204 protein-coding genes, 2 tRNA genes and 6 pseudogenes (2 of these 212 cut by a window edge) are annotated in these 230,686 nt (G+C 60.5%); 117 read left to right on the top strand and 95 right to left on the bottom strand.

The genetic code is table 11. The features are described 5' to 3' along the window. The 4 genes in view from LOY35_RS02090 to LOY35_RS02075 are tightly spaced (each overlapping or abutting the next) and all read right to left on the bottom strand, a layout consistent with a single transcriptional unit that may run on beyond the window. Positions 1-106: the start of a pilus assembly protein PilP gene (locus LOY35_RS02090; protein WP_258630143.1), read on the bottom strand. Its footprint begins 437 nt before the window's first position; the window shows 106 of its 543 coding nt (coding positions 1-106); its start codon is at positions 104-106; its stop codon lies beyond the left edge, outside the window. Then, on the bottom strand, positions 103-726 hold the full coding sequence (pilO, locus tag LOY35_RS02085; RefSeq protein WP_258630140.1) for a type 4a pilus biogenesis protein PilO: 624 nt from the start codon (positions 724-726) through the stop codon (positions 103-105). The genes LOY35_RS02090 and pilO overlap by 4 nt, the downstream gene beginning before the upstream one ends. Continuing rightward, positions 723-1,289, bottom strand: a complete 567-nt coding sequence (locus LOY35_RS02080; RefSeq protein ID WP_258630137.1) for a PilN domain-containing protein — start codon at positions 1,287-1,289, stop codon at positions 723-725. The genes pilO and LOY35_RS02080 overlap by 4 nt, the downstream gene beginning before the upstream one ends. Next, positions 1,289-2,353: a pilus assembly protein PilM gene (locus LOY35_RS02075; protein ID WP_258630136.1), complete on the bottom strand. Its 1,065-nt coding sequence runs from the start codon at positions 2,351-2,353 to the stop codon at positions 1,289-1,291. The genes LOY35_RS02080 and LOY35_RS02075 overlap by 1 nt, the downstream gene beginning before the upstream one ends. 83 nt (positions 2,354-2,436) lie before the next feature. Here LOY35_RS02075 and LOY35_RS02070 point away from each other — a divergent pair, with 83 nt between their 5' ends. Both LOY35_RS02070 and LOY35_RS02065 read left to right on the top strand, forming a co-directional pair. After that, positions 2,437-2,562 (top strand): hypothetical protein, encoded by a 126-nt coding sequence (locus tag LOY35_RS02070; RefSeq protein WP_258630133.1) that lies wholly within the window; start codon positions 2,437-2,439, stop codon positions 2,560-2,562. Continuing rightward, positions 2,562-5,006: a penicillin-binding protein 1A gene (locus LOY35_RS02065; protein WP_408981237.1), complete on the top strand. Its 2,445-nt coding sequence runs from the start codon at positions 2,562-2,564 to the stop codon at positions 5,004-5,006. Before LOY35_RS02070 ends, LOY35_RS02065 begins: the two co-directional genes overlap by 1 nt. Positions 5,007-5,154: 148 nt before the next feature. Here LOY35_RS02065 and LOY35_RS02060 read toward each other — a convergent pair whose 3' ends face one another. The 3 genes from LOY35_RS02060 to rpmE form a co-directional block, all read right to left on the bottom strand. Further along, entirely contained in the window at positions 5,155-6,423 is a 1,269-nt protein-coding gene (locus tag LOY35_RS02060; protein WP_258630128.1) for a malic enzyme-like NAD(P)-binding protein, read from the bottom strand. A gap of 180 nt (positions 6,424-6,603) precedes the next feature. Next, a complete protein-coding gene (locus tag LOY35_RS02055) occupies positions 6,604-7,383 on the bottom strand; it encodes a thermonuclease family protein (RefSeq protein ID WP_258630127.1) in 780 nt (259 codons plus the stop codon). Between the two features lie 41 nt (positions 7,384-7,424). Continuing rightward, positions 7,425-7,643, bottom strand: coding sequence for a 50S ribosomal protein L31 (gene rpmE, locus LOY35_RS02050; RefSeq protein WP_024779913.1), 219 nt, complete (start codon positions 7,641-7,643; stop codon positions 7,425-7,427). Between the two features lie 289 nt (positions 7,644-7,932). Here rpmE and LOY35_RS02045 point away from each other — a divergent pair, with 289 nt between their 5' ends. From LOY35_RS02045 to LOY35_RS02000, 10 genes are all read left to right on the top strand, one after another. Continuing rightward, complete coding sequence (locus LOY35_RS02045) at positions 7,933-10,152, top strand: primosomal protein N' (RefSeq protein WP_258630124.1); 2,220 nt, start codon at positions 7,933-7,935, stop codon at positions 10,150-10,152. A 230-nt stretch (positions 10,153-10,382) separates the two neighbouring features. Continuing rightward, positions 10,383-12,119, top strand: coding sequence for an arginine--tRNA ligase (gene argS, locus LOY35_RS02040; protein WP_258630121.1), 1,737 nt, complete (start codon positions 10,383-10,385; stop codon positions 12,117-12,119). A gap of 1 nt (position 12,120) precedes the next feature. Then, a complete protein-coding gene (locus tag LOY35_RS02035) occupies positions 12,121-12,816 on the top strand; it encodes an SPOR domain-containing protein (RefSeq protein WP_047699718.1) in 696 nt (231 codons plus the stop codon). 221 nt (positions 12,817-13,037) lie between these two features. Further along, complete coding sequence (gene hslV, locus LOY35_RS02030; protein WP_025110273.1) at positions 13,038-13,568, top strand: ATP-dependent protease subunit HslV; 531 nt, start codon at positions 13,038-13,040, stop codon at positions 13,566-13,568. A gap of 44 nt (positions 13,569-13,612) precedes the next feature. After that, complete coding sequence (gene hslU / locus LOY35_RS02025; RefSeq protein WP_024779917.1) at positions 13,613-14,950, top strand: ATP-dependent protease ATPase subunit HslU; 1,338 nt, start codon at positions 13,613-13,615, stop codon at positions 14,948-14,950. 102 nt (positions 14,951-15,052) lie between these two features. Further along, on the top strand, positions 15,053-15,430 hold the full coding sequence (locus tag LOY35_RS02020) for a DUF971 domain-containing protein (protein ID WP_258630114.1): 378 nt from the start codon (positions 15,053-15,055) through the stop codon (positions 15,428-15,430). Between the two features lie 273 nt (positions 15,431-15,703). Continuing rightward, positions 15,704-17,383 (top strand): class II poly(R)-hydroxyalkanoic acid synthase, encoded by a 1,680-nt coding sequence (phaC, locus tag LOY35_RS02015; protein ID WP_258630112.1) that lies wholly within the window; start codon positions 15,704-15,706, stop codon positions 17,381-17,383. A gap of 224 nt (positions 17,384-17,607) precedes the next feature. Next, complete coding sequence (gene phaZ, locus LOY35_RS02010) at positions 17,608-18,465, top strand: poly(3-hydroxyalkanoate) depolymerase (protein WP_258630110.1); 858 nt, start codon at positions 17,608-17,610, stop codon at positions 18,463-18,465. A gap of 109 nt (positions 18,466-18,574) precedes the next feature. Continuing rightward, positions 18,575-20,257, top strand: a complete 1,683-nt coding sequence (gene phaC, locus LOY35_RS02005) for a class II poly(R)-hydroxyalkanoic acid synthase (RefSeq protein WP_258630107.1) — start codon at positions 18,575-18,577, stop codon at positions 20,255-20,257. 60 nt (positions 20,258-20,317) lie between these two features. Next, on the top strand, positions 20,318-20,938 hold the full coding sequence (locus LOY35_RS02000) for a TetR/AcrR family transcriptional regulator (protein ID WP_258630104.1): 621 nt from the start codon (positions 20,318-20,320) through the stop codon (positions 20,936-20,938). Positions 20,939-21,109: 171 nt separating this feature from the next. Here the strand turns inward: LOY35_RS02000 and LOY35_RS01995 are convergent, their stop codons facing one another. The 3 genes from LOY35_RS01995 to LOY35_RS01985 form a co-directional block, all read right to left on the bottom strand. Further along, entirely contained in the window at positions 21,110-22,045 is a 936-nt protein-coding gene (locus LOY35_RS01995) for a phasin family protein (RefSeq protein WP_258630102.1), read from the bottom strand. A 10-nt stretch (positions 22,046-22,055) separates the two neighbouring features. Further along, entirely contained in the window at positions 22,056-22,478 is a 423-nt protein-coding gene (locus tag LOY35_RS01990; protein WP_258630100.1) for a phasin family protein, read from the bottom strand. 246 nt (positions 22,479-22,724) lie between these two features. Further along, positions 22,725-23,000, bottom strand: a complete 276-nt coding sequence (locus tag LOY35_RS01985) for a polyhydroxyalkanoic acid system family protein (RefSeq protein ID WP_258630095.1) — start codon at positions 22,998-23,000, stop codon at positions 22,725-22,727. 140 nt (positions 23,001-23,140) lie between these two features. On the opposite strand from LOY35_RS01985, the gene ubiE reads away from it, so the two are divergent. The 13 genes and pseudogenes from ubiE to LOY35_RS01925 all read left to right on the top strand — a co-directional run bounded on the left by ubiE (position 23,141) and on the right by LOY35_RS01925 (position 34,332). Then, positions 23,141-23,911, top strand: coding sequence for a bifunctional demethylmenaquinone methyltransferase/2-methoxy-6-polyprenyl-1,4-benzoquinol methylase UbiE (gene ubiE, locus LOY35_RS01980; RefSeq protein ID WP_024779926.1), 771 nt, complete (start codon positions 23,141-23,143; stop codon positions 23,909-23,911). Then, positions 23,911-24,535: pseudogene (locus LOY35_RS01975) on the top strand (SCP2 domain-containing protein). The gene ubiE and the pseudogene LOY35_RS01975 overlap by 1 nt, the downstream one beginning before the upstream one ends. Beyond that, positions 24,532-26,136: a ubiquinone biosynthesis regulatory protein kinase UbiB gene (gene ubiB / locus LOY35_RS01970; RefSeq protein WP_258630088.1), complete on the top strand. Its 1,605-nt coding sequence runs from the start codon at positions 24,532-24,534 to the stop codon at positions 26,134-26,136. The pseudogene LOY35_RS01975 and the gene ubiB overlap by 4 nt, the downstream one beginning before the upstream one ends. Before the next feature lie 81 nt (positions 26,137-26,217). Continuing rightward, on the top strand, positions 26,218-26,616 hold the full coding sequence (gene hisI / locus LOY35_RS01965; protein WP_024779928.1) for a phosphoribosyl-AMP cyclohydrolase: 399 nt from the start codon (positions 26,218-26,220) through the stop codon (positions 26,614-26,616). Then, the gene (locus tag LOY35_RS01960; RefSeq protein WP_047699744.1) at positions 26,609-26,941 is read left to right on the top strand and encodes a phosphoribosyl-ATP diphosphatase; all 333 of its coding nucleotides are present in this window, start codon (positions 26,609-26,611) and stop codon (positions 26,939-26,941) included. Before hisI ends, LOY35_RS01960 begins: the two co-directional genes overlap by 8 nt. Positions 26,942-26,965: 24 nt before the next feature. Then, complete coding sequence (locus LOY35_RS01955) at positions 26,966-27,244, top strand: twin-arginine translocase TatA/TatE family subunit (RefSeq protein WP_258630080.1); 279 nt, start codon at positions 26,966-26,968, stop codon at positions 27,242-27,244. 10 nt (positions 27,245-27,254) lie between these two features. After that, a complete protein-coding gene (gene tatB, locus LOY35_RS01950; protein WP_258630077.1) occupies positions 27,255-27,671 on the top strand; it encodes a Sec-independent protein translocase protein TatB in 417 nt (138 codons plus the stop codon). Continuing rightward, complete coding sequence (gene tatC, locus LOY35_RS01945) at positions 27,668-28,474, top strand: twin-arginine translocase subunit TatC (RefSeq protein WP_258630074.1); 807 nt, start codon at positions 27,668-27,670, stop codon at positions 28,472-28,474. The genes tatB and tatC overlap by 4 nt, the downstream gene beginning before the upstream one ends. Beyond that, the gene (locus LOY35_RS01940) at positions 28,471-29,178 is read left to right on the top strand and encodes a 16S rRNA (uracil(1498)-N(3))-methyltransferase (RefSeq protein ID WP_258630071.1); all 708 of its coding nucleotides are present in this window, start codon (positions 28,471-28,473) and stop codon (positions 29,176-29,178) included. Before tatC ends, LOY35_RS01940 begins: the two co-directional genes overlap by 4 nt. An 89-nt stretch (positions 29,179-29,267) precedes the next feature. Then, a complete protein-coding gene (locus tag LOY35_RS01935) occupies positions 29,268-31,184 on the top strand; it encodes a methyl-accepting chemotaxis protein (RefSeq protein WP_258630069.1) in 1,917 nt (638 codons plus the stop codon). A gap of 298 nt (positions 31,185-31,482) precedes the next feature. Beyond that, positions 31,483-32,541, top strand: a pseudogene (locus LOY35_RS28460) (methyl-accepting chemotaxis protein); the annotation flags it as partial. After that, the gene (locus LOY35_RS28455; RefSeq protein ID WP_408981236.1) at positions 32,536-33,399 is read left to right on the top strand and encodes a methyl-accepting chemotaxis protein; all 864 of its coding nucleotides are present in this window, start codon (positions 32,536-32,538) and stop codon (positions 33,397-33,399) included. The pseudogene LOY35_RS28460 and the gene LOY35_RS28455, both read left to right, overlap by 6 nt. Positions 33,400-33,960: 561 nt before the next feature. Beyond that, entirely contained in the window at positions 33,961-34,332 is a 372-nt protein-coding gene (locus tag LOY35_RS01925) for a DUF6124 family protein (protein WP_258630065.1), read from the top strand. Between the two features lie 79 nt (positions 34,333-34,411). Here LOY35_RS01925 and mdoH read toward each other — a convergent pair whose 3' ends face one another. The 15 genes from mdoH to hutC all read right to left on the bottom strand — a co-directional run bounded on the left by mdoH (position 34,412) and on the right by hutC (position 54,098). Next, entirely contained in the window at positions 34,412-36,982 is a 2,571-nt protein-coding gene (gene mdoH / locus LOY35_RS01920) for a glucans biosynthesis glucosyltransferase MdoH (RefSeq protein ID WP_258630063.1), read from the bottom strand. After that, entirely contained in the window at positions 36,975-38,717 is a 1,743-nt protein-coding gene (locus LOY35_RS01915) for a glucan biosynthesis protein (protein ID WP_408981179.1), read from the bottom strand. Before LOY35_RS01915 ends, mdoH begins: the two co-directional genes overlap by 8 nt. A 350-nt stretch (positions 38,718-39,067) precedes the next feature. Next, complete coding sequence (dtd, locus tag LOY35_RS01910) at positions 39,068-39,505, bottom strand: D-aminoacyl-tRNA deacylase (RefSeq protein WP_258630060.1); 438 nt, start codon at positions 39,503-39,505, stop codon at positions 39,068-39,070. After that, positions 39,502-40,473 carry a prolyl aminopeptidase gene (gene pip, locus LOY35_RS01905; RefSeq protein ID WP_258630059.1) on the bottom strand — a complete coding sequence of 324 codons (972 nt, stop codon included), beginning with the start codon at positions 40,471-40,473 and terminating at the stop codon, positions 39,502-39,504. Before pip ends, dtd begins: the two co-directional genes overlap by 4 nt. Positions 40,474-40,762: 289 nt before the next feature. After that, positions 40,763-41,566: an N-formylglutamate deformylase gene (gene hutG, locus LOY35_RS01900; protein ID WP_258630057.1), complete on the bottom strand. Its 804-nt coding sequence runs from the start codon at positions 41,564-41,566 to the stop codon at positions 40,763-40,765. Between the two features lie 11 nt (positions 41,567-41,577). After that, entirely contained in the window at positions 41,578-42,780 is a 1,203-nt protein-coding gene (gene hutI, locus LOY35_RS01895) for an imidazolonepropionase (protein ID WP_258630056.1), read from the bottom strand. Positions 42,781-42,880: 100 nt separating this feature from the next. Beyond that, positions 42,881-44,413, bottom strand: coding sequence for a histidine ammonia-lyase (gene hutH, locus LOY35_RS01890; RefSeq protein WP_258630054.1), 1,533 nt, complete (start codon positions 44,411-44,413; stop codon positions 42,881-42,883). 131 nt (positions 44,414-44,544) lie between these two features. Further along, the gene (gene hutH / locus LOY35_RS01885; protein ID WP_258630053.1) at positions 44,545-46,068 is read right to left on the bottom strand and encodes a histidine ammonia-lyase; all 1,524 of its coding nucleotides are present in this window, start codon (positions 46,066-46,068) and stop codon (positions 44,545-44,547) included. Positions 46,069-46,248: 180 nt separating this feature from the next. Continuing rightward, positions 46,249-47,079: a glycine betaine/L-proline ABC transporter ATP-binding protein gene (locus LOY35_RS01880; protein ID WP_258630050.1), complete on the bottom strand. Its 831-nt coding sequence runs from the start codon at positions 47,077-47,079 to the stop codon at positions 46,249-46,251. Next, entirely contained in the window at positions 47,076-47,927 is an 852-nt protein-coding gene (locus LOY35_RS01875; RefSeq protein WP_144928891.1) for a proline/glycine betaine ABC transporter permease, read from the bottom strand. The genes LOY35_RS01880 and LOY35_RS01875 overlap by 4 nt, the downstream gene beginning before the upstream one ends. 71 nt (positions 47,928-47,998) lie before the next feature. Further along, positions 47,999-48,967 (bottom strand): ABC transporter substrate-binding protein, encoded by a 969-nt coding sequence (locus tag LOY35_RS01870; RefSeq protein WP_258630042.1) that lies wholly within the window; start codon positions 48,965-48,967, stop codon positions 47,999-48,001. A gap of 69 nt (positions 48,968-49,036) precedes the next feature. Then, positions 49,037-50,503 (bottom strand): cytosine permease, encoded by a 1,467-nt coding sequence (locus tag LOY35_RS01865; protein ID WP_258630039.1) that lies wholly within the window; start codon positions 50,501-50,503, stop codon positions 49,037-49,039. Between the two features lie 151 nt (positions 50,504-50,654). Then, entirely contained in the window at positions 50,655-52,343 is a 1,689-nt protein-coding gene (gene hutU, locus LOY35_RS01860; RefSeq protein WP_047699772.1) for a urocanate hydratase, read from the bottom strand. 478 nt (positions 52,344-52,821) lie between these two features. After that, the gene (locus LOY35_RS01855) at positions 52,822-53,391 is read right to left on the bottom strand and encodes a HutD family protein (protein WP_258630034.1); all 570 of its coding nucleotides are present in this window, start codon (positions 53,389-53,391) and stop codon (positions 52,822-52,824) included. Continuing rightward, positions 53,388-54,098 (bottom strand): histidine utilization repressor, encoded by a 711-nt coding sequence (hutC, locus tag LOY35_RS01850; protein ID WP_258633445.1) that lies wholly within the window; start codon positions 54,096-54,098, stop codon positions 53,388-53,390. Before hutC ends, LOY35_RS01855 begins: the two co-directional genes overlap by 4 nt. Before the next feature lie 144 nt (positions 54,099-54,242). On the opposite strand from hutC, the gene LOY35_RS01845 reads away from it, so the two are divergent. Continuing rightward, on the top strand, positions 54,243-55,607 hold the full coding sequence (locus LOY35_RS01845; protein WP_258630030.1) for a formimidoylglutamate deiminase: 1,365 nt from the start codon (positions 54,243-54,245) through the stop codon (positions 55,605-55,607). Between the two features lie 121 nt (positions 55,608-55,728). On the opposite strand, the gene LOY35_RS01840 is transcribed toward LOY35_RS01845, so the two are convergent. Further along, positions 55,729-56,298 (bottom strand): lipocalin family protein, encoded by a 570-nt coding sequence (locus tag LOY35_RS01840; RefSeq protein ID WP_258630026.1) that lies wholly within the window; start codon positions 56,296-56,298, stop codon positions 55,729-55,731. 31 nt (positions 56,299-56,329) lie between these two features. Next, a complete protein-coding gene (locus LOY35_RS01835) occupies positions 56,330-56,584 on the bottom strand; it encodes an outer membrane protein assembly factor BamE (protein ID WP_258630024.1) in 255 nt (84 codons plus the stop codon). 284 nt (positions 56,585-56,868) lie between these two features. Between LOY35_RS01835 and LOY35_RS01830 the strand changes: the two genes are divergently transcribed. The 3 genes from LOY35_RS01830 (at position 56,869) to LOY35_RS01820 (ending at position 59,480) form a co-directional block, all read left to right on the top strand. Continuing rightward, positions 56,869-58,761, top strand: a complete 1,893-nt coding sequence (locus tag LOY35_RS01830) for a methyl-accepting chemotaxis protein (RefSeq protein WP_258630022.1) — start codon at positions 56,869-56,871, stop codon at positions 58,759-58,761. Between the two features lie 111 nt (positions 58,762-58,872). Continuing rightward, the gene (locus LOY35_RS01825) at positions 58,873-59,145 is read left to right on the top strand and encodes a type II toxin-antitoxin system Phd/YefM family antitoxin (RefSeq protein ID WP_258630020.1); all 273 of its coding nucleotides are present in this window, start codon (positions 58,873-58,875) and stop codon (positions 59,143-59,145) included. Continuing rightward, entirely contained in the window at positions 59,142-59,480 is a 339-nt protein-coding gene (locus LOY35_RS01820; RefSeq protein WP_047699786.1) for a type II toxin-antitoxin system RelE/ParE family toxin, read from the top strand. The genes LOY35_RS01825 and LOY35_RS01820 overlap by 4 nt, the downstream gene beginning before the upstream one ends. 4 nt (positions 59,481-59,484) lie before the next feature. On the opposite strand, the gene LOY35_RS01815 is transcribed toward LOY35_RS01820, so the two are convergent. The 5 genes from LOY35_RS01815 to LOY35_RS01795 all read right to left on the bottom strand — a co-directional run bounded on the left by LOY35_RS01815 (position 59,485) and on the right by LOY35_RS01795 (position 69,070). Next, complete coding sequence (locus LOY35_RS01815; RefSeq protein ID WP_258630017.1) at positions 59,485-60,081, bottom strand: DUF924 family protein; 597 nt, start codon at positions 60,079-60,081, stop codon at positions 59,485-59,487. A gap of 3 nt (positions 60,082-60,084) precedes the next feature. After that, entirely contained in the window at positions 60,085-61,095 is a 1,011-nt protein-coding gene (locus LOY35_RS01810) for a class 1 fructose-bisphosphatase (protein WP_258630015.1), read from the bottom strand. Between the two features lie 213 nt (positions 61,096-61,308). Beyond that, positions 61,309-62,646, bottom strand: a complete 1,338-nt coding sequence (locus tag LOY35_RS01805; protein ID WP_408981235.1) for a DUF3999 domain-containing protein — start codon at positions 62,644-62,646, stop codon at positions 61,309-61,311. Positions 62,647-62,675: 29 nt separating this feature from the next. Beyond that, entirely contained in the window at positions 62,676-66,302 is a 3,627-nt protein-coding gene (locus LOY35_RS01800; protein WP_258630008.1) for a DUF2339 domain-containing protein, read from the bottom strand. A gap of 317 nt (positions 66,303-66,619) precedes the next feature. Further along, positions 66,620-69,070 carry a glycogen/starch/alpha-glucan phosphorylase gene (locus LOY35_RS01795; RefSeq protein ID WP_258630002.1) on the bottom strand — a complete coding sequence of 817 codons (2,451 nt, stop codon included), beginning with the start codon at positions 69,068-69,070 and terminating at the stop codon, positions 66,620-66,622. A 254-nt stretch (positions 69,071-69,324) separates the two neighbouring features. Here LOY35_RS01795 and LOY35_RS01790 point away from each other — a divergent pair, with 254 nt between their 5' ends. Continuing rightward, positions 69,325-69,762, top strand: a complete 438-nt coding sequence (locus LOY35_RS01790; protein WP_024778075.1) for a YkgJ family cysteine cluster protein — start codon at positions 69,325-69,327, stop codon at positions 69,760-69,762. 169 nt (positions 69,763-69,931) lie between these two features. Here LOY35_RS01790 and typA read toward each other — a convergent pair whose 3' ends face one another. Both typA and thiI read right to left on the bottom strand, forming a co-directional pair. Further along, positions 69,932-71,752 (bottom strand): translational GTPase TypA, encoded by a 1,821-nt coding sequence (gene typA, locus LOY35_RS01785; RefSeq protein WP_041024724.1) that lies wholly within the window; start codon positions 71,750-71,752, stop codon positions 69,932-69,934. A gap of 138 nt (positions 71,753-71,890) precedes the next feature. After that, positions 71,891-73,345: a tRNA uracil 4-sulfurtransferase ThiI gene (thiI, locus tag LOY35_RS01780; protein ID WP_258630000.1), complete on the bottom strand. Its 1,455-nt coding sequence runs from the start codon at positions 73,343-73,345 to the stop codon at positions 71,891-71,893. A gap of 329 nt (positions 73,346-73,674) precedes the next feature. On the opposite strand from thiI, the gene glnA reads away from it, so the two are divergent. The 6 genes from glnA to ntrC all read left to right on the top strand — a co-directional run bounded on the left by glnA (position 73,675) and on the right by ntrC (position 79,855). Continuing rightward, positions 73,675-75,081 carry a glutamate--ammonia ligase gene (glnA, locus tag LOY35_RS01775; protein WP_024778072.1) on the top strand — a complete coding sequence of 469 codons (1,407 nt, stop codon included), beginning with the start codon at positions 73,675-73,677 and terminating at the stop codon, positions 75,079-75,081. Positions 75,082-75,198: 117 nt separating this feature from the next. After that, positions 75,199-75,753: a chorismate mutase gene (locus LOY35_RS01770; protein WP_258629997.1), complete on the top strand. Its 555-nt coding sequence runs from the start codon at positions 75,199-75,201 to the stop codon at positions 75,751-75,753. Positions 75,754-75,950: 197 nt separating this feature from the next. Next, positions 75,951-76,466 carry a DUF4124 domain-containing protein gene (locus LOY35_RS01765; protein WP_258629996.1) on the top strand — a complete coding sequence of 172 codons (516 nt, stop codon included), beginning with the start codon at positions 75,951-75,953 and terminating at the stop codon, positions 76,464-76,466. Beyond that, positions 76,463-77,083 carry a DUF4124 domain-containing protein gene (locus LOY35_RS01760; RefSeq protein ID WP_258629994.1) on the top strand — a complete coding sequence of 207 codons (621 nt, stop codon included), beginning with the start codon at positions 76,463-76,465 and terminating at the stop codon, positions 77,081-77,083. Before LOY35_RS01765 ends, LOY35_RS01760 begins: the two co-directional genes overlap by 4 nt. Positions 77,084-77,336: 253 nt before the next feature. Next, on the top strand, positions 77,337-78,422 hold the full coding sequence (gene glnL, locus LOY35_RS01755; RefSeq protein WP_258629992.1) for a nitrogen regulation protein NR(II): 1,086 nt from the start codon (positions 77,337-77,339) through the stop codon (positions 78,420-78,422). Beyond that, the gene (gene ntrC / locus LOY35_RS01750) at positions 78,419-79,855 is read left to right on the top strand and encodes a nitrogen regulation protein NR(I) (protein WP_258629990.1); all 1,437 of its coding nucleotides are present in this window, start codon (positions 78,419-78,421) and stop codon (positions 79,853-79,855) included. Before glnL ends, ntrC begins: the two co-directional genes overlap by 4 nt. A 424-nt stretch (positions 79,856-80,279) precedes the next feature. Here ntrC and LOY35_RS01745 read toward each other — a convergent pair whose 3' ends face one another. Continuing rightward, positions 80,280-80,720 carry a hypothetical protein gene (locus LOY35_RS01745; protein WP_258629987.1) on the bottom strand — a complete coding sequence of 147 codons (441 nt, stop codon included), beginning with the start codon at positions 80,718-80,720 and terminating at the stop codon, positions 80,280-80,282. Here LOY35_RS01745 and trmL point away from each other — a divergent pair. Then, on the top strand, positions 80,719-81,174 hold the full coding sequence (trmL, locus tag LOY35_RS01740) for a tRNA (uridine(34)/cytosine(34)/5-carboxymethylaminomethyluridine(34)-2'-O)-methyltransferase TrmL (protein WP_046064092.1): 456 nt from the start codon (positions 80,719-80,721) through the stop codon (positions 81,172-81,174). The two genes, LOY35_RS01745 and trmL, sit on opposite strands and share 2 nt — an antisense overlap. A 164-nt stretch (positions 81,175-81,338) precedes the next feature. Here trmL and secB read toward each other — a convergent pair whose 3' ends face one another. From secB to LOY35_RS01725, 3 genes are read right to left on the bottom strand one after another with little or no spacing between them, the layout of a single operon-like run. Then, a complete protein-coding gene (gene secB, locus LOY35_RS01735) occupies positions 81,339-81,821 on the bottom strand; it encodes a protein-export chaperone SecB (protein ID WP_041024716.1) in 483 nt (160 codons plus the stop codon). Positions 81,822-81,857: 36 nt separating this feature from the next. Next, positions 81,858-82,112: a glutaredoxin 3 gene (grxC, locus tag LOY35_RS01730; protein ID WP_258629983.1), complete on the bottom strand. Its 255-nt coding sequence runs from the start codon at positions 82,110-82,112 to the stop codon at positions 81,858-81,860. 1 nt (position 82,113) lies between these two features. Continuing rightward, positions 82,114-82,527, bottom strand: coding sequence for a rhodanese-like domain-containing protein (locus tag LOY35_RS01725; RefSeq protein ID WP_258629982.1), 414 nt, complete (start codon positions 82,525-82,527; stop codon positions 82,114-82,116). Positions 82,528-82,679: 152 nt separating this feature from the next. Between LOY35_RS01725 and gpmI the strand changes: the two genes are divergently transcribed. From gpmI to LOY35_RS01705, 4 genes are all read left to right on the top strand, one after another. Continuing rightward, positions 82,680-84,209 (top strand): 2,3-bisphosphoglycerate-independent phosphoglycerate mutase, encoded by a 1,530-nt coding sequence (gene gpmI, locus LOY35_RS01720; protein WP_258629981.1) that lies wholly within the window; start codon positions 82,680-82,682, stop codon positions 84,207-84,209. Positions 84,210-84,448: 239 nt separating this feature from the next. Further along, a complete protein-coding gene (locus tag LOY35_RS01715) occupies positions 84,449-85,741 on the top strand; it encodes a murein hydrolase activator EnvC (RefSeq protein ID WP_258629979.1) in 1,293 nt (430 codons plus the stop codon). 32 nt (positions 85,742-85,773) lie between these two features. Next, on the top strand, positions 85,774-87,090 hold the full coding sequence (locus LOY35_RS01710; protein WP_258629978.1) for a S41 family peptidase: 1,317 nt from the start codon (positions 85,774-85,776) through the stop codon (positions 87,088-87,090). A 1-nt stretch (position 87,091) separates the two neighbouring features. Beyond that, positions 87,092-87,874 carry a divergent polysaccharide deacetylase family protein gene (locus tag LOY35_RS01705; protein ID WP_258629977.1) on the top strand — a complete coding sequence of 261 codons (783 nt, stop codon included), beginning with the start codon at positions 87,092-87,094 and terminating at the stop codon, positions 87,872-87,874. Positions 87,875-88,128: 254 nt separating this feature from the next. Here the strand turns inward: LOY35_RS01705 and LOY35_RS01700 are convergent, their stop codons facing one another. The 7 genes from LOY35_RS01700 to LOY35_RS01670 form a co-directional block, all read right to left on the bottom strand. Further along, positions 88,129-88,875: an ABC transporter substrate-binding protein gene (locus LOY35_RS01700; RefSeq protein WP_258629976.1), complete on the bottom strand. Its 747-nt coding sequence runs from the start codon at positions 88,873-88,875 to the stop codon at positions 88,129-88,131. Between the two features lie 63 nt (positions 88,876-88,938). Beyond that, on the bottom strand, positions 88,939-89,709 hold the full coding sequence (gene hisF / locus LOY35_RS01695; protein ID WP_258629973.1) for an imidazole glycerol phosphate synthase subunit HisF: 771 nt from the start codon (positions 89,707-89,709) through the stop codon (positions 88,939-88,941). A gap of 9 nt (positions 89,710-89,718) precedes the next feature. Next, positions 89,719-90,456, bottom strand: coding sequence for a 1-(5-phosphoribosyl)-5-[(5-phosphoribosylamino)methylideneamino]imidazole-4-carboxamide isomerase (gene hisA, locus LOY35_RS01690; protein WP_047699828.1), 738 nt, complete (start codon positions 90,454-90,456; stop codon positions 89,719-89,721). A 93-nt stretch (positions 90,457-90,549) separates the two neighbouring features. Beyond that, entirely contained in the window at positions 90,550-90,807 is a 258-nt protein-coding gene (locus tag LOY35_RS01685) for a DUF2164 domain-containing protein (RefSeq protein WP_258629971.1), read from the bottom strand. Then, positions 90,807-91,445 carry an imidazole glycerol phosphate synthase subunit HisH gene (gene hisH, locus LOY35_RS01680; protein ID WP_258629970.1) on the bottom strand — a complete coding sequence of 213 codons (639 nt, stop codon included), beginning with the start codon at positions 91,443-91,445 and terminating at the stop codon, positions 90,807-90,809. Before hisH ends, LOY35_RS01685 begins: the two co-directional genes overlap by 1 nt. After that, the gene (gene hisB / locus LOY35_RS01675) at positions 91,445-92,038 is read right to left on the bottom strand and encodes an imidazoleglycerol-phosphate dehydratase HisB (RefSeq protein WP_024778052.1); all 594 of its coding nucleotides are present in this window, start codon (positions 92,036-92,038) and stop codon (positions 91,445-91,447) included. The genes hisH and hisB overlap by 1 nt, the downstream gene beginning before the upstream one ends. A gap of 300 nt (positions 92,039-92,338) precedes the next feature. Then, complete coding sequence (locus LOY35_RS01670) at positions 92,339-94,000, bottom strand: OFA family MFS transporter (protein WP_258629967.1); 1,662 nt, start codon at positions 93,998-94,000, stop codon at positions 92,339-92,341. Positions 94,001-94,260: 260 nt separating this feature from the next. Here LOY35_RS01670 and LOY35_RS01665 point away from each other — a divergent pair, with 260 nt between their 5' ends. From LOY35_RS01665 to LOY35_RS01620, 9 genes are all read left to right on the top strand, one after another. Then, positions 94,261-94,659 carry a PanM family protein gene (locus LOY35_RS01665; protein WP_258629966.1) on the top strand — a complete coding sequence of 133 codons (399 nt, stop codon included), beginning with the start codon at positions 94,261-94,263 and terminating at the stop codon, positions 94,657-94,659. Positions 94,660-94,750: 91 nt separating this feature from the next. Then, positions 94,751-96,976 carry an AsmA family protein gene (locus tag LOY35_RS01660; protein WP_258629964.1) on the top strand — a complete coding sequence of 742 codons (2,226 nt, stop codon included), beginning with the start codon at positions 94,751-94,753 and terminating at the stop codon, positions 96,974-96,976. Next, positions 96,973-98,040 carry an A/G-specific adenine glycosylase gene (gene mutY / locus LOY35_RS01655; RefSeq protein WP_258629963.1) on the top strand — a complete coding sequence of 356 codons (1,068 nt, stop codon included), beginning with the start codon at positions 96,973-96,975 and terminating at the stop codon, positions 98,038-98,040. The genes LOY35_RS01660 and mutY overlap by 4 nt, the downstream gene beginning before the upstream one ends. Continuing rightward, a complete protein-coding gene (locus LOY35_RS01650; RefSeq protein ID WP_258629961.1) occupies positions 98,037-98,309 on the top strand; it encodes an oxidative damage protection protein in 273 nt (90 codons plus the stop codon). Before mutY ends, LOY35_RS01650 begins: the two co-directional genes overlap by 4 nt. 102 nt (positions 98,310-98,411) lie before the next feature. Further along, positions 98,412-98,487 (top strand) — tRNA-Phe (locus tag LOY35_RS01645). A 431-nt stretch (positions 98,488-98,918) separates the two neighbouring features. Next, on the top strand, positions 98,919-99,248 hold the full coding sequence (locus LOY35_RS01635; RefSeq protein ID WP_258629960.1) for a DHCW motif cupin fold protein: 330 nt from the start codon (positions 98,919-98,921) through the stop codon (positions 99,246-99,248). Positions 99,249-99,313: 65 nt separating this feature from the next. Beyond that, on the top strand, positions 99,314-99,721 hold the full coding sequence (locus LOY35_RS01630; RefSeq protein ID WP_258629958.1) for a hypothetical protein: 408 nt from the start codon (positions 99,314-99,316) through the stop codon (positions 99,719-99,721). 239 nt (positions 99,722-99,960) lie between these two features. Then, on the top strand, positions 99,961-101,019 hold the full coding sequence (locus LOY35_RS01625) for a YhcG family protein (protein ID WP_258629956.1): 1,059 nt from the start codon (positions 99,961-99,963) through the stop codon (positions 101,017-101,019). A 141-nt stretch (positions 101,020-101,160) separates the two neighbouring features. Continuing rightward, positions 101,161-101,607: a hypothetical protein gene (locus LOY35_RS01620; protein WP_024778043.1), complete on the top strand. Its 447-nt coding sequence runs from the start codon at positions 101,161-101,163 to the stop codon at positions 101,605-101,607. Positions 101,608-101,616: 9 nt separating this feature from the next. On the opposite strand, the gene LOY35_RS01615 is transcribed toward LOY35_RS01620, so the two are convergent. Continuing rightward, the gene (locus tag LOY35_RS01615; RefSeq protein ID WP_258629954.1) at positions 101,617-102,054 is read right to left on the bottom strand and encodes a carboxypeptidase-like regulatory domain-containing protein; all 438 of its coding nucleotides are present in this window, start codon (positions 102,052-102,054) and stop codon (positions 101,617-101,619) included. Between the two features lie 377 nt (positions 102,055-102,431). On the opposite strand from LOY35_RS01615, the gene LOY35_RS01610 reads away from it, so the two are divergent. The 7 genes from LOY35_RS01610 (at position 102,432) to LOY35_RS01580 (ending at position 108,407) form a co-directional block, all read left to right on the top strand. Then, positions 102,432-103,205: an ABC transporter ATP-binding protein gene (locus LOY35_RS01610; RefSeq protein ID WP_024778039.1), complete on the top strand. Its 774-nt coding sequence runs from the start codon at positions 102,432-102,434 to the stop codon at positions 103,203-103,205. Positions 103,206-103,218: 13 nt separating this feature from the next. After that, the gene (locus LOY35_RS01605) at positions 103,219-103,974 is read left to right on the top strand and encodes an ABC transporter substrate-binding protein (protein ID WP_258629953.1); all 756 of its coding nucleotides are present in this window, start codon (positions 103,219-103,221) and stop codon (positions 103,972-103,974) included. Positions 103,975-104,052: 78 nt separating this feature from the next. Next, positions 104,053-104,748, top strand: a complete 696-nt coding sequence (locus LOY35_RS01600) for an ABC transporter permease (RefSeq protein ID WP_258629952.1) — start codon at positions 104,053-104,055, stop codon at positions 104,746-104,748. Beyond that, positions 104,745-105,434 carry an ABC transporter permease gene (locus LOY35_RS01595; protein WP_258629951.1) on the top strand — a complete coding sequence of 230 codons (690 nt, stop codon included), beginning with the start codon at positions 104,745-104,747 and terminating at the stop codon, positions 105,432-105,434. Before LOY35_RS01600 ends, LOY35_RS01595 begins: the two co-directional genes overlap by 4 nt. Next, positions 105,415-106,668, top strand: a complete 1,254-nt coding sequence (locus LOY35_RS01590; RefSeq protein WP_258629949.1) for an SAM-dependent methyltransferase — start codon at positions 105,415-105,417, stop codon at positions 106,666-106,668. The genes LOY35_RS01595 and LOY35_RS01590 overlap by 20 nt, the downstream gene beginning before the upstream one ends. 417 nt (positions 106,669-107,085) lie before the next feature. Continuing rightward, a tRNA-Thr gene (locus LOY35_RS01585) sits at positions 107,086-107,161 on the top strand. 256 nt (positions 107,162-107,417) lie between these two features. Then, entirely contained in the window at positions 107,418-108,407 is a 990-nt protein-coding gene (locus LOY35_RS01580; protein ID WP_258629948.1) for an Abi family protein, read from the top strand. A gap of 62 nt (positions 108,408-108,469) precedes the next feature. Here LOY35_RS01580 and LOY35_RS01575 read toward each other — a convergent pair whose 3' ends face one another. Continuing rightward, entirely contained in the window at positions 108,470-109,444 is a 975-nt protein-coding gene (locus LOY35_RS01575; RefSeq protein WP_258629945.1) for an alpha/beta fold hydrolase, read from the bottom strand. A gap of 699 nt (positions 109,445-110,143) precedes the next feature. Here LOY35_RS01575 and LOY35_RS01570 point away from each other — a divergent pair. From LOY35_RS01570 to LOY35_RS01530, 8 genes and pseudogenes are all read left to right on the top strand, one after another. Continuing rightward, a complete protein-coding gene (locus tag LOY35_RS01570; protein ID WP_258629944.1) occupies positions 110,144-110,422 on the top strand; it encodes a DUF3077 domain-containing protein in 279 nt (92 codons plus the stop codon). A 121-nt stretch (positions 110,423-110,543) separates the two neighbouring features. Further along, positions 110,544-110,741, top strand: a pseudogene (locus tag LOY35_RS01565) (integrase); the annotation flags it as partial. A gap of 1 nt (position 110,742) precedes the next feature. Further along, positions 110,743-111,072, top strand: a complete 330-nt coding sequence (locus LOY35_RS01560) for a hypothetical protein (RefSeq protein WP_258629941.1) — start codon at positions 110,743-110,745, stop codon at positions 111,070-111,072. A gap of 897 nt (positions 111,073-111,969) precedes the next feature. Further along, a complete protein-coding gene (locus tag LOY35_RS01555) occupies positions 111,970-112,947 on the top strand; it encodes an integrase domain-containing protein (RefSeq protein ID WP_258629940.1) in 978 nt (325 codons plus the stop codon). Between the two features lie 571 nt (positions 112,948-113,518). Next, entirely contained in the window at positions 113,519-114,931 is a 1,413-nt protein-coding gene (locus tag LOY35_RS01545; RefSeq protein WP_258629938.1) for a hypothetical protein, read from the top strand. Continuing rightward, positions 114,928-115,908 carry a hypothetical protein gene (locus LOY35_RS01540; protein ID WP_258629934.1) on the top strand — a complete coding sequence of 327 codons (981 nt, stop codon included), beginning with the start codon at positions 114,928-114,930 and terminating at the stop codon, positions 115,906-115,908. The genes LOY35_RS01545 and LOY35_RS01540 overlap by 4 nt, the downstream gene beginning before the upstream one ends. A 4-nt stretch (positions 115,909-115,912) precedes the next feature. Continuing rightward, entirely contained in the window at positions 115,913-117,928 is a 2,016-nt protein-coding gene (locus tag LOY35_RS01535) for a hypothetical protein (protein WP_258629932.1), read from the top strand. Position 117,929: 1 nt separating this feature from the next. Further along, complete coding sequence (locus LOY35_RS01530) at positions 117,930-118,880, top strand: hypothetical protein (protein ID WP_258629931.1); 951 nt, start codon at positions 117,930-117,932, stop codon at positions 118,878-118,880. Between the two features lie 345 nt (positions 118,881-119,225). Here the strand turns inward: LOY35_RS01530 and LOY35_RS01525 are convergent, their stop codons facing one another. Continuing rightward, positions 119,226-119,867 (bottom strand): BRCT domain-containing protein, encoded by a 642-nt coding sequence (locus LOY35_RS01525; RefSeq protein WP_258629929.1) that lies wholly within the window; start codon positions 119,865-119,867, stop codon positions 119,226-119,228. Between the two features lie 601 nt (positions 119,868-120,468). Between LOY35_RS01525 and LOY35_RS01520 the strand changes: the two genes are divergently transcribed. Beyond that, positions 120,469-120,747: a DUF3077 domain-containing protein gene (locus LOY35_RS01520; protein ID WP_258629927.1), complete on the top strand. Its 279-nt coding sequence runs from the start codon at positions 120,469-120,471 to the stop codon at positions 120,745-120,747. A 72-nt stretch (positions 120,748-120,819) separates the two neighbouring features. Here the strand turns inward: LOY35_RS01520 and LOY35_RS01515 are convergent. After that, positions 120,820-121,049 (bottom strand): annotated as a pseudogene (locus LOY35_RS01515) (helix-turn-helix domain-containing protein). A 203-nt stretch (positions 121,050-121,252) separates the two neighbouring features. On the opposite strand from LOY35_RS01515, the gene LOY35_RS01510 reads away from it, so the two are divergent. Continuing rightward, positions 121,253-122,860 carry a methyl-accepting chemotaxis protein gene (locus LOY35_RS01510; protein WP_258629926.1) on the top strand — a complete coding sequence of 536 codons (1,608 nt, stop codon included), beginning with the start codon at positions 121,253-121,255 and terminating at the stop codon, positions 122,858-122,860. A gap of 115 nt (positions 122,861-122,975) precedes the next feature. Here LOY35_RS01510 and LOY35_RS01505 read toward each other — a convergent pair whose 3' ends face one another. Both LOY35_RS01505 and LOY35_RS01500 read right to left on the bottom strand, forming a co-directional pair. After that, positions 122,976-123,653, bottom strand: a complete 678-nt coding sequence (locus LOY35_RS01505; RefSeq protein WP_258629925.1) for an RES family NAD+ phosphorylase — start codon at positions 123,651-123,653, stop codon at positions 122,976-122,978. Next, positions 123,653-124,063 (bottom strand): MbcA/ParS/Xre antitoxin family protein, encoded by a 411-nt coding sequence (locus LOY35_RS01500; RefSeq protein ID WP_047699874.1) that lies wholly within the window; start codon positions 124,061-124,063, stop codon positions 123,653-123,655. The genes LOY35_RS01505 and LOY35_RS01500 overlap by 1 nt, the downstream gene beginning before the upstream one ends. 351 nt (positions 124,064-124,414) lie before the next feature. Between LOY35_RS01500 and LOY35_RS01495 the strand changes: the two genes are divergently transcribed. Beyond that, positions 124,415-125,341, top strand: a complete 927-nt coding sequence (locus tag LOY35_RS01495; protein WP_258629924.1) for a LysR family transcriptional regulator — start codon at positions 124,415-124,417, stop codon at positions 125,339-125,341. On the opposite strand, the gene LOY35_RS01490 is transcribed toward LOY35_RS01495, so the two are convergent. From LOY35_RS01490 to LOY35_RS01445, 10 genes are all read right to left on the bottom strand, one after another. Next, complete coding sequence (locus tag LOY35_RS01490) at positions 125,258-125,575, bottom strand: AzlD domain-containing protein (protein WP_047699877.1); 318 nt, start codon at positions 125,573-125,575, stop codon at positions 125,258-125,260. The two genes, LOY35_RS01495 and LOY35_RS01490, sit on opposite strands and share 84 nt — an antisense overlap. Continuing rightward, on the bottom strand, positions 125,554-126,267 hold the full coding sequence (locus LOY35_RS01485) for an AzlC family ABC transporter permease (protein ID WP_258629922.1): 714 nt from the start codon (positions 126,265-126,267) through the stop codon (positions 125,554-125,556). Before LOY35_RS01485 ends, LOY35_RS01490 begins: the two co-directional genes overlap by 22 nt. Continuing rightward, positions 126,264-126,701 carry a GNAT family N-acetyltransferase gene (locus LOY35_RS01480; protein ID WP_258633444.1) on the bottom strand — a complete coding sequence of 146 codons (438 nt, stop codon included), beginning with the start codon at positions 126,699-126,701 and terminating at the stop codon, positions 126,264-126,266. The genes LOY35_RS01485 and LOY35_RS01480 overlap by 4 nt, the downstream gene beginning before the upstream one ends. A 13-nt stretch (positions 126,702-126,714) precedes the next feature. Next, positions 126,715-127,461 carry a 2OG-Fe dioxygenase family protein gene (locus LOY35_RS01475; protein WP_258629920.1) on the bottom strand — a complete coding sequence of 249 codons (747 nt, stop codon included), beginning with the start codon at positions 127,459-127,461 and terminating at the stop codon, positions 126,715-126,717. A gap of 231 nt (positions 127,462-127,692) precedes the next feature. After that, the gene (locus tag LOY35_RS01470; protein ID WP_258629918.1) at positions 127,693-128,979 is read right to left on the bottom strand and encodes an OprD family porin; all 1,287 of its coding nucleotides are present in this window, start codon (positions 128,977-128,979) and stop codon (positions 127,693-127,695) included. Positions 128,980-129,218: 239 nt separating this feature from the next. Continuing rightward, positions 129,219-129,893 carry a DsbA family protein gene (locus tag LOY35_RS01465; protein ID WP_258629917.1) on the bottom strand — a complete coding sequence of 225 codons (675 nt, stop codon included), beginning with the start codon at positions 129,891-129,893 and terminating at the stop codon, positions 129,219-129,221. Positions 129,894-130,177: 284 nt separating this feature from the next. Then, the gene (locus tag LOY35_RS01460) at positions 130,178-130,378 is read right to left on the bottom strand and encodes a hypothetical protein (RefSeq protein ID WP_047699889.1); all 201 of its coding nucleotides are present in this window, start codon (positions 130,376-130,378) and stop codon (positions 130,178-130,180) included. Positions 130,379-130,622: 244 nt separating this feature from the next. After that, positions 130,623-131,729 (bottom strand): agmatine deiminase, encoded by a 1,107-nt coding sequence (gene aguA / locus LOY35_RS01455; RefSeq protein WP_258629915.1) that lies wholly within the window; start codon positions 131,727-131,729, stop codon positions 130,623-130,625. A gap of 3 nt (positions 131,730-131,732) precedes the next feature. Next, positions 131,733-132,611, bottom strand: coding sequence for an N-carbamoylputrescine amidase (gene aguB / locus LOY35_RS01450; RefSeq protein WP_258629912.1), 879 nt, complete (start codon positions 132,609-132,611; stop codon positions 131,733-131,735). A 217-nt stretch (positions 132,612-132,828) separates the two neighbouring features. Continuing rightward, positions 132,829-135,741 (bottom strand): aminotransferase, encoded by a 2,913-nt coding sequence (locus LOY35_RS01445; RefSeq protein WP_258629910.1) that lies wholly within the window; start codon positions 135,739-135,741, stop codon positions 132,829-132,831. A gap of 252 nt (positions 135,742-135,993) precedes the next feature. On the opposite strand from LOY35_RS01445, the gene rfbB reads away from it, so the two are divergent. The 7 genes from rfbB (at position 135,994) to LOY35_RS01410 (ending at position 143,253) form a co-directional block, all read left to right on the top strand. Beyond that, positions 135,994-137,076, top strand: a complete 1,083-nt coding sequence (gene rfbB, locus LOY35_RS01440) for a dTDP-glucose 4,6-dehydratase (RefSeq protein WP_258629905.1) — start codon at positions 135,994-135,996, stop codon at positions 137,074-137,076. After that, entirely contained in the window at positions 137,073-137,948 is an 876-nt protein-coding gene (gene rfbA, locus LOY35_RS01435; RefSeq protein WP_258629900.1) for a glucose-1-phosphate thymidylyltransferase RfbA, read from the top strand. Before rfbB ends, rfbA begins: the two co-directional genes overlap by 4 nt. After that, entirely contained in the window at positions 137,945-138,490 is a 546-nt protein-coding gene (rfbC, locus tag LOY35_RS01430; RefSeq protein ID WP_258629899.1) for a dTDP-4-dehydrorhamnose 3,5-epimerase, read from the top strand. Before rfbA ends, rfbC begins: the two co-directional genes overlap by 4 nt. Then, entirely contained in the window at positions 138,487-139,368 is an 882-nt protein-coding gene (rfbD, locus tag LOY35_RS01425) for a dTDP-4-dehydrorhamnose reductase (protein WP_258629898.1), read from the top strand. Before rfbC ends, rfbD begins: the two co-directional genes overlap by 4 nt. Positions 139,369-139,563: 195 nt before the next feature. Further along, positions 139,564-141,372, top strand: coding sequence for an ATP-binding protein (locus tag LOY35_RS01420; protein ID WP_258629897.1), 1,809 nt, complete (start codon positions 139,564-139,566; stop codon positions 141,370-141,372). Then, positions 141,369-142,760 (top strand): sigma-54 dependent transcriptional regulator, encoded by a 1,392-nt coding sequence (locus tag LOY35_RS01415; protein ID WP_258629896.1) that lies wholly within the window; start codon positions 141,369-141,371, stop codon positions 142,758-142,760. Before LOY35_RS01420 ends, LOY35_RS01415 begins: the two co-directional genes overlap by 4 nt. Positions 142,761-142,797: 37 nt before the next feature. Continuing rightward, positions 142,798-143,253, top strand: a complete 456-nt coding sequence (locus LOY35_RS01410) for a thioesterase domain-containing protein (RefSeq protein ID WP_258629894.1) — start codon at positions 142,798-142,800, stop codon at positions 143,251-143,253. Between the two features lie 130 nt (positions 143,254-143,383). Here the strand turns inward: LOY35_RS01410 and cysQ are convergent, their stop codons facing one another. Together cysQ and nudE are read right to left on the bottom strand one after the other, a co-directional pair. Then, positions 143,384-144,211 carry a 3'(2'),5'-bisphosphate nucleotidase CysQ gene (gene cysQ, locus LOY35_RS01405; protein WP_258629893.1) on the bottom strand — a complete coding sequence of 276 codons (828 nt, stop codon included), beginning with the start codon at positions 144,209-144,211 and terminating at the stop codon, positions 143,384-143,386. Continuing rightward, positions 144,208-144,774, bottom strand: coding sequence for an ADP compounds hydrolase NudE (gene nudE / locus LOY35_RS01400; protein ID WP_041024607.1), 567 nt, complete (start codon positions 144,772-144,774; stop codon positions 144,208-144,210). Before nudE ends, cysQ begins: the two co-directional genes overlap by 4 nt. 88 nt (positions 144,775-144,862) lie before the next feature. On the opposite strand from nudE, the gene yrfG reads away from it, so the two are divergent. Beyond that, positions 144,863-145,525, top strand: a complete 663-nt coding sequence (gene yrfG / locus LOY35_RS01395) for a GMP/IMP nucleotidase (RefSeq protein ID WP_258629892.1) — start codon at positions 144,863-144,865, stop codon at positions 145,523-145,525. 110 nt (positions 145,526-145,635) lie between these two features. Here the strand turns inward: yrfG and lysM are convergent, their stop codons facing one another. After that, on the bottom strand, positions 145,636-146,085 hold the full coding sequence (lysM, locus tag LOY35_RS01390; protein WP_258629890.1) for a peptidoglycan-binding protein LysM: 450 nt from the start codon (positions 146,083-146,085) through the stop codon (positions 145,636-145,638). 135 nt (positions 146,086-146,220) lie between these two features. Here lysM and LOY35_RS01385 point away from each other — a divergent pair, with 135 nt between their 5' ends. From LOY35_RS01385 to LOY35_RS01370, 4 genes are all read left to right on the top strand, one after another. After that, on the top strand, positions 146,221-147,108 hold the full coding sequence (locus LOY35_RS01385; RefSeq protein ID WP_258629888.1) for a LysR family transcriptional regulator: 888 nt from the start codon (positions 146,221-146,223) through the stop codon (positions 147,106-147,108). Between the two features lie 92 nt (positions 147,109-147,200). Next, positions 147,201-148,040 (top strand): formate dehydrogenase accessory sulfurtransferase FdhD, encoded by an 840-nt coding sequence (fdhD, locus tag LOY35_RS01380; RefSeq protein WP_258629886.1) that lies wholly within the window; start codon positions 147,201-147,203, stop codon positions 148,038-148,040. After that, positions 148,037-150,385, top strand: coding sequence for an FdhF/YdeP family oxidoreductase (locus LOY35_RS01375; protein WP_258629884.1), 2,349 nt, complete (start codon positions 148,037-148,039; stop codon positions 150,383-150,385). The genes fdhD and LOY35_RS01375 overlap by 4 nt, the downstream gene beginning before the upstream one ends. A gap of 210 nt (positions 150,386-150,595) precedes the next feature. Then, the gene (locus LOY35_RS01370) at positions 150,596-151,072 is read left to right on the top strand and encodes a glycine zipper domain-containing protein (protein WP_258629883.1); all 477 of its coding nucleotides are present in this window, start codon (positions 150,596-150,598) and stop codon (positions 151,070-151,072) included. 66 nt (positions 151,073-151,138) lie between these two features. Here the strand turns inward: LOY35_RS01370 and LOY35_RS01365 are convergent, their stop codons facing one another. Together LOY35_RS01365 and LOY35_RS01360 are read right to left on the bottom strand one after the other, a co-directional pair. Beyond that, positions 151,139-151,558: an acyl-CoA thioesterase gene (locus tag LOY35_RS01365; protein ID WP_408981178.1), complete on the bottom strand. Its 420-nt coding sequence runs from the start codon at positions 151,556-151,558 to the stop codon at positions 151,139-151,141. Positions 151,559-151,599: 41 nt separating this feature from the next. Next, positions 151,600-152,817: a 3-hydroxyacyl-CoA dehydrogenase gene (locus tag LOY35_RS01360; RefSeq protein WP_258629882.1), complete on the bottom strand. Its 1,218-nt coding sequence runs from the start codon at positions 152,815-152,817 to the stop codon at positions 151,600-151,602. A gap of 245 nt (positions 152,818-153,062) precedes the next feature. Between LOY35_RS01360 and LOY35_RS01355 the strand changes: the two are divergent. The 3 genes and pseudogenes from LOY35_RS01355 to LOY35_RS01345 all read left to right on the top strand — a co-directional run. After that, a pseudogene (locus LOY35_RS01355) lies at positions 153,063-153,206 on the top strand (serine protease); the annotation flags it as partial. 21 nt (positions 153,207-153,227) lie between these two features. Beyond that, the gene (locus LOY35_RS01350) at positions 153,228-153,359 is read left to right on the top strand and encodes a hypothetical protein (RefSeq protein ID WP_258629880.1); all 132 of its coding nucleotides are present in this window, start codon (positions 153,228-153,230) and stop codon (positions 153,357-153,359) included. Positions 153,360-153,654: 295 nt separating this feature from the next. Continuing rightward, positions 153,655-153,921, top strand: coding sequence for a hypothetical protein (locus LOY35_RS01345; protein WP_258629877.1), 267 nt, complete (start codon positions 153,655-153,657; stop codon positions 153,919-153,921). Positions 153,922-154,096: 175 nt separating this feature from the next. Here LOY35_RS01345 and LOY35_RS01340 read toward each other — a convergent pair whose 3' ends face one another. The 3 genes from LOY35_RS01340 to LOY35_RS01330 form a co-directional block, all read right to left on the bottom strand. Continuing rightward, positions 154,097-155,641, bottom strand: a complete 1,545-nt coding sequence (locus tag LOY35_RS01340; protein ID WP_258629875.1) for a phosphoenolpyruvate carboxykinase — start codon at positions 155,639-155,641, stop codon at positions 154,097-154,099. A 178-nt stretch (positions 155,642-155,819) separates the two neighbouring features. Beyond that, positions 155,820-156,722, bottom strand: coding sequence for an Hsp33 family molecular chaperone HslO (hslO, locus tag LOY35_RS01335; RefSeq protein WP_258629873.1), 903 nt, complete (start codon positions 156,720-156,722; stop codon positions 155,820-155,822). Between the two features lie 249 nt (positions 156,723-156,971). Continuing rightward, positions 156,972-157,376, bottom strand: coding sequence for an RNA-binding S4 domain-containing protein (locus tag LOY35_RS01330; RefSeq protein ID WP_258629871.1), 405 nt, complete (start codon positions 157,374-157,376; stop codon positions 156,972-156,974). Between the two features lie 241 nt (positions 157,377-157,617). Between LOY35_RS01330 and LOY35_RS01325 the strand changes: the two genes are divergently transcribed. Then, positions 157,618-158,100: an ATP-dependent zinc protease gene (locus tag LOY35_RS01325; protein WP_258629869.1), complete on the top strand. Its 483-nt coding sequence runs from the start codon at positions 157,618-157,620 to the stop codon at positions 158,098-158,100. After that, positions 158,097-159,002 (top strand): 30S ribosomal protein S6--L-glutamate ligase, encoded by a 906-nt coding sequence (gene rimK / locus LOY35_RS01320; protein WP_041024661.1) that lies wholly within the window; start codon positions 158,097-158,099, stop codon positions 159,000-159,002. The genes LOY35_RS01325 and rimK overlap by 4 nt, the downstream gene beginning before the upstream one ends. Positions 159,003-159,062: 60 nt before the next feature. On the opposite strand, the gene LOY35_RS01315 is transcribed toward rimK, so the two are convergent. Continuing rightward, on the bottom strand, positions 159,063-160,376 hold the full coding sequence (locus LOY35_RS01315; protein WP_258629867.1) for an ATP-binding protein: 1,314 nt from the start codon (positions 160,374-160,376) through the stop codon (positions 159,063-159,065). Positions 160,377-160,487: 111 nt separating this feature from the next. Then, positions 160,488-161,228, bottom strand: coding sequence for a two-component system response regulator OmpR (gene ompR, locus LOY35_RS01310; protein WP_134922415.1), 741 nt, complete (start codon positions 161,226-161,228; stop codon positions 160,488-160,490). A 357-nt stretch (positions 161,229-161,585) separates the two neighbouring features. Here ompR and LOY35_RS01305 point away from each other — a divergent pair, with 357 nt between their 5' ends. From LOY35_RS01305 to tauD, 7 genes are all read left to right on the top strand, one after another. After that, entirely contained in the window at positions 161,586-163,910 is a 2,325-nt protein-coding gene (locus tag LOY35_RS01305) for a Tex family protein (protein ID WP_258629863.1), read from the top strand. Beyond that, positions 163,910-164,293 carry a PaaI family thioesterase gene (locus LOY35_RS01300; protein ID WP_258629861.1) on the top strand — a complete coding sequence of 128 codons (384 nt, stop codon included), beginning with the start codon at positions 163,910-163,912 and terminating at the stop codon, positions 164,291-164,293. The genes LOY35_RS01305 and LOY35_RS01300 overlap by 1 nt, the downstream gene beginning before the upstream one ends. Before the next feature lie 269 nt (positions 164,294-164,562). Beyond that, positions 164,563-166,146: a glutamate--cysteine ligase gene (gene gshA, locus LOY35_RS01295; protein WP_258629859.1), complete on the top strand. Its 1,584-nt coding sequence runs from the start codon at positions 164,563-164,565 to the stop codon at positions 166,144-166,146. Positions 166,147-166,334: 188 nt separating this feature from the next. After that, complete coding sequence (gene tauA / locus LOY35_RS01290; protein WP_258629855.1) at positions 166,335-167,312, top strand: taurine ABC transporter substrate-binding protein; 978 nt, start codon at positions 166,335-166,337, stop codon at positions 167,310-167,312. Positions 167,313-167,340: 28 nt separating this feature from the next. Further along, on the top strand, positions 167,341-168,135 hold the full coding sequence (tauB, locus tag LOY35_RS01285) for a taurine ABC transporter ATP-binding subunit (RefSeq protein WP_258629854.1): 795 nt from the start codon (positions 167,341-167,343) through the stop codon (positions 168,133-168,135). Then, on the top strand, positions 168,132-168,971 hold the full coding sequence (gene tauC, locus LOY35_RS01280; RefSeq protein ID WP_258629853.1) for a taurine ABC transporter permease TauC: 840 nt from the start codon (positions 168,132-168,134) through the stop codon (positions 168,969-168,971). The genes tauB and tauC overlap by 4 nt, the downstream gene beginning before the upstream one ends. 48 nt (positions 168,972-169,019) lie before the next feature. After that, a complete protein-coding gene (tauD, locus tag LOY35_RS01275) occupies positions 169,020-169,862 on the top strand; it encodes a taurine dioxygenase (protein ID WP_258629852.1) in 843 nt (280 codons plus the stop codon). A 170-nt stretch (positions 169,863-170,032) separates the two neighbouring features. Here tauD and mgrA read toward each other — a convergent pair whose 3' ends face one another. Then, complete coding sequence (mgrA, locus tag LOY35_RS01270) at positions 170,033-171,070, bottom strand: L-glyceraldehyde 3-phosphate reductase (protein ID WP_258629850.1); 1,038 nt, start codon at positions 171,068-171,070, stop codon at positions 170,033-170,035. 224 nt (positions 171,071-171,294) lie between these two features. Continuing rightward, the gene (locus tag LOY35_RS01265) at positions 171,295-172,185 is read right to left on the bottom strand and encodes a LysR family transcriptional regulator (RefSeq protein ID WP_258629847.1); all 891 of its coding nucleotides are present in this window, start codon (positions 172,183-172,185) and stop codon (positions 171,295-171,297) included. Positions 172,186-172,302: 117 nt separating this feature from the next. Here LOY35_RS01265 and LOY35_RS01260 point away from each other — a divergent pair, with 117 nt between their 5' ends. After that, complete coding sequence (locus LOY35_RS01260; RefSeq protein WP_258629844.1) at positions 172,303-173,043, top strand: SDR family oxidoreductase; 741 nt, start codon at positions 172,303-172,305, stop codon at positions 173,041-173,043. Positions 173,044-173,054: 11 nt separating this feature from the next. On the opposite strand, the gene betT is transcribed toward LOY35_RS01260, so the two are convergent. Beyond that, positions 173,055-175,016 (bottom strand): choline transporter BetT, encoded by a 1,962-nt coding sequence (gene betT / locus LOY35_RS01255; protein ID WP_258633440.1) that lies wholly within the window; start codon positions 175,014-175,016, stop codon positions 173,055-173,057. A gap of 462 nt (positions 175,017-175,478) precedes the next feature. Between betT and LOY35_RS01250 the strand changes: the two genes are divergently transcribed. From LOY35_RS01250 to LOY35_RS01225, 6 genes are all read left to right on the top strand, one after another. After that, positions 175,479-176,471, top strand: a complete 993-nt coding sequence (locus LOY35_RS01250) for a D-cysteine desulfhydrase (protein ID WP_258629843.1) — start codon at positions 175,479-175,481, stop codon at positions 176,469-176,471. Positions 176,472-176,714: 243 nt separating this feature from the next. After that, positions 176,715-177,515: a cystine ABC transporter substrate-binding protein gene (gene tcyJ, locus LOY35_RS01245; RefSeq protein WP_258629841.1), complete on the top strand. Its 801-nt coding sequence runs from the start codon at positions 176,715-176,717 to the stop codon at positions 177,513-177,515. Next, positions 177,515-178,180: a cystine ABC transporter permease gene (tcyL, locus tag LOY35_RS01240; protein WP_258629840.1), complete on the top strand. Its 666-nt coding sequence runs from the start codon at positions 177,515-177,517 to the stop codon at positions 178,178-178,180. The genes tcyJ and tcyL overlap by 1 nt, the downstream gene beginning before the upstream one ends. A 3-nt stretch (positions 178,181-178,183) precedes the next feature. Then, positions 178,184-178,945 (top strand): L-cystine ABC transporter ATP-binding protein TcyN, encoded by a 762-nt coding sequence (gene tcyN / locus LOY35_RS01235; RefSeq protein ID WP_258629837.1) that lies wholly within the window; start codon positions 178,184-178,186, stop codon positions 178,943-178,945. Between the two features lie 464 nt (positions 178,946-179,409). After that, entirely contained in the window at positions 179,410-180,180 is a 771-nt protein-coding gene (locus tag LOY35_RS01230) for a hypothetical protein (protein WP_258629834.1), read from the top strand. 181 nt (positions 180,181-180,361) lie between these two features. Beyond that, a complete protein-coding gene (locus tag LOY35_RS01225) occupies positions 180,362-180,988 on the top strand; it encodes a bifunctional 2-polyprenyl-6-hydroxyphenol methylase/3-demethylubiquinol 3-O-methyltransferase UbiG (RefSeq protein WP_258629833.1) in 627 nt (208 codons plus the stop codon). A 52-nt stretch (positions 180,989-181,040) separates the two neighbouring features. Here the strand turns inward: LOY35_RS01225 and LOY35_RS01220 are convergent, their stop codons facing one another. Next, the gene (locus LOY35_RS01220; RefSeq protein WP_258629832.1) at positions 181,041-181,607 is read right to left on the bottom strand and encodes a transporter substrate-binding domain-containing protein; all 567 of its coding nucleotides are present in this window, start codon (positions 181,605-181,607) and stop codon (positions 181,041-181,043) included. 133 nt (positions 181,608-181,740) lie between these two features. On the opposite strand from LOY35_RS01220, the gene LOY35_RS01215 reads away from it, so the two are divergent. Continuing rightward, positions 181,741-182,163 carry a DUF4399 domain-containing protein gene (locus LOY35_RS01215; protein ID WP_258629830.1) on the top strand — a complete coding sequence of 141 codons (423 nt, stop codon included), beginning with the start codon at positions 181,741-181,743 and terminating at the stop codon, positions 182,161-182,163. Between the two features lie 126 nt (positions 182,164-182,289). Here the strand turns inward: LOY35_RS01215 and serA are convergent, their stop codons facing one another. Beyond that, on the bottom strand, positions 182,290-183,519 hold the full coding sequence (gene serA / locus LOY35_RS01210) for a phosphoglycerate dehydrogenase (RefSeq protein WP_258629828.1): 1,230 nt from the start codon (positions 183,517-183,519) through the stop codon (positions 182,290-182,292). Between the two features lie 201 nt (positions 183,520-183,720). Here serA and LOY35_RS01205 point away from each other — a divergent pair, with 201 nt between their 5' ends. The 4 genes from LOY35_RS01205 to LOY35_RS01190 all read left to right on the top strand — a co-directional run bounded on the left by LOY35_RS01205 (position 183,721) and on the right by LOY35_RS01190 (position 188,014). Further along, positions 183,721-185,115 carry an FAD-binding oxidoreductase gene (locus LOY35_RS01205; RefSeq protein ID WP_258629827.1) on the top strand — a complete coding sequence of 465 codons (1,395 nt, stop codon included), beginning with the start codon at positions 183,721-183,723 and terminating at the stop codon, positions 185,113-185,115. Positions 185,116-185,155: 40 nt separating this feature from the next. After that, positions 185,156-185,821 carry a fumarylacetoacetate hydrolase family protein gene (locus tag LOY35_RS01200; protein WP_258629825.1) on the top strand — a complete coding sequence of 222 codons (666 nt, stop codon included), beginning with the start codon at positions 185,156-185,158 and terminating at the stop codon, positions 185,819-185,821. A 231-nt stretch (positions 185,822-186,052) separates the two neighbouring features. After that, complete coding sequence (locus LOY35_RS01195) at positions 186,053-186,985, top strand: SdiA-regulated domain-containing protein (RefSeq protein ID WP_258629824.1); 933 nt, start codon at positions 186,053-186,055, stop codon at positions 186,983-186,985. A gap of 117 nt (positions 186,986-187,102) precedes the next feature. After that, positions 187,103-188,014: an SdiA-regulated domain-containing protein gene (locus LOY35_RS01190; RefSeq protein ID WP_258629822.1), complete on the top strand. Its 912-nt coding sequence runs from the start codon at positions 187,103-187,105 to the stop codon at positions 188,012-188,014. Positions 188,015-188,164: 150 nt separating this feature from the next. Here LOY35_RS01190 and rpiA read toward each other — a convergent pair whose 3' ends face one another. Then, positions 188,165-188,839 carry a ribose-5-phosphate isomerase RpiA gene (gene rpiA, locus LOY35_RS01185; RefSeq protein WP_258629819.1) on the bottom strand — a complete coding sequence of 225 codons (675 nt, stop codon included), beginning with the start codon at positions 188,837-188,839 and terminating at the stop codon, positions 188,165-188,167. A 137-nt stretch (positions 188,840-188,976) separates the two neighbouring features. Between rpiA and ilvA the strand changes: the two genes are divergently transcribed. Both ilvA and LOY35_RS01175 read left to right on the top strand, forming a co-directional pair. Beyond that, complete coding sequence (ilvA, locus tag LOY35_RS01180) at positions 188,977-190,491, top strand: threonine ammonia-lyase, biosynthetic (RefSeq protein WP_258629816.1); 1,515 nt, start codon at positions 188,977-188,979, stop codon at positions 190,489-190,491. A 45-nt stretch (positions 190,492-190,536) separates the two neighbouring features. Then, positions 190,537-190,965 (top strand): DUF2269 domain-containing protein, encoded by a 429-nt coding sequence (locus LOY35_RS01175; RefSeq protein WP_258629813.1) that lies wholly within the window; start codon positions 190,537-190,539, stop codon positions 190,963-190,965. Positions 190,966-191,058: 93 nt separating this feature from the next. Here the strand turns inward: LOY35_RS01175 and LOY35_RS01170 are convergent, their stop codons facing one another. Further along, positions 191,059-191,715, bottom strand: coding sequence for an HAD family phosphatase (locus LOY35_RS01170; RefSeq protein ID WP_258629812.1), 657 nt, complete (start codon positions 191,713-191,715; stop codon positions 191,059-191,061). Between the two features lie 143 nt (positions 191,716-191,858). On the opposite strand from LOY35_RS01170, the gene LOY35_RS01165 reads away from it, so the two are divergent. Together LOY35_RS01165 and ptsP are read left to right on the top strand one after the other, a co-directional pair. Continuing rightward, positions 191,859-192,338: an RNA pyrophosphohydrolase gene (locus LOY35_RS01165; RefSeq protein WP_003186867.1), complete on the top strand. Its 480-nt coding sequence runs from the start codon at positions 191,859-191,861 to the stop codon at positions 192,336-192,338. A gap of 22 nt (positions 192,339-192,360) precedes the next feature. Further along, positions 192,361-194,640 (top strand): phosphoenolpyruvate--protein phosphotransferase, encoded by a 2,280-nt coding sequence (gene ptsP, locus LOY35_RS01160; RefSeq protein WP_258629811.1) that lies wholly within the window; start codon positions 192,361-192,363, stop codon positions 194,638-194,640. 94 nt (positions 194,641-194,734) lie between these two features. Here ptsP and LOY35_RS01155 read toward each other — a convergent pair whose 3' ends face one another. Continuing rightward, positions 194,735-195,481 (bottom strand): NRDE family protein, encoded by a 747-nt coding sequence (locus LOY35_RS01155; protein WP_258629810.1) that lies wholly within the window; start codon positions 195,479-195,481, stop codon positions 194,735-194,737. A 292-nt stretch (positions 195,482-195,773) separates the two neighbouring features. Here LOY35_RS01155 and LOY35_RS01150 point away from each other — a divergent pair, with 292 nt between their 5' ends. The 3 genes from LOY35_RS01150 to LOY35_RS01140 all read left to right on the top strand — a co-directional run bounded on the left by LOY35_RS01150 (position 195,774) and on the right by LOY35_RS01140 (position 198,457). Beyond that, a complete protein-coding gene (locus tag LOY35_RS01150; protein WP_041021511.1) occupies positions 195,774-196,556 on the top strand; it encodes a sulfite exporter TauE/SafE family protein in 783 nt (260 codons plus the stop codon). Between the two features lie 68 nt (positions 196,557-196,624). Then, positions 196,625-197,434 (top strand): prolipoprotein diacylglyceryl transferase, encoded by an 810-nt coding sequence (lgt, locus tag LOY35_RS01145; RefSeq protein ID WP_258629809.1) that lies wholly within the window; start codon positions 196,625-196,627, stop codon positions 197,432-197,434. 51 nt (positions 197,435-197,485) lie between these two features. Further along, a complete protein-coding gene (locus LOY35_RS01140) occupies positions 197,486-198,457 on the top strand; it encodes a thymidylate synthase (RefSeq protein WP_258629807.1) in 972 nt (323 codons plus the stop codon). A gap of 164 nt (positions 198,458-198,621) precedes the next feature. Here LOY35_RS01140 and cadR read toward each other — a convergent pair whose 3' ends face one another. Then, on the bottom strand, positions 198,622-199,068 hold the full coding sequence (gene cadR, locus LOY35_RS01135) for a Cd(II)/Pb(II)-responsive transcriptional regulator (RefSeq protein WP_258629805.1): 447 nt from the start codon (positions 199,066-199,068) through the stop codon (positions 198,622-198,624). Positions 199,069-199,154: 86 nt separating this feature from the next. Between cadR and LOY35_RS01130 the strand changes: the two genes are divergently transcribed. Next, complete coding sequence (locus LOY35_RS01130; protein ID WP_258629804.1) at positions 199,155-201,368, top strand: heavy metal translocating P-type ATPase; 2,214 nt, start codon at positions 199,155-199,157, stop codon at positions 201,366-201,368. A 154-nt stretch (positions 201,369-201,522) separates the two neighbouring features. Here the strand turns inward: LOY35_RS01130 and LOY35_RS01125 are convergent. The 9 genes and pseudogenes from LOY35_RS01125 to LOY35_RS01085 form a co-directional block, all read right to left on the bottom strand. Beyond that, positions 201,523-204,569: pseudogene (locus LOY35_RS01125) on the bottom strand (efflux RND transporter permease subunit). After that, positions 204,566-205,630, bottom strand: a complete 1,065-nt coding sequence (locus LOY35_RS01120) for an efflux RND transporter periplasmic adaptor subunit (RefSeq protein WP_258629801.1) — start codon at positions 205,628-205,630, stop codon at positions 204,566-204,568. The pseudogene LOY35_RS01125 and the gene LOY35_RS01120 overlap by 4 nt, the downstream one beginning before the upstream one ends. Beyond that, the gene (locus tag LOY35_RS01115) at positions 205,627-206,730 is read right to left on the bottom strand and encodes an efflux RND transporter periplasmic adaptor subunit (RefSeq protein WP_258629797.1); all 1,104 of its coding nucleotides are present in this window, start codon (positions 206,728-206,730) and stop codon (positions 205,627-205,629) included. The genes LOY35_RS01120 and LOY35_RS01115 overlap by 4 nt, the downstream gene beginning before the upstream one ends. A 508-nt stretch (positions 206,731-207,238) precedes the next feature. Then, on the bottom strand, positions 207,239-208,021 hold the full coding sequence (locus LOY35_RS01110) for a MetQ/NlpA family ABC transporter substrate-binding protein (protein WP_258629795.1): 783 nt from the start codon (positions 208,019-208,021) through the stop codon (positions 207,239-207,241). Between the two features lie 169 nt (positions 208,022-208,190). Next, positions 208,191-212,939 (bottom strand): RHS repeat domain-containing protein, encoded by a 4,749-nt coding sequence (locus tag LOY35_RS01105; protein ID WP_258629794.1) that lies wholly within the window; start codon positions 212,937-212,939, stop codon positions 208,191-208,193. Between the two features lie 25 nt (positions 212,940-212,964). Then, the gene (locus LOY35_RS01100; RefSeq protein ID WP_258629793.1) at positions 212,965-213,918 is read right to left on the bottom strand and encodes a hypothetical protein; all 954 of its coding nucleotides are present in this window, start codon (positions 213,916-213,918) and stop codon (positions 212,965-212,967) included. Between the two features lie 331 nt (positions 213,919-214,249). Continuing rightward, on the bottom strand, positions 214,250-215,086 hold the full coding sequence (locus tag LOY35_RS01095; RefSeq protein ID WP_258629789.1) for a sigma 54-interacting transcriptional regulator: 837 nt from the start codon (positions 215,084-215,086) through the stop codon (positions 214,250-214,252). A gap of 49 nt (positions 215,087-215,135) precedes the next feature. Then, positions 215,136-215,717, bottom strand: coding sequence for an alpha/beta hydrolase (locus LOY35_RS01090; RefSeq protein WP_258629787.1), 582 nt, complete (start codon positions 215,715-215,717; stop codon positions 215,136-215,138). 209 nt (positions 215,718-215,926) lie between these two features. Beyond that, on the bottom strand, positions 215,927-216,172 hold the full coding sequence (locus LOY35_RS01085) for a DUF2789 domain-containing protein (RefSeq protein WP_258629785.1): 246 nt from the start codon (positions 216,170-216,172) through the stop codon (positions 215,927-215,929). A gap of 154 nt (positions 216,173-216,326) precedes the next feature. Here LOY35_RS01085 and LOY35_RS01080 point away from each other — a divergent pair, with 154 nt between their 5' ends. After that, on the top strand, positions 216,327-216,851 hold the full coding sequence (locus LOY35_RS01080) for an NfeD family protein (RefSeq protein ID WP_258629784.1): 525 nt from the start codon (positions 216,327-216,329) through the stop codon (positions 216,849-216,851). Position 216,852: 1 nt separating this feature from the next. After that, positions 216,853-217,614, top strand: a complete 762-nt coding sequence (locus LOY35_RS01075; protein WP_258629783.1) for a slipin family protein — start codon at positions 216,853-216,855, stop codon at positions 217,612-217,614. An 88-nt stretch (positions 217,615-217,702) separates the two neighbouring features. Here the strand turns inward: LOY35_RS01075 and LOY35_RS01070 are convergent, their stop codons facing one another. The 5 genes from LOY35_RS01070 to LOY35_RS01045 form a co-directional block, all read right to left on the bottom strand. Next, on the bottom strand, positions 217,703-218,665 hold the full coding sequence (locus LOY35_RS01070) for a sulfotransferase family protein (RefSeq protein WP_258629782.1): 963 nt from the start codon (positions 218,663-218,665) through the stop codon (positions 217,703-217,705). After that, entirely contained in the window at positions 218,653-219,438 is a 786-nt protein-coding gene (locus LOY35_RS01065; RefSeq protein ID WP_258629780.1) for an aspartyl/asparaginyl beta-hydroxylase domain-containing protein, read from the bottom strand. The genes LOY35_RS01070 and LOY35_RS01065 overlap by 13 nt, the downstream gene beginning before the upstream one ends. Before the next feature lie 12 nt (positions 219,439-219,450). Continuing rightward, positions 219,451-220,962 carry a TolC family protein gene (locus LOY35_RS01060; protein WP_258629779.1) on the bottom strand — a complete coding sequence of 504 codons (1,512 nt, stop codon included), beginning with the start codon at positions 220,960-220,962 and terminating at the stop codon, positions 219,451-219,453. After that, positions 220,955-227,269, bottom strand: a complete 6,315-nt coding sequence (locus LOY35_RS01055) for an Ig-like domain-containing protein (protein ID WP_408981234.1) — start codon at positions 227,267-227,269, stop codon at positions 220,955-220,957. The genes LOY35_RS01060 and LOY35_RS01055 overlap by 8 nt, the downstream gene beginning before the upstream one ends. Before the next feature lie 112 nt (positions 227,270-227,381). Then, positions 227,382-228,218, bottom strand: a complete 837-nt coding sequence (locus LOY35_RS01045) for a sulfotransferase (RefSeq protein WP_041020327.1) — start codon at positions 228,216-228,218, stop codon at positions 227,382-227,384. A 271-nt stretch (positions 228,219-228,489) separates the two neighbouring features. On the opposite strand from LOY35_RS01045, the gene LOY35_RS01040 reads away from it, so the two are divergent. From LOY35_RS01040 to LOY35_RS01030, 3 genes are all read left to right on the top strand, one after another. Beyond that, on the top strand, positions 228,490-229,077 hold the full coding sequence (locus tag LOY35_RS01040) for a phage tail protein (protein WP_258629777.1): 588 nt from the start codon (positions 228,490-228,492) through the stop codon (positions 229,075-229,077). A gap of 46 nt (positions 229,078-229,123) precedes the next feature. Further along, positions 229,124-229,435, top strand: a complete 312-nt coding sequence (locus tag LOY35_RS01035) for a DUF6916 family protein (RefSeq protein WP_258629771.1) — start codon at positions 229,124-229,126, stop codon at positions 229,433-229,435. A gap of 288 nt (positions 229,436-229,723) precedes the next feature. Then, positions 229,724-230,311, top strand: coding sequence for a phage tail protein (locus tag LOY35_RS01030; protein ID WP_258629767.1), 588 nt, complete (start codon positions 229,724-229,726; stop codon positions 230,309-230,311). 151 nt (positions 230,312-230,462) lie between these two features. On the opposite strand, the gene LOY35_RS01025 is transcribed toward LOY35_RS01030, so the two are convergent. Continuing rightward, on the bottom strand, positions 230,463-230,686 hold the end of the coding sequence (locus LOY35_RS01025) for a GNAT family N-acetyltransferase (protein ID WP_258629765.1). 268 nt of this gene lie beyond the right edge of the window; the window shows 224 of its 492 coding nt (coding positions 269-492); its start codon lies off the right edge, out of view — the gene reads right to left on this strand; it ends in the stop codon at positions 230,463-230,465.

Here is a 230,686-nt window from a genome sequence, read left to right as displayed (position 1 = left end):
GCACTTCATTCATGTAGGCGTCCAGGTCGTCGAAGCCACTGTTGTAGTTACAGCCGGCCAGCACAACCAGCCCGGCCAGCAGGCCCATGCAGCGGAGCGGCTTCATGGTTGCGCCCCCTGCTCGTTGTACCGGTAGGTCTTGGCCTGGATGCTCATGCGCAGCTTCGATCCCGCCTCGGGGTCCGCCGGGGCGATGTCAAAATCGTGCAGTGTGACAATGCGGGGCAGCCCGGCAACACCGCTGACGAATGTCGCCAAATCATGGTAGTCACCGGTCACGGTGATCTGGATCGGCAGCTCGATGTAGAACGGCTGGGTCACTTCGGGCAGCAGCTTGATCTCTTCGAACTCCAGGCCGCTGCCCAGGCCAGTGCGGGTGATGTCTTCCAGCAGCCCAGGCACCTCGGTGTCGCTGGGCAATTGCCGCAACAGCACGCCAAAGGAGGTTTCCATCTGCTTCATCTGCTCGGTGTAGCGTTCCAGGTTCGCGGCCATGTGGGCCTTGCCCGCGAACTGCGCCTTGAGGGTATTTTCCTCCTCGCGCACCTGCTGCAACTGATTTTCCAGGTCGCTCACGGCAAAGTTGTAGCCCAACCCCAGGACCAGGACCACCAGCAGGACGCCGGCCAGCCATTTGACCGGCATCGGCCAGGAGCCGACGTTGTTGGTGTCCAGATCACTGAAGTCGATCTTGCGCAGTGCGTCGAGCCACTCTCCCGGCCTCATTGGGCGTCCTCCGCGTCGGCCGGCCGGGTCTGGCGAACCGTCAGCTGGAACACGTTGGCCTGGTCGAGCTGCCCGGCCGTCGTGGCCTTGACTTCCGTCAGGCTGGGCGCGTCAAAGAGATCCGACGCGTCCAGGTTGCGCATCAGGTCCGAGACCCGGTTGTTGGACTCCGCGGCGCCCTTGATGGAGAGCGTCTTGTCCTCCATTTTCACTTCGGTGAAATACACCCCGTCCGGCAATGTGCGCACCAATTGGTCGAAGATGCGCCCGCTGACCGGGCGGTTTCCCTGCAGGTCCTGGATGATGCGCATGCGCTCCAGCAATTGTTGGCGACGGGCTTTCAGCTCGCTGATCTGCTTGATGCGCTCGTCCAGTACCGCTATCTGCTCGGAAATATGCCCGTTACGCGCCAGTTGGTGGTTGATGGCGCTGTGCAGGTACTGAACCCCGATCAAGGTCACCCCCACCGCCCCGACCAGCGCCCCCACCAATGCCAGCAGGAAGCGCTTGCGGCGCTCTTCACGCAGCTCTTCGCGCCAGGGAAGAAGGTTGATCCGTGCCATCAGTCGAAACTCCTGAGGGCCAGTCCGCAAGCGATCATCAGCGCTGGCGCATCACTGGCCAGGGCGCCGGCATTGACCTTGCTGCCCAGGGCCATGTTGGAAAACGGGTTGGCCACCTGGGTCGGCGTGCCCAGGCGCTGTTCGATCAACCGGTCCAGCCCGGCGACTGACGCCGTACCTCCAGCCAACAGGATGTGGTCCACCGCGCTGTACTGGCCCGAAGCGAAGAAAAACTGCAGGGACCGCGAAACCTGCTGCACCAACGCCTCGCGAAAAGGCTGCAGCACCTCGCTGAGATAATCGTCCGGCAAGCCCCCCTGCTTCTTTGCCAGGCCGGCCTGTTCGAGGGTCAGGCCGTAGCGCCGCTGGATTTCCTCGGTGAGCTGGCGACCGCCGAACAATTGCTCGCGGGTATAGATGATGCGCCCGTTGTGCAGCACGCTCAGGGTGGTCATGGTGGCGCCGATATCGATCACCGCAACGGTCAACCGCTCCTGGGACGCGGCCAGTTGCGTGGCGAGCAGGCCGAAGGCGCGCTCCAATGCGTAGGCTTCCACGTCGACCACCCGGGCCGTCAGCCCCGCCAGCGCCAGCGCCGCCTCGCGAACTTCGACGTTTTCCTTGCGACAGGCCGCCAGCAGCACCTCGACCCGCTCGTTGTTGCGCGGCGACACACCCAGGACCTCGAAATCGATGGCGACTTCATCCAGTGGATAGGGAATGTACTGGTCAGCCTCGATCTTGAGCTGGTTCTCCATCTCGTCGTCGGAAAGCCCGGCATCCATCTCGATGGTCTTGGTGATCACCGCCGACCCCGCCACGGCCACCGCGACGCTGCGCGAGGGCGTCCTGGCCTTGACCAGAACCCGGGACAACGCCTGCCCGACCCCCTCGAGCTCGGCGATGTTCTTCTCGATCACGGCGTTGGCCGGCAACGGTTCGACCGCGTAGGACTCGACACGGTAACGGTCACCCTGGCGGCTCAGCTCGAGCAGCTTCACCGATGTGGAGCTGATGTCGATGCCCAGAAGCGTATGGGCTTTTTTATTGAAGAGTCGTAGCACTACCAATTCCCTATGACTATCCGTGAGTTACGGACTCTCTAATACGCATTGCGTTCAATCACCCCAGCCCGACGGACGTCCGGATGACGTTTGCGACGGAAAAAAATGCTTATAATGCGCAGCGTTTTTTTCGCTTTGCTGCAAGCACGGGTCTTTCCCTGCACCTGACGCCTTTTTTCATTCTTTGCCTGGATATCCAAAAGCCTTGATTCGTCTGCTGAAATTTTTCGGATGGTCCATCATCGCCGTTTTCTGCGGACTGCTCCTGGGTCTGAGCGGTGCGTTTCTTTACCTTAGTCCGGGATTGCCATCCGTGGAGGCGCTGAGAAGTATTCAGTTGCAGATTCCTTTGCGGATATACAGCAGCGACAACAAGCTGATTGCCGAATTTGGCGAGATGCGCCGCACGCCGATCCGCTTCGCCGACATCCCGCCCAATTTCATCAATGCGTTACTCAGCGCCGAAGACGACAATTTCGCCAACCACTATGGCGTCGATCCGGGCAGCCTGATGCGTGCCGCCAGCCAGTTGGTCCGGAGCGGGCACATCCAGTCCGGCGGCAGCACCATTACCATGCAGGTGGCCAAGAACTTCTTCCTGACCAGCGAGCGCAGCTTCTCGCGCAAGACCACCGAGATTCTCCTGGCCCTGCAGATCGAACGGCAGCTGACCAAGGATGAAATCCTCGAGCTGTACGTGAACAAGATCTACCTGGGCAACCGCGCCTATGGCATCGAGGCGGCGGCCCAGGTGTACTACGGCAAGTCGATCCGTGACGTGAGCCTGGCGCAGATGGCGATGATTGCCGGCCTGCCCAAGGCGCCGTCGCGCTTCAACCCGCTGGCCAACCCGGCGCGCAGCAAGGAGCGTCGCGACTGGATCCTGGGGCGCATGTACAAGCTCGGCAAGATCAGCGAAGCCGACTACACCGCCGCGATCAACGAGCCATTGAACGCCAGCTATCACGTGCAGACGCCGGAAGTGAACGCCCCGTACATCGCTGAAATGGCCCGGGCCGAGATGGTCGGACGCTACGGCAGCGATGCCTATACCGAAGGGTTCCGCGTCACCACCACGGTGCCGAGCAACTTGCAGGAAATGGCCAACACCGCGCTGCACGAAGGCCTGATGACCTACGATCAGCGCCACGGCTACCGCGGCCCGGAATCGCGCCTGCCGGGCAAGACCAAGGAGGCCTGGGCCCTGGAGCTGACCAAGCAACGCACCATCAGTGGCCTGGAGCCGGCGATCGTCACCCAGGTGGACAAGGACGAGATCAAGGTGCTGACGCGCAACGGCGAGCTTGAGGAACAGGTGAAATGGGACACCATGAAATGGGCCCGTCCGTTCCTCAACACCAACAGCATGGGCCCCACCCCCCGACAGCCGTCGGACGTGGCCCAGGTCGGCGACCTGATCCGGGTGCAGCGCCAGCCGGACAATGCCCTCAAGTTCAGCCAGATCCCGGCCGCACAAGGCGCACTGGTGTCCCTCGATCCGCAGGACGGCGCGATCCGCTCCCTGGTGGGTGGTTTCGCCTTCGAACAGAGCAACTACAACCGTGCATTGCAGGCCAAGCGCCAGCCAGGCTCGAGCTTCAAGCCGTTCGTCTACAGCGCCGCCCTGGATAACGGCTATACCGCCGCCAGCCTGGTGAACGACGCGCCTATCGTGTTCGTCGACGAGTACCTGGACAAGGTCTGGCGACCGAAGAACGACACCAACACCTTCCTCGGCCCGATCCGTCTGCGCGAGGCGCTGTACAAGTCGCGCAACCTGGTGTCGATCCGCCTGTTGCAGGCGCTGGGGGTGGATCGCACCATCGACTACATCGCCCGGTTCGGCTTCAACAAACAGGACCTGCCCCGCAACCTGTCACTGGCCCTGGGCACCGCGACCCTGACCCCGATGGAAATCGCCACGGGCTGGAGCACATTCGCCAACGGTGGGTACAAGATCACCCCGTACCTCATCGACAGGATCGAAAGCCGCAACGGCGAGACACTGTTCGTGGCCAACCCGGCGCGGGTGCCTACCGGCGAGCAGGCCAGCGACGGCGTCGCCGCACCGTCCGCCGAGACGTTCACGGTGAACCCGACTCCGGGCGAAGCCAGCACCGCCACTGCAGCGCCCCAGGCACCCGCTGTCGCCGAACGCATCGTTGACGGGCGCACCACCTACATCCTCAACAGCATGCTGGAGGACGTGATCAAGCTCGGCACCGGCCGTCGCGCACTGGCCCTGGGACGTACCGACCTGGCGGGCAAGACCGGCACCACCAACGAATCCAAGGACGCCTGGTTCTCCGGCTACAACGCCGATTACGTGACCACCGTCTGGACCGGTTTCGACCAGCCCGAGAGCCTGGGTCGCCGCGAGTTCGGTGGCACCGTGGCGCTGCCTATCTGGATGAACTACATGGCCGCCGCCCTCAAGGACAAGCCGCCGCATACCCAGCCGGAACCGGAAGGCATCCTCAGCCTGCGGGTCGACCCGGTCAGCGGCCGCGCGGCCACGCCAGGCACCCCGGGGGCGTACTTCGAGCTGTTCAAGAGCGAAGACACCCCGCCGTCGATCAACGAACTGGGCAATGGCGTTGCGCCGGGCAGCCCGCTGCCGGCGGATGAAGCGGCGCCGATCGATCTGTTCTAGGAAAGCAGCGGCGAGCGTCAAGCCGCAAGCTTCAAGTAAAGCCAAAGCAAGCACGGTAGGCCTCGCCTCTACTTGCAGCTTGAAGCTTGCCGCTCGAAGCCCATAAAAAAACCTGGCCGAGGCCAGGTTTTTTTATGGGCGGCTGCTGTTAACCGTTGAACACATCATCCACGCTCTTGAGCGGGTAGTTTTTCGGGTACGGCAGGGTTGCCACGCCGGTCTCGATCGCAGCCTTGGCCACGGCGTCGGAGATCAGGGTGATCAGGCGGGCGTCCATTGGCTTCGGAATGATGTACTCACGACCGAACTCCAACTTGATGCCGCCGTAGGCGTCACAGACTTCCTGAGGCACCGGCAGCTTGGCCAGTTCGCGCAGGGCGTTGGCGGCCGCGACTTTCATCTCTTCGTTGATGCGCTTGGCGCGAACGTCCAGGGCACCGCGGAAGATGAATGGGAAGCCCAATACGTTGTTGACCTGGTTCGGGTAGTCCGAACGGCCAGTCGCCATGATCACGTCGTTGCGGGTGGCGTGAGCCAGTTCCGGGGAGATTTCCGGATCCGGGTTCGAGCAGGCGAACACGATCGGGTTCGGCGCCATGCGCAGCAGGTTTTCCGGGCTCAGCAGGTTCGGGCCCGACAGGCCGACGAATACGTCGGCGCCGTCCAATGCGTCCGCCAGGGTGCGCTTGTCGGTCGCGTGAGCGAAGACGGCCTTGTACTGGTTCAGATCGCTACGACCAGAGTGGATCACACCGGTACGGTCGACCATGAAGATGTTTTCGATCTTGGCGCCCATGCTCACCAGCAATTTCATGCAGGAGATGGCCGCAGCGCCGGCGCCCAGGCAGACGATCTTGGCTTCCGGCAAGGTTTTGCCGGCGATTTCCAGGGCGTTGATCATGCCGGCCGCGGTCACGATGGCGGTACCGTGCTGGTCGTCGTGGAACACCGGAATATCGCACTGTTCGATCAGGGCGCGTTCGATCTCAAAGCACTCGGGCGCCTTGATGTCTTCCAGGTTGATACCGCCGAAGGTGATGGAGATGCGCTTGACGGTGTCGATGAAGGCTTGCGGGCTTTCGGAGTCGACTTCGATGTCGAACACGTCGATGCCGGCGAAACGCTTGAACAGCACACCCTTGCCTTCCATGACGGGCTTGGAGGCCAGTGGACCCAGATCACCCAGGCCGAGAATCGCGGTGCCATCGGAAATGACTGCAACCAGGTTGCCCTTGCCGGTGTATCTGTAGGCCAGTTCAGGGTCGCGAGCGATTTCGCGGACTGGTTCGGCTACGCCGGGGCTGTAGGCCAGCGACAGGTCGCGGGCAGTAGCGGTGGCCTTGGTGAGCTCGACACTCAGCTTTCCTGGACGAGGATTAGCGTGATATTCGAGAGCGGCAGTTTTCAGATCAGACATGTGGGCATTCCGCTTTTACTGTGTTGGACAGACGGACCGCCGAGGATACGCGCCTCGCAAAGTCCCTACAAGACTGACCGGTCACCCCTGTCAAGCGCCCTGCCCTACGACTTTGGGCCAAGAGCCGCGAAACACAAGGGCTCACTGCATACAATCAACAAGAAAAATGTCTACAATTTTTTACCCCGGCATTGGGCTCAGCATCGCCGGATCGGTCAATGGCAGCAGCCATCGTCCTTGCCCGGTGTTCCCACGTCGCGATCGGTCAACCACCCAACCCCGCGCCTCGACCTGCCTGCCGACAAGGCGCTCGAGCGAAGCCAAATCGAAGCGGTCCAGTAGATTGGGCGCAATACGCAATACAACCGAATCGTCCAATTGCAGCCAAACACCGCCACGATTGCGCTTGACCGCGTTGACGCGGCCGCTGAGCACGGCGAAGCCGGATGCCTTGATCTGCCCGGCCTTGAGCACGGGCGAACGCCCCCACAGCCCGAGACGCGCCTCACGCGCCTGACGTTCGGCCGCCCGCTGGCAGCCCGCCAGGCTGACATTCGGTGCCACTGCCACTTGGAAGCCCAGGCCCTCGGCGAGCATCTGCGCTTCGAGATTGCGGCCATCGGCGCCATAGGCATGGGCCAGTGTCCGGCCATAGCGATCCTTGCTTTCCCTGCCGGAAACCAACCCTACACGCCCGTCATTGGCAGCCACCAAGGCTTCCAGGCGACGGCGGGCCGCAACGGCAAGGGGCTCGTCGGAACGCCCCTGCCGGCCCAACTCAGGTGTATTGAGCCCAATCAGGCGCACGCTGCGGCCATCTTCCAGGCGCAGGGTATCGCCATCCACCACCCGCCGGACCGCCACCTCGGTCGCGCCCGTGGGCGCCGGGCAGAAGGCCTGGGCGCCGGTCAGCCAAATCGCGGACACAAAAAAGGCGCCCACAAGGGACGCCTTTTTCATCACTTCGCAGCCGCCGAAACGACCCGCCAAAATGATCAGTCTCAGGCCTTTTTGGCGCCGAAAGCACCGAAACGGTCGGCGAACTTCTGAACGCGACCACCGGTATCCAGAGTCTTTTGCTTACCGGTGTAGAACGGGTGGCATTCGTTGCAAACGTCGATCGCCAGGGCTTTGCCGTAGGTCGAACGGGTTTCGAACTTGTTGCCGCAGCTGCAGGTTACAGCGATGGCTGGGTATTCCGGATGGATATCGGCTTTCATGGTGTTTTCCTCAGGCTAGCGTGCCGCCACCCAACACTATTGTTGAATACCGCACGTAATTAGGCCGCGGATTCTACCAGACATCGACGATCACGCAAGCTATGCCTTGTACCAACCGTCTGCTAGGCTCCCGGCCTCAAGCACGATACCAATGTGGGAGCGGGCTTGCTCGCGAAGGCGGTGAATCAGTTTGCAGTAATGCCGACTGTGCCACCGCTTTCACGAGCAAGCCCGCTCCCACAGGGATTGTGCCTAGCCTTTTGAACATGCCTGTCATTGAGATCCCCGCGTGCCCGACGCCATCCTGCGCCTCGCCTTGCCTTCGCCCCTGCGCCGCCTGTTCGACTATCGTGCCCCGGCCGGAGTCCCGCGTGCCCGGCTGCAACCGGGCATGCGCTTGCGGGTGCCCTTCGGTCGGCGGGAAATGATCGGCATTCTGGTGGAAGTCACCGACCACAGCGAGGTCCCGGCCGACAAGCTCAAGCCGGCCCTGGCGTTGCTCGATGCCACGCCGCCGCTGCCGGCCTCGCTGTTCAAGCTGTGCCTGTGGACCGCCCAGTATTACCAGCACAGCCTCGGCGACACCCTGAGCTGGGCGTTGCCGGTGTTGCTGCGCCAGGGTGAACCGGCCGAAGCACGCCAGGAGCGGTTCTGGTCGGTGGCGCCGGGGGCTTCGCTGGATGACCCGCGCATCGCCCGCGCCCCGCGTCAACGCGAAGCCCTGGCGACGCTGGCCCAGCATCCCCACGGCGTGGCGCATCAGTTGCTGAGCAAGCTGATGCTCAGCAAGGACAGCCTCGACCTGCTGCTGGCCAAGGACCTGGTTCAGGTGGAAGTCCGCCGGCATGCCCCGGACGCTCGCCATGAACATTGGCTGGCCCAGCCGGAACTGCCGCTCAATGCCGAACAACGAGCGGCTTGCGAAGCGATCCGCGCGGGCTTCGACAGTTATCACGCCTTTCTGCTGGCGGGCGTCACCGGTAGCGGCAAGACCGAAGTCTATCTCCAGCTCATCCGCCAGACCCTGGAAGCGGGCAAGCAGGCCCTGGTGCTGATTCCGGAAATCAACCTTGGCCCGCAAACCCTCGCGCGCTTCGAACAGCGTTTCAACGCCCGGATCGCCCTGGTGCACTCGGCGGTCAATGACCGCGAGCGGCTGGAAGCCTGGCTGGCCGCCCGGGACGGCGAGGCCGACATCATTATCGGCACCCGCTCGGCCCTGTTCACCCCGATGAAGAATCCCGGCCTGATCATCATCGACGAAGAACATGACGGCTCGTATAAACAGCAGGAAGGCCTGCGCTACCACGCCCGCGACCTGGCCCTAGTGCGGGCCCGCCAGGAAGACATTCCCATTGTCCTCGGCTCGGCGACGCCCTCCCTGGAGAGCCTGCACAACGCCTACACCGGTCGCTACGGGCTCCTGCGCCTGAACGAACGGGCCGGTGGCGCCAAACAGCCGCGGTTCCTGCGCCTGGACGTGAAGAGCCGCCCACTGGACAGCGGCATTTCCGGGCCAATGCAGCAAGCCATCGGCCAGACGCTGGCTGCCGGCCAACAGGTCCTGGTGTTTCTCAACCGCCGCGGGTTCGCCCCGACCCTGCTGTGCCATGACTGCGGCTGGATGTCCGGCTGCGAACGCTGCGACGCGCGGATGACCGTGCATCAACGCTACGGCGAGCTGCGTTGCCACCACTGCGGCCACACCGAGCGGGTGCCGAGGCATTGCCCGCAGTGCGGCAAAGTGGACCTGCGCCCGGTCGGCGCAGGCACTGAGCGCGCCGAAGAACGGCTGGGCATTCTCTTTCCCGATTACCCGGTGCTGCGGGTGGATCGCGACAGCACCTCGCGCAAGGACGCGATGAACCAGTTGTTCGCCACGATCCAGAAGGGCCAGCCCTGCATCCTGGTGGGCACGCAGATGCTCGCCAAGGGACACCACTTCCCCCGGGTCACGCTGGTGTCGATCCTGGACGCCGACGGCGGGTTGTTCTCCGGAGACTTCCGCGCCAGCGAACGCATGGCGCAGTTGATCGTTCAGGTCGCCGGCCGGGCCGGACGGGCCGAGGAGCCGGGCAAGGTGATTATCCAGACCCACCTGGCGGACCATCCGCTGCTGATACAACTGACCGAGCAAGGCTACTTCGCCTTCGCCGAGCAGGCCTTGAGCGAACGCCGCAGTGCCGGCCTGCCGCCGTTTGCCCATCTGGCGCTGTTGCGGGCCGAGGCCCACAAGCCGGGGCAGGCCGAAGGCTTTCTTGACGACGCCTGCAGCGAGGCCGAGCGCTTGCTGGCCGAGCAGAACCTGACAGGCATCGAACTGCTCGGCCCCGTGCCGGCTCCGATGGAACGGCGGGCGGGGCGTTATCGGGCGCAACTCTTGTTACAAGCCAATGCCCGGGCGCCGCTGCATCGCCTGCTGAGCGCTTGGCTGCTGGTACTGGAACAGATGCCCAGCGGACGAGCGGTACGCTGGTCGCTGGATGTGGATCCGGTGGATTTGTATTGATCCCCTTACCCTGTGGGAGCGAGCCTGCTCGCGATGAGGACATCACATTCACCCTCACTGGTGCCTGATATAACGCTATCGCGAGCAAGCTCGCTCCCACAGGGATCTGGGTACGACAAGACCCCAACCGACCCGCTACAGTTGGCAAGCCCGTCTTCCCCACGGATAATGCCCAGTTTTTCCACCAGCGCATCGAAGCGCCGCCGCGCCTGCGGTTGAAAGAGAAGACAATGAAAGACACCATTCGCCAGCTCATCCAGCAAGCCATCACCCAACTCGTCGCTGAAGGTGTTTTGCCAGAAGGCCTGTCGCCGGCGATTCAGGTCGAAAACACCCGCGACAAGACCCACGGCGACTTCGCCAGCAACATTGCGATGATGCTGGCGAAACCGGCTGGCATGAAACCACGGGACCTGGCCGAGAAAATCATCGCCGCGCTGCCGGCTGACGACAACGTCGCCAAGGCGGACATCGCCGGCCCCGGGTTCATCAACTTTTTCCAGAACACCCAGGCCCTGGCCTCGCGCCTGGACGCCGCCCTGGCCGATGAACGCCTCGGCGTACGCAAGGCCGGCCCGGTGCAGCGCACGGTGGTCGACCTGTCCGCGCCGAACCTCGCCAAGGAAATGCACGTTGGCCACCTGCGCTCGACCATCATCGGCGATGGCGTGGCCCGGGTCCTGGAGTTCCTCGGCGATACTGTGATCCGACAGAACCACGTCGGCGACTGGGGCACCCAGTTCGGCATGCTGATGGCCTATCTGCAGGAAAACCCAATCACCAGCGACGAACTGTCGGACCTGGAGAACTTCTACCGCGCCGCCAAGCAACGCTTCGACGAGTCGCCGGAGTTCGCCGACCGCGCCCGTGGCCTGGTGGTCAAGCTGCAGGCCGGCGATGCCGAGTGCCTGGCCCTGTGGACCCGGTTCAAGGACATCTCCCTGTCCCACTGCCAGAAAATCTACGAACTGCTGAACGTCAAGCTGACCATGGCCGACGTGATGGGTGAAAGCGCCTACAACGACGATCTGGTCAACGTAGTCAACGACCTTCGGGCCAAAGGCATGCTGGTAGAGAGCAACGGCGCCCAGTGCGTGTTCCTCGACCAGTTCAAGACCGCCGACGGCGAGCCGCTGCCGGTGATCATCGTCAAGGCCGACGGCGGCTACCTCTACGCCACCACCGACCTGGCGGCCGTGCGCTATCGCAACGGTGTGCTGCAGGCGGATCGGGTCCTGTACTTCGTCGACCAGCGCCAGGCTCTGCACTTCCAGCAGGTGTTCGAAGTGGCTCGCCTGGCCGGCTTCGTACCGCGCCCGATGGAAATGGAGCACATGGGCTTCGGCACCATGAACGGCGCCGATGGCCGTCCGTTCAAGACCCGCGACGGCGGCACGGTGAAGCTGATCGACCTGCTGACCGAAGCCCAGGAGCGTGCCTACACCTTGGTCAAGGGCAAGAACCCCGACCTGGCCGAAGAGGAGCTGCGCCAGATCGCCAAGGTCGTGGGCATCGACGCGGTGAAATACGCCGACCTGTCCAAGCACCGCACCAGCGACTACAGCTTCAACTTCGACCTGATGCTCAACTTCGAAGGCAACACCGCGCCGTACCTGCTGTACGCGTACACCCGCGTGGCCGGAGTATTCCGCAAGCTCGGCAAAAGCTTCGATGAGGTGGAGGGCCGGATTGTCCTGCAAGCCGCCCACGAACAGGAGCTGGCCGCGAGACTGGCGCAGTTCGGCGAAGTGCTGAACAACGTCGCCGAGAAGGGCACGCCTCACACCCTGTGCGCGTACCTGTATGACGTGGCCGGCCTGTTCTCCAGCTTCTACGAGAACTGCCCGATCCTCAGCGCCGATACCCCGGAGCAAATGCAGAGCCGCCTGCGCCTCGCCGCGCTGACCGGACGCACACTCAAGCAAGGCCTGGAACTGCTGGGCCTGGAAACGCTGGAGCGCATGTAAGTTGGCCGCCAAGAAAAAACCTGCACCCAAACGCGGCGCCAGTCGTTACCAGCCCCCGGCCAAAAAGCCGATTCCGGGTTGGTTGTGGATGGCGATCGGCCTGAGCGTCGGCGCCTTCATCGTGTTCCTGATGAAACTGGAGCCGGGCCAGGGCGATGACGTCAAACGCGTCCGCCAGGAACAGCAGAAGGCCACGCGCATCGCCGAGGCCAACAAGACCCCGCCGAGCCCGACGCAACCGGTGAAGCCGAAATACGACTTCTACACCCTGCTGCCGGAATCGGAAGTCATCGTGCCGCCCGATGCGGTACCGGAAAAGACCCTGCCGACGCCACAAGTGCCCGCCACCCCGGTCACGCCGGCCGAAGCCGCGAAGATCGACACCGCCCGCGCCCAGGCCGCTCTGGCCGGGATCACGCCGCCGCCGGCGCCACCGGTGCAGAAAGCCGCGCCGGTGACGAAGTTCTTCCTGCAGGCCGGCTCGTTCCGCAAGGAAGCCGACGCCGACAAGGTCCGGGCGCAGATCATCCTGCAGGGCCAGTCCGTGTCGGTTGAGTCCGGGACCGTGAAGGACGAAACCTGGTACCGGGTCATGGTCGGCCCGTTCAGCAACCGCGAGGAGCTGACCAAGGCGCAGAAACAACTGGCCAGCAGCGGCTTCAGCAACCTGTTGTTACAACAACGCCAGAGCCGCTGAACGCACAGGCACCGGATCTCTGTGGGAGCAAGGCTTGCCCGCGACGCAGACGCCTGCGCGCCCAAGGCAAACCGCGTTGACTTCATCGCGGGCAAGCCTTGCTCCCACAGGCAAAGCGCACCGCTTGTCACCATCGCCCCCCCGCAGTTGAAAAAACCCACGCCACCCCCATATGAGTTTTCATCCGGGCATTTTCGCCCCGCTGCGTGGAGACTCTTCCCTTGACCACCATCGTTTCAGTCCGCCGTCACGGCAAAGTCGTCATGGGCGGCGACGGCCAGGTTTCACTGGGCAACACCGTGATGAAAGGCAATGCGAAGAAAGTCCGCCGCCTGTATCACGGCCAGGTCATCGCCGGCTTCGCCGGGGCTACCGCCGACGCTTTTACCCTGTTCGAACGTTTCGAAGGCCAGTTGGAAAAACACCAGGGCCATCTGATCCGGGCCGCCGTGGAACTGGCCAAGGAGTGGCGCACCGACCGTTCCCTCAGCCGCCTCGAAGCCATGCTCGCGGTCGCCAACAAGGACGCCTCGCTGATCATCACCGGCAACGGCGATGTGGTTGAGCCCGAAGACGGCCTGATCGCCATGGGATCCGGGGGCGCGTACGCCCAGGCCGCCGCCAGTGCACTGCTGAAAAAGACCGATCTGTCGGCCCGTGAAATCGTCGAGACCGCCCTGGGCATCGCCGCCGACATCTGTGTCTTCACCAACCACACCCAAACCATTGAGGAGCAGGATCTCGCGGAATGAAGCCCGTACCCCGGCTCATTCTTGCTTGAGGACCGCCAACTACTATGTCCATGACTCCCCGCGAAATCGTCCACGAACTCAACCGCCACATCATCGGCCAGGACGATGCCAAGCGCGCCGTCGCCATTGCCCTGCGTAACCGCTGGCGGCGGATGCAGCTGCCCGAAGAGCTGCGCGTCGAAGTAACCCCCAAGAACATCCTGATGATCGGCCCGACCGGTGTCGGTAAAACCGAGATCGCCCGTCGCCTGGCGAAACTCGCCAACGCGCCGTTCATCAAGGTCGAGGCCACCAAGTTCACCGAAGTCGGCTATGTCGGCCGTGACGTCGAGTCGATCATCCGTGACCTGGCCGATGCAGCCATCAAGCTGCTGCGTGAACAGGAAATCACCAAGGTCCGCCACCGCGCCGAAGACGCGGCCGAAGAGCGCATCCTCGATGCCCTGCTGCCACCGGCGCGCATGGGCTTCAATGCCGACTCCGCCGCGACCCAGGATTCCAACACCCGCCAGCTGTTCCGCAAGCGCCTGCGCGAAGGCCAGCTGGACGACAAGGAAATCGAGATCGAAGTGGCCGAAATGGCCGGCGTCGATATTTCCGCGCCGCCGGGCATGGAAGAGATGACCAACCAGCTGCAGAGCCTGTTCGCCAACATGGGCAAGGGCAAGAAGAAAAGCCGCAAGCTCAAGGTCAAGGAAGCGCTGAAACTGGTGCGCGATGAAGAAGCCAGCCGCTTGGTCAACGAGGAAGAACTGAAGGCCAAGGCTCTGGAAGCCGTCGAACAACACGGCATCGTGTTCATCGACGAAATCGACAAGGTTGCCAAGCGCGGTAATGTCGGCGGTGCCGACGTCTCCCGCGAGGGCGTGCAACGGGACCTGCTGCCGCTGATCGAAGGTTGCACGGTCAACACCAAGCTGGGCATGGTCAAGACCGACCACATCCTGTTCATCGCCTCCGGTGCTTTCCACCTGAGCAAGCCAAGTGACCTGGTGCCGGAACTGCAAGGTCGCCTGCCGATCCGTGTGGAACTCAAGGCGCTGTCGCCGGAAGACTTCGAACGCATCCTGAGCGAGCCCCACGCCTCCCTGACCGAACAGTATTGCGCGCTGCTCAAGACCGAAGGCCTGAACATCGAGTTCACGCCGGAGGGCATCAAGCGCCTGGCGCAGATCGCCTGGCAGGTCAACGAGAAGACCGAGAACATCGGTGCCCGCCGCCTGCACACGCTGCTTGAGCGTCTGCTCGAGGAAGTGTCGTTCAGCGCCGGCGACCTGGCGAGCAAACACGACGAAGCGCCGATCCTCATCGACGCCGAGTACGTCAACAGCCACTTGGGTGAATTGGCGCAGAACGAAGACCTGTCGCGGTATATCCTCTAAAAGCGGCAAGCTTCGAGCTGCAAGCTGCAAGCTGCAAGCTGCAAGCGGGGGGTGATCCGCTTGTAGCTTGTAGCTTGTAGCTTGTAGCTTTAAGCTGCTTTCATGACCAGACTCCCCACCGCCATCAACCTGCACAAAGCCTCGAAGACCCTGACGCTGAGATACGCGCCGGACGAGGAATACCACCTGCCCGCCGAATTCCTGCGGGTGCATTCGCCTTCCGCCGAGGTCCAGGGCCACGGCAAGCCCATCCTGCAATACGGCAAGCTCAACGTCGGCTTGTCCAAGATCGAACCCGCCGGCCAGTACGCACTGAAATTGACCTTCGACGACGGCCATGACAGCGGACTGTTCACCTGGGAGTACCTTTACCAGTTGGCCGTGCGCCAGGACGACCTGTGGAGCGATTATCTTGCCGAGCTCAAGGCCGCCGGAAAAACCCGGGATCCGAACGAGTCCGTCGTCAAGCTGATGCTCTAGCTCAAGGGCTGGCGCTTTAGGGCGAACTTTCTAGACTCATCTGCTTGAATGTCCTCCGACAAGGTCAATGACTGGCCTGCTTGCGAAAAAAATTAAACTCGGGTAACCAATGGTGCTGGCAAGTTCCCTGCAAAGGAACCTGCGAGTGCCCTTGCACATGTTTCCTCATTGGCCACGATGCGGAATTAACGGTCACCCGAGCAGCGTACCTGGTATTGGCTGTGTGGCTTTATGGCACGGCCCCGGTACTCGTCTGACAATGGAGCGTCGTAGATGAGCAACAAGAACAACGATGACCTGAAGTACCAGGCCTCGGAAAATACCCTGGGGTTGAATCCCGTCGTCGGCTTGCGCAGAAAAGACCTGCTGGCCTCTGCTCGCATGGTGCTGACCCAGACTCTCAAGCAACCGCTGCACAGCGCCAGGCACGTCGCCCATTTCGGTGCCGAACTCAAGAACGTCCTGTTTGGCAAATCCGCGCTGCAACCAGCCGCCGATGACCGCCGCTTCAACGACCCGGCGTGGAACCAGAACCCGCTCTACAAACGCTACATGCAGACCTACCTGGCCTGGCGCAAGGAATTGCACGCCTGGATCGATGACAGCAACCTGACGCCCCAGGACATCAGCCGCGGGCATTTCGTGATCAACCTGATGACCGAGGCCATGTCGCCGACCAACTCGGCGGCCAACCCGGCGGCGGTCAAGCGCTTCTTCGAAACCGGCGGCAAGAGCCTGCTGGACGGCCTGTCCCACCTGGCCAAGGACCTGGTGCACAACGGCGGGATGCCGAGCCAGGTGGACATGGGCGCATTCGAAGTCGGCAAGAGCCTGGGCGTGACCGAAGGTGCCGTGGTGTTTCGCAACGACGTGCTGGAGCTGATCCAGTACCGTCCCATCACCGAGCAGGTCCATGAACGCCCCCTGCTGGTGGTGCCGCCGCAGATCAACAAGTTCTACGTATTCGATCTGAGCCCGGACAAGAGCCTGGCGCGCTTCTGCCTGCGCAGCAATGTGCAGACCTTCATTGTCAGCTGGCGCAACCCCACCAAGGAACAGCGCGAATGGGGCCTGTCGACCTACATCGAGGCGCTCAAGGAAGCGGTGGATGTGGTCACGGCCATCACCGGCAGCAAGGACGTGAACATGCTGGGCGCCTGCTCGGGTGGCATCACCTGCACCGCGCTGCTGGGCCATTACGCCGCGCTCGGCGAGAAGAAAGTCAACGCCCTGACCCTGCTGGTGAGCGTGCTCGACACCACCCTGGACACCGACGTGGCGCTGTTCGTCGACGAGCAGACCCTCGAAGCCGCCAAGCGCCACTCGTACCAGGCGGGAGTACTCGAAGGCCGCGACATGGCAAAGGTCTTCGCCTGGATGCGCCCCAACGACCTGATCTGGAACTACTGGGTCAACAACTACCTGCTGGGCAACGAGCCGCCGGTATTCGACATTCTCTTCTGGAACAACGACACCACGAGGCTTCCGGCGGCGTTCCACGGCGACCTCATCGAAATGTTCAAGACCAACCCGTTGACCCGGCCCAATGCACTGGAAGTGTGCGGCACGCCGATCGACCTCAAGCAGGTCACCGCCGACATCTTTGCCCTGGCAGGCACCAACGACCACATCACGCCGTGGAAGTCCTGCTACAAGTCGGCGCAACTGTTCGGCGGCAAAGTTGATTTCGTGCTGTCGAGCAGCGGTCATATCCAGAGCATCCTCAACCCGCCGGGCAACCCCAAGTCGCGCTACATGACCAGTGAAGACATGCCCGCCAAGGCCGAGGACTGGCAGGAAAACTCCACCAAGCACACCGACTCCTGGTGGTTGCACTGGCAAGCCTGGCAGGCCGAGCGCTCGGGCAAACTGAAAAAGGCGCCTACCGTGCTGGGCAACAAGACCTACGTGGCGGGTGAAGCGGCACCCGGTACGTATGTGCATGAGCGGTAACGGATGCGACTGGCCTGCCGATACCCTGATGTGATGCAGGGCTCGCCCGCTGCGAACCCAACCCCATACCCGCAGCAAATCCCCTGTGGGAGCGAGCCTGCTCGCGATGGCGTCGGGTCAGTCGGTATGGATTTGACTGGCCTGGCGCTATCGCGAGCAGGCTCGCTCCCACAAGGAATCGGGAAAAAGTGAAAGATCGCGACATAACCCACAGGGCTTGAAGCATGCCGCAACCGTACATTTTCCGTACCGTCGATCTGGATGGCCAGACCTTGCGCACCGCGGTACGCCCCGGCAAGCCTCACTTGACGCCCCTGCTGATCTTCAACGGCATCGGCGCCAACCTGGAGCTGTTGTTCCCGTTCATCGAGGCCCTGGACCCGGACCTGGAAGTCATCGCCTTCGACGTGCCCGGTGTCGGCGGTTCATCGACACCCAGCCGGCCCTATCGCTTTCCCGGCCTGGCAAAGCTTGCCGCACGCATGCTCGATTACCTCGACTATGGGCAGGTCAGCGTGGTCGGTGTGTCTTGGGGCGGAGCCCTGGCCCAGCAGTTCGCCCACGACTACCCGGAGCGCTGCAAGAAGCTGATATTGGCGGCCACGGCCGCCGGAGCGGTGATGGTGCCGGGCAAGCCGAAGGTTCTGTGGATGATGGCCAGCCCCAGGCGCTACGTGCAGCCCTCCCATGTGCTGCGCATCGCGCCGCTGATCTATGGCGGCTCGTTCCGCCGCGACCCGAGCCTAGCGACCAGCCACGCGGCCAGGGTCCGCTCGGCGGGCAAGCTCGGGTATTACTGGCAACTGTTTGCCGGCCTGGGCTGGACCAGTATCCACTGGCTGCACAAGATCCATCAGCCGACCCTGATCCTGGCCGGCGACGATGATCCGTTGATCCCATTGATCAACATGCGCATGCTGGCCTGGCGCATTCCCAACTCCCAGCTGCACATCATCGATGACGGCCATCTGTTCCTGATCACCCGGGCCGAGGCCGTGGCGCCCATCATCATGAAATTCCTGGAGGAAGAGCGTCAGCGCGCGGTCATGCATCCGCGTCCCACGCCGCAAGGTAGCGGCTGACAGTCCCATCGCGCCTGGCAGGAAGCCGGAACGCGCAACTTCCGAAACAGCGACTATGTTGTCTGGTTCGGTGTGTCTGTTTTTAGCTTGATGATGAAGGAGTTGACTCATGCGCGACAAACCGGCGAAGGGTTCCACGCCCGCCCCTGCCAGCGTCACCAGCGCGCAAAGTGCGGTCACCGGCCTGCGCGGCAGGGACTTGTTGTCCACCTTGCGCGACGTTGCCGCCTACGGCTTGCGCAACCCGGTGAACAGTGCCCGCCACGCGTTGAAGCTGGGCGGCCAGCTGGGCTGTGTGTTGTTGGGGGAAACCCTGCACCCCACCAATCCCAAGGACAAGCGCTTCGCTGATCCGACCTGGGAGCTCAACCCCTTCTACCGTCGCAGCCTGCAGGCCTACCTGGCCTGGCAGAAACAGGTCAGGAGCTGGATCGACGATTGCGACATGACGCCTGATGATCATGCACGCGCGCACTTCGCCTTCTCCTTGCTCAACGACGCCATGGCGCCCTCGAACACCTTGCTCAACCCGCTGGCGGTCAAGGAGTTCTTCAACTCCGGCGGCACCAGCCTGATCCGCGGCATCAGTCACCTGGTCGACGACGTGCTGCACAACGATGGGATGCCGCGGCAGATCACGCCCCATGCCTTCGAGGTCGGCAAGACCCTGGCGATCACACCCGGTGCGGTGGTCTTCCGCAATGAACTGCTGGAGCTGATCCAATACCGGCCCATGAGCGAAAAGCAATACGCCAAGCCGTTGCTGATCGTGCCGCCGCAGATCAACAAGTTCTACGTTTTCGACCTGACCCCTTCCAACAGCGTCGTCCAGTACGCCCTGAAGAATGGCCTGCAGGTGTTCATCATCAGTTGGCGCAACCCGGATGTGCGCCACCGAGAATGGGGCCTGTCCAGTTATGTGCAGGCGACCGAAGAAGCCATGAACGTCTGCCGGGCGATCACCGGCGCCCGTGAGGTCAACCTGATGGGGGCCTGCGCTGGCGGCACGACCATCGCCGCCCTGCAGGGCCATCTGCAAGCCAAGCGCCAGCTGCGCCGGGTCGCCAGCGCCACGTACCTGGTGAGCCTGCTGGACTGCGAGATCGACAGCGCCGCCACCCTGTTCCTCGACGAACAGGCCCTCGAAGCCGCCAAGCGCCGCTCCTACCAGAAAGGCATTCTCGATGGCCGTGACATGGCCCGGGTATTCGCCTGGATGCGGCCCAACGACCTGGTGTGGAATTACTTCATCAATAACTACTTGCTGGGCAAGGAGCCGCCGGCCTTCGACATCCTCTATTGGAACAACGACTCCACCCGACTGCCGGCGGCCTATCACGGCGAACTGCTGGACCTTTTCAAACACAACCCACTGACCCGCCCCGGGGCGCTGGAAGTGTGCGGCACGCCGATCGACCTGCAGAAGGTGACAGTGGACAGCTTCAGCGTGGCCGGCATAAACGACCACATCACCCCGTGGGACTCGGTGTATCGGTCGACGTTGCTGCTGGGAGGCGAGCGACGCTTCGTGCTCTCCAACAGCGGCCATATCCAGAGCATCATCAACCCACCGGGCAATCCCAAGGCCAATTACGTCGAGAACCCGCAATTGAGCGGCGACCCGCGGGCCTGGTACTACGACGGCAAACACGTCGATGGCAGCTGGTGGCCTCAATGGCTGGAGTGGATTCAGGCGCGCTCCGGTGCCCGACATGAAACCCGGATGACCCTGGGCAATGCCAAATACCCACCGCTGGAGGCTGCACCCGGAACCTATGTACGCGTGCGTTGAACGGCCCACTCCACGGTCGAGCCGCCGGCCGTGGCACGACTCCACCATTAAGAAAACCGGATGAAAACCCGCGACCGCATTCTTGAATGCGCCCTGCATCTGTTCAATGAAAAGGGCGAACCGAACGTCTCTACCCTGGAGATCGCCAATGAAATGGGCATCAGCCCCGGCAATCTCTATTACCACTTCCATGGCAAGGAACCCCTTGTCCTTGGGCTGTTCGAGCACTTCCAGGCAGCACTGTCACCGCTGCTGGATCCCCCCGCCGACGCGCAACTGGCGCCGGAGGATTACTGGTTGTTCCTGCACCTGATCGTCGAACGCCTGGCCCAATACAGGTTCCTCTTCCAGGACTTGTCGAACCTGGCCGGGCGTCTGCCGAAACTGGCCAAGGGTATCCGCCAGTTGCTCAATGCCCTGAAGCGCACCCTGGCGTCCCTGCTGGCGCAACTCAAGGCCCAGGGATTCCTGGTCAGCGGCACCCAGGCCCTGGGGCAACTGGTGGAACAGATCACTCTGACGTTGCTGTTCTCGCTGGACTACCAGCGGATTCTTGATCGCCAAGGAGAGGTGCGGCTGGTGGTCTATCAGATCATGATGCTGGTGGCCCCGCACTTGCTGCCGGCGGCCAAGGTAGCGACCGAACGGTTGGCGTTGCGGTATCTGGAAGACCACGAATAACCCTTCCCCTGTGGGAGCGAGCCTGCTCGCGAAGGCGTTGGATCAGCAGCATGGATGTCACTGATGCACCGCTATCGCGAGCAGGCTCGCTCCCACAAGGGCCCTGTGACACTCATGAACAAAAACGCCCGACCTTCACAGGCCGGGCGTTTTCTTGTGTGCCCTGAAAAATCAGGACTGACTGGTAGGCGTCGATGGAGCCGGCGCTGGAGTCGGGGTGGCCACCGGGGTCGGCGCCGAGACGGAGTTTGCCGTGCTCGTCGGGGTGGCCGGTTTTGCGACGGCTGCCGGAGCCTTGGGTGCCGCTGCTTTTGGCGCAGCCGCTTTCTTCACGGCAGGCTTCTTCGCGGCGGCAGGTTTGGCTGCCGCTTTTACTGCCGGCTTGGCCGCTGCCTTGACTGCTGGTTTGGCCGCGGGTTTCGCTGCCGGTTTGGCCGCAACTGGTTTGGCCGCCGCGGTTTTTGCCGCAGGTTTCGCCGCAGTCTTCGCGGCAGGCTTGGCTGCCGCTTTAGCCGCTACCGGCTTGGCCGCTGCCTTGACTGCAGGCTTGGCCGCAGCGGTTTTTGCCACAGGCTTGGCCGCGGCTTTCACCGCAGGTTTGGCAACGGCTTTTGCCGCTGCTTTAACCAATGGCTTGGCTGCTGTCTTGGTGGCCGGCTTGGCCGCTGCAGTCTTGGCTGCCACCGGTGCGACCTTGGCCCCGGTGAGTTTCTCGATCTGTTTGGTCAGGGTGTCGACCTTGCTGTGCAGTGCCTTGACTTCATTGCGGCTTGGCACGCCAAGGCGAGAGATCGCACTGTTCAGGCGCTTGTCGAAAGCCCCTTCCAGTTCGTCCCACTTGCCCATTGCACGATCCTTCACGCCGCTCATTCGCGACTTGGCGGACCCGGCAGAGTCCTTGGCGGCATCGACTTGCTTGCCAACCGCTGTCTTGGTGAGCTTTTCGGCCTTCTCGCCGTCCTTAACCAGGGACTCGAAGAGTTTGCTGCCGTCAGTGTCGATCTTCGAGTACACGCCTAAACCAGCAAGCCAGATTTTGCGGGAATATTTTTCAATCTTCCCGGCCCACGAGCTGCTTTCTTTTTCGGTTGTTTTTTTGCCAGCCATCCCGTTCTCCTTAATGTTTACGCGTCACACGTTCGAGCAGTGCCGTCAGCTCATCGAGCTTGGCAGAGAGTGCCTCAACGTCATGTTTAGACGGAATGCCGATACGATTCAAGGCACTTGCAACACGGGCGTCGAATACCTTCTCGACTTTATCGAGTTGTACTTCAACCCGGGCCTTGAATGTATTGACGTCGGCCCTGGCTTCAATCAGTTCGCTGTTGGCCGCTTCAAGTTTTCCGGCAATGTTCTTTTTACCTTTGGTTTCAACTACTTCGCCAGCCTTGACCAACTCCTGGAAGTACTCGCTGCCTTCCTGACCGACCTTGGCGTATGCGCCCAGGCCCGCCAGCCAGATCTTGCGCGCGTACGTTTTCACGCCGCCAAGCGTGGAAGATTCAACGTCGGTTTTTTTCTTCAGAATAACTTTGGCCATGGTGCACCTCACTCGAAAACGGGTTGGAGGAACTGCCCGCATGCGGACGGGCTCAGGCACAAAGTAGGGAGAATAATTAGAAACGGCACCCTAACAAGCCACACAATCTTGAAAGCACTGACTTCTTTCTTATGGGAGCGAGCCTGCTCGCGATGGCGATATCACCGTCAACATCATCGTTGAATGCCCCACCGCTATCGCGAGCAGGCTCGCTCCCACAGAGGGAGTACCAGCATGAGTTCGGTGTCAGGCCAACGCCTTGTCCAGCGCCTTTTCGATTTCCGTCTTGATCATTCCACTCATGGCCGACATCAACAGGCCCAGCTTCACGTCGACGCGGATCAGGTCCTCGCCAACCGCCACCTTGCCCTCCACTCCAGACCCCTTGAACTCCAGCGTGTCGCCTGCCCACTGCGGCTTCAGGCCATAGCTGTCGGATAATTTCTGCGCCAACTGGTCGGCCTTCGCGCGGGCCGCTTCCTTGCCCAGATCATGGGTACGCTCAACACTGATTTTGGCCATTTGCTGACTCCTGTTATATCGGCAATTGCCCGGACTGCGTCAAAACGTCCCGGCGGTGGTTCATCTTACCTTCAGCCTTGCCAAGACAAAGCCCTCCACCGGGATTAGAATGTCCCGCATTCTTTTTTGGTGACAGCGATATGACTGATCAGCGCAAAGGCAGCGATGCCGAACCCACCACTCACTTCGGCTTCAAGAACGTGCCGGAAAGCCAGAAGGCGGAAAAAGTCGCTGAGGTTTTCCACTCGGTAGCCGCCAAATACGACTTGATGAACGATCTGCTCTCGGGCGGCATGCACCGTCTGTGGAAGCGCTTCGCAATCGAATTGTCGGGCGTGCGCAGCGGCAATCGCGTGCTGGACATCGCTGGCGGCACGGGCGACCTGACGAAGAAGTTCTCCCACATCGTCGGACCGACCGGCCATGTGGTGCTCGCCGACATCAACGAATCCATGCTCAAGGTCGGTCGCGACCGCCTGCTGGACCTGGGCGTGGCTGGCAATGTCGAGTTCGTCCAGGCCGACGCCGAGAAACTGCCGTTCCCGGACAACCATTTCGATTGCGTGACCATCGCCTTCGGCCTACGCAACGTTACCCACAAGGAAGACGCCCTGCGCTCGATGCTGCGGGTGCTCAAGCCCGGTGGCCGCCTGCTGGTGCTGGAATTCTCCAAGCCCACCAACGCGCTGATGTCCAAGGCCTACGACGCCTACTCGTTCGCTTTCATGCCGCTGATGGGCAAGCTGATTACCAACGATGCGGAAAGCTATCGCTACCTGGCCGAATCGATCCGCATGCACCCGGACCAGGAGACCCTGAAGTCGATGATGGTCGAGGCCGGTTTCGACCGCGTGACCTACCACAACATGACCTCGGGTATCGTGGCCCTGCACCGCGGAATCAAACCCTGATGCTGCTCGCCGGCCTGCTCGCCAGCGTCGAACTCGGCATCAACCGGGTATTGCGCCTGGACAGCACGGCGCTGGCGCGCCTGGCACATCTGGGCGGCAAGGTGATTGCCGTCGACTGCCGCAGCCCGGCGTTGCAGTTGTTTATCCTGCCCAGCGACGAAGGCCTGATGCTTGCCTCTCATTGGGAAGCCGAGGCGGATTGCACCCTGCGCGCCCCGGCCACGAGCCTGTTGAACCTGGCCCTGAGCAAGGACAAGACGGCGGTGTTGCACAGCCCCGACGTCGAGCTCGAAGGCGACAGCGGCGTGCTGCTGGACCTCGCGGCCATCCTGCAGGACCTGGAGCTGGACTGGGAATACGAGCTGTCCCGCTGGCTCGGCCCGGTGGCCACCCAGTTGATCAGCGGCCATTTGCGCAGTCGCACACGCTGGTATCGGCAGGGGTTTGCCAGCCTGGGGCAGAATCTGAGTGAATACCTGGCCGAAGAATCGCGTACGCTCGTAGGAAAACGCGAAGCCGAAGCCCGTTTTAGTGAACTGGACCGGATCAAACTTGATCTGGAACGCCTTGAGGCGCGTTTCGAGCGCCTTTCCCGATCCCTTGAAACCAAGCGATAACGCATGAAGCTGCTTGCCGTCCGCCGTTTGTTGCGCATCCAGCGCGTCGTGATCCGTTACCGCCTCGATGACCTGCTGTTCGCCCTGCCTCTGCCCTGGTTTCTGCTGGCACTGCGTTTCGCGCTGCCGTGGCGCTGGTTCCCCCGGCGGACGTTGGACTTGAGCCGTGGCGCCCGCCTGCGCCTGGCCTTGCAAGACCTGGGACCGATCTTCATCAAGTTCGGGCAGATCCTCTCGACCCGCCGCGACCTGTTGCCCGAAGACATCGCCGACGAACTGATGCTGCTGCAAGACCGCGTGCCACCGTTCGATTCCAAGCTGTCGGTAGCCTTGATCGAGGAGCAACTGGGCAGGACGATCAGCGAAGTCTTCAGCCGCTTCGATGTCGAGCCCCTGGCTTCGGCTTCCGTGGCCCAGGTTCACGCCGCGCAGCTCAAGAGCGGCGAAGAAGTGGTGGTCAAGGTCATTCGCCCGGGCCTCAAGCCGATCATCGCCCAGGACCTGGCGTGGCTGTTCATTCTCGCCCGCGCCGCCGAGCGACTGTCCGCCGATGCGCGCCTGCTGCACCCGGTCGACGTGGTGCTGGATTACGAGAAAACCATCTACGACGAACTCGACCTGCTGCGCGAGGCCGCCAACGCCAGCCAGTTGCGCCGCAACTTCGAAGGCTCGCCGCTGCTGTATGTGCCGCAGGTCTATTGGGACTGGTGCCGTCCCAAAGTCCTGGTGATGGAGCGCATCTACGGCATCCAGGTCACCGACCTGGCGACCCTGGCCGACCAGCGCACCGACATGAAGATGCTCGCCGAGCGCGGCGTGGAAATCTTCTTCACCCAGGTGTTCCGCGACAGCTTCTTCCACGCCGACATGCACCCCGGCAACATCTTCGTCAGCACCGTGCAGCCGTGGAGCCCGCAATACATTGCCATCGACTGCGGCATCGTTGGCAGCCTGACACCCGAAGACCAGGATTACCTGGCCCGCAACCTGTTCGCGTTCTTTAAACGCGACTACCGCCGCGTCGCACAACTGCACATCGATTCCGGCTGGGTACCGGCCGAGACCAAGCTCAACGAATTCGAGGCGGCAATCCGCACGGTGTGTGAGCCGATCTTCGAAAAACCGTTAAAAGATATTTCCTTCGGCCAGGTGCTGATGCGCCTGTTCCAGACCGCGCGTCGCTTCAACATGGAGGTTCAGCCACAACTGGTGCTGTTGCAGAAAACCCTGTTGAACATCGAGGGCCTCGGTCGCCAGTTGTACCCCGACCTGGACCTGTGGAACACCGCCCAGCCCTTCCTCGAACGCTGGATGCGCGAGCGTGTCAGCCCCAAGGCCCTGCTGGGCAACGTGCAGAGCCAGTTCGAGCAGATCCCGCACCTGGCCAACATGACCCGCGACCTGCTCGAGCGCATGTCCCAGCCCCACGCCCAGGACCCCGCCCCACCATGGAAACGCCGCAAGGACGACTGGTTGCTGCGCCTGCTCGGCGCTGCCCACCTGGGTGGCGGCGCGGTACTGGCGGCCGGCGGACCATTGAGCGAACTGGGGCATTGGCCCGCCGCCGCGATGGTGATCGTCGGTTTGTATCTGGTCGTTCGTCGATAGCCAGCACCGGTTCGCACTGGCACACTGTTTCAACGCTGGGCCCACCGATTTGAGGTGCAAGGTCCATGGTCGGAGTCGAAGATGAAAAACTGGCAGGACGAAATCAAGTGGGACGCTGACGGTCTGGTGCCGGCCATCGCCCAGGATCACAAGACCGGGCGCGTGCTGATGATGGCCTGGATGAACCGCGAAGCCCTGGCCCTGACCGCCAGCGAGAACCGCGCCATCTATTGGTCACGTTCCCGTGGCAAGCTGTGGCGCAAGGGCGAAGAGTCCGGCCACGTGCAGCATCTGCATGAAATGCGCCTGGACTGCGACGGCGACGTCATCATCCTGATGGTCGAACAGGTCGGCGAGATTGCCTGTCACACCGGCCGCCAAAGCTGCTTCTATCGCGTCTTCGAGAACGGCGACTGGAAAACCGTCGATCCGGTGCTCAAGGACCCGCATGCCATTTATTCAGGACATACCCATGAGTGATACCCTGACCCGCCTGGCCCAGGTGCTGGAAGAGCGCAAAGGCGCAGCGGCCGACAGTTCCTATGTCGCGAGCCTGTACCACAAGGGCCTGAACAAGATTCTGGAGAAAGTCGGCGAGGAATCGGTCGAGACCATCATCGCCGCCAAGGACGCCGCTGTCAGCGGTGACTGCAGCGACGTGATCTACGAGACCGCCGATCTGTGGTTCCACAGCCTGGTCATGCTCGCTCAACTGGGGCAGCACCCGCAGGCTGTGCTGGATGAACTGGACCGGCGCTTCGGTCTGTCCGGGCACGTCGAGAAAGCCTCGCGCCCGTCCGCCTGATCAATTATCGAGAGGAATAGCCACATGGGTATTTTTGACTGGAAACACTGGATCGTCATCCTGGTTGTCGTGGTGCTGGTGTTCGGGACCAAGAAGTTGAAGAACCTGGGTACCGATGTCGGCGAATCGATCAAGGGCTTTCGCAAGGCCATGAACGACGACGAGAAACCGGCCGACCCGGCGGCAGCCCCTGCGCAGCCGGCCCAACCGGTACCGCCTCAAGCAGCACCGCCGGTAGATGCGCCGCACACCATCGATGTGCAGGCACAGAAAGTCGAAGAGCCGACCCGCAAAGACTCGTGAGCACTGACTAATGTTTGGGATCAGCTTCACTGAACTGCTGCTCGTCGGCCTCGTCGCCCTGCTGGTACTGGGCCCCGAGCGCCTGCCGGGTGCTGCGCGCACCGCCGGTCTCTGGATCGGACGCCTGAAGCGCAGCTTCAATGCGATCAAACAGGAAGTTGAACGTGAAATCGGTGCCGACGAGATCCGTCGGCAACTTCACAACGAGCACATCCTGTCCCTGGAGCAGGAAGCGCGCAAGATCCTTGCCCCGACCCAGCAGGAGCCGACGCCGGTCCAGCCCACGGCCGAACAGGCAACGGCGCCCCAGGTACCGGTAGACGAACCCGTAGCGGTGCCGGTTGCGCCAGTCAAGCCAACAGAGACAGCCCCAACGGCGCCGACACCGGCCCCCAACGACCCAACACAGCCACCGCGAGCATCATGAGCAATATCCCAGAGAACGATCAGCCGATGCCGCTGGTATCGCACCTCACCGAGTTGCGCACCCGCCTGCTGCGTTGCGTGGCGGCAATCTTCATCATCTTCGCCGGGCTGTTCGCCTTCACCCAGCAGATCTACACCTTCGTCTCCACGCCCCTGCGACAGTATCTGCCGGCTGGCGCGACCATGATCGCCACCGACGTGTCGTCGCCGTTCCTGACACCGTTGAAGCTGACGATGATGGTCTCGCTGTTCCTCGCGATCCCGGTGATCCTGCATCAGATCTGGGGCTTCATCGCCCCGGGCCTGTACAAGCATGAGAAACGCATCGCCGTGCCACTGCTGGTCTCCAGCATCCTGTTGTTCTACACCGGCATGGCCTTCGCCTATTTCCTGGTGTTCCCGCTGATCTTCAAGTTCTTCGCCGCCGCCACCCCGGCCGGCGTGGAGATGATGACCGACATCACCAGTTACCTGGATTTCGTCATGACGCTGTTCTTCGCCTTCGGCGTGGCGTTCGAAATTCCCGTGGCAGTGGTGTTGCTGGTGTGGATCGGCGTGGTCGACGTTGCGTACCTGAAGAAGATCCGTCCATATGTGATCATCGGCTGTTTCGTGGTCGGCATGATCCTCACCCCGCCGGACATCTTCTCCCAGACCCTGCTGGCGGTACCGATGTGGTTGCTGTTCGAGATCGGTGTGCTGTTCGGCGGCCTGGTGCGCAAGCGCAGTGAGCAGCCGGAGGAGCAGGCGGACAAGCAACCTGTCGACGACCACAACGACCAGCCGCCAGCGACCCAAGCGTGAACCTGCTGCTGCTCGAAGAGGCCGATTTCATCGGGCCGGACCGGGTCATTCTCAGTGATCGCCGCCTGACCCACATGCAGGAAGTCCACCGCAGTGCCGTCGGTGACAGCCTGCGGGTCGGGCGCATCGGTGGGTTGATGGGCTCCGCCCAGGTGCTGCGCCTGGAAGCTCGTGAAGCCGAACTGCAAGTGACCCTCGACCAGCCACCGCCGGCCAAGCTGTCGTTGACGCTGGTACTGGCCCTGCCGCGTCCGAAGATGCTCCGGCGGGTGTTCCAGACCATTGCCACCATGGGCGTGCCGCGCGTGGTGCTGGTCAACAGCTATCGCGTCGAGAAGAGCTTCTGGCAGACACCCTTCCTCGAGCCCGAGGCCATTCGCGAACAACTGATCCTCGGCCTGGAGCAGGCCCGGGACAGTGTGCTGCCGGAGATCGTCATCGAAAAACGCTTCAAGCCCTTCGTTGAAGATCGCCTGCCGACCATCGCCAATGGCACCCTGGGCCTGGTTGGCCATCCTGGCGACCACCCGCCCTGCCCGCGGGCACTGACGGAACCGGTCACGCTGGCGATTGGCCCCGAAGGCGGTTGGATTCCTTACGAAATCGACCTGCTGGGCAAGGCTGGCTTGCAGCCGGTGCAGCTTGGCGAACGGATCCTGCGGGTCGAGACCGCCGTTACGGCATTGCTCGCAAGACTGTTCTGACCCCCTCGCCGCAAAAGTCCTACAGATTCCGCCCAAGCCGCCGATATACCTCCCCATAAAACCAATTGGTCCCTCAAGGGAGTATCAGCATGTTCCGGTGGTTTACTCAGGCTCTGGGAAACGTAAGCGTCAATCGCAAACTCGGCTTCGGCTTCGGCCTGGTGTTGTTTCTCACCTTGATGATCGCCTTCACCGGCTGGTCCGGCTTGGGCAATGTCATCAATCGGGGCGACAAGCTGGGATTCATTGCCAGTCTGAACGACTTGAGCAAGGACTTGAGCCTGGCGAGCGGCGATTACAATGCCACGCGGGGCGAGAAAGGTCCGCAAACCGTCAACGAGCTGCTGGGCAAACTTGAAGCCGGGTTGAAGACCGCTCGCCAGTTGCTCGAACAGTCGGCCGATGTGGCCATGATCGATAAGCAACTGGCCGCCGTGGCCGAATACAAAAGCGCCTTTGCCGAAATGACCCGCGCCACCGTCAGCCGTGAAGATGCCCGCGGCAAGCTCGGCGCCAGCGCCGACAATGCCGTGGCCCGAGTGGCCGAGGTGGAGAAATCGCTGTTGCAAGGCGGTGACGTCACCTCGTTCAACAGCGTGGTGACCTTGAGCAAAGCGGTCCAGCAAGCGCGTTACCAGGTTCGCGGCTACACCTACAGCGGCAAGAGCGAAGCCCAGCAGCCGGCCCTCGAGGCCATCGATGCCGTGCTCAAGCTGCTGGCACGGCTGCCGGACCAACTGCCCCAGGAACATGCCGCCAACCTGCAACAGGCTAGCGATTCGTTCAATCTGTACCGCGCGGCGGTCGCGCAGTTCCGTGACTCGCAGATCGAGAACGGTGCCGCTTTCCAGCGCATGAACGAGCAAGGCCAGGTGCTGATCGACTCCAACCAGAAGCTGACCGTATCCCAGACAGCCAAGCGTGACCACGACGTTGCCCAGGCCGAAACCGTCCTGATCGCTGCCGCCGCGCTGGCCCTGTTGTTCGGCGTCATTGCCGCTCTATTCATCACTCGGCAGATCGTCCTCCCGCTCGGCCAGACCCTGCTGGTCGCCGAACGGGTAGCCGCTGGCGACCTGAGCCACAACCTGAACTCCGAGCGTCGCGACGAGATGGGCCAACTGCAACGCGCCATGCACAGCATGACCGTGAGCCTGCGGCAGTTGATCGGTGGCATCAGCGAAGGCGTTACCCAGATCGCCAGCGCCGCTGAACAGCTTTCCGCCGTGACCGAGCAGACCAGCGCCGGGGTCAACAGCCAGAAGGTCGAGACCGATCAGGTCGCCACGGCCATGCACGAAATGACCGCCACGGTGCAGGAAGTGGCCCGCAACGCCGAAGAAGCCTCCGAAGCCGCCCTCGCCGCCGACCAGCAGGCTCGCGAAGGTGAGCGAGTGGTCGGCGAAGCCATCGCCCAGATCGAGCGCCTGGCCAACGAGGTCGGCAACTCCACCGCCGCCATGGGTGACCTGAAGCGCGAGAGCGACAAAATCGGCAGCGTGCTGGACGTGATCAAGTCTGTCGCCCAGCAGACCAACCTGCTGGCCCTCAACGCCGCCATCGAAGCCGCTCGCGCCGGTGAAGCCGGGCGTGGGTTCGCCGTGGTGGCAGATGAGGTCCGCAGCCTGGCCCAGCGCACCCAGAAGTCTACCGAGGAAATCGAGGAGCTGATCGTTGGCCTGCAAAACGGCACCGAACAGGTCGCGACCATCATGGACAACAGTCGTGGCCTGACCGACAGCAGCGTCGAACTCACCCGCCGGGCCGGCGATTCCCTGGAAAACATCACCCGCACGGTCTCGGCCATCCAGTCGATGAACCAGCAGATCGCCGCCGCTGCCGAACAGCAGAGCGCCACGGCCGAGGAAATCAACCGCAGCGTATTGAACGTGCGCGACGTCTCCGAACAAACCTCCGCCGCCAGCGAAGAAACCGCCAGCTCCAGTGCCGAGCTGGCGCGACTTGGCATTCATTTGCAGACGCTGGTGGGACGGTTCAAGGTCTAGAGATACACAATCCTTCCCCTGTGGGAGCTGAGCTTGCTCGCGATGAAGGCGACGCGGTCCTTCTGCAAGATCGCGTTATCGTTCATCGCGAGCAGGCTCGCTCCCACAGGATTGGCTGCTGTTGTCGGGAGTTGAGCCTGAGCAAGCTGCCCCCACGGTGGACGGATTTGCGGCTGATTCATAACCAACAAGAGCAAACGCCCTCTCATCCAATCCCTCACCTATTTCCTACAGATCGGCATGGCATGGTCGATACTCTTTTCATGAGACCTACAAAAAGGTCCGTGGGAGTATCGGCATGTTCAGTTGGCTAACCGAAAAGCTGGGAAACGTAAGTGTCAATCGCAAGCTGGGTGTCGGTTTTGGCCTGGTCTTGCTCATGACGGTCCTGAGCACTTTTGCGGGCTGGAACAGCCTGAGCAGCGTGATCAGTCGTGCGGACAAACAGGCCACCATCGCCCATCTCAACGAGGCAGCCAAGGAACTGAGAGTCGCTCGCCTCGAATACGAAATGCGTCGCGGTGAACAAGGCCCCGCCGCCGTCAACGATCTTCTGGGCAAACTCCAGGAGGGCGTACAAGCCGCTCTCAAACAGTTTGTACGAGCCGTTGACCAGCAGATGTTCAACCAGCAGGCGGCAATCGTCGATGAGTACAAACGCGCCTTTAACGACCTGACGCAAGCGACAGATAGCCGCGAATCGGCAAGGTCCAAGCTCGGTACCACCGCCGACAACGCCGTGGCCAAGGTCGCGGAAGTTGAAAAATCACTGCTGCAAGGCGACAGCGTCGCGCAGTTCAACAGCGTGATAGAGCTGAGCAAACTGATCCAGCAGGCACGCTTCCAGGTTCGCGGCTACACCTACAGTGGCAAGAGCGAAGCCGAACAACCGGCGCTGGCTGCCATCGACGACGCCCTGAAAAACCTCGAAAGCCTGCCGGGCAAACTGCCGGAACAGCATATTGGCAACCTGCAACAAGCCACCGATTCGCTCAAGGGGTATCGCGCCGCCGTCAGCCTTTTCCGTGACTCGCAAGTTGCCAGCGCCGCTGCCCTGAAGAGAATGGTGGATCAAGACGCGCGCCTGAATGAACTGAACAATGAACTGACCGTCTCGCAAGTTGCAAAACGCGGCCAGGAGACGGCTCAAGCGAAGAATACCTTGATCCTCGTCGCCCTTCTGGCCCTGGCATTCGGCCTGCTTGCCGCATGGTTGATCACACGGCAGATCGTCGTTCCGCTGCAACAGACGCTGATCGCCGTAGAACGTGTTGCCTCGGGTGACCTGAGCCAGAATCTCGAGGTCAGCCGTCGCGACGAGATGGGCCAACTGCAAGGCAGCTTGCAGCGGATGGTCGTCAGCCTTCGGGGGCTGGTCGGCGGGATCAGAGACGGTGTGATCCAGATTGCCAGCGCCGCCGAACAGCTTTCGGCCGTGACCGAACAAACCAGCGCCGGGGTGAACAGCCAGAAGGTCGAGACCGATCAGGTCGCCACCGCCATGCACGAAATGACCGCCACGGTGCAGGATGTGGCCCGCAACGCCGAAGAAGCCTCCGAAGCCGCCCTCGCCGCCGACCAGCAGGCTCGCGAAGGCGAGCGAGTGGTCGGCGAAGCCATCGCCCAGATCGAGCGCCTGGCCAACGAAGTCGGCAACTCCACCGAAGCGATGGGCCATCTCAAGCACGAGAGCGACAAGATCGGCAGCGTGCTGGACGTAATCAAGTCCGTGGCCCAGCAAACCAACCTGCTGGCGCTCAACGCCGCTATCGAAGCCGCCCGCGCCGGTGAAGCCGGACGTGGTTTCGCCGTGGTCGCCGACGAGGTCCGCAGCCTGGCCCAACGCACTCAGAAATCCACCGAAGAGATCGAAGAACTCATCCTCGGGCTGCAAAGCGGAACCGAAAAGGTTGCGACCATCATGGACAACAGCCGCAGCCTGACCGACAGCAGCGTCGAACTCACCCGCCGGGCCGGCAGTTCCCTGGAAAACATCACCCGCACGGTCTCGGCCATCCAGTCGATGAACCAGCAGATCGCCGCCGCCGCCGAACAGCAGAGCGCCACGGCCGAAGAGATCAACCGCAGCGTGCTGAACGTGCGCGACGTCTCCGAACAGACCTCGGCCGCCAGCGAAGAAACCGCCGCGTCCAGCGCCGAACTGGCACGCCTCGGTGTTCATCTGCAGACGTTGGTGGGGCAGTTCAAGGTCTAGACAATCCTCCCTCCCGGGTGGGAGCAGAGCTTGCTGGCGATGAAGTCGACGCGGTCCTTCTGCCAGATCGCGTTATCGTTCATCGCGGGCAAGCCTTGCTCCCACAGACAACTCCGCCCCTGTGGGAGCGAGCCTGCTCGCGATGAAAGCGCCGCGGTTCTTCTGTCAGACCGAGTTATCGTTCATCGCGAGCAGGCTCGCTCCCACAGGATTGGGTGTTGTTGTCGGAGTTGAGCAAGGCTACATCGTCTTGCGCCATTGCCTACAACTGCGCCAGAATCCGCCGGCTTGTGCGCTGGGGGTCTGGGTTCTATCGTTTGCGGGTCGTTGCATCATGCAGCGATCAGGTTTCGCAGCCTGGAATTATCAAGGCGCCTTGCGCCACCGTTGCCTTTCAGTTGGCGCTGTTTTCGTCTACTGGATCGTTATGGCGGCTGTGCGCGGGATACCTTCGGGTATGCCGGGTTCCTTGATTCCCGGTCTGCGAACCTGCGTACAGCTGCCACCCTCTCTTCGTTTCGCAGCGAATCGTGGCGGCTCCATCAATCAAGGAGCTTTACCATGTTCAAGGTCACACCCAATCCTCCAGAAACAAACCCTGCGTCTTCCTACACCGGTCTCGACCCCGAAAAACTCCAGGAAGCTACCGAGCGGGCATTGGATTTCTACCTGAAACCGAAACACGCGGAACCCGAGAAAGCACCACCCCCTGGCCAGCTCTTCACCGTTGTGGACGACATCGACACCGAATGCCTGTTGGCCAACCTCAGCGAAACCCTGGCTTCGGCCAATGTCATGGCCAGCGACCTGGCGTTCGAGCTGGAAGGCTCGCGACGGCATTTTGCCTTGGGCCTTCAGCAGTTGATTGAGTTGAGTGGTTTGCTGGCGAATCGGGCGCTGGATCGGGTCGACCCACGAGCTGAAGCCGAGTGATGTTGTGGCAAGGGGTGGTGTTCACAAGACACCCAACAAAAAGCCCCGCTTCCTTTTGGGAAGCGGGGCTTTTTGCGCATCAGGCCACTTGAGTCTGTGCACTCACCGGCTGAAGCGGCAGCAGCGGTGCATGGGGATCGGCCTTGACCGATGCGCGCCATGCCGCCAGCCATTCGGGATGGCCTTCGCTCCAGATCTGCTCGTGCAGTCGGGACAGGGCCACCGGATCGCTCAGCAGCGCCAGTCGCTCGCCGTTGTTGAGTTCGCTTGGGCCGACCTTCAAGGCATGACGAACACGTTCGACCCGCAGCCATTCGATCGGCTCGGCCTGGCCGTGTCGGGACGTCGCCAACGCATACGCCAGGGCGTTTTGCTGAGGGTCGACCACCGCGCGAATGAAGCCGTCGTTCAAGGCGTGCCAGCGGTTCTCGTGGGTGTACTGGTCGGTCGACACCAGCTCTTGTGGTGGCGAGTATTCCTCAGGGATCAGGAACAGGCTTTCATCACGGGACTTCAAGCCCAGGCCCACACGGCTGGAGATCACCGACACCGGGATCGACAGCATCAGCGAACCGACGATCGGCACCAGCCACCACAGGAAGCTGGGGTTCAACCAGATCACCAGCAGTGCCCAGAAGAAGCCCAGCAGGGTCTGCGGGCCGTGGCGCTTGACCGCTTCGCTCCAGGGCGTCGAGTCGTCGTCACGTTGCGGCGAGTTCCAGGTGGCGGCCCAGCCCAGGAACGCGGCGAGCACGAAACGGGTGTGGAAAATCATCCGCACCGGCGCCAGCAGCATGGAGAACAACATCTCCAGCAGCATCGATACCGTCACCTTGAACTTGCCACCGAACTCCTTCGCACCTTTTGCCCAGATCAGGACGATGCTCAACAGCTTGGGCAGGAACAGCAGCACGATCGTGGTCGAGAACAGGGCGATGGCCTTCTCCGGATGCCATTGCGGCCAGAGCGGATACAGCTGGCGCGGCTCGAGGAAGTACTGCGGCTCCATCAGTGTGTTCACCGCCAGCAGCGCAGTGGACAGCACCAGGAAGAAGAACCACAAGGGCGCCGACAGGTAGGACATCACCCCGGTCAGGAACACCGCACGGTGCACCGGGTGCATGCCCTTGACCAGGAACAGCCGGAAGTTCATCAGGTTGCCGTGACACCAGCGACGGTCACGCTTGAGCTCGTCCAGCAGGTTCGGCGGCAATTCTTCGTAGCTGCCCGGCAGGTCATAGGCAATCCACACGCCCCAGCCGGCACGGCGCATCAGCGCGGCTTCGACGAAGTCGTGGGACAGGATCGCACCGGCGAATGCGCCTTTGCCCGGCAGCGGCGCCAGGGCGCAGTGCTCGATGAACGGCTTCATGCGAATGATCGCGTTGTGGCCCCAGTAGTGGGATTCCCCCAACTGCCAGAAGTGCAGGCCGGCGGTGAACAGCGGACCGTACACCCGGGTGGCGAATTGCTGCATGCGCGCATACAGCGTGTCCATGCCCGAGGCCTTTGGCGCGGTCTGGATGATGCCCGCGTCCGGCGTGGCTTCCATCAGGCGCACCAGGCTGGTCAGGCACTCGCCGCTCATGACGCTGTCGGCGTCGAGCACGACCATGTACTTGTAGTCGCTGCCCCAACGACGGCAGAAGTCGTCGAGGTTGCCGCTCTTGCGCTTCACGCGACGACGGCGGCGACGATAGAAGATCTTGCCCAGGCCACCGGCTTCACGGCAGACGTCCAGCCAGGCCTGCTGTTCGGCGACGCAGATATCGGTCTCGTTACTGTCGCTGAGCACAAAGAAGTCGAAACGATCCAGGTCACCGGTGGCCTTCACCGACTCGAAGGTCGCGCGCAAGCCGGCGAACACACGGGGTACGTCTTCGTTGCAGATCGGCATCACCAGGGCGGTGCGGGCGTCCTTGGGGATCGGTTCGTTGCCGGCGCTGGCGCCGGAAATGCGGTACTTGTCGTGACCGGTGAGCAATTCCAGAAAGCCCATCAGCGCCGTCCAGAAACCGGCCGATACCCAACAGAACAGGATCCCGAACATGATCAGGATGCTGGTTTGCAGGGCGTACGGCAGCACTTGCGTGGCCGTCTGCAGCAACGGCTGGTGCAGGACTTCATCCAGGTCCACGAACGACCAGCCTTGATACGGCATGATGCCTTTCATGTACCAGCCGGCAACGATGGTCTGACCGAGCATGAGTATCAGCAGGATGTAACGACGGATCGAACCCACGGTTCGCCAGCGGGCATGGGGCAGCACCCGCTCATCCTTGGGCGGCTTCGGCGGGTTGGTACGGCCGGTCATCCGTCGCCAGCCGCGCACCAGGATGTTGGTGCGCCATGGCTCCGGCACGACTTTGGTCCGCCGAATCGGCGGCGTGGCTTTCAGGCGCACGCGACCGCTGGAGTCGAGCCCCAGCATCTCTGCATCCTCGAGCTCTTCGGCAGTGCTCAGGACCAGGCGACGCCCCACCGAGGCTTGCGCCGCCTCGGTGGGAGCGTCGAAGGTCGAAGACGAAAGACGTTCATGCAATTCGCTGAAGGACTGGCAGCCCGCCAACTCGGCGCGCTGCTGGTCGGTCATGGGCAAATGGGCCAGATATTCTCTGAGCGTCTCTGGCGGTACTGGCGTATTACTCATCGGCTGGCAACTGATAGCTCCAGGTCTCGGTCAGGACTTGTTCAGTCGGTTCCGGTTCCTGCGGGGTTGGGGTCGCCTCAGCAGCGTCGGATGCCTTGACGGCCTTGGCTTCTTCTTTGGCTTGTTCTTTTGCTTTCTCTGCTTCTTTTTCGCCTTGCTGCTTGGCGATCTTGTCGGCTTTGGCCAGTGTGGCGGTCACGGAGTGCGACGCGGCTGGCGCTTCGACAGGCGTCAACGGACGAACCAGCGCGGCGCGCATTTCGGTGGCCTGCTTCGCATCCTTGATCTTCAAGCGCAAGGTCAGGCGCCAGCCCTTGGTTTCAGGGTTGTAGCGCACGCTGTTCTCGACGACCTCGGCGTTATTGCCGACGCTGACCTGGCTACGCACTTCGGCGTCTTCCGGCAATGCCTGCAGGGATGGGCCTTCGAAATCCACCAGATAGGCCACGCTGCCGTCCGGCTGGCGAATCAGGTTGGATTGCTTCACGTCACCGGTGGAACGCAGGGTCTGCTTGACCCAGGCACTGTCAGGCGAGTGCAGGCTGGCTTCGTCGAGGGTCCAGTGCAGGCGGTAGCCGAAATCCAGCGGCTGGCCGGGCTCAGGCAGTTTTTCCGGGCTCCAGAAGGCAACGATATTGTCGTTGGTTTCATCGGCGGTCGGGATTTCCACCAGATCGACAGAACCCTTGCCCCAGTCGCCTTTCGGTTCGATCCAGGCGCTTGGACGCTTGTCGTAGCGGTCGTCCAGGTCTTCGTAGTGACTGAAGTCACGACCACGTTGCAGCAGGCCGAAACCACGTGGGTTTTCCACCGAGAAATTGCTTACGGCCAGGTGTTTCGGGTTGTTCAGCGGACGCCAGATCCACTCGCCGTTGCCGGCATGGATCGACAGGCCGCTGGAGTCGTGCAGCTCGCGGCGGTAGTTCAGCACCTTGGACGGCTGGTTGGCGCCAAACAGGAACATGCTGGTCAGCGGGGCAACGCCCAGCTTGTTGACACGGTCGCGCAGGAACATGCGCGCCTTCACGTCGACGACAGTGTCGGTACCCGGACGCAGGGTCAGGCGGTAGGCGCCGGTGGCCCGAGGCGAATCCAGCAGGGCGAAGATCACCAGGTGCTTGTCGGTCGGTTTCGGGCGCTGGATCCAGAACTCGCGAAACCGTGGGAATTCTTCACCGGACGGCAACGCGGTGTCGATCGCCATGCCGCGGGCGGACAAGCCGTAGGTCTGGCCCTTGCCGATGACGCGGAAATAGCTCGCGCCCAGCATGGTCATGATTTCGTCCTGCTTGTCGGCCTTGTTGATCGGGTACAGCACGCGGAAACCCGCGTAGCCCAATTGCTCGGTGGACTTTGGATCGAACTGGACGTCGCCGAAATCGAAGCGCGTCGGGTCGTACTTGATCTCTTCGACGTTGGTCGCGGTGATTTCGTTGATTTTCACCGGCGTATCGAAGTGCATGCCCTGGTGATAGAACGACAGCCTGAACGGTGTCTTCTGGTCGGCCCATTCGGCTTTTTCGGTGCGGAAACGGATTTTCTGATAGTCGCCGAATTTCATGTCGCGAAATTCGTTCGGCAGGTTGCTGCGCGGGGCTTCGAATTTTTGCCCGGCCAGCTCTTTAGCCTTCGCCGATACATCATCCAGGCTGAATGCCCACAGTTGGCCCGCACCGAGCAGGCACAACAGCGCCGAGCCCGCTACCAGAGCGCTTTTCAACCGTTTGGCAGACATTTTTGGTGCATTACAGGGACTAACAATCACGAGCAACCCTCGCCGAAAACAGATCAAAAAACCAACGGCCAGATAAAGTATCCGCGTGGTAACGGCGTTAAAAAACCGACCTTGCGGAGCACCCTTGCCAAGTTGGCGAGCATTGTTCCGACTCCGATGGGGCAAAATGATTCCCCAAACGGCTCAGGACAAGTCTCTACCTAAGTCAAATGGACCAGCGAACGCCGATCCCCCGTAGCGCGCGATTATCTAGCAGGCCGCGTGACAACGCATCAGGGGCAACGAAGTATTTATCGAGAAAACCCCCTGTTTAACCTCGAAACAGGACCGAAAAGGTGTTTCAAACGCTTTCAGACCTGTAACAAGAAGGTTACAGGGCCATCGTTGACCAGATGCACCTGCATGTCGGCGCCGAATCTACCTGATGCCACAGTGCCATGCACCTCTTTCGCCTGGCTGACCAGGTAGGTGAACAGCTCTTCTCCCAACGCTGGAGGCGCTGCCGTCGAAAAACCCGGGCGCAACCCGCTTTTGGTGTCCGCCGCCAGGGTGAATTGCGACACCAGCAACAAACCACCGCCGACGTCCGCCAGGGACAGGTTCATCTTGCCGTCGGCGTCACTGAACACCCTGTAGTTAAGCAGCTTGTGCAGCAGCTTGTCGGCGCTGGCCCGGGTATCCTCGGGTTCGACCGCCACCAGGACCAGCAAACCCTGGTCCACGGCCCCCACGATATCGCCCGCGACCTCGACCCGGGCGCCACGGACCCGTTGCAACAGCCCCTTCATGCTTCTTCGGGCGGCAGGTCGAGCAGACGTCGGGCCATTTGCCCGGCGGCACGCACCAGTGCGTCGGTAATACCCGGTTCCGAGGCCGCGTGCCCCGCATCGCGGATCACCTGCAGTTCACTGTTGGGCCAGTTCTGATGCAGTTCCCAGGCGTTGTCCAGCGGGCAGATCACGTCATAGCGGCCATGCACGATGACGCCCGGCAAATGGGCGATCTTGCCCATGTCGCGAATCAGCTGGTTGGGTTCGAGGAAGGCATTGTTGGTGAAGTAATGGCATTCGATCCGGGCGATCGACAGCGCACGCTGCGGCTCGGAGAAGCGGTCGACCACCAGCGGATTCGGACGCAGGGTCGCTGTACGACCCTCCCAGATGGACCAGGCCTTGGCCGCGTGCATCTGGGCGATCTGGTCATTGCCGGTCAGGCGCTTGTGGAAGGCGCCGAGCAGGTCGTCGCGCTCGTCCTGGGGAATGGGCGCAATGTAATCCTGCCAGTAATCGGGGAACAGGCGACTGGCGCCGGCCTGATAGAACCACTCGATCTCCTGGGGGCGGCAGAGAAAGATGCCGCGCAGGATCAGGCCATGGACCCGCTCCGGATGAGTCTGGGCGTAGGCCAGGGCCAGGGTGGAGCCCCAGGAGCCGCCGAACAGCACCCATTTCTCGATGCCCAGGTGCTTGCGGATGCGCTCCAGGTCTTCGACCAGATCCCAGGTGGTGTTGTTTTCCAGGCTGGCATGGGGAGTGGAACGACCACAGCCGCGCTGATCGAAAGTGACGATGCGGTACAGGTTCGGATCGAAGTAGCGACGGCTCTGTGCATCGCAACCCGCCCCCGGCCCGCCATGAATGAACACCACCGGCAGGCCTTCCGGAGAGCCGCTTTCATCGACATAGAGCGTGTGGGTGTCATCGACAGCCAGATCGTGCCGGGCATGGGGTTTGATCTGCGGGTACAAAGTCTGCATTGGGCGCTCCGTAAGGGTCGAGTCATCCCTGTAGGGACTCTATTTAATCTGCCGTCCGGCATCATAAACCCGAATTACCTTAATGAGCATGCCCCCGCCCAAACAATACAGAACCCTGTGGCGAGGGGATTTATCCCCGTTGGGTCGCGCAGCGGCCCCCACAATGAGCGAGTTGCGCCGACGATTTGGGACTGCTGCGCAGTCCAGCGGGGATAAATCCCCTCGCCACAGGGTCATGCAGCGGCCCCAACAGTGAGCGAATTGCGCCACAGGGGGGTTGCAATGACTTTTATTTACCGTGCGTCGCCTGCCCCCAGGCCAGCAGCCCCTCGAGCAGCTCCCGGATGACCACCCGGGTCGGGGCCGCCAGGTCTGGCCGATAGTTGAACGGCTCGAACTCTTCCATGTAGGTGCTCTGGCACAGTTCCAGCTGCACCGCATGGATGTTCTCGGCCGGGTTGCCGTATTGCCGGGTGATGTGTCCGCCTTTGAAACGCCCATTGAGCACATGGGTGAACGCGCCGTGACGGGCACAGATGGCTTCGAGCTGGCTCGCCAGCACCGGGTCGCAGCTGGCGCCGTTGAAGGTACCGAGATTGAAGTCTGGCAGCTTGCCGTCGAACAGGTGCGGGATCACCGAACGAATCGAATGGGCGTCGAACAACAAGGCGTAGCCGAACTCGGCCTTGAGCCGCGCCAGCTCCTGTTGCAGTGTCTGGTGATATGGCATCCAGATCTGCTGCAGGTACGTGGCCCGTTCCTCGGCAGAGGGCTCCAGTCCTTGGCGAAACAACGGCACGCCATCAAATAGCGTTGCCGGGTACAGGCCGGTGGTGGCGCCGACGTACATCGGCGTATCGTCGGAGGGGCGGTTCAGGTCGACGACGAACCGTGAGTACTCGGCGGACAGGGTGCTGGCGCCCAGCTCAGCGGCAAAATCGTAGAGCCTGGGAATGTGCCAGTCGGTGTCCGGCAGGCTCTGGGCTTCATCGATCAACCCGGTCTTCACCGCCGGGGTCAGGCGCAGGCCGGCGTGGGGCATGCTGATCAACAACGGCACGCGTCCCTGGGTGAAATTCAGGACCTTCTCCACAAGCATTCTCCTCAAGCGATTTCAACGCCGTGACGCACGACGCGTTTTTCCAGTTCACCACCCAGCCAGTACGCAAGGTCGGCCGGACGGTCGATGTGCCAGGCGACAAAATCCGCCACCTTGCCGACCTCCAGCGAACCATGGGTCCGGGCCATGCCCAAGGCCTGGGCGGCGTGGATCGTTGCGCCGGCCAGGGCTTCTTCCGGGGTCATCCGGAAGCAGGTGCAGGCCATGTTCAACATCAGGCGCACCGACAGCGCCGGCGAGGTGCCGGGGTTGAGGTCGCTGGCCACGGCGATCTTCACGCCGTGCTTGCGCAGGGCGTCCATCGGCGGCAGTTGGGTTTCCCGAAGGAAGTAAAACGCCCCCGGCAACAACACCGCTACGGTGCCGGATTCAGCCATGGCGATGGCATCGTCCTCGGTCATGAACTCCAGGTGATCCGCCGACAGCGCCTGGTAACGGGCCGCCAGGCTCGAACCGTGCAATGATGACAATTGCTCGGCGTGCAGTTTCACCGGCAGGCCCAACTGCTGCGCAGTGACGAACACCCGCTCGACCTGCGCCGGGGAAAACGCCAGGTATTCGCAGAAGGCATCCACCGCGTCCACCAGCCCTTCGGCGGCCAGGGCCGGGAGCATTTCGGCGCAGATGTGCTCGATGTAGTCGTCGGCGCGGTCGGTGTATTCCGGCGGCAACGCGTGGGCAGCCAGGCAGGTGCTGCGCACGCTGACCGGCAGTTCGGCAGCGAGACGACGGGCGACCCGCAGCATCTTGCGTTCGTTGGCCAGGTCCAGGCCGTAACCGGACTTGATTTCCACCGTGGTCACGCCGTCGCGCATCAGGCTTTTCAGGCGTTTGGCAGCGCTGCTGAACAGTTCGTCCTCACTGGCGGCCCGAGTGGCGCGCACGGTACTGGCGATACCGCCACCCGACGCGGCGATCTCGGCGTAGCTGACGCCTTGCAGGCGCTGTTCGAATTCACCGCTGCGGTTACCGCCGAACACCGTGTGGGTGTGGCAGTCGATCAGGCCGGGAGTGACCCAGGCGCCCTTGAGGTCGTTGACCGCCGGATAGTCACCGGCCGGCAGTTCCGCGCGCGGGCCGATCCAGTGGATGTGTTCGCCTTGAGTGACGATGGCGGCATCTTCGATGATCGAGTAGACGCCCTGGGCCATGGTGGCGGCGTGGCAGTTTTGCCAGAGGGTTTTCATCCCGGGTTTCCTCGTCTCATTCAGTATCGAATCGCGGGCAGGCTCGCTCCCACAGGGTACGCATTCCACTGTGGGAGCGAGCCTGCTCGCGATGGGGCCCTTACAGGCTCGGCAACAGGTTCGCCATGACCAGCTCGTTCAGGCAACGGCTCGCCAACAGCTCACTGGCGGCATTGATGTCCGGTGCAAAGAACCGATCCTTTTCATAGAACGGCACTTCGGCACGCAGGAGGCCGCGAGCCTGCTCCAGCTTCGGCGACGTCTTCAAGCCGCCGCGCAGATCCAGGCCCTGGCAAGCCGCCAGCCATTCCACCGCCAGGATGCCACGGGTGTTCTCGGCCATTTCCCACAGGCGCTTGCCGGCGGCCGGGGCCATGGACACGTGGTCTTCCTGGTTGGCGGAGGTCGGCAGGCTGTCCACCGAATGAGGATGGGACAGCGCCTTGTTCTCACTCGCCAGGGCAGCCGCGGTGACCTGGGCGATCATGAAGCCGGAGTTGACCCCGCCGTTACCCACCAGGAACGGTGGCAACTGCGACATGTGCTTGTCCATCATCAGGGAAATGCGACGCTCGCTCAGGGAGCCGATTTCGGCAATCGCCAGGGCCATGTTGTCGGCGGCCATCGCCACGGGTTCGGCGTGGAAGTTGCCACCGGAAATCACGTCGCCCTCGGCGGCGAACACCAATGGGTTATCCGACACAGCGTTGGCCTCGATCACCAGCACTTCGGCCGCCTGGCGGAACTGGGTCAGGCAGGCGCCCATCACTTGCGGCTGGCAACGCAGGGAGTACGGATCCTGGACCTTGTCGCAGTTCTGGTGCGAAGCGGACACTTCGCTGCGCTCGCCCAGCAGGTCGCGGTACGCAGCGGCGGCATCGATCTGGCCTTTCTGGCCACGGGCGGCGTGGATACGCGCGTCGAATGGCGAACGGGAGCCGAGCACGGCTTCTACCGTAAGGCTGCCCAGCGCCAGGGCACCGGCAAACAGGTCTTCACCCTCGAACAGGCCGCGCAGGGCGAATGCGGTGGATACCTGGGTGCCGTTGAGCAGTGCCAGGCCTTCTTTGGCGGCCAGGGTCAGCGGCGCTAGGCCGGCGACTTTCAACGCGTCGACGGCCGGCAGCCATTCACCTTTGTAGCGCGCCTTGCCTTCGCCCAGCAGCACCAGGGACATATGGGCCAACGGCGCCAGATCGCCGGAAGCCCCGACCGAGCCCTTGAGGGGGATGTGCGGATAGACCTCGGCATTGACCAGCGCGATCAGCGCATCGATCACCTGCCGGCGAATACCGGAAAAACCCCGGCTCAGGCTGTTGACCTTGAGCACCATGATCAAGCGCACCAGCGCATCGCTGATCGGCACACCCACGCCAGCGGCATGGGACAGCACCAGGGAGCGCTGCAGGTTTTCCAGGTCTTCGCTGGCGATACGGGTCGAGGCCAGCAGGCCGAAACCGGTGTTGATGCCGTAGGCGGTGCGGTTCTCGGCGAGGATCTGCTCCACGCACGCCACACTGGCTTCGATCTGCGCCGAAGCGCTGGCGTCGAGGCTCAGGGTCACCGGTTGCTGATAGATGTCACGCAATTGAGCCAGGCTCAATTGACCGGGAATCAGGTTTAAAGCAGTCATTTATTGCTCCTTTTGAGAGTTTTGTTTTCTAACCCGCCAGTCGCTCCGGAATGTTCCGTTATCCGTCACCCCCGCTTTTTGAGCGATGCTTTATGGGCAAGAGGTGCCTTGGCACGCTGGCGCTTTTTTGATCAATGCAAATTCGGTAACACGCTATGCAGCAGGTTCGGGTTTTTAAGGAGCCCGGCGGCGCTGGCAATGTCCGGCGCCAGCCAGCGGTCCTGGTCATAGGCAGCCACGTGCTCGCGCAGCAGTTTCCAGGCGAGGTCGGTGCCAGCGCCGAAGCGCTGCGCCTTGAGGAACTCAAAGGCCTGGGCCGCCAACAGGTATTCGATGGCGAGAATCTGCGTGCAGTTTTCCAACGCCCTGTGCAGCTTCAGGGCCGCGTTGGTGCCCATACTCAGGTGATCTTCCTGCAAGCCCGAGGTCACGTAATTATCCAGTACCGCCGGTTGCGCCAATTGGCGATTCTCCGCGCATAAGGAGGCGGCGACGTACTGCACGATCATCATCCCCGAGTTCACGCCGGGGTTGGCCACCAGAAAGGCCGGCAGCCCACTGACGTGCGGATTGATCAGCCGGTCGAGACGGCGCTCGGCGATAGAGCCGATTTCCGCCATGGCAATCGCCAGCAGATCCGCCGCCAAGGCAACCGACTGGCCGTGGGGATTGGCCTGGGACATGACCCGGAAGTTATCCGGCGTACCCAGCAACAGCGGGTTATCGGTGGCGGCGTTGAGTTCGGTTTCGATCTGCTGCCGGGCATGGGCCAGTTGATCGCGAGCGGCGCCGTGTACCTGGGGAATCGAGCGGATGCTCAAGGCATCCTGGGTACGAATGCCCAGGCTCGCGGCAATGACTTCGCTGCCGTCGAGCAAGGCCCGCAGATTGGCCCCGACCTGCTGCATGCCGGGGTGTGGCTTGAGGGCGATGATCTCGGCGTCGAACGCGGCGATCTGCCCACGCTGGGCCTCGAAACTCATGGCGCCGATCACATCGGCCCATTGCACCAGCCGCGTCGCATCGGCCAGGGCCAGACAACTGAGGCCGGTCATGCACGGCGTACCGTTGACCAGGCACAGGCCGTCCTTCGCCCCCAGCTGGACCGGTTGCAGGCCTTCCGCGGCCAGGGCCTGTTGCGTCGCAACGATCTGGCCGCGATAGCTGACCTGGCCGACGCCCAGCAGCGCAATGCTGATGTGGGCCATGTGGGTCAGGTAACCCACCGACCCCTGGGACGGCACTTGCGGGGTGATGCCGCGATTGAGCAGCGCCAGCAAGGCCTCGACCACCCGACGATGAATGCCGGACTTGCCCTGGCTGTAGTTGAGGATCGCGGCGCAGAGAATCGCCCGGGTCTGTTCGTCCGCCAGCGGCGCGCCCACGCCACAGGCATGGCTGAGCAGGGTGTTGCGCGACAGCTGGCTGAGTTGTTCATCCTTGAGCGAAACATTGCACAAGGCGCCCAGGCCGGTGTTGACGCCATAGGCGCGCTCGCCGCTTTCGACGATGCGCTGGACGATGGCCTGGGCATTGTCGATCCGCGCCCAGGCCTGGGCCGACAGCTCGAGCTCGGCACCGAAGCGGGCGACGGCGACCACGTCCTGCCAACGCAGGGGGGCGTCGGCGATGATGATTTTTTCAGCCTGGGGCATCTAAAGCCTCATACAAATAAAGTTGCCAATACATTTGTGGCGAGGGGATTTATCCCCGCTGGGCTGCGAAGCAACCCCAATACTTTCTATTCAATTGTGTCAGGCTGATTCCATTGCCTGGTTTGGAGCTGCTTTGCAGCCCAGCGGGGATAAATCCCCTCGCCACGACTGTGACTGGCCCTACACCACCGCAGCCCGCCGCTGCACGAACCGATCGACATACTCATCGGCCGGCGAATGCAGGATCTCCCGGGGCGTGCCGACCTGGATCAGCTTGCCGTCCTTGAGAATCGCAATGCGGTTGCCGATGCGCACGGCCTCGTCGAGGTCGTGGGTGATGAAGACGATGGTCTTGTGCAGGGTCTTTTGCAGTTCCAGCAGCTGGTCCTGCATTTCGGCGCGGATCAGCGGGTCGAGGGCACTGAAGGCTTCGTCCATCAGGATGATGTCGGTGTCCGCGGCCAAGGCGCGGGCCAGGCCCACGCGCTGGCGCATGCCACCGGAAAGCTGATGCGGGTATTTGTTTTCGTAACCCTTCAGGCCGACGGTGTTGATCCAGTGTTGCGCGCGCTCGGTGCATACCTGCTTGCTTTCGCCACGGACCTTCAAACCGTAGGCGACGTTGTCCAGCACGCTCTTGTGGGGCAGCAGGCCGAAGCTCTGGAACACCATGCTGATCTTGTGCCGACGGAATTCACGCAGGGCATCCATGTCCAGTTGCAGAATGTCTTCGCCGTCCACCAGGATCGCGCCGCTGGTGGGATCGATCAGGCGGTTGAAGTGCCGCACCAGGGTGGATTTGCCCGAGCCGGACAGGCCCATGATCACGAAGATCTCGCCGGTACCGATGCTCAACGACAGGTCGTTCACACCGACCACGCAGCCGGTTTCGGCCAGCACCTGGTCCTTGGTCTTGTTCTGGCGGATCAGGTCGAGGGCGTCCTTGGACCGGTTGCCGAAAATCTTGAAGACGTTCTTGACTTCGATTTTGCTGATGGCTGCGTTGTTCATTTGCTCACCTCATGCCGAGGACGACCATAGGCCTGGGTAATGCGGTCGATGACCACGGCGAGAATCACGATCGCCAGCCCGGCTTCCAGGCCGCGTCCGACGTTGAGGGTCTGGATGCCCACCAGCACGTCCTCGCCCAAGCCACGGGCGCCGATCATCGAGGCGATGACCACCATCGACAGGGCCATCATGGTGGTCTGGTTGATCCCGGCCATGATGCTTGGCAGGGCCAGGGGCAGTTGCACGCCGAACAGTTGTTGCCAGCGGTTGGCACCGAAAGCGTTGATGGCCTCCATCACCTCACCGTCTACCTGGCGGATGCCCAGGTCGGTCAGACGAATCAGCGGCGGCGCGGCGTAGATCACGGTGGCGAAGATCGCCGGGACCTTGCCCAGGCCGAACAGCATCAACACCGGAATCAGGTACACGAAGCTCGGCATGGTCTGCATGATGTCCAGCAACGGCATCAGCACCGAACGCAGGCGATTGCTGCGTGCCGAGAGAATGCCCAGCGGAATGCCGATCAGCACCGAGATCAGCGTCGCCACCAGCATCAGCGCGAGGGTCTGCATCAGTTTGTCCCACAGGCCCACCGCGCCCACCAGAAACAGCAGGCCGACGATCACCGCCGTGGCCACGACCTTGCGGGTCGCGTGCCAGGCCACGCCACCGACGATGGCCAGCATTAACCACCAGGGCGCCATGCGCAGCAGGCCTTCGAGATTGACGATGGCCCACAGCAGGGTGTCGGAGATGTGCCGGAACACATCGCCATAATTCGTCACCAGGGCGTCGACCCAACCGTTGACCCAGTCGGCGATGGAAAAGGTAAAGCTTTCGGGAAACATAAGGGACTCTCGATCAGGGGGATGCGGTGAATGTCCCGGCCAGCCCCAAGGTTGGCCGGGAAGTATTCGACCTACAGGGCCGCGTCGATTTTCTTGGCAGCGTCTGCGCTCACCCAGGCGTGCCAGACTTCAGGATGTTCCTTCAGGAAGATCTTCGCCAGTTTCGGCGACTCGATCCGCTCTTTGGCCATGCGTCCCAGGTTCTGGTTCAGGATATCGATGGGCAGGTTGACCTTTTCCAGCACCGCCACCAGTTCCGGAGCCTCGTCGTGGAAGGTCTTGGACAGGCCGACCTTGATGCTTACGCTTTTATCCACGCCCGGCTTTTCTTCCAGCTTGACCAGGTCCACCTGGCCCATCAGCGGGGTTGGCGACCAGTAGTAGAACAGGATCGGCTCGCCACGCTTGTAGCTCGACAACACCGCCGCATCCAGCGCCGGGCCGGTACCTGGACGGAAGTTGGTGTAGGTTTTTTCCAGGCCATAGCTTTTCAGCATTTCGCTGTTGTCCAGCTCACAGGTCCAACCGGCCGGGCAGTTGTAGAAACGCCCCTTGGACGGTTCTTCCGGGTCCTTGAACACGGCGGCGTACTGGCCCAGGTCGGCAATGTTCTTCAGGCCCGGGGCCTTGGCTTCCAGCTTGCGCTTGGCGTCGCCTTCAATCACGTAGCGCGGCACGTACCAGCCCTCGATGGCGCCCACCACCGGCGCGCCGACGCCGACCACTTTGCCGGCCTTCTCGGCCTTGTTCCAGACCTCGCTGCGGCCGACCCACTCTTCGGCAAACACCTGGATGTCGTTGCTGCCCAGGGCGTTCTCCATGGTGATGGAATTGCCCGGCAGGCTGTCGGTCTTGCAGTCGTAGCCTTTTTCCAACACCACTTGCAGGACGTCGGTCAGCAACATGGCGCTTTCCCAGTTCAGGCCGGCGAATTTCACCGGTTTACCCGACTCACACCAGCCCGCCGCCTGCGTGGCACCGGCGCTGGTCAGCAGGCCCATGGAAAGCAACATGGTCAGCAGGGTCTTGTTCGATCTCATTGTGTGACGCTCCTAATCAGTGAATTGGCTTACGGCAGTCAAGAGGCATCCAGCCCTGTCAACGTCCCATCAGACCGCTTGGATGCGGCCCGCCCTGCTCGGTTGTGCGTCAACCGTTGCCTGCTCGACCGGCAGGATCAATTGATCAGGTACAGCGCTGTGCCACTTCTTCGCTGCGACGTAATACAACACCGCCGGAACCACCAGGCCGATGATCCACGAGATATCCACGCCCCCCATCGCTGCCACCAGCGGCCCGGTATAGAACTTGGTGGCGATGAACGGCAATTGGACCAGTACGCCCAAGGTGTAAATGCTGATGCCCAGGGCGTTCCAACGACCGTAGCGACCGTTCGGGTCGGCCAGCGCCGGCACGTCATAGCGCTCGCGAGTGATGCAGTAGTAATCCACCAGGTTGATCGCGCTCCAGGGCGTAAAGAACGCCAGCAGGAACAGGATGAAAGACTTGAAGGCACCGAGGAACGAGTGCTGGCCGAGCAGCGCGATCAGGGTCGCGGCGCCGACAATGACCAGCACGAAGAGCAGACGCTGCAAGCGCGTGACGTTCAACTGGCCACGGAAACCGCTGATGATGGTGGCAATGCACATGAAGCTGCCGTAGGAGTTCAGCGTGGAAATGGTGACCTTGCCAAACGCGATGCTGAAGTACAGCAACGCAGCGGTGGCGCCGGCCCCTCCCAGGCCAACGATGTAGGCCACTTCGTGACCCGCGAACTGCCCGTTGGCCGAGGCAGCGGCAAACACGCCGAGGATCATCGCCACCTGGGCGCCGATGACCGAACCTGCGCCCGCGGCGAAAAAGGTTTTCACCGAGGACGTCTTGCTCGGCAGGTAACGCGAATAGTCAGCCACGTAGGGGCCGAAGGCGATCTGCCAGGATGCCGCGAGCGACACCGCGAGCAGGAAGCTGCTCCAGCTGAAATGGCGGATTTGCAGGAGTGCGCCAACGTCCGTCTGGCTGATCAGGCGAGCGAACAGGTAAACGAAGGCAATCACACCGATAACGCTGGCGACTCGGCCAATGAAGTGGATCACCCGATAACCGAGCACTGTGACCAGTACGATGACACTGGCGAAAATGAGGATGCCGACACTGTCGCTGACGCCAAACAGCTGGCCCAGCGCCTGGCCGGAAAGCACGGTTCCCGTCGCGGTGAAACCCAGGTACATCAGGCACACCAGCACGATCGGGATGGCCGCGCCATAGACCCCGAACTGCACCCGGCTGGAGATCATCTGCGGCAGGCCAAGCTTGGGTCCTTGCGCGGCATGCAGCGCCATGACGCCACCGCCGAGCAGTTGGCCGATCAACAAACCGATCAACGACCAGAACACATCACCGCCCAGCACCACCGCCAATGCACCGGTGACAATGGCAGTGATCTGCAGGTTGGCCCCCATCCAGAGGGTGAACTGGCTCAACAAACGGCCATGCCTCTCCGCTTCCGGGATGTAGTCGATCGAACGTTTCTCGATCAACGGCTTGCTACTTGCACGTGTGCTGCTGGTGGCCATGGTTCAACCTCTGTGGATTGTTCTGGGATCTGCTGTGGAACAGCCTCCCTGTGGGAGCGGGCTTGCTCGCGAAAGCGGTGTGTTATTCAACACATGTGTCGGATGTAAAACCGCCTTCGCGAGCAAGCCCGCTCCCACAAGGGCATTTGCATTATTTGCCGGTAATCATCGGCAGATTCAGCCCCTGCTCCTTGGCGCAATCGATAGCGATCTGGTAACCGGCATCGGCATGACGCATCACGCCGGTACCCGGGTCGTTGTGCAGTACGCGGGCAATCCGCTCGGCCGCTTCGTCGGTACCGTCGCAGACAATCACCATGCCCGAGTGCTGGGAGAAGCCCATGCCAACGCCGCCGCCGTGGTGCAGCGACACCCAGGTCGCGCCGCTGGCGGTGTTGAGCAAGGCGTTGAGCAGTGGCCAGTCGGAGACCGCGTCGGAACCATCCTGCATGGATTCGGTTTCACGGTTGGGGCTGGCCACGGAACCGGAGTCCAGATGGTCGCGACCGATCACGATCGGCGCCGACAACTCGCCGCTGCGCACCATTTCGTTGAACGCCAGGCCCAGCTTCGCGCGCTGACCCAGGCCAACCCAGCAGATACGTGCCGGCAGACCCTGGAAGCTGATGCGCTCGCGAGCCATGTCCAGCCAGTTGTGCAGATGGGCGTCGTCGGGGATCAGTTCCTTGACCTTGGCATCGGTCTTGTAGATGTCCTGCGGGTCACCCGACAGCGCGGCCCAGCGGAACGGACCGATGCCGCGGCAGAACAGCGGACGGATATAAGCTGGTACGAAACCCGGGAAGTCGAAGGCATTCTCGACGCCTTCTTCCTGGGCCATCTGGCGGATGTTGTTGCCGTAGTCGAAGGTCGGCACGCCCATTTTCTGGAAGGCCAGCATGGCTTTCACGTGCACCGCCATCGACTGCTTGGCGGCTTTCACCACGGCGGCGGGTTCGGTCTTGGCGCGGGCACGGTATTCGTCCCAGGTCCAGCCGGCCGGCAGGTAACCGTTGAGGGGGTCGTGGGCGCTGGTCTGGTCGGTGACCATGTCCGGACGCACACCGCGACGGACCATTTCCGGCAGGATTTCAGCGGCGTTGCCACACAGTGCGATGGAGATTGCCTTGCCTTCGGCGGTGTATTTCTCGATGCGGGCCAGGGCGTCATCCAAGTCGGTGGCCTGTTCGTCGACGTAACGGGTCTTGAGACGGAAATCGATACTGACCTGCTGGCATTCGATGTTCAGCGAGCAGGCTCCTGCCAGCGTCGCGGCCAGCGGTTGTGCGCCACCCATGCCGCCCAGGCCGGCGGTCAGGACCCAGCGACCCTTGAGGTTGGAGTCGTAATGCTGGCGACCGGCTTCGACGAAGGTTTCATAGGTACCCTGCACGATGCCTTGGCTGCCGATGTAGATCCAGCTGCCGGCGGTCATCTGGCCATACATCGCCAGACCCTTGGCGTCGAGTTCGTTGAAGTGTTCCCAACTGGCCCAGTGCGGTACCAGGTTGGAGTTGGCGATCAGCACGCGCGGGGCATTGGTGTGGGTCTTGAACACGCCCACCGGCTTGCCGGATTGCACCAGCAGGGTTTCGTCGTCGTTCAGGTTGGTGAGGCTCTCGACGATCTTGTCGTAGCACTCCCAGTTGCGCGCCGCGCGACCGATGCCACCGTAGACCACCAGTTCCTTGGGATTCTCGGCCACTTGCGGGTCGAGGTTGTTCATCAGCATCCGCAGCGGCGCTTCAGTCAGCCAGCTCTTGGCGGTCAGCGTATTTCCGCGAGGGGCGCGAATTTCAACGTCACGGTATTTTTCGGGTTTGCGGGTAGCGTCGGTCACAGCAAAAACTCCTCAGCGATCAATCCAGACCAGCCCGGGCAGTGGGCAGCGATTTCTACGAACGTTGCGTTGAATATCGGGTGACTCATACGCATACGTCTTTACTTGTATGTACAAGCATATGCAATCAAACGGCCAACTTGTTGAAGGCCCGTTCAGGAATCTTTCTGGAAATGGCTGGAAAGCACGGAATTGAAGGGCTGGCGAAGGGGATTAAATTTTCGGAGGGGGATTTACAGAGGTGAGGATGAGAGGGACAGAAGCGTGGCGTTGCGCCACGCTGGGGCATTCGGTAACAAATTGGTGCGACTGAAGAAACAGTAAGGCGTGCTTTTGTGACGAGGGGATTTATCCCCGCTGGGCTGCGAAGCGGCCCTCTTGGTGCCAACTCAACAGCTTCGGAGCCAACTGATTTAGGGCCGCTTCGCGACCCGGCGGGGATAAATCCCCTCGCCACAAGGAAGTGCCACAGCTGAAACTAGTGAACAGTCAGCTCAACCACACAACATTGGCCGTGGCTGGCGACTTCCAGCAGTTGAGCGTTACCGCCCAGTTGCAAGCAGTCATAGAGGCCTAGCGTGGCAGTAAAGTCGCCAACCCTGACACTCAACGCCGGATCGGCACTGAACACCAGCACCGTCCCCGCCTCGCTGAAAAACCGCTGCTCGCCCGCCAGCCACTGCAACCGCGCCCGGTAACGCTGGGGCGAGTAGATCAGGTTGAAATCACGAATCGGCCCGCCCAGCAACGTGCAATGAACGTGGCTCTCGCCGCTGAACGCAAAAGGGTCCAGGGGATGCAGCGGCCGCGTAGCCTGACCATCGACGGTCAGGGTCATGCCATCGCCCTGCAAGACGCTGATAACGCGCTCGTAACCGGCGAAGGTGGAAAAACCGCCCGACTCACCGATGTCGGCAATCGATAGCCGCCAGCCGAAACCCTCCAGGCCGGTGCCGGCGTCGCGGGTAATTTCCTCGGTGCTGCCACCGCCGTTCTTCCATGGCATGCGCGGGTAATCCGCCGCACGCAGAACCTTCAAGTCAGTCACTTGTGAAACCGCCCTTCCAGACTATGACGGGAACCGGGGTGAATCAGCCGCGCGGCGGTGACCGGTTGACGCCCGGACCAGGTCCGACGGCGAATCAGCAGGCACGGCTCACCCTTTTCAATCTGCAGTAGCTTGCATTCATTCGGCTCGGCGAGGATCGCTTCCACCACATGCTCGCCTTCGGTCAGCGGCGCGACCTGGCTCAGGTAGGCATAGGGTGTCTGCAGGGTGAAGTCCTGCTTGAGGTAGTCGGGCGCCACCAGCGCATTGACGAAGCGGTCTTCGATCTGCACCGGAATGTCGTTCTCGAAATGCACGATCAGCGAGTGGAACACCTTCTGGCCCTCACGCATGTCCAGGGCCAGGGCGCGCTCGGAGCCGGCGGCCTCCTCTTCCAGGGTGATGACCTTGCAGGTGTGGCGATGGCCGCGAGAGGCGATCTCGTCGGCGATGTTGTGCACTTCGAACAGCGCGGACTGGCTCTTGGGCTCGGCCACGAACGTGCCGACGCCCTGCATGCGCACCAACAAGCCGTCGGCGGTCATTTCCCGCAGGGCACGGTTGATGGTCATGCGGCTGAAGCCCAACTGATTGACCAGCTCGCTTTCCGAGGGCACACGGTAATGGGGAGGCCAGTTTCCACTGTCGATCTGCTGGGTGATCATCTGTTTGACGCGGGCATACAAGGGCGCCGGACTGTCACCCATGTTTGCGGCCAGCGGCGGTTTGGCAGGCGGAGTCGGCACGGCGGTTCCCTGTTCTGCTTATAAAAGTTGCTAGCTTGCCGGAGTTTACCGGGCAGGCAAACGTCTGTATATGTATATACAAATTACGCACGATGAGGTTGAACCATGTCCGCCTTCTTTGCCGAACGCGCACTGCTGCCTAGTGGATGGGCCAATGATGTACGCCTTGAAGTCGACGCCCAAGGCGTCCTGACCCATGTCCAGGCCGGCTCCCACGCAGACGGTGCCGAACGGCTGGACGGTCCGTTGTTGCCGGGCATGCCGAACCTGCACTCCCACGCGTTCCAGCGGGCCATGGCCGGGCTGGCGGAAGTGGCGGGCAATCCCAACGACAGCTTCTGGACCTGGCGCGACCTGATGTACCGCCTGGTCGGAAAAATCAGCCCCGATCAGCTCGGCATCATTGCCCGACAGTTGTACATCGAAATGCTCAAGGCCGGTTACACCTCGGTTGCCGAATTCCATTACGTGCACCACGACACCGACGGCACGCCTTACGCCGACCCGGCGGAGCTGGCGTTGCGCATCAGTCACGCCGCCAACAGCGCCGGCATCGGGCTGACGCTGCTGCCGGTGCTCTACAGCCATTCCGGTTTTGGTGGCCAGGCACCCAATGACGGGCAGCGTCGGTTCATCAACAGCACCGAGAACTACTTGAAGCTTCAGTCACGCTTGCAATCGGTCCTGGCCGGGCAGCCGCTACAGGCCCTGGGGTTGTGTTTCCACTCCCTGCGCGCCGTGACGCCCGGACAGATCCAGGAGGTGTTGGCCGCCAGCGATGCCCACTGCCCGGTGCATATCCACATCGCCGAGCAGCAGAAGGAAGTCGACGACTGCTTGAGCTGGAGCGGTGCCCGTCCACTGCAATGGTTGTATGAAAACACCGAGGTGGACCAACGCTGGTGTCTGGTCCACGCCACCCACGCCAACGCCCAGGAAGTCAGCCTCATGGCCAGGAGCCGGGCGATTGCCGGCCTGTGCCTGACCACCGAAGCCAACCTGGGCGACGGTATTTTCCCGGCGGTGGACTACCTCGCCCAGGGCGGGCGCCTGGGTATCGGTTCCGACAGCCATGTGTCATTGAGCGTGGTGGAAGAATTGCGTTGGCTGGAATACGGCCAGCGCCTGCGGGATCAACGGCGTAACCGTTTGTACCGGGCAGATCAGCCAATGGTCGGACGCACGTTGTTCGACGCTGCGCTGGAAGGTGGCGCTCAGGCACTGGGGCAACCCATCGGCGCCCTCGAAGTCGGCAAGCGTGCCGACTGGCTGGTACTCGATGGCAACGATCCCTACCTGGCCACGGCCCAGGGCGACGGTATCCTCAATCGCTGGCTGTTTGCCGGTGGTGATCGCCACGTGCGGGATGTCATGGTGGGCGGCACGTGGGTGGTGCGTGACGGGCATCACGCCGCAGAAGAGCACAGCGCCCGGGCGTTTACCCAGGTGTTGCGCGAACTTCTAGGCTGATCACAAATCTCCCTGTGGGAGCGAGCCTGCTCGCGATGAGGCCTCTACATTCAACAGAGATGTTGACTGAAGGTCCGTCATCGCGAGCAGGCTCGCTCCCACAGGGGTTATTTCCTGGCAATCAATCCGACGTCTTGGCCATCTGCCGATCCGACGCACGCCAGATCAGCCGTGTCGTGTCATAGCCCTGCTGGCGTGCTTTGCTCAGCAGTTCTTCGCGCACCACACTGTTAACCGTCGGCGTGCGGGACAACAGCCACATGTAGCGCCGGCTCGGGTCGCCAACGATGGCGGTCTTGTAGTCATCGCTGACGTACAACACCCAATATTGCCCCTTCGACACACCCGGCAGGATCCGGGAGGCCCAGGTATCGAATTCGACCCAGAGCTTGTCGGTCTTGCCCGGTACCTGGGGCGTGGCGGTGCCCTTGGCTTCTTCCCACTTCCAGTCAGAAGTCAGGCAGCGATTGAACACACCCATATCGCCGTCAGGCTTGAGGGTGTAATGGGCTTCAGATTGAGCGCAGTTGCGCTGGAAATACATTGGCAGGCGGGCCAACTCGTACCAGGTCCCTTGGTAACGCTTGAGATTGACGCTGTTGACGGTCTTGGGCGCCAACGGGTCTTCGCCAGAAGTGGCACAGCCGGCCAATACCAGGCCAGCTAAAAGCACTAACAATAACCGCATCATTATTTTTCTCCCGTGGGCACGTGGCCCCGGTTTACTTCAGGCCTTGGCCGGAAAACATCAACACTTTCTCACCGGCATACTGCACGCTGATAAAGCTTTTCTGGTCGCCCCAGGTGCAACTGGACATGCCGAGCGCGCCCGAACAGTCGGTCGGTTTTCCCAGCAACGTTTCGACTTCGGCCTTGGGCATGCCGGCCGACAGCTTCGAATAGTTTTCCTGGTTGACCTTGCTGCATGCGGTCAGCAAGACGCACAAAGACAACAACGCGATAGATCGCAGGGACATCGTGAAACTCCTGGGGCGGAAGGGAGGTGGCAGGGTGCCAACCTGAAGCTTAGAAGAGAAAACCCCTATCTGGTTCCCCGGGGAACCCAGTATTTATTGGGGTAAAAACCGGTAGTTCGTCGGTAAATCAACCAGTTTGTGACGGTGTCGTGTATTTCGTCGGATTTGTTGCTTTGACGCCGGGAACCTGGCGCTTGCGAGCCGATAAAAAGAACAGCGCGAAGCCCTGCCTTATGGCAAATTGACACCCCCTCCTGACCAGCTCCTGTGCGGTAGCGTTCTTAATGACCAGAAACATGAAATTCAGCCACAAGATCCTGCTGGCGGCAGCCCTCGTGGTAGCCGTTGCATTCGCCTGTTTCATCCTGTTCAACGACTACCGTCAGCGCCAGAGCCTGCATAACAGCACCGAAACGTCCATGCAGGAACTCGGCAGCCTGACCAGCCGCAACATCCAGACGTGGGTCGAAGGTCGCATCCAATTGCTGCAATCGCTGGCCCAGCAGATCGCCGTGGATGGCAACAGCGCCGCCAGTCTCAAGCGTGCTGTCGACCTGCCCGCCTATACCGGCAACTTCCAGCTCAGCTATTTCGGTGGCGTCGATGGTGTGATGTTCTCGGTGCCGGCCGGTAATCGCGCCCCCGACTACGACCCTCGCGCCCGCGGCTGGTACAAGGCCGCCAACAGCGCACAGCAAGCCATCGTCACCGAGCCCTACATTGCCGCCTCGTCGGGCAAACTGGTGATCACCGTCGCTGCCCCGGTACAGCATCAGAACCAGATGATCGGCGTGGCGGGTGCGGACATCGACCTGTCGAGCGTCAGCGCCATCATCAACTCGCTGAACTTCGGCGGCCACGGCCATGCGTTCATCGTCAGCGCCGATGGCAAGATCCTGATCCATCCCGACAGCAAACGCATCCTCAAGACCCTGGCCGAGGCTTACCCCAACGGCGCACCGCAAGTCAGCCCGGGCATGAAGGAAGTCGAACTCGACGGCAAGACCCAGTTCATCTCCTTCACCCGGGTCAATGGCGTGCCGGGCGCCGACTGGTACGTGGCACTGGTACTCGACAAGGACACCGCGCTGGCCATGCTCAGCGAGTTCCGTACCTCGGCGCTGATCGCCATGGTCATTGCCGTGGTATTCATCATCGCGCTGCTGGGCATGTTGATCCGCGTGCTGATGCAGCCGCTGCTGACCATGGGTCGTGCGATGCACGACATCGCCGAAGGTGAAGGCGACCTGACCCGACGCCTGACCATTCATGGCCAGGATGAATTCGGTGCCCTGGGTACGTCCTTCAACCGTTTCGTCGAGCGCATCCACATCTCGATCCGCGAAGTGGCCTCGGCCACCGGTCAGGTCAACGAAGTGGCGCTGCGTGTGGTCAGCGCCTCCAATTCGTCGATGTTCAATTCCGACCAGCAAGCCTCGCGCACCAGCAGCGTGGCCGCGGCCATCAACCAGCTCGGCGCCGCCGCCCAGGAGATCGCCCAGAACGCCGCCCTCGCCTCGCAACACTCCAGCGAAGCCCGCAACCTGGCAGAGGACGGTCAGCAGGTGGTGGATAAAACCATCGCCGCCATGCAGCAGCTGTCGGCCAAGATCAGCGATTCGTGCGGCAACATCGAAACCCTGAACAGCAACACGGTGAACATCGGCCAGATCCTCGAAGTCATCACCAGCATTTCCCAACAGACCAACCTGCTCGCCCTCAATGCCGCCATCGAAGCGGCCCGTGCGGGTGAAGCCGGGCGTGGCTTCGCCGTGGTGGCCGATGAGGTACGTAACCTGGCCCACCGCACCCAGGATTCGGCGCAGCAAGTGCAGAAAATGATCGAAGAGTTGCAAGTCGGCGCGCGGGAAGCGGTACTGACCATGACCGACAGCCAGCGCCAGAGCGAAAGCAGCGTTGGCATCGCCAACCAGGCCGGCGAGCGCCTGGGCAGCGTGACCCGGCGCATCGGTGAGATCGACGGCATGAACCAGTCCGTGGCCACCGCCACCGAAGAGCAGACCGCCGTGGTGGAGTCGATCAACGTCGACATTACCGAGATCAACACGCTGAACCAGGAAGGGGTGGAAAACCTGCAAGCCACGTTGCGGGCCTGTACCGACCTTGAACAGCAGGCGGCGCGGTTGAAGCAGTTGGTGGGCAGCTTCCGGATCTAGTGCTCTTGCGGGCCGACGATGGCGGTGTAAAGCACACCGATCAGTTCAGCCTGACGTGAGACTGAATTAAGACTAAACTCAGTCTCACTCAACCCGTCGAGATTCATGCCCATGAAACTGTCATCCCAAATCAAACCCATCAGTTACTTGAAGAGCCACACCGCCGAAATCGTCAAAACCATCACCGAAAGCAGGGAGCCGCTGATCATTACCCAGAATGGAGAAGCCAAACTGGTGGTCATGGATGTGAAAAGCTTTGAAGAGCAAGAAGATACGATGGCTCTGTTAAAGCTGCTGGCTATGGGGAACCAGGAAATTGAAAAAGGTCAGTTTCGTGAGGCCGAAGAGGTCTTCGCAGACCTGGACAGGACCGACCTTCAATGAGTTTAAAGGTTGTCATTCTTCAATCAGCTGAAATGGATCTTAAAGAGCTTCGCCTTTATCTGATCGAACGGTTTTCTTTCCAAACGTGGCAAAACACCTATGCCAGCCTGAAAACAGCGATTCGCCATCTGACAACACAGCCTTATGCTGGGTCAATTCCGCAAGAAATCGAAAGGCTGAATCTTGGTCAGTATCGGCAAATTCTTTCAGGTATGAATCGGATTATTTATGAGGTGAGAAGCCAAACAATCTATATCCACATCATCGCCGATAGCCGCAAGAATCTTCCTGCCTTGCTTATGAAACGATTGCTTCGAAGCAATAACAATCCGTAGGTCGCTAAAATCGCGATCCAGGCCCCTTCAAGAACTCCACTTCCTCAGCCGTAGACTCCCGCCCCAACACCCCGTTGCGATGGGGAAACCGTCCAAACCGGGCAATGATCTTCTGATGCCGTTCGGCATAGTCCAGGTTGCTTTCGAACACCGCCCGATCCGCTTCCGGCTGCTCTCGCACCAGGTCGATAAAACGGGACACGGCCTCGTTCTGCACGGCCAGGTTTTCGCAGTGCTCGAGCACCAGGTAGATGAATACGCGCTGGATAGGCTTGAGCTGCCGGTCGAAACCCGCCGCCAGCCCCTGGGCCACCAACGCTTGGGCGCGAAGATCGCCGGAGAAGGCCTTGGGGGTGTCGCGAAAGATCATCCGCGGGAACTGATCGAGCAATATCACCAAAGCCAGCCAACCTTCCGGACGTTGCGTCCAGTCGGTCAATCCACCGGCCAGTGCCTGATCGACCTGATCGCCAAAACGCTCGCGCGCCTGGCGATCATGGTGTTTGCCGAACCACAGCTTGTTCTTTTCAGCCGCTATTTCGTCCGGTGTCTCGGCTGAACCAAACCACCAATCGAGTAACGGCTGCCAAGGCTCGGCCATGATTTATTCCTTGTGATAGGCCGTGGCGCGGGCCACTTCTTCCTTCGAACCGAGGAACACCGCTACGCGCTGGTGCAGGCCTTCAGGCTTGATGTCGAGGATGCGCTGGTGACCATCGGTGGAAGCACCGCCGGCCTGTTCCACCAGGAACGACATCGGATTGGCTTCGTACATCAGGCGCAGTTTGCCTGGCTTGGTCGGCTCGCGACTGTCACGTGGGTACATGAACAGGCCGCCACGGTTCAGGATGCGGTGGACGTCGGCAACCATCGCGGCCACCCAGCGCATGTTGTAGTTCTTTTTCAACGGGCCTTCTTCACCGGCCAGCAACTCGCCGACGTAGCGCTGTACCGGGGCTTCCCAGTGGCGCTGGTTGGACATGTTGATGGCGAATTCCTGGGTGGTTTCAGGAATGGTGATGTTCTCGTGGGTCAGCACGAAGCTGCCCATTTCACGATCCAGGGTGAAACCCTTCACGCCGTCGCCCAAGGTCAGCACCAGCATGGTCTGAGGGCCGTAGATGGCATAACCGGCGGCCACTTGTTCGGTACCTGGCTGCAGGAAGGCCTTTTCGTTCAAGGCTTCGTTCTGGCTCAGGTATTCGTTCGGGCAACGCAATACCGAGAAGATGGTGCCGACCGGCGCGTTGATGTCGATGTTCGACGAACCGTCCAGGGGGTCGAATACCAGCAGGTAGGCACCCTTGGGGTATTTGCCCGGGATCTGGTAGGCATTGTCCATTTCCTCGGACGCCATGCCGGCCAGGTGACCGCCCCATTCGTTGGCTTCGAGCAGGATCTCGTTGGAGATCACGTCGAGTTTCTTCTGCACTTCGCCTTGCACGTTTTCGGTGCCCATGCTGCCCAGGACCCCACCCAGCGCGCCTTTGGATACGGCGTGGCTGATTTCCTTGCAGGCACGCGCCACCACTTCGATCAAAAAGCGCAGATCGGCAGGGGTATTGTTGCTGCGGGTCTGCTCAATCAAATAGCGACTCAAGGTAACGCGAGACATGGACGGCTCCGAAGGATAGGGGGCGGAAAAACCAGCGCAGTTTAGCGCGTGTCGGGACTTAATTCCTCCTATGAGACGGGGAATGGCGGATTGAGTTCACAGAGCGGCGTCATCGCGAGCAGGCTCGCTCCCACACTTGATCGGATTCTGTCAGGGGAAACACAATCCAATGTGGGAGCGAGCCTGCTCGCGATGGGTGTCAGGCACCCGCTTTCAGGATTTGACCGGCGGCTTGCGCAGCAGGCTGAAGGCCATCGAGCCGAGGAACAGCACGCTGAGCACCAGCACCGCCCACAGGCCGATTTTTTTCCAGTTGGTCCCGACGACGGCCGGTGCGGTTTCGGCCGCTGGCGTCGAGGTCGCAGGCCCATTCACCGTCGCCGCCCCCAGGGTCGCCAGGCGCGAAGGACGGTAATCGGGCACCAGCGTCGTCAGTGGCAGGCTGGCCGCCTTCACTGTCGCGCTGCCCAGCGCCAAGCTGTAGGGCCCTTCGCCACGCGCGAGGAACACCACCTGGGTCGGGCGCACGGCAAAGCGCAGGGCCGGCGCTTCGGTCCCGAGGCCACCGCCGCGCTCGTCCACCGTCAGCTTCAATTGCTGAACGGTCTGGCCGGACAACTGCAATTGGTTCTGCACCACGTCCTGACCATTCTGGGTCAGCCGGTATAGCAAACCATTGCCCATCGGCTGCCACGGATGACTGCTCTCACGGCGCCCGGCCAGGGTCACCGGTGCCAGGCTGTTGGCCTGGCTCAGCTCGACCTGCACTTCTTCGAGATTCAGGCCCATGGGCAACTGCCAGGTGTATTCACCGGCCTTCGTGGTACTGCCGGCCAACGGCTGCGACCAGGCCAATGGCAGCGGCTGGCTTTCGCGGGTGGCGCTCTGCAACTGCGCTGAAGTCAGCACCGGCGCGGAAGACGGCGAATCCCACAACAGCCGCAGATAACGCGCCGGCTGTCCGGGCAGGTTCACTTCATGCTGCTCGACCTGCTCATCGGCAAAGGTCAGGCGTGCCACCTGGCCTTCACCCCAGGCCTGCCAGTTCTGCAAGTCATCGCTGGCTTCGATGGTAAACCGCTGGAAGCCGTCGCGTTCGCTGGTCCAGTCGAGGATCAACTGCTGCAAGGGGGCCTTGATCGCACTGGCGTCCAGCAGCCAGCCGCGCAACTCCTCCTCCCCCGCCTCGAGCCGACTGGCCGGCTGGACTTCCACCAGCGTGCCGTTGGCGTTCGACTGCACCCGTACGCTGGGGGCGCGCTCGTTGTCATCGGCAGCGTTGTACAACGGGAACCATTTCACGTCGGTGACGGTGCGTTCTTCCCGGCTCTGCGCTGTCTCGCGGACCAGCGCATACGCCTGGGGCTGCCCGGCCGCGTTGAAGACCCGCAAGTCGCTCAGGTCGGTTTGCCGCGCTTGCAGTTGGACCTCCAGCGGCAACGGCAGACGATACCACGGCCCTTCGCCACTCAAGGTCAACGGCACCTGATGGGCAAAATCCGCCGGCTTTTCCTGGGCCGTAGCCGACAATGCCACCCACAACCCGACCATACCCAGGCCGATCCGACTCAACTTGCGACTCAAGATGACACTCCCTCACTGACAGGCATCGGCGGCTCGGCCTCCGGAACCGTTTCCGGCCGTTTGGGCGGCAGCGGTGCGAAGTAGCCCACCACCAGCAGCAATACACCCACGCCGATAAACGACACGATCCGCGCCAGGCCACCACGGTTACTCAATTCGACAAAGAACAGCTTGGCCACCACCACGGCAATCAGCGCCGCACCGATCAGCCATACCTCGCGGCGATGCCGCAGGTGTCCGCCGATCATCAGGCCCAGGGCGATCAGGGTCCAGACCAGGGACAACCCGGCCTGCACGAACATGGATTCGAGCAGTGCATCGAGTTCGAACGGCACGTCCAGCCAATGGTGGGCGCTGCGCATCACCAGGGCGGTGAAGAACGCGAACAGCGAGACCCCGGCGACCAACTGGGCGACGTGCTCGGCATAGGCCCAACGGATCGCCAACTGCGTCACCGCACTGCGCGCCCAGACGTAGACACCGAACAAGGCAAACAGCAAGCCCAGCTCCAACGGGTTGAGCAACGGCACATACGGCAACGGCTCGGCGATGCCATTGCTGAAGGTGTTGGCCAGCCAGAACCACCCCAGCATCAACAGCGCCAGGGGCGCCGCCGCGTAGATGCGGTACTCCCGCGGCTGGGCCGATATCGGCCACGGCCAGGCTCGCGGCGCGGCCATCAGCACCAGGTACAGGCTCGGCAGGATCGCCCAACCCAGCCAACGCCAGGCGTTGTATTGCTCGGACAACAGCATCAGGCCATAACGCAGTTCCAGCGCCAATACGCCGATCAGCAACCAGCAACCGAGCACATGGGCGGTACTGCGGACCGGGTCCGGGAGCATCGAGGCCAGGCGTTTGAGCGACAGGAAATGCACAGCGAACAGGATCAGCCAGGCCAGCCAGCCGAAATCCGCCGCCGGGTGGTAACGGCTGTGCCAGGTCGCGACCAGCACACAGCTGGCCGCAGGAATCAGCAAGGTGCACAGCAACCCGAGCGCCGGCCACCGCAAGCGCAGCGCCAGAATCGCCCACGCCGCGACACTGAGCGCCGCGACAACCAGCAACAAGCTGCCCTGCAAATGGACCGGAGCAAAGCGCAGCACTTCGCTGACCCACGTCAGCGCCCACCAACCAGCGCCCCAGATCAACAGCAGCTCGGACAAGCGTTGCAAGCTCAGGGCCTCGAATACCGCCGCCGGATGGCCTCGCTGCAATCGCCATGCGCCCACCAGCGCCGCCAGCCCCAGCACCATCGGTGTCCAGAAACCACTGTGGGCCAGGGGCCGCAGCCCCTCGCCGTCGAGCGGTCCCAGCAAGGCCGGCCCCGCCATCAGGAACGCAGCACCGCCCAGCAGTTGCAGGAGCAGACCAAACACGAAGCTCATGCGTTGTTTCAGATACAGGCTCAACCAGATGATCAACAGACCACTGGCGGCCCACACGCCACTGGCCGTCTGCCAGGGCAGGACGAACAGCACAGCGAGGTTGATCAACGCCAGCCCCGCCAACAAGACCACCGACAAACCGCGCAGCAAGCGAACATCGTTGCGCACCATCTCGTCGCGAGCGGCCAGCAACATGCCGCCGATCAATGCCAGGCCGATCAACGAGGCACTGAGCAAGCCGCTCCAGCCGGCGGCGAACACCGCCGCCGAATCCCCTTCAGCGCCTCTCAAGCGCATCAGGAACAGCGCGCCCCCCAACAGTTGCACACCGAATGCCGTGAACAGGAAGGCGCGCGATTGCAGACGCAGGCCGACAAACAGCGTCGCCAGCCCGGCCAGCGCCCAGGCGATAGCGGTACCGTGGGTGAAGAAAAACATTGGCGCCAGCAGATAGAGCGAGCCCAGGCCCAACACAGCCAGCACCGGCAACACCTGGCGCTCCCAACTCGCGGTGTGCTCGGGCGGCGCCTTGCGCAGTTGATAGAAGCTGAACAGCAAGGCGACGCCAAGCATCAACGCCCCCAATGGGGCGCCCTGGAGCAGGCTGCTTTGGCCGAGCTGCAACTCGCCGAAGAAAGCCCGCGCCGCGCCCAGCTGCAGCAACAAGGCAAACGCACGCGCCAGAGGCCGCTGCTGACGCAACCCCAGCCAGAAAATCCCCGCGCCTTCCACCGCCCATGCCGCCGTGGTCCAACGGGCATCGAGGCCCAGGGGAATCGCCAGGCTGGTAAAAATCACCCCCAGCGCCAGGCAGGTCTCGGCCAGCAACAGGGCGCGTCCTTTCATCAACACGCGGGCGAGGCCCATGTAGATCATGCCCAGGACCAAGGCACTGAACGCCGCCGCCAGATCCAGGAACATCACCAGCGTGAGCTGCAAGCCGAAGCCCACCAGCGGCGGGCCGAACAGCATCGTGCCGTCCACATAATCGCCCTTGCGCGCCGACCAGCGCAGCAGCGCTTCACGGCTGTCATCCTCGGGACCGTCGCTCATCTCCAGCAACTTGCGCCGGGTGAACAGCAAGCCAATCGCCAGGTACATGAGGAAGAAGACGATCAGGAACGGCTCGGTGCTGAAGAACAACGCCGGCGTATACGAGCGCAGGCCCCAGGCGATACCGATACCGAAGGTGCCGACAAAACCGATCAGGTTGAGCAGGCGCCAGGCCTTGAACCAGGCAATCGCGAGGATGCCGGTATTGAGCAGGATGAAATAGCTGAACAGCGCGACATGGTTACCGCTGCCGGTGGAGGTCAGGATCGGCGCGGCAAAGCCGCCCAACGCGGCGGCAGCGGCCAGCCCCAGAGCATTCTGGGTCACCGCCAGGATCGCCGAGAACACCGTGACCGCCACCAGCAACCCCAACGCGGCCTTCGAATCGAGCAGCGGATGCAGGCGCATGGCGGCGAACACCGTCAGGTACAGCACTGCGATGCCGGTGCCCTGGAGCATCAGCGCATAACTGTTGTTGCGTTGACGCAGCCACCAACCCAGGCCCAGCAGGCCCAACGCACTGGCCGCGACACCGGCGTAACGCAGTTCGATCGGCACCACCATGCCTTCAGTGGCATAACGCAACAGAAACGCCAGGCCGAGGAACAACAGCAGCACGCCAACCCGCAATACGGTATTGCCACCGAACAGCCAGTTGCGCGCACCGGCCACGGCACGCTCGATGAAACCCGGGCCGCGAGGAACGGGCGGCGTGACAATCGGTTCCAGAGGCTCGGCTGCGTGGGTATCGCGCCGAGAGGTGACGGGCGTGGGGGTCCAGATGTCGTCGGGCAGCGGTTGGCTGGCTTGCGTGACCATCGCGGGGGCCGGTGCCAGGTCTGGCGGCAGCTCCCAGACCAACTCCGGCTCTGGTTCTGCCTCGCTCCGGGCTTCGGGCTTCGGAGCCTGGGCCACAATGATCTCGGGTGCCGGTGCCGGTGCGCTCGGCGCAGATACCGTGCCGTCGCGCTCAAGAACCGCAAGACGTGCTTCCAGGGTCAGCAAGCTGTGCCGGGTCGCTTCCAGCAGACTCTGTTGTTTGCCGGCCTGGGCGCCGAGACGGCGCAGCCGCAAGACCAAAGCGATGCCAAGCCCCGACAATGCGCCTATCAGCGCATCGGCGAACGACTCATCCACCACCCAGCCGATTGCCAGGCCCAACAGCGTCAAAATCCATTGCATGGTTGATATCCCTGAGCGGCCCATTGCGGGCATGACCGGGTGATGCGGTGTCTGGCTCAGTCTAGTGGAAACCACACACAAGCTGTGGGAGCGAGCCCTGTGGGAGCCGAGCTTGCTCGCGATGGACCTCAACACGGTTCAACTGCAAACCGCGTCATCGTTCATCGCGAGCAAGCTCGGCTCCCACAGGACTCGCTCCCACATTGATCATGGATGCTTCCAGTACTGAATCCGGCCACACAGTCCGGCGAAACTGGCGCTCAGTATATCGACGAAGCCCACTTGCCGTTGGGCTTCGCTCACATTTCTTGCAGAAGCTATTCCAGTGCTTTCCAGATGTCGGTGGCATATTCGCGGATGGTCCGGTCGGAGGAGAACCAGCCCATGCGTGCCGTGTTGAGCACCGCCGAACGCCACCACTGCTTGGAATCGTGCCAGCGTTCTTCGGCCTTGGCCTGGGCGTTCCAGTAAGCGTCGAAATCGGCGCAGACCAGGAAGCGGTCATAGTCCACCAGCGAATCCACCAGGCCGGTGTAGCGCATCGGATCGTCCGGCGAGAACACCCCGCCACGAATCGCCTGCAACACATCGCTGAGGCGATGGGACGCGGCAATGTCCGGCGCGGCGCTGAATTCACCGTTGCGCTTGCGCGCTTCCACCTGCTCGGCCGTCAGGCCGAAGATGAACATGTGCTCACCCCCTACCCGTTCATGTATTTCCACGTTGGCGCCATCCATGGTGCCGATGGTCAGCGCGCCGTTGAGGCCGAACTTCATGTTACTGGTGCCCGACGCTTCGAAACCGGCCGTGGAGATCTGCTCCGACAGGTCCGCTGCCGGGATGATGCTTTCGGCCAGACTGACGTTGTAGTTGGGCAGAAACACCACTTTGAGCAGGCCGCGCACGGTCGGGTCGTTGTTCACCACCCGGGCGATGTCGTTGGTCAACTTGATGATCAGCTTGGCCTGGTGATAGCTGGCGGCGGCCTTGCCGGCGAAAATTTTCACCCGCGGCACCCAGTCCACCTCCGGCTCGGCGCGAATCGCCTGGTACAGCGCCACGGTGTGCATCAGGTTGAGCAACTGACGCTTGTACTCGTGGATCCGCTTGACCTGCACGTCGAACATCGCCGCCGGGTTCACGGCAATGCCCAAGCGCTCATGGATCAGGTAGGCCAGGGCCTTCTTGCTGTGCAGGCGCTGCTCGGCGAACAGTTTGCGAAATGCCTGCTTGTCGGCGAACGGCTCCAGCTCGATCAGGCGCTCCTCAGGGTTGTCGAGCACGCTCGGGCCCAGGGCATCGATCATCATCGAGGTCAGTTCCGGGTTGGCCTGGAACAACCAGCGGCGGAAGGTGACGCCGTTGGTCTTGTTGTTGATCCGCTCCGGGTAGAGCTTGTGCAGTTCCGAGAACACCGTGCTGCGCATCAGTTGCGTGTGCAACCCGGACACGCCGTTGACGCTGTGGGAACCGAGGAACGCGAGGTTGCCCATGCGCACCCGGCGACCGTTGTCCTCTTCGATCAGCGACACCGCGCGCAGCACGTCGAAATCGTGCACACCCTTGGCCCGCAGCGAATCGATGTGCTGGGCGTTGATCAGGTAAATGATCTGCATATGCCGCGGCAGCATGCGCTCCATCAACCCCACCGGCCAGGTTTCCAGGGCTTCGGGCAGCAACGTGTGGTTGGTGTACGACAGCGTGTCCTGGGTGATCTGCCAGGCCGCGTCCCAGGCCACGTCGTAGACGTCCACCAGTTGACGCATCAGCTCGGCCACGGCGATGGACGGGTGGGTGTCGTTGAGCTGGATCGCCGCGTGATCGCCCAGGGTCAGTACCGAGGTGTGCATGTTGCGATGCCGGCGCAACAGGTCCTGCAACGAAGCGGCAACGAAGAAATATTCCTGGCGCAGGCGCAGTTCCTGGCCCGCCTCGGTGCTGTCGGCCGGGTAGAGCACGCGGGAAATACTTTCGGCCCGGGCGACCTCGGCCACGGCACCGAGGTGATCACCGGCATTGAAGCGCTCCAGATGCAGGTCTTCCACGGCCCGGGCGCGCCACAGGCGCAGGGTGTTCACGCTCGCACCCCGCCAGCCCACGACCGGGGTGTCATAGGCGATGGCCCGCACGGTTTCACCCGGAGACCAGACCTGCCGGGTCTTGCCGGTGTCGTCGGTGACGGTCTCGACGCTACCGCCGAAGCCGATCGGGTAGACCACTTCCGGCCGCTCGAACTCCCACGGGTTGCCGAAATCCAGCCAGTGCTCGGTCTGCTCCTGCTGCCAACCGTCGACGATGGCCTGGCGAAACAGGCCGTGCTCGTAACGAATGCCATAGCCATGGGCGGCGATGCCGAGGGTCGACATGCTTTCCATGAAGCACGCCGCCAACCGGCCGAGGCCGCCATTGCCCAGCGCCGCGTCGGGCTCGAGCAGGCGAATGCGCTCCAGATCCACACCCAGTTCGGTCAAGGCTTCGCGGGCGGTGTCCAGCAGGCCGAGATTGCTCAGGCTGTCGTAGAGCAAGCGCCCGATGAGGAACTCCAGGGAAAGGTAGTAGACCCGCTTCTGGCCCTTGCGATAGATCTGTCGCGTGTGGTCCATCCAGTGCTCGACCATGTGGTCGCGGGCTGCAAGGGCAATGGCTTCGAACCAATCGTGATCAAACGCATGATCCGGGTCCTTGCCGACGGCATAAGTGAGTTTGGTCAACACGGCGTCGCGAAATGCGGCCACTTCGGCCTCGCGAACAAGTGGTTCTTGAGTCATGAATAAGACCTCGAACGAGCATGGAATTGTCTGAGCCTAGACGGTCTGACAGACGGCAAAGGCTCTTGGTTCGGTGGTTTTTCCCCGAATGCCGGAGAATTGCCGCCAGGAAATTGCCGATGAACGAATGAATGCAGGGGCCATGCCGCCAAAGGAGGGGTTTTGCCTGGACGAAAAAAAAACGGCGGATGGTCGTTCAAAATTTCACCAGTCCCGGTATGATCGCGCGCCCTGATGTATGCCGGTATACCTAGATGATGAAGCCCAACCTGATCGCCGCCGCGGAGATCGACCGACTCGATACCTGGGCCAAGTACTCCGCCCCTATGTGCGGTTCCTGCGTGTCGAGCTGCTGCACGCTCCCGGTCGAGGTCAAGATCAAGGACCTGATCCGGATCGGCATTGTCGACGAATTCGAATTGGGCGACCCACCTAAAAACATCGCCAAGCGCCTGCAGAAGGAAGGGATCGTCGAGCGTTACAACCAGAAGTCGGAGATTTTCACGCTCCAGCGCATGAGCAACAACGATTGCCTTTATCTGGACCGCAAGAGCCGCCTGTGCACCATTTACGAGAAACGCCCGGACACCTGCCGCAATCATCCGCGGGTCGGGCCACGGCCGGGGTATTGCGCGTACAAGCCCAAGGAAGTGGAGCGCGAGCGCAATCCGCGGACGCTGGATCGGTTTTGATCCACTGACGCTATCGCGAGCAGGCTCGCTCCCACAGGTTCAGCACCGTCCATGTGGGAGCGAGCCTGCTCGCGATGAGGCCCGAATAGCCAGCACAAAATCCCAGGCATAAAAAAACGCCCCCGATCTCACGACCGGGGGCGTTTTTCATTCAGCCGGAGCTAGACGATCAAGCCTTGGCTTTCTTGGCAGCGCGGGTACGCTCGCTTTCGTCCAGGATCTTCTTGCGAAGACGGATGGACTTCGGCGTCACTTCGCACAACTCGTCGTCCTGGATGAATTCCAGGGCCTGTTCCAGGGTGAAGCGAACAGGTGGAACCAGGGCGATGGTTTCGTCTTTACCCGAAGCACGCATGTTGTCGAGCTTCTTGCCCTTGGTAGGGTTCACACCCAGGTCGTTGTCGCGGCTGTTCAAACCAACGATCTGGCCACCGTAGACTTCCTGGCCGTGCTCGACGAACAGCTTGCCACGCGCCTGAAGGGTTTCCAGGGAGTAGGTCAGCGCCTTGCCGGTTTCTACCGAAACCAGAACGCCGTTCTGACGGCCGGACATGTCGCCGGACTTCATCACGTCGTAACGATCGAAGATCGAGGTCAGGATGCCAGCACCGTTGGTCAGGGTCAGGAACTGGTTACGGAAACCGATCAGACCACGAGCAGGGATGTTGTATTCCAGACGAACACGGCCTTTGCCATCCGGCACCATGTTGGTCAGGTCGCCCTTACGCAGGCCCATCTCTTCCATCACCTTGCCCTGGGATTCTTCCGGCAGGTCGATGGTGACGTTTTCGAACGGTTCATGCTTCACGCCGTCAACCAGACGGATGATCACTTCCGGACGGCCTACAGCCATTTCGAAGCCTTCGCGACGCATGGTTTCGATCAGTACCGAGAGGTGCAGCTCACCACGACCGGAAACCTTGAACTTGTCGGCCGAGTCACCTTCTTCAACGCGCAGTGCAACGTTGTAGAGCAGCTCTTTGTCCAGACGTTCCTTGATGTTGCGGGAAGTCACGAACTTGCCTTCTTTACCGCAGAACGGCGAATCGTTGACCTGGAAAGTCATGGAAACGGTTGGCTCATCAACGGTCAGCGGCTTCATCGCTTCGACCGTGTCCGGGTGGCACAGGGTGTCGGAGATGAACAGCGCTTCCATACCGCTGATGCAAACGATGTCGCCAGCAGCTGCTTCTTCAACATCCACACGGTGCAGACCGTGGTGGCCCATCAGCTTCAGGATACGACCGTTACGCTTCTTGCCGTCGGCACCAATGGCCACGACCGGAGTGTTCGGTTTGACGGTACCACGAGCGATACGGCCAACGCCGATAACACCCAGGAAGCTGTTGTAGTCCAGAGCCGAGATCTGCATCTGGAACGGACCGTCACGGTCAACATCCGGCGCCGGTACGTTGTCGACGATCGACTGGTACAGCGGGGTCATGTCTTCAGCCATGTCGGTGTGGTCCAGACCGGCAATACCGTTCAGGGCCGAGGCGTAGACGACTTTGAAGTCCAACTGTTCGTCGGTGGCACCCAGGTTGTCGAACAGGTCGAAGATCTGGTCCAGAACCCAGTCAGGACGCGCGCCCGGACGGTCGACCTTGTTGATCACGACGATCGGCTTGAGGCCGGCTTCGAACGCTTTCTTGGTCACGAAGCGGGTTTGCGGCATAGGGCCGTCCTGGGCATCGACCAGCAGCAGCACGGAGTCGACCATCGACATCACGCGCTCTACTTCACCACCGAAGTCGGCGTGGCCCGGGGTGTCCACGATGTTGATGTGGTAGCCGTTCCAGTTGATGGCGGTGTTTTTCGCCAGGATGGTAATACCACGCTCTTTTTCCTGGTCGTTGGAGTCCATCACGCGCTCGTCGTTGAGCTCGTTGCGCTCCAGAGTGCCGGATTGACGCAAGAGTTTGTCTACCAGGGTGGTCTTACCATGGTCAACGTGGGCAATGATGGCGATGTTGCGTAGATTTTCGATCACTTGTGTATCTCGATCAGAGGATTCGGTGTGCTGACAGGTCGTGGCAGCGATTTACGTTGAGTCCGACAAAGCCGCTACAGCTTGTCGGCGGCGTCGGGGGGCCGGTGACGCAGGCCACAGGCAAACAGCCCCGGGCACTTAGCTCGGTCGATAAACGCGCACATTGGCATGCCCCTCACTGAGCAGATGGTGGGCATGCAGGCGACTCATCACGCCTTTGTCGCAATACAGCAGGTACTGGCGAGTAGGGTCCAGTTCCTTGAAACGCGCGTTCACTGCATAGAACGGCATCGTTTGTACCTCGATACCGGCAACGCTCAACGGGTCGTCTTCAGCGTCGTCCGGGTGACGGATGTCGATGATGATCTGACCGGCCAGCGCTTCGCCGACTTCTTCAACCTTGATGTCCTGGCCCAATTCGTCGATCACTCGATCGATCGGGACCAGCCTGGCGTTTTCGAGCGCACGCTCGAGCACCGCCATGTCGAATTCTTTCTCTTCATGCTCCACGCGCCCGCGCTTGGCGGCGGTCTTCGGGTTGACCGAGATGACGCCGCAGTATTCGGGCATGTGCCGGGCAAACTCGGCGGTGCCAATCGCGTTGGCCGTGTCGATGATGTCCTGCTTGTGGCTGGCGATCAGCGGGCGCAGCACGAGTTTTTCGGTCACGCAGTCGATAACCGAGAGGTTCGGCAGCGTCTGGCTCGATACCTGGGAAATCGCCTCGCCGGTGACCAGCGCATCGATGTGCAAGCGATCGGCGATACTGGACGCGGCACGCAACATCATACGCTTCAAAATGACGCCCATATGACTGTCGTCGACTTTACCGAGGATTTCCCCCAGAACTTCTTCGAACGGCACACTCACAAATAACACGCGTTGGGAGCTGCCGTACTTCTTCCAGATGAAGTGCGCCACTTCCATCACGCCCAGCTCATGGGCACGCCCGCCGAGGTTGAAGAAGCAGAAATGGCTCATCAGGCCGCGCCGCATGATCTGGTAGGCCGCGACCGTGGAGTCGAAGCCGCCGGACATCAGCACCAGCGTCTGCTCCAGGGCCCCCAGCGGATACCCGCCGATGCCGTTGTGCTGGCTGTGGATGACGAACAACCGCTGGTCGCGAATTTCGATGCGTACTTCAACCTGCGGGTTTTTCAACGAAATACCGGCGGCGCCGCACTGCTGGCGCAGCTGGCTGCCGACGTAGCGGTCCACATCCATCGAACTGAACGGATGCTTGCCCGCACGCTTGCAACGTACCGAAAAAATCCTGCCGGCCAACGCATCGCCATAATGCTGCTTGCATTTGGCAACGATGTCGTCGAAATCCCCCAGCGGATATTCATCCACCTGCAGGAAATGCGCGATGCCCGGCATGCAGGTCAGCCGCTCGGTCATTTCCTTCAGGATCCTGGGTTCGCTGACGCGGGTTTCCAGCTCGAGATTGTCCCACACGCCATTCACCACCACGACCGGGTCCAGATCACGGAGCACGGCACGGATGTTCTTAGCCAACTGCCGGATGAAACGCGTCCGGACCGGGCGGCTCTTGATGGTGATTTCGGGGAAGACTTTTACGATTAGTTTCATGAAAACAGCGCGCGAACGGCCAGCCGAAAAAGGGGGGCGCGGATTATAGCGGAAATTGCTCAAGGTTTGACCAATTAATGTGTGCTTGGTTTTTAGCGCACCAAAACAGGTCACAAGCCTTCCATTGCGCTACATTACAGTGCGTAATTGTCTGACAATCCGCTGTTCAAGCCTTCCAAAGGCGTGGGTTTGGTGCAAAAAACCCAAGCTGGGGCACTGGCATGCAATTTGCTCCCTTGTGAGGCAGGTTGCCTTGGCAGAGTATTCGCGCCGGCATCACTCATATCTACGGGCATACCATTACCCGCCCGAAGCCACCCGGAGGACATATGTCGAAGTCGGTTCAACTCATCAAAGATCATGACGTCAAGTGGATTGATCTGCGCTTCACTGACACCAAAGGCACTCAACATCACGTGACCATGCCGGCCCGCGATGCCCTGGATGACGATTTCTTCGAAATCGGCAAGATGTTCGACGGCTCCTCCATCTCTGGCTGGAAAGGCATCGAAGCATCCGACATGATCCTGATGCCGGACGACGAAACCGCCGTCCTGGATCCGTTCACCGAAGAGCCGACCCTGATCCTGGTCTGCGACATCATCGAACCTTCGACCATGCAAGGCTATGACCGCGACCCACGCGCCATCGCCCACCGTGCCGAGGAATACCTGAAGTCCACCGGCATCGGCGACACCGCTTTCTTCGGTCCTGAGCCTGAGTTCTTCATCTTCGACTCGGTCAAATTCAAGTCCGACATCTCCGGCTCCATGTTCAAGATCTTCTCCGAACAAGGTTCGTGGATGTCCGACCAAGACGTGGAAGGCGGTAACAAAGGCCACCGTCCAGGCGTGAAAGGCGGCTACTTCCCAGTACCACCGTTCGACTTCGACCACGAAATCCGTACCTCCATGTGCAACGCACTGGAAGAAATGGGCCAGACCGTGGAAGTTCACCACCACGAAGTGGCGACTGCCGGCCAGAACGAAATCGGCGTGAAGTTCAACACGCTGGTCAAGAAGGCTGACGAAGTCCAGACCCTGAAGTATGTCGTGCACAACGTTGCCGATGCCTACGGCCGCACCGCGACCTTCATGCCGAAGCCACTGTACGGCGACAACGGTTCGGGCATGCACGTTCACGTGTCGATCTCCAAAGACGGCAAGAACACCTTCGCAGGCGAAGGCTATGCCGGCCTGTCGGACACCGCCCTGTACTTCATCGGCGGCATCATCAAGCACGGTAAGGCCCTGAACGGCTTCACCAACCCGTCGACCAACTCCTACAAGCGTCTGGTCCCAGGCTTCGAAGCACCGGTAATGCTGGCCTACTCGGCTCGCAACCGTTCCGCCTCGATCCGTATTCCTTACGTGAACAGCCCTAAGGCTCGCCGTATCGAAGCCCGCTTCCCGGATCCGGCCGCCAACCCGTACCTGGCCTTCGCCGCACTGATGATGGCCGGTCTGGACGGTATCCAGAACAAGATCCACCCTGGCGATGCCGCTGACAAAAACCTGTATGACCTGCCGCCTGAAGAGGCCAAGGAAATCCCGCAGGTTTGCGGCAGCCTGAAAGAAGCCCTGGAAGAGCTGGACAAGGGCCGTGCGTTCCTGACCAAGGGCGGCGTATTCAGCGATGACTTCATCGACGCTTACATCGCACTGAAAAGCGAAGAAGAAATCAAGGTTCGCACCTTCGTACACCCACTGGAATATGAGCTGTACTACAGCTGCTGATCCGGTAGCGCTCGCACACGCGGCGTGAAACAAGAGAGGCCTCCTTCGGGAGGCCTTTTTCATGGGCGCAGGTTACTGCATGATGACCGCCGCCCCTCCCCGAAGAAGAGACCGCCCATGAACTTGCGCTTCACACTTGGCCTTGCCCTCTCGGCCACGCTGCTGGCAAGCACAGCCGAAGCCACGCCGGCTCCCGACGCTCTGACGCCTCTGCTGAACGTCATTGGCGAACGCATAGCCATCGCCGATCAAGTGGCGCTGAGCAAATGGGACAGTCATAAACCAGTGGAAGACCGCCAGCGCGAGCGTGAAGTCATTGCCGCCGCCGTCGCCCAGGCGCCGGTCTACAAGCTGTCTGGTGAAACCGTGGAAGCGTTTTTCAGCGCCCAGATAGAAGCCAACAAACTGGTGCAGTACATCAACCTGTCCGACTGGACCCTGGAAGGCAAGGCCCCGGATCTCCCGCGTCCGGACCTGGCAGGGCAAATCCGCCCGCAGCTTGATCGACTGCAAAAGCGCCTGTTGCAACAGCTGGCCGATTTCGCCCCCTACCGTACCGACCCGCAGTGCCCGCAATGGCTGGCCCGAGCCACCCACCACAACAAACAGCACCCGGTGCGCCGGCTTGCCCTGATCCGGGCGACTGCGGAACTGTGCCTGGCCAAAAGCTAAGTCAACACACATTTCCCTGTGGGAGCGAGCCCTGCTCGCGATAGCGGTGTATCAGGCAACAGCAATGTTGCTGATCGATCGCCATCGCGAGCAGGCTCGCTCCCACAAGAGGACTTCAGTGTTTGAACGCTTGGGTTGGGCCTAGCGGCTCCTTGTCCTATGCTGCATCCAACACTTTCAGTTTCCGGTCGATTTTTATGGGTCGTGTCTTTCCTGGCGTTTTGTTGCTACTGGCACTGCCCGCAGCAGCCCAAATCTACAAATACACCGACGCCGAGGGCAACACCGCCTACAGCAACCAGCCGCCCCAAGGCGTACCGGCTCAGACGGTGGAGTTGCCACCACTCAACAGCATCGAGCGCCAGTCCCCAACCAGCCCGGACGCGCCAACAGCTCCCGCCGACAGCGAAGCGTCGCGCAAGGCCTACGAAACACTCGAACTGACGGACATCCCCACCGAGGAAGCTCTGCGCGCCAACAATGGCACCTTCACCGTCGGCGTCCGGGCGCAACCGCGCCTGCAAAGCCCTCATCAGTTCAGGCTGCTGCTGGACGACCAGCCCTACGGCCAGCCCTCCAACGTGCCGCGCCTGCAACTGGTGAACATCGACCGGGGCGAGCACCGCCTGGCGGTCCAGGTCATCGATGGGGAAAACCTTGTGCAACAGAGCGAAACGGTCACTTTTACCGTGCAGCGGGTGCACCGGCCATGAGCCGCTGGGCGCTTGCCCTGTGCCTGTCACTGGTCGCCTGGCCAGCAATGGCGCAGATCTATACCTATATAGACGCCCAGGGCAATCGAGTCTTCACCGATCAACCGCGCCCCGGCAATGCGAAGAAAGTCCAACTGCCATCCGGCAACCGGATGCCTATGCCGCCTGCTGCCGCAACCTCGGCGCCAACCTCCGAAGCCCAGTCAAAACCCCTGTTTCATTACGAGATGCTCCGACTGCTGATCCCGGAGCCAGACACCACGATACGCAGCACAGCGGGGGAACTGATCGTCACCGTCACCAGTGAGCCGGGTCTGAAAAAGGGCCATCGCTATCGCTTGCTGCTCGACGGCCGGCCCACTGGCGAACCAGGACCAAGCCCAGTGTTTGCCTTGAGCAACATCGATCGGGGCACTCACCAACTGGCGGTAGAAATCCTCGACGAGCAAGACCGCACTCTCGAACGCACCGCCAACCAGCCCTTCCACATGCAGCGCATTTCGCTGGCGCAGAAACGCCGCATCAAGCCTTGCGCCACGGCAGACTATGGCCAGCGCCCCGAATGCCCCCTCGCCGACAAGCCCGAAGAAGAAAGCAGCATCCTGCCATTCTTCTAACGCCCCTCCTGCCTACGCACTATATTGGTGCATATCGTTGCACCGCTACTCAGGTACCAACCCATTTTGGTTCGAAAGTACCCGGAAAAACTGGCAGAACGCCACGCAATTGGGCGCAAAAAGCCCTTTTCAGGCTCTAAACGCTTCTTTTCGGAGCCTTGGTTTGGTTTTTGCATTTTCCTGCCATCAGCGCATTCATTGCGCGCGCAATTTGGGACCGGCCCCGAATTGCCACGCTTCAAAAGAGGTCCCGATGACCATTAGCGACGCACTACACCGCTTGCTACTCGATAACCTCACCACCGCGACCATTCTGCTCGATGCCGAACTGCGCCTCGAGTACATGAATCCGGCGGCGGAGATGCTCCTGGCTGTCAGCGGCCAGCGCAGCCATGGACAATTCATCAGCGAGCTGTTCACCGAATCCGCCGAGGCACTCAACTCCTTGCGCCAGGCCGTGGAGCAGGCTCACCCGTTCACCAAGCGCGAAGCGATGCTCACCGCCCTGACCGGCCAGACGCTGACGGTCGACTACGCGGTAACCCCGATCCTGAGTAACGGCGCCACCCTGTTGCTGCTGGAAGTCCACCCTCGTGATCGCTTGCTGCGCATCACCAAGGAAGAGGCGCAATTGTCCAAGCAGGAAACCAGCAAGATGCTGGTGCGGGGCCTGGCCCACGAGATCAAGAATCCCCTTGGTGGCATCCGTGGCGCCGCGCAACTGCTGGCCCGGGAGCTGCCCGAAGAAAGCCTCAAGGACTACACCAACGTCATCATCGAGGAAGCCGACCGCCTGCGAAATCTCGTGGACCGCATGCTCGGCTCCAACAAACTGCCCGCCCTGGCCCTGTGCAACGTCCACGAAGTGCTGGAGCGCGTCGGCAGTCTCGTGGAGGCCGAAAGCCAGGGCTGCATCACCTTGGTGCGCGACTATGACCCAAGCATTCCCGATGTCTTGATCGACCGCGAACAGATGATCCAGGCCGTGTTGAACATCGTGCGCAATGCGATGCAGGCCATCGGCGGCCAGAACGAATTGCGCCTGGGCCGCATCAGCTTGCGCACCCGCGCCCTGCGCCAGTTCACCATCGGTCATGTACGGCATCGGCTGGTGACCAAGATCGAAATCATCGACAACGGCCCGGGCATCCCCACGGAGCTGCAGGAAACCATCTTCTTTCCCATGGTCAGCGGCCGTCCGGACGGTACCGGGCTGGGCCTGGCCATTACCCAGAACATCATCAGTCAGCATCAGGGCCTGATCGAGTGTGAGAGCCACCCCGGCCACACCACCTTTTCGATCTTCCTGCCACTGGAACAAGGAGCCACATCGACATGAGCCGTAGTGAAACCGTGTGGATCGTCGATGACGACCGTTCTATCCGCTGGGTCCTGGAAAAAGCCTTGCAGCAGGAAGGCATGACCACCCAGAGCTTCGACAGCGCCGATGGCGTGATGAGCCGCCTGGCCCGTCAGCAACCGGACGTCATCATCTCCGACATCCGCATGCCCGGCGCGAGCGGCCTGGACCTGCTGGCACGGATTCGCGAACAGCATCCCCGGCTACCGGTGATCATCATGACCGCCCACTCCGACCTGGACAGCGCCGTGGCGTCCTACCAGGGCGGCGCCTTCGAATACCTGCCCAAGCCGTTCGATGTCGACGAAGCAGTGTCCCTGGTCAAGCGCGCCAACCAGCACGCCCAGGAGCAACAGGGCCTGGAAGAAGTGCCGGCCCTGGCCCGCACACCGGAAATCATCGGCGAAGCGCCGGCGATGCAGGAAGTGTTTCGCGCCATCGGACGCCTGAGCCATTCCAATATCACTGTGTTGATCAATGGCGAATCCGGTACCGGTAAAGAGCTGGTGGCCCATGCCCTGCACCGCCACAGCCCACGGGCGGCGTCGCCCTTCATCGCGCTGAACATGGCCGCGATTCCCAAGGACCTGATGGAGTCCGAACTGTTCGGCCACGAGAAAGGCGCATTCACCGGCGCGGCCAACCTGCGGCGCGGGCGTTTCGAACAGGCCGACGGCGGCACCTTGTTCCTCGACGAGATCGGCGACATGCCGGCCGACACCCAGACCCGTTTGTTGCGCGTGCTGGCGGACGGCGAGTTCTATCGGGTGGGTGGCCATACCCCGGTCAAGGTCGATGTGCGCATCATTGCCGCGACTCACCAGAACCTGGAAACCCTGGTGCACGCCGGCAAATTCCGTGAAGACCTGTTCCACCGCCTGAACGTGATCCGCATTCATATCCCGCGCCTGGCGGATCGTCGCGAGGACATTCCGACCCTGGCCCGGCATTTCCTCAGCCGCGCCGCCCAGGAGCTGGCGGTGGAGCCCAAGCTGCTCAAGAGCGAGACCGAGGAATACCTCAAGAACCTGCCGTGGCCCGGTAACGTACGCCAGCTGGAGAACACCTGCCGCTGGATCACCGTCATGGCCTCGGGACGTGAGGTGCATATCGGCGACCTGCCGCCGGAACTGCTGAACCTGCCACAGGACTCGGCCCCGGTGACCAACTGGGAACAGGCCCTGCGTCAGTGGGCCGATCAGGCCTTGGCCCGTGGCCAATCAAGCCTGCTGGACAGCGCCGTGCCGAGTTTCGAACGAATCATGATCGAGACCGCCCTCAAGCACACCGCCGGCCGTCGCCGCGACGCCGCCGTGCTGCTGGGCTGGGGTCGCAATACCTTGACCCGCAAGATCAAGGAATTGGGGATGAAGGTCGATGGCGGGGATGATGACGAGAGCGACGAGGGCTGAGCTGCCGTTGGCTTTTCGCTGAATCTGAAGGCCAATCGCGAGCAGGCTCGCTCCCACATTGGACATCGGTGTCCGCAAGTTCCTGTGGGAGCGAGCCTGCTCGCGATGCTTTTGAAAGCTCCGTGCACCACACCAATGCACCACGAACCGCAACTGCGCGCTTCATACAGGCCCAGGCCGATCGATTCACCTCGGAAAACCTTACCGTAAAAAAACCAAAGCCCCGGAATACGGGGCTTTGCACAACATCGAAAGGTTTTTCGTGACAAGCCATTTAAAACTGGCACGCCCCCTGCAATAACCCGATCACCACCCAGTTTCGGGGACCTTGGTACAGGCAGGCCGGGGAATCCCCATTTTATCCGGGCTCATCGAGCCCATCGTTTTGGGGGCCTTGATACAGGCAGGTCAAGGTTTCCCTCTTTTATTGCTCCCGGAGACGGACCTCCAGCCGCCAGCGGTCATCCACCTCGCTGCCGGCCCACTCACCCCGCAGTGGACGCGCCGCCACCAATGTCAGCAACAAACCCTTGTCACTCAAGCGCACCCGCCAGTTCACATCCTTGCCGTTGAGCTTCAACTGCCCCTTCTGCGCCGGGCCTTCAGCTTCGAATAATAACGCCACGGAGCCATCGACGATTTCCCCGTGCAGTTTTGGCTCCTCATTGAACCAGGCTACCAGCACCCCATCGCTCACTTCGATGCGTTCCAATACGCTCGGCTCGGGATTGGTCAGACGGCCGATCATCAGGCCAATCATCAACCCGAAGATTGCCAGGGAGCCCATGACGCGCGGGAATAGCTTCGAACGCTCATCGGTTTGCAGCGTAGAATGCGCGTCATCTTTGTTATCGGAGCCGTGCATGTTTCACGTCATCCTTTTTCAACCGGAAATTCCGCCGAACACCGGCAATGTCATCAGGCTGTGCGCCAACAGCGGCTGCCACCTGCATTTGATCGAACCGCTGGGCTTCGAGATGGACGACAAACGCCTGCGCCGCGCCGGCCTCGACTACCACGAGTATGCCACCTTGCAACGTCATGCCGACCTCGCCAGTTGTCTGGAAAGCCTCGGCCACCCGCGCCTGTTCGCCTTCACCACCAAGGGTTCGCGGCCCTTCCATGACGCCAGTTTCGTTGCCGGCGATGCGTTCCTGTTCGGACCGGAAAGCCGAGGCCTGCCGGCCGACGTGCTGGACGCGCTACCCGCAGACCAGCGCCTGCGGCTGCCGATGCGGGAAGGCTGTCGCAGCCTGAACCTGTCCAATACGGTGGCGGTGGCTGTCTATGAGGCTTGGCGGCAGAACGGTTTCGCCTGAATCCATAACGCCAGAAACTCCTGTGGGAGCGAGCCTGTGGGAGCCGAGCTTGCTCGCGATGAACGATGACGCGGTTTAAAGTTGAACCGTGTCGACTCCATCGCGAGCAAGCTCGGCTCCCACAGGGCTCGCTCCCACAGGTTTTGTAGCCGGCTGTCGGGCGCTTATTGAACCGTCGCGCCGCCTTCTTCCTGCATGCGCTGCAGTTCCTGGGCGTACAGGGCGTCGAAGTTCACCGGAGCCAGCATCAGAGCCGGGAACGAGCCGCGGGTCACCAGGCTGTCCAGCGCTTCACGGGCATACGGGAACAGGATGTTCGGGCAGAACGCGCCCAGGGTGTGGCTCATCGAAGCGGCATCGAGGTTCTTGATCAGGAAGATCCCGGCTTGCTGGACTTCAGCGATGAACGCCACTTCGTCCCCGTTCTTCACGGTAACCGACAGGGTCAGCACCACTTCGTGGAAGTCTTCTTCCAGGGCCTTCTGGCGGGTGTTCAGGTCCAGACCTACGCTCGGCTCCCACTGCTGACGAAAGATCGCCGGGCTTTTCGGGGCTTCGAAGGACAGGTCACGTACATAAATGCGCTGCAAGGAGAATTGCGGTGCGGCTTCTTCTTCGCTGGCAGCTGTGTTCTGTTGGTCAGTCATCGCAGATCCTTCTCACTTTCAGGTTCTTTAGGGGATTCAGGCCTGAAGCATTGCGTCGAGCTTGCCGGCGCGCTCCAGGGCAAACAGGTCGTCGCAACCGCCCACGTGGGTGTTGCCGATCCAGATCTGCGGCACGGATGTGCGTCCGGCCTTGCGGGTCATTTCGGCGCGCAGCTGCGGCTTGCCGTCGACCTTGATCTCTTCGAAAGCCACGCCCTTGTTCTGGAGCAGGAACTTGGCTCTGGAACAATAGGGGCAGTAATCGCTGGAATAGACAACGACGTGGGTCATCTCACTTCACCAGGGGCAGGTTGTCGGCTTTCCAGGTCGCCACGCCACCGGACAGCTTGGCGGCGGTGAAACCGGATTTCATCAGTTCGCGGGCGTGGGTACCGGCCGTCTGGCCCATGGCATCGACCAGGATGATGGTCTTGGCCTTGTGCTTTTCCAGTTCGCCGATACGCGCGGCCAGTTTGTCCTGGGGAATGTTCAACGCGCCGACAATGTGACCGGCGGCGAAATCCTTGCCCGGGCGAATGTCCACCACCACGCCAGCGTCCTTGTTGACCAGCGCGGTCAGTTCGGCGGTGCTCAGGCTGCGGCCGCCGCCCTGCATCGTATGAGCGAGCAGCAATGCCAGCAGTACGACGAAGATACCGACGAGAATGTAGTGGTTAGTGGCGAATTCAATCAGGTGAGCAACCATCGAAGGAGGTTCCAGGGCGTTAAAATGTCGGCCAGTATACACAGCACTCAGGGTCGGCCAAACCCCGCCCGGCGGTGACGGCACCGGAACTTACCTTTAAACTGCCCGTCCCTTTTCCATCGTCTTCTTTTAACCAGCCACGAGTGGATTCCATGACTACCACGCCTAAACCTTTGGTCCTGATGATTCTCGACGGCTTCGGTCACAGTGACAGCCACGAATCCAACGCTGTGTATTCGGCCAACAAGCCTGTACTGGACCGCCTGTGGGCCACCGTGCCGAACGGCCTGATCTCCGGCAGCGGCATGGACGTCGGCCTGCCGGACGGGCAGATGGGCAACTCCGAAGTCGGCCACATGAACCTCGGCGCCGGCCGCGTGGTTTACCAGGACTTCACTCGCGTCACCAAAGCGATCCGCGACGGCGAGTTCTTCGAGAACCCGACCATCTGCGCCGCCGTGGATAAAGCCGTGGCCGCCGGCAAGGCCGTGCATTTCATGGGCCTGCTGTCCGACGGTGGCGTGCACAGCCACCAGGACCACCTGATCGCCATGGCCGAACTGGCCTTCAAGCGCGGCGCCGAGAAGATCTACCTGCACGCCTTCCTCGATGGCCGTGACACCCCGCCGAAAAGCGCCGCCTCTTCGATCGAGCTGCTGGACACCACCTTCCAGGCGCTCGGCAAGGGCCGCATCGCCAGCATCGTCGGTCGCTACTACGCCATGGACCGCGACAACCGTTGGGACCGTGTCGCCCAGGCCTACAACCTGATCGTCGATGGCAACGCCGAATTCAGCGCCGCCACCGCCCAGGAAGGTCTCGAAGCCGCCTACGAGCGCGGCGAAAGCGACGAATTCGTCAAGGCCACCACCATCGGCGAGCCGGTCAAAGTCGAGGATGGCGACGCCGTCGTGTTCATGAACTTCCGCGCCGACCGCGCCCGCGAGCTGACCCGGGTCTTCGTCGAAAACGATTTCAAGGAGTTCGATCGCGCTCGCCAGCCAAAACTGGCCGGCTTCGTGATGCTGACCCAGTACGCCGCCAGCATCCCCGCCCCCTCGGCTTTCGCCGCCGGCAGCCTGGAAAACGTCCTGGGCGATTACCTGGCGAAGAATGGCAAGACCCAGCTGCGCATCGCCGAAACCGAAAAGTACGCCCACGTGACATTCTTTTTCTCGGGCGGCCGCGAAGAACCGTTTCCGGGCGAAGAACGCATCCTGATCCCATCGCCGAAAGTCGCCACCTACGACCTGCAACCGGAGATGAGCGCTCCGGAAGTCACCGATCGGATCGTCGACGCCATTGAAAACCAGCGTTACGACGTCATCGTGGTCAACTACGCCAACGGCGACATGGTCGGTCACAGTGGCGTGTTCGATGCGGCGGTCAAGGCGGTGGAATGCCTGGACACCTGCGTTGGCCGGATCGTCGAGGCATTGGAAAAGGTCGGTGGCGAAGCGCTGATCACGGCCGACCATGGCAACGTCGAGCAAATGTCCGACGAATCCACCGGCCAGGCCCACACTGCCCACACCACCGAGCCGGTGCCGTTCATCTATGTTGGCAAACGCGACTTCAAGGTCCGCGACGGTGGCGTGCTGGCCGACGTGGCACCGACCATGCTGATGCTGCTGGGCATGGACAAGCCGGCGGAAATGACCGGGACTTCGATCCTGGTCTGACATCAGGGTCAACCCCAACCCACCCTGTGGGAGCAAAGCTTGCTCGCGATGCGACCGGACGGCCAACATTTTGTTGAATGTACTGGCGTCATCGCGAGCAAGCTTTGCTCCCACAGAGGTTTGGCGGTGATTTGCTGCCTAACTCCAGCCCAGTTATCACACAGCCCCAAATGGGCGTTTTTTTTGCGGCGTGGGGCGGGCATACTAGGCCGTCCCTTTCCCTGGTATCGCCCGCCTCTATGCTTCGCGTCCTGATAGCCCTCGCTCTGACCTGCCTGCTCCAACCGGCCTTCGCTGACGAGCGCGCGCAAACCCAACAGCAGTTGGAAGCCACGCGCCAGGACATTGCGGAGCTGAAGAAGCTGCTGGGCAAGCTGCAAGAAGAGAAAGCCGGCGTGCAGAAAGACCTGCGCGGCACCGAGACCGAGATGGGCAACCTGGAGAAACAGGTCGATGCCCTGCAAAAAGAGCTGAAGAAAAGCGAATCCGAGCTGCAGCGGCTCGATGGAGAGAAAAAAAAACTCCAGAGCGCGCGCACTGAACAGCAACACCTGATCGCCATCCAGGCCCGTGCGGCCTATCAGAGCGGCCGCCAGGAGTACCTCAAGCTGTTGCTCAACCAGCAGAACCCCGAGAAGTTCGCCCGCACCCTCACCTATTACGACTACCTGAGCCAGGCACGTCTGGAACAACTCAAGAAATTCAACGAAACCCTGCACCAACTGGCCAATGTCGAAAAAGACATCGAACTGCAGCAAGCCCAGTTGCTGGTGCAGAAAAGCAGCCTCGACACCCAGCGCGAAGAGCTCGAGAAAGTGCGCAAGGAACGAGCCCTGGCCCTGGCCAGGCTCAATGACGATGTGAAGGCACGGGACAGCAAGCTCAAGGCTCGTGAGCAAGACCAGGCCGAACTGGCGAAAGTATTGAAAACCATCGAGGAAACCCTGGCTCGCCAGGCTCGAGAGGCAGAGGAAGCGCGGCAGAAAGCGCTGATTGCCCAGCAGGAAGCCGAAAAAAAGCGTTTGCGTGAAGCCCAGGCCGATGCGGACTCGGACGATGCACCGCGCAAACCGGCGAAGTCCAGCCCTGGCGCATTGGTTTCCAGCGACGGCGAAACCTTCGGCGGCGCCTTTGCTTCCGCCCGGGGCAAACTTCCATGGCCGGTCAATGGTCGATTGCTTGCGCGCTTTGGTGAAACCCGCGGCGACGACACCCGTACCAAATGGGACGGCGTGATGATCAGCGCTTCCGCCGGCAGCCAGGTGCATGCCGTTCATGGCGGGCGGGTGGTGTTCGCCGACTGGCTGCGCGGCGCCGGCCTGCTGGTGATCCTCGACCACGGCAACGGTTACCTGAGTCTGTATGGCCACAACCAGACGCTGCTCAAGGCGGCGGGGGATGTGGTCAAGGCCGGTGAGTCCATCTCCACGGTCGGCAACAGTGGCGGGCAGGATACGCCCGCGCTGTATTTCGCAATTCGTCAGCAGGGTCGCCCCAGTGACCCGGCCCAATGGTGTCGTGCGCAAGGATAAGCGCGCCCATCCAACTAAGGAGTTCGTTCGACATGCTGCATTTGTCCCGCCTCACCTCGCTGGCCCTGACGATCGCCCTTGTGATCGGCGCGCCCCTGGCTTTTGCCGCAGGACCGGCCCCGTCGGCACCTGCCGCCACGGCCGCGACCACCAAGGCCCCGTTGCCGCTGGATGAGCTGCGCACCTTCGCCGAAGTCATGGACCGGATCAAGGCCGCCTACGTCGAACCGGTGGATGACAAGATGCTGCTGGAGAACGCCATCAAGGGCATGCTCAGCAACCTCGACCCACACTCGGCCTACCTGGGGCCGGAGGATTTTGCCGAATTGCAGGAAAGCACCAGCGGCGAGTTCGGCGGCCTGGGTATCGAAGTCGGCAGTGAGGACGGCTTTATCAAGGTGGTCTCGCCAATCGACGACACCCCGGCCTCCAAGGCAGGGATCCAGGCCGGCGACTTCATCGTCAAGATCAACGGCCAGCCGACCCGCGGCCAGAGCATGACCGAAGCCGTGGACAAGATGCGCGGCAAGATCGGCCAGAAGATCACCCTGACCCTGGTGCGCGACGGCGGTACGCCGTTCGACGTGACCCTCACGCGAGCGGTCATCCAGGTCAAGAGCGTGAAGAGCCAGCTGCTGGAGTCGGGCTACGGCTACATCCGCATCACCCAGTTCCAGGTCAAGACCGGCGAAGAAGTCGCCAAGGCCCTGGCCAAGCTGCGCAAGGATAATGGCAAGAAACTCAACGGTCTGGTCCTGGACCTGCGCAACAACCCCGGCGGCGTGCTGCAATCGGCGGTGGAAGTGGTCGATCACTTCATCACCAAGGGCCTTATCGTTTACACCAAGGGGCGTATCGCCAACTCCGAGCTGCGTTTCTCGGCCACCGGCAACGACCTCAGCGAAGCCGTGCCACTGGTGGTGTTGATCAACGGTGGCAGTGCCTCGGCCTCGGAAATCGTCGCCGGCGCCCTGCAGGACCAGAAACGCGGCGTCGTCATGGGTACCACCAGTTTCGGCAAGGGCTCGGTGCAGACCGTGCTGCCACTGAACAACGATCGCGCCCTGAAGATCACTACCGCGCTGTACTTCACGCCCAACGGCCGCTCCATCCAGGCCCAGGGCATTATCCCGGATATCGAGGTGCGCAAGGCCAAGATTACCAACGAGCAGGACAGCGAGTATTTCAAGGAAGCCGACCTGCAAGGTCATCTGGGCAATGGCAACGGCGGCGCCGACAAGCCGAGCGGTTCCGGCGGCAAGGCCAAGCCGATGCCGCAGGATGACGATTACCAACTGGCCCAGGCCCTGAGCCTGCTCAAAGGACTGAACATCACTTCCGGCCGCTGAGATGCGCCGGCGCTTCATCCTCGGCCTGTTGTGCTGCCTGGCGAGCGCTGCTTTTGCAGCGCCCGACACACCCACGGCTTCACCACACAAGGCCTACCTGAGCCTGATCATCGACGACCTGGGGCAAAACCTGCCCCGGGATCGCCGGGTATTGGCGCTTCCCGGCCCAGTCGCCACCGCGATCATGCCCGACACGCCCCACGCCGCCGAATTCGCCCGCGAGGCTCACCGCGCCGGCAAGATCGTCATGCTGCACATGCCCATGGACCCGGCGACCGGGCCGTTCGCCTGGCATCCCGAGCTATCGATTGAAGAGCTGGGAAAACGCCTCGACGCCGCGTTCGCCGCCGTGCCCTATACCAGCGGGATCAACAACCACATGGGCAGCCGCATGACCGCCCAGCCCCAAGCCATGGCGTGGCTGATGGCGGACTTGCAACAGCGGCACAAGTTCTTCGTGGACAGCCGCACCAGCGCCCAGACCGTCGCCGCCGCCGAAGCCCAGAAGATTGGCCTCGCGAGCGTGTCGCGGGATGTATTCCTCGACGACGAGCGCACTGAAGCCGCCATCGCCCACCAGCTACAGACCGCCATCGACCTGGCCCGCCGCCAGGGTTCGGCCGTGATGATCGGTCATCCCTACCCGCAGACCCTGGCGGTGCTCGAACGCGAACTGCCCCGGCTCAAGGCCCAGGGCATTGAATGGATCGATATCAAGTCGATGATCAGCCTGCGCAGCAATCGGGCGATGACAGGGCATGGGAAAGATGGGGTGTATCGATAACCGCGTCGCGGCAATCGTCGGATCGCCGCCCGGAGCAGGCTCGGCCAGACTCGATCATCTGTGGGAGCGGGCTTGCTCGCGAAAGCGGTGTATCAGTCAATTTGATATTGGCTGACATGACGCCTTCGCGAGCAAGCCCGCTCCCACAGGGGGATCGAGGGCGTTTCAGATAATGCGGTCACCGCCGCCAATGTGGGAGCGAGCCTGCTCAGGGCGGCGATCCGACGATGGGGCCAGACGGGCCGGCAAATCTCTCAGAGATAGCGCGCCATGATCACGTCCACCGTACCTTCCTTGCGCAGCTCATCCAGGGCTTTTTGCAGCCGTGCGACCACATCGTCGGGCACATCCTTGTTCAGCGCCAGGTACAACTCGGCACTGTTGAATCGCAGCACGGTCTTGAGATCGTTCACGCCTTCCTGGCGAGCCAGGTAACGCCCGGCCGGGTCGCCGGTGGCCCACAAGTCGATTTGACCGTTGACCAGTTTTTTGGCGTTGTCCTGATCGCGCAGCACAACAATTGGATTCAACCCTTGCTTGCCCAGTGTCTCGGCAATCGCGTCGCCCTTGTAGGCGCCGATTTTGTACTGGCGCGCCTGCTCCAACGAGTTAAGGGCAATCTTGCTGTCCGCCCTGGCAAGCATGATCCAGTCGTCCGGACCGATGGGGCCGACCCATTTGAAAAGCGCTTCACGCTCCGGCAACCGCGCCATGACAAACACACCGTAGCCGGGATTTTCCAGGGCAAGCTTATAGATGCGTTCCCAGGGAAAACGCAGTGTCAGGCTGTAGCTGATATCGGCGCGCTTGAAGATCTCGCGGACGATATCAACGGCGATGCCATGGATGTTCTCGTCCTGGGCGAAGTTCTTGCCGTTCTTGGCCATGTTGTACGGCGGGAAGTTTTCCGTCAGTAGTACCAGCGACGTATCGGCGGCGCGGGCGGTCCCTGCGAGCAGCAACGTGGCACCGGCAAGGGCAAGAACGAGGCGTTTGAGCATGTCGGGCTACCGCAATCCATGGTGTGCCCAAGAGTGCCTTGGGCCCGCCATGGTGTCCAGCGATCAGCGAATGCAGATACCGCGCTGTGCCATGTAGGCCTTGGCTTCCGGCACGGTGTATTCGCCAAAGTGGAAAATGCTCGCCGCCAGCACTGCGCTGGCGTGGCCTTCGAGAATGCCGTCGGCCAGGTGTTGCAGGTTGCCGACACCGCCGGAGGCAATCACCGGGATGCCCAGGGCATCGCTGATGGCGCGGGTGACGCCCAGGTCGAAACCGTTCTTCATGCCGTCCTGGTCCATGCTGGTCAGCAGGATCTCACCGGCGCCCAGGCTTTCCATCTTCTTCGCCCACTCGACGGCGTCGAGGCCGGTGGGCTTGCGGCCGCCGTGGGTGAAGATTTCCCAGCGCGGAGGTTCGCCCGGGCCGGACACCTTCTTCGCATCGATCGCCACGACAATGCACTGCGAGCCGAAACGCTCGGCGGCCTCGCCGACGAATTCAGGATTGAACACGGCCGCGGTGTTGATCGACACCTTGTCCGCACCGGCGTTGAGCAGGTTGCGGATGTCTTGCACGGTGCGCACGCCACCGCCCACGGTCAGCGGGATGAAGACCTGGCTGGCCATGCGCTCGACGGTATGCAGCGTGGTATCGCGGCCATCGACGCTGGCCGTGATGTCCAGGAAGGTAATCTCGTCCGCGCCCTGCTCGTCGTAGCGACGGGCGATTTCCACCGGGTCGCCGGCGTCACGGATGTTCTCGAACTTGACGCCCTTGACCACCCGGCCGTTATCCACGTCCAGGCAAGGGATGATGCGTTTGGCCAGCGCCATGATGAGTCCTCAGCCTGTGTAAGAATCGCAGAAGGCCTGAGCCTCGGCGACGTCCAGGGTGCCTTCATAAATCGCGCGACCGGTGATCGCACCGATGATGCCGGGCGCCTTGGCGTCGAGCAGCGTCTTGATGTCGCCCAGGTTGTGGATACCGCCGGAGGCGATGACCGGGATCTTCGTGGCCGCGGCCAGGGCAGCGGTGAACGGGACATTGCAGCCCTGCATCATGCCGTCTTTGGCGATGTCGGTGTAGACAATGGCAGACACGCCGTCAGCCTCGAAGCGCCTGGCCAGGTCGATCACCTGCACGGTGCTGACTTCAGCCCAGCCATCAGTGGCGACGAAACCGTCCTTGGCGTCCAGGCCGACGATGACCTTGCCCGGAAAGGCGCGGCAGGCTTCGGCGACGAACTCAGGCTCCTTGACGGCCTTGGTGCCGATGATCACATAGCTGACGCCGGCCTTGACGTAATGCTCGATGGTTTCCAGCGAACGAATACCGCCGCCGATCTGGATCGGCAGGTTCGGGTAGCGCCTGGCGATGGCGGTGACCACTTCACCGTTCACCGGCTGCCCTTCGAAGGCGCCGTTCAGGTCGACCAGATGCAGGCGACGGCAGCCACCTTCCACCCACTTGGCGGCCATGCTCACCGGATCATCGGAAAATACCGTGGAGTCTTCCATCCGGCCCTGACGCAGACGTACGCAAGCGCCGTCCTTGAGATCGATAGCGGGGATAATCAGCATGCTTTTTCCTTCGTCAAAAGAGCCACAAGCTGCGAGCCACAAGCTGCAAGCATGCGTTTATGTTTCTCTCTTGCAGCTTGAAGCTTGAAGCTTTCAACTGCTTTTTTCGAGTGCCCACAGGTCGCTTTCGATGCTTTCGAACCTTTCCTTAAGGTGCGCCTGCACGTCGAAAATCGCCCTGTTGTAATAGTGCGGAGCAATTTCGCGGGTAAACAGGTCAAGAATTTCCGCCGCCTCGAACGAACCCAGGTCCAGTTCGAAACGATCCTCCATGAACCGCTGGATCTTGCGGTTCGCCTCACTCTCCTGCTCGGGCGTGAGGGTGAGGATTGGCGGTTTCTTGCGCGCCATTACCAGCGGCCATCCCACGCGGCGAAATTCTGCAGCAGTTGCAGGCCATGGGTGTGGCTCTTCTCCGGGTGGAACTGCACGGCGAATCGCGACCCATCGGCCAGGGCTGCGGCGAAATCGACGCCATAGTGACCGCTGCCCACCACCTGCCGCGCATTGCCGGCCGCGATGTAGTAGCTGTGCACGAAGTAGAAGCGCGCCAGGTCCGGAATGTTGTGCCACAGCGGGTGATCCACCGCCTGCTTCACTTCGTTCCAGCCCATGTGCGGGACTTTCAGGTGTTCGGCGTCTTCGTGCAGGTCCTTGCCGAAGAACTTCACCTGCCCCGGGAACATGCCGATGCAATCGACGCCGGTGTTCTCTTCGCTGCGCTCGAGCAAAGCCTGCATGCCCACGCAGATGCCGAGGAACGGACGATCCTGGCTGACTTCGTGGACCAGCGAGTCGAAGCCCAGGCGACGGATCTCGGCCATGCAATCGCGAATCGCACCGACACCGGGGAATACCACCCGGTCGGCTTCGCGAATCACGTCGGCATCGCTGGTGATCAGCACCTTGCCGGCGCCCACATGCTCAAGGGCCTTGGCCACCGAATGCAGGTTGCCCATACCGTAGTCGATAACCGCAACCGTCTGCATTACAGGACGCCCTTGGTGGAGGGCATCTGCCCGGCCATGCGGTCATCGAGTTCCACGGCCATGCGCAGGGCGCGGCCGAAAGCCTTGAACACGGTTTCGATCTGGTGGTGGGTGTTGTGCCCGCGCAGGTTGTCGATGTGCAGGGTCACGTTGGCGTGGTTGACGAAGCCCTGGAAGAACTCCTGGAACAGGTCGACATCGAAGCCGCCGACGGTAGCGCGGGTGTACGGCACGTGCATTTGCAGGCCAGGACGACCAGAGAAGTCGATGACCACCCGCGACAGTGCTTCATCGAGCGGCACGTAAGCGTGGCCGTAGCGACGGATGCCCTTCTTGTCGCCGATGGCCTGGGTGAAGGCCTGTCCCAGGGTGATACCGACGTCTTCCACCGTGTGGTGGTCGTCGATATGCAGGTCGCCCTTGCTGACGATGTCCAGGTCGATCAGCCCGTGACGGGCGATCTGGTCCAGCATGTGCTCAAGAAAAGGCACGCCGATATCAAACCGGGCCTTTCCGGTGCCATCCAGGTTGATCGAGGCTTTGATCTGGGTTTCCAGAGTGTCGCGCTCGACAGACGCCTTACGTTCGGCCATCACCAGCTCCGCAAAATCATTGGGCGAAAAAGGCAGCCATTATAGGGGCGCGAGCGACAAACAGAAACACGAGAGACGATATCACTGACGGGGTGTTGCCCGACCTGTCGGGGTTAGACATGTCCATACAAGTGACGGAAGCAGGTTTTGCCATCAGCCAGAAACAAATGTGGGAGCGAGCCTGCTCGCGATAGCGGTGGATCAGTCGAGTCATCATTGACTGACCCACCGCTATCGCGAGCAGGCTCGCTCCCACAGGATCACCCGAAACCGATGGTTCCGGGATCGCCTCGATATTGCTTAGTGGAACAACACCGCCGTCTTCTGCAGGGTCACCCACACACCCCATGCCAACGGAATGCCCACCACCAGCCAGGCGGCGACCGCCAGGAGCTTGGTGCCCGGTGCGGCTTTCCATTCCAGCGAAGTGCTGCTGTCGGCGCCTTTGTCATGGCCCAGCGCCTGTTCGGCGGCCAGTTCGGCATCGGTCATGAAGTACTTGTCGGCGACCGGGCGAACCATCAGGTTGCACAGGAAGCCCAGCACCAGCAGGCCGGCGAGGATATACAGAGTGATGTCATAGGCCGCGGCACGTTCAACGCCGATGCTCAGCTGATATTCACGCAGGTAGTTCACCAGTACCGGCCCCAGCACGCCGGCCGCAGCCCAGGCGGTCAACAGGCGACCGTGGATAGCGCCGACCATTTGCGTACCGAACAGGTCCGCCAGGTAGGCCGGCACAGTGGAGAAACCGCCGCCGTACATCGACAGGATGATGCAGAACGCCGCCACGAACAGCGCGATGCTGCCCAGGTGACCGAGGTTCGGGATCAGCGAGTACAGGGCAACACCCAGGGCGAAGAATACAAAGTAGGTGTTCTTGCGACCCAGGTAATCCGAGAAGGATGCCCAGAAAAACCGTCCACCGATGTTGAACAGGCTCAGCAGACCGGTAAAGCCTGCCGCGATCGTCGCAATCTGGCCCAGCTGGGCAGCGTCCAGTTGGCCGAAAGGCAGGTCGTTGCCGAGCAGCTTGCCGCCGAACACTTCCTGCAACAGTGGCGAAGCCATGCCGATAATGCCGATACCCGCGGACACGTTCAGGCACAGTACCAGCCACACCAAAACGAACTGCGGCGTTTTCCAGGCCACGTTCACATGAACGTGGCGATGGGTAATCATCGAACTCGCGGCTTTCTTCGGCGCAGGAGTCCAGCCTTCAGGCTTCCAGCCGGTCGGTGGCACGCGGTACGACAAGGCACCACCGATCATGAACACGAAATAGATCGCGGCCATGACCAGGAAGCTCTGCCAGACGCCTACACCGGTCGGCGAAGCGAAATGGTTCATCAGCGCCGCAGCCAGCGGAGCACCGACCATCGCACCGCCACCAAAGCCCATGATCGCCATGCCGGTCGCCATGCCGCGCTTGTCCGGGAACCATTTGATCAGGGTGGACACCGGGGAGATGTAGCCCAGCCCCAGGCCGATACCGCCGATCACGCCGGAACCGACCCACATCAGCCAGATCTGGTGGGTATAGATACCCAGCGCGGAAATCAACAGACCGCCGCACCAGCACAAGGCCGACACGACACCTGCCTTGCGCGGTCCGGCGTGTTCCAGCCAGCCGCCCCAGATGGCTGCCGAGCAACCCAGGAAGATGAAGAACAGGGTGTAGATCCAGCCGAGCATCGAAATCGGCCAGTCGCATTGGGACGAAAAGATTTGCGAGATGAAGCTCATGTCCGGCGCGCAAGCCACCGGTTTGGTGATACCCAGGGCCTTGGACAGCGGCAACCAGAACACCGAGAAGCCGTAGGCCATGCCGATGCAGAGGTGAATGGCCAGCGCAGCCGGTGGAACCAGCCAGCGGTTGAAGCCGGACTTGGCGATGATACGTTCCTTGGAGAGGAACGCAGGCTGGTCGGCAATGCCGCCGGCCGTAGTGCTCGTGCTCATAGTGTATCCCCCAATTGTTAGAATGGTCCGCCAGCCATGCTTCACCCTCAGCCTTATTTGCACGCAGGCTCGGCTGTATTTTCTGGTGAGGCTCCTATTGGTGTGACATCACGTCGCAGAAGGACGGGCGAACGGGTAAAGGTTACCATTTGCGCGTGACAGAAGAACCAAAGTGATATCACCTTTTTCATGTCATCAGTCTTATCGCGCCCCAGTTTGCTTTCTGTAGAAAGAAAGTCATTTATTTTTCAGGAATTTACATGCCCATTGTTGTCGAGCAGCTGATTGAAGCCACCGGCCAGGATTGGCAGGACCTGCATAAGATCTACCTGGACGCCCCGCCCTGGCTGCTTGAGCCATCCGGCGATGCCTCTCGATTGATCCAGGATTACCTGCAAGATGGCTCATTGATCGCAGCGCGCTTCAATGATCGACTGCTTGGCGCCGCACGCCTGCAACGGCACCAGAACGTCTGGCACTTGTCACAGATGTGCGTACGGAGCCTGACCCGTCGCCGTGGCGTAGCGCAGCGATTGGTCGTCGAAGCGCAGCGGATGGCCCGCCAAGAGAACGCCGAACTGCGGTTGCTGGCCCCCGCCGGACATCTGATGGCCCAGGCCCTGGCAGCCAAGTTGAAGCTGGCGCTGGACGAAGGTTGAGAGCCGCGGAAAACGATCACCCAACGCACCAGCAATCCACGGCGTTATACTCGCAGGCCAAATTCTGAACTCAACCTACAAGGACTCGCCCATGAAAGCGTTCGGCAAAATCCTGGGTCTGGTACTTCTCGGGCTGTTGCTGATCATTGTGGCCTTGGGCTTTGCCCTGACCCACCTCTTCGATCCCAACGACTATAAGGAAGAGATCCGCCAGATAGCCCGTGACAAAGCCCACATTGAACTGACCCTCAATGGCGACATCGGCTGGAGCCTGTTCCCATGGTTGGGTCTGGAATTGCACGAAGCCAGCGTCGCTACGCTGGCCAACCCGACACAACCTTTCGCCGACCTGCAGATGCTCGGTCTTTCGGTACGGGTAATGCCGCTGCTGCGTCGGGAAGTACAGATGAGCGACGTGCGGGTCGAAGGCCTGAACCTGCGCCTCAACCGTGACAAAAACGGCCACGGCAACTGGGAAGACATCGGCAAGGCCCCCGCATCCACAACCACGGCGGGCACGACGGCACCAGCCGACCAACCTGCTCCGCCCACCAGTACCCCGGTGGAAAAACCAGCCCAGCCGACCCGCCTGGACATCGACAGCCTGACCGTGAACAACGCCCGGGTCGAATACACCGACGAACAGACCGGTAAGCAGTTCAGCGCAGAAAGTATCCAACTGAGCACCGGCCCGGTCCACGATTCCACCAACATCCCGGTCAAGCTGACCGCCTTCCTGTCCAGCAACCAGCCAGCCGTGCGCGTGCGAACCGAGGTCACCGGCGAACTGCGCTTCGAACGCGCCTTGCAGCGCTACAAGTTCGAAGACCTGAAGTTGTCCGGCGACGTCACCGGGGATCCGCTACAGGGCAAGATCCTGAATTTCAACGCCCAGGGGCAGCTATTCCTGGACAGGGCAGCGAACGTAGCCGAATGGACCGGCATCAAGCTGTCCCTGAACCAGCTGCGCGCCTTGGGTGAACTGAAGGTCAACGACCTCGACAAGACGCCGCAGTTGAACGGCGGCGTATCGATTGCCCAATTCGACCTGGCGAACTTCGTCGACAGTATCGGCCAGAAACTGCCGGCCATGGGCGAAGGCAGCCTGACCAAGGTCGAACTGGCCAGTCGTATCGCCGGCACCCCCACCAGCGTCGAACTCAACAACATCACTCTGAAGGTCGACGACAGCAGCTTCACCGGTCGCATCGCCGTGGAAGACTTCGCCAAGCAGTCCCTGCGCGCGCAACTCAAGGCCGACACGTTCAACGTTGATCGCTATCTCCCGCCAAAGTCCGCCGAGACCAACAGCGCCAAGGCCGCCCGCGAGGCGGAAGTCAGCAATACCGAGGCCAGTGCCATGGCCGGCGCAGGCACCACCCCGTTGCCGAACGCTCCGACCCAGGGCGCCTGGAGCAACGACCGACTCTTTCCGGTGGAACGCCTGAGTAAACTGGACCTTGATGCCGACCTGACTTTCGGCCAGCTGATCCTCGACAAGCTGCCGATCCAGAATGCGGCCCTCAAGGCCAGCGGCCAAGGCGGCTTGCTGACCCTGGAGAACCTGCGGGGCGATCTGTTCAACGGCAACTTCGAAGCCAAGGGCACGCTGGATGTACGCCAGCCCACGCCACAGTTGAGCCTGCAAACCCGGATCAACCGGGTGCCGGCCGAGAAAATCATCGAGAGCCAGGGCAAGAATCCGCCGGTCAGGGGACTGGTGACACTCAACAGCGCCGTGACCGCCAGCGGCAACAGCCAGAAGGCCTTGGTCGAAAGCCTCAACGGCAACGCCGGATTCGTCATCAACGACGGAGTGCTGCTCAACGCCAACCTCGAACAGCAACTGTGCAAAGGCATCGCCCTGCTGAACCGCAAGAGCCTCAGCGGCGAACCCCGGGGCAAGGACACACCGTTCCAGCAACTCGACGGCAACCTGACTTTCCGCAATGGCGTGGCCAGCAACCCGGACCTGAAAGTCCGCATCCCAGGCATGACCGTCAACGGCAACGGTGACATCGACCTGCGCGTGCTTGGCATGGATTACCGCGTCGGCGTCATCGTCGAAGGTGACAAGAGCGACATGCCCGACCCGGCTTGCCAGGTCAACGAACGCTACGTCGATGTCGAATGGCCGCTGCGCTGCCGTGGCCCGCTGGAACTCGGCGCCAAGGCGTGCCGCCTGGACAACGACGGGCTGGGCAAGGTCGCGGCAAAACTGGCCGGCGACCGTCTCGGCGACAAAATCGACGAGAAGCTGGGCGACAAGGTCAGTCCCGAGCTGAAAGACGCGCTCAAGGGGCTGTTCAAGCGATGAGAGCCGAGCAGTTTTCCACCGCCGTCCTGGACTGGTTCGACCGCCACGGACGTCACGACCTGCCTTGGCAGCAAGACATCACTCCGTACCGGGTGTGGGTCTCCGAGATCATGTTGCAGCAGACCCAGGTCAGCACCGTGCTCAATTATTTCGACCGGTTCATGGCCTCGCTGCCGACCGTCGAAGCCCTGGCCACCGCGCCGGAAGACGAAGTGCTGCACCTGTGGACCGGCCTGGGCTATTACACCCGTGCGCGCAACCTGCAGAAAACCGCGAAGATCGTCGTCGACCAGTACGGCGGCGAATTCCCCCGGGATGTGGAAAAACTCACCGGACTGCCGGGGATCGGCCTGTCTACCGCCGGCGCCATCGCCAGCATCAGCATGGGCCTGCGGGCGCCGATCCTCGATGGCAACGTCAAGCGGGTGCTGGCGCGCTTCACGGCCCAGGAAGGCTACCCGGGCGAACCCAAGGTCGCCAAACAACTGTGGGCCACCGCCGAGCGCTTCACCCCACAGGATCGGGTCAACGCCTACACCCAGGCGATGATGGACCTGGGAGCCACACTCTGCACCCGCAGCAAGCCCAGCTGCCTGCTCTGCCCCCTGAAGTCAGGTTGCGAAGCCCACATGTTGGGCCTGGAAACCCGCTACCCGATCCCCAAGCCGCGCAAGGAAGTCCCCAAGAAACGCACGCTGATGCCAATGCTGGCCAACCGTGAAGGCGCCATCCTGCTTTATCGTCGCCCTTCCACCGGCCTGTGGGGCGGATTGTGGAGCCTGCCGGAACTCGACGACCTCGACGACCTGCAACACCTGGCCCTGCAACACTCCCTGGAACTGGGCAAGCACCAGGAAATGCCCGGCCTGGTACACACCTTCAGCCACTTCCAGTTGGCAATCGAACCCTGGCTGGTCCAGGTCCGGGAAAACGGCCATCACGTGGCCGAGGCCGACTGGCTCTGGTATAACCTCGCCACCCCGCCGCGCCTGGGCCTTGCCGCCCCGGTCAAAACCTTGCTCGAGCGCGCGGCCGCCGTATTGAACGCAGGAGAGCCGTCATGACCCGCACCATCATGTGCCGTAAATACAAAGAAGAACTGCCCGCCCTGGAACGAGCCCCCTTCCCGGGTTCCATCGGCCAGGACATCTACGATAACGTCTCGGCCAAGGCCTGGGCCGACTGGCAGAAACACCAGACCCTGCTGATCAACGAAAAGCGCCTGAACATGATGAACGCCGACGACCGTAAATACCTCCAGCGCGAAATGGCGAAGTTCTTTTCCGGCGAAGAATACGCCAAGGCCGAAGGCTACGTGCCGCCGTCCGAATAAGCTGTCCGGACCGGGGGCGAATCGTAAGCGACGGTAATAATTAAATATTTTTTGAAAACTTGCTTGACGCCCCCCTGAAAAACCCGTTTAATGCGCCCCGTTGCCCAGATAGCTCAGTCGGTAGAGCAGGGGATTGAAAATCCCCGTGTCGGCGGTTCGATTCCGTCTCTGGGCACCAAATACCGAAAACCCCGATCAAGAAATTGATCGGGGTTTTTTATTGCCTGGAATTTTGTCGATCTGCCTGGCTTTGTGAGCGCTCCAAACCGACATCAGTGTATATGCAGGAATCGCCCGGTCTCGAACCTCTGCGCGCCCGCATCTACATCGATGGCTACAACTTCTACTACGGTTGCCTGAAGGGAACCCCATACAAATGGCTAGACCTGCTGCCATTGTTCGAAAAGCACGTATTACCTTCAGCATTGGTCAAGGACAGCAACAACCTCGTTCGGCAATCAGCCCTGCTTACCAAGCCCAACGCCAAGACGGGGCGTAGATATCTTCCCGGATCGGGGCAGGTCCCCTTGCCGCGGTGCCTTCCTCCACCCCACGGATTCAGCTAGATTCCGATCTCAGTTGTTTCCTCTCTCCCATAGAAGAGTCGTCATGGACATCACCGGCATCCCCTTTGGCACCACCGACTGGTCAACCATCGAACCCACCGAACACAAAGGCATCACCGGAACGGCGTATTGGCGGACCCGGCAGTTCGGGAACATCCGGGTGCGGATGGTGGAATACACGGCGGGGTACTTGGCCGACCACTGGTGCACCAAGGGGCACATCCTGTTTTGCCTGAAAGGCGAGTTGAACACCGAGCTGGAGGATGGACGGCACTTCGTGCTCAAGCCTGGCATGAGTTACCAGGTGGCCGACCAGGCCGAGCCCCATCGCTCCTCGACGTCCCAGGGTGCCACCTTGTTCGTGGTGGATTGAGGTTCGAAGCATTGGCCTTGAGGCTGTAGGATATACAGCCTTATTTCACCTCAGGAATCCGGCCCATGGCATCGGCGAACAAACAGCAGAAACGTAACCAGCGCGCCAAGGCGAAAGCCAAGCAGAACCGCGTTCAACGTGCCGCTGCGCCGAACGACTTCCTGGACCCGAACGATGAGCGCATCGACCTGGAAACGGTGGATCTGTCCGATCTGTTCAACCAGATGCGCATTGCTGAAAAACTCAGCCAGCAGGCCATGTGCGCGGCCTTCCTCGGGCATCCACTGCTGGCGCTGGTGCTGGAGCAGGAAGGTGAAGAAGAAGCCACGGATTTCATTTTTACCGCCTTGATCGAATATCGTCGCCTGACCACGGGTGTTGACGAGCAAACCGCGCTGGACTGGGTCGAAAGCCCCCAATTCCAGGCCGATTACGTCGCGGCATCCCGGGAGCTGACGCAAGCGTCTGATTAACTTCGTTGCCTACGAAGCTGCCCGGTCGAACTGGGCAGCCTGCGTCAGAATTTTCCGCACACCGACACTTTCTTCGGACAGCACCTACAGGTTCTGACGCAACTGACACAACCCCGCCTCAAACCGATCCTGCATGAATCCGTCGCTTTTCATCCAGGCCAATCAGCCTCGTCCGGCATCATCAAAATACCGATTGGAGCATCCTTTTTTGGACCGCCCACCACTTCGGCTGATACTCGATGAGTCCACTTTTGCCCCAAGACGATCCAAAGCTTGCGCCGCTGATCAACGAACTCGGTGAGCTGATCCAGCAGGCACGCCGTAAAGTGCTGCGCGCCGTTGATACGCTTCAAGTACATACCTGCTGGCAGATTGGACGGCATATCGTTGAATTCGAGCAGGGGGGAGCAGAGCGTGCAGCTTATGGGAAACGGCTGCTGCCAATTCTGGCAAAAACACTTACGGCGAAGTTTGGTAAAGGCTTCGATGCCTCGAATCTGCGTTATATGCGGCTTTTTTATCAGGCATTTCCAAAGTGTGACGCACTGCGTCACGAATTGAGCTGGACCCATTACCGCACGCTTCTACGGGTGGAAAACGATAACGCCCGGCATTGGTACATGAACGAAACCGCCACGCAAAACTGGTCCACCCGCGCCCTGGAACGCCAGATCGGAACCTTCTACTACGAGCGCCTGCTGGCAAGCCGCGACCGGCCCAAGGTAAAGCAGGAGGCCTCGGACAACCTGAAAGCCCTCGATCTCGGCCCAAGGGATATCGTCAGGGATCCGGTCGTCCTGGAGTTCCTCGGGCTGCCCAATGCCGGCCTCCTGCTGGAAACCGATCTGGAACAGGCCTTGATCGACCAGTTACAGGGTTTTCTCCTCGAACTGGGCAAGGGCTTCGCCTTCGTTGCTCGTCAGCAGCGCATCAGCACCGAGAGCAAGGACTTCTACATCGACCTCGTCTTCTACAACTATCTGCTCAAGTGCTTTGTGATTGTCGACCTCAAGCGCGGCGAACTCAGCCATCAGGACATCGGCCAGATGGACATGTATGTCCGCCTCTACGATGACCAGAGGCGCGGCCCGGACGACAAACCCACCGTTGGTATCATTCTCTGTGCGCAGAAGGACGAGTCGGTAGTGCGCTACTCCGTGTTGCAAGGCAACGAACAACTTTTCGCCAGCCAGTACCAACTTGTACTCCCCACAGAAGAAGAGCTACGCAATGAACTGGATCGTGAGCGGTCGCGACTTGAGGAACAAGCATCGGGCACAGCGGCTGAAGGCAGCTGACCCCCTTACGCTGATCTGGAAGTGCGCTCCAAGGCATTATCCGAGTCCGAAGCGGTAAACTATCCGTCTAACAGACCACCGCCCCTGCCGAAATGGCTTGAGCCGGACATTGCCACCTGACGAATTGGAAACCGAAGCCCGATGGCCTCACTGAATAAGCAACAGAAACGCGCCAAGCGCGCCAAGGACAAAGCCAAGCAGATCCGCATGACCGGGCGCAAATCCATACCAATGTATGGCGACCCGGCCCACGCTACCGCTCAGCCACCCGTCTACGTACTGGAGTTGTTCGCCAAACTGCGGGAAGCCGAAGCCGTCAGCCGAAGCGAACTGCTCGACACGCTGCTTTCCTCCCTGAGCGTGATGATCAGCGAACGCCCGGGCCTGCTGGACCTGAAGAACGCCGAGAACGAAAGCATGGCGGCAACCAACCTGGCCGCCGACATGCTGGTGGATTACCGCATGTGGGCCGACGACATGGACCGCGAAACGGCACAGCGCTGGCTCAGCACCCCCGAATTCATCAAGGACTTCGGCGAAGCGCTGGATCGTTATCGCCAATCGATGGAAGAGCCCGCCGGCGAGTAAGCCGATTGGCTATTCGTCACCGTTCCAATGGAACACCAGATTGCGTGCGGCCCCGCTGCCTATGTCGGCGGTGTCGCGCCGCTCTTCGCCATTGCGTGTCGCCATCACGGTGTACTTGCCCGGCGGCAGTTGCACATAAACCAGCGGCCCCGCCTCGTCCAGCGTCAGCAGCGTTTGCCCGGATGCGTTGTGGATCGTGACGTGCACATCAGGGATGTATTTGTTTTCAGGTCCGACCGCGAAGGTCATGTGCAGGTTGTAGCCCTGCGCCTGCCCGATGGCCCGGGCCTCGTCCTCGCCAATACCACCGGATAGGTAGGTGATGCCGTTTTGCTGTAGCGGCTGAACCTGTATGCCGGCGTTGTCTATCGGTGCGAGGTTGGTGGCGTTGAGCATGATGGGGAACAGCAGTGCACCAATTGCGATAAGGCAATGGAGGGTTTTCATGATGGCAACTCCTGATTCTGGAAAGCCATCTCATTTGATTGCTTAACCAACGTTCGGGTTTAGATTAATTGGAAGTTGGCTCGAAGACGGTTTGGAATGAAACGCTCATCCGGTTAACCCTTCCAACCCCCGCCCAAAGCTGGCACCATCGCGCCTTTTTTTACGCGACTCCCCGGGATTTTCACCGGCAAACACGGTTCAAACAGCCGTTCGGTTGTTGATGGCGCGACAGTCTGCTGTGCCGATGCGACAAGCTGCCGCACATCACCGGTTTACCCCCCGTAGCGCTGTTGGCTGCCGTTCGGACGCATGCTAGCTTGGCCGCCTCGCCAGGAAGGCTGCCAACAGCAAGGGAGCACATATCATGAGGACCGCACATGGCCCAGGCCACGCCCGCGCTTGAAATTCGCAACCTGCACAAACGCTACGGACAGTTGGAGGTGCTCAAAGGCGTCTCGCTGACCGCCCGCGACGGCGATGTGATCTCGATCCTGGGCTCCTCCGGTTCCGGCAAGTCCACGTTCCTGCGCTGCATCAATCTGTTGGAGAACCCCAATCAGGGCGAGATCCTGGTGGCCGGTGAAGCGCTCAAGCTCAAGGCCGCAAAAAACGGTGAACTGGTGGCCGCTGACGGCAAACAGATCAATCGCATGCGCAGCGAGATTGGTTTTGTGTTTCAAAACTTTAATCTCTGGCCTCACATGAGCGTGCTCGACAACATCACCGAAGCCCCACGCCGGGTGCTCGGCCAGAGTAAGGCCGAAGCGGTTGAAGTAGCCGAAGCCTTGCTGGCCAAGGTCGGCATCGCCGACAAACGCCACGCCTATCCCGCCGAGCTGTCCGGCGGCCAGCAGCAACGTGCCGCCATCGCCCGCACTCTGGCGATGCAACCCAAGGTGATCCTGTTCGACGAGCCCACCTCCGCCCTTGACCCGGAAATGGTCCAGGAAGTACTTAATGTGATCCGCGCCCTGGCCGAAGAAGGTCGCACCATGCTGCTGGTGACCCACGAAATGGGGTTCGCCCGTCAGGTTTCCAGCGAAGTGGTGTTCCTTCACCAGGGCTTGGTCGAAGAACAAGGATCGCCACAGCAGGTCTTCGAAAACCCGCTTTCGGCGCGCTGCAAACAATTCATGTCCAGCAACCGCTAACGGAGCAGTGCATATGCAGACTTATAAGAAATTCCTTTTGGCCGCAGCCGCCAGTCTGGTGTTTTCGGCCAATGCCATGGCAGCCGAAAAGCTGAAGATGGGCATCGAGGCGGCTTACCCGCCGTTCAACAACAAGGACGCCAGCGGCCAGGTCGTGGGCTTCGACAAAGATATCGGCGACGCCCTGTGCGCCAAGATGAAAGTCGAATGCGAAGTGGTTACCTCCGATTGGGACGGCATCATCCCGGCCCTGAACGCCAAGAAGTTCGATTTCCTGATTTCCTCTCTGTCGATCACCGAAGAGCGCAAACAGGCCGTGGACTTCACCGACCCGTACTACTCCAACAAACTGCAATTCATCGCACCGAAGAATGTCGAGTTCAAGACCGATAAGGATTCGCTCAAAGGCAAGGTCATCGGGGCCCAGCGCGCGACCCTCGCCGGCACCTGGCTGGAAGACGAGCTGGGCAGCGACATCACGGCCAAGCTCTACGACACCCAGGAAAATGCTTATCTGGACCTGACTTCCGGCCGCGTCGACGCGATCCTGGCGGACAAATACGTGAACTACGACTGGCTGAAAACCGATGCCGGCCGAGCCTATGAATTCAAGGGCGATCCGGTGGTGGAAAGCGACAAGATCGGCATCGCCGTGCGCAAGGGTGACGACGAGCTGCGCAACAAGCTGAACGCCGCGCTGAAAGAAATCGTTGCCGATGACACCTATAAAAAGATCAACGACAAGTACTTCCCGTTCAGCATCTACTGATGCGAACGCGCCTGGGCTGCGCTGCTGCATTGCAGCGCAGCCCCTTAGCAAAGCCTGCCGTGATATGAACACATACCCATGATGATCGACCTCTACGGATTCGGCCCGGCGCTTGCCGCCGGTGCACTGATGACCGTCAAACTGGCGCTCTCGGCCCTGTGCCTGGGACTGGTGCTCGGCCTGCTCGGTGCTCTGGCCAAGACCTCTGCCCACAAGCCGTTGCAATGGCTTGGCGGCACCTATTCGACGCTGGTCCGTGGCGTCCCGGAATTGCTCTGGGTGCTGCTGATCTACTTCGGCACCATCAATCTGATGGGAGCCCTGGGCAAGTACTTCGGCAACCCGGACCTGACCCTCAATCCTTTCTCCGCCGGTGTCATCGCCTTGGGCCTGTGCTTTGGTGCCTACGCCACGGAAGTGTTTCGTGGCGCGATCCTGGCGATCCCCAAAGGTCACCGCGAAGCCGGCCTGGCCCTGGGCCTGTCGAAGTGGCGAATCTTCACCAAATTGATCATGCCGCAGATGTGGCGCATTGCCCTGCCCGGCCTGGGCAACCTTTTCATGATCCTTATGAAGGATACGGCCCTGGTGTCCGTGATCGGCCTTGAAGAAATCATGCGCCACGCACAGATTGGCGTGACCGTGTCCAAGCAACCGTTCACCTTCTACATGGTGGCCGCGTTCATGTACCTGGGCCTGACAGTCCTCGCCATGACCGGCATGCACCTGCTGGAACGACGCGCCGCCCGCGGCTTTGCCAGGAGCACCCAATGAACTGGGAAGTCATTATCAAGTGGCTGCCGAAACTGGCCCAGGGCGCGACCCTGACCCTGGAGCTGGTCGCCATAGCCGTGATCGCCGGCCTGCTGCTGGCGATTCCGCTGGGCATCGCCCGCTCCTCGCGCTTGTGGTACGTGCGGGCATTGCCCTATGCCTACATTTTCTTTTTCCGCGGCACGCCGCTGCTGGTCCAGCTGTTTCTGGTCTATTACGGCCTGGCGCAATTCGATGCCGTACGCAGCAGCGCGTTCTGGCCATACCTGCGGGACCCGTTCTGGTGCGCTACCGCCACCATGACCCTGCACACCGCGGCCTACATCGCCGAGATCCTGCGCGGCGCGATCCAAGCCATTCCAAAAGGCGAGATCGAAGCCGCCCGGGCCCTGGGCATGTCGCGGCCCAAGGCGCTGTTCTACATCATGCTGCCGCGTGCCGCGCGCATCGGGCTGCCGGCCTACAGCAACGAAGTGATCCTGATGCTCAAGGCCAGTGCCCTGGCGAGCACCGTGACCCTGCTGGAACTCACTGGCATGGCCCGCACTATCATTGCCCGGACCTACCTGCCCGTGGAGATATTTTTCGCGGCCGGCTTGTTCTACCTGGTGATAGCGTTCCTGCTGGTGCAAGGCTTCAAACAGCTGGAACGTTGGCTACGCGTCGATGCCTGCCAGGGACGCTGAAGCCAACGTGCTGACGGGCGCAGCGTTGCTCGCCCGCTTCATCGAGCTGGATGAATTTCTCACGGCACACCAGACGCTGTGGAAACCTCGCCCGTTTACCCACCTGCAACTGCCTTGGGAAGCGCCCTATCCAGAGCTCGCCCAGTGGCTACGCCGGCGTTCGCTGGAAGACGCGGAAAACGACCATCACCAGCCCTGGCTGATTGAACATGCCCCAGCGCCGTTTCCGCAATTAGCGATGCGTTCCCGCGCATTGAGCGCCGTCGCGGAATTACCCGGCAGACGGCTCGAGGCGCCAACCCAGCGCCTCAACGTCGACGTGCCCGGGCGCAAATGGCAGCAGATCGAGGCCTTCGCCAGTCGCCTGCAATTCACCACCGAACCAACCCATTGGCTCGACTGGTGCGCTGGCAAGGGCCACCTTGGCAGACGTTTGCTGCAACGTGATCAACAACTGACCTGCCTGGAATACAACTCTGCATTGGTCATTAACGGCCAGCAACTCAGCCAACGTCACCACCTGGCCGCCACGCATCTGCAACAAGACGTATTGGCACCGGAGGCAGCCCAGGCGATTCATGCCGAGCACACTCCGGTAGCCCTGCACGCCTGCGGTGACCTGCACGTCCGGCTGATGCAACTGGCCAGCGCCGCCGGTTGTGCCCAGCTGGCGATTGCACCCTGCTGCTATAACCGCATCGGCGCTGACTATTATCAGCCACTGTCCGACGCCGCCCGAGGCTCCGCCCTACAGTTGGCCGTCGACGATCTCGGCCTGCCACTGACCGAAACCGTTACCGCCGGGGCCCGTGTGCGCAGACAACGGGATCAGTCCATGGCCTGGCGCCTGGGTTTCGACCTGCTGCAACGGCAGATCCGAGGCCATAACGACTACCTCCCTACCCCCTCGCTACCCACCGCGTGGCTGGATAAATCCTTCGCCCAGTACTGTATTGATCTGGCAGCCCTGAAAGACCTCTCCATCATCGGCGCGCCGGATTGGGCCGCCTTGGAAGCAGCGGGTCGTCAACGCTTGATCGAGGTGCGTAACCTGGAATTGGTGCGCGGTCTTTTCCGACGACCGCTGGAACTTTGGCTGGCGTTGGATCGAGCACTTTTCCTTACGGAAAAAGGCTACAACGTTCGCCTTGGCACTTTCTGCGAAACACCCATTACGCCGCGCAACCTGATGTTACTGGCAGAGCGTTGCCAAGGTGAAACAGCCTGTGGATAACTCTGTTGATGGAATATGCCGGGATCCAATAAATTCGCGTTTTCTTGAGCAATTCACAACTGGTCATTTTTTGGTCATCAAAATAAAAAACCATTAAAACAGTCATTTGCAAGCAAATGAGAAAGCTGTCACAAAATCGCAAGACGCCATCCGTCCAGTCGTGTCCGTTGTGCATAAGCGCCCAAGCAAATCGGCATAACGGTTGAAAAGTCAGGGCTGGAAATGCACTGGCAATCACATCCCTACCAGCGCCAAACAGCTCGAGGCCAGCTACAGGACATCCCGAACAACCGACCTGCCGGGCCTTGTATAAACCACGAAAACTCCTGGTTCGCACCCGACCTAAGGTCCCGGCAAAAATAGTCAGAATTCAGGGGTTTACAGAAATCACTCAATCGCTATAATCGTCGCCCACACGCCGGTATAGCTCAGATGGTAGAGCAACTGACTTGTAATCAGTAGGTCCCGGGTTCGATTCCTGGTGCCGGCACCATACAAGACGAAGCCCTCGCAGAAATGCGGGGGCTTTGTTGTTTCGGGGTGTTCACTTTTTCTCCACTACCTGAAAACCCTGTGGGAGCGAGCCTGCTCGCGAAGGGGCCATCCCTACCCGTTACAATTTCACTTCACCATGAAGTTGACGATCTTCCCCAGCTACCTATAATGCACCCCAACACACCCGCCAAGCCTAGGTTGACCCAGTCAGCAAGCTCAAATCGTGCGGGTTTTTTTTGTCTGGAGAAAACTACATGAGGCCCTTCGACAAGCCGGCCCTCAGCGTAGAACAGCAATTGGAACTGCTAAAGCAACGAGGTCTGCACGTCGTCAACGATGACCGGGCCATGCGTTTTCTCGAAGTGGTCACGCTGTTTCGCCTGAGTCCCTATATGCGCCCCTTCCAGGAACCAGACCCTGAACACACCTTCAAACCCGGTAGCACCCTGAAAGCAGTCGTCAACATCTACCGCTTCGATGGTTCTTTGCGGCGTATAACCATGGACGCCATCGAATGTGTCGAAGTCGCCATACGAGCGACTATCAGCAATCACATGTGCCCTAAATATGGTCCCGATTGGATAGTTGATGCGTCGATCTTCTCCTCGTCGTACCCCCATCTTGAGCTGTTGCGCCCTTTGCGGGAGCAATTAAACAAAGAGAGCAAAAAACTCAGACGTGATATCGAGCGTATAAAAAATGGTCGACAGGCCAATGGCGTCCAGCAGCAGCGGATCGAAAACCGGATGCGCGATAACTATTTCCGATACTACGGAGCAACCTACGCCTACCCTGAGCTGCCGCCCGCGTGGGCGGTCTTGGAAGAACTCAGTCTTGGGACGGTATCTACCCTCTTCAATGCCATAGGCAGAAGTGCCGATAAGAAAGCTATCGCCGTAAGATTCAATCTGCCCTTCGATGTATTGGCCTCCTGGCTACACACCCTGACTTTCATTCGAAACTGCTGTGCCCATCACTCACGACTATGGAATCGAGAGCTCTCGATTCGACCCGCATTGCCCAAGGAATGGGTCATCCCAGTTGCATCTGCCGACGGGCCTCAGCCCAAGCAGCGGCTATACATCGTGTTGACGATGCTGGCCTATCTTACCGACTTAATCAGTCCGGACAGCCAGTGGAAGCTTCGCCTGGCCAAAATCATGGACCGGCAAGAACCGGGTTATTTGAGACTCATGGGGTTTCCAGATGATTGGAAACGTCAGCAGCAATGGTGTTTGGAATAGGGAGGCCAGAAATACGGCCCCCTGCACCCCACGCCGCCACGCAGAGGCTTCGTTGGTACTCGTTATTGATTATTCTGCAAAAAATCCAGAATTGCCTGAATGGTAGCCTGCGGTTTCTCTTCCAATACCCAATGCCCAGTATTCTGCAATATCAACGAGTTTGGCTGAGCGCTGATATGGCTTACCTGGTCGGCCAAAGTCTTGCCTCTTGAATGATCGCCGCCGATGGTGAGTACAGGAATCGCCAGTTTGTTCTGGGCGAACGCTTGATTGTCATTTGCGTCACTTTCCACCCAAGCTGAATAAAGTTTGAACGCCGCCTCCATCCGTCCAGGCCGGGAGTAATCCATTACCAGTGCGTTGCGCACCTCATCATTAACTTTAGGATTGCCTTTATATACAAAGTCGTCAAAGAACATATCCAGATAATTTTTTTCCTGCCCTCGAATCATCTTTAGAGCGGTTTCGCCGAAGAAGCGAAAATGCCATTTACTGGAAATACCATTCGCTGGATTGCCGTTATAGGGGATTTCCCACCCGGGAATGCCCGGGATGAATCCATCCATCAAGATGATATGTTTGGTTTCCTGTGGATATTGCGCCCCATAGGCATAGGCGATGATCAGCCCCATGTCGTGACCGATAACGTCTACCCGCTCCAGCTTCAGGACGGCAACCAACTCATGAAGGTCGCGCGCCATATTCTTTTTATCGTATCCACCCTTCGAAATATCCGTTTCCCCGGCGCCACGATAGTCCGGAACGACAGGCGTATAGCCCTCGCGCAGAAGCCTTACCATTAATGGCTCCCAATTTCGCCAGCTTCCCGGAAATCCGTGAATCAGCAGAACCGGCCTTTCGCCATTGCCACTCACCAGGTAGTGCATGCGGACACCGTTTACATTTGCGTATTCACTTCTGAATGTCGCACCGTCAACAACGATATTACTGTTCGTCGTAGATGGCACGGTTGCGTCTGACTGCTCGGAAATTGCGGATAAAACCAAGGAAATGGCTGAAAAAACAAACTTGCTCATCCTGATCACCTTACTTGAGCCAGACGATCCGGAGCGTTACTCCGCACCTTGATTCCCGAAACTAGGCAGATCGATCAAACGTTAGCGACGGGTCTGAAAAAATTAAACGCTTATCGGGTACTAGCAGCGTGCGCGGTTTCGTGATTAGTCGACACTGTCAGGAATGACAGTTCCGATAAGCGGCGGGAGGGTGTTATTTAACAACCCGACATGGCAACGCACATCAGTGCATTTTTAGTAGTGCAGTCATGATTTCACTCCTATAGAAAAATGTAGCTACGTTATAGCCACGCAGAAAACATGGGTCACCCTGGTAAATTTGATCAAGCGTTTTTCGCCTGAACAGAGATAAGCGAATCCGCATACCGGATTCAGTCCCCAGTTACTTCCTGTCATGAACTTTTCCTGCCAGCACCGCGCCCCGATTGCAGCCAATCCCATCGGCATCTACCCTTCGAGAGTCGCTGCCAATTCAGCGACCGGGCGTAGGAACCCGAAGTAATCAAGGCGCAACAGCAGCGCCCCGCGTATGATTGCAGGCGCTTTTTTTGTGTCTGCAATCATGCGTTATGGCGGCTGTGTGCGGGACACCTTCGGGTGTGCCGGGTACCTTGATTCCCGGTTTCCTACCCTGCGCATGGCCGCCACCCAATCCCGTAGGAAGGACGGTTGCGGCTCTCACAGTCAAGGAGCCAGACTATGCCAAACCCGCTGAACCTAAAGACCCCAGGCCTAACCCCCTTCTCCTTCCACTCCGACCGCCCACTCTTTCGCATCGCCAGCGGTGTTCCCATCGGTGAAGCATTGTCCCATGCCTCCGATCTGCTCCACGTTGCCAAACTGCTGGCCGAAGACGCAGCGATGATTCGCAGCACTGACCGTTACGCCTGGGCATCGTGTTATTTGCAGGATATGAGCAAGGCGGTAATCGACGATGTGGTGAAAGTGCTGGAAGCACCGGGAAACATCTCCTTCTAAACCAGTAAACCCTGCAACGCTGCTCGATTGATGAGAGCAGCATTGCACGGGTATGGACTGTGAGGAACCAAGTTAAATCGCCTGCAAATCTCGCAAAGCCTCGGAGTGCTGAGTCGCGACTCGCAACAACGTCCGCGCCGCTTACATCCACAAGGCCGAGTTCATTGAGGAGCGCAGGCTGATCATGAACTGGTGGAGCTGGTACCTGGAGGCCAACCGGCAGGAGCATGTCACTCCACACGAATTCGCCAACCAGATTGGAGATAACGTTACTCGGATAAAGGCGAAGCCTGGCATTGGCGCAGAGAGGAGGAGTTGATATGGATATCTCAACCGCACAAAGCATCAAGCTCGCCATTGTGTCGGCAACCGGACTATCTAAAGACGCGCTGCATATCTATTTGGGCATGGCGGTCTATTTGACGTTGATCGTTGGCACCCGACGATTCAGGCCATACCTTGGCTGGCTGGTTGTTTTAATCATTGCGTGTGCTGGCGAGTGGGTGGGTCGGCGAGACGATATTGGAAGCTTCGGATACTGGCGTTGGCAGGCAAGCGCTCACGATGTTCTCAACACGTTGTTTTGGCCGACGGTGCTGACACTGCTTTGGCTTTTAAAGTGCCGCAGTAAAGTAAGCGTACATCCGTAAGACTCTCGCAATCTGCTCTGCCACGCGGGTCCATCTAAACAGGGCTGCAAAGCCGCCCTGTTTAGATGGACCTCACTTAAAAAATCCAAAGCCCACGCAACTGTCTGTGGAAACCACTGATTTCCACCGATGGATAATTTCATCCACAGCCGCAAAACTCCCGAACATTGGAGCCTTGCACCAAATTATCCACAGGCGTAGAAAAGATCGGGCAAAGCGCTGTCTTTGACAGCAACCCAGGTAGCCAGAACCTTTAAGGCTACGCCACACGGTGGTGGTTCTCCCAAAGTGCGATTAGCGTCCGGCGGCTCGCACGGTCACAGCAATGTGATGGATGCTTACTTTTACCAGTGTGCCCACTGCGGCAACTCATCCCCTTGTATAGCTGCCCTGCAGCAACCTATCCGCTTGGGCATTTTCCTTGCGCCAACCTGCGCCCGTCTCTTTCTCCCGGAAAGAGACGGGCGCTCCTACCGCTGCTGCAGCCCAACTCGTACAAGGCTTTGCGGCATTCCCCCTCGTGACAATCGGCGTGACAAATACCGAAGTCACCAGCAACAGCGATGCAGATGATGGTGCTGCAGCCCATGGAATGGACTGCACCTGACTGACAGTCAGGCATGCCCCGTTCATCGCATCGCTGCCTTCACCCGATTCAGGATCTCGCGGCGCTGGTCTCGTCACCCAGTGCAGCCTCCACCCGCCCACTTCTGCCGAAGTGCTCAGGAGGCCAGATCATGAGATGCCCAGGCTCCCGGTCGTAAAAGAGCCGCCAGTCCCGCGTTAGTGGACAACCCTCACAGGTCGCAGGGGCCTTGATCCCTGATAACACTCAACATCCATGGCGGGATGACGTGGGGAAGTTTTAAACGTTTTGGCTTCGAGAGGAGCTCTATCGTGGCACTAGTGGGCGGGCGAGGTGGACGCAATTTTGGCTATGGTCGGCAACTGAGCTATGCCGGACCGCAAGAATTGAAAGATCTGTTTGGCGGTGGGCACTACGGGACCGTCAAAGCACACAGTGATCGGTGGCAGGCGTTTGTGCGCTGGTGTCGTTCAGAGGATGGGCCGGTGTTTAACGATGCGCGGCAGATAGATCGGCAGACTTTGCTGGACTATGCAGTACATCTGCGCCACCAAGTTGAACAAGGTGAATTCGCCATTGCCACCGCGCAGAACCGATTGTCCAGCGTCAACCGGACCATGGCAGCGCTTCGCGGTGATCAGCACATGAAAGTACCGAGCCCGAGCAAGGCACTGGGAATGCGGCGCACTTCCGTCCGAACAACAGCCCCACAAGGCCAAGAACGTGAGCGAGTAATGCGGATTGTCGCCGCGCTTTGCGAGCAGTACCCACACGCCGCAGCGATTGCGCATTTGGCACGAGCCACTGGGATGCGCATGCGCGGGGCCATTTTGGCGGACCTTTCACGTTTCAAACATGAAGCCGAACAATACGGCAAAATCAACATCCAGGAAGGCACCAAAGGTGGCCGTTCGGGCGCCTCGGCCTCTCGGTGGATAACAGTGGATGAGTACATCCGCGACGCACTGGCATTCGCCAATCAAGTCTCGCCTGACGGTAGCCACAACCTACTCGCGCCAAACGAAAGCTACCTCGACTTCCAGAAGGGAATGGTCCGCCCAGCTCGACACGTCCTCCACATGCACAACGTTAAAGGCTTCCACGAATTGCGAGCGGCGTATGCGTGCGAACGCTACGAGGAGATTACTTTGCAGCCTGCCCCTGTGAATGGTGGATCTTCTGCTAGAAAAAACAGATGTATTGATAGATTTGCCCGAGAACAAATCAGTTACGAGTTAGGGCATAGCCGCATTGACATAGTTTCTGCGTACATTGGGGTCATAGGATGAGCAAGCCGTTCAATATGCAGCTTTTCCTATCGGGGCGACTCGTCGGGTCTCACTCAACCAGAAAACGCCACATCACACAAGCGAGCAAAATGCAAGAAGCAATCGCCGCTCGATGGGGTCTTCGTTCTCCATGGTCCTGGAAAGCAAAACATTTTCACTGGTTCCTAACTCGCGAGATCAGTCACCACGCCCCTGCAACCCAGTATTATTACCGCCTGACCGCAAAACTCATTTGCGAGCGACTTGGAAAAACCGAGGATTGGAAAAACCTTGCCGTGAACCTTTCGATAGACAAACCGGTAAAGCGAGGTCAAAACACGCTAGGCAGAAAGCCCGGCGTCAGCCAAAATAGGACAGAACCGGCTGAGGCTCCACAAAAGCCAGCTCCTAAAATTAGCCCCTTAAATTGCATTGGCTAATAAGTATATGCGAGCGGCCTTTAACTTGGATATTGCCCTGATGAAGCTTCACCCTAAAACCAAAGAACTCAATTTCAGCGCATTCCAAGCCAACAACAAAAAATCAAAGCTATTTATTATTTATCATCCGTCGAACGAGGCCTTATGAGCTAATGGATCTTAATGCCTTCAACATCAATTTAGGTGCAACAGAAGCCATTGCACTCGACGCGAAGAGCGAAATTTCGGCCGCATATGAATATGATACGACACTAGCCCTCGAGTCAATAATCAAAGAATATGCTTCCACCGGAGAGTCTCAAACTCTATCCTTTAGAAGTCTAGTATCTTGGATAAAAGTTGGTGAACGCGCTACTCATTATATACATCCTTACCCCGCTAAATTATTACCTCAAATAGCGCACTTTTTCCTTGCTGCAAGGGGTTATTTTGGAAAAGGCATAAAAGTACTCGATCCGTTTGGCGGAACCGGAACTGTTGCGCTAGAAACGCTATTATCTGGCAATGAAGCCTATTATTCCGACGCAAACCCACTTGCCAGACTTATAGCAAAGGTGAAAATAACAAGAATAGATCCTAGCGCCTTAACTTCTGAACTAGAGATCATAAAATTTAGCTACAAGCAGTCTCGAGCGAAGAAAGCTCCTGATGTAGTCAACCTAGAAAAGTGGTTTACCCCGGACGTAATACGTGGCTTGTCGAGATTAAAGTCTTCAATCGAAAAAATTGAAAACTTAGATATCAGAGATTTTTTTCTTGTCGTATTTTCTGCCACTGTCAGAAGATCTAGCAATGCTGACCCTAGGTTATCAGTTCCGGTTCAGAGAAAACCGTCCAACGTTAGAAAAAATGTTAGTGCCATTGAAATTTTTTCACAACAGGCAGAGTTAAGCATTCAGAGAATGAATGCGCTCATCAGTTTAAGCTCTGAGGATTTCAAATCACACAATGTCGGATTTGATGCTAGACAACTAAAAAAACCAGCACCTTGGAATAGTGAATCTCAGAAGCAGCTAGCGGAGGGCACTATAGATTTAATTATTACATCTCCCCCTTATGCTGGCGCACAAAAATACATAAGGGCTTCTAGCCTAAGTCTTGGATGGCTAGGAATGGCCGGTAGCGGCGATCTCAAAGGATTAGAGAATCAAAGCATAGGCCGAGAACATCTTCCTAAATCAGTATGGAGCACGTCATTCGTTTCTTCCGTTCCAGCTGCGAATGATTTAATCGTAAGAGTAAGGCAAAAAAACCCCCTACGAGCAGCCATCATAGCAACTTACATAAACGAGATGGAATCTTGCATTGCCGAAATGTCACGGGTGCTCGCCGAAAACGGTCATCTTGTTTTAATTATCGGCAATAATGAAGTTTGCGGCGAGATATTCTCGTCCTCTGAATATTTAACTACGATAGCCGAGAAGCATGAGTTAGTACCAGTATTGAAGGCCGTAGATGAGATAAAATCACGCGGGCTGATGACGAAAAGAAATAAAACCGCAGGCTTGATCTCTCGTGAATGGGTGATATTGTTTAAGAAAGTTTCAAGCAAGGACGTGAAATGAACAGCTACTTCTCGAGCAATACTGAGGAAACTGCAGGATTATTGAAACAACGTATCACAATACTGAACGAGAGGGCATGGGAGCATAAGCTAGATAACGATGCTATAAATCGATGGTTAGAAAACTTTACAGGGCGAACAGGTCTTGACCCGGAGACTGAGCGCATTCATGCACTGTATCTATTGTCGCAGTTCATGTATTTCGGCAGTAGGGAAATACGCGTACTCTTGCGCGCAATTTATAACGATCTATTTTTAGCACCATTAATTCAGGAAACAAGGCAAGCTCTCGGCAATACAAGAGATCTTGGTCAAATATCTCAAGCTCTAAACGTAGAAATCTCAAAAACACGTTTTCTTGGCGTAGGAAACCCCTCAGAAAGCGGCGTCCATCTTCTTTATTATTTCAGACAAGAAAACAGCCTCTCTAAACTGCAGTTCGCGGATAACGCACAAATCATAACCAGGGATCAAAAGACTCAACAAAGGGTCTTGCGATACTCTGAAATAGAACGTTACGTATTCGTCGACGACGTATGTGGGTCGGGCGAAACAGCTGTGCGATATTCAAATGATTTTCTGAAAGAAATGCTAAGTTTAAGTGACAAAGTTAAAATTTATTACTTTTGTTTATTTGCGAATGCTGACGGAATGAAGGTTGTAAGAGATGACAGCGCTTTCGGCAATAATTGCGGAGCGGTCTACGAGTTCGACAAGTCATACAAATGTGTGGACAACGACTCAAGATATTTTAAATCTACACCAAGCGGGATTGATCTAGCTTCAGCTAGAAAAGTCACGGATATATATGGCGAACTATTATGCCCGAGACATCCAAGAGGTTACTTAGATAGCCAGATGCTGTTAGGGTTTACTCACAACACACCAGATAATACGCTTCCTATAATCTGGATGGATTCGGAAAATCACGCAGGCGCAGCTTGGACCCCGGCATTTAGACGATATCCGAAGGTGTAAAATTATGCTAAACGAACTTGCACAACGTGACGACAACCCTTTTGATTTAACAAAGGCGTCCGACTTTTCTGACACACAAATATTCAACTACTGGGTAGATATCGTAGAAGAACATGGCGGCCTTTTAACTGTCCTTAATTTGAGGTCGGTCATGCCTATGTTGCTGTTAGGTGGAAAAGGAAGCGGTAAGACGCATTTGATGCGATATTGCTCTGCTCCAGTACAGTCTCTCAGACACGGTGGCAGCCTCAGCTCCGCTGTCAGCCAAGAAGGCTATTTGGGCATATATGTATCCGCTGACGGCCTAAATGTTGGTCGTTTTGCAGGGAAGGGGCAAACACAAGAAACTTGGACAGCAATATTTGGATATTACTTTGAACTATGGCTTACGCTAAATTTAATATCTATAATAATATTAAAGAATAAATCAGAACCACTCTTACTTGATGAGACTGCTTTCGCCAGAGAAGTCTCCGCCCTATTTGATCTTCCACCTCAGGACATACAAAGCTTAGATAGCCTATATACTTTTCTTGAGGAGAAATTACGTGGCGTCGATAGCATAGTTAACAACTCTGCTGTAACTAGAAGCTTGGCAGGCCTGGAAATAACTTTTTCACCTGGACGCCTTTGCTTCGGCATTCCACCTATCATTGCGAAGTATGAACAATCACTGAGCGAAGCAACGTTCGTCTATTTAATTGACGAAATAGAAAACCTTAGCGTAGAGCAACAAAAATTTTTAAACTCCCTCATTCGCTACCGCAAGGGTAATGCCACACTCAGAGTAGGCGCAAGATTATATGGAATTAAGACATATTCAACCGCGGGCTCTGGCGAACCCATAAAGCGCACTGCAGAATACGAAAGAGTTGAACTAGACAGTTTTTTACGTGGACATGAAAAAGAATACGCAAAGCTGGCAGAAGAACTGGTGGCAAAAAGACTTAATTCAGCTCACACAGGTGTTGTGGACTTTAAAGATGTCTCCAGCTTCTTTGAAGCAATCTCGCCTGCAAACTTTTATCAGGAGCTTACATCAAAACTCGCGAGCTCCAGACAAACGTCCGAAAATGATAGGCCTTATTTTGAAAAGCTGAAAGCGCACCTGAGTCAGGTCTTTGGCAGTAAATCCGAAGGTAAAGTCCAAGAAATAATTGATCTTTTGCGCACAAACGAATTTCCTCTTGTCGAGAAGCTAAACATACTGCAGCTTTATAAAAACTGGGGAACCCCCAAACAAATCCATGACGCCGCGCTTCAGATACACCAAGATTCGATTGAATTAATTAATAAATCTAAACCCTCAAAAGAGTACGTTCAAACTTTTGAACATTTTGATTCAGATCTACTCGCACAACTATTCAGGGACTATAGCCGCAAAATTCCATATGCGGGACTAGATACACTAATACACCTATCTCAAGGGGTGCCTCGCAATCTTTTAGGCGTATTGAAGCAGATTTATCGCAGGTCCCTCTTTGCAGGTGAGAAACCGTTTGCTGGCGGCACTATAAGCTTACAATCGCAGACTGAAGGAGTTATGGATAGCGCGGTTTGGTTCTGGGATGACGCTCAACCTGACAGTTACGGCACCGAAGTTAGAGATGCGGTGGAAAGATTAGCAATTTTATTAAGAACCATCAGATATAGTGATAAACCATCAGAGTGCGATTTATGTGCGTTTAGCGTGGATGAGTCGAAAATTTCTGAGCAGGCTCGACTAACTCTCGAACGAGCTGAAAACTGGTCGTATTTACTAAAAATAAGGGACGGAGCAAAAAACAAGAACACGCAAAGCGTCGACTCTAAGTTTCAGCTCAGCCCGATGTTAGCGCCAAAGTGGGGCCTGTCTGTTCACCGGAGAGGCACGCTTGAGATAAGGCCAGATCTTGCAAATTCGATATTTGACCATGCACACTCATCCAGCTTCGAAGCACTATTAAAGTCTCGGGTTTCGGCGATGTCTGCACCTGGCTTTTCCGCAAAGGCATCCTCTGACCAACAAGTACTATTCTAAAATGACCAATATCTCATACTTGTTAGATGCAAAGACACCCCTTGAATTTGATAAGGAGTGGGATCTCTTCTTTTCAGCTCTTAATGATAGCGAGCGAGTCACTGAAACATTTAGACAGATAAAAGCTGATAAAAAATATTGGCTTATAATACCAGAATACCAGTACACCGCAGCAGAAGAGCCGGCGGACGAATTAATTCTACGAACCGACAGCTTAAATGAAGCGGACCAAATAATAGAAACCATTGGCTCGGTATTAAATGAAAATAATAAACACTCAAAAATCTGCGTCGACATTACAGGTTTTATGCGGCCGCAAATTTTGTTCATCCTACGATACTTTAAAGCAAACAATATAAATACGTTCGACATGATTTATACCGAGCCTTTGCACTACACTCGAAAAGAAGATACAGATTTCACACTAGCGGACGTTACAGAAGTTCGGCAAGTTTCAGGCTTTGAAGGAATTCACAATGTTGACATGTCTAGAGAAGTATCAAACGATATACTTTTTTTAGGAATTGGGTACGATAGTGATCTCATGTCCAGAGTGTCTTTAGATAAAGATCGCGCTCGTCATCTTCAATTGCATAGTCTTCCATCTCTTAGCGCCGACATGTACCAAGAAAGTTTAATCCGATTAGATCGCGCCGGTTTACCCAATAACAAAAGTGATGATCAAGTATTCTTCAGCAGCGCCAACGATCCATTCTTCACCGCTACAGCTCTTTCTAAAGCACTTCAAAAGCTATGCCAAAACACGCCGCCTTCCAACTTATATCTAAGTCCATTAGCTACGAAGCCACAAGCTCTGGGATTTGGTCTTTTTTATCTAAAAGAACTAGACGGCGCACCAGCAAGTATTATTTTCCCGTTTTCTGAAAAGTACTCCAGAGAAACTAGTAAAGGCATAGGAAGGAGCTGGCTCTATCCGATTTTTTTGCAGTAAACCATCATCTAACATACTAGGCGCGGTGCGCACATACTCCGCCCCTAACTAGCCCTTAGCTTCGGTAACGCTTGTTCCGGGTCTACATCAAGGGTAAATTTAGGGATAGTATTTTTTCACACCCACAACAAATCCTTTTTAATCAGTTATTTACGCATTGATTCGACTCCTGGTGCCGCACCATACAAAACAAGCCCTCGCAGAAATGCGGGGGCTTTGTTGTTTCAGGGTGTTCACTTTTGTCCACTCCCTGAAAAAACCTGCTCGCGATGAGGCCGTCAAACCCATCGACAGTCCTTCGGCCAAGACAGGACAGCCTTCTCAGAACACCACGACCGGGCATCCTCAACCAAACAGCATCCTTTGCCAGTGATCCTCACCCACGATTGCAATTGAAGCACCCGCCTCCCGCAGCTCCACTGCCTTCATGATCTTCGTTCCATAGGTACTGTGCCGCCACTGCTCATTACCTACGCTGCCGACCACCAGGTAATGCACCTTCTTACTCACCCCGCCCCCAATCAAACCGCCACGCTCCTCCACCAATGCCTGACAATCTTTACGTGGCCCAAAAGCCATGACGCCTGTAAATACAAACATCCGGCCATCCCACACCAAATCAGGGGCTGGTGAGTTGAAGGGCAGGTCCGTTGGCGCAACGACAGCAGCGCCGCCAACCTTCGACCTCTCAATATCCACGCCGGAAAAACTACGCAGCACGTTAAGCAGCTCAAGAGACTCGTCCGGGTCCAGGGCATCGTCCTGAAGCATGGATGCCAAACGCGAATACAACAGATTGATCACCGGGTCATTCAGATGGACGAGATTACTCTCCAACCATCGCTTGAGAAAAATAGCTTCGCTCGTGTTCACGACACCGTCCGCCGTAATCCCAGCCGCCAGCCCCAACAAGGCATCGGCTGCGCGCCGATCGATGCGTGTGCGGTGCAAGAATTTGCTGTTTTCGAACTCGCTGTGTAGGTCCATTACGGTGGCTCCTTTGGGTGCGTCTTGGCTCGATACGGAAGCAATGCTGGCTAAGGGAGTGTTGTATTAAAACGTAGCATTACCGCGCACGGTTCCTAATTTTTTGATCAAGGAAATAAATCTGTCCCCTTTTCTCTTTGCGCTTTGCCGGACAGAGGTCCAAGTGCAACTTAATCTAACCGGCGTGCTCATTCCCGCAAGACGCATTCATCATGGACATGCAGTCTCGCCAGCATCCCGCCACGATTGCTCTCGACCCAATCGCCCGCTACTCTCCAACTGTCGCTGCCAATTCAGCGACCGGGCCTGAGAACCCGAGTAAGATGCAGGCGCTCCAGCGCCCTGACCACGTTTGCGGCGTTTTTTTATGTCCGCATTCCGTGTAATGGCGGCTGTGTGTGGGAGACCTTCGGGTCTGCCGGGTTCCTGTATCTCCGGTTTCTCAGCCTGCGCACAGCTGCCACCCATTCGCCTGAGAACGAACGTGGCGGCTCTCACTTGATATGGGAGCTTTACCGATGCATGCCATGGATTCGCTGCAGTCTTGCCTCATTTCCTTTTCAACTGTCACCCACTGCCAACGGCCCAACGGGGGTGCGCAATGACTCATCCCAAAGACCTCAGAACCCCAGGCCTAACCCCCTTCTCCTTCCACTCCGACCGCCCACTCTTTCGCATCGCCAGCGGTGTTCCCATCGGTGAAGCATTGTCCCATGCCTCCGATCTGCTCCACGTTGCCAAACTGCTGGCCGAAGACGCAGCGATGATTCGCAGCACTGACCGTTACGCCTGGGCATCGTGTTATTTGCAGGATATGAGCAAGGCGGTAATCGACGATGTGGTGAAAGTGCTGGAAGCACCGGGAAACATCTCCTTCTAAACCAGTAAACCCTGCAACGCTGCTCGATTGATGAGAGCAGCATTGCACGGGTATGGACTGTGAGGAACCAAGTTAAATCGCCTGCAAATCTCGCAAAGCCTCGGGGTGCTGAGTCGCGACGCGCAACAATGTCTGTGCCGCTCCCGTTGGTTGCCGACGTCCCTGTTCCCAGTCCTGTAATGTTCTTAGGCTGACTCCCAGCAGCTTAGCGAATGCGCTTTGAGAGCCCCCACTTTCGCTCTCGCTTCAGCAGCAACCGACAAAGGCATCTCTGTTACACGAGCTGCTTTGCCAGCTTTCATCTGTCGAACAAGACACGCTCATCAGATCAGTAAAAAAGATGCGCTTTGCAGCCATAACAGCAAGGCTCGCGACAAAAGTCCCGCTACCCCTCATCCAACCCGATTTTTCGTCGACACCTTCAAATGACAGCCCCACCCGTCCCAAGGCTCCGCTGCCGCTCGACTACACTTGCCCAGACATCCCGCTCCAAGAGCAATCGACAATGAAGATCCGCACCAAAATCATAGCGTCGGGGTTGGTCAGTCTTTTCTTTGCCCTTTTGCTCGGCGGTATCGGGTTGTGGGGTTATCACTCCATGACCGAGTCTCTGGTGGAGAACGAGACCAGCATTTCCGCCATGCGCAAGCACATGGAGGCGGACATGATGCACGATGCCATTCGTGCCGATGTCTTGGCTGCGTTGGTGACAACGCCTGGGGATGTTCAGGAAGCCAAGGAAGTGCAGGAGGCTTTTGACGAGCATTCGCAACGAATGCGCAAGGTGATTGCCGAAAACGCCGAGGCGAAGTTGCCGGAGGAAGTCGCCAAGGCCATCGTCGAATTGAAACCACAAGCCGATACCTATATCGATAAAGCCAAGCAAGTGATCGGCAAGGTGCTGGGTGGCGCCAAGGACGTGCAAGCGCTGCGGGCGGAGTTCAACGCAGCGTTTTCGGCATTGGAGGAACGCAACGAAGCCGTGAGCGAGCTGATCGAAAACCAGGCCCAAGCCTCTCGCGAGAACCAGGATGACAGCATCCAGTCTTCGGGACGCTGGTTAATCGTGACGTTACTGGCCACCTGTGTGGCCCTGATACTGTTGTCCTGGCGCTTGCTCAAGGCTGTGCTCACACCGTTGAACAATATCATCCTCAACACCCAGGCGATTTCCCAAGGTGATCTGCAACGGTCCATGGGGACGCATGGCAAGGATGAGCTGGGTCAATTGCAGAGCGTCATTGAACAGATGCAAGCCAACCTGCGGCAGATGATCGCCACGATCCGCAGCCAGAGTGACGAACTGCACGGCACATCCCGTACCTTGGACGACACCGCCCGGCAGATCGTGTCCAGCGCCGATCAACAGGCCCAAAGCGCGACCAGCATGGCGGCGAGCATGGAGCAGATGATGGCGAACATCAGTCAGATCCATCAGCACGCCGACAGCGCGCGAACGATTTCGGCGCAGTCCGAACAACTGGCAAGCAGCGGCGGGCAAGTGATTCTCGGGGTGGTGGAAGGCATGAGCCGCATCGCCGAGGTGGTCAATCAGTCCTCCACGAAGATCACGGCGCTGGACGCTTCGTCCGAAGACATTCATTCCATCATTCAGGTGATCAAGAGCATCGCGGAGCAAACCAACCTGCTGGCGCTCAACGCCGCCATCGAGGCCGCCCGCGCCGGAGAGGCAGGTCGGGGTTTTGCCGTGGTCGCTGATGAAGTGCGCAACCTGGCGGCGCGTACCACCCAGTCCACCCAGGAAATCACCGCGATGATCGAACGCATCCAGACCAGTGCCCGGGATGCCGTGTCGAACATGCAGGCTTGCGTCAGCCGCGTGGACGAAGGGGTGAACCTCGCCCAGCAGGCCGGGGTGTCCATCAGCGAAATCCGCACTGGCGCCCGTCATGCCGCCGAAGTGGTCGAGGAAATATCCCAGACGATTGCTGAACAATCGAAGGCCAGTGATGAGATGGCTCAGCGGGTAGAGTCGATTGCCGCCCAGTCGCGGGAAAACACGCTCTCTATTCACCATCTACAGCAAACCGCCAATAAACTGAACACTGCGGCAGGGTCGATGCAGTCTTCGGTGCAGCAGTTCAAGATCTAAGTTCTATTTGTGGCGAGGTATTTTGCTCCCGCTTGGGGGCGACGTCGCCGCGCAACCCAGCGGGAGCAAGCTACCTCGCCACGAAGCTGATTCTGCTAGAGCTTCAATTTTCAAATCAGACCTGACTCACCTCGAACACAAACGAAATCTCCCGCTTCTGGGCGCTCCAGACATAGCGGATATGCTTGCCCTGCACCGGAATCGAAACCGCCGGCGGGCGAAATGCAGCGACGCATTCGTGACCAGGCAGACGGACGCTGTTGTAGAGCAGGCCCCAGGATAATGTTTCACGCAGTTGCCGGGCGAATACCTGGGACGGGCCGTAAGCGGTGGGGTCCGGATCGTGGAGGTGGGGGTAGTCGTGGCGGATGTCGTGCAAGGGCTTGATGACCTGGTTGACGTAGGTGCGCATGGTCAACTCCAGGTCCGGCTCATTGGTCGCCCCGAGAAAGCGCGCCTGGTGATAGCAGGTTTCGGCGATAGCGGCTTCCTGGCTGCTGGCGGCATAGTAGACGCCGAAGGTACCGTCGCTGAAGCGGCTGCTTTTGCCGATATGCGTGAACGCCGCCATTACCGGCGAGGAGCCTGGCCCGGAAACCCGGTCTTCGGGACGGACCCGTGACAGCACACCGGCCTCTTCCATCAATCGATCGTTGGTCAGCGCTTCCAGGGCATAGGCCGTGGGCAGATCCTCGGGATCGAGTACATCTTCGAACAGCGTAATCGGCGGGAAGCTGCTGTTGACGATCCGATAGGCACGCTTCCATTGCGGGTCCGTCAGAGGTGGCGCCATCAGCCGCGTACTCCGTCGAGATAGCGCCGAACATCGGCGATATCCACCACCCGTCCGGCCAGCATGTAGGACAGCGCCGATTGGCCGTTGAAGGGCGCAGCGGTATTGGGGCTGCTGACCCATTGATAGGCCCGGTCCCGGCTGTTGCTGAAGATGATGCTCAGCGCCTTGTGAATGCCCATGAGGTAGGAGATGCGCTCAAGGGTGTCGCGAGGCAACCTGACGTTGGTGGGCAATTGTTTGTACTTGTAGAAGGTGGTGTTCCCGACCTTGCCCAGCAGTGTGCGCTGTTGCTCGACACTGCAGCCCCACAGCTCCATGAGGTTGAAGAAAAACTTCAACGCGATTCGACCCGCGTCCGGGGAATCCAGTTGTTGCTGTGCGTTGAGGGTGATGGAGGAAGTAGCCATGAGATCTGGGCTCCTTTTGCAAGTGATGCGTAGAGGATAATACACATGTGGATATAAATTAAGTTTTAATTCGCAAATGAATTATCAAGACTGAGATCAAGCCCGGGTCCACCAGGCTTTGTCACTTATCCGTCTGGCATCAGCCCTGACAAAAAGAATTACACAAGCCAACACCCGCCAAACCAGCAAAAAAACAAAATCCCACTTAAGCTCCAACCAGCACCTACCAGAGCTTTTCACCACAAAACCGCGACAACCGTGGCAAGCTGCACGATGATAGCCACATGCACAGCCTGACCCGGGCCAGGTGCACAACAATAGCGAGCCCACTTAAGCAGAGGGCATTACCTCATGGATAGCAGAACCCTACGCAACCTCATGCGCATCGTGCAGACCGGCTCGTTGTCGGCGGCGGCGGAACATTCGTGTCTCACGGTGCAGGCATTGGCGGCGCAGTTGAACAAGGTCGAGGAGCAATTCGGCTTCCGGTTGTTCAGGCGTTCGAACAAGGGCCTGACGTTGACGAGCCAAGGCTCGGAACTGACCCCTTTCATGGATCAGGTGCTTGTCGCCACACGGCAGCTTGAAGAAAAAGTCACGGCGTTGAAGAAGCCCCGGCAGCGCACGCTGAAAATGGCGCTCAATACCACCCTGCCGGCGGAGTTCAACCGGCGGATGATCGATCGGTTGATAGCCGTCTTCCCCCAATATCAGCTGGAATTCAGTTACGCCGAATCGATGGAGAACCTGAGCAAACTCAAGAATGAAGATTTTGACCTGGCCATCCTGATCGGGGCGCAGCAGAGCGGCTTTTCCAGCATCACCATGCCTGATGTGCAGGTGCGGGTGGTGGGCGCCCATTGCGGCAATGAGGGGGATTCCCTTGATTTGCTCGGAGACAGGTTTCAGGTACGTCCCGCAGAAGAATGTCCGTATTCCCACAGCTTCCTGCGTTTTCTCGATGCAGGGCTGAGCGAATATGGCTCAAGTCAGCGAATGGTGTATTCCTGCAGCGAAACGCTGACGTTGTCGTTGATTACCCAACTCGATGGGCTGGGGCTGGTATCCCGGGATGCGGCATTGCGCAACGGCTTGACGATTTTCCCGGACTTCGAGGACCATCTCGAGGTACGCCTGGCGGTGAATAATCCCGAACTGTCCGGTCAGGCGCTGAACGATGTGGTGGACATGGCGTTACAAGAACGAACCGAGCGCGATATACGCCGCCGTACCCACCGCCACACTGAGAAACAGGTTACGGCTGAAATACGCACATAGCAGCGTGGGAATCGCGGCGTAGAACTCCGGACGGTCGAGTTGTATCTGCTGATCCTTGATCAATAACGGGGTGAGGCTGATGGCAGCGACGATCGCCACCGGCAGATATTCCAGGGCACGGGCAATGAAGGGCGGCCAGTGTTCCGTGTTGACCTGCAACGGCAAGGCACGGGGCAGGAAAGTCACGGCCATCATCAGAACCACCACCAGGATCAGGAACGTTTGGTCAGGCATACGCCCACTCCGCAGCCAACGAACGTGGCGATAAAGACATTGAATGGCGAACTGCCCAACAGGCTCAACACGCCCATGCAGACGACGGCCGCCAGGGCTGCGATCAGCTTGTTACGGGTATTGCACAGCGAAACCAGCACGTACAGCATCATCGCGGTCAAGGCATAGTCGAGCTGATACTTGATCAGGTGTGCCGCGTATTGCGCACACACGGCGCCCAACAGGCCGCCGAGCACCCAGGACGTATGGCAGAACAGGTTGAAGCCAATCAGATAGCGCACACTCACCGGCGCCCCGCTGCCCAGCTTGACGCTGTGGAAAGCGAACGACTCGTCCGTAAGGCCGGACGCATAGCACCAACGCTCGAAACGACTGAGCCCCAGCGCACGCAAGGCCTTGGCCATGTAGACCGACATCAGCATGTGTCGCGCATTGATCAGGAATGTAGTAAGCACGATGGTGGTCAGCGACGCCCCGCTGGAAATCAATGCCAGCGCCGCGAACTGCGACGCGCCCGCGTAGACGAACAGGCACATCGCTACCGGCAGCCACAAGGGCAACCCGGCATTGACCGCCATCAGACCGAACACAAACGAAACCGTAAAATAACCCGCTACCACCGGACTGGCTTCGGCGAAGGTACGCGAGGCTTGTGGTTCGACCACCAGCGGCTGGCTGGAAGTCTTGCTCATAGATCCCTCTCGAAAGTGATTTCACCCCGGGGTTCACAGAACCCCTGGGCTGCCCAAAAACGCTTGCCGGCCAGATTAGCATCGTCGACGAACAGGAACATGCGCAGCACGCCCACCCGTTTCATGTCGGCGGATGCCGCTTCCACCAGGCGCTGGCCCAACCCCTGGGTGCGGTGCCCTGGGCTGACCGCCAAGTGATTGATGGTGCCACGGGTACCGAGCATGCCGCCAATCACCGCGCCCACCACAAAGCCACTGGTGTCGATAGCCAGGTACGCCGTGGTGGTTTCCTGCAATAACACCCCCCGCAGGAACCGGGCATCCTGCCACTCGCAGAACGACACTTCGTCGAAACCGCGAAAAAACTGCTCCATGCGCTCGGCATCCCTGACCATCGCCCGGCGCACCAGCACCTGCTGCTCCGGGTCTTCCATGGGTACCAGCTGTTCAGCGAACAATGTCAAAAGCGGTCCCGGGCCGCGAGAAGGAAATCGCCAGGATCTGCCTGAACGCCATTTCATGGCTGTGGACATTACGAGCCGGGGTCACGTAGTGGCGCATGTCACGATCGAGGAAGAATGTCGTATCGAGGATGTCCTCGTAGGTAATCGCCGCCAGTTGTTCTTCCTGTGCGGTATACAACCGGCTCTCGGCGCCGGCCACATTATGACGGCCCCAGAAGTGCACACCGCTGAACGGATACCCGTCGCAGTGAATCCCTTCAGGCGTGATTTCCAGTTGTTTGCCCGGCTTGATCTCGATGCGGATCTGATGGATCTGGCACTGCCAGATTTCATCATGCAGTTCCTGCGGCAGGACGTTCTTGTACACCTCGAAATCCGTGTCGATCAGACTGCGCATCACCGGGGAGTTGATCACTTCGTTGGAGAAGTCTTGGAAGTGTCGCTCCAGTCCACCCACATAGCTGTTGTTGGCCTTGGACTGGATATAGGCCCGGTGTTCGAGCTGCTTGAGCTCGCGGGTCTGGGGGTTGTATTCGAAGTCGCTGTAACGGCGAAAACGCATGCCTGACTCGGCCTGGCCGTAGTAGCTGTCAGGTTCCATGTTGTCCCAGCTTTTGGTCAGCCGGACAAAATCGCCGAAATGACCGTAGAGATTGAAGTCTCCACCACGGACGTTAACGTATTTGTCACGTCGTAGCGCTTCGCCCACTTCCCTGTTCAGAACGATCATTTTTATTAGGTCTCCACTGCATTGAGCGGCCTAATCTAGTAGGTGCAGAATTTCCGTCCATGAAAAAGAATTTGAATCACCTCAAGGCACGCTTGAAGCGAAGGGTGAAGAGCCTCTAGCACGACTTTTTTCGGGAAAACAGTCGATTACAGTAATATTTCTGGCGCCAGAAGCCAAAAACCCCCGAATTCGAATTCGAGGGTTTTTTGGCTCAGATAACGCGATCAGGCATCAGAAGACATTGATCGGGTAATCCACGAACACTCGCAGTTCGTTGCCGCTGACGTTGTACTCGCTGGATTTCTGCGAAACACGCAGGACAGAACTGCGCAACCTCACGCTGAGATCCTTGGCCGGACCGTTCTGGACCACGTACTTGAGCTGATTGAAGATTTCGCGCTCAGTGCCACCTTCACTGGTGGAGGTGGTGATGTTATCGCCACGCACGTAAGCGACGTTATAGGTCAGGCCGGGAACGCCGAATGAGGTGAAATCCAGGCCGTAGCCCAGTTGCCAGCTGCGTTCGTCTTCCGCGTTGAAGTCGGACCAGTAGGAGTTGGCCAGGTAGATAGTGTTACCGCCGTCCCCCACCCGATTCTGTCCGCGCTGATAGCCACCATAGGCGTAGCCCAGGTTGCTGTCGCCGGTGCTGCGCTGGTGAGCGAGGGTGAAGCTGTGCGGCCCGGTGGCGAAGGTGGCGGCCAGGCTCCAGATCTTGTTGTCGTCGCCAGTGACGTTGTTCTCACGAACGTAGTCGTTGTCCAGCTTGGTGCGGTAGCCGTTGAAGTCCAGCGTCAGGGACTGATCCTTGGCCAGCGGGAACACATAGTTAGCGTTGACGTATTGCTTCTTCAGCACATCTTCGACATCCGAGGCGTAGAGCGAAGCCTTGAACTGCTCGGTGAACTGATAGCTGCCGCCCAATACGTTGATCGACTTCAGCCCACCGCTGTCGCGACCTTCGGCGCTCTTGCGCGATTCGGCGGTGAAACGGCCGGCGTTCAGTTCCAGGCCCTTGATCTCCTTGGACGTGATCAGCGTGCCGGTATAGCTTTCCGGCAGCAGCCGCGAGTTGTCGTAGTTCAACACCGGCAAGGCTGGCATCTGGTCACCATAGGCCAATACCGTGTTGGAAACGCGGAACTTCACTGCTGCACCGAACCTGGAAAGGTCATCCGCCGCGTTGCCGCTATCGCCTTGCTTGAAGAAGTCGATGCCGCCCGCGCCGCTGCGGCCTTTGCCGCCATCCAGACGCAACGCGTACAGGCCAAAGGCGTCCACCCCTACACCGACGGTGCCTTGGGTGAAGCCGGATGAGAACGTACCGATAGCCGCCTGGCCCCATTCGGCCTTGTCCTGGTTGCCGTCTTTGTAGTCACGGTTGATATAGGCGTTGCGCAACAGCACTTTCAGGCTGCTGTCTTCAACGAATCCCTTGGACTCGGACTGGTCGCTGGCCATGGCGTGTGTCGTGCTCAAAATCCCCAGTGCGATCAAACCGATGCGCGTATTCAACATGATTGTTTTCCTTGTATGGGTTGATACGCACTGCGACCGGCAGCCGAAATGGCGCTTTCTGCGCTCTTTTTCGGACTCTTGCCCCTGAAATAATGAAAAGGCCCGCCCACGAGTGATCGTGTCGGGCCTTTTTATTATTTAAGAGTCATGGCTGTTAGCCACAGGCGTAGGACGAATCCTAGCCGTGTCTTCAAGATTGTGTCAATTTCGTGAATCGTCTTTGATCAGGCAAAAAACATCTAAGAATCCGAACATCCATCAAGACTGCAGACCGGTGCCGGAGAAGAGGCCTGCACCGGCAAGGACAGATTCAACCACTCGGCGAACGCCTCGGGCTTGCCAAGCCAGGGACCGATGTCCACCCGCGTGAACTGCCCATTCTGTTGCAGGGCCAGGGTTGGAAAGCCCTGGCCGCCGACCTTGGCCAGCAAGGCACGACTGACCTTGATATGGGTGTCTACATCGACACCGGTAAACGCCGACTGGAATGCCTCGGCTTCAAGCCCGATGGTCTGGGCCAACTCCAGCAGCACCATTTCATCGGCAATTCTCCGGCCTTCGACATAGTGTGCGGTTTGCAGGCGCCCCAGCAGATCCAGGCCCCGACCGCCCAGCCGTTCGGCAGCGAGAATCGCCGCGATGGGTGGCGCCGAGTCGAACACCGCACGCTCGTCCCGCAACAATCCCTCGAAATAGGCCTCACCAAACGGTTGCCCGGTGTATTCGGCGATCCGCCGGTCATGGGGCATCACGTAATTGCGTAACTGGGGTGAGACCAATTGGCGATTGGCGCCGGTCATCATACCACCGCCATGGGCGATCACCGGCAGCACCGCACGGGCAGCTTGCACCAGCGGTTTGGCGCCGTAGCACCAGCCGCACAGCGGGTCATAGATGTAATGAAGAGTGGTCATGGAAACTCCGCTGCCGTAAGGACTGATAACGGCAGCGTAGCTTCAGGAATGCCGCGGAAAAACGTCGGAATGGCTTTCAGTCTGTTTCTTGAATCGGTCGAATCCCGTTCCCCTGTGAGAGCGAGCCTGCTCGCGATAGCGATGGATCAGTTACATCGATGCCAGCCGGTACACCGCTATCGCGAGCAGGCTCGCTCCCACAGGGGCTGTTTCAGTCTCTGGTCCGTGCACACAAAAAAAGCGCTGCCATCCCGGCCAGCGCTTCTTATCAATCCGTCGAATTCTTATCCCTGCATGACATCCCACAACGCTTCCAGCTCCGCCTCGCTGAACAGTCCAGCGGGGTAGCGCTCCATGATCAACCGACGCGGATCAGGCTCTCTGATCTGACGCGTTCCGTTGGACTTCAACCACTGCGCCAGGGCTTGAAGCGACTCACCATTAACGGTCAAGGGATGGCATGTGCGCTCGCTTATCATATTCATTCCAGCGCCCTCTCCTGGTTGATGAGCGGCCAATTTATCCAAGGTTTATTACAAAACAACTCAGCTCCGCTCTTCGGAGCTGCCGGGATGCAGATACAAGAGCTATGCCAATGTATCCGGCGTCGGCATTAAACAAGCGCAAAAAAGCCCGCACCCCAATCGGGCTGCGGGCTCGCTTGAATGGATCCAAAACCGCCGACCCAGGGCCGACGCAATCGATATCACTTGGCTGTTACATCGCCACTCATTTTGTGTACGGCGCCGGTTGCTGTTGAGTAAGGCAATGGATATTCCCACCCCCCAGTAACAGTTCGCGACCCGGAACCATGACCACTTCGTGTTCTGGGAACAGGTTCTGCAGAATCTCCCTGGCCGTGGCATCCAGCGGATCGTCGAAGCTTGGCGCGATGATGCCGCCATTGACGATCAGGAAGTTGACGTAGGAACCGGCCAGTCGCACGCTCGGATTGCGTTCCTGGGAACCTTCCACCGCGTCCACGCCGGCGCATTCCGCCTCGGTGGCATACATCGGCCCCGGAATTGGCATTTTATGCACGATGAACGAGCGCCCTTTGGCGTCGGTGTTGTTTTGCAACACCTCCATCGCGGCGTGGCAGCGTGCGTAATTCGGGTCCTGTGGATCGTCGGTCCAGGCAAGCAGAACTTCGCCAGGACGCACGTAGCAGCAGAAGTTATCCACATGGCCGTCGGTTTCGTCATTGAACAAGCCGTCCGGCAGCCAGATGACCTTGTCCACCGCCAGTTGGGCACTGAGCACCGCCTCGATTTCCTCGCGACTCAAGTGCGGGTTACGGTTGCGATTGAGCAGGCATTCCTCGGTAGTGATCACGGTGCCTTCGCCATCGACGTGGATGGAACCACCCTCGAGCACGAAACCTTCAGTGCGGTAACGCGGGCTGCGCTCGATCTCGAGGATCTTGCTGGCTATTTGCGAGTCCCGGTTCCACGGTGAATACAGGCCGCCGTCAAAACCGCCCCAGGCGTTGAAGTCCCAGTCGACACCGCGTACCTCGCCATTGTCATTGATGACGAACGTCGGGCCGGTATCCCGGACCCAGGCGTCGTCGCTGGACATTTCCACCAGACGGACATTCGGTACGTCGAGGCGCGCCCGGGCGTTTTCATATTGAGCCGCAGACACCGCCACGGTCACCGGTTCGAAACGGGCGATGGCCTTGGCGACCGCTGTGTGGGCAGCCTGCGCAGGCTTGCCGCCCAAGCGCCAGTTGTCCGGGCGCTCGGGCCAGATCATCCAGACCTGGGTCTGGGTTGCCCACTCGGCAGGCATGTAGAAACCATCCGCGCGGGGAGTGCTGTGCAACGTTGTCATGAATCAGGACTCCAGTGAGCCATCGAGGGTTTTGATCGCTCCGTACAGGTTCGGACGGCGATCCCGGAAAATGCCCCAGGCACTGCGCATGCGCTCCAGCTCATCGAGATCGAAGCTGTGCACCAATACACCTTCTTCGGTTTCGTTCAGTTCCTGGACTTTTTCGCCAAACTGATTGGCGATGAACGACGAGCCATAGAAGGTAATGTCGTAACCGTCCTGTTCCTCGTTGCCAATACGGTTACTGACCACCAGCGGCATCACATTGGCGCCGGCATGACCTTGTTGCACGCGCTGCCAGTGATCACGGGATGCAATGGACTTGTCGTGCGGTTCGCTGCCGATGGCGGTCGGGTAGAACAGTATTTCCGCGCCCTGCAACGCCATGCTGCGGGCACATTCGGGAAACCACTGGTCCCAACAGATGCCCACGCCAATCTTCGCATAACGGGTATTCCAGACCTTGAAGCCGGTATCACCCGGGTTGAAGTAATACTTCTCATGGTAGCCCGGACCGTCCGGAATGTGACTCTTGCGGTACACACCCAGGTTACGACCATCGGCGTCGATGATTGCAATGCTGTTGAAACGCGCACGTCCGGCCAGCTCGAAGAAGCTGATCGGCAGCACGACCTGCAGCTCTTTCGCCAGCTTCTGGAAATGCCTGATGGCTACGTTCTCTTCAACCGAGGTCGCCAGCAGCAGGTAGTCCGGGTTCGTCTTCTGGCAGAAGTACGGAGTCTCGAACAATTCCTGGATCAGGATGATCTGGGCGCCTTTGGCTGCGGCCTCGCGAACCCGATTTTCAGCGGTCTCGATGTTGGCTTCGAGGTCCCAGGAACAGGCCATCTGGGTGGCGGCAACGGTAACGATACGGCTCATGAATCATCTCCGGGCGATGCAGCGGATGACAAAGAGGATAACGGCGGGCCCGAAGCAACCATGGCGTCGGGCAACGAAGACTTTATAACCGATAAAAATCGAGCTTTAAAGTTAAAAAATTATTTTAGGCAAAAAAAATCGCGAATATCACCGATAAAAATCGAAATATTCGCGATCAAATGGAGAATCGAGTCTCCAGGAAAACATCAGCCTCGGGTCAGAGTCCTTCGTCCAGCACCTTTGAAAGCATATCGACGAAGAAATCCACGCTTTGACGCGTCGTCATCATCGGTGGCTTGATTTTGAGGATGTTCAGATAGTCGCCAGTGGGCTGCATGAAGATGCCCAGCTCCCGAAGACGGTTGCACAGCGTCGCGGTTTCTTCGGTGGCGGGCTCCAGTGTGTCGCGATTACGGACCAACTCCAGGCCCAGATAGAACCCGGAACCGTGCACCGCGCCGACCAATGGGTATCGGTCCATCAAGGCTTGCAGCCGTGCCTTGAAATGACCGCCTACCACCCGGGCGTTTTCCCAGAGCCCTTCTTCCTCCATGACATCCAGCACCGCGATGCCGATCTGGCAACTGACCGGGCTGCCGCCGGACGACGAGAAGAAATAACCCTCGGCTTCCAACGCCTCGGCGATTTCCCGGCGGGTGATGACCGCGCCCAGCGGCTGGCCGTTCCCCATGCCCTTGGCCATGGTGATGATATCCGGCACCACGCCTTGCTCTTCGAAGCCCCAGAAAAACTCGCCCATGCGCCCGTAGCCAACTTGCACTTCATCAGCGATACACACGCCGCCGCGTTCGCGCACCAGCCCATAGACCTGTTTCAAATAACCAGGTGGCAGTGCGATACCGCCGGCATTGCCGTAAACCGGTTCGCAGATGAAACCGGCGAGTTGGCGTTTCTGCTCGGCAATTTTCGCCAGGTTGTGCTCGACACTGCGCACATAGTCCGGCGCGCTGTCGGGGCCACGGAATTCACCGCGATAAGTATTGGGCGCGGTCACCGGGTGCACCCAGTCCGGACGGCTGCTCAAGGCCTTGGGGTTGTCGGCGATGGACGTCGAGACCGCATCCGCCGCCACCGACCAACCGTGGTAGGCCTCCAGCACACTGAGCATGTCCCGCCCGCCGCTGTAGGCCCAGGCCAGGCGGATCGCCAGGTCGTTGGCCTCGGTGCCGCTGTTGACCAGGAACACCCGATCCATGTTTGACGGCGCCAGTGACAATAACCGTTCGGAAAATTCGGCAATCGCCGCGTAGTGGAAACGGGAGTTGGTATTGAGCAACGACCACTGCCGGGCAGCCACGGCCGCCATGCGTGGATGACCGTGCCCCAACACCGCGACGTTATTGAGCATGTCGAGGTAGGAGCGCCCCTGCATGTCGATCAGGTGGTTGCGCCAGCCACGCTCGATACGCGGCGGGTCGACGTAATAATGTTTCTGGGTACGGGCGAAGCTCGCATCGCGACGGGCCAGCAATGTCTTGGCGTCGACTTCCTCCTCGGCATCACAAGCCAGCCCGAGCAATACCGCCGGTGAAGGACACAATGCCTGCCAGGCCGGGGCTGCGGACGGGGTACAGAACAACGGAGGATTCAGGTGCGCGCCCCGGCATAGCTGCACCCGCAACGGGCCAGCCACTTCGCCCAAAACCTGTCCCTTGACCAGCGCGGCCCCGGCATGCAGCGGCGACGACACGCCCCACAGCCGAATGCTCAACTGCGAACTGTCCAGTTGCAGCATACCGTCGGCGGTCTTGTGCAATACCCCGGCGAACGGCGACTCGAGCGGCGTGCCGTGAGGTACATGCAGCTCCACATGCAGCGGGCAGGTATCAGGCTCCACGGCACTGTCCGGCCGGGTGCGTGACAACCGGTATTGGCCGTAACGACTGGCGGCCAATCCGTGAACGGCGGCGGCCTCGCTCAGCAGACGCTGATCGATACCTGGCCGCTCCCAGTTGCCGGCCTCGAAATGCGGGCTCAGCACCCCCAGGTCGATCAGAGCGAACTCACGGCCGACCAGGGTCGGCAACAGCGGTACGAAGCCTTCGCTGGCGATCGGTGGCAGGCTCTGGCCCACGGCGCTCAGGATTGCCGCCTCCATCAGTTCGAACGGCACCGAGTGGGCAACCCGGAAGATTTCCCATTCGTGCTCCAGATTGGCGCGGCTGTAGGCGTTGTCCGGGTCGATGGACACCTGTTGTTCGCCACTGAGCACCAGCACGGCGGCACGCGCCACAATCAGCGGCCAGAGCGCCAGCAGCTCCTCACGCTGCAACGGGTTCGTCGCGTGATAAGCCTGGATCGCCGGCAGGATGAAGAACGGATCGCCATTGGCGTGATGCAACAACGCCGCACAAGTCACCGACAGCTCGGTGATGCGCCAGGTGCGGACCAGGTCGCCAAAATCGATGACGCCTTGCAATTGCCACTGTCGCTGGGCATCGCGCTGCCAGACGACATTGTCATCGGTCAGGTCCATGTGGATGGCTTGCACCGGCAGATGGGACTTGAGCGGATGCAGGCGGCGCTCGGCCTGTTGCGCAACCTCGGCGACCAGGCCGCGTCGTTGATCGTCCCGGATGACCGGCAGCAGATGGCCGATCAGCGCATCGGCATGGCGGGCATCCCATTGCAGGGTACGCTCCAGGCCCGGATGGTCGAATGCGGCCAGGACCAGGTCGACTTCCGCACACAAGCGCCCCAGGCCACTCACCAGCTCCAGGCCCAGATGCTTGAGTTGGGTCAGGGGCTGGCCGTCGATGTATTCCAGCAACCTTACGTGAACCGCCTGTCCGTCAACGTCGAGCGTCAACAGGTCCTGGCCGTTACTGGCCACGATCACCCGTGGCACTTTTACCGTGCCGTGGCTGGCCAGTTGCCCGAGCGCCGCATGTTGGGCCTGGAGCTCTTGGACAGCGTAGTCACCATGGCAAATTTTCAACACAAATCGCCCGCGATCGCTGTCGACCCGGTAGTTGAGATCTTGCTGGCTGCCAAGGGGTCGCAAGTCGCCGCTGAGGCCGTAGTTCAAGCGCAGCAGCACCAACGCCTGCTCGGCGCTGATCTGTGGACTGGGCAAACTGGCACGATGAACCAACGTAGCGAGTGGCATACAACGACCCCTGATGTAGTTTTTATTGAACACCTATCACGCCATTGAGCCGAAGAATAAGCAACCCCTCTTTGTTGGAAGAGGACATTTGCACGTCTTCTGCGGACTGACGGATGCCTTTGGCCAGTATCCTCATCCTGGGTTGACCTGCCGATTCGGGGACATCCCCGAATATCCCGCTTGCACCGTCATCCGCATGCCGACAAGCTATGCTCCATATTTTGTCGTCTCATGGAAAAAAGGCTTAACCGGATGCGCATTCTCATCACTGGCGGTGCCGGTTTCATCGGCTCGGCCCTCGTACGGCATTTGATCCTTGATACCGAACACCAGCTCCTGAACCTCGATAAGTTGACGTACGCTGGCAATCTCGAATCGCTGAGCAGCGTCGATCACGACAGTCGTTATGAGTTCGTACAAGCCGATATCGTCGATCAAGCCACCGTCAGTGCAGTGCTGGCGCGGTTCAAGCCCGATGCGATCATGCATCTGGCAGCGGAGTCCCATGTGGATCGCTCCATTGATGGCCCGGCGGACTTCATCCAGACCAATATCGTGGGCACCTACAGCCTTCTGGAAGCTACCCGTGCCTACTGGCAGGCCCTGCCGGAACCGCAGAAACAGGCGTTTCGTTTCCACCATATCTCCACTGACGAAGTGTACGGTGACCTGCACGGCGTGGATGACCTGTTCACCGAAACCACTGCGTACGCACCCAGCTCCCCTTATTCCGCCAGCAAGGCGGCGTCCGACCATCTGGTCCGTGCCTGGCAGCGCACCTACGGCTTGCCCGTGCTGCTGACGAATTGTTCCAACAACTATGGGCCGTTCCACTTCCCTGAAAAGCTGATTCCGCTGGTGATCCTCAACGCCTTGGCCGGTAAGCCATTGCCGGTGTACGGCGACGGGCAACAGGTGCGGGATTGGTTGTATGTCGAAGACCATGCCCAGGCATTGCTGAAAGTCGTCACCGAAGGCGTGGTCGGCGAGACCTACAATATTGGCGGCCACAATGAACAGAAAAACATCGATGTCGTACGCAGCATCTGCGCGTTGCTCGAAGAACTGGCGCCCAACAAGCCCGAAGGGATCGAGCGCTATGTCGACCTGATCACCTTCGTCAGAGATCGCCCCGGCCACGACCTGCGCTATGCCATCGACGCTGGCAAGATCGAGCGGGAGCTGGGCTGGACGCCCAGGGAAACCTTCGACACGGGCCTGCGCAAAACCGTGCAGTGGTATCTTGAAAACCTCCAATGGTGCCGACGTGTCCAGGACGGCAGCTATCAGGGCGAGCGCCTCGGCTCGCTCGACGAAAAGGAATCGATTGCATGATGAAGGGCATTGTTCTGGCCGGTGGTTCCGGCACACGGCTGCACCCGATTACCCTAGGGGTTTCCAAGCAACTGCTGCCGGTTTACGACAAACCGATGATCTACTACCCGATCTCGGTACTGATGCTTGCGGGTATCAAGGACATCCTGGTGATCTCCACACCACAGGATCTGCCGCAATATCGCAACCTGCTAGGCAGTGGCAGCCAATTCGGCGTGCAGATCAGTTATGCCGAACAGCCCTCACCAGACGGCTTGGCACAAGCATTCCTGATCGGCGAACAATTCATTGGCAGCGATCCGGTGTGCCTGATCCTGGGTGACAACATTTTCCATGGACAGCACTTCGGCGAACAGCTGCAAACCGCCGTCAATCGACAGCGGGGGGCGACCGTATTCGGCTATTGGGTCAAGGATCCCGAGCGTTTTGGTGTGATCGATTTCGATGCTGACGGCCATGCCCTTTCCATTGAAGAAAAACCCGTCGAGCCCAAATCCAGCTATGCAGTCACCGGCCTGTATTTCTACGATAACGACGTGATCCAGATCGCCAAGGCGATAAAACCGTCCAAACGCGGTGAACTGGAAATCACCGACGTCAACAACGTCTATCTGCAACGTGGCGACCTGCATGTCGAGCGATTCGGTCGCGGTTTCGCCTGGCTGGACACCGGCACCCACGACAGTCTGCTGGAAGCCTCGCAATACGTGCAGACCATCGAGCATCGCCAAGGCCTGAAAGTGGCGTGCCTGGAAGAAATTGCCTACCAACAGGGCTGGGTCAGCCGCGAGCACATCCTTGAGCGCGCCGAGTACTTCGGCAAGACCGGCTACGGACAGTACCTGTTCAAGGTCGCCGGAGAATCACGTTGAACGTCATCGCCACCCGATTGCCGGACGTCCTGATCATCGAGCCGAAAGTCTTCGGTGACGACCGCGGCTTTTTCTACGAAAGTTTCAATGCCCGGGCGTTCGCCGAAGCCACTGGCTGTGACCTGCAGTTTGTCCAGGACAACCATTCGCGCTCGGCCAAGGGTGTGCTGCGCGGCCTGCATTATCAGATCGAACAGGCCCAGGGAAAGCTCGTGCGTGTCATCGCCGGCGAAGTACTGGACGTGGCTGTGGACATTCGCCGTAGCTCACCCACTTTTGGCCAGTGGGAGAGCGTGCGCCTGTCGGCGCAGAACCAGCGGCAGCTGTGGATTCCGCCAGGCTTCGCCCACGGTTTCATGGTACTGAGCGAGTCAGCGGATTTTCTCTATAAAACCACGGATTACTACGCGCCCGCGGCCGAGCGCTGCATCCGCTGGGACGATCCGGACCTGGCTATCGACTGGGAGTTGGAGGGCACGCCCACCCTCTCGTCCAAGGACCAGAACGGTAAGTTCCTGCATGAAGCCGACCTATTCCCATGAGTGAGCCCTTGCGAATCCTGGTCATCGGCAAGAACGGCCAGGTGTCCCGGGCACTCCAATCGCGCCTGGCCGACACCGGCGAGCTGATCGTGCGCGGCAGCGATCAGCTTGACCTGGCGCGCCCGGATCAGCTGCGCTCCCGCATAGATGCCCTGCATCCCGACCTGATCATCAACGCCGCCGCGCACACGGCCGTCGACCAGGCCGAGAGCGAGCCGGAACTGGCCTTTGCCATCAACGCCACCGCACCGGGGATCCTGGCCCTCGCAGCAAATGAGCTGGGCGTCCCGCTGATTCACTACTCCACCGATTATGTCTTCGATGGCCGCAAGCCAGAGCCCTACTCAGAAGACGACACACCCAACCCGCTGAGCGTCTATGGACGCAGCAAACTGGCCGGCGAGGATGCCATTCGCCAAGCCGGTGGCCAGCACCTGATATTGCGCACCAGTTGGGTGTATTCGACCGAAGGCCGCAACTTTCTCCTGACCATGCAGCGTCTGCTCCAGGAAAAACCAAACCTGCGGGTGGTCGCCGACCAGATCGGAGCACCGACCTGGGCTGGAACCATTGCCGACAGTACCGCCAGGCTTATCGAGCACTGGATGACGGGTCGGTGCGGCGCCTGGGGCACCTATCACCTGACGGCCCAAGGCGAGACATCCTGGTTCGGTTTTGCCCAGGCCATCGGTGAACAGTTGGTCAAGCAGCACATGCCTTGTGCGGTCATTGAGCCTATCCCGTCCAGCGACTACCCGACGCCGGCTCCACGCCCGCTGAACTCGCGCCTGGATTGCACACGTCTGCTCCGGGAATGGGGAGTGAGCCAGCCAGACTGGCGAAGCGCGTTGCAGCAGTGTCTTGCCGAGCGACACTAGTGTCCTGTCTCGGAAATAAGCTGTTCATTTTTGGCGGCGTCTTGGGTGCCCGGCCGGCGTTGCCACTCCTCGCCATAGCCCTGCTATGACTCGTCGCGGCGCCTTGGCCGAACACCCAAGCCACTCGCCAAAAAAGAACGTATTTCCGAGACAGGACACTAGGCATAATGCGCTTGTTCCTACAGGCGCACGCTCATGAACTCCACCCTTCCCCGCAGACCCCGTTGGCGCAGCCTGGCCTTGCTTGCACTGTGCCTGGCGCCGTTGCTATGGCCGCTGGAACATCTGGCCGAGCGCTATTACCGCAGTGAACTGGCCGGGCAGAATCGCCAGACCCTGGACCTTTACGTCGCCAACCTGTTGGGCACGCTGCACCGCTATGAAGTCTTGCCGCAAATTCTCGGCGACCTGCCAGCACTGCGCGCGACGCTATCCGCCCCGAATGATGAATTCATCCAAAGCAATGCCAACCAGTTGCTGAAGAAAATCAGCACCCAGACCGGCGCCGAGGTGATGTACCTGATGGACGCCACCGGCAAGACGCTGGCGGCCTCGAACTGGGACAAGCACGACAGTTTCGTCGGGCGCAACTTCGCCTTCCGGCCATACTACATCGAGGCCATGGCCGGACGCCTGGGGCGCTTCTTCGGCTTGGGCACCACGTCGGCCAAGCGTGGCTATTTCTTCGCCGCCGCCGTACGTGAGCGCGACCGCGTCATCGGTGTGCTGGTGGTCAAGGTCGACCTGGACCACACCGAGAGCCTGTGGGGGAAAACCCCGGAGCAATTGCTGGTGACCGATCACAATGGGGTGGTCATCCTGACCTCACGGCAGGAATGGCGATTCCGCTCGACCCGCCCATTAAGCGATGAGGAACACAACGCAATCAGTGCCGTGCAACCCTATCCGACCCGCGATCCGAAACCGCTGAACCTGGATCCACAGGCTTGGCTGACCCAAACCCAGACCATCGATGAAACGGGATGGAGCGTGAGCATCCTCGCTCCACGTACCCTGATCGACCGCCCTGTGCGCACCGTCGTCGCCGTCGGTGGCGCAGCGTTGCTGGTCTTGATGCTGTTGCTCGGCTTGATGATGCAGCGCAGGCGGCATTACCTGGACCGGATCGCCTTCGAAGGCAAGGCGCGCCACGAGCTGGAGGGCCGGGTGGCCGAGCGCACCAGCGATCTGGAAGGCCTGAACCGACGGCTGAAGCAGGAGGTTCTGGAGCGCGAGCAGGCGCAACAGGAGCTTGTCCGCGCCCAGGATGACTTGGTGCAGGCCGGCAAGCTGTCGGCTTTGGGCACCATGTCGGCCAGCATCAGCCATGAACTCAACCAGCCGCTGGCAGCGATTCGCAGCTACGCGGAAAACGCCGAAATATTGCTCGACCATCAGCGCACCGAGGACGCCAGGGGCAACCTCAAACTGATCAATGAACTGACCGGACGCATGGCGTCGATCATCGCTCACCTGCGGGCTTTCGCCCGCCGCGACCGTCATGCGCCGGAAAGCGTTGCCCTGCAACCGGCCCTGGACGATGCCCTGGCGCTGCTCGCCAAACGCCGGCGCAGCATGGAAGTGGAGCTGATCCGCGACCTGCCGGCCGCCACGCTGTGGGTCGAGGCCGGCGAAACCCGCTTGCGCCAGGTGCTCGGCAACCTGCTGGCCAATGCCCTCGACGCCCTGACCGAAAAAGGGCCTCCGCGCAAACTCTGGCTCAGTGCCCAGGCCACCGAAACCGGCGTCAACCTGTACATCCGCGATAACGGCCCGGGCTTTTGCATGGAAGCCCTCGGCCGCGCCAGCGAACCCTTCTACACCACCAAGACCCGTACCCAGGGCCTGGGCCTGGGGCTGGCGATCTGCGACACCCTGATGCGCGCCTTCGGCGGCGAACTGTCGTTCGCCAACCACAAGGAGGGCGGCGCCCTGATCACCCTCAAACTGCGCGCCGGCGCGCCTGGGGTAAGCTTGCAACCGTCCGAGGACCGTAGCGTATGACCATCGATAACCGGATTGAGGTGGTGCTGATCGATGACGATCCCCACCTGCGTCAGGCCCTGAGCCAGACCCTCGACCTGGCTGGCCTGAACATCCTGTCCCTGGCCGAAGCCAGGGGCCTCGCCGGACAACTGCCGCGGGACTGGCCGGGCGTGGTGGTCAGCGACATTCGCATGCCGGGCATCGACGGCATCGAATTGCTGAATCAACTCCACGCCCTGGACCCGGAACTGCCGGTGCTGCTGATCACCGGTCACGGCGATGTGCCGCTGGCGGTCCAGGCCATGCGCGCCGGTGCCTATGACTTCCTGGAAAAGCCCTTCCCCAGCGATCATCTGCTCGACAGCGTACGACGGGCCCTGGCCCTGCGCCGCCTGGTGCTGGACAACCGCAGCCTGCGCCTGGCCCTCAGCGACCGCCATGAACTCAGCGCCCGTCTGGTCGGCCAATCCGCATCGATGCTGCGCCTGCGCGAGCAGATCGGCGCATTGGCGGCGACCCGCGCCGACGTGCTGATCCTCGGAGAAACCGGCGCCGGCAAGGAAGTGGTGGCCCGTGCACTGCATGACCTTTCGGGCCGACGCAACGGCCCGTTCGTGGCGATCAACGCAGGGGCCCTGGCCGAATCGGTGGTGGAAAGCGAACTGTTCGGCCACGAGCCCGGGGCCTTCACCGGCGCGCAGAAACGTCGCATCGGCAAGTTCGAGTTCGCCAATGGCGGTACGTTGTTCCTCGATGAAATCGAAAGCATGAGCCTGGACGTCCAGGTCAAGCTGCTGCGGCTGTTGCAAGAACGCGTGGTAGAGCGCCTGGGCGGCAATCAACAGATCCCGCTGGACATCCGCGTCATCGCCGCGACCAAGGAAGACCTGCGCCAGGCCGCCGACCAGGGACGCTTTCGCGCCGACCTGTATTACCGCCTGAACGTGGCACCGTTGCGTATACCGCCATTGCGCGAACGAGGCGAGGATGCGCTGATGCTGTTCCAGCACTTCGCCGACGAAGCCAGTACGCGCCACGGTTTGCCGCCCCACGAACTGCAACCGGCGCAACGGGCGCTGCTGCTGCGCCACAGCTGGCCGGGCAACGTCCGGGAGCTGCAGAACGCCGCCGAACGCTTCGCCCTGGGCCTGGAGCTGGCCCTGGACAACAGCGCGCCGGATGGCACGCCCGGCGCACCGGTGGAGATCGTCAGCGGCGGCCTGAGCGAGCAGGTCGAGAATTTCGAGAGAACCCTCATCGCCGCCGAGTTGACCCGTCCCCACAGCTCGGTACGCAGCCTCGCCGAAGCCCTGGGCATTCCGCGCAAGACCCTGCACGACAAGTTGCGCAAGCATGGGCTGACCTTCGGCGACAGCAACCCTGGCGCGGCCGATGAGTCCGATTGAGTTATCGTTGTCTTCCTTACAAGCAAGAGGCCCGGCAATGAACCGCGACAGCCGTTACCTGGAATCGATCCTGCACCACGACATCCCGCTGACCCGCGACATGGGTCTCAAGGTGCTCGATTGGCAGGCCCGACAACTGCGCCTGTTCCTGCCGCTGGAGGCCAACGTCAACCACAAGAGCACCATGTTCGGCGGCAGCCTGTATTGCGGCGCCGTGCTCGGCGGCTGGGGCTGGCTGCATCTTGCCCTGCGCGAGGAAGGCATCGAAGACGGGCATATCGTGATCCAGGAAGGGCAGATCAGCTATCCGTTGCCGGTCACCCGCGACGCGGCGGTCCTCTGCGACGCGCCTGAGGAGAAGGTCTGGAAACGCTTCCTCGCCACCTACCAGCGTTACGGACGGGCGCGGTTGACCCTGCAGACCCGGGTGGTGAATGACGGCAGCGAGGCAGCGGCGGTGCGGTTCGAGGGGCAGTACGTGTTGCATCGCTGACAGGGCTATCACACACCTTTGTGGCGAGGGGATTTATCCCCGCTGGGGCGCGCAGCGGCCCTGTCTTTTTGGGGCTGCTGCGCAGCCCAGCGGGGATGAATCCCCTCGCCACAAACAATGCATAGATGACTCAGGAACGGGCGAGCGCCAGCAGTTGCTCACGCCACGCCGCTTTCGCCGGCAACGCCAGGAACGACGCGTTCAGCAGCGATTCCCGCGGCGGATAGCAGAACCGCTCGCCGCTCAAGTCCAACACCTCACCGCCCGCGCCCTCCAGCACACCCTGGGCCGCGGCGGTGTCCCACTGGGACGTCGGCGCCAATCGTGGATAGCAATCCGCCGCGCCTTCGGCCACCAGGCAAAACTTCAATGAACTGCCGATGCTGGTGAGCTGCAGCTCCCCCAGGCTCTGGCTCAAACCGCTCAAGAGACGTTCCTGCTCCGGGCTGGTATGACGGCGACTGGCGACCACGGTGAACGCTTCATCCGGCCCAGGCACGTTACGCACCTCGACCGGCACAGGCTCGGCCCCCTTGTCGCCACGCCAGGCGCCCAGCCCCGCGCCGCCGACGTAGAAGCGGTCGTTGGTAGGCATCGATACCACGCCAAACACCACGTGTCCCCGCTCGATCAGCGCAATGTTGACGGTGAACTCCTCGCTACCGGAAATGAACTCCTTGGTCCCATCCAGCGGATCCACCAACCACCAGCGCTGCCAACCGGCGCGCACATCCTGGGCGATATCGGCGTCCTCTTCGGAAAGGATCGGGATCTCCGGGGCCAGTGCCGTCAGCCCGGCCACGATGACATCGTGAGCGGCCATGTCCGCAGCGGTAACCGGCGACTCGTCGGCCTTGTGGACAACCTGCACATTGGCTCGCCAGAAAGGCAGGATCGCCTCGCCAGCCTTGAGCGCCAGGTCGACCACCGGGGCCATCAGGGGATGGGGGTAATTCATGCCAGGAACGCTCCGCGCAGGGTTAGCAGGTCACGGGCCAGGTACAACGCCGCCAAGGCACGGCCCTCGGTGAATTGCGGATTCTGCGCCAGGGACGACAATTCCCGCAGGTTGACCTTGTCAACGCGCATCGGCTCAGGCTCGTCACCTTCCAGCCGTTCTTCGTACAGGTCCGTCGCCAGCACCACCTGGATTTTCTGGCTCATGTAGCCGGGAGACAACGACAGCTCGGTCAGATGCTCCAATTGACGCGCGCCAAAACCGGCCTCTTCCTTGAGCTCACGCTCGGCCGCCGCCAGCACGTCCTCGCCCGGCTCGATCAGGCCCTTGGGCAGCGACAGCTCGTAGGCGTCGGTACCGCCGCAATACTCTTCCACCAACACCGCGTGGTCGGCATCGAGCATCGCCACGATCATCACCGCGCCGTAACCCGGGCCCTTGCCCGCCAAACGCTCGTAGGTGCGTTCCACGCCATTGGAAAAACGCAGCTTCAGTTCCTCCACGCAAAACAAGCGGCTGGTGGCGACGATCCGTCGATCGAGTATGGTGGGTTTCTGGCGCATAAACGGCTCCCTGGGCGATAGCAGGCTACTATACCCGGCCTATCCTGATTGTTTATGGCGGATATCCGATTACCGCTGGAGAAGTTTTATGGCTTTGCTGCCCTGGCACGAGATCGACACGGTGCTGCTGGACATGGACGGCACCCTGCTGGACCTGCATTACGACAACCATTTCTGGATGGAACACCTGCCCCAGCGCTACGCCGAACTGCATGGCGTGAGCCGGGCCATGGCCGAGATGGAGCTGCAACCGTTGTTCGAACGCAACGCCGGCCAGTTGCAATGGTATTGCCTGGACTTCTGGAGCACAGAGCTGAAGCTGCCGGTGCGCGAACTGAAACTGGAAACCGCGCACCTGATCGCCCTGCGCCCGGATGCCGATACCTTCCTGGCGGCGATCCAGCGAGCCGGCAAGCGCGTGGTGATGATCACCAATGCCCACCGTGACTCGTTGTCCCTGAAGCTGGAACGCATTGAGCTCGCCCCTTATTTCGAGCGCTTGATCAGCTCCCACGACTACGGCTTCCCCAAGGAGAACCCGCAATTCTGGGACGCGCTGAAAACCGACCTGGACTTCGACCCGGCTCGCAGCCTGTTCATCGACGACACCCTGCCGGTATTGCGCAGTGCCCGGGATTTCGGCGTGGCACACCTTTTGGCCGTCAGCGAACCGGACAGCCGCAAGGGGCCGAAGGATACGGGGGAGTTTGAGGCGCTGAGGGATTATCGGGATCTGATTGCAGGGCTTTGAACAGCGTTGCGCCCAATCGCGAGCAGGCTCGCTCCCACAAGGGATCTTCGGTTTCCGGCGATCCCTGTGGAAGCGAGCCTGCTCGCGATTGGGGCTATGCGGTCCCGAGCCTACTCAGGAATGCGCAACGACTGCCCCGGATAGATCTTGTCCGGGTTCTTGAGCATCGGTTTGTTGGCCTCGAAGATTTTCATGTACTTGTTCGCATCGCCATAGACCCGCTTGGCAATCGCACTCAGTGTGTCGCCTGCTTCGACCGTCACGAATCTGGCCTCCTTCGCGACCGGACCGGTTACCGTGATCTGGTCATCGACGCCGCTGATACCGGCCACATTACCCAACGCCAACAGGATCTTTTCCTTCTCTTCCTGACTCGCGGCTTCACCCGTGGCTACGACTTTTTCGCCCTCGACTTTCACCTGGATCTTCGACGTATCAATGCCTGTCAGCGCGTCCTTCACGTGCCGGGTCAGCGCTTCGCCATTGGCCTGGGCCTTGTCGGGTGTCAACGCATCAAGAATTTTCTCACCGGCATCTTTCAAAAAACTGAAAAGGCTCATCGTATTCTCTCCCTGGGTTTGAATGTCCAGACGTAACAGCCTAGACCCGAACGAGACGAGCCTCGTTCCCGGCCGACCAATGACCGCGCCACGCGCAAGCGCTAGAATCAAATCCCCCCGCGCCCTGGAACGAAGATGGACATCAAGCAGCTGAAATTTCTCATCGCGCTGGACGAAACCCGCCACTTCGGCCAAGCCGCCGCACGCTGTCACATCACCCAACCGACCTTGTCGATGCGCCTGCGCAGCCTTGAAGAGGAGCTTGACCTGCCGCTGGTCAATCGCGGCCAACGCTTCGAAGGCTTCACCGCGCCGGGGGAACGGGTGCTGGCCTGGGCACGCACGGTGCTGGCGGCCTATGACGGCCTGCAGGCCGAAGCGGCAGCCTGCCGTGGCAATCTGGCCGGTACTCTGCGCCTGGGCGTGGTGCCGCTGTCCGACTTCGACCCGCTGTCGCTGATGCAACGCCTGCATGCCGAGCACCCCGAGCTGCATTTCGAGCTGTCGTCCCTGAGCTCCGAACAGATCCTCGAACAACTGGCAAGCAACCGCATCGACCTGGGTGTCTCCTACCTCGAGCGCCTGGACAACGAGCGCTTCGAATCCCTGCCGTTCAGCCCTACCCGCATGGGCCTGCTGTACGACCAGCGCTTTTTCTTCTTCGGTGAACAACCACTGACCTGGCAAGCGCTGATCGAACTGCCCCTGGGCATGCTCACCAGCGGCATGCACTTTCGGCAATCCATCGATCACAACTTCCACAGCCGCAGCCTCGCGCCCCGCCCACTGTTGCAGACCGACGCAGTGCATCAGCTCCTGCAAGCCGTACATGGTGGACTGTGTTGCGCGGTGATGCCGTTGAACAGCGGCCTGGATGTCCTGACCGAAGACCTGCGCATGCAGCCCATCGTCGACGCGCAAACACTGGTCCCACTGGGGCTGATCATGCGCCGCGGTGCCCCGCGCTCGGCGTTGGCGGAAGCCTGTTTCGCCCTCTATCAGAAATCAACAGTAACATCTTGATCGACGTCATCTATCGATAGATCGGTAATAGCGATTAGACGTGGCAGATTGCCGCATTTAGTCTTGTCACTATTCGAACCGTCGGTGATGCCATGAAAGCCAAGCCTCCGGCCTGTCCGGTGCCCGCTGCGCAAACACCAGCGCCCAGCGCCAGCCAGAGCTATCACTACAGCAACCTGGACCACGCCCAGACGCAGAGCACGGAGCTCGCCGAGGAAGTGGCGCTGGCGATCGCCTATAACGGCATCAGTCAGGCCGTCATGCTGGTCACCCCAACCGATCTCGAGGATTTCATCGTCGGTTTCAGCCTCGGCAGCGGCATCATCGAAGATCCGTCGGACATCTATGACCTGCAACTGAGCGGCGCCGGCTCTGCACAGTATGCCCAGGTGACCATCGCCAACCGCGCCTTCTGGAACCTCAAGCAACAGCGCCGGCAACTGGCCGGTACCAGTGGCTGCGGGCTGTGCGGCGTGGAAGCCGTGGAACAGGCGCTACCGGACCTGAAAGTGCTGCCTGGCGCACCGCTGCCCCCCGCGCAATGGCTCGATGGCCTGCGCCAGCGCATCGGCCAGTTCCAACCCTTGGGCCAGCACTGCGGCGCGGTACACGCGGCGCTGTTCATGAACGACCAGGGCGAACTGTTGCTGGGCCGCGAAGACATCGGCCGACACAACGCCCTCGACAAGCTGATCGGCGCGATGGTCCGGCAACGGATCCCGGTGGCCAATGGCGTGGCAATCGTGACCAGTCGCTGCAGCCTCGAACTGATCCAGAAGGTGTTGCGGGCCGGCATCCAGACGCTGGTCAGCCTGTCGTCTCCCACTGGCCTTGCCGTGCAGTGGGCCCGTAAACACAACCTCAATCTTATCCACCTGCCGCAAAAAAGTGCGCCGCGGGTCTACAGCCCTACGAGGGAGAAACACGCGTGAGCAAGCCCCAACAAGCCGACCAGAAACCCGTACCGCGCTATAAGCCCTACAAGGGCGCGGCCGGGGGTTGGGGGGCGTTGATCAGCGTTACCCAGGCCTGGCTGACCAGCGATAACGCGCTGAGAAACCTCCGCATGATGCTCAAGACCAACCAGAACGGCGGCTTCGACTGCCCGGGCTGCGCCTGGGGCGACTCGCCGGAAAGCGGCATGGTCAAGTTCTGCGAAAACGGCGCCAAGGCAGTGAACTGGGAAGCGACCAAGCGTCGTGTCGATGGAGCATTCTTCGCCCGGCACAGCGTCACTTCATTGCTGGAGCAAAGCGACTACTGGCTCGAATACCAGGGCCGCCTGACCGAGCCGATGAGCTACGACGCCAAAACCGATCGCTACAAGCCCATCAGCTGGGAAGCGGCGTTTGCCCTCATCGGCAAGCACCTGCAAGGGCTGTCCAGCCCGAACCAGGCCGAGTTCTACACCTCCGGCCGGGCCAGCAACGAAGCGGCGTACCTATATCAATTGTTCGTGCGCGCTTTCGGCACCAACAACTTCCCCGACTGCTCGAACATGTGCCACGAAGCCAGCGGCGTGGCGATGTCCCAAAGTATCGGCGTGGGCAAGGGCACGGTGACCTTCGACGATTTCGAGCATTCCGATGCGATTTTCGTCTGGGGCCAGAACCCGGGGACCAACCACCCAAGAATGCTCGAACCGCTGCGCGAAGCAGTAAAGCGCGGCGCCCAGGTGATCTGCATCAATCCACTCAAGGAACGTGGCCTGGAGCGCTTCCAGCATCCGCAGAACCCGTTCGAGATGCTCACCAACGGCAACAAACCCACCAACACCGCGTTTTTCCGCCCGGCCCTGGGCGGCGACATGGCCATCTTGCGCGGCATGGCGAAGTTTCTGTTGCAATGGGAACGTGAAGCGCAAGAAGCCGGCGCTCCCGCCGTGTTCGACCACGCTTTTCTCAACGAGCACAGTGCCAACGTGCTGGAATACCTGGCCGTGGTCGACGACACCTCATGGGAGCAGATCGTCGAGCAGTCGGGCCTGCCGCTGGTGGAGATCGAGCAGGCGGCGCGCATGTACGCCAGCAGCAAGAGCGTGATCATGTGCTGGGCGATGGGCATCACCCAACATCGTCACTCGGTGGCGACCATCCAGGAAATCGCCAACCTGATGATGCTGCGCGGCAACATCGGTCGGCCTGGCGCAGGCCTGTGCCCGGTTCGTGGCCACAGCAACGTGCAGGGCGACCGGACCATGGGGATCAACGAACGCCCACCCGTGGCATTTCTCGACACACTGGAGCGGCGCTTCCAGTTCCAGGTGCCGCGGGAGAACGGCCACAACGTGGTCGAGGCGATCCATGCCATGGCCGCGGGCCAGGCGAAAGTGTTCATCGGTCTGGGTGGCAACTTCGCCCAGGCCACCCCGGACAGCCATCGGACTTTCCAGGCCCTGAGCAACTGCGACCTGACCGTACAGATCAGCACCAAGCTCAACCGCAGCCACCTGGCCCATGGGAAGGAAGCGTTGATCCTGCCGTGCCTGGGTCGCACCGATATCGACCGGCAAGCGGCCGGTTCGCAAGCGGTTACCGTGGAAGACTCTTTCAGCATGGTCCACGCCTCCAGCGGGCAATTGGAACCCCTGTCGAACCAGATGCGTTCCGAGCCCTGGATCATTGCCGGCATGGCCGCCGCCACCCTGGGTGACCGTCCGGTGGATTGGAACTGGCTGGTGGCCGACTACAACCGCATCCGCGACCTGATCGCCGACACCATTCCCGGCTTCAAGGACTTCAACCAGAAATTGCACAACCCCGGCGGCTTCTACCTGGACAACAGCGCCAGCGTACGTCGCTGGAGTACCCCGTCGGGCCGCGCCAATTTCAAACCCAACCGGTTACCGGCTGATCTGGTGCATGAGCGCATCCGCGCCACTGGTCAGTTGCCAGACCTGATCCTGCAGTCCATGCGCTCCCATGACCAGTACAACACCACCATCTACGGCCTCAACGACCGTTATCGTGGCGTGAAAGGTCAGCGTGACGTGCTGTTCGTCAATGAAGCCGACATCATTCGCCTGGGCTTCAAGCCAGGGCAGAAAGCCGATATCGTCTCGCTCTGGGATGACGGCCGCGAGCGCCGGGTCAAGGGATTTACCCTGCTGGCGTTCGACATTCCTGCCGGGCAGGCCGCCGCTTACTACCCGGAAGTAAATCCATTGGTGCCACTGGAAAGCACTGGCGATGAAAGCGACACTCCAACCTCGAAGTTCGTGGCAATCCGTCTGGAGGCGGCGAGCGAGGATGGGTTGATCCTGGCCAAGTCGGCCTGACCGATGCTTTTCATTTGCCCACAAAAAAGGCCGTTTTGCATAGAAAACGGCCTGTCCGAAGTAGCTAAAGACCGGCGTAAATAGATTAAGTTCCGACCAAAAAACAATAACTTAGAGAATTGTGCACAAGTCGTGTTACTCGTCGGATTTCGATTGTCACCAAGCGAAGCCAGCCTCAGGATCGCGCCGTCATCCCTTTGAGGCTCCTCTATGAAGTTCTCCTCCATTCTCTTGTTGTCCCTTGGCCTGATCAGTGGCGTCGCGTCTGCCGGCGGCACCGCCGAAGCAGGTGTCGGCGGCGCATTGGGCGGGGTTTTGGGTTCGGTCGTCGGCCAGTCCCTGGGCGGCAATACCGGTTCGACCATCGGTGCGGCCCTGGGCGGCGCGGGCGGTAGTGCCGTCGGCGCAGACAAGCACAGCCGCGGCGAAGCGGCGATCGGCGGCGCGCTGGGTGCAGCCGGTGGCAACGTGGTCGGCCGTAGCGTCGGTGGCAGCACCGGCAGCCTGATCGGTGCAGCAGCAGGCGGTGGTGCCGGCGGCGCACTGGGTAACTACATGGGCAAGGACGATGACGATGATCGTCGCTATGAAGGTCGCCGTGGTGACCGTCGTTACTACCGTGACGGTCATCCGGGTCGCGGCCATGCCTACGGGCATCGCAAGCATCATCGCCACTACCGCGACTGATAGCTGACTGATACCCACCGCTGAAGATCGCAGCCTACCGCTTGCCGGAGGCTGCGATTTTTCGTTTCAAACCACCAACCGTTCCAGGGCCGCACGCAGCCGATCCGGAATCGCCACCGGCCGATTCGACCCCCGGTCCACGAACACGTGTACAAAGCGCCCCGCCGCGCAGGCCTCTTCCTCGCCCGCCTTGAACACAGCCAGTTCATACTGCACCGAACTGCTGCCCAACTTCCCGACCCGCAGGCCCACTTCAATTCGCTCGGGGAATGCGATGGAGGCAAAGTAGTCGCAGGCCGAACTCACCACAAACGCCACGACCTCCCCACCCTGGATGTCCAAGCCGCCGACGTCGATCAGATAAGTGTTCACCGCCGTATCGAAGAAGCTGTAGTAGGTGACGTTGTTGACGTGACCGTACACGTCGTTGTCATGCCAGCGCGTGGTGATGGCTTGCAGATGCGGGTATTCGGTACGTTGGGGCATCAGTGGTCCTTTTCGGTTGTCAGTGGTCGTTGCGGGAGGTGCTATCGCTGCGCGAATCCCTTGCCCTGGGCTGCAAGCTCCCCGATCAGGCGCGCAGGCCTCCACTGGTCTCCCTGCTTCGTTTCGAGCTCCAGCAGGCGCGCGTGGATATCCTCAAGCCCTTGTTGGTCAGCCCAGGCCATCGGGCCACCTTTGTCCGCCGGAAACCCGTAGCCATTGAGGTACACCAGGTCGATGTCGTGGGCCGACCCGGCAATGCCTTCCTGCAGGATCTTCGCCCCCTCGTTGACCAGTGCCAGCAGGCAACGCTCGAGAATTTCCGTACTGCCGATTTCCCGACGCTGGAAACCCAGCTCCTCACTGACCCGCTGCACCAGCGCATCGACCTCAACGTCGTGCTCGGCCTGCCGGCTACCCGGCTCGTAGTGATAGTACCCGTTGCCGCTTTTCTGGCCGAACCGCCCGAGCTCGCACAGGCGATTGTCCACCTGCACTTCGGGCGCATCCTGGCCTTTGCCGGCCAGTTCCCGTGCCCGCCATTCCAGGTCGATCCCGACCACGTCGTACATCCGGAACGGCCCCATGGCGAAGCCGAAACCCTGCAACGCCGCATCGATCTGATGGGGAAACGCGCCCTCCAATAACATCTTGCGAGCTTCCAGCACATAGGGGTGAAGCATCCGGTTACCGATGAACCCGTGGCAATTGCCCGACACAACACTGACCTTGCCCATGCGGCTGCCCAGTTCCAGGGCGGCGTCCAGCACCGCTCTGGAGGTCTGCGCGCCACGAACGATTTCCAACAGTTTCATGATGTGCGCCGGACTGAAGAAATGCAGCCCCAGAACCTGGCCTGGTCGGCGCGTGACGGCGGCAATGGCGTCGATGTCCAGAGCCGACGTGTTGCTCGCCAGAATGGCCTCGGGCTTGAGCAGGCCGTCCAGCTCCCTGAAGATCTGCTGCTTGAGCTCCAGGTTCTCATACACCGCTTCGATCACCAGATCCACGTCACGGATCGCCGCGTAATCGCCCGCCCTGGTCACCCTGGCAACCCGGGCATCGGCTTCACCCTGGTCGATACGGCCCTGGCGCACGCCATGGGCATAGGTCTCGACCACGGCTGCCAGCGCCTGTTCGAGCATCTGCGGGTTGTTGTCGACCCACCGCACCGTCACTCCGGCATTGGCCAGGCACATCACGATGCCCCGTCCCATGGTGCCTGCACCGATCACGGCGGCGTGCTCAATAATCTGGCTCATGTCTGCTCTCTCGTCGGCGATCCAAAGACAGCCTTCACCTTAGTCAGCCGCAGACCGTTTTTGAAATTTATTCGTGTGATGAACGGCATTCAGCAAATGGATGCAGCTCACAGGCGCCTCTGGCGGATGTTGCCCTAGATACAGCCACGGCGGCCTGGTTCTTCGCCATGAGGTGATACAAATCCGGGCACTTTGATGCCTCGTTCCGGCGCTGCTTGCGAGCTAAGGTGCATCGTCAATTCAATCCACAACTCAGTCCGCAAGTACGCAAACACCTGCTGGCGACCAGCAATCGCACAGGCATCTACGCCAACAGCAACGCCTATGGGCGAGGGTTGATGGACCTTGAAACGGCTTCTGTATGCACTCCTGCATCAATGGTTGATTGATCAACTTCAAAGGGAAAAACCATGTCGCGCAAACTGACCATCTTCTTCGCCATCACCACATTCCTGCTATTGAATGGATGTATGAAAATGCCCGAGATACCGCCACTGCTTGCCCACTGCATGACGCCTGCGACTTCTTCATTGCTTGGTTGACCCTGCGCAACGACACGTTCGCTCTGCAAGGGTCTGATAGGGCCGTGATCTATGACGGTCTTATCAGAAGCAGCCTACCGCCTCTTAGGCAATGCCTACAGCGCATGTGTAGGATCCAACGGAGAGTTACGCGGAAAAGGGCACAGCCAGCAAGCATCAGGAATAGGGCGCTTATCGAGTGTCAGAAGCCGGTAAACGTCCTACGCAACCTGTCCCTCCAGGCCATATTGCGATCCCCGAATAGAGCTCTCTATAGTCCACGGCGCGATTCAAACGTCGTACTGAAGAGGCTCAAATGCAGCGATCCAACCCGCCTGTCGGGCAATACCAACGGCTCAATAGCACACCTGTCCTGATCATCGACACCGAGGCAGATCTCCAGCACCTCTGCGACGCCGCCGCCCAGCGCATCCAGGCCTCCAGCAACCTGCTCGAAACCCTGCATTGCCTTTGCTTCGAGCATGCCGATGTAAAGGACATCCCCAGCATTGTCCATGCGCTTTATCTGTTGGTTCAGGACGGCAGCGAAATGTTGGAGGTTGTACGGCAGCGATTGCGCTAGGCATCAGAGCTGTGATCGTCAGAGGGCCAAGTAGTAATATTCTGGCTGTTTCTCTTCATAACAGATGGAACAATTCCAGTCCTCAGCCAAAGCGGACGTGGCGTGAGGGGTGGACACGAATAGCCGCCCACAAAAAACCGCCCCGAAGGGCGGTTTTTCTATTCGCGGACCAACCTTACAACTGCGGACCAGCAGCCTTGATCGCGTCGCTCACTTCGAACTTCTTGAAGTTCTCAATGAACAGGCCAGCCAAGGCCTTGGCGGCTTCGTCGTAGGCGGCCTTGTCGCCCCAGGTGTTGCGTGGGTTCAACAGGCCAGTCTCGACGCCTGGAACAGCCAACGGCACGTCCAGATTGATGATGTCCAGGTGTTCGGTTTCGGCACCAATCAGCGCACCACTCTGGATCGCCGCGATCACCGCACGGGTGGTCGGGATGTTGAAGCGTTTGCCGACACCGTAGCCGCCGCCGGTCCAGCCGGTGTTGACCAGGTAGACCTTGGAGCCGAAGCCACGGATACGCTTGATCAGCAGTTCCGCGTATTCACCGGCCGGACGCGGGAAGAACGGTGCGCCGAAGCAGGTGGAGAAGGTCGACTTGATGCCGCTGCCCGAACCCATTTCGGTCGAGCCTACCAACGCGGTGTAACCCGACAGGAAGTGGTAGGCGGCTTGTTCTTCGCTGAGGATCGACACCGGTGGCAGCACGCCGGTCAGGTCGCAGGTCAGGAAGATCACGGCGTTAGGCTCGCCACCGAGGTTTTTCGGCGCGCGTTTTTCGATCAGTTCGCGCGGGTAGGCGGCGCGGCTGTTCTGGGTCAGGCTGTCGTCGGCGTAGTCGGCTTTCTTGGTGACCGGGTCCAGGACGACGTTTTCCAGTACGGCACCGTGCTGGATGGCTTTCCAGATCACCGGCTCGTTCTTCTCGGACAGGTCGATGCACTTGGCATAGCAACCGCCTTCGATGTTGAAGACCACGCCCACGCCCCAGCCGTGCTCGTCGTCACCGATCAGGTAGCGGCTTTCGTCGGCGGACAGGGTGGTCTTGCCGGTGCCCGACAGGCCGAAGAACAGGGTCACATCGCCCTCTTCGCCCATGTTCGCGGCGCAGTGCATCGGCAGTACGTCAACCGCCGGCAGCAGGAAGTTCTGGACGGAGAACAGGGCCTTCTTCATTTCACCGGCGTAGCGCATGCCGGCGATGAGGACCTTCTTGGCCGCGAAGTTGATGATCACGGTACCGTCGGAGTTGGTGCCGTCGCGCGCTGGCTCGCAAACGAAGTTCGGTGCGTTGAGGATCTGCCATTCATCCTTGCCGCCGGCGTTGTACTGCTCGGGGTTGATGAACAGGCAACGACCGAACAGGTTGTGCCAGGCTGTCTCGGTGGTCATCTTGACCGGGAGGTAGTGCGCGGGATCGGAACCTACATGTACATGGGACACGAAACGCTCGCGCTCGCCCAGGTAGGCTTCAACGCGGTTCCACAGGGCATCGAACTTGTCGGCCGGGAACTTGCGGTTGATCGGGCCCCAGGCGATGGCGTTCTGGGTGGTCGGTTCTTCTACGATGAAACGGTCGGCGGGCGAGCGACCGGTACGATGACCGGTACGAACAACCAGCGCGCCAGTATCGGCAAGCTCGCCTTCACCGCGATTCAGGGCTTCTTTGACCAGATCATCGACACTCAGATCGGTGTACACGGCGTTATTGGCTTGCGTCATGTGGTTCCCCATCGGCCCTTGGCCGAGTGCTCCAAACGTTTTGTAGTAGGAAGTCGCGCACTACTACCCGAAAAAAGTGGGCCGGATTATGCCAGAAAACCCCAAAAAGAGTAGGGCCCTCCCGTCAGTACGGCGTAAATCCGGCGCTTGTCAGGAGATTTACCTGCACTGAACCGATTCAGTGACGAGTATCTGACGGTGCATCGACGCCCGCTCCGGCGAACAGTTGGGCAACGTCTGCCCCATCGAACAGGTAGCGCTCATTGCAAAACTGACAATCGATCTCGATGGCGCCGCCATGCTCGATGACCAGTTGCTGCGCATCTTCCAGACCCAGACTGACCAACGCATTGCCGGATCGTTCACGAGAGCAACTGCATTGGAAGCGCAGCGGCAGCTCGTCGAACAGGCGCACGGTCTCTTCGTGGTAGAGACGATGCAGGACCGTTTCATTGTCCAGGCTCAGCAACTCGTCGGCGCTCAAGGTGCTGGCCAGAGCGGTGATGTGCTGCCAGCTGGCATCACGTTCTTCTGAATCGCGAATACGGTCGACGGGCAATTGTTGCAGCAACAGTCCACGGGCGCGCCGCCCGTCGGCGTAGAGCCAGAATCGTGTATTGGTCTGCTGGGACATGACGAAGTAATTGGTAAAACATTCAGCCAGGGACTCGCCGTCGAGATCGACAATGCCCTGATAGCGCTTGCCATGGCTCGGATCGACCGTCAGGGCCAACACTCCCTCGGGCATCAGGTCGGTCAACGTCGCACCGGGGGCGATCTGATCGGCGTGATAGCGGGCCAGGCCTCGGATCTCGCGTTCGCTGGAGCATTCGATCATCAGCATCGGCACCGGGCCTTCGGAACGGGCCTGGAGAATCAGCAAGCCATCGAATTTCAACGTACCGATCAACAGCGACGCCGCCGCCATCAACTCACCGAGCAGTTGCGCGACCGGTTCCGGATAGGGGTGCTTGGCAAGGACTTCGGCATAGCTACGCTCCAACGCCACCAGTTCGCCACGGGCGTCGATGTCATCAAAGATGAAACGTTGGGTGCAGTCGTTATCCGGTAAATCAGTCATAAAGGTGGGTATCTGAGGTGATGGCAAAAGATGCCGAACATTTTATGGGCATTCGAGGGTGGTTCCAAGCAAGGGGAGGGACAGCCACGCCGCTCGTTGCATCCAACACCTTCCCGTGGCGAGGGGATTTATCCCCGCTGGGCTGCGTAGCGGCCTCAAAAAAACAGGGCCGCTGCGCGAGCCAGCGAGGATAAATCCCCTCGCCACAGATGGTTCCTCCAGACAATGCGTATTGTTCTGGAAGCACTTTTATTCGCTGTTGCTACCGCGAAACTTGAACAGGTCCCGGCGCTGTTTCTTGCTCGGCTTGCCATCGGTACTGACGCCCAATGCACCCGCCTTGCGCTGGGCAGCGGCGGCTTCGCGCCGGGCGATGCTGGCTTCGGTTTCGCGATACAGGGTCTGCGCTTCAGGCGCCCCACGCCGCACGATCGACAACGCCTCAACCACCACGGTCTTTTCATCGAACCCGGCGCGAATGATGTACTCGTCGCCGATGCGGGGCTCCTTGCCCGGCTTGCAACGTTCGCCCCGATGGTGGACCTTGCCACTTTCAATGGCGGCCTTGGCGAGCGCACGGGTTTTATAGAATCGCGCCGCCCACAACCATTTATCGAGACGGACCTTGTCGTCCTCTTCCTGTTTTTGTGCCACTGCAATTCCTCTTTCCGCCAATAGTCAGAACTGTACTACCGTTTTTGTCGGGCGCACGAATTCACGCCGACAGATAGAATGCCGACCGAACCGGCCTCACCGGCAAATCCTGCACTGAAATCGAGTGCGCGAATCAGCCACACAGGCCACTGGATAACTGTCGCCATTTTGTGATTACTCTGTACGAATGCCGCGACTCGCGGGCCCCCTGATCCGAAGTACCGATCACAGGTTGTTCTTATTGAAGACTTTTGACCATTTGACCGTTGTCGGTCTACGCGAGTGGGTGGCGCTTCCAGATCTGGGAGTCGCGGGGCTACGGGCAAAAATAGACACCGGTGCCAGTACCTCCAGCCTGCACGCCACCGACATCGAGCCATTCGAGCGTGACGGCGAAAAATGGGTACGCTTCACTGCGCACCTGGGCACGGTGGTACAACTGCGTCATCGCCGCTGCGAAGCCCCACTGGTGGCGCGCAAGACGATTAAAAGCTCCAACGGTCATGCCCAGGTCCGCTACGTGATCAGCACCACGCTGGCACTCGGGGATCGGATCTGGCGGGTCGAGTTCACCCTGGCTTGCCGCAAGTCCATGCGCTATCGCCTGCTGTTGGGTTCCAAAGCCTTGATCGACGGCCAGTTGGTGGTCAATCCAGGCATCAAATACGTCCAAGACAAGCCGGTATTCCCGGTAACCACTACCCCTGCCACAGGTGCTGCATGAAGATCGCTGTGCTGTCGCGTAATCCGCGTCTGTATTCCACTCGTCGCCTGGTTGAGGCCGGGACTGAGCGTGGCCATGAAATGGTGGTGATCGACACCTTGCGTGCCTATATGAACATCGCCAGCCACAAGCCGCAGATCCACTACCGGGGCCAGCCGCTGGAAGGGTTCGATGCGGTGATCCCGCGCATCGGGGCATCCGTGACCTTCTATGGCTGCGCCGTGTTGCGCCAGTTCGAAATGATGGGGGTATTCCCTCTCAACGAATCCGTGGCGATCGCCCGCTCCCGGGACAAGCTGCGTTCGCTGCAACTGCTGTCGCGGCGCGGCATCGGCCTGCCGGTCACCGGTTTTGCCCATTCACCCGATGACATTCCCGACTTGATCGCGATGGTCAATGGCGCGCCGCTGGTCATCAAGGTGCTGGAAGGCACCCAGGGTATCGGCGTGGTCCTGTGCGAAACCGCGACGGCGGCGGAATCGGTGATCGAAGCATTCATGGGCCTCAAGCAAAACATCATGGTCCAGGAATACATCAAGGAAGCTGGCGGCGCGGACATCCGCTGTTTCGTGGTCGGCGACAAGGTCATCGCTTCGATGAAGCGTCAGGCCCGGCCTGGGGAGTTTCGCTCCAACCTGCATCGCGGTGGCAGCGCCAGCCTGATCAAGATCACCCCGGAAGAACGCATGACGGCCCTGCGCGCCGCAAAAGTCATGGGCTTGGCCGTGGCGGGTGTCGACATCCTGCGCTCCAATCACGGCCCTTTGGTGATGGAGGTCAACTCCTCGCCTGGCCTGGAAGGCATCGAGACCACCACGAGCAAAAACGTGGCGGGCATCATCATCGAGCATCTGGAAAAGAATGGCGGGCCGAACATGACCCGCACCAAGGGCAAGGGGTAGAGCAGCTACGAGCTTCAAGCTTCAAGCAGAAGCAAATCAGCTTGTAGCTTGCCGCTGCTTCTATACCGCATCCCTGGGCAACATCAACCCCAACGGCAACCGCACCCGCGCTTCGAGCCCGCCACCGACACGGTTGCGCAATTCGACGTTGCCGCCGTGCATCGAGGCAATGCGCTTGACGATTGCCAGGCCCAACCCCGTGCCCTTTCCGCCCCGGGCGCGGTCGCCACGGGTGAAGGGATTGAAGATGGCCTCCAGCTCCGAAGGATCGATGCCGGCGCCACGGTCCATGACGCTCAGCACCACATAAGGCGCGTTGGTGTCGCCGGAGACATAGGCCGCTACCTCGACACCCGTCCCGGCGTGGTTCAGGGCATTGCCGATCAGGTTGTTCAGCAGCCGCTTCATCGACACCCGGCGCAACGGGAACGGCTGGATCGGCTCCAACTGCAGATGCACTTTTTCGTCGCCCTGGTTATAGGGCGCGACCACTTCCCGTACCAACTCGCTGAGGTCCACTTCCTCCACCGATTCATCGCGTCCGTCGCGAATGAACGCCAGGAACTGGTCGAGAATCGCATCCATGTCTTCGATATCACGGACCATCTCATCGGTCAGGTCGGTGCGCTCGCCCATCAGCTCCAATGACAACCGCAACCGGGTCAGTGGTGTACGCAGGTCGTGGGAGACCCCGGCGAGCATCAGTTCTCGCTCGCGTCCGGCCTGCTCGACATCCTCGGCCATCTGGTTGAAGGCCCGGTACACCTCGGTCATTTCACTGGGCGTGTCACTGATGGGCAGCCGCACGCTGCGTCCCTGGCCCAATTGTCGGGCCGCATAGACCAGGCGTTTCAACGGTTGGTTGAGCTGGCTGACGAATATCCACGCCGACGCTGTCGACAGCAGGCCGATGGCCAGGAACCAGCCCAGTACGTTCCAGATTTTCTGGCCACGCAGGGGATGCGGGTACAACGGCACCTTCAGCCAGCCATCTCCCAGGCTTGGGGCACGCACCCACAGCGCCGGGGGCGAGTGCATACGCAGGCGCACCTCGGTATCGGCGCCCAGCTCGGCCTGCATCTGCCTCTGATAGATCTCGCTGTAGGGCCAGTGCTGTTCGCCTTCGGGCACACCGGCACCGACTACCCGGATCAGCGTTGCCGCCTCGGCGATCTTCGTCCGATTGTTTTCATCGGCAGCCCAATAGGCCCGCAGGGTCAGGGCAACGCCGTGACTGTACTGGCGGTCCACCAGGACGTCTTCGTTCATCAGCAGGTAGACCAACGTCAGTGCCTTGGAAAAGAGCACGACGATCAGCACCAGCCAGAGGGTGCGGGAGAAGAAACTCTGGGGAAACCAAACGGGGGTTTTCATGGATAACCGCTACACACTTGCAGGAGCGAGCGATGCTCGCATACTGACGGACGCGAATCGCCTGGAAGAAGAATTCAATCCGCCAGGCCACCCGCTCCTACAAATCGCCGATCATTTGCCGGCGGCGCCATCCGGCACGAATACATAGCCCACGCCCCAGACAGTCTGGATATAGCGCGGCTTGGAAGGATCGGGCTCGATCATCCGGCGCAGGCGGGAAATCTGCACGTCGATGGAGCGCTCCAGCGCATCCCATTCGCGGCCACGGGCCAGGTTCATCAGCTTGTCCCGGGTCAGCGGTTGACGGGCGTTCATCACCAGGGCCTTGAGCACCGCGAACTCGCCAGTGGTCAGCATGTGGACTTCGTCGCCACGCTTGAGCTCACGGGTGGCCAGGGACAGCTCGTAGTCGCCGAAGGTCACGCTTTCATCTTCGCTGCCGGGGGCTCCAGGCACCGGGGCGGACTGACGACGCAGGACCGCCTTGACCCGGGCCATGAGTTCGTCGGGGTTGAACGGCTTGGCCAGGTAATCGTCGGCACCCAGTTCCAGGCCCTTGATACGGCTCAGTTCGTCGCCCTTGGCAGTGAGCATGATGATCGGGATCTGGTTGTTCGCGCCGCGCAGGCGGCGGCAGGCCGTCAAGCCGTCCTCGCCAGGCAGCATCAGGTCGAGGACCACCAGGTTGAAGACTTCACGGGCCAGCAGTCGATCCATCTGTTCGGTATTGGGTACGGTGCGGGCCCGGTAGCCCTTGCTGACGAAAAAGCGCTCCAGCAGGCTGCTCAGCCCCGGGTCGTCGTCAACAATCAGAATTTTTTCGCCTTCAGCAGTTTGTGCAGTGCTGCTCATAGGAAGCTCCTTTGATCTCGGCGCGCATTATGGCCTAGCTGCCGTTATACGCACCGTGTGCATTGTTAGCAGATTTTTCCTCCATCTCCACCCATACGGGTATCGGACCTACAGACCATGACCCCCCGAAGGACGGAACGCTGGTTATAATGCGCGGCCTTTTGTGCCTGGGAATGTCGAATCGTTACCCTCGACGAGCCTTTTTCCCTTTGGCCAGGCAGCACTTTTTGAATTTCGCGGGTCAACAGGCAGCCTTTCTTGACCCAGGCAGCGGTCCACGCCAGGCCGCTCAACCAGTCTCGCCGAGCCCTGTTTCTGCGCCGGCGGGCCTGATTTCATAATTTGTCAGGTGGTTTTATGGACAGCATCAACAGCCGCATCGCCGAGGAACTCGGCGTACGCCCGCAACAGGTCGAAGCGGCCGTCGCGCTACTCGATGAAGGCTCCACGGTGCCTTTTATCGCCCGTTACCGGAAAGAAGTGACCGGCAGCCTCGATGACACTCAATTGCGTCATCTGGAAGAGCGCCTGCGCTACCTGCGTGAACTCGACGAACGGCGTATCAGCATCCTGGCCAGCATCCAGGAACAGGGCAAGCTAACCCCGGCGCTCGAACGCGACATCAAGTTGGCGGACACCAAGACCCGCCTCGAAGACTTGTACCTGCCCTACAAGCAGAAGCGCCGCACCAAGGGCCAGATCGCCCTGGAAGCCGGGCTTGGCGAATTGGCCGACGGGCTGTTCAACGACCCGACCCTGGCGCCCGAAGCCGAAGCCGCGCGTTTCGTCGATGCCGAAAAGGGCGTGGCGGACGTGAAGGCGGCGCTGGAAGGCGCCAAGTACATCCTCATGGAGCGCTTCGCCGAAGACGCCAACCTGCTGGAAAAGCTGCGCAACTTCCTGAAACACGAAGCCATCCTCAGTGCCCGCGTAATCGCAGGCAAAGAAGAGGAAGGGGCGAAGTTCCGGGATTACTTCGAGCACGACGAACCGCTCAAGAGCATGCCGTCCCACCGCGCCCTGGCGATTTTCCGTGGCCGCAACGAAGGCATCCTCAGCTCCGCGCTGAAAGTCGGCGATGAATTGCCCGGCACCATGCACCCCTGCGAAGGCATGATCGGCCAGCAGTTCGGTATCCAGAACCAGAACCGCGCCGCCGACAAATGGTTGGCAGAGGTGGTGCGCTGGACCTGGAAGGTCAAGCTCTATACCCACTTGGAAACCGACCTGCTGGGCGAACTGCGGGACAACGCCGAGACCGAGGCAATCAACGTCTTCGCCCACAACCTGCACGACCTGCTGCTGGCGGCACCGGCCGGCCCACGCGCCACCCTGGGCCTAGACCCGGGTCTGCGTACCGGCTGCAAGGTGGCGGTGGTGGATTCCACCGGCAAGCTGTTGGATCACGCGACGGTCTATCCCCACGTCCCGCACAACAAATGGGACCAGACCCTCGCGGTGCTCGCGGCCCTGTGCGCCAAGCATTCGGTGGACCTGATCGCCATTGGCAACGGCACCGCCAGCCGTGAAACGGACAAACTGGCCGCCGAGCTGATCAAGAAATACCCGGCCATGAAGATGACCAAGGTCATGGTGTCCGAGGCTGGCGCTTCTGTTTATTCCGCTTCGGAACTGGCGTCCAAGGAGTTCCCGGACCTGGACGTGTCGATCCGTGGCGCGGTGTCGATTGCCCGTCGCCTGCAGGATCCGCTGGCGGAGCTGGTGAAGATCGACCCGAAATCCATTGGTGTCGGCCAGTACCAGCACGATGTGTCCCAGTTGAAACTGGCCCGCGGCCTGGACGCCGTGGTGGAAGACTGCGTAAACGCCGTGGGTGTGGACGTGAACACCGCTTCGGTGGCGCTGTTGGCGCGGATCTCGGGCCTCAACGCTACGCTGGCGCAGAACATCGTGACCCACCGCGATGAGCACGGCGCCTTCAAGACCCGCGCCGCGTTGAAGAAAGTCCCGCGCCTTGGGGAAAAGACCTTCGAACAGGCCGCCGGCTTCTTGCGCGTCATGAACGGCGACAACCCCCTGGATTCGTCGGCCGTCCACCCCGAAGCCTACCCGCTGGTGCAACGCATCGCCGCCCAGACCGATCGCGACATCCGCTCACTGATCGGCGACGCTTCGTTCCTCAAGCGCCTGGATCCGAAGAAATTCACCGACGAAACCTTCGGCCTGCCCACCGTCACCGACATCCTGCAAGAACTGGAGAAACCGGGCCGTGACCCGCGTCCCGAGTTCAAGACCGCCGAGTTCCAGGAAGGCGTCGAAGACCTCAAGGACCTGCAACCCGGCATGATCCTGGAAGGGGTGGTGACCAACGTCACCAATTTCGGGGCGTTCGTCGACATCGGCGTGCATCAGGACGGTCTGGTGCACATTTCGGCGCTGTCGGAGAAGTTCATCAAGGACCCGCGCGAAGCCGTGAAGGCTGGTGACGTGGTGAAAGTGAAGGTCATGGAAGTCGACATTCCGCGCAAACGCGTCGGCCTGTCGATGCGCATGAGCGACACCCCCGGCGAGAAAGTCGACGGTGCCCGTGGCCCTCGTCCAGGCTCGGCGCCGCGCCAGTCGCAGAACACCGCGCCGCGCAAGGAAACCGCCACGGCGGCCCCGGCCAACAACGCCATGGCCTCGCTGTTCGCCAACGCCAAGCAGTTGAAGAAGCGCTGATGGACACGCCGGCCGGGCTGGTGGAAAGCGCCTTCTTCAAACTGCTCGGCTGCCGCTTGCACAGTCTGGGGGACGGGGTGGCGCAAGTCGCCCTGGCCCTGGAGCCGCCGTTGCGCAATCGGGGCGGCAAGCTGCACGGTGGCGCATTGTTCAGCCTGGTGGACATCGCCATGGGCCTGGCTTGTTCCAGTGTCCATGGCTTTGATCAACAGAGCGCGACCATCGAATGCAAGATCAACTACATTCGCGCCGTGTCCGAGGGCGAGGTCCTGTGCACGGCCCGGGTCCTCCACCCGGGGCGGCGCACGCTGGTGGTCGAGGCTGAGGTGACCCAGGGCGACAAGCTGGTCGCAAAAGCACAAGGCACCTTCGCTGTCCTATAGCTCCCTGTCATCGATTTGGGTTAATTTCGGCGCAACAGAAACAGCGTCGCAGTTCCCTGTGGGAGCGAGCCTGCTCGCGATAACGGTGTTTCAGTCGCATCAACGTAGCTGATTCACCGCAATCGCGAGCAGGCTCGCTCCCACAGGAGACTGCGGCGATTCGTTCTTGGCCGTACAAAACCGGGCGATAACGCCAGTTTCAACTTCACCCTTGTAGAGCGCCTTGCCCACCCCCATATTGGGGCGACTGACGCGTGAAGGAATTCAACTTGAGCGACCTCTTAAACCGCCGCCTGGCCCTGCTCGGCGAGCGCGCCAACCTCTCCCTGCTCGAGCAGTGCCTGCACGGTATCGAACGTGAATGCCTGCGTGTCACGGACAGCGGGCGCCTGGCATTGACCCCGCATCCCGAAGCTCTGGGCTCGGCGCTGACCAACGGGCAGATCACCACCGACTATTCCGAGTCGCTGCTGGAGTTCATCACCCCGGCCCTGGCGAACCCGGCCGATACCCTGAGCAGCCTCGACAGGATCCACCGGTTTGTCTACAGCAAACTCGGTGATGAATACCTGTGGAGTCCGTCGATGCCGTGCCCGCTGCCGGCGGAAGAAGAGATTCCCATCGCGTACTACGGCACCTCGAACATTGGTCGGCTCAAGTACGTCTATCGCCAGGGCCTGGCCCTGCGCTACGGCAAGACCATGCAATGTATCGCCGGGATCCACTACAACTTCTCCCTGCCGGAGAAACTCTGGCCGCTGCTGCGCCAGGCCGAGGCGGCCGACGTCAGCGACCGTGATTTCCAGTCGCAGGCCTATATCGCGCTGATCCGTAATTTCCGTCGCTACAGCTGGTTGCTGATGTACCTGTTCGGTGCCTCGCCGGCCCTGGACGCCGGTTTCCTGCGCGGTCGCCCGCACCAGTTGGAACAACTGGACCCGGACACCCTATACCTGCCCTATGCCACCAGCCTGCGCATGAGCGATCTGGGTTACCAGAGCAACGCCCAGGCCGGCCTGACGCCGTGCTACAACGACCTGGCCAGCTACACCGACAGCCTGCGCAAAGCGGTGGCGACGCCCTATGCACCGTATGTCGAAGTCGGCACGCATCGGAACGGCGAGTGGGTGCAGCTCAACACCAATATCCTGCAGATCGAAAACGAGTACTACTCCAACATCCGCCCCAAACGCGTGACCTACACCGGCGAACGTCCGATCCAGGCGTTGATGGCCCGGGGCATCCAGTACGTCGAAGTACGCTGTCTGGACATCAACCCGTTCCTGCCGTTGGGCATCGACGTCACCGAATCGCGTTTCCTCGATGCGTTCCTGTTGTATTGCGGCCTCAACGAGAGCCCGTTGTTCGAAAGCAGCGAATGCGGCAATGCCACGGACAACTTCCTGACCGTGGTCAAGGAAGGCCGCAAGCCGGGCTTGCAACTGCAACGCCAAGGCCAATCGGTGAACATGCAGGCGTGGGCCATCGAACTGCTGGAACAGATCGCACCGCTGGCTTCGTTGCTCGACCAGAGCCACGGTGGCGATGCTCACCGCCAGGCCCTGGATGCACAGCTGGCGAAGGTCCGGGATCCGTCGCTGACCCCATCAGCGCAGGTCCTGGCGGCCATGGCGGAACATCAGGAAAGCTTCGCCCAGTTCTCCCTGCGCCAGAGCAAGGCCCACGCCGGGTTCTTCCGTGCCGAACCATTGCCGGCCCAGGAACAGGCTGCGTTCGAAACCTCCGCTCGCGAATCCCTAGCCCAGCAAACCGAGCTGGAACAGAACGAAGTGGGCGATTTTGACGTGTTCGTGGGTTCGTACCAGGCGAGCATCCTGGCGATCAGTAACTAGATCGCACTTGTCGAGCCAGTCAGTGTGGCGAGGGAGCTTGCTCCCTCGCCACAAAGGCCTCGCCCGCTCCTCTGCGATCAACTTTTTCGCTGATAAGCTCATGCTAAAAAGTTATTTATTTTTGAATTCTTAGATCATTTAGTCTCCTTCAACGCCGAATACCCGGCGGTCTGTTGAGGAGTTCTCCCATGACTTTGAGTTTCCCCCTTCGCCTTCTCGCAGCCGCCTCCCTGGCTGCCGCGAGTCTGTTTGCCCAAGCCGCCGACCTGACCGTCGCCTATCAGACCACCGTCGACCCGGCCAAAGTCGCCCAGGCCGACGGTGCCTATGAAAAAGCCACCCGGGCCAGCATCGACTGGCGCAAATTCGATAATGGCGCCGACGTCATCACGGCCATCGCCTCGGGCGACGTGCAGATCGGCTACCTCGGTTCCAGCCCGCTGACCGCCGCCATCACGCGCAAGGTCCCGGTGGAAACCTTTCTCATCGCCACCCAGATCGGCGCCGCCGAAGCCTTGGTAGCCCGCGACGGCTCCGGGATCAAGACTCCGCAGGACCTGGTTGGCAAGAAGATTGCCGTACCGTTCGTTTCCACCGGTCACTACAGCCTGCTCGCCGCGTTGAAGCATTGGGGCATCGACCCGTCGAAGGTCACGGTACTCAACCTTGCGCCACCGGCCATCATCGCCGCCTGGAAACGTGGCGACATCGATGCCACCTATGTCTGGGATCCGGCCCTGGGCGTGGCCAAGGAAAACGGCACGGTGCTGATCACTTCGGCGGAGCTGGCCAAATTCGGCGCGCCAACCTTCGATGCTTGGATCGTGCGCAAGGACTTCGCGCAGAAGCACCCTGAAATCGTCACCGCCTTCGCCAAGGTCACCCTGGATGCCTACGCCCAATACCGCAAGGACCCGCAAGCCTGGCTGGCGAACACAGCCAACATCGACAAGCTGGTGAAGCTCTCCGGTGCCAAGGCCAGCGACATCCCGCTGTTGCTGCAAGGCAACGTGTACCCGCTGGCGGCCGACCAGATCGCGAGCCTCGGCGCACCGACCACCCAGGCCATCACCAACACCGCTGCGTTTCTCAAGGAGCAAGGCAAGGTGGAAGCGGTCCTGCCCGACTACGCCCCCTACGTCAGCGCCCAATACATCGCTCACTGATTCGCCAAGAAAAAAGGGAGTCACCGCAATGGCCTTGTTACAGCTGGAGCGCATCGGCGCACAGTATCCCGGGGCGTCGGAAGCCGTGTTGACGGACATTTCACTGACCCTCGGGCCGCAGCAATTGCTGGTTGCCCTGGGTCCGTCCGGCAGCGGCAAGACCTCGCTGCTGAACCTGATCGCTGGATTCGTCGAGCCCAGTGCCGGGCAGATCACCCTGGACGGCGTGCAGGTGCTGGGCCCCGGCGCCGAACGCGGCGTGGTGTTCCAGGACGACGCGCTGTTGCCTTGGCAGGATGTGCTGGCAAATGTCGGGTTCGGTCTGGAACTGGCTGGGGTCGCCAGGGAACCACGGGAAACCCGCGCCCGGGAGATGCTCGCCCTGGTGGGCCTGGCCGGCTTCGAGCAACGCCGTGTCTGGCAGCTTTCCGGGGGCCAGAAGCAGCGCGTCGGCCTCGCCCGGGCGCTGGCGGCCGACCCACGCGTGCTGCTGATGGACGAGCCCTTCGGCGCTCTCGATGCCTTCACCCGTGAACAGATGCAGGAGCTGTTGTTGCAGGTCTGGCAACGCACTGCCAAACCGGTGTTCCTGATCACCCATGACATTGAGGAAGCCGTGTTCCTCGCCACCGAACTTATCCTGCTGGCGCCCAACCCAGGGCGGATAGTCGAACGACTGCACCTGGATTTCAGCCAGCGCTACCGGGCCGGAGAGTCAGCGCGGTCGATCAAGTCCGACCCGCGCTTCATCGACATCCGTGAACACGTGCTTGCCAAAGTATTCGCCCAACGCAGTGCCACCCGACACCAGGAGCCAATATGAGCAGCTATGAAATCCCGGCGGTGGCCAACGAAATCCTTACCAGTGATCCAGCCCGCCGCTTCCGGCGTTCCGTGAGTACGCGATGGATCAGCGGCCTGACCCTGATCACGCTGCTGGTCCTATGGTGGGCGGTGACGGCGAGCGGGCTGGTCGAACCGTTGTTCCTGCCCTCGCCTTCCGCCGTGCTGCAAAAAGGCTGGCTGCTCGTCACCAGCGGCTACATGGACGCGACGCTGTGGCAGCATCTGGGCGCGAGCCTCGGACGGATCGGCCTGGGCCTGTTGCTGGCCGTGCTGACGGCGGTACCGGTGGGCATTGCCATCGGTTCCAGCCGTATCGCCCGGGGTGTGTTCGATCCATTGATCGAGTTCTATCGGCCGATTCCGCCGCTGGCCTACCTGCCGCTGATCGTGATCTGGTGCGGCATCGGCGAATTGTCGAAGGTGCTGCTGATCTACCTGGCGATCTTCGCCCCGATAGCCATCGCCACCGCCACCGGCGTACGCACGGTCGACCCGGCCAGGGTACGGGCCGCGCAATCCCTTGGCGCAACTCCGGCACAGTTGATTCGCCATGTGATCCTGCCCAGCGCCCTGCCCGACATTCTCACCGGCATTCGCATCGGCCTGGGTGTGGGCTGGTCGACACTGGTGGCCGCCGAACTGATCGCCGCCACTAGTGGCCTGGGGTTCATGGTGCAGTCGGCGGCGCAGTTCCTGGTCACCGATGTGGTGGTGCTGGGAATCCTGGTCATCGCCCTCATCGCCTTCGCCATGGAAATGAGCCTGCGCGCACTGCAACGCAGGTGGGTGCCGTGGCATGGTCAGGCCCATTGAGTTCATTGACCACGCCGACATCCGGCGCTCCAACCAGGAAAAACAACGATGAACCGCCCGACCATCACTCCTTTGAGCATCGCCCTCGGCGCGCAGATCAGCGGCATCGACATCAGCCAGCCGCTGAGCGTGGAGCAGCGCAATTTCATTGAGCAGGCCTTGCTTGAACACCAGGTGCTGTTCTTTCGGGACCAGCCCATCGACCCAGCCCAGCAGGCACGTTTCGCCGCCTGTTTTGGCGACCTGCATATTCACCCCATCTATCCGAATGTGCCCGGGCAGCCCGAAGTGCTGGTGCTCGACACGGACGTCACCGATGTACGCGACAACGCCGTCTGGCATACCGACGTGACCTTCCTGCCGACCCCGGCCATGGGTGCGGTACTCAGCGCCAAGCTGCTGCCGCCGTTCGGTGGCGATACCTTATGGGCCAGCGGCATTGCGGCTTACGAAGCCTTGTCGGCACCGTTGAAAAGCCTGCTACAAGGCCTGACAGCCACCCACGACTTCACACGGTCCTTTCCCTTGGAACGCTTTGGTCATACCGCCGCGGACCAGGCTCGCTGGGAAGAAGCACGACGGAAAAACCCACCGCTGTCCCATCCGGTGGTTCGCACCCATCCGGTGAGCAGTCGCCGGTCGCTGTTCGTCAATGAAGGTTTTACCACCCGCATCAACGAGCTGTCCGAAACCGAAAGCGAAGCCATCCTGAAGCTGCTGTTCGCCCATGCCACCCGCCCGGAGTTCACCCTCCGCTGGCGCTGGCAGGTCAATGACGTAGCGTTCTGGGACAACCGCGTGACCCAGCATTTTGCCGTGGACGACTACCGTCCTGCCCGACGCGTGATGCACCGGGCGACGGTGCTGGGAGATGTGCCGTTCTTCAAGTGAATAGAAGATTGGGTCATCTTTGTGGCGAGGGGATTTATCCCCGCTGGGACGCGAAGCGGCCCCGACCCATCTCGGGCTATCAGGTCAATTGAGTTGACAGTTTTGAGGCTGCTACGCAGCCCAGCGGGGATAAATCCCCTCGCCACAGGGGTTTGTGTTCGGCTTGGGGATTACTCCGCCGACGAAGGCTTCTCCCAGAGATTGATACCGCCCTCCTGGGCAAACCGGTCGATCTCCGCCAGTTCCTCGGCACTGAAGCTCAGGTTCTTCAGCGCCCCGACGTTCTCGACGATCTGCTCCGGGCGGCTGGCGCCGATCAGGGCAGACGTGACCCGAGGATCGCGCAGGGTCCAGGCCAGGGCCATTTGTGCCAGGCTTTGGCCGCGTCGCCGGGCGATCTCGTTGAGGGCGCGCACATGGGCGATGTTCTCCTCCGACAAGTGCGAAGCCTGCAGCGAACCGCCACCCGGACGATTGACCCGTGCATCGGACGGGATGCCCTTGAGGTACTTGTCCGTGAGCAGGCCCTGGGCCAGCGGGGTAAAGGCGATCACACCGGTACCCAATTCGTCGGTGGCGTCCAGCAGGTCTTTTTCCACCCAGCGGTTGAGCAGGTTGTAGGCCGGTTGGTGGATCAGCAGAGGAATTTTCCACTCCTTGAGCAGCGCCGCCATTTCCCGGGTCTTCACCCCGGAATAGGAAGAAATACCGACGTACAAGGCCTTGCCCTGTTGCACCGCCGTCGCCAGAGCACTGGCGGTTTCTTCCAGCGGAGTATCGGGATCGAAGCGGTGGGAATAAAAGATATCCACATAGTCGAGCCCCAGCCGTTGCAGGCTCTGGTCGAGGCTGGCCAACACGTACTTGCGCGACCCGCCACCCTGGCCATACGGGCCGGGCCACATGTCCCAACCGGCCTTGCTGGAGATGATCAACTCGTCGCGGTAGTGCTTGAAGTCCTCACGCAACAACCGACCGAAATTGATCTCGGCGCTGCCGTAGGGCGGGCCGTAGTTGTTCGCCAGGTCGAAGTGGTTGATGCCCAAATCAAATGCCGTGCGCAGCAAGGCACGCTGGGTATCGATCGGCGTACTGTCGCCGAAGTTGTGCCACAACCCCAGCGACAATGCCGGCAGCACCAGACCGCTGCGACCAACGCGGCGATAGGGAATGGACTCGTAGCGGTTTTCAGCAGCGATGTAGGTCATCGAAGGCTCTCTGTTCGGGGATGATGCGAATGGCAGAAACTAACATTTCACAGACGCATCGTTCAGGTCGAAAGTTCGCGTAGTCCTTCGGAAGAGGATTGCAGCTAGATCAGATGTGGGAGCGAGCCTGCTCGCGATGGCGGCGGGTCAGGCGATGATATGTCGGCAGATGAAGCCTCATCGCGAGCAGGCTCGCTCCCACGATCGTCAGCCCGAAATAAGCGCTAACGTGCCCCGGCAAATACCTCCGCCACCCAATCCACAAACACCCGCACCCGCGGCGAAAGGTGGCGGTTGTGCGGGTAGAGCACCGATATCGGCATGGGCGGCGGAGGGGTGTCGATGAGAACTTCCTGGACCAGGCCCTGCTGGATCTGCGTTTCCATCCGATAGTGCGGGCACTGGATCAGGCCCAGGCCGGCGATGGCCGAGGCGGCGTAGATTTCGGCACCGAACACCGAGAGCGCCCCCTCGATAGCCACTTCCTTGAGTTCGCCTTCGACCATGAATTCGAATGGATACTGTTTGGCGGTGGTGCGCGACACGTAGTTCACCGCCCGGTGCCGGCTCAGGTCGTCGAGGTTCTTCGGTTCGCCGTACTGGCGCAAATAGGCGGGGCTGGCGCAGGTGATCTGGCGCAGGCTGGCGACACGCCGGCCGATCAACGACGAGTCCCCCAGCGTGCCGGCCCGCAGCACGCAATCGATCCCTTCGCTGATCAGGTCGACAAAGCGATCAGCCTCGCTGATGGACAACTCGATATCCGGGTAGCGGGCCATGAATTGCGGCAGCGCCGGAATCACGAAATGCCGGGCCAGGGTCCCGTGCAAGTCCACCCGCAGTTGCCCTTTGGGCGCTACGCTGCGAAACGCCAGCTCGGCCTCTTCAAGCTCCGCCAGCAATTGCACACAACGCGGGTAATAGGCCTCGCCGTCCAGCGTCGGCCGCACCTTGCGGGTACTGCGCTCCAGCAGGCGTACACCCAGCCAGGCTTCGAACTGATTGAGGGTATGAGTCAGCGTGGCACGGGGCAAATTCAGATCATCGGCGGCCAGGGTAAAACTGTTGCGCTCGTAGATGCGCACGAACACCTTCATCGCCTTGACTTGATCCATGGAATGGCATGCCCTGATTGTTGGTGATTATTGAACAGTCAAGCCAACTCTCGGGCATTTATCGCGCCAGGTAAACATGTGAATCTGGCCTCATCCCACTCAACGAAGGAAACCGCCATGTCGACTCAAACCGCCAAAGTAGCCATTGTCACCGGAGCCTCTCGTGGTATCGGCGCTGAAATCGCCAAACAGTTGGCCCATGACGGCTTCTCTGTCGCCATCAACTACGCCAACAGTGCTAGCGAAGCCTCGAAGCTGGTGGTGCAGCTGCGCCAGGCCGGTCACCGGGCCATCGCGATCAAGGCCGATGTGTCCTCTGCCGCCGATGTCCGCCGGATGTTCGATGAAACAGAAGCACAACTGGGCAAGATCGACGTATTGATCAACAACGCCGGCGTCCTGCAGGTGATGCCCCTGGCGCAACACAGCGACGAACTGTTCGACCAGACCTTCGCGATCAACACCCGGGGCACGTTCAACACCTTGCGCGAAGCCGCGACCCGCCTGAACGATGGCGGCCGCATCGTGAACTTTTCCAGCAGCACCGTTGGCCTGAACCTGCCTGGCTATTCGGTGTACATCGCCAGCAAGGCGGCGGTGGAATCGCTGACCCAGGTATTCGCCAAGGAGCTGCGCGGTCGTCAGATCACGGTCAATGCCATCGCTCCCGGCCCGGTGGCGACGGAACTGTTCATGCACGGCAAAAGCGAAGAGCAGATCCAGCAGTACGCCAAGATGCCGCCCCTGGAGCGCCTCGGCCAGCCGGAGGACATCGCCAGCATCCTGTCCTTCCTGGTGAGCCCCGCCGCCGGTTGGGTGAATGGCCAGATCCTCCGGGCCAACGGCGGGCTTGTCTGAGACGCCCCAGGTCAGCGCACCAGATGCAGGAACTGCATGTGCCGTTCGTACTGATCGAGGATGTCGTTGATGACCTGCTCCTTGGTATAGCCCACCAGGTCGTAGTCCTGGCTGCCCTCGCTCAAATGTACCTCGGCACGGTAGTAACGACGGTTGTTGATTTGCTTGGAGCCCATGCCGCCCCGGGCGAAGGATGGCGTGAAGTAGCCGCGCATCTGCACCTGGTAGATGAACGGGTGCTGCTCGCCATGGCCGATTTCCAGGCTGACGCTGTCGTTGGCCGGGTCTGGCTGGGTCATCACCGTCAACCCCTTCTCGGCGAACACCGCTTTCACTTCCTCGACGGCCGGACGCACTGTGGTGTCGAGGAAGCGATAGACCTCGTCCCGGGACGGGAAATGCACCGCCTGGCTCAAGCGCTGGCGCCAGCCGCCTTTGCCCCGCCGCGAGGCCGACACCGGTGCCAGGGAATGCAATTGCGCGATCTGTTTCTGGGACTCGAGGTGAAACGCCTTGTGCAGGCCCCACATCATCAACAAGAGAATCAGCGAGAACGGCAGTGAAGTCAGCACAACCGCCGATTTCAACGCATCGATGCTGCCGGAGAACAGCAGCGCGCTGGTCACCAGGGCGGTCATCGCCCCCCAGAACACCCGCAGCCATTTCGGCCCGTCTTCATCGGGATTGCCGCCCTTGGCCGAGAGCGTTGAAAGCACCACGGTGCCGGAGTCGGCCGAGGTGACGAAGAACACGAAGCTGATGAACACCGTGACCGCGATGACCGTCTTGCTCCACGGGTAGGTTTCCAGCAGCAGATAAAGACTCATCGACGGATTGTCCAGGGCTGACATGCCCAGGGCGCTCATGCCGTGGTTGAGCACCTGGTCGATGGCGCTGTTGCCGAAGATCGACATCCACGCGAGGGTGAAACCCAAGGGAATCAGCAACACGCCAAACACGAACTCACGGATGGTACGGCCACGGGAAATCCGTGCGATGAACAGCCCCACGAACGGCGACCAGGCGATCCACCAGGCCCAATAGAACACCGTCCAGCCCCCCAGCCAGTCGCTGGGTTTGTCGTAGGCATACAGATCGAAACTCTTCATCGGCAGGGCGCCGAGGTAATCGCCCACGTTCTGGATCAGGGTGTTGAGCAAATGCTGGGTGGGCCCGGCGAACAACACGAACAGCAGCAGCGCGCAGGCCAGCAGCATGTTGATGTCGGACATGACCCGTACGCCTTTATCGACGCCGGCCACCGCCACGATGATCGCCGCCCCCATCATCAGCACGATCAGGCCGATCTGAATCCATTGGGTATGAGGGATGCCCAACAGGTAATCGAGACCGGAATTGAGGTGCAGGACCCCAAACCCCATGTCGGCGCCGAGGCCGAACACGGTCGCGATGATGCCGAAACCGTCGACGGCATAACCGATGGGGCCATTGATACGTTTGCCGATCAGCGGATACAACGCCGAACGCAGCGCCAGTGGCAGGTTATGCCGATAGGCAAAGTACGCCAGGGCCATGCCGACGAACGCAAACACGCCCCAGCCGTGCAGGCCCCAATGCAGAAACAGTATCTGCATCGCTTGACGCGCCGCATCGGCGGTGCCGGCCTCGCCCTGGGGCGGCTGCGCCAGATGGGTCAGCGGTTCGGAGACGCAAAAGAAGAACAGCGTGATGCTGATCCCGGCGGCGAACAACATGCCGGCCCAGGACAGGTAACTGAATTCGGGCTCGTCGTGGTCGGCACCGAGCTTGATCTTGCCGTAGCCGGACAAGGCGGTGACCACCACGAAGACCAGATACAGGGCCATCGCCAGCAGGTAATACCAGCCGACCGTGTTGGCCGCCCAGTTCTGTGCCGCCAGCAGCCAGGCGCCGGCTTGCTCGGGCATGGCAATCACCACCAGGCCGAACAGCAGGATAACGGTCGCCGCGAAGTAGAAAACCGGCGGGTTCATGCGGACCAGGCCGCTGGGTGGAAGGGAGGAGGCACTCATGAGTGAAGCACCCCGATATGGGAAACCGTGACAGTCGATAACGGACTCGGCAAAGGCAAGCCTCCTGTTGTGAGCGGGCAGCAAACCAATGGTTTAACTTGAATGAGCGTTCAATTTAAACATGAATAGGCAGCTAAGGACTAATCGCCAAGCTCGGCGGTACATGTCCCACATAGATGACGCCGCTTCGCCTGCATTCGTTCAGTGGGGCACCATAGGCTCCAAATAAACAAATACCCTGTGGGAGCGAGCCTGCTCGCGATAGCGGTCTGTCAGACACATTGCATGTAGCAGGTACACCGCTATCGCGAGCAGGCTCGCTCCCACAAGGGGCTCCGTCCCGGACTCGGATCTGGTCCCGGGGTTGCCCGTGAATATCGTCGTGCCTATAGTCCAGACATTGCCTACAACCAGTACGGACTCATGATCAAACAACAGCTGTCCCGCTTTAACCGCCTCGACCTGCTCGGCCATCCGACACCGCTGGAAAAACTCGAACGCCTCTCCACCTGGCTCGGTCGCGACCTTTACATCAAGCGCGACGACCTGACGCCCCTGGCCCTGGGTGGCAACAAGCTGCGCAAGCTCGAATACCTCGCCGCCGACGCCTTGGCCCAAGGAGCCGACACGCTGATTACCGCCGGCGCGATCCAGTCCAACCATGTGCGCCAGACCGCTGCACTGGCCGCGAGGCTGGGCCTGGGTTGCGTGGCATTGCTGGAGAACCCCATCGGCACCGATGACGCCAACTATCTGGGCAATGGCAACCAATTACTGCTGGAGCTGTTCGACGCCAAGGTTGAACTGGTCGAAAACCTGGATAACGCCGACGAGCAACTGCAGGCCCTGGCTGCGCGGCTGCGCAACAACGGCAAAAAGCCGTACCTGGTGCCGATCGGTGGCTCAAACGCCTTGGGCGCATTGGGGTACGTGCGCGCCGGCCTGGAGCTGGCCGAGCAGATCAAGGACACCGGCCTGGATTTCGCCGCCGTGGTGCTGGCCTCGGGCAGCGCCGGCACCCACAGCGGCCTGGCCCTGGCCTTGAGTGAAACCCTGCCGCAACTTCCAGTGATTGGCGTAACGGTTTCGCGCAGCGAGGAAGACCAGTTTCCGAAGGTCCAGGGGCTTGCCGAGCGTGTCGCCCAATTGCTTGAAGTGGCGCTTCCGGAGGCCTTCAAGGTGAACCTGTGGGATGAGTATTTCGCCCCGCGCTACGGCGAGCCGAACGCCGGTACCCTGGCAGCGGTCAAGTTGCTGGCCAGTCTTGAAGGCCTGTTGCTGGATCCGGTCTACACCGGCAAGGCCATGGCCGGCCTGCTCGATGGCATCGGCCGCGACCGTTTTGACGAGGGTCCGCTCATCTTCCTGCACACCGGCGGGGCTCCGGCGCTGTTTGCCTACGACACCGCGTTCTGAAAGAGTGAGAGCATCCTCTGTGGGAGCGAGCCTGCTCGCTCCCACAGAGAACAACTCCATTTCGGAATATATGGATGATCTAATATTTTTTTCCAATCTATCAAAGCCGCCCTATAGTCGTGCACGCTGACCTATTTGCCACGCGACGCACACGGCGCTTTAAGGCAGGATGTGGCAGTCTTCCAGATCACGGCTACACCTTCTAATCCAACACCTCTTCATAAGAAAACACAGGGGCTTGTCATGAATTTTTCTGCATTACGTCGCAACCTGTTGATCGGTTCGCTGGGCCTGGCATTGAGCGCCGGCCTGCTGGGGCAAGCAGTTGCTGGTGAGCAGTTGCAAAAAATCAAGGATGCGGGCGTGATCAACGTCGGCCTGGAAGGCACTTATCCACCGTTCAGCTTCGTCGATGCCGACGGCAAGCTCGCCGGTTTCGAAGTGGAGTTTTCCGAAGCCCTGGCCAAGGAGCTGGGCGTGAAGGTGAAACTGCAAGCCACTAAATGGGATGGCATCCTGGCTGCGCTGGAATCCAAGCGCCTGGACGCCGTGATCAACCAGGTCACCATTTCCGAAGAGCGCAAGAAAAAGTACGACTTCTCCGAGCCCTACACCGTCTCCGGTATCCAGGCGCTGGTTCTGAAGAAGAACGAAGAAAAACTCAACATCAAGGCCGCCGACGACCTGGCTGGCAAGAAAGTCGGCGTAGGCCTGGGCACCAACTACGAACAGTGGCTCAAGGACAACGTGCCCAAGGCGGACATCCGTACCTACGAGGATGATCCGACCAAGTATCAGGACCTGCGTATCGGTCGTATCGACGCGATCCTGGTGGACCGCCTCGCTGCCTTCGAACTGGCGAAAAAAGCCCCGGACACCGCGGTTGCCGGCGACGCCTTCTCCCGTCAGGAAGCCGGTGTGACCCTGCGTAAAGGCGAACCCGAGTTGTTGGCGGCGGTAAACAAAGCCATCGATAAGCTGCGCGCCGACGGCACCTTGAAGAAGTTGTCCGAGAAATACTTCAACGCTGACGTCACTCAATAATGGAAGCAAAGCTCCAACTCGTCCTCAGTTCCACGCCCTTTTTGCTTCAGGGCGTGTACTTCACGGTCGTCCTGAGCCTGGGCGGCATGTTCTTCGGCTTCCTGCTCGGGTTTGGCCTGGCCTTGATGCGCCTGTCGCGCTTCAAACTGGTGAACTGGTTCGCCCGGGTCTACGTCTCGTTCTTCCGCGGCACGCCGTTGCTGGTCCAATTGTTCATGATGTACTACGGCCTGCCACAGGTGGGCATCGAACTGGACCCGATACCCGCAGCGCTGATCGGCCTCTCGTTGAACATGGCGGCCTACATCTGTGAAACCCTGCGGGCCGCCATCAGCTCCATCGAGCGCGGCCAATGGGAGGCGGCTGCCAGCATCGGCATGACCCGCGTGCAGACATTGCGCCGGGCCATTCTGCCGCAAGCCATGCGCACGGCCCTGCCACCCTTGGGGAACAGCTTCACGTCGCTGGTCAAGGACACCTCGCTGGCAGCCACCATTCAGGTGCCGGAACTGCTCCGCCAGGCGCAGTTGGTTTCCGCGCGGACCTTTGAAATTTTCGCCATGTACCTGTCCGCCGCGTTGATCTACTGGATCCTCGTGAGCGCCCTGGCCCATGTGCAAAACCGTCTGGAAGCGCGGGTCAACCGGCATGAGCAGGAGTCTTGAAGCATGATCGTGGTTGAAAAGCTGACCAAACAATTCAAGGGTCAGACGGTGCTCAACGGTATCGACCTGCAGGTCGAGGAAGGCGAAGTCGTTGCCATCATCGGTCCCAGCGGTTCGGGCAAGACCACCTTCCTGCGCTGCCTGAACTTCCTCGAAGAACCCAGCAGCGGCCGGATCAAGGTCGGCGACATCGAAATCGACGGCAGCCGCCCGCTGAACCAGCAACAGGGCCTGGTGCGTCGTCTGCGCCAGCAGGTGGGTTTTGTGTTCCAGAACTTCAATCTGTTTCCCCATCGCACGGCCTTGGAGAATGTCATCGAGGGTCCGCTGGTGGTGAAGAAGACCCCACGTGCCGATGCCGAGACCCTGGGCCGCAAGCTGTTGGCCAAGGTCGGCCTGGCCGGCAAGGAGGACGCCTATCCACGGCGCCTCTCCGGCGGCCAGCAACAACGGGTGGCGATTGCCCGGGCATTGGCGATGGAACCGCAGGTGATCCTGTTCGACGAACCGACCTCTGCGCTGGACCCGGAACTGGTCGGAGAAGTCCTGGCGACCATTCGCGGCCTGGCCGAAGAAAAACGCACCATGGTCATCGTGACCCATGAAATGAGCTTTGCCCGTGACGTGGCGAACCGCGTGGTGTTTTTCGACAAGGGCGTGATCGTCGAACAAGGTGAAGCCAAGGCAATGTTCGCCGCGCCCCGGGAAGAACGCACCCGGCAGTTTCTCAGCAAGTTTCTCTCCGCCGGTCACGGTGTGCAGTAACTTATCGATAACGGCTTACTTCCAGGGATGGAAGGGGCTGGCGACTTGAGAACAAACTCGCAACTTGAAATCCGCCGAGCATCTTCAATTATTTGACGTGCGGCATATACATACCTCTCGCAACACTTTCCTTCGCGCCAAGCTTCCTGCCAGCTCACGCCCCGCAAACCTTCGACCAGGCTTTACAGCTGAGGTAAAAGGCATTTTGCGCCGTGTATTTTTAACATCATCACGTAGGACATTTCTGAAGAGCTACAGAGTCCGCTAATAAGCAAACACCTCTATTGACACTGAAACTATCGAACCCGTATCTAGTTGACCGATAGGCGACGCACATTACTTTAGTTGTACGCAGCGAATAACCATAGAAACAGATTCAAAGCCTGCACATTAAAATAACGTGTATATCGACACCTTTGCTCTTTCCGAAACGGACTTCGTTTTTCAGCATCAAGGAGAACACCATGACATGTACGTCAACTCTTCCAGAACTCGCCGCCCCTGCCCTGGCCAATGCCTGCCGTAGCGGTATCAACATCACCGGTGCCGCCCGCCTGGAAGTGCTCATCGCTCCTTATCCCGGCATGGATGCCGGCGACCTGATCGAACTGTTCTGGGACAACTGCTACGTCGGCTCGCGACTGCTGACCGAGGCGGACATGCAAGCCAGTGTCACGCTACGTGTGCCGGAGAGTTTCATCATCAACGGCACCTCGCGCATCCATTACCGTGTGATGCGGGTCGGGCGCGGGCCGGTGCTGTCGGCAACCCATTGGGTGCAGGTCAAACTCGACTGCCCCGGCGGCCAACCGGCGGCCCTGAGTGGCGATGAAAACCAGGGGCTGGCACCGGTGCGTATTCCGGACGCCATCCGTCGCCAAGGGGTGAACCCGAGCCAGATCAAACGCGGCGTCCCGTTGACCATCGAGCCCTACCTGAACATGGCCGTCGACGATGCGATCACCTTGCGCTGGGGCGATGTGCGGATGGACCTGCCCCGGATCAAATCCGGCGAAGTGGGCCAGCCGATCAATGTCTGGGTTCCTCCGGAGATCATTCTGGAGGCAGGAGAAGATCTGCGCCTGGAGGTGACCTACTGCATCCTTGATCGAGTGGGCAACAACTCCCACTGGGCGCCACCCCGGACGCTGATGATCGGCTGCGCCAGGTCCTATTTGAAAACGCCAACGAAAGCCCCCCTCCTGACCGCCGAACCGCGGTGTAAAAACCCTTGATACAAAAGCCGCTCATGAGGGACTCGTCTGCGGCGAGGGACCGGGAGTTGAGCAAGGGTCAGTACCCCGCGGACCTCGCGGCATTACCGGTGACCGGTTGGCGCGAGGTTTGAACAGGCGTTGAGTCGATGCAGGTAGCGATGGGGTATAGTCGGCCTTCGCTCCCCACTCAAGCCTCGCCATGAAACACTCCCCCGACGACCTTCACGCCATCACCACCACGACCCTGGGCCATTACGACTCGGTCGCCGAAAGCTTTCGCGAAGGCACTCGCGATCACGACGTCAGCCAGAACATCGACGCGCTGTTGCGGCATATCCACGGCCATGCACCCTTCCACATTCTCGATTTCGGCTGCGGCCCGGGGCGGGACCTGCGGACATTCACCCGCATGGGACACGTTGCGGTGGGCCTCGACGGCTCGCAGGAATTCGCCCGAATGGCTCGCCAGGACAGCGGCTGCGAAGTGTGGCAACAGGATTTCCTGCAACTGGACCTGCCAAGCGAACGCTTCGACGGGATCTTCGCCAACGCGGTGCTGTTTCATGTCCCCGTCCAGGAACTGCCCCGGGTGCTCAAGCAGCTGCATGCCACCCTCAAACCCGGCGGCGTGCTGTTCAGCTCCAATCCCCGGGGCGAGAACCAGGAAGGCTGGAATGGCCAGCGCTTCGGCGCCTACCACGATCTTGAGGCCTGGCGCACGCTGCTCATCGCAGCCGGTTTTGTCGAGCTGGAGCACTACTACCGGCCGACGGGGCTACCCCGGGAGCAGCAGCCATGGTTGGCGAGTGTCTGGCGCAAGTCTTGAGGCCCACCCCTCGCCACAAGAAACAGCACGCAACTTCGGTATCAATTGCCCTTCATTGCTGCTTAACCAACCACTTCTGCGACAACTGCTCCAACCTCCCGTCATCCTTGATACGCGCCAGGGCGTTGTCCACGCTGGCCTTGAACGCCGGGTTGCCTTTCTGGAACGGAATCACCAGGCTCGGCGCCGGGCCCCTCTTTTCTTCCGGCTGGAAGGACTGCGCCATCATGAGCGGACGTGGTGTGTCGTCCTTGTTCGCCAGCAGTTGCGCATCCGGACGGCTGTAAGCGGCACTGGTGTCGAAACGTTCCGCCAGTTCCGGGGTCATTGCTATGTGGTTAATGGCGACGTCGTACTTGCCGCTCTCCACGCCGCTCAGCAGATCCGCGGCATCGGTGACCACAAAGTCGGCGCGTACATCGAGTTCCTTGGCCAGCATCTGGCCCAGTTCCACTTCGAAACCGGTGAGCTTGCCGTCTTCCTTGAAGTTGAAGGGAGCGGCATTGGCTTCGAGGGCGATGCGCAGTTCGCCACGGTCGTTGATGTCGTCGATCAGCTCGGCATGGGCCAAGGGGCTCAGAAGGGGTAGCAGGCAGATCAGGCCAGGCAGGAAACGCATGGTCACTCCTTTGTATGGGTACAAGCGACGCTCGTTTCAGGCTCGCTTTGCTATGGTTGTTGCAGGCTTCGACAACGATTGGTCATGAAGTTGTCACGACCAGCAGGATTTCACGGAAAAACTGGAGAAAAAAATGAAAAGCTTTATGTCACGCGCAGTTTTAGCAGGGCTGTTGCTGGGAACCTCGATGCTGGCGACAGCAACCCCCGCGCCTAAAGACGCGAAGGTATTTTTCGTGTCCCCGGCGGATGGCGCCACCGTTTCCCAGGAATTCAAGGTCAAGTTCGGCGTCGAGGGCATTGCGCTGGCGCCGGCGGGTGATACGACCAAGAACACCGGACATCATCACCTGCTGATCGACGTCGACAAACTGCCTGCCGCCGGCGCGGTGATTCCAGCCGACGCCAACCACATGCACTTCGGCAAGGCGCAGACCGAAGCCACCATCAAACTGGCACCGGGCAAGCATACCTTGCAGCTGGAACTGGGCGACTTCAGCCATGTACCGTTCGACCCGCCGATTGTCTCCGAAAAGATCACCGTAAACGTGAAATAAACGTGATCGACTGACAGTACATAACCTCCCACAGGTTTATGTCAGGCCATAAAAAAACGGGAGTCCATATGGACTCCCGTTTTTTTTATTGCATGCCGCTTGAAGCTAACCGCTCGCCGCTGCTCTTCAGAACAACACGCGGGACCGGATGGTGCCCTTGATGTGCTGCAGCTTCTCTTGCGCCAGGTCCGAGTATTCGGCGTCGACATCGATCACGACGTAGCCGACTTTGTCGTTGGTCTGCAGGAACTGACCGGAAATGTTGATGCCGTTTTCCGCGAAGACCTTGTTGATCTCGCTCATCACACCCGGGATGTTTTCGTGGATGTGCAGCAAGCGGTGCTTGCCAGGGTGCGCCGGCAGCGCCACTTCCGGGAAGTTCACGGACGATACCGAGGTACCGTTGTCGCTGTACTTGACCAGCTTTTCCGCCACTTCCAGGCCGATGTTGGCCTGGGCTTCAGCGGTGGAACCGCCGATGTGCGGGGTCAGGATCACGTTGTCCAGGCCACGCAGCGGGCTTTCGAAGATATCGTCGTTGGAGCGCGGCTCCACCGGGAACACGTCGATGGCAGCGCCGATCAGGTGTTTGTCCTTGATCGCGTCGGCCAGGGCGTCGAGCTTGACCACAGTACCGCGGGCGGCGTTGATCAGGATCCCGCCTTTCTTGATGGCGCGGATTTCCTTCTCGCCGATCATCCACTGGGTCGCCGCGGTTTCCGGCACGTGCAGGGTCACGATATCGGACATGCCCAGCAGCTCATGCAGATCGTTGACCTGGGTAGCATTGCCCAAGGGCAGTTTGGTCACGGTGTCGTAGAAGAACACCTGCATCCCTAAGCCTTCGGCCAGGACCGACAACTGGGTGCCGATCGAGCCATAGCCGACGATACCCAGTTTCTTGCCGCGGATTTCGAAGGAGTTGGCCGCGCTCTTGATCCAGCCGCCACGGTGGCAGGAAGCGTTTTTCTCGGGGATGCCGCGCAGCAGCAGGATCGCTTCGGCCAGCACCAGCTCGGCAACGGAACGGGTGTTGGAGTACGGCGCGTTGAACACCGCGATGCCGCGCTCGCGAGCCGCGTCGAGGTTAACCTGGTTGGTGCCGATGCAGAAGCAGCCGACCGCCACCAGTTTCTTGGCGTGGTCAAAGATCTCTTCGGTCAATTGAGTGCGGGAGCGAATGCCGATGAAATGAGCATCGGCGATCTTTTCCTTGAGCTGGGCTTCCGGCAGAGAACTGGTGATGTACTCGATACTGGTATAGCCCGCCGACTTGAGGATGTCGACAGCCGATTGGTGGACGCCTTCGAGGAGAAGGAACCTGATCTTGCTCTTATCGAGAGAAGTCTTGCTCATCTGCGTAAACCTGTGTCCCGGAAAAAATGGCAGGGAATCGGACAGCGCACGCTGGCCCGATCGGCGTGATGGCCGTCGCCGCAGAACGACCTTCGGCACTGTCCTGCGGGGGCGGTATGCTAGCATATGCGACCTGCAAACACTCATTCTGCGACATGAAGCGTTCTCAGGGTGACCATGAATTGTTCGAGAGTTTTGCCGATGACCAATCCTGCCCTGATAGAAGAACTCAAGTCCCTGGTCGAGTCTGGCAAGGTCCTGACCGATGCCGACTCCCTGCAAGCCTATGGCAAGGATTGGACCCGGCACTTCGCCCCGGCGCCGAGTGCCATCGTTTTTCCCAAGACCATCGAACAGGTCCAGGCCATCGTACGCTGGGCCAATGCACACAAGGTTGCCCTGGTGCCATCGGGCGGGCGCACCGGGCTTTCCGCCGCAGCCGTGGCGGCCAACGGCGAAGTGGTCGTGTCATTCGACTACATGAACCAGATTCTCGAGGTGAACCTCACCGACCGCACCGCCGTCTGCCAGCCGGGCGTGATCACCGAGCAATTGCAGAACAAGGCTGAAGAGCATGGGCTGTATTACCCGGTGGACTTCGCTTCGGCCGGTTCCAGCCAGATAGGCGGCAATATCGGCACCAACGCCGGCGGGATCAAGGTGATTCGCTATGGCATGACCCGCAACTGGGTAGCCGGGATGAAAGTCGTCACCGGTAAGGGCGATCTGCTGGAACTGAACAAGGACCTGATCAAGAATGCCACCGGCTATGACCTGCGGCAGCTGTTCATCGGCGCCGAAGGCACCCTCGGTTTCGTGGTCGAGGCCACCATGCGCCTGGATCGGGCGCCGAAGAACCTCACCGCGATGGTGCTCGGCACGCCGGACTTCGACTCGATCATGCCGGTGCTCCACGCCTTCCAGGGCAAGCTCGACCTGACGGCCTTCGAGTTTTTCTCCGACAAGGCCCTGGCCAGGATCATGGGCCGTGGCGACGTACCGGCACCGTTCGAAACCGACTGCCCGTTCTACGCCCTGCTGGAGTTCGAAGCCACTACCGAAGACGTTGCCAATCACGCCCTGGAAACTTTCGAACACTGCATGGAGCAAGGCTGGGTGCTGGATGGCGTGATGAGCCAGAGCGAAACCCAACTGCGGAATCTGTGGAAACTGCGTGAGTACATCTCGGAAACGATCTCCCACTGGACGCCGTACAAGAACGACATCTCGGTAACCGTCTCGAAAGTCCCGGATTTTCTCAAGGAAATAGACGCGATCGTCGGCAAACATTACCCGGATTTCGAAGTCGTCTGGTACGGCCACATCGGCGATGGCAACCTGCACCTGAATATCCTCAAGCCGGACAACCTGGGCAAGGACGAATTCTTCGCCAAATGTGCGACAGTGAACAAATGGGTTTTCGAAATCGTCGAGAAGTACAACGGCTCGATTTCGGCGGAACACGGCGTGGGCATGACCAAGCGCGACTACCTGACTTATAGTCGCTCGCCGGTGGAAATCGAATACATGAAAGCCATCAAGGCTGCATTCGACCCGAACGGCATCATGAACCCGGGCAAGATTTTCGCGGTGTGATGCAAAGCACCTGATGAGTTTCAGATAACAGGAGTCGGTAATGAGCTATCAGCACCAGTATGTCGACGGTACCCGCATCCACTTTCCGGTTGGAAAAGTGGTGTGCATTGGCCGTAATTACGCCGAGCATGCAAAGGAACTGGATAACCCGGTGCCCACCGAACCCTTGCTGTTCATCAAGCCCGGCAGTTGCGTGGTACCGCTGGAAGACAGCTTCAGCATTCCCGTCGAGCGGGGCGCGGTGCATTACGAAGCGGAAATTGCCGTGCTGATCGGCAAGCCGCTGTCGACCCGGCCAAGCGTCGAAGAAGTCCTCGATGCCATCTCCGGATTTGCCCCGGCCCTGGACCTGACCCTTCGGGACAAGCAGGCCGAACTCAAGGCCAAGGGCCTGCCGTGGGAAGTTGCCAAGTCATTCGACGGCGCGGCGGTGATCGCACCCTTCGTATCGAACGCCACCTTTGCCGATCTGGCTGACATTCCCGTTCGCCTGACCATCAACGGTGAAGTGCGCCAGGACGGCAACAGCAGCCTGATGCTCAATCCCATCGTGCCGATGATCCAGTACATGGCCGGCTGCTTCTCGCTGCAGGCCGGCGACGTGATCCTCACTGGCACCCCGGCGGGCGTCGGGCCGCTGAATGTGGGGGATGAGCTGGTGCTGGAACTGCCGGGGGCAAGCCGTTTCGAAAGCAGCGTTTGCTGACAACAGCGCCATATCCTTCCTGTGGGAGCGAGCCTGCTCGCGATTGCGGTCTGCCTGCAATATTGATGCTGCCTGACACACCGCTATCGCGAGCAGGCTCGCTCCCACAAGGTTTTGAAGGTATCCGTCCGACGATTTACCGTTTTTTTCACATGCCATCCGGATAATTCCGAAGAATGCGGCATCTGAGCCAGCCATTCCCCAGCCCGAATTCCTGGAACGCAATCACCGATGGCCAAGACCCAAGTACTGCCCCACGCCAAACCCGCCCACCGCTCCCGCTTTGCCCTGCCCTGGTATGTCTGGTCGCTGCTGGCAGTGGCCACCGCCTATGGGTTGGCGTTTGCGATGCACTGGGATGACCGCGGCCGGCTCTGGGTTGCGGAGCACTTTCAAAGCCCCGCTCAGCGCCAGGAAAGCGTCTGGCTGCCGGACTACACAGCCGTGATCGATGCCAAGCCGCTCCCGGGCATGGAGAAGGATGAAGCGTCCGATGTGACCTACAACCCACAGACCAAGACCCTGTTTGCCGTCATGGGCAAGCATCCGTTCCTGGCGGAGTTGAGTTTGCAGGGGGACGTGTTGCGCAAGATGCCTTTAGTGGGCTGGAGCAATCCTGAAGGGGTGTCTTTCATGGAGAACGGACTGCTGGCCATTACCGATGAGCGAAGCCACACACTGTCGATCGTCCACGTCGATGCCGATACGCACGAACTGAAAAAGAACGATTTCCCTCTCTACGATCTTGGCCCTTCAAAGAACCAGAACAAGGGGTTCGAAGCGGTTGCCTGGGACCCGCGCAACCAGCAACTGGTGCTGGGCGAGGAACGTCCGCCAGCGCTGTTCACCTGGAAAAGCGATGGCAGCCTGTTGCTCAAGGGTGACAAACAGATCCATGTCAGCAATGAACTGGACCTGCGCAACCTCTCGGCCCTGGCGATAGATCCTCGAACCGGTCACATGCTGGTGCTTTCGGCCGATTCACATCTTTTGCTGGAACTTGATGAAAAAGGCCAGCAGGTCAGTTTCATGACCTTGCTGGGCGGCTTCAACGGGTTGCAGGACACCATCCCTCGCGCCGAAGGTGTCACCATGGATGAAGCCGGCAATGTGTACATGGTCAGCGAGCCGAACCTGTTCTATCGTTTCGAGAAACAACGCTGATAGCGCAACTCTGTAAGGCAATTCCTCCTTCGCTGTAGGGTGTGGCACACAGCCATTAAGCTTCAGTTCAGGCAGTCGTGGTATTTCTAACCACCTGTTCTTACCCGAGCCCACCCCATGCGTCGACTTGCCCGCCCCAAACCCTTGATCCTGATGTTGCTGGCCATCGCCTTGATCGTCCTGATCGCGGCGGGTCAGTACCTGCGCCTGTTCGAACGGGCCTGGTTCAACCTCGGTACTCTCTGGCAACCTGTCAACGAGCAGGCCATCGCCCTGGACCAGTACCGGGTCACGACGGAGGCCCTGGTGATCGAAGGTCTCGACGACGTGTCGGCACTGACGTTCGATCCAGTACGCAAGAGCCTGTTCACTGTCACCAACAAGAATGCCGAACTGATCGAACTGTCACTGGACGGTAAAATCCTGCGCCGCGTGGCACTGGTCGGCTTCGGTGATCCGGAAGCGGTGGAGTTCATCAGCGAAGACATCTACGTCATCAGTGACGAGCGCCAGCAGCGGCTGATCAAGATTCACCTGGAAGAAGACACCCGTTTTCTCGACGCGGCCGACGCCGAACAAATGATCCTCGGCATGCACATGAGCAAGAACAAGGGATTCGAAGGACTGGCCTACGACTCAGTGGGCAAGCGGCTGTTCGTAGCGAAGGAACGCGACCCGATGCTGATTTATGAAGTGCTGGGCTTTCCCCATCACAATTCGGAAAAGTCTTACGCAGTCCACGTCATCAACAACCCCAAGCGCGATGCCGGACTGTTCGTGCGGGACCTGTCGAGCCTGCAATACGATGAGCGCAGCGGCCATCTACTGGCATTGTCCGATGAGTCACGGTTGATCATCGAGCTGGATATCGACGGGAAGCCCCTGAGCACCCTGTCGCTGAGCAAAGGTCGCCAGGGATTGCAAAAAGATGTCCCCCAGGCGGAAGGTATCGCCATGGACGATGACGGCATCCTGTATCTGGTGAGCGAGCCGAATCTGTTCTACGTGTTCAAGAAACCACAGCCCTGAACCTGGCCTGCCATGAATCCATGTGGGAGCGAGCCTGCTCGCGATAGCGGTTTCACATTCAACGATGATGTGATGGGTGAATCGCTATCGCGAGCAGGCTCGCTCCCACAGTGGCCCGATTTCGACCAGAAGACCGGGCGTTTTCCCGATTTACTCGGCCCGCAGGGTCTTCACCCCTTCCGCCGTGCCCAGCAACAGCACATCCGCAGGACGGGCAGCGAACAAACCATTGGTGACCACGCCGACGATGGCGTTGATCTGGCTTTCCAGCTCCGTCGGGTTGGTGATCCGCAGGTTATGCACGTCCAGGATGATATTGCCGTTATCGGTCAGCACACCCTCGCGATACACCGGGTCGCCGCCCAGCTTCACCAGTTGGCGGGCCACGTGGCTGCGAGCCATCGGAATCACTTCGACCGGCAGCGGGAACGCGCCAAGCACCGGCACCAGTTTGCTGGCGTCGGCGATGCAGATGAAGGTCTTGGCCACCGCCGCGACGATCTTCTCGCGGGTCAGGGCCGCGCCACCGCCCTTGATCAGGTTCAGGTGCGCGTCGCTTTCGTCGGCGCCGTCGATGTAGAACTCCAGGTCGCTCACGGTATTGAGTTCATACACCGGGATCCCGTGGCCCTTCAGGCGTGCGGCGGTGGCTTCGGAGCTGGCAACCGCCCCGTCGAACGCGCCCTTGTGCCGGGCCAGCGCATCGATGAAGCAATTGGCCGTGGAGCCGGTGCCGACCCCAACGATGCTCTTGTCATCCAGTTTCGGGAGGATGAGGTCGACGGCGGCCTGGGCCACGGCCTGTTTGAGTTGATCCTGGGTCATGCGGGCTCCGAAAACGGGCAGGGGGTAAAGAGGGGCGCGAGTATAACCCAACAAAACCTCGGGATTCGTGTGGTCGCCCGGTCAAAAGCCGGGTTAGACTCCTTGGCCCTGCCCAACCCGCCCAGTGATGCTTTCCGATGCTCGAACAGTACGTCAAAAAGATCCTCACCTCGCGCGTCTACGACGTCGCCGTAGAAACCCCGTTGCAGACCGCTCGACAGCTTTCCGAGCGGCTGGGCAACAGCATCTGGCTCAAGCGCGAAGACTTGCAGCCGGTGTTCTCGTTCAAGATCCGCGGGGCGTACAACAAGCTGACCCAGCTCAGCGATGAAGAACGTTCACGGGGCGTGGTCACGGCGTCGGCGGGCAACCATGCCCAGGGCCTGGCCCTGGCCGCCAAGGTCCTGGGTGTGAAAGCCACCATCGTGATGCCCAAGACCACCCCGGAAATCAAGGTCGAAGGCGTGCGCTCCCGTGGCGGCAAAGTGGTGTTGCACGGCGACTCGTTCCCCGAGGCCCTGGCCTATTCGCTGAAACTGGTCGACGAAAAGGGTTACGTCTATATCCATCCCTACGACGACCCCCACACCATTGCCGGGCAGGGCACGGTGGCGATGGAAATCCTGCGTCAGCATCCGGGGCACCTGGACGCGATTTTCGTTCCGGTGGGCGGCGGCGGGCTGATTGCCGGGATCGCGGCCTACGTGAAATACCTGCGCCCTGAAATCAAGATCATCGGTGTCGAACCCGATGACTCCAACTGCCTGCAGGCCGCCATGGCCGCTGGCGAGCGTGTGGTGTTGCCGAGCGTCGGCCTGTTTGCCGACGGCGTCGCCGTGGCGCAGATCGGCCAGCACACCTTTGATATCTGCAAGCATCACGTCGATGAAGTCATCACCGTCAGCACCGACGAGATCTGCGCCGCAATCAAGGATATCTACGACGATACCCGCTCGATCACCGAACCTGCCGGCGCCCTGGGTGTGGCCGGGATCAAGAAATACGTCGAGTCACGCAGCATCAGCGGCCAGACCCTGGTGGCCATCGATTCGGGTGCCAACGTCAACTTCGACCGCCTGCGCCATGTGGCTGAGCGCGCCGAACTGGGCGAGGGTCGCGAAGCAATCATCGCGGTCACCATTCCCGAGCAACCCGGCAGCTTCAAGGCGTTCTGCGAAGCCGTCGGCAAGCGTCAGATCACCGAATTCAACTACCGCTACAACACCGGCAGCGAGGCGCACATCTTCGTGGGTGTGCAGACGCACCCGGAGAACGATCCACGCAGCGCCCTGATCGCCAGCCTGACCGAGCAAGGTTTCCCGGTACTGGACCTGACCGACAACGAACTGGCCAAGCTGCATATCCGCCACATGGTCGGCGGGCACGCGGCCCATGTCATCGACGAGGTGGTGCTGCGCTTCGAATTTCCGGAGCGTCCGGGCGCGCTGTTCAACTTTCTCAACAAGCTGGGCGGACGCTGGAACATTTCGATGTTCCACTATCGCAACCATGGCGCGGCGGATGGCCGTGTAGTCGCCGGTTTGCAAGTGCCCCACGATGAGCGCCACCTGGTGCCGGCCGCCCTCGAGGAGATCGGCTATCCGTACTGGGATGAAAGCGATAACCCGGCATACCAGTTGTTCCTGGGTTAACAAAGCCAAGCTAGGCTGTTGGGCACGGCTCAAGGAAATCGAACAATGGAAACGCTGACTGCGCTGAAGATCGCTCACATCCTGGCCACAGCTCTGCTGCTGGTGGGCGCCGTGGGGCTCGCTATCTGGGTCTGGCGGGCACGCCGTAACGGCGACGCCACGGCCCCTGCCCGCGTACTGCAGCGACCACGGGTGTTTGTCTGGCTGGTGATGGTGCTTGCCCTGGCGAGCCTGCCCTTTACGGGCTGGTGGATGGTTCATCAGGTCGGCTGGCCGCTGGGACAGACCTGGCTGCTGGCGTCCAGCATCCTCTACACCCTGGCGGCGTTGACGGGGTTCTGGCTGTTGGTGCGACTGAACAAGCGGCGCAAGCTGCCGACGGCGGGCAACGGTACCTTTACCTTGGCCTTGGCGCTGTTCAGTTTTGTCTGCCTGATCGCCATTGCCGGGTTGATGGGTGCCAAGCCGGTTTAGGCCTGGAACCGAGCCGACTTCATCGCGAGCAGGCTCGCTCCCACAGGGGAAACGCATTCCAATGTGGGAGCGAGCCTGCTCGCGATGACGATCTCAGTCGCGCAGACTGATCACCGGCCAACCACGCTTCTCGGCTTCAGCCCGCAGGTTCGGGTCCGGATCCACGGCCACCGGATGCGTAACCGCCTCCAGCAACGGTAAGTCGTTCATCGAATCGCTGTAGAAATAGCTGTCTTCGAGGGAATATCCGGTTTCTTCCAGCCAGCGATTCAGGCGGGTCACCTTGCCTTCGCGGAAGCAGGGAATGTCGGTGCTGCGCCCACTGTAGCGCCCATCGACCATCTCGCACTCGGTGGCGATCAGGGTTTCGACCCCCAGACGTTCGGCAATCGGGGCGGTGACGAAACGGTTGGTGGCGGTAATGATCACCAGCTTGTCGCCAGCGTCACGGTGTTTCTTCAACAACTCGATGGCCTGGGGCAACACGATGGGCTCGATGCAATCGCGCATGTAGTCCAGATGCCATTGGGCCAGCACTTCCATTTCGGTGCGGCCAAGGATTTCCAGGCAAAAGTTCAGGTAGGCGGCATTGTCGAGCTTGCCGGCCAGGTAATCCTGGTAGAACTCATCGTTGCGCGCCTTGTACGCGACGGCGTCCAGGAAGCCGCGCTCACACAGGTAATCGCCCCAGGCGTGATCGCTGTCGCCGCCCAACAGGGTGTTGTCCAGGTCGAATAAGGCCAGCCGCATTGCAGTTACTCGCTGAAATTTCTGAAGAAAGGCGCTCAGAATACGGACTTTTCACAAGAGTGCACATAACCTGGGCGGGCTCGTTGCTGCTTTCACAACCTTTGTGGAACAATGCGGCGACATGCGCTTGCGAGGTTGTTGCCGTGATCGATCCCGATGGTTTCCGACCCAATGTGGGGATCATTCTTACGAATGATGCCGGGCAGGTACTATGGGCTCGCCGTATCAATCAAGACGCCTGGCAGTTTCCTCAAGGCGGGATCAACCCCCAGGAGACGCCGGAAGAGGCTTTGTACCGCGAGTTGAACGAAGAAGTGGGGCTGGAGCGCGAAGATGTTGAAATACTCGCCTGCACCCGAGGCTGGTTGCGCTATCGTTTGCCGCAACGCCTGGTCAGGACGCACAGCCAGCCGCTGTGCATCGGCCAGAAGCAGAAATGGTTTCTCCTGCGCCTGATCTCCAACGAGCAGCGGGTGCGGATGGATTTGACCGGTAAACCGGAGTTCGATGGCTGGCGCTGGGTCAGCTATTGGTATCCGCTGGGCCAGGTGGTGACATTCAAGCGCGAGGTGTATCGACGCGCTCTCAAAGAGCTTGCCCCGCGCCTGCTGACGCGCGACTGACGACGGAGTTCGACCCCGAGCCATGCTCAATACGCTGCGCAAGATCGTCCAGGAAGTCAACGCCGCCAAGGATCTCAAGGCGGCGTTGGGGATTATTGTGTTGCGCGTCAAAGAGGCCATGGGCAGCCAGGTCTGCTCGGTCTACCTGCTGGACCCCGAGACCAACCGTTTCGTGCTGATGGCCACCGAGGGCTTGAACAAGCGCTCGATCGGCAAGGTCAGCATGGCCCCCAATGAAGGTCTGGTCGGCCTGGTCGGCACGCGCGAAGAGCCGCTGAACCTCGAAAACGCCGCGGATCACCCGCGCTACCGCTACTTCGCCGAAACCGGCGAGGAGCGCTATGCCTCGTTCCTCGGCGCGCCGATCATCCACCACCGCCGGGTTGTCGGCGTGTTGGTCATCCAGCAAAAGGAACGCCGCCAGTTCGACGAAGGTGAAGAAGCCTTCCTCGTGACCATGAGTGCGCAACTGGCCGGGGTTATCGCCCACGCCGAGGCCACCGGCTCGATCAGTGGCCTGGGCCGCCAGGGCAAGGGCATCCAGGAAGCCAAGTTCGTCGGCGTACCGGGGTCACCGGGCGCGGCCGTAGGCACGGCGGTGGTCATGTTGCCGCCAGCCGACCTCGACGTGGTGCCGGACAAGGCCATCAGCGACATCGACGCCGAGCTGGGGCTGTTCAAGACCGCCATCGAAGGGGTGCGCGCCGACATGCGCACGCTGTCGGCCAAACTGGCGACGCAGCTGCGCCCCGAAGAGCGCGCGCTGTTCGATGTCTACCTGATGATGCTCGACGACGCTTCCCTGGGCAGCGAAGTGACCACGGTCATCAAGACCGGCCAATGGGCCCAGGGTGCGTTGCGCCAGGTGGTGACCGACCACGTCAACCGTTTCGAACTGATGGACGACGCCTACCTGCGCGAGCGCGCCTCGGACGTCAAGGACCTCGGCCGCCGCCTGCTGGCGTACTTGCAGCAAGAGCGCCAGCAGACCCTGGTCTATCCCGACAACACCATCCTGGTCAGCGAGGAGCTGACCCCAGCCATGCTCGGCGAGGTGCCCGAGGGCAAGCTGGCGGGGCTGGTCTCGGTATTGGGTTCGGGCAACTCCCACGTCGCGATCCTCGCCCGGGCCATGGGCATTCCCACAGTGATGGGCCTGGTGGACCTGCCGTACTCCAAGGTCGACGGCATCCAGATGATCGTCGACGGCTACCATGGCGAGGTCTACACCAACCCCAGCGATGTGCTGCGCAAGCAGTTCGCCGATGTGGTGGAGGAAGAAAAACAACTGTCCCTGGGCCTCGATGCACTGAGGGATCTGCCCTGCGTGACGCCCGATGGCCATCGCATGCCGCTGTGGGTCAACACCGGCCTGCTGGCCGACGTGGCCCGGGCGCAGAAACGCGGCGCCGAGGGTGTGGGCCTGTACCGCACCGAAGTGCCGTTCATGATCAACCAGCGCTTCCCCAGCGAAAAGGAACAGCTGGCGATCTACCGTGAACAACTGGCCGCGTTCCATCCGCAACCGGTGACCATGCGCAGCCTGGACATTGGTGGCGACAAGGCCTTGTCCTACTTCCCGATCAAGGAAGAAAACCCCTTCCTCGGCTGGCGCGGGATTCGCGTGACGCTCGACCACCCGGAAATCTTCCTGGTCCAGGCCCGCGCCATGCTCAAGGCCAGCGAAGGGCTGAACAACCTGCGCATCCTGTTGCCGATGATCTCTGGCACCCATGAGCTGGAAGAAGCCCTGCACCTGATCCACCGGGCCTGGGGTGAAGTGCGCGACGAAGGCACCGACGTGCCGATGCCGCCGGTAGGCGTCATGATCGAGATCCCGGCGGCGGTGTACCAGACCAAGGAACTGGCGCGGCAGGTGGACTTCCTCTCGGTCGGCTCCAACGACCTGACCCAGTATTTGCTGGCCGTGGACCGTAACAATCCGCGGGTGGCCGATTTGTACGACTACCTGCACCCCGCCGTGCTGCAAGCCTTGCAGAACGTAGTGCGCGACGCCCATGCCGAAGGCAAGCCGGTGAGCATCTGCGGTGAAATGGCCGGTGATCCGGCAGCGGCGGTCCTGTTGATGGCAATGGGCTTCGACAGCTTGTCGATGAACGCCACCAACTTGCCGAAAGTGAAGTGGATGCTGCGCCAGATCAACCTCAGCAAGGCCCAGGAGCTGCTGGCGGAGGTGATGACCATCGATAATCCACAGGTCATCCATAGCTCGCTGCAACTGGCGCTGAAGAACCTTGGATTGGCGCGGATGATCAATCCGGCTTCGAACAAGACGCTTTAGTCCGCGGCGCGCCCATCGCGAGCAGGCTCGCTCCCACAGAATCCAGTGTGGGAGCGAGCCTGCTCGCGATGGGGCCGGCACAAGCACCACAGCATTAAACCCTGACCTCGACCTCCCCCAAATGCCCCCCATGGGGCCCGAAGCTGCGCTCGACCATGTGCCGCGTCCCATCGGCCTGGACAATCAACGCCGTGCTCGCCCGCGTCCCATATGCCGGGCTGGCAATGAACACACTCGACAGCAGCATCTCGGTCGCCAACCCCACGCCGGTGTCCGGCAGTTCCGCCACGGGTGCCGGTTGCGGATCGTTCAGTAGCGCCAGCAGACCCTGGGGCTGCGGATCGGCAAGTACCTCGACCAGTGCCGCCCGGGCCTTGAGCAGCTTGGGCCAAGGCGTGTTCAACCCGGCATTCGACAGCCCGTAGACGCCTTCGGCCAACCGCTGTGGCCGGGCATCGCGGGCGTTGTGGTGCCACAGCTCGCTGCCGTCACCCAACAGCAGGTTGAACCCGCCATATTCGCCGGCGCGGGGCACGATTTCGCTCAGGTAATCGGCAATCGACAGACTCCCGGTCAGAAACCGCGCCACCAGCTCGCCCCGCGACTTGAACGCCGGCAGTTGGCCTGGATCACGGATATTCGTCAGGGCCGCAAAGCGCCCGTCGGCGCCGATACCGAGCCAGGTGCCACCGGCCTCCAGGTCACGGCCGGCATGGACATGGGGCGCGTCGGGCCACTGGGCCAGGGGCAGGGTCGGGCGCGCGTAGAACTCATCACGATTGGCCGCCACGATTAGCGGTTGGGCGTGACCGGGTCGCCAGGCAAATACGATCAGGCACATCAGGTAACCCCCGTTAAACAAGACCCAGCACAGTTTCTGTGGCGAGGGGATTTATCCCCGCAGGGGCGCGAAGCGGCCCCAACGCAATCTATCTGGCGCACCGAGGTGCCCGGTCTCAGGGCCGCTTCGCGCCCCAACGGGGATAAATCCCCTCGCCACAGGGTTTTGCATCGGATCGACGTTCCACTCTAACCGACACATCGCCCGTGCATCCATCGCCTTCAGTAGAGCCCAAGGCCATGGATCCGTTACCATGCCGCTCTTGTTTCGGGGATGGGCGGGGGAGACGCTGGTGGAATTCGTGATCTATCTGCTGCTCGGTGCCTGCGCCGGGGTGCTGGCCGGGTTGTTCGGCGTGGGTGGCGGGATGATCATTGTCCCGGTGCTGGTGTTCAGCTTCACCCTGCAGGGTTTCGACCCGCAGGTATTGACGCACCTGGCCGTCGGTACCTCCCTGGCGTCGATCATCTTCACCTCGGTCAATGCCGTGCGCGAACACCAGCGCAAAGGCGCGGTACGCTGGCCGATCTTCGCCTGGATGACTGTCGGGATCCTGATCGGGGCCGGTTTCGGCGCGGTCACCGCCGAAGCGATTTCCGGCCCGCACCTGCAAAAGATCATCGGCGTGTTCGCCATGATCGTTGCCGCGCAACTGGCCCTGGATTTCAAACCCAAGGCCAGCCGCACGGTGCCTGGCAAGGCCGGGTTGACCCTGGCCGGCACGGTCGTCGGCTGGGCCTCGGCGATTTTTGGCATCGGCGGCGGCTCGCTGACCGTGCCGTTCCTGACCTGGCGCAGCGTGCCCATGCAGCAGGCAGTGGCGACTTCGTCGGCCTGCGGCTTGCCGATCGCCCTGGTCAGTGCATTAAGTTTCATGATTCTGGGCTGGCACGATCCACTGTTGCCGGCCCATAGTCTCGGTTTTGTGTATTTGCCGGCACTGCTGGGCATCGCCCTGACGAGCATGGTCTTCGCCCGCGTCGGCGCAAGACTGGCCCATCGCCTGTCGCCGCGCTTGCTCAAGCGGCTGTTCGCGGCTTTGCTGTTCTGCGTGGGCCTGAGTTTCCTGCTCTGACGCAATCATGGCTTAATCCCGGGGTGGCAGGGTCACCCGCATATTTTTGACGTTGACGAGGAATATCAATGCTGCCTTACCCGCAGATCGATCCGGTGGCCCTGGCCATCGGCCCGCTGAAAATCCACTGGTACGGCCTGATGTACCTGGTCGGCATCGGCGGTGCCTGGCTGCTGGCGTCGCGACGGCTCAACCGTTTCGACCCGACCTGGAACAAGGAAAAGCTTTCCGACTTGGTGTTCTGGCTGTCCATGGGCGTGATCGTCGGCGGACGCCTGGGTTATGTGCTGTTCTATGACCTGAGCGCCTACCTGGCGAACCCGACGCTGATCTTCGAGGTCTGGAAGGGCGGCATGTCGTTCCACGGAGGCTTCATCGGCGTGATGCTGGCGGCGGTGTGGTTCGGCAAGCGCAACAACAAGTCGTTCTTCGAACTGATGGACTTCATCGCGCCGATGGTGCCGATCGGCCTGGGCGCCGGACGCATCGGCAACTTCATCAACGCCGAACTGTGGGGCAAGCCGACCGACGTACCGTGGGCAATGGTCTTCCCGCCGTTCAGCGATCCGGCGCAGTTGCCGCGTCATCCGTCGCAGCTTTACCAGTTCGCCCTCGAAGGCGTGGCCCTGTTCCTGATCCTCTGGCTGTTCTCGCGCAAGCCGCGGCCAACCATGGCCGTGTCGGGCATGTTCGCGCTGTTCTATGGGATCTTCCGCTTCGTCGTCGAGTTCGTCCGCGTGCCGGACGCCCAGCTCGGTTATCTGGCTTGGAACTGGCTGACCATGGGCCAGGTCTTGTGCCTGCCGATGATCGTGGGTGGCCTGGTGCTGATCTGGCTGGCTTATCATCGTGCGCCGGCTGCGGCGGCCAAGGCTTAAAAAATTCGAACCCCGAGGCGCCGGCCTCGGGTTCAAGGACACAGGTAACCCATGAAGCAATATCTCGATCTGGTGGCCCACGTCATCAAGAACGGCACCAAGCAGGCCAACCGCACAGGTGTGAACACCATCAGTTTTCCTGGGGCGATGCTGCGCTATGACTTGAAGGACGGTTTCCCGGCCATCACCACCCGCAAGATGGCGTTCAAATCGGCCATCGGCGAGATGTGCGGTTTTCTCCGTGGCGTCAACAACGCCGCCGAATTCCGTGCCCTGGGCTGCAAGGTCTGGGACCAGAACGCCAACGAAAACACCCAGTGGCTGGCCAACCCGTTCCGCCAGGGCGAGGACGACCTGGGGGAAATCTACGGCGTGCAGTGGCGCAAGTGGCCGGCCTACAAGCAGATCCCCGTGAGCAATCCGGCGGCCATCGAGCAGACCCTGGCCCAGGGCTACCGGCAGATTGCCGAAGGCGAGGAAAACGGCCGGGCCTATGTGGTGTTGTACAAGGCCATCGACCAGGTTCGCCAGTGTGTCGACACCATCATCAAGGACCCGGGCAGCCGCCGCATCCTGTTCCACGGCTGGAACTGCGCCCAGCTCGATGAAATGGCCCTGCCGCCGTGCCATCTGCTGTATCAGTTCCACCCGAATGTCGAGACCAAGGAAATTTCCCTGACCCTCTACATCCGTTCTAACGACCTGGGGCTGGGCACGCCGTTCAACCTCACCGAAGGCGCCGCCCTGCTAAGCCTGATCGGCCGCCTGACCGGCTACACGCCGCGCTGGTTCACCTATTTCATCGGTGACGCCCACGTCTACGAAAACCACCTGGACATGCTCAAGGAACAACTCAACCGCGAGCCGTTCCCGATGCCAAGGCTGGTGATTTCCGAGCGGGTACCGGAGTTTGCCAAGACCGGTGTGTACCAGCCCGAGTGGCTGGAGCTGGTGGAACCGAGCGATTTCTCCCTCGAAGGCTACCAGCACCATGCGCCGATGACCGCGCCGATGGCGGTCTGAAGCACATCACTACTTCCTGTGGGAACAAGCCTGTGGGAGCAAAGCTTGCTCGCGACGAACGATACGCGATCTACTGACGGATCGAGGTGTTTTCATCGCGAGCAAGCTTTGCTCCCACAGGTCCAGCCCATAGGCCTCTGTGTATTCGGATTGGCGGCAAGGGCTCAATGCCCGTGACTGCGCCCCACATGCGAAGGCTCCACCTCCGGCACCACCGCCCCGCTCACTTCCAGGCGCTGCAAGATCCCGCATTGATCCGGATCCGGCCCTTCGCCGCAGCGATGACGCAGGTCGATCAGTTGCGCCTGCAAGGCCAGCAGGCCGTCGATGCGGGCCTTGACGTGGAGGATGTGTTCGTCGACCAGCGCGTTGACGCTCTCGCACTGATCCTGCGGACTGTCGCGCAGAGCCAGCAAGCTGCGGATTTCTTCCAGGGTCATGTCCAGGGTGCGGCAGTTGCGGATGAACGTCAGCCGCTCGGCGTGGGCCTGGGTGTAGACGCGGTAATTGCCATCGCTGCGGGCCGGTTCCGGCAGCAGGCCTTCACGCTCGTAATAACGGATGGTTTCGACCTGGCAGTCGGTGATTTTCGCCAGCTCGCCGATTTTCATGACATTGCCTCCTGAACAGGTGCTTGACCCTATAGTGGCTACAGGGTCTTTACTGTGCAACAAGCACTTTTCATGGACGTAACCCGATGAGCGATTCCCTTCACATCCATAAGCCCGCCCACGGCCATGACCACGGGCATTCCTGCTGCGCGTCGAAAGCGGCGCCGTCCGTGGTCAACCTCGGTAAAGCGCCGACGGACGGTGCCCGGCTGAGCAGTTTCCGCATCGAAGCGATGGACTGCCCCACGGAGCAGACGCTGATCCAGAACAAGCTCGGCAAGCTCGAAGGCGTGCAGCAGCTGGAATTCAACCTGATCAATCGCGTATTGGGCGTGACCCACGGCCTGCCCGACGATGGGCCGATCATCAGCGCCATCCAGTCCCTCGGCATGCAGGCCGAACCGCTGACACCGGGCCAGGAAACCCAAACCAGCGACCTGCCGGCCCCGGCCAAACCCTGGTGGCCGCTGGCGTTGTCCGGCGTCACCGCCTTGGGTGCCGAGTTGATCCATTTCACCAATGCCGCACCAGACTGGGCAGTCGCTGTGGTGGCCCTGGTATCGATCCTCAGCGGCGGCCTGGGCACCTACAAGAAGGGCTGGATCGCCCTGAAGAACTTCAACCTGAACATCAATGCGTTGATGAGCATCGCCGTGACCGGCGCGGTGCTGATCGGCCAGTGGCCGGAAGCGGCCATGGTGATGTTCCTGTTCACCGTGGCCGAACTGATCGAAGCCAAATCCCTCGACCGGGCGCGCAATGCCATCAGCGGTCTGATGCAGATGGCTCCGGAACAGGCCACGGTGCAACAGGCCGATGGCACGTGGCAGGTGCGGGAGGTCAAGGCCATCGCCCTCGGTGCACGGGTACGGGTTCGCCCCGGCGAGCGCGTCGGGCTGGACGGTGAAGTGGTGGCCGGTCGCTCGACCATCGACCAGGCGCCGATCACCGGCGAAAGCCTGCCGGTGGAAAAAACCGTGGGCGACAAGGTGTTCGCCGGCACCATCAATCAGGCCGGCGAACTGGAATACAGCGTGACTGCGGCGGCCGACCAATCCACCCTGGCGCGGATCATCCACGCCGTGGAGCAGGCCCAGGGCTCCCGCGCGCCGACCCAACGCTTCGTCGACCGATTCTCGACAATCTATACCCCGGCGGTGTTTGCCCTGGCGCTGGCGGTAGCCGTCATCCCGCCATTGTTCATGGGCGCGGCATGGTTCGACTGGATCTACCGGGCCCTGGTACTGCTGGTGGTGGCGTGCCCCTGTGCACTGGTGATCTCCACCCCGGTGACCATCGTCAGCGGTCTGGCGGCGGCAGCGCGCAAAGGCATCCTGGTCAAGGGCGGCGTGTACCTGGAGGGTGGCTACAAGCTCGACTACCTGGCCCTGGACAAGACCGGCACGATCACCCACGGCAAACCGGTACAGACCGACTGCATAGTGCTGGACCCAACCGTGGAAAGCACCGCGCCGGCCCTGGCCGCCAGTCTCGCCGCCCGTTCCGATCACCCGGTGTCCAGGGCCATCGCCGCTGTGGATAAACAACCGGCGCCGCAGCCTGTGGATAACTTCGAAGCCCTCCCCGGCCGCGGTGTTCGAGGTGATATCAACGGCCAGACCTACCACTTGGGCAATCATCGCCTGGTGGAAGACCTGGGCCTGTGTTCCCCGGAACTGGAAGAGAAACTCTTCGCCCTGGAAAAACAAGGCAAGTCCGTGGTGCTGCTGCTCGACGGCTCGGGTCCCCTGGCGCTGTTCGCCGTGGCCGACACCGTGAAGGACTCCAGCCGCGAAGCCATCCGGCAGCTGCATGAACTCGGCATCAAGACCCTGATGCTCACCGGCGACAACGCCCATACCGCCGAAGCGATTGCCGGTCAGGTCGGCATGGATCAGGCACGGGGTGACCTGCTGCCGGGGGACAAGCTGCAGGCCATCGAAGGCCTGTACGCCCAGGGTCACCGGGTCGGCATGGTGGGCGACGGCATCAACGACGCCCCCGCCCTGGCCCGAGCGGAAATCGGCTTCGCCATGGCGGCGGCCGGCACCGACACGGCCATCGAGACGGCCGATGTCGCCTTGATGGACGATGATCTACGCAAGATCCCGACCTTTATCCGCCTCTCGCGGCAAACCTCCAGCATCCTGAAACAGAACATCGCCCTGGCACTGGTCATCAAGGCGATCTTCCTCGGCGTGACCTTCGCCGGGTTCGCCACCATGTGGATGGCGGTGTTTGCCGACATGGGGGTGAGTTTGCTGGTGGTATTCAATGGGTTGCGGTTGTTGCGTAAATGAAAGAGCGGCTTAACACACATAACCATTGTGGCGAGGGGATTTATCCCCGCTGGGGCGCGCAGCGGCCCTGTTTTTTGGGGGCTGCTACGCAGCCCAGCGGGGATAAATCCCCTCGCCACAGGCTAATGCCAGTCATTAGCCATAGAAACTGCCCTCAATCGCGTTGCGGCTCGCGAATCTTGTACCAGGCCACATACAGCGCCGGCAGGAACAGCAGGGTCAACAGCGTGGCGATGATGATCCCGCCGATCATCGCGTAGGCCATCGGTCCCCAGAACACTTCCCGGGCAATCGGGATCATCCCCAGGCTCGCTGCGGCCGCCGTGAGCAGGATCGGTCGTCGCCGGTGTTGGGTGGCCTCCACCACCGCATCCCAGGGCTCATAGCCGTCGCGCTCATACTCATCGATCTGGGTGACCAGGATCACCGAGTTGCGGATGATGATGCCGATCAGCGCCAGGATTCCCAGGATCGCGACGAAGCCCATGGGCGTGCCTGTGGGGACCAGCGCCAGCACCACGCCGATCAACCCGAGGGGGGCGACGCTGGCCACCAGGAACAGCTTCTGCACGCTGTGCAGCTGGATCATCAGGAACGTCGCCATCAGGAACAGCATCAGCGGCACGACACTGGCAATCGGCCCTTGGGCCTTGCCGCTCTCCTCCACCGTCCCCCGGTGGCGACCTTGTAGCCCACGGGCAAGCCGGCGGCGAACTTGTCGATGTCCGGTTGCAACTGTTTCACCAGGTCGGTGGGCTGGATTTCATCGCGCACCGCAGCCTTGATGGTGATCGTCGGCTTGCGGTCGCGACGCCACACCAGTGGCTGTTCCAGTTCATAGCGCACCGTGGCGAACGCCAGCAACGGAATCGACGTGCCGCCCGGCGTGACGATCTGCAGGTTCTGCAAGGTTTCCGGTGAGCCCCGTTCGCTGTCCACGGCACGCCCGACCACGTTGATCAGGTAGATGTCGTCGTCGACCTGGGTGACCGGCGACCCGCTGACGATGCTGTTCATCAGCTTGGCCACGTCATCGGAGGACAACCCCAGTTGCCGTGCCTTGTCCTGGGCGATGTCGATGCGCAGGACCTTGCCCGGCTCGTTCCAGTCGTAAATGATTTCGCCGATGTGCTCGTTCTTGTCCAGTTCGGTGGCCAGCTCGATGGCATGCTTGCGCACCTGGTCGATGTCCTTGCCGCTGACCCGATACTGGATCGGCCGGCCTACCGGCGGGCCCATTTCCAGGGCCTGCACGTAGCTGCCAATGCCGACGAAGTCCTCGCGCAGGCGTTTTTGCAGGCGCTCGGTGAGGGCCGTGCGCGACTCCAGGCCCTTGCTGACGATCACCAGTTGCGCGTAGTAGGGGTTCTGCAGTTGTTGGTCCAGCGGCAGGTAGAAACGAATCGCGCCTTCGCCGATGTAGGTGCTCCAACGCTCGATGTCCGGGTCGCCCTTGAGGGTCGCTTCCAGGCGGTCGACGGCCTTGCGCGTCTCGTCCATCGAGGCGTTCTGCGGCAGGTTGAGGTCCACCAGGATCTCCGGCCGGTCCGAAGACGGGAAGAACTGGTTCTGCACGAAGCGCATGCAGAACACCGCCAGCACGAACAGCAGCACGGTGATGCCGATAGCCCACCAGCGATTGCGCATCGCCCATAGCAGGCCGCCATTGAACGTCCGGCCGATTCGCCCCGGCTCGGTGTCGTGGGGTTTCACGTTGGTACTGAGGATATGCACACCGATCACCGGGGCGAACAGCACCGCGACGATCCAGGACACCAGCATCGCTACGGCGATCACCGCGAACAGGGTGAAGGTGTACTCGCCGGCGGAACTGGCGTTCAGGCCGATGGGCACGAAACCGGCGACGGTGACGAGGGTGCCGGTGAGCATCGGGAACGCGGTCGAGGTATAGGCGAAGGTCGCGGCTTGCTCCCTGGTTTCACCTTTTTCCAGGCGCGTGACCATCATTTCCACGGTGATCATCGCGTCATCCACCAGCAGGCCGAGGGCGATGATCAACGCGCCGAGGGAGATCCGCTGCATGGTGATGCCGCTGTACTCCATGAACACAAAGACCATTGCCAGTACCAGGGGAATCGAGCAGGCCACCACCAGCCCGGCGCGGACGCCGAGACTGATGAAGCTGACCACCAGCACGATCACCACCGCCTCGAACAAGGCGCTGGTAAAGCCGCCGACTGCCTCCTGCACCACTTCGGCCTGGTCCGACACCGTATGCACGCCGACGCCCACCGGCAGGTCAGCGGTCAGTTCGGTCATACGGGCATGCAGCGCCTTGCCGAACTCCTGGATGTTGCCGCCCTTCTTCATGGCAATGGCCAGGCCGATGGCCGGCGTCCCGTTGAAGCGGAACAGCGGCGTAGCCGGATCGACGTAGCCGCGACTGATCTCGGCGATGTCGGCCAGTCGATAGAACCGATCGTTGAGTCGCAGGTTGACGTTGGCCAGGTCCTTCTCCGACTGGAACTGCCCGGACGTGCGCACGGAAATCCGCTCCGGCCCGGCGTCGATCACCCCGGCAGGCGTCACCGCGTTCTGGGATTGCAGGCTCTGCACCACCTGGCGCTGATCGATGCCCAATGCAGCGAGCTTGCGCGTGGAGAAGTTCAGGTACAGCACTTCATTCTGCTCGCCGAGCATTTCCACCTTGCCCAGGCCGGGCACGTCGCGGATCTCGGCCCGCACCTGCTCCACGTAGTCGCGCAACTGGCGCATCGACAGGCCGTCACCGGTAAAGGCATACACCGAACCGTACACGTCACCGAATTCGTCGTTGAAACCCGGTCCCTGCAAGCCTTCGGGGAAGTCGCCACGAATGTCGTTGATCTTCTTGCGTACCTGGTACCAGATCTCGGGAATGTCCTTGGCGCTGGTGGTGTCGCGCAGGTACACGAAGACCGTCGACTCGCCCGGTCGGGTGTAGCTTTTGACATAGTCGAGGGAGTCGAGCTCTTCGAGTTTTTTCTCGATGCGGTCGGTGACCTGCTTGAGGGTTTCCTCCTGGGTCGCGCCCGGCCAACGGGTCTGGATGATCATGGTCTTGATGGTGAACGACGGGTCTTCTTCGCGGCCCAGGTTCACGTAGGAGAACACGCCCATCAGTAACGCGACGAACATCAGGTACCAGACAAACGACTGATGCCGCAGGGCCCATTCGGACAGGTTGAACGGCCCTTTCATCGTGCGTCCTCGTCGAGTTTCACTTTCTGCCCCGGCTGGAGGCTGTTGACGCCGGCGCTGACCACGCGGTCGCCGGGCTTGATGCCGTTGGCCACCAGCACCGAGTCGGCCGAACGTTCGAGTATTTTCACCTCACGGGGGGAGACGGTCTGGCTCTGCGGGTCGACGAGCCAGATCCGCGCCTTGCCATCGACCTCCTGCAACGCACTGAGCGGCAACTCGATGCGCGGTTCGATGGCCGAGCTCAGCGTCACGCTGATGGCCGTGCCCAGGCGCAGGCCCGGTGGGGTGTCGGTCAAGGTCAGGCGCGCGCGACGGGTGCGCGTGGCGCTCTGGGCCTGGGGCTCGATCTCACGCACGATGGCGGTGGTGCGGATACTCGGGTCTAGTTGCGCCGCGACTTCGAACACCACGTCTTCGGGCAGGCGTTCGGCCAGCCCGGCCGGCAGGTCGATCACCGCCTCCTTGATGTCCGGGCGGGCCAGGGTCACCACCTGTTGGCCGGCGGCCACCACTTGCCCGGCTTCTGCGGTCCAGGCCGTGACAACGGCGTCATGGTCGGTGCGCAGCTCACTGTAGTTGAGCTGGTCACGGGCCTGCTCCACCGCGGCCCGGGCCTGTTCGAGAGAAGCACCGGTGGTTTTCAGGTCGGTCTGGGCAACATCCAGCTGCGCCTGGGCACCGACACCCCGATCGAATAACTGCTGCTGGCGACGGGCATTGGCCTGGGCGTTGATGTACTGCGCCTCGATCCGTGCAAGATCACCCTGGGCGGCACGCAAGCGGTTCTGTTGATCGGTGGGGTCGAGGGTCGCCAGCAGATCGCCTTTCTTTACTTCGGCGCCGACATCGACATTACGACTGGCAATTCGCCCCGGTACGCGGAAACCCACATTGCTCTCGTAACGCGCCTGGATATTCCCGGCGAAGCGTCCGAGGGCCTGCTGGTCGAGCGCCCGGACTTCGATGGACAACACCGGACGTACCGGCTCGGGTGGCGCGTCTTCCTTCGAGCAGGCCGCCAGGACCAGGCTTGCCAGGACCATCCCCAAACGCTTCATGGCTGGGCTCCTGCCGGCGGTGTGTCATGGGTGTTTTCAGCGATCTCGACCCGCACGCCGGGATGCAGCAATTGCCCGCCGGCCGTGACGACGGTCTCCCCTTTCTTGAGCCCGTCGCTGATGATGACTTTCCCGGTCAGGTAGCGGCCGACGGTGACAGTGCGCAATTGCGCCTTGCCCTCGCCGTCCACCAGCCACACGGCCGGCTCGCTGAGGTTCTTGGTCAACGCCGACCAGGGCAGCTCCACAGCGGTCTTGCCCGCGGACTTGGCGGTGGCGCTCACCACCGACCCCAGGCGCATGCCTTCGGGCACATCGTCGAGGGTCACCTTGACCTGTACGGTGCCGGTCTCGGCGGACACCGCCGGGGTGATCTCGCGCACCTTGCCGGTGGTCTGGATGGCCGGGTTGTCCAGCAGGCTGATGACAATGGCCGGATCCGAGGGGGGTTCGCTCAGCAGCGATTCGTAGATGTTGAACACCGCGTCACGCTCGCCATCCCGGGCCAGGCTGAAGATCGGTTCCGTAGCCTGCACCACCTGGCCGACCTCGGCCTGTCGCGCCGTGATGATGCCCGGCGCCTCGGCGATCAGCGCGGTGTAGCTCAGTTGTTCCCGCGCATTGGCCAACTGGGCCTGGGCGGCCGTCAGCGCGCTCTGGCTGCTGCGCAATTGCGCCTGGGCCGCGTCGTATTCGCTCTGGCTGGTGTAGCCTTTGGGCAAGAGTTTCTGCTGGCGCACGAAGGCCGCCGCGCTTTGCTTGACCCGCGCCTGCTCGGCGGCCACCTGGGCCTCGGCGGAATCGACGTTGGTCTGCAAGTCCCGAGGGTCGAGCCGGGCCAGCACTTGCCGGGCCGAGACACGGTCACCGACATCGACCTTGCGCTCGATGATTTTGCCGCCTACACGAAACGACAGATCAGTCTGCACCCGCGCCTGGATATCCCCGGTCAAGGTCACCGAGGCCGCATACTCGGTAGGCACGACTTGCTGCACGAAAACCCGCGGCAGGGCTTTTTCACCGATCTTTTCGTCACCGCATCCCGCCAGCAATGCACACAAGCCCAAGCAAACAACCAGTTTGTTTCGGGGACCAGCCATGCAGACTCCTTTGCGCTGTACGAGCGTACCAGTGACGATACGACTGTGAGCTTAGAACAGGGTTCCATGGATGCACGGGTAGGGCCGGACCCAAGAAGCCGGGACAGGACCGGTCAAGTCGGTGATTGAGCAGGCATGGACGTTTGCGTAGCGGAAGGGGGCCGTCTATCTTTCCGGGAATTGCAGACAGGCTTTGGTGAAAGGAATCTCCTCACGGAACCACAGCCCTCATCACAAGGAGAGACCCATGGCTGACGTGAAAGCCCCGCAACCCCTCGACCCGCGAGATCTTGTCAAACTGCTGGTGGCCCTGCGTCGCGCGCTGAAGATGGGAGCTGTGTAGCCGCACAAGCCCCAAGCTGGGGCCCGTTACTTCGATTTATTGTGGCGAGGGAGCTTGCTCCCGCTCGGCTGCGAAGCAGTCGCAAGGTTTGGGACTCGCTTCGCAAGCCAGCGGGAGCAAGCTCCCTCGCCACGATCATTCCAGCTTTTTACAGGGCGGGTTCGATCAGAACGCCGGCAATACCGCGCCGCTGTATTTCTTCTCGATGAACGCCTTCACTTCCGGGCTGGTCAGGGCCTTGGCCAGTTTCTGCATGGCGGCGCTGTCCTTGTTGTCTGGACGGGCCACCAGGAAGTTGACGTAAGGCGAATCCGAACCCTCGATCACCAGCGCATCCTTGGCCGGGTTGAGACCCGCTTCCAGGGCATAGTTGGTGTTGATCATGTCCAGGTCGACCTGATCCAGCACCCGCGGCAGCATGGCCGACTCCAGTTCCTTGAACTTGAAGTTATGCGGGTTCTTGGCGATGTCCTTGGGTGTTGCCAGGGCGTTTTTCGGGTCCTTCAGCTCGATCAGGCCAGCCTTCTGCAAGAGGATCAGGGCGCGGCCGCTGTTGCTGCCTTCGTTGGGGATGGCGATGGTCGCGCCATCCTTCAACTCGGCCAGGCTTTTGACTTTCTTCGAGTAGCCGCCAAACGGCTCGACGTGCACACCGATCACAGTGACCAGGTTCGTGCCTTTGCCTTCGTTGAAGCTCTTGAGGTACGGCAGGGTCTGGAAGTAGTTGGCGTCCAGACGCTTCTGATCGACCTGTACGTTGGGTTGCACGTAGTCGGTAAACACCTTGATTTGCAGGTCCACGCCTTCCTTGGCCAGGGCTGGCTTGATCAACTCAAGGATTTCAGCGTGGGGTACCGGAGTAGCCGCTACCACCAGCTTCTCCGCGGCCTGGGCCAGGCCCGAAGCCAGCGCTGCCGCCAATGCGGTGAACAACAGAACCTTTTTCATGCAGTGTCCTTATCGAAAATCACGGTCGTCATGGACGACGGTCAATGTGGAAGTGCCAGCGAATTGCTATCGCTGGCGTGGTACGGAAGATACCGATATTTTTTATGCCTTAACAATACCTTTTATAGAAGTACATATATCAATTGCTTATAGGTCTGCGCAGGCTTTTTCATGCGAAGCGGATATCCGAGCTTCGCTCCCTGATGTCACCGTAGATATCATCCGGTGCCTCGCCACGCCGACCGCTACTGAATCTCTCCTCGGTCAGTCCCAGGAAGCCTCGGGCTTTTTCAATGTACTTGTCCCTATCGATTGTGTAGGTAACGCCCTTGACCGGGTAGTTGGCATAGCTGACCACGTCCTTGGCGGTCAGCACATTTCTGAGATCGTTTTGCAAGGCCATGAGGTTGCGTCGCCCTGCGCCTCGGACCAAAGGGCTCGCGGCCCTGGCGTAGTCACCGATGCGCGTCCCACGCAAGGCATTACCGCGGCCCAGTGTCACGACGTCACTGAGCGACTCGACCGTTTTCCGCAAGGCTACCGAGGTACCTTTGCCCAGCAGTTTTCCCGTCAGGGAAGCCCCACCGGACACGACGCCCAAGGCAATGCTGGCGTAACTCAGGAGCTGGGTCGCGACGGCGTCCGGAGCCGTCTCCTCCAGCACGATGGACGCTATCGATGCCGCGCCAGACACTACCTCCAGCGTCAAGGCCGTTGCGGCCGAAAACGACATTCCTATCAGGGGTGCGGATGCACCCAGGGTGGCGATGGTGAATGCAACGGAAGCGATCGCGAAAGCAGCGGTAAAACCAATCTTGATCCAGCCCCAGGTAGAAATATGGCCGGTCGGATCGCTCAGGTTGATCGGGTCCCCGAGACAATAGGCGTAGGGGTTGAGACCGCCGCCATCGAAAGGGCTCCAGCTGTCTGGCCGGTGAAATCGCATCAGTACCGGATCGTAGGCCCGATAGCCGTTGCCGAGCAGATAACAACCGGTCACCGGATCCAGCGGCTCGCCGCCGAGACCGAACAGACTGCCCAATCCGTCCGTCGCCGAGCGCTGCCCATAGGGCGAATAGGCATGCCGGGTGTTGTCGTCACCGCAAAGTGCTTGCAAGACGTTACCCCTGCCGTCGGTCCCGAATAGCAGCGTGTCCTGGTCCTGGGACATCGCCAGCAACTGCCGCTCTTCGCACAGGATGCTGCGACTCTCCTCTCCCGCTACTTCGCTGCATAACTGCTCTGCACGGTAAAAACGCCGACATGGCTTTTGCCCTGCCCACTCAATGGCATGCAGTCGGTCGGAGGCATCGTATCGATAACGCGCCAATGTCGACCTTGAGTCAGCCGAACTCACGCGCTCCAGGCGACCCAATTCGTCATAGTGCAGGTTTCGTCCATGGGCATCGTTGAGCAGGTTGCCGTCATCGTCGTACCGGAAGGTCGCATTGGCGGAGACATAGTCGGGATGGCTGTTGGTAACGGCACTGAGCTGGGTTTTATCCGCCAGATCGTATCGATACGTTGCGGTGTTCGCGCCGCCTGTGAAATGCGTAACGACCTGGCGGAGGTTATCGAGATAGTCATAGGCGTAGTTCTGCGAAGCGATGATTTTACCTTGCGCGTCCACCGGCGCCTGCTGGCCATGACAGGCGTAACGGGTCAACCGGCCTCGCAAGTCATAGGCAAACGTCTCGACACGCAAGACTCCGTTGGACTTGAGCGTACGCAGGCGGAGCCTGTCGCCCGGACCAAACGACTGGGCCACCTCGACGACGTCATTTCCTTGGGAGGACCGTCGAAGGATTTCGCGGCCAAACTCGTCATAGGCCAGGTCTGTGACCATCGAAAGGCCCGATCGGGGGTCGGTGACGGTGATGCGCTTGACTTGTTCTTGAGCGTCGTACGTGTACGCGGCGCTGATGGATGCCTGAGTGGAGGCGGCAGCCGGGCCTTGGGTGATTGCCGCCAGGCGTCCCGTCCGGTCATAGACACAGGTGCGGATCGTGCCGTTGACATCCGTGTGGACCATCGGCTTGCCCATCAACGAATAGGTTTGCCCACTGTCGAACCGGTCAAGTGCCGTGACCCATGACTCCCGGCTGAGCCGGCCGGAAGGGCAGTATTCCATGCGTCGCTGCACCAGTGAATTGGACGACTCCTGGAGCAGACCCGTGCGAGGGTCGAACCGATGCCTCGCCGCGACGGACGCCTGGCCGCCGGAACGGCCGGTGAGGCCATCCTCAAGCAACGGATCATGGGTGAACCGCAATTCTTTTCCAGCCGCGGTGCTCTTCTGCGAAGGGTTCCTGCTGGAACCTGCATAGACCATCCGCTCAGTACGACCGCCAGACTGATTGCCGGTAATGCGCATCAGCCCGTCATAGGTACGACTTCCCACCACGTACCCGTTCGCGCTGATTTGGGTGGGATAGTCACCCTGGCTCTGCGGGGCGTACTCTTTTTCGATCACGGTGCCGTCGGGTAATGTCGTATTCAACACACGGCCGGCCAGATCGTACGTATAGCGGGTAACCGCACCGTCGGAAGCGATTTGCTCGATACACCGTCCCAGTCCATCGTATCCATAGACGGTAACCTCCCGCACAACGCCTGCCAGGTCCACACGTTCGACGCGCGACGGCTTCTCCAAGGCGTTGATGAATGTACGGGTCTTGCCGCCGCCCTCCATCCACTCGGTGCGGGTACGCGCTACAGGATCGATTTCATCATGGGCAATCACCTGCCCGCGGCGGCTGATGCGGCTCTGGTGTCCCCAGTCGTCGTACCCGTAATGGGTCTCCAGCGTTTTCGGCTCGCCGTTGAACCAGTCGGTTTGTTCATCCGACTGCAGGCGTCCGAGGCCGTCGTACTTCGCCTCATAGATCACACGCATGGGCGCGCCGGGCATATCGACGTCTTGTTTCTCGACCCTGATGGTGCGTCCAAGTCCATCGCTGCGGGTGGCCGTCAGGGCTCCGCGGGAATCCTTGACGATGACAGTGACACAACGATCATCGGAGCTGGCCTTTGCTTGATAGATGAACTGGCGCGACGCCGAGCGGCCAGTCTCAGGCATCACCGTTTCACGGGTCAGTTGCCCCAGCGAATCGTATTCCATGCTGACGGTATTACCGCCGGACTCACCGGTCCTGATCAACCACCCGCACACGTCATGCCAGTCCTGTCTCAGATGGCTCAGCCCTTGAGCGCTGAAGGTCTGGTCGGTGCGAACGTTATCGTTCTCGCGCTGATACGCATAACGGTGCTCGTTGCGAACGCCGCCTACGGTTTCGACCTTGCTGTGCAACCGCCCATGAAAGAAGTTATTGACGTTGTTGATGTAGCTCAATCGACAATCCACACGGGGCTCGCTGACGCCTTCCTCGTACAGTATTTCGCTGGCGAGCCGGACACAGCGGCTACCCGCGAGCAGCGAGGGCAGCTCACTGTAGGTGTAACGCACCACAGTGGTCGGCGCGGCGGCGAAATCGGCTGAGGCGATAATCGATTTCTGCTTTAGAAAACAAGGCACGCCGATTGGGCTGGCGGGACAGTCCGCGCTCCCTTGTGCCGGAAAGTACTCATAGACCTCCCGCACCCCACCCGGACCGGTTTTTTCCAGCAGATTCCCATGTTCATCATAGGACGTACGGGTGATCTCACTTCTGCTGTCAGTGCGGCGTCGCCCCTCGACCACGCGGGTGTCAAAAACGCTATCACGTACAACCCGCTGCATCTGGAACTGCGGGGGCTGATCCCTGAACGCTCGATTGGGCACATCGTAGTATTCGATTTCCCGCAGTTGCATCGTGCTGCCACTGATGGTTCTTTGCGAAATCATCGAGTGGAAGCGGTTATAGGTGCGTATGACCCGGGAAGACTCACGCAGGCCACTTGGGCCAGGCACCATCTGGATCTGGGTGCAGGAGTATTCGTAGTTGCCGCTGACGTCATAAAGCACATCACGCTCAGCGGACCAACGCACCCCGGAACCATGCCCAAGAAAATTCCTAGCGGAATATTCGTACATGCTGATCATTGCCGGCTGTCCCCCGCCAGGGGACAGGATCGATTGAGTCACAACGGGCAAGTAAGGCACCGGTGCCCCGCTGGGCAGCTTATGACCCTCAACCTTGTACTTGAGTGTTTGCCGGGCCCCGCTTGGCTGGAGGATTTCAGTCATCAGCAAAAAGCCATGGTCGTACGAATAGTCAAAGGACCAGGTCAACGGGACATTTTCAGCGGTGATCAACCTGATCTGTTGCAGTCTTCCATTGCCCAGGGCAAACAGATATTGGAGTTTTCTCGAGGGGATATCCGGCCATACCGTGATCATCGGAGCCGTCGATGCGTACCGGGCGTAGTCGACCTGCAAGATTCGGCGATGCTGCTGGTAAACCGCTACCAGTTGCCGTCGGCCAGTGACGAGACGGTACTCATAGAGCGTTTCCTTGCCCTCGGGACTGTATTCCCGCGCCAACAGCCATTCATCATGGACTGTACCGGGGCGTGAAAGAATCTCGGTCCTGCCATCGATGTGTTCAATGACAAGTTCATTGCCTTGCATCGTGACGCACAAGTTATCGAGCTTCTTGTCCTGGAAAGCGACCTGACGTCCATCGGTAAAAAGCTGATAGGTTTCCCCGCTCGTCAGCGTCAACTTTCGTCTGCGCTGATCATAGCTGCAAGTGCGCAAGGACCAACCGGTTCCAAAACCAAGGTCCCGATCATTGAAGGAATCGTATGCCAGGGTCACTGATACTTTCGACCCGACGGCCGTGTCAGGCGGCGTCGCGTCCAGCGCCACGCTGCAACTGCAGCTACCGGTGCGGGGGTCCACGCCCGAACGGACAAAACTGTCGAACTTGAAAGCGGCCGAAGTCAGCTGCCCCTGAAGAGGTGAAGTGGTATTCATCGGTTCGTCCTTGAACAAATTGTTTTTATATCCGGATCACACGGACCGCCAGCGGATTATCAGCCAGCTCCACGCGCAGCTCATGACGATTTCCATACATGTCGCGCAGTTCCAGTGCAGTACCCATTACAGGGTCCCTCACCCAGACCTTTCCGAGTTTCCCGTAGGCCAGAACCAATGCAACACGCCCGCTTTCACTCCGATGCCTTCCCAATACATCCGGACGTTCCCAACTCACTGCCCCCCCGGTTCGTATAGGTTGACCGTTCCCGTACCCGACAAGGTAGTAACCCGAATAACGCCTGTCCGCGCTGCCTATCCTCGGATGAACACTCAGGCTGAAATCCGCTACGAACCCCATTCGCTGCTGATCAACTATCAGGTCCAGCATAAAAAGCTCGACCTTCTCGATATCCCCCCTTGAACTGGAGTAAGGGGCGGAAGTACGACTAAGCGAGTATTGTTCAGAGCGGTAGATGGCTGGCGGAATTGGAACTAACGTGAGCGCGCCAAATTCATCCTGCTTATTGGATCGAAACGTTACGCCGTCTGCTCGTGTCATGCGTAGCTGCAAGTCGATGGGCCTATCGGAGCTGGACGTGACAAAAAAATCCCGCGTGTAGACAAATTCCCCCGACGGCACCGAGCCGCGGACTGGCATATTGGGTGGGAGCTGGCGAAAGCGGGGATCCTCCCGATCGATATATTTCCATACACCGACATCGCCGCGATGCCTGTCCTTGGTTAGCTCCGCGCCCGTATGCCCATCAATCAGGACAATGGAGTCGAGTTCAGCCTGGGTCAGCGGAAGACTACTTCCGAACCAACTTTGAACTTGAACAAACACCTTTACCATTAATTGCTGATAACCATTGCTGTATAGCTGGTTACCACCCGTTACGGAAAAAATTCCGAAATCCTTCAAGTCATTCCATTCCGACTGCTGCGCTGCGACAGGTGGGCTATTTTTGTATTCCATTTAAATCTCCGGCATTCCAGTTAATGGTCATGGTCTCGCGCCTCATTCGGCTGAGCACTTTGCTTCGCCATCCAATTAACAACTTCAGAGCACCGGCGATCAAGCGCTAAAAGCGCACAAATTGTTTGCACGACAAACTAAAAATCCGCACAAACAAAATCTCTATCGCACAAGAACTTTTAATCCCCACATAACAAAAACCCCGACAACTCCAAAGTTGCCAGGGTTAAATATTCTGGAAAATCTTATGCACTAACCTTATGCCGACGAGCGATTTATTTTAATCACCCAGGTTACTGAAGATTCGCTAAACCAGTGAAACCTGGAACCACTACGAGGACTCCGTTAAATGCGGCAAATTGAGATGTTCCGGCAATATGTAATCCCCAACGCTCACCAGTAACGCAAAATGAATGACGTTCTCCAACTCTCGGGTATTGCCAGGCCATCTGTGCCGTTCAAGTGCACGTTGCGCCGCTTCGCTGATCAGCGGCATGGCCAGGCCGAGGCGCTGGCTGTAGATGCCCAGGAAATATTCGGCCAGGGGCAGGATATCGCCCACCCGATCACGCAGGGCCGGCAATTCGAGATGGCCTTCGCTGAGGTAGTGGTAAAGCCGTTCGTGAAATTTTCCGGCCGCCACCGCTTGCGCCAAGTCGATGCTGGTGGCCGCCACCAGCCGCACGTCCACGGGGCTGGGCTGGTGAGCGCCAACGCGGGTGACTTCGTGGTTTTCCAGGGCCGCCAGCAACTTGACCTGGATCGGCAGCGGCAGGTCGCCGATTTCATCCAGGTACAACGTGCCGCCATTGGCCGAGCCGAACCAGCCGGCCCGGCTGCTGGCCGAACCGCTGTAGCTGCCGGCCGCATAGCCGAACAATTCGGCGTCGGCGTAAGTCGGGCTGATGGCGCCGCAATTGACCGAGACGAACAGCCCGCCACGATCGCTTTCACGGTGGATATGCCGGGCAAGCAATTCCTTGCCCGTACCGGTTTCGCCACGAATCAGTACCGGGATTGCGCGTGGCGCCAGTTGCTCCAGTGCCTGGCGCAGCTGGCGCGAGCGTGGGTCAACGAACACCAGCGCCTTGGCGCGGATGCTCAGGGGGCTTTTTTCCGCGTCGGGAAAGGTCAGCAACGACTGACCGAAGGTTTCATGCAGGCTCATGGCAGACTCCCGCCCCACACCGCAGGGTAACGGGAGGGCGTTAAAAAACTCAGGCGCGACGCAGGGCGTGATGCTCCGTGCGGTTTTGCAAACGGTAGAGATAGGCGAAACCCTGTTCCCAGCGCTGATGGCCGGACTGCACGTTAATGTGCCCCGCTCCGGCCAGGATCCCGGCTTCGGCCCCCCAGTGACGCGCCAGTTCCAGCGCACGCGGTGCACTCACTGCGTGGTCGTTGTCGGAACTGACCACCTGGCTGGGAAAGGGCAACGGATCGGTGGGAATCGGTGCGAAATTGCGCAACGCAGGCGCACAGGCCGGCCGTTCGACATCCGCCGGTGCGACCAACAACGCTCCGCGAACCTGCCGTAGCAGTTGCAGCGGCGCGGTGGCGGCCCAATGGGCAACCGTGATGCAGCCCAGGCTGTGGGCAATGAGGATCACCGGCCTGTTGTCGGCGGCAATGGCCTCGGCCAGCGCGGCCACCCAGTCTTCGCGCCGGGGCGTCAGCCAGTTGTCCTGCTCGACCCGGGTACTGTTAGGCAGACTGTTCTGCCAATAGGTCTGCCAATGATTTTCCGGCGATCCTTGCCAGCCCGGCACAATCAGGTAGCGAGTCGATTCGTTGCGCATGGGTGCTCTCCCGCGTGTCTGTTCAGGGACGAGTATAGGGAGGAGAACCATATTGCTTAAGGAATAAGAAGATATTTATTAATAATTAAATTGAATATAAAGCTTTGTGAGAGCGAGCCTGCTCACGAAAGCGATACACCCGTCGCCACTGCGTTGAATGTGAGATCGCTATCGCGAGCAGGCTCGCTCTCATAGGTTCTGCCTCTGCATCAGTCACTGCGCCCCTTTCTCAACAACTCATTCAACCGATCCACCACCATCGCCCAATCAGCATCCTCGAGGATTTCGTCGCGCAGCAATTGCCGCTGGCCCTCGTTCCAGAAAAACGCGTCAGCCAAGTGCAGTTCGGGCTTGAGGGGTGAATGGCTGGCAATGAACTGATCGATGCTGACGGCATCGTCGGGCAGCCCCAGTTGCTTGAACAGGGCGGGAAGGCTGTGGATTGGGGTTTCCATGGGAGCTCCTGACATGGCTGGAGGCGGTTTCTCTTCCAGCAGTCTAGCCTTTGGAGCGTTGCCGGACTGGTTAAAATTCGATCAACCCAGGGTTCGACTAGACTGTGGGTAACGACTGTGGATAAACATCACAATGGGCGTTGCGGAGGGTCCGGTGAATATTCGCTGCTTGATGCTTGCGCTGTTGGCCATGAGTGGGTCGGTGCTGGCTGCCGATGGCTCTGCGCCGATGGTCGCCAACGCCCTGGGTTTCTGGCTGATTGCCTTGGGCGTGGCATTACTGATCGCCGAGGCGGCCTTGCCCAACTATGGCGTAGCCGGATTGGGCGGCATCATTTTGTGTGTCATCGGCGCGATTATCCTGACCAACGCCGATGTACCCGTTCCCTTGATGATCGGGTTGGGCCTGGTCAGTGCCTTGCTGTTGATCTTCCTGTTGATCCGCGCGTTGAAAACCCGACCGCGCCAACCCGTCAGCGGCGATGCCGCGTTACTGGGAAACATCACCGTGGTCACCACCCTGCTGCCCGGCAATCATCACCATGGCTGGGTGCAGCTGGAGGGCGAACGCTGGCAAGTGGCATGCGCGACGTCGCTACGGCCTGGACAGGCGGTGCGTGTCATCGCTCGCAAGGGCTTGCTGCTGGAAGTGGCCCCCGCTGATTCACAAGGAGCATGAGATGGGTATGCAAATCGGTTTTGTAATGCTGCTGTTACTGCTGATCGCGCTGGCAGCCTCGACCTTCCGGATCCTGCGCGAATACGAACGTGCGGTGGTGTTCCAGCTCGGCCGGTTCTGGCAGGTCAAGGGGCCCGGGTTGATCCTGCTGATTCCAGTGGTGCAGCAAATGATCCGCGTCGACCTGCGCACCATCGTGCTCGACGTCCCCCCCCAGGACGTGATCACCCGGGACAACGTTTCGGTGAAGGTCAATGCGGTGCTGTATTTCCGCGTACTCGACCCGCAGAAGGCAATCATCCAGGTCGAGAACTTCCTCATGGCGACCAGCCAGTTGGCCCAGACCACCTTGCGCGCCGTGCTCGGCAAACACGACTTGGACCAACTACTGGCCGAGCGCGAGCAATTGAATGGCGATATCCAGCAGGTGCTGGATGCCCAGACCGACGCCTGGGGCATCAAGGTGGCGAACGTCGAAATCAAGCATGTGGACCTCAACGAATCGATGATCCGTGCCATCGCCCGGCAAGCCGAGGCCGAACGTGAGCGGCGGGCCAAGGTAATCCACGCCGAAGGTGAGTTGCAGGCTTCGGAAAAACTCATGCAGGCCGCCGAGATGCTCGGGCGCCAGCCAGGCGCCATGCAGCTGCGCTACATGCAGACGCTGGGGTCAATTGCCGGGGACAAGACTTCCACTATCGTCTTTCCCCTGCCGATCGAGTTGCTCAAGGGGATGGCGGAGCTGTCGCCGAACAAGTCCTGATGGACCGCTGGAGATAGAAGCACTGCCCCGAGGTGACTACCTGCTGCTTTCTCAAGGTTTGTATGAGCTCCTGTGGCGCGACGTTTCGCTAAATCCCCTCGCCACAAAGGTCATCGCGTAGATTCTCCAATGCGTCATAGGGCTTCTGCGCCCACCGCTCCACCCGCTCGCGCAGCAATGGCGAAGCCTCCCGGCGCTTTTCATCGCTGTCATCGGCAAATAGCTGCGACGGCTGTTTGGCGTGCCGTCCCACCGCCGCGAAAGATTGCTTGGGCTGGGCATCATCGAGTTGGAAAAACCTCGCCAGCCCTCCAGTCATCGCCTCGGGCAGCTCGTTGTAGTTGACCGCCAACCCGCCAGCGCCGTGGCAATACTCAAATCCCATCTGCAACAACCGGCCCAGCCGTCGCGAGATGAAATCCTCCTGGCCGCTGAATGGCAACCCATCGTCCAGCATGCTCGGACCGAGCATCCCCGGCACCATGTGCATGCCGGGGCGGCGCAGGTGGGACACGGCGATCTCCAACGGATCGCGGTACACGAACAGCCAGGGTGTGTCGGGAAAACATTCACGCAGGCGCGGCAGCTCACCAATGTTCCAGGCGTCGAGCTTGATCACCAATCGCCGCTCCACGCCTCGACGAGGTTGTCCATAGGCCGACAGCAATCCCTGGAGCGCCGCGTGGCGTTCGGCGGTGGGCAGGGCACTGCGCAGTAATCGATCCAGCGGCGGCGGTTCGGAGACGACGATGTGGTCGTCCAGTTGCGCCAGCATCTGGCTGATCAGTGTCGAGCCACAGCGCGAGGCATGGAAGATGAACGCGCTGGGCGCAATTCCGGGGCTCTGATGCTGCCACTGGGCGAGCGCGTCCAAGGGTGTCTGGCGCCGGAACGCCTGATTGAAGGGCAGGCGCAGGGCGTCTTCCACGGCATCACCGAAGAAGGGTTGCGACAAGGGCTTCTCGCCAAACCAGCACCAATCGACCCGCCACTGCCCCGCCTCTTGCCACACGCGTATCGGCAGCCAGCCTTGCAGGTTCAGGCCTTCCATTGCTCGCTCCACTGCCGGCGGCCATTGCGCATGGCCGTCCGCAGCTCTTCCCGGCGCACCTGTAGCCCTTGCCGGGCAGCCAATGTCACGGCGCATTCGATGAAAGCGTCCGGGTCTGTCAGGCTCTGCAGGGTACGGGCGAGTTGCGGATCGCTTGCCACCTGTTGCTCAAAGCGCAGGAAGTCGCCACGTTCGTCGCGGGCAGCTGGGGTGGTGGGCAGCCCATCGACAATCTGTTGCTCCAGCCATGGGCCAGGGCGACAGTCGAGCACCAGATGGACCCGTGGCGACCGGTCCCGATTGTCGACACGATGGGGCCGCGACAGATCGAGAAACCAGCATTCACCGGCCTTCATCGGGATACGCTGCCCCTCCAGCCAGAAATCCACGTCTGGTGGGCTGAGCAACGGGACATGCAGGCGCAGGTCGGCGTCCGGCCCACCCAGGTCGTAGTCACGGTGTTTGTGGATCTGTCCGCCGGGACCAAGCCGCAACAGCCGGGCCGAGACGATCTCCAGGGGCCAGTCGCGCAACGCCTGGTGCCAGCGATCGTCATCTGCCCAAGGCGGCCGGTGCAAAGGCTGTCCCTGTCCGGGTGACAATTCGGTCAGCGCGTCGGCCGCCGAAATCAGCGCCACGCCACTCCAGTCACCGCTGTAGTAGGCATTGTTGAAATGCCCTTTCCAACGGTCCGCCTCAATGGCTGCCAGCGCTTGCAACAGCAACGGCAGATGCACCGCTACCGGCAGCCGGGAAAACGCCGGACGCGTCATGCGTGCGCCCCGTTATGGCTTCACCGCCGCCGTCGGCACCGTGATGTCGCCCTGGGCCCACGCCGCTTCGCGATTGGCCAATGCCGTGGCAATCGACTGCACCTGAGTCGATTGCACTTCGTCGGGCATCGGGTCAAGACCGGCGCTGGCGAAGATCTGGCCGTAGGCATTGCGCAGGTCGGCATAGGACAGATCCCGTCGCAGATCAGCCTGCAAGGTATTGAGCTCACCCTGGATCAGGTCCAACTCACCGATGCCGGCGGCCTGATAACGGTTGCGCAACTGGCCGACGATTTGCCCGTCGATGTCCGACAGTTGCTGGTTGGTCTTGAACTGGCGCAGCGCATCGCGATAGTTGGCGTTGGCCACGTACAACTGCGCCAGCACGGCAATCGACATTGCCTGACGCCGCGCCGCCGCCACTTCTTCACCGGCCTTGGCCACGTCGATGGCCGCCGGGGCGGAGATCACGTTGAACAGGTTCCAGGTGACTTTCACGCCATAGTCGGCCCAGCCCTGTTCCACCAGGAACGAGTTGCTGTCGTAGTGTCCGCCAGCGGAAAACTCCAACCCCGGCAACAGCCGCAGCATGGCCTTGCGGGTTTCGGCGGCCGTGATGCGTGTCTGGTAATCCTGCTCGCGCAGTTCCGGACGGCTGGTCAGGGCTTCGTGTTCGAGACGGGCCATGTCGACCTTGAGTTCCGGAATCTCGTACTCATCCGGGGTCGCAAGGGTCAACTCGGTGCCCAGGGGCAGGTTGATCAGGGTGGCCAGTTCGGTCTTGGCCAGGGACAACGCGCGCCGCTGCTCTTCAAGCTGGCGGGTGGCCTGGATCAGCGAGCGCTGATAACCCAGGGCCTGCACCGGGTCACCGATGCGCTGCTCGCTCATGCTCTGGCTGTTGTTGCGCGCCGCCTCGACCCGGGCCATCAGGCTGTCGATCTGCTTGAGCAGGCGTTCGGCGGCCATGGCTCGCCAATAGGCCGAGCGTACGTCCTGAACGATGGTGTTGATCACCTTGCGCCGACGTTCCTGAACGATCAATCGTTGGTCACCGGCCTGCTTGGCGCTGATGTAGCTCACGCCGAAGTCGAGCACGTTCCAGACCATGGTGAGGTCGGCCACTTCACGGTCACGGTCCTGGGAGGTCGACGGTTCCAGGGACTGGGTGCCGGTCTCCACGCTCTGGCTGCTGGACGCGTTGACGTTGTTGCGACCCACGTAACCGGCGTCCAGCGCCATGCGTGGGAGCATGTCGAAACTGGCCAGGTCGAGCTGCCGCTTGGCCAGGGCCTCTTCCATGATTTTCAGGCGCCCTTCCAGGTTGTACTTCACTGCCCGGGCCATGGCCTGATGCAGGGTCAACGGGCCGCTGAGAGGCTCCTGGCCCTTGTACATGTTTTGCAGATCGGTTTGGGCGCGCTGTTCGCTGACGCTACGATCGATCGGCTCACTGGTGACTGCACACCCGCTGACCACCACTGCCAGCAGACTCATACCGAATAACTTCTGACTTCTATTCATTCCCTGGAATGCCCCTGGTTGCCGCACAATTTTTCTTATTGAATGCTTCAGGCCTGTGCCTGACTGACGCCCACCTGTTGTAACGCCATCGCCAGGCTGTCGACTTGACGCTGCTCAGTGTCCTTGAGGTGTTGCAGTTGTTGACCCAAAGTCGGTGCGCCGAACATTCCGCGCATACCTTGGGAAACATCGCCCCCCTGCATCGACGAATTGCCAAAGGCATCCATCGACTCGCTTTCGGCGCCGGAATCATGGTTGAACAGGGTCGAAATGGTGCTGCTACCGAACACCCGCCGTCGCCACCCCCAAAACCGAGGAACCCTTGACCCGAGCCATCGCCGGCAGCGTCAGTACTGAATACCTGGGCAATATAGCTGGGCGCCAGTTCGCCACGGTTGATGAAAATATCGCCTATTGGTCGCAGGCCGCCGCCCACATCCCGTTGCTCGAACAGCGGTGGGAAGCCCAACGGCGAACCCAGGTCGCCCGTCGGCGGCGTGAAGACGATCGGCTGCAACGGCACATCGGACGGCGGAATGACCGTGACGGGATCCGACGTCAGGAAATCCGGCGGTGGCTTCACGTCGTTGGGCACCACCGTGTCGATGGCGTAATTGTTGGACACCGCCACGCTTGCCCCGGCATTGCCCGCCCCATCACTGACGTTACTGGTGTCCAGGGCGATGAAATTGCTCGGGTCGGTGAGATTCACCGTGGGGGTGAAGGTCGCAGTCCAGGTCTTGCCACCGTCGCTGCTGGTCAGGTTGGACAGTTCGCCGTTGGTGACGCTCAGGTCCGACAGGTCGAAACCGGCCACGGCTTCGCTGAAGGTGATGGTCACCTGGGTGGTTTCGCCCGCACTCAGGCTCGGATCGGCAACAACGATAGTCGCGCTCGGCCGGGTGGCATCGAGTGCGTAGTTGCTGGAGATCGCAATACCCGCGCCGGCGTTGCCGGCAATGTCCTGCACGGTGCTGGCGTCGAGCAGAATCAGGTTGGTGGCATCGTTGACACCCGCCGTAGGCGTCAGGGTCGCCGTCCAGGTCAGGCCGCCGTCACTGCTGGCGAGGTTGGACAGCACACCATTGGCGACGCTGAGATCCGACAGGTCGAAACCGGTCACCGCCTCGGTGAAGCTGATGGTCACGGTGGTGGTCTGGCCAATACCCAGGCTGGTATCGCCGACCACGATGGTGGCGCCCGGACGCACCGTGTCGACGGCGTAGTTGTTGGAGTTCACCACGCCGACACCGCTGTTGCCGGAAACGTTGATCACGCCGCTGGTATCCAGGCTGATCAGGTTGCTGGTGTCGGAAATCCCGGCGCTCGGAGTGAACGTCGCCGTCCAGGTCACGCCACCGTCAGAAGACGACACATTGCTCAACGTGCCGTTATTCACGCTCAGGTCCGAATTGTCGAAACCGCTGACCGCTTCCGAGAAGGTAATGGTCACCAGCGAGGTTTCCCCCACCGTGAGCGAACTGTCCGCGACCACGACAGTGGCGGTCGGCACCTGTGTCTCGACGGTGTAGTTGGCCGAGTTGGTGGTCCCTGTCCCGGCGTTGCCAGCCGCATCGCTCACACCGGTATTGTCCAGGACGATGAGGTTGGTGGCATCGCTCACGCCCACAGTCGGCGTGAACGTGGCGGTCCAGGTCAGGCCGCCATCGCTGCTGCTGACGGCGCTCAGGCTGCCATTGGCCACGCTCAGGTCAGCGTTGCTGAAACCGGTCACGGCCTCGGAGAAGGTGATGGTCACCAGCGCGGTTTCGCCCGGGCGCAGCGCTGCGTCGCTCAGCACGATAGTGGCGGTCGGGCGCTGGGTGTCGAGGGCATAGTTGTTGGAATCGGTGGTTCCGGTGCCGATGTTGCCCGCCAGGTCGGCGATACCGCTGTTGGCGAGGGTGATGACATTGCTGGTGTCGTTGATGCCGGCACTCGGCGTGAACGTCGCGGTCCAGGTGATACCACCGTCACTGCTGCTCAGCCCGGTGACAGTACCGTTGTCCACCGTCAGGTCGGCGGCGGTGAAAGCGGTCACCGCCTCGCTGAAGGTGATGGTCACCAGCGAAGTCTCGCCAGCACCAATGGCGGTGTCGGCCACGACGACAGTCGCGGTGGGGCGCACGGTATCGACGGCATAGTTGTTGGAGTCGGTGGTGCCGACCCCGGCGTTGTTCGCACCGTTGCGCACACCGGTGTTGTCCAGGGTGATCAGGTTGCTGGTATCGGAAATGCCGACGCTCGGCGTGAAGGTGGCCGTCCAGGTCACGCCGCCATCGCTGCTGCTGACGTTGCTCAGGGTGCCGTTGCTGATGGTCAGATCACTGTTGTCGAACCCGTTCACCGCCTCGTTGAAGGTGATGGTCACCGTCGAAGTTTCACCAATACTCAACGAGGAGTCGGCGACCACGATAGTGGCCGTCGGCACGTTGGTGTCGACCTCGTAGTTGTTCGAACTGGTCGTGCCGGTACCGGTGTTGCCCGCCGCATCACTGATGCCGGTGTTGGTCAGCATGATGACGTTCGTAGTGTCGACGATCCCGAGGGTCGGCGTGAGGGTCGCGGTCCACGTGATGCCGCCATCGCTGCTGCTGACCGCGCTCAGCGTACCGTTTGCCACGCTCAGGTCAGCGTTGGTGAAGCCGGTCACGGCCTCGGAGAAGGTGATGGTCACCAGCGAGGTTTCGCCGACGCTCAACGCATTATCGGCCACGACGATGGTGGCGGTCGGGCGTTGCGTATCAACGGCATAGTTGTTGGAATCGGTGGTGCCAGTGCCGGCATTGCCCGCCCCGTCCACCACGCCGGTGTTATCGAGGGTGATCAGATTGCTGGTGTCGTTGACGCCGGCGCTTGGGGTGAAGGTAGCGGTATAGGTGATGTTGTCGCTGGTGCTCAGCCCGCTCAGGCTGCCGTTGGCAGTGGTCAGGTCGGCCAGGGTGAAACCGGTCACCGCCTCGCTGAAGGTGATGGTCACCAAGGAGGTTTCGCCGGCGGCGATCGCCGTGTCGGCAATCACCACGGTCGCGGTGGGACGCACGTTGTCGACGGCATAGTTATTGGAATCGGTGGTGCCGCTGCCGGCGTTACCCGCCGCATCGCTCACTCCGGTATTGTCCAGGGTGATGAGGTTGCTCGCGTCACTGGTGCTGGCACTCGGGGTGAGTGTCCCGGTCCAGGTAATGCCGCCGTCGCTGCTGCTCAGCCCGGTGACGGTACCGTTGGCGACCGTCAGGTCGGCGGTGGTGAAGCCGGTGACCGCCTCATTGAAGGTAATGGTCACCAACGAGGTTTCGCCGATACTCAACGTGGAGTCGGCAACGACGATGCTGGCGGTCGGGCGCTGCGTATCGATGGCGTAGTTATTGGAGCTGGTGGTGCCGGTGCCGGCGTTGCCCGCCGCATCGCTCACCCCGGTATTGGCCAGGACGATCAGGTTGGTGGCGTCGGTGACGCTGGCGCTTGGCGTTAGCGTCGCGGTCCAGGTGATTCCGCCATCCGCACTGCTCAACCCGCTCAAGGAGCCGTTGGCGACCGTCAGGTCGGCCAGGGTGAACCCGCTGACGGCCTCGCTGAACGTGATGGTCACCAGCGAGGTTTCACCTGCGCTCAGTGCAGTGTCGGCCACCACGATCGTTGCGGTGGGACGCAGCGTGTCGACTGCATAGTTGTTCGAATCGGTGGTGGCCGTGCCGGCGTTGCCGGACAGGTCGGCAACACCGCTGTTGTCCAGCGTGATCACGTTCGTGGTGTCACTGATGCTGGCAGTCGGGGTGAGTGTCCCGGTCCAGGTGATACCGCCGTCGCCGCTGCTCAACCCGGTGACGGTACCGTTGGCAACCGTCAGGTCCGCGGTGGTGAAACCGGTCACCGCCTCGTTGAAGGTGATGGTCACCAGCGAGGTTTCACCCGCTCTCAGCGCGTTGTCCGTCACCACGATGGTAGCGGTCGGGCGCAGGGTATCGATGGCGAAGTTGTTCGAGTTGGTGGTGCCCACGCCGACGTTGCTGGACAGGTCCATGACACCGGTCTTGTCCAGGACCACCAGGTTGGTGGTGTCGGTGACGTCGGCATCCGGGGTCAGGGTCGCCGTCCAGGTGATGCCGCCGTCGGCACTGCTCAGGCCGCTGAGCGTACCGTTGGCCACCGTCAGGTCGGCGGTGGTGAAGCCGGTCACCGCCTCGGAGAAGGTGATGGTGACGGCCGAGGTTTCACCGCTTTTGAGCGCGGTATCGGCCACCACAATGGTCGCCGTCGGCGCCACGGTGTCGTTGACCGCGTAGTTGTTCGAGTCAGTGGTGCCCACGCCAGCGTTACCCGCCAGGTCGACAACGCCGGTGTTGTCCAGGGTGATCACATTGGTGGTGTCGGCGATGTTGCTGGCCGCCGTCAGCGTACCGGTCCAAGTGATGCCGCCGTCGCCGCTGGCCAAGCCGGTTACCGAGCCGTTCTGCACCGACAGATCCGCCGCGGTAAGCCCTGTCACCGCCTCGGAGAAAGTGATGGTCACCAGGGACGTACCGCCGGAATTCAAGTTGGTATTGGCCACCACGACGGTCGCGGTAGGCGGGGTCAAATCCGGCACATAGTTGGTATTGATGGTCCCGCCGTCACCGTAGACATTGGCCACGGAAGCGGGCGAAGTACCTGCGATGCCAGCACTGCCGCCCCCGGTGCCGCTGCCGCCGACGTTGCCCGACAGGGCCGCGAAGTTGGCGGCGGTGATCAGGATCGCGCCCTTGTTCCAGATGGCGCCAACGCCGACGCCGCCCGCACCGCCGGTGTGGGTGTAGCCACCTCCGGCGCCACCACCGCCACCGCCACCGCCGGCGCCGATGTTGTTGGAAATCACTGAGTTGCCAATGATGCGCAGGGTCGCGCCGGTATCGTTGTAGATACCGCCGACCGCGCCGCCACCGGCACCACCGACCGCGTTGTAGCCGTCACCGCCACCACCGCCGCCGATGGACAAACCGGCGCTGGCCGCTGTGCCGCCAGCCGACCCGGTGCTGTAGCCCGGGTACGCAGCACCACCGATGCCACCGGTGGAGTTGCCACCCCGTCCGCCCATGTTGAAGAAACCGCCGCCGGCGCCGCCTTGTCCGGTCGAGCCGACGGAGCCCGTGGCATTGATCGTATCGCCGCCCTTGCCGCCGGTACCGCTGCCGACCGCACCGCCACCACCGCCGCCGCCACCGGCATACTGCGGCGTCACGCCACCACCGCCACCACCGCCCGAGGCGGCGTTCGCGGTGATCGTGACGTTCTTCAGGGTCAGGGTCCCGGCGTTATAGATACCGCCGGCCTTGGCGACCGCGGCATCGACGCCACCATTGCCACCGTCACCCGCCACCATGCCACGGGTAATCACCAGGCCATCGAGGGTCGCCGTGGTACCGGACGTCACGCTGAGGACCTGGGTACGAAATTGCCCATCGAGGGTGACATCGGCGACGTTGTCGTTATTGAGGTCGCCATCGATGGTCACGTTCTTGTTGACCACCAACACCTGGGTCAACGCGACGGTCATGCCGCTGCTGAAGGTGACGATGTCGCCGTTCTGTGCCGAAGCCAGGGCCGCGCGCAACGAGCCGATGCCGGTGTTGGCGTTATTGGTGGCAGTCCAGGTGGCGAGGCCCCATTGGTAGTCGCTCATCGCGTTGGCCGACAACGCGTTGGCGCTTTCGATATTGCCGGTGGCGATTTCCAGGTCCCAGTCGCCGCCCAGACCGGTACGGTCGTTGGACGCGGCCACATCGCGGCCGGTCAGTTGCGCCAGTGAATCGACCAGCTCCAGGCCACGCTCGCCTTGGGCGGTGTAGCAGCCATAGATCAGGATATCGCCACCGGCGTTCATGTCCTGGCCAATCTGCGCCAGCACCTCGGCGCGGGCCTGGACGTTGTCCGCCGACAGGTAGGCGTTGCCCAACCACAGATCACCGGCGTTGCCGTGGGCGATGATCTGCACCGAGCTGACGCCCTGGTGGGTGTCCAGGTAATCGGCGATCTGCTGCAAGCCATCCTTGGTGGCATCCAGTTGCACGACCTGGGTGCCGGGCGCCACGCCTTCGAGCAGGCTGGCGGCGTCCTTGACCCGGGAATCAACGAATACCACCGACTTGCCCGGAACGGCAGCCTCAGTGGCGTCGGTCTGGCCCGGGGCCGCATGGGTATCGGTGGCCTGATCGGCCGTGGGCGTCTTGGCCGCGTCGGCGGTGGGGTGGGCGTCCGGCTGCGCGGCATCGGCCACGGTCGCGGCGACGGCGCCGTCGAACAGCATCCGCGGTTCCAGGGACATGATCATTGGCGATGCCAGGGCCTGTGCGCCCTCGATTACCCGCGATTTACCTTTGCTCCACCACATGACGTTCACCCGGACTCGAACTGCTTGAACACGCAAATGAAATAAACCGCGCTCAACTGAGCGCGGCGTCGGTTTTCATACGAATGACATTGGCGGCGCTGGCAGAACCATCGCGCCAGAACGACAACTCGGCATACTTCTCGAACAGATCCGGCGGCAGCAGGGTCCGTCGCGCTTGCGGCGCGACCCTGGGCTTGACCTTGTGCAGGCCGGCAACGCCCAGGGCCAGGTCGAAGGCCGGTGCGTCGTAGGTCAAGTGATTGAAATCGTGTTCGAACCAGGGCTCGTCGATGAACTCATAGACCAGCCGCATCACCCGCTCGGGTGCCTGGCTCAACAAGTCGTAATCGACGATCAGCAATGATTCGGCGTTTTCGCCGTAATAGGCTTCCTTGAGCGCCGTCCAGGCATACCCCACCAGGCGGTTGCGCTGGGCCAGGGTTTCACAACGGCTATAGACGGTGTTGCGCTCGTCATCGTCGTTGAACAGCTTGGTGTTCTCGAACGGGTTGGCGCGGTAGAGCCGCTCCAGGCTGTCGAGCACCCAGGCAACGTTGCGCACGCAGGCGATGGTCTTGGCTTGGGGAAACAGATCCTGCAGCGCCGGCAAACGAGCGCACCACTGGCGGTTGGTATCGAAGATGACGGGCTTGTCGGCCTTGTCGGCATAGTACGAGTCGAACAACCCACGCAGCAGGCGACGGCGCAGGTCGGTGTCGATCACCGAACCGAATTCGCTGCCAGCACTGCATTGCTGCAACACGCTGCTGAACAGCGTACCGACGGGGCTGGTCATGCCGGCGTGAAAGCGCGGATTCTGCAACAGAATCGCAGAAAGCAGGGTCGAGCCTGAGCGCGGTAGACCGGAAATAAAGTGAAATTTTGACAATCCCTATCACCGTTTGTAGTCCATCTGTGTCCGAAGCGTAGACGAGGAAATAAATCTCGACTAGTACTAATTTGACATCAAGCGCACCTGCATTTGTAAAAAAGATGGACGGTACAGGGCCCTCCTAAACCTGAATCGTTTAAGCCGGGCGGCAACCATTTTCAGCCCGCGGGCAGAATGAAATAACCCCGTCTACGCTCAGCCGGGCGTGACCAGGCCAGGCGTCTTTGCCCGTTTCGCGCAGACCAACAACCTGAAAGATGAGGATTCTATGGAAGTATTCATCGGGACTATCCAGCCGTTCGCTTTCAACTTTGCACCCAGGGATTGGGCCTTGTGCAACGGGCAGACCCTCAGTCTTGCCCAATACCAGACATTGTTTGCCCTGATCGGCGTGACTTACGGCGGCGACGGCCAGACCACCTTCCTGCTCCCCAACTTGCAGGGACGGATGCCCGTGGGCCAGGGCAACGGCCTGGGCCTGACCCCGCGGGTGATCGGCACCGTCTCCGGCACCGAAAACGTCACGGCGACATTGAACAACCTGCCCAATCATACTCATGCCCTTACCGGTATAACCGCTACAACGACCCTGCAACTGGCGAACCCGGCCAGCAACCCGGTGAATACGCCAACGGCCACCAACTCCTTCATCGGCACCTCGGGCACCGGACCAGGCGCTGCGAATATCTATTCCGACCAGCCAGGAGCGTCGCCGGTACCGCTGCAGGGTGTGACCACGACGGTCAGCGGCACGGTCGCCCCCACCGGCAATGGACTGCCAATGGCAATCATGAACCCATTCCTGGCGATCAACTTCAGCATTGCCCTGCAAGGCTACTTCCCGTCCCGTAACTGAGGATCCACCGGAGGACCACGGCCCTCCGGCCCGTTGGAGTATCGACATGTTGCAAGCTGTCCATAGCCACCATTTCCAACCCCTGCTGGGCCAGACCAGCCACCTGACCTTGCCCGACGGCAGTTGCCTGCCCGTACGGATCGAAACCCTCGAGCATGCGCCCCGGGCGAAAATGCCCCATACAGAACGTATGCCCTTCAGCGTTGAATTCAATAGCTTGCAGGCCACTGACTTCGTGGACGGCTTGTGCGCACTGGAAGTGCCCGAACTGGGCAGGCTCGAAGGGGTGTTCGTGTCGCGGATACCCCCCATGGGACGGGATCCGGCGGTGGGGTATTTCTATATCGCATTCAACTAACGTGAGCCATCCGAGTGACCCTGTGGGAGCGAGCCCGCTCGCGATGATGGCGGCACATTCAACAAGAATGCGACTGACCCCACCGCTTTCACGAGCAGGCTCGCTCCCAGAAGGGATTTGTGCTGCACACAGACCTGGTGGCCGATCCGCGAATCACACCCGGCAAAACGCGGTAACCACGTCTACGCTCAGCCGTGCGTGACCAGGCCAGGGAATGAAAGGAGTCGGGCTGAACGCAATTTTCTCCCCTGGCAACACCTGAACTGTAACCTGAGGGACGAGGAATCTATGGAAGTATTCATGGGCACTATCCAGTCGTTTGCCTTTAATTTCGCGCCCAGCGGCTGGGCGCTGTGTAGCGGGCAGACGCTTGGCATCGCGCAATACCAGGCACTGTTCTCACTGATCGGCACCTACTACGGAGGCAACGGCCAGACCAATTTCATGCTGCCCAACCTGCAAGGTCGACAGCCCTTGGGCCAGGGCAACGGCCTGGGCCTGACCCCGCGTGTGATCGGCGAGACTTCCGGCACCGAAAACGTCACGGCGACCCTGAACAACCTGCCCAATCACACCCACACCCTGACGGGTATAACCGCCGCAACCACCCTGCAACTGGCGAACCCGGCCAGCAACCCGTTGAATACGCCGACGGCCACCAACTCCTTCATCGGCACCTCGGGCACCGGACCGGGAGCGGCGAATATCTATTCCGACCAGCCAGGTGCCTCGCCAGTACCGCTGAAAGGCGTGACCACGACGGTCAGCGGCACGGTAGCCCCCACGGGCAACGGGATGCCGATGGCAATCATGAACCCGTTCCTGGTCATCAACTTCAGCATTGCCCTGAACGGTCTGTTCCCATCCCGGAACTGATTTTTCAATCGCAGGGCAGCGGCCCCGTGGGAGCAAAGCTTGCTCGCGACGGCGACAAGTCAGGCAGCAACAATATTGACTGGTCTGCCACTATCGCGAGCAAGCTTCGCTCCCACAGAAACTCCCTCACACACTAAGGAATATTGAGCTGTCAGTTTCCTTTCGGATACCAGACCAACCGCTCCGCCGCCGGGTTGCGCTCCTGGACTTCGAAGCCCAGCGCCAGGTAATGCCGCCGTGCATGAGGGTTGCTGGTCCAGACCACGGTCGCCACCGGGCAACGGATCTGCTGCGCGGCTTTCTGCACGCCTTGCAACACCGTCCGGCCATAACCTTGACCACGGGCCTGGGGGATAAAGGCCAGGTACAACACGC

Origin of the sequence: Pseudomonas sp. B21-028 (assembly GCF_024749045.1) — a bacterium.
GTDB lineage: Bacteria > Pseudomonadota > Gammaproteobacteria > Pseudomonadales > Pseudomonadaceae > Aquipseudomonas.
The sequence above is the reverse complement of the archived record's forward strand: the minus strand, read 5'-3'. Positions and strand labels throughout refer to the sequence as shown.

What these genes read in the sequence shown, in the direction of transcription:
- pilO (WP_258630140.1), bottom strand. Translation starts at nt 726, where the DNA reads ATGAGGCCGGGAGAGTGGCTCGACGCACTGCGCAAGATCGACTTCAGT.
- LOY35_RS02080 (WP_258630137.1), bottom strand. Translation starts at nt 1,289, where the DNA reads ATGGCACGGATCAACCTTCTTCCCTGGCGCGAAGAGCTGCGTGAAGAG.
- LOY35_RS02070 (WP_258630133.1), top strand. Translation starts at nt 2,437, where the DNA reads ATGACGTTTGCGACGGAAAAAAATGCTTATAATGCGCAGCGTTTTTTT.
- LOY35_RS02060 (WP_258630128.1), bottom strand. Translation starts at nt 6,423, where the DNA reads ATGTCTGATCTGAAAACTGCCGCTCTCGAATATCACGCTAATCCTCGT.
- LOY35_RS02055 (WP_258630127.1), bottom strand. Translation starts at nt 7,383, where the DNA reads ATGAAAAAGGCGTCCCTTGTGGGCGCCTTTTTTGTGTCCGCGATTTGG.
- rpmE (WP_024779913.1), bottom strand. Translation starts at nt 7,643, where the DNA reads ATGAAAGCCGATATCCATCCGGAATACCCAGCCATCGCTGTAACCTGC.
- argS (WP_258630121.1), top strand. Translation starts at nt 10,383, where the DNA reads ATGAAAGACACCATTCGCCAGCTCATCCAGCAAGCCATCACCCAACTC.
- hslU (WP_024779917.1), top strand. Translation starts at nt 13,613, where the DNA reads ATGTCCATGACTCCCCGCGAAATCGTCCACGAACTCAACCGCCACATC.
- LOY35_RS02020 (WP_258630114.1), top strand. Translation starts at nt 15,053, where the DNA reads ATGACCAGACTCCCCACCGCCATCAACCTGCACAAAGCCTCGAAGACC.
- phaC (WP_258630112.1), top strand. Translation starts at nt 15,704, where the DNA reads ATGAGCAACAAGAACAACGATGACCTGAAGTACCAGGCCTCGGAAAAT.
- phaZ (WP_258630110.1), top strand. Translation starts at nt 17,608, where the DNA reads ATGCCGCAACCGTACATTTTCCGTACCGTCGATCTGGATGGCCAGACC.
- phaC (WP_258630107.1), top strand. Translation starts at nt 18,575, where the DNA reads ATGCGCGACAAACCGGCGAAGGGTTCCACGCCCGCCCCTGCCAGCGTC.
- LOY35_RS02000 (WP_258630104.1), top strand. Translation starts at nt 20,318, where the DNA reads ATGAAAACCCGCGACCGCATTCTTGAATGCGCCCTGCATCTGTTCAAT.
- LOY35_RS01995 (WP_258630102.1), bottom strand. Translation starts at nt 22,045, where the DNA reads ATGGCTGGCAAAAAAACAACCGAAAAAGAAAGCAGCTCGTGGGCCGGG.
- LOY35_RS01990 (WP_258630100.1), bottom strand. Translation starts at nt 22,478, where the DNA reads ATGGCCAAAGTTATTCTGAAGAAAAAAACCGACGTTGAATCTTCCACG.
- LOY35_RS01985 (WP_258630095.1), bottom strand. Translation starts at nt 23,000, where the DNA reads ATGGCCAAAATCAGTGTTGAGCGTACCCATGATCTGGGCAAGGAAGCG.
- ubiE (WP_024779926.1), top strand. Translation starts at nt 23,141, where the DNA reads ATGACTGATCAGCGCAAAGGCAGCGATGCCGAACCCACCACTCACTTC.
- ubiB (WP_258630088.1), top strand. Translation starts at nt 24,532, where the DNA reads ATGAAGCTGCTTGCCGTCCGCCGTTTGTTGCGCATCCAGCGCGTCGTG.
- hisI (WP_024779928.1), top strand. Translation starts at nt 26,218, where the DNA reads ATGAAAAACTGGCAGGACGAAATCAAGTGGGACGCTGACGGTCTGGTG.
- LOY35_RS01960 (WP_047699744.1), top strand. Translation starts at nt 26,609, where the DNA reads ATGAGTGATACCCTGACCCGCCTGGCCCAGGTGCTGGAAGAGCGCAAA.
- LOY35_RS01955 (WP_258630080.1), top strand. Translation starts at nt 26,966, where the DNA reads ATGGGTATTTTTGACTGGAAACACTGGATCGTCATCCTGGTTGTCGTG.
- tatB (WP_258630077.1), top strand. Translation starts at nt 27,255, where the DNA reads ATGTTTGGGATCAGCTTCACTGAACTGCTGCTCGTCGGCCTCGTCGCC.
- tatC (WP_258630074.1), top strand. Translation starts at nt 27,668, where the DNA reads ATGAGCAATATCCCAGAGAACGATCAGCCGATGCCGCTGGTATCGCAC.
- LOY35_RS01935 (WP_258630069.1), top strand. Translation starts at nt 29,268, where the DNA reads ATGTTCCGGTGGTTTACTCAGGCTCTGGGAAACGTAAGCGTCAATCGC.
- LOY35_RS28455 (WP_408981236.1), top strand. Translation starts at nt 32,536, where the DNA reads ATGGTCGTCAGCCTTCGGGGGCTGGTCGGCGGGATCAGAGACGGTGTG.
- LOY35_RS01925 (WP_258630065.1), top strand. Translation starts at nt 33,961, where the DNA reads ATGTTCAAGGTCACACCCAATCCTCCAGAAACAAACCCTGCGTCTTCC.
- mdoH (WP_258630063.1), bottom strand. Translation starts at nt 36,982, where the DNA reads ATGAGTAATACGCCAGTACCGCCAGAGACGCTCAGAGAATATCTGGCC.
- LOY35_RS01915 (WP_408981179.1), bottom strand. Translation starts at nt 38,717, where the DNA reads ATGTCTGCCAAACGGTTGAAAAGCGCTCTGGTAGCGGGCTCGGCGCTG.
- dtd (WP_258630060.1), bottom strand. Translation starts at nt 39,505, where the DNA reads ATGAAGGGGCTGTTGCAACGGGTCCGTGGCGCCCGGGTCGAGGTCGCG.
- pip (WP_258630059.1), bottom strand. Translation starts at nt 40,473, where the DNA reads ATGCAGACTTTGTACCCGCAGATCAAACCCCATGCCCGGCACGATCTG.
- hutI (WP_258630056.1), bottom strand. Translation starts at nt 42,780, where the DNA reads ATGAAAACCCTCTGGCAAAACTGCCACGCCGCCACCATGGCCCAGGGC.
- hutH (WP_258630054.1), bottom strand. Translation starts at nt 44,413, where the DNA reads ATGACTGCTTTAAACCTGATTCCCGGTCAATTGAGCCTGGCTCAATTG.
- hutH (WP_258630053.1), bottom strand. Translation starts at nt 46,068, where the DNA reads ATGCCCCAGGCTGAAAAAATCATCATCGCCGACGCCCCCCTGCGTTGG.
- LOY35_RS01880 (WP_258630050.1), bottom strand. Translation starts at nt 47,079, where the DNA reads ATGAACAACGCAGCCATCAGCAAAATCGAAGTCAAGAACGTCTTCAAG.
- LOY35_RS01875 (WP_144928891.1), bottom strand. Translation starts at nt 47,927, where the DNA reads ATGTTTCCCGAAAGCTTTACCTTTTCCATCGCCGACTGGGTCAACGGT.
- LOY35_RS01870 (WP_258630042.1), bottom strand. Translation starts at nt 48,967, where the DNA reads ATGAGATCGAACAAGACCCTGCTGACCATGTTGCTTTCCATGGGCCTG.
- LOY35_RS01865 (WP_258630039.1), bottom strand. Translation starts at nt 50,503, where the DNA reads ATGGCCACCAGCAGCACACGTGCAAGTAGCAAGCCGTTGATCGAGAAA.
- hutC (WP_258633445.1), bottom strand. Translation starts at nt 54,098, where the DNA reads ATGGGTGACAGTCCGGCGCCCTTGTATGCCCGCGTCAAACAGATGATC.
- LOY35_RS01845 (WP_258630030.1), top strand. Translation starts at nt 54,243, where the DNA reads ATGTCCGCCTTCTTTGCCGAACGCGCACTGCTGCCTAGTGGATGGGCC.
- LOY35_RS01840 (WP_258630026.1), bottom strand. Translation starts at nt 56,298, where the DNA reads ATGATGCGGTTATTGTTAGTGCTTTTAGCTGGCCTGGTATTGGCCGGC.
- LOY35_RS01835 (WP_258630024.1), bottom strand. Translation starts at nt 56,584, where the DNA reads ATGTCCCTGCGATCTATCGCGTTGTTGTCTTTGTGCGTCTTGCTGACC.
- LOY35_RS01830 (WP_258630022.1), top strand. Translation starts at nt 56,869, where the DNA reads ATGACCAGAAACATGAAATTCAGCCACAAGATCCTGCTGGCGGCAGCC.
- LOY35_RS01825 (WP_258630020.1), top strand. Translation starts at nt 58,873, where the DNA reads ATGAAACTGTCATCCCAAATCAAACCCATCAGTTACTTGAAGAGCCAC.
- LOY35_RS01820 (WP_047699786.1), top strand. Translation starts at nt 59,142, where the DNA reads ATGAGTTTAAAGGTTGTCATTCTTCAATCAGCTGAAATGGATCTTAAA.
- LOY35_RS01815 (WP_258630017.1), bottom strand. Translation starts at nt 60,081, where the DNA reads ATGGCCGAGCCTTGGCAGCCGTTACTCGATTGGTGGTTTGGTTCAGCC.
- LOY35_RS01810 (WP_258630015.1), bottom strand. Translation starts at nt 61,095, where the DNA reads ATGTCTCGCGTTACCTTGAGTCGCTATTTGATTGAGCAGACCCGCAGC.
- LOY35_RS01805 (WP_408981235.1), bottom strand. Translation starts at nt 62,646, where the DNA reads ATGGTCGGGTTGTGGGTGGCATTGTCGGCTACGGCCCAGGAAAAGCCG.
- LOY35_RS01800 (WP_258630008.1), bottom strand. Translation starts at nt 66,302, where the DNA reads ATGCAATGGATTTTGACGCTGTTGGGCCTGGCAATCGGCTGGGTGGTG.
- LOY35_RS01795 (WP_258630002.1), bottom strand. Translation starts at nt 69,070, where the DNA reads ATGACTCAAGAACCACTTGTTCGCGAGGCCGAAGTGGCCGCATTTCGC.
- LOY35_RS01790 (WP_024778075.1), top strand. Translation starts at nt 69,325, where the DNA reads ATGATGAAGCCCAACCTGATCGCCGCCGCGGAGATCGACCGACTCGAT.
- thiI (WP_258630000.1), bottom strand. Translation starts at nt 73,345, where the DNA reads ATGAAACTAATCGTAAAAGTCTTCCCCGAAATCACCATCAAGAGCCGC.
- glnA (WP_024778072.1), top strand. Translation starts at nt 73,675, where the DNA reads ATGTCGAAGTCGGTTCAACTCATCAAAGATCATGACGTCAAGTGGATT.
- LOY35_RS01770 (WP_258629997.1), top strand. Translation starts at nt 75,199, where the DNA reads ATGAACTTGCGCTTCACACTTGGCCTTGCCCTCTCGGCCACGCTGCTG.
- LOY35_RS01765 (WP_258629996.1), top strand. Translation starts at nt 75,951, where the DNA reads ATGGGTCGTGTCTTTCCTGGCGTTTTGTTGCTACTGGCACTGCCCGCA.
- LOY35_RS01760 (WP_258629994.1), top strand. Translation starts at nt 76,463, where the DNA reads ATGAGCCGCTGGGCGCTTGCCCTGTGCCTGTCACTGGTCGCCTGGCCA.
- glnL (WP_258629992.1), top strand. Translation starts at nt 77,337, where the DNA reads ATGACCATTAGCGACGCACTACACCGCTTGCTACTCGATAACCTCACC.
- ntrC (WP_258629990.1), top strand. Translation starts at nt 78,419, where the DNA reads ATGAGCCGTAGTGAAACCGTGTGGATCGTCGATGACGACCGTTCTATC.
- trmL (WP_046064092.1), top strand. Translation starts at nt 80,719, where the DNA reads ATGTTTCACGTCATCCTTTTTCAACCGGAAATTCCGCCGAACACCGGC.
- LOY35_RS01745 (WP_258629987.1), bottom strand. Translation starts at nt 80,720, where the DNA reads ATGCACGGCTCCGATAACAAAGATGACGCGCATTCTACGCTGCAAACC.
- secB (WP_041024716.1), bottom strand. Translation starts at nt 81,821, where the DNA reads ATGACTGACCAACAGAACACAGCTGCCAGCGAAGAAGAAGCCGCACCG.
- grxC (WP_258629983.1), bottom strand. Translation starts at nt 82,112, where the DNA reads ATGACCCACGTCGTTGTCTATTCCAGCGATTACTGCCCCTATTGTTCC.
- LOY35_RS01725 (WP_258629982.1), bottom strand. Translation starts at nt 82,527, where the DNA reads ATGGTTGCTCACCTGATTGAATTCGCCACTAACCACTACATTCTCGTC.
- gpmI (WP_258629981.1), top strand. Translation starts at nt 82,680, where the DNA reads ATGACTACCACGCCTAAACCTTTGGTCCTGATGATTCTCGACGGCTTC.
- LOY35_RS01715 (WP_258629979.1), top strand. Translation starts at nt 84,449, where the DNA reads ATGCTTCGCGTCCTGATAGCCCTCGCTCTGACCTGCCTGCTCCAACCG.
- LOY35_RS01710 (WP_258629978.1), top strand. Translation starts at nt 85,774, where the DNA reads ATGCTGCATTTGTCCCGCCTCACCTCGCTGGCCCTGACGATCGCCCTT.
- LOY35_RS01705 (WP_258629977.1), top strand. Translation starts at nt 87,092, where the DNA reads ATGCGCCGGCGCTTCATCCTCGGCCTGTTGTGCTGCCTGGCGAGCGCT.
- LOY35_RS01700 (WP_258629976.1), bottom strand. Translation starts at nt 88,875, where the DNA reads ATGCTCAAACGCCTCGTTCTTGCCCTTGCCGGTGCCACGTTGCTGCTC.
- hisF (WP_258629973.1), bottom strand. Translation starts at nt 89,709, where the DNA reads ATGGCGCTGGCCAAACGCATCATCCCTTGCCTGGACGTGGATAACGGC.
- hisA (WP_047699828.1), bottom strand. Translation starts at nt 90,456, where the DNA reads ATGCTGATTATCCCCGCTATCGATCTCAAGGACGGCGCTTGCGTACGT.
- LOY35_RS01685 (WP_258629971.1), bottom strand. Translation starts at nt 90,807, where the DNA reads ATGGCGCGCAAGAAACCGCCAATCCTCACCCTCACGCCCGAGCAGGAG.
- hisH (WP_258629970.1), bottom strand. Translation starts at nt 91,445, where the DNA reads ATGCAGACGGTTGCGGTTATCGACTACGGTATGGGCAACCTGCATTCG.
- hisB (WP_024778052.1), bottom strand. Translation starts at nt 92,038, where the DNA reads ATGGCCGAACGTAAGGCGTCTGTCGAGCGCGACACTCTGGAAACCCAG.
- LOY35_RS01670 (WP_258629967.1), bottom strand. Translation starts at nt 94,000, where the DNA reads ATGAGCACGAGCACTACGGCCGGCGGCATTGCCGACCAGCCTGCGTTC.
- LOY35_RS01665 (WP_258629966.1), top strand. Translation starts at nt 94,261, where the DNA reads ATGCCCATTGTTGTCGAGCAGCTGATTGAAGCCACCGGCCAGGATTGG.
- LOY35_RS01660 (WP_258629964.1), top strand. Translation starts at nt 94,751, where the DNA reads ATGAAAGCGTTCGGCAAAATCCTGGGTCTGGTACTTCTCGGGCTGTTG.
- mutY (WP_258629963.1), top strand. Translation starts at nt 96,973, where the DNA reads ATGAGAGCCGAGCAGTTTTCCACCGCCGTCCTGGACTGGTTCGACCGC.
- LOY35_RS01650 (WP_258629961.1), top strand. Translation starts at nt 98,037, where the DNA reads ATGACCCGCACCATCATGTGCCGTAAATACAAAGAAGAACTGCCCGCC.
- LOY35_RS01635 (WP_258629960.1), top strand. Translation starts at nt 98,919, where the DNA reads ATGGACATCACCGGCATCCCCTTTGGCACCACCGACTGGTCAACCATC.
- LOY35_RS01630 (WP_258629958.1), top strand. Translation starts at nt 99,314, where the DNA reads ATGGCATCGGCGAACAAACAGCAGAAACGTAACCAGCGCGCCAAGGCG.
- LOY35_RS01625 (WP_258629956.1), top strand. Translation starts at nt 99,961, where the DNA reads ATGAGTCCACTTTTGCCCCAAGACGATCCAAAGCTTGCGCCGCTGATC.
- LOY35_RS01620 (WP_024778043.1), top strand. Translation starts at nt 101,161, where the DNA reads ATGGCCTCACTGAATAAGCAACAGAAACGCGCCAAGCGCGCCAAGGAC.
- LOY35_RS01615 (WP_258629954.1), bottom strand. Translation starts at nt 102,054, where the DNA reads ATGAAAACCCTCCATTGCCTTATCGCAATTGGTGCACTGCTGTTCCCC.
- LOY35_RS01610 (WP_024778039.1), top strand. Translation starts at nt 102,432, where the DNA reads ATGGCCCAGGCCACGCCCGCGCTTGAAATTCGCAACCTGCACAAACGC.
- LOY35_RS01605 (WP_258629953.1), top strand. Translation starts at nt 103,219, where the DNA reads ATGCAGACTTATAAGAAATTCCTTTTGGCCGCAGCCGCCAGTCTGGTG.
- LOY35_RS01600 (WP_258629952.1), top strand. Translation starts at nt 104,053, where the DNA reads ATGATGATCGACCTCTACGGATTCGGCCCGGCGCTTGCCGCCGGTGCA.
- LOY35_RS01595 (WP_258629951.1), top strand. Translation starts at nt 104,745, where the DNA reads ATGAACTGGGAAGTCATTATCAAGTGGCTGCCGAAACTGGCCCAGGGC.
- LOY35_RS01590 (WP_258629949.1), top strand. Translation starts at nt 105,415, where the DNA reads ATGCCTGCCAGGGACGCTGAAGCCAACGTGCTGACGGGCGCAGCGTTG.
- LOY35_RS01580 (WP_258629948.1), top strand. Translation starts at nt 107,418, where the DNA reads ATGAGGCCCTTCGACAAGCCGGCCCTCAGCGTAGAACAGCAATTGGAA.
- LOY35_RS01575 (WP_258629945.1), bottom strand. Translation starts at nt 109,444, where the DNA reads ATGAGCAAGTTTGTTTTTTCAGCCATTTCCTTGGTTTTATCCGCAATT.
- LOY35_RS01570 (WP_258629944.1), top strand. Translation starts at nt 110,144, where the DNA reads ATGCCAAACCCGCTGAACCTAAAGACCCCAGGCCTAACCCCCTTCTCC.
- LOY35_RS01560 (WP_258629941.1), top strand. Translation starts at nt 110,743, where the DNA reads ATGGATATCTCAACCGCACAAAGCATCAAGCTCGCCATTGTGTCGGCA.
- LOY35_RS01545 (WP_258629938.1), top strand. Translation starts at nt 113,519, where the DNA reads ATGGATCTTAATGCCTTCAACATCAATTTAGGTGCAACAGAAGCCATT.
- LOY35_RS01540 (WP_258629934.1), top strand. Translation starts at nt 114,928, where the DNA reads ATGAACAGCTACTTCTCGAGCAATACTGAGGAAACTGCAGGATTATTG.
- LOY35_RS01535 (WP_258629932.1), top strand. Translation starts at nt 115,913, where the DNA reads ATGCTAAACGAACTTGCACAACGTGACGACAACCCTTTTGATTTAACA.
- LOY35_RS01530 (WP_258629931.1), top strand. Translation starts at nt 117,930, where the DNA reads ATGACCAATATCTCATACTTGTTAGATGCAAAGACACCCCTTGAATTT.
- LOY35_RS01525 (WP_258629929.1), bottom strand. Translation starts at nt 119,867, where the DNA reads ATGGACCTACACAGCGAGTTCGAAAACAGCAAATTCTTGCACCGCACA.
- LOY35_RS01520 (WP_258629927.1), top strand. Translation starts at nt 120,469, where the DNA reads ATGACTCATCCCAAAGACCTCAGAACCCCAGGCCTAACCCCCTTCTCC.
- LOY35_RS01510 (WP_258629926.1), top strand. Translation starts at nt 121,253, where the DNA reads ATGAAGATCCGCACCAAAATCATAGCGTCGGGGTTGGTCAGTCTTTTC.
- LOY35_RS01505 (WP_258629925.1), bottom strand. Translation starts at nt 123,653, where the DNA reads ATGGCGCCACCTCTGACGGACCCGCAATGGAAGCGTGCCTATCGGATC.
- LOY35_RS01500 (WP_047699874.1), bottom strand. Translation starts at nt 124,063, where the DNA reads ATGGCTACTTCCTCCATCACCCTCAACGCACAGCAACAACTGGATTCC.
- LOY35_RS01495 (WP_258629924.1), top strand. Translation starts at nt 124,415, where the DNA reads ATGGATAGCAGAACCCTACGCAACCTCATGCGCATCGTGCAGACCGGC.
- LOY35_RS01490 (WP_047699877.1), bottom strand. Translation starts at nt 125,575, where the DNA reads ATGCCTGACCAAACGTTCCTGATCCTGGTGGTGGTTCTGATGATGGCC.
- LOY35_RS01485 (WP_258629922.1), bottom strand. Translation starts at nt 126,267, where the DNA reads ATGAGCAAGACTTCCAGCCAGCCGCTGGTGGTCGAACCACAAGCCTCG.
- LOY35_RS01480 (WP_258633444.1), bottom strand. Translation starts at nt 126,701, where the DNA reads ATGGAAGACCCGGAGCAGCAGGTGCTGGTGCGCCGGGCGATGGTCAGG.
- LOY35_RS01475 (WP_258629920.1), bottom strand. Translation starts at nt 127,461, where the DNA reads ATGATCGTTCTGAACAGGGAAGTGGGCGAAGCGCTACGACGTGACAAA.
- LOY35_RS01470 (WP_258629918.1), bottom strand. Translation starts at nt 128,979, where the DNA reads ATGTTGAATACGCGCATCGGTTTGATCGCACTGGGGATTTTGAGCACG.
- LOY35_RS01465 (WP_258629917.1), bottom strand. Translation starts at nt 129,893, where the DNA reads ATGACCACTCTTCATTACATCTATGACCCGCTGTGCGGCTGGTGCTAC.
- LOY35_RS01460 (WP_047699889.1), bottom strand. Translation starts at nt 130,378, where the DNA reads ATGAATATGATAAGCGAGCGCACATGCCATCCCTTGACCGTTAATGGT.
- aguA (WP_258629915.1), bottom strand. Translation starts at nt 131,729, where the DNA reads ATGACAACGTTGCACAGCACTCCCCGCGCGGATGGTTTCTACATGCCT.
- aguB (WP_258629912.1), bottom strand. Translation starts at nt 132,611, where the DNA reads ATGAGCCGTATCGTTACCGTTGCCGCCACCCAGATGGCCTGTTCCTGG.
- LOY35_RS01445 (WP_258629910.1), bottom strand. Translation starts at nt 135,741, where the DNA reads ATGCCACTCGCTACGTTGGTTCATCGTGCCAGTTTGCCCAGTCCACAG.
- rfbB (WP_258629905.1), top strand. Translation starts at nt 135,994, where the DNA reads ATGCGCATTCTCATCACTGGCGGTGCCGGTTTCATCGGCTCGGCCCTC.
- rfbA (WP_258629900.1), top strand. Translation starts at nt 137,073, where the DNA reads ATGATGAAGGGCATTGTTCTGGCCGGTGGTTCCGGCACACGGCTGCAC.
- rfbD (WP_258629898.1), top strand. Translation starts at nt 138,487, where the DNA reads ATGAGTGAGCCCTTGCGAATCCTGGTCATCGGCAAGAACGGCCAGGTG.
- LOY35_RS01420 (WP_258629897.1), top strand. Translation starts at nt 139,564, where the DNA reads ATGAACTCCACCCTTCCCCGCAGACCCCGTTGGCGCAGCCTGGCCTTG.
- LOY35_RS01415 (WP_258629896.1), top strand. Translation starts at nt 141,369, where the DNA reads ATGACCATCGATAACCGGATTGAGGTGGTGCTGATCGATGACGATCCC.
- LOY35_RS01410 (WP_258629894.1), top strand. Translation starts at nt 142,798, where the DNA reads ATGAACCGCGACAGCCGTTACCTGGAATCGATCCTGCACCACGACATC.
- cysQ (WP_258629893.1), bottom strand. Translation starts at nt 144,211, where the DNA reads ATGAATTACCCCCATCCCCTGATGGCCCCGGTGGTCGACCTGGCGCTC.
- nudE (WP_041024607.1), bottom strand. Translation starts at nt 144,774, where the DNA reads ATGCGCCAGAAACCCACCATACTCGATCGACGGATCGTCGCCACCAGC.
- yrfG (WP_258629892.1), top strand. Translation starts at nt 144,863, where the DNA reads ATGGCTTTGCTGCCCTGGCACGAGATCGACACGGTGCTGCTGGACATG.
- lysM (WP_258629890.1), bottom strand. Translation starts at nt 146,085, where the DNA reads ATGAGCCTTTTCAGTTTTTTGAAAGATGCCGGTGAGAAAATTCTTGAT.
- LOY35_RS01385 (WP_258629888.1), top strand. Translation starts at nt 146,221, where the DNA reads ATGGACATCAAGCAGCTGAAATTTCTCATCGCGCTGGACGAAACCCGC.
- fdhD (WP_258629886.1), top strand. Translation starts at nt 147,201, where the DNA reads ATGAAAGCCAAGCCTCCGGCCTGTCCGGTGCCCGCTGCGCAAACACCA.
- LOY35_RS01370 (WP_258629883.1), top strand. Translation starts at nt 150,596, where the DNA reads ATGAAGTTCTCCTCCATTCTCTTGTTGTCCCTTGGCCTGATCAGTGGC.
- LOY35_RS01365 (WP_408981178.1), bottom strand. Translation starts at nt 151,558, where the DNA reads ATGCCCCAACGTACCGAATACCCGCATCTGCAAGCCATCACCACGCGC.
- LOY35_RS01360 (WP_258629882.1), bottom strand. Translation starts at nt 152,817, where the DNA reads ATGAGCCAGATTATTGAGCACGCCGCCGTGATCGGTGCAGGCACCATG.
- LOY35_RS01350 (WP_258629880.1), top strand. Translation starts at nt 153,228, where the DNA reads ATGTCGCGCAAACTGACCATCTTCTTCGCCATCACCACATTCCTGCTA.
- LOY35_RS01345 (WP_258629877.1), top strand. Translation starts at nt 153,655, where the DNA reads ATGCAGCGATCCAACCCGCCTGTCGGGCAATACCAACGGCTCAATAGC.
- LOY35_RS01340 (WP_258629875.1), bottom strand. Translation starts at nt 155,641, where the DNA reads ATGACGCAAGCCAATAACGCCGTGTACACCGATCTGAGTGTCGATGAT.
- hslO (WP_258629873.1), bottom strand. Translation starts at nt 156,722, where the DNA reads ATGACTGATTTACCGGATAACGACTGCACCCAACGTTTCATCTTTGAT.
- rimK (WP_041024661.1), top strand. Translation starts at nt 158,097, where the DNA reads ATGAAGATCGCTGTGCTGTCGCGTAATCCGCGTCTGTATTCCACTCGT.
- LOY35_RS01315 (WP_258629867.1), bottom strand. Translation starts at nt 160,376, where the DNA reads ATGAAAACCCCCGTTTGGTTTCCCCAGAGTTTCTTCTCCCGCACCCTC.
- ompR (WP_134922415.1), bottom strand. Translation starts at nt 161,228, where the DNA reads ATGAGCAGCACTGCACAAACTGCTGAAGGCGAAAAAATTCTGATTGTT.
- LOY35_RS01305 (WP_258629863.1), top strand. Translation starts at nt 161,586, where the DNA reads ATGGACAGCATCAACAGCCGCATCGCCGAGGAACTCGGCGTACGCCCG.
- LOY35_RS01300 (WP_258629861.1), top strand. Translation starts at nt 163,910, where the DNA reads ATGGACACGCCGGCCGGGCTGGTGGAAAGCGCCTTCTTCAAACTGCTC.
- tauA (WP_258629855.1), top strand. Translation starts at nt 166,335, where the DNA reads ATGACTTTGAGTTTCCCCCTTCGCCTTCTCGCAGCCGCCTCCCTGGCT.
- tauB (WP_258629854.1), top strand. Translation starts at nt 167,341, where the DNA reads ATGGCCTTGTTACAGCTGGAGCGCATCGGCGCACAGTATCCCGGGGCG.
- tauC (WP_258629853.1), top strand. Translation starts at nt 168,132, where the DNA reads ATGAGCAGCTATGAAATCCCGGCGGTGGCCAACGAAATCCTTACCAGT.
- tauD (WP_258629852.1), top strand. Translation starts at nt 169,020, where the DNA reads ATGAACCGCCCGACCATCACTCCTTTGAGCATCGCCCTCGGCGCGCAG.
- mgrA (WP_258629850.1), bottom strand. Translation starts at nt 171,070, where the DNA reads ATGACCTACATCGCTGCTGAAAACCGCTACGAGTCCATTCCCTATCGC.
- LOY35_RS01265 (WP_258629847.1), bottom strand. Translation starts at nt 172,185, where the DNA reads ATGGATCAAGTCAAGGCGATGAAGGTGTTCGTGCGCATCTACGAGCGC.
- LOY35_RS01260 (WP_258629844.1), top strand. Translation starts at nt 172,303, where the DNA reads ATGTCGACTCAAACCGCCAAAGTAGCCATTGTCACCGGAGCCTCTCGT.
- betT (WP_258633440.1), bottom strand. Translation starts at nt 175,016, where the DNA reads ATGAACCCGCCGGTTTTCTACTTCGCGGCGACCGTTATCCTGCTGTTC.
- LOY35_RS01250 (WP_258629843.1), top strand. Translation starts at nt 175,479, where the DNA reads ATGATCAAACAACAGCTGTCCCGCTTTAACCGCCTCGACCTGCTCGGC.
- tcyJ (WP_258629841.1), top strand. Translation starts at nt 176,715, where the DNA reads ATGAATTTTTCTGCATTACGTCGCAACCTGTTGATCGGTTCGCTGGGC.
- tcyL (WP_258629840.1), top strand. Translation starts at nt 177,515, where the DNA reads ATGGAAGCAAAGCTCCAACTCGTCCTCAGTTCCACGCCCTTTTTGCTT.
- tcyN (WP_258629837.1), top strand. Translation starts at nt 178,184, where the DNA reads ATGATCGTGGTTGAAAAGCTGACCAAACAATTCAAGGGTCAGACGGTG.
- LOY35_RS01230 (WP_258629834.1), top strand. Translation starts at nt 179,410, where the DNA reads ATGACATGTACGTCAACTCTTCCAGAACTCGCCGCCCCTGCCCTGGCC.
- LOY35_RS01225 (WP_258629833.1), top strand. Translation starts at nt 180,362, where the DNA reads ATGAAACACTCCCCCGACGACCTTCACGCCATCACCACCACGACCCTG.
- LOY35_RS01220 (WP_258629832.1), bottom strand. Translation starts at nt 181,607, where the DNA reads ATGCGTTTCCTGCCTGGCCTGATCTGCCTGCTACCCCTTCTGAGCCCC.
- LOY35_RS01215 (WP_258629830.1), top strand. Translation starts at nt 181,741, where the DNA reads ATGAAAAGCTTTATGTCACGCGCAGTTTTAGCAGGGCTGTTGCTGGGA.
- serA (WP_258629828.1), bottom strand. Translation starts at nt 183,519, where the DNA reads ATGAGCAAGACTTCTCTCGATAAGAGCAAGATCAGGTTCCTTCTCCTC.
- LOY35_RS01205 (WP_258629827.1), top strand. Translation starts at nt 183,721, where the DNA reads ATGACCAATCCTGCCCTGATAGAAGAACTCAAGTCCCTGGTCGAGTCT.
- LOY35_RS01200 (WP_258629825.1), top strand. Translation starts at nt 185,156, where the DNA reads ATGAGCTATCAGCACCAGTATGTCGACGGTACCCGCATCCACTTTCCG.
- LOY35_RS01195 (WP_258629824.1), top strand. Translation starts at nt 186,053, where the DNA reads ATGGCCAAGACCCAAGTACTGCCCCACGCCAAACCCGCCCACCGCTCC.
- LOY35_RS01190 (WP_258629822.1), top strand. Translation starts at nt 187,103, where the DNA reads ATGCGTCGACTTGCCCGCCCCAAACCCTTGATCCTGATGTTGCTGGCC.
- rpiA (WP_258629819.1), bottom strand. Translation starts at nt 188,839, where the DNA reads ATGACCCAGGATCAACTCAAACAGGCCGTGGCCCAGGCCGCCGTCGAC.
- ilvA (WP_258629816.1), top strand. Translation starts at nt 188,977, where the DNA reads ATGCTCGAACAGTACGTCAAAAAGATCCTCACCTCGCGCGTCTACGAC.
- LOY35_RS01175 (WP_258629813.1), top strand. Translation starts at nt 190,537, where the DNA reads ATGGAAACGCTGACTGCGCTGAAGATCGCTCACATCCTGGCCACAGCT.
- LOY35_RS01170 (WP_258629812.1), bottom strand. Translation starts at nt 191,715, where the DNA reads ATGCGGCTGGCCTTATTCGACCTGGACAACACCCTGTTGGGCGGCGAC.
- ptsP (WP_258629811.1), top strand. Translation starts at nt 192,361, where the DNA reads ATGCTCAATACGCTGCGCAAGATCGTCCAGGAAGTCAACGCCGCCAAG.
- LOY35_RS01155 (WP_258629810.1), bottom strand. Translation starts at nt 195,481, where the DNA reads ATGTGCCTGATCGTATTTGCCTGGCGACCCGGTCACGCCCAACCGCTA.
- lgt (WP_258629809.1), top strand. Translation starts at nt 196,625, where the DNA reads ATGCTGCCTTACCCGCAGATCGATCCGGTGGCCCTGGCCATCGGCCCG.
- LOY35_RS01140 (WP_258629807.1), top strand. Translation starts at nt 197,486, where the DNA reads ATGAAGCAATATCTCGATCTGGTGGCCCACGTCATCAAGAACGGCACC.
- cadR (WP_258629805.1), bottom strand. Translation starts at nt 199,068, where the DNA reads ATGAAAATCGGCGAGCTGGCGAAAATCACCGACTGCCAGGTCGAAACC.
- LOY35_RS01130 (WP_258629804.1), top strand. Translation starts at nt 199,155, where the DNA reads ATGAGCGATTCCCTTCACATCCATAAGCCCGCCCACGGCCATGACCAC.
- LOY35_RS01120 (WP_258629801.1), bottom strand. Translation starts at nt 205,630, where the DNA reads ATGAAGCGTTTGGGGATGGTCCTGGCAAGCCTGGTCCTGGCGGCCTGC.
- LOY35_RS01115 (WP_258629797.1), bottom strand. Translation starts at nt 206,730, where the DNA reads ATGGCTGGTCCCCGAAACAAACTGGTTGTTTGCTTGGGCTTGTGTGCA.
- LOY35_RS01110 (WP_258629795.1), bottom strand. Translation starts at nt 208,021, where the DNA reads ATGAAAAAGGTTCTGTTGTTCACCGCATTGGCGGCAGCGCTGGCTTCG.
- LOY35_RS01105 (WP_258629794.1), bottom strand. Translation starts at nt 212,939, where the DNA reads ATGAATACCACTTCACCTCTTCAGGGGCAGCTGACTTCGGCCGCTTTC.
- LOY35_RS01100 (WP_258629793.1), bottom strand. Translation starts at nt 213,918, where the DNA reads ATGGAATACAAAAATAGCCCACCTGTCGCAGCGCAGCAGTCGGAATGG.
- LOY35_RS01095 (WP_258629789.1), bottom strand. Translation starts at nt 215,086, where the DNA reads ATGAGCCTGCATGAAACCTTCGGTCAGTCGTTGCTGACCTTTCCCGAC.
- LOY35_RS01090 (WP_258629787.1), bottom strand. Translation starts at nt 215,717, where the DNA reads ATGCGCAACGAATCGACTCGCTACCTGATTGTGCCGGGCTGGCAAGGA.
- LOY35_RS01085 (WP_258629785.1), bottom strand. Translation starts at nt 216,172, where the DNA reads ATGGAAACCCCAATCCACAGCCTTCCCGCCCTGTTCAAGCAACTGGGG.
- LOY35_RS01075 (WP_258629783.1), top strand. Translation starts at nt 216,853, where the DNA reads ATGGGTATGCAAATCGGTTTTGTAATGCTGCTGTTACTGCTGATCGCG.
- LOY35_RS01070 (WP_258629782.1), bottom strand. Translation starts at nt 218,665, where the DNA reads ATGGAAGGCCTGAACCTGCAAGGCTGGCTGCCGATACGCGTGTGGCAA.
- LOY35_RS01065 (WP_258629780.1), bottom strand. Translation starts at nt 219,438, where the DNA reads ATGACGCGTCCGGCGTTTTCCCGGCTGCCGGTAGCGGTGCATCTGCCG.
- LOY35_RS01060 (WP_258629779.1), bottom strand. Translation starts at nt 220,962, where the DNA reads ATGAATAGAAGTCAGAAGTTATTCGGTATGAGTCTGCTGGCAGTGGTG.
- LOY35_RS01055 (WP_408981234.1), bottom strand. Translation starts at nt 227,269, where the DNA reads ATGATCATGTCCCTGGAACCGCGGATGCTGTTCGACGGCGCCGTCGCC.
- LOY35_RS01040 (WP_258629777.1), top strand. Translation starts at nt 228,490, where the DNA reads ATGGAAGTATTCATCGGGACTATCCAGCCGTTCGCTTTCAACTTTGCA.
- LOY35_RS01035 (WP_258629771.1), top strand. Translation starts at nt 229,124, where the DNA reads ATGTTGCAAGCTGTCCATAGCCACCATTTCCAACCCCTGCTGGGCCAG.
- LOY35_RS01030 (WP_258629767.1), top strand. Translation starts at nt 229,724, where the DNA reads ATGGAAGTATTCATGGGCACTATCCAGTCGTTTGCCTTTAATTTCGCG.